Annotated in this window: 167 protein-coding genes, 4 tRNA genes, 2 pseudogenes and 1 other annotated feature; of the genes and pseudogenes, 70 read left to right on the top strand and 103 right to left on the bottom strand. The window is 58.0% G+C overall.

What is annotated here, in order from left to right; genetic code table 11:
* Positions 1-781 precede the first annotated feature (781 nt).
* From F3J36_RS22045 to ruvX, 7 genes are all read left to right on the top strand, one after another.
* Complete coding sequence (locus F3J36_RS22045) at positions 782-2176, top strand: sugar porter family MFS transporter (RefSeq protein WP_031279461.1); 1395 nt, start codon at positions 782-784, stop codon at positions 2174-2176.
* A 105-nt stretch (positions 2177-2281) separates the two neighbouring features.
* Entirely contained in the window at positions 2282-2794 is a 513-nt protein-coding gene (locus F3J36_RS22040; protein ID WP_088517903.1) for a SprT family zinc-dependent metalloprotease, read from the top strand.
* Positions 2795-2872: 78 nt separating this feature from the next.
* The gene (gene endA / locus F3J36_RS22035; RefSeq protein ID WP_058757110.1) at positions 2873-3580 is read left to right on the top strand and encodes a deoxyribonuclease I; all 708 of its coding nucleotides are present in this window, start codon (positions 2873-2875) and stop codon (positions 3578-3580) included.
* Positions 3581-3653: 73 nt separating this feature from the next.
* Positions 3654-4385, top strand: a complete 732-nt coding sequence (rsmE, locus tag F3J36_RS22030; protein ID WP_021506632.1) for a 16S rRNA (uracil(1498)-N(3))-methyltransferase — start codon at positions 3654-3656, stop codon at positions 4383-4385.
* Between the two features lie 96 nt (positions 4386-4481).
* Entirely contained in the window at positions 4482-5426 is a 945-nt protein-coding gene (gshB, locus tag F3J36_RS22025; RefSeq protein ID WP_021506631.1) for a glutathione synthase, read from the top strand.
* An 85-nt stretch (positions 5427-5511) separates the two neighbouring features.
* A complete protein-coding gene (locus tag F3J36_RS22020) occupies positions 5512-6075 on the top strand; it encodes a YqgE/AlgH family protein (protein WP_021506630.1) in 564 nt (187 codons plus the stop codon).
* Positions 6075-6491, top strand: a complete 417-nt coding sequence (gene ruvX, locus F3J36_RS22015) for a Holliday junction resolvase RuvX (protein ID WP_058757113.1) — start codon at positions 6075-6077, stop codon at positions 6489-6491. Before F3J36_RS22020 ends, ruvX begins: the two co-directional genes overlap by 1 nt.
* A 66-nt stretch (positions 6492-6557) precedes the next feature.
* On the opposite strand, the gene F3J36_RS22010 is transcribed toward ruvX, so the two are convergent.
* Positions 6558-7550 carry a type IV pilus twitching motility protein PilT gene (locus F3J36_RS22010; protein ID WP_166720604.1) on the bottom strand — a complete coding sequence of 331 codons (993 nt, stop codon included), beginning with the start codon at positions 7548-7550 and terminating at the stop codon, positions 6558-6560.
* Positions 7551-7566: 16 nt separating this feature from the next.
* On the opposite strand from F3J36_RS22010, the gene F3J36_RS22005 reads away from it, so the two are divergent.
* From F3J36_RS22005 to hemW, 4 genes are read left to right on the top strand one after another with little or no spacing between them, the layout of a single operon-like run.
* The gene (locus F3J36_RS22005; protein WP_166720603.1) at positions 7567-8274 is read left to right on the top strand and encodes a YggS family pyridoxal phosphate-dependent enzyme; all 708 of its coding nucleotides are present in this window, start codon (positions 7567-7569) and stop codon (positions 8272-8274) included.
* A gap of 12 nt (positions 8275-8286) precedes the next feature.
* Positions 8287-8841 carry a YggT family protein gene (locus F3J36_RS22000; RefSeq protein WP_021506626.1) on the top strand — a complete coding sequence of 185 codons (555 nt, stop codon included), beginning with the start codon at positions 8287-8289 and terminating at the stop codon, positions 8839-8841.
* Between the two features lie 20 nt (positions 8842-8861).
* Positions 8862-9455: an XTP/dITP diphosphatase gene (locus F3J36_RS21995; protein ID WP_059011651.1), complete on the top strand. Its 594-nt coding sequence runs from the start codon at positions 8862-8864 to the stop codon at positions 9453-9455.
* Positions 9448-10578: a radical SAM family heme chaperone HemW gene (gene hemW / locus F3J36_RS21990; RefSeq protein ID WP_166720602.1), complete on the top strand. Its 1131-nt coding sequence runs from the start codon at positions 9448-9450 to the stop codon at positions 10576-10578. Before F3J36_RS21995 ends, hemW begins: the two co-directional genes overlap by 8 nt.
* Positions 10579-10648: 70 nt before the next feature.
* On the opposite strand, the gene F3J36_RS21985 is transcribed toward hemW, so the two are convergent.
* From F3J36_RS21985 to trmB, 4 genes are all read right to left on the bottom strand, one after another.
* A complete protein-coding gene (locus tag F3J36_RS21985; protein ID WP_166720601.1) occupies positions 10649-12904 on the bottom strand; it encodes an Ig-like domain-containing protein in 2256 nt (751 codons plus the stop codon).
* Between the two features lie 210 nt (positions 12905-13114).
* Complete coding sequence (locus F3J36_RS21980; RefSeq protein ID WP_166720600.1) at positions 13115-13831, bottom strand: DUF2884 domain-containing protein; 717 nt, start codon at positions 13829-13831, stop codon at positions 13115-13117.
* Between the two features lie 172 nt (positions 13832-14003).
* Positions 14004-14330, bottom strand: a complete 327-nt coding sequence (locus F3J36_RS21975; protein ID WP_021313105.1) for a YggL family protein — start codon at positions 14328-14330, stop codon at positions 14004-14006.
* On the bottom strand, positions 14330-15049 hold the full coding sequence (trmB, locus tag F3J36_RS21970; protein ID WP_021506621.1) for a tRNA (guanosine(46)-N7)-methyltransferase TrmB: 720 nt from the start codon (positions 15047-15049) through the stop codon (positions 14330-14332). The genes F3J36_RS21975 and trmB overlap by 1 nt, the downstream gene beginning before the upstream one ends.
* 154 nt (positions 15050-15203) lie before the next feature.
* Between trmB and mutY the strand changes: the two genes are divergently transcribed.
* Genes mutY through mltC form a run of 3 tightly spaced genes read left to right on the top strand, consistent with a single transcriptional unit; the run spans position 15204 to position 17695 of the window.
* Positions 15204-16289, top strand: coding sequence for an A/G-specific adenine glycosylase (gene mutY / locus F3J36_RS21965; protein WP_166720599.1), 1086 nt, complete (start codon positions 15204-15206; stop codon positions 16287-16289).
* Positions 16289-16561: an oxidative damage protection protein gene (locus tag F3J36_RS21960; protein ID WP_010617014.1), complete on the top strand. Its 273-nt coding sequence runs from the start codon at positions 16289-16291 to the stop codon at positions 16559-16561. Before mutY ends, F3J36_RS21960 begins: the two co-directional genes overlap by 1 nt.
* A 54-nt stretch (positions 16562-16615) precedes the next feature.
* Positions 16616-17695, top strand: coding sequence for a membrane-bound lytic murein transglycosylase MltC (gene mltC, locus F3J36_RS21955; RefSeq protein WP_021506619.1), 1080 nt, complete (start codon positions 16616-16618; stop codon positions 17693-17695).
* A 68-nt stretch (positions 17696-17763) separates the two neighbouring features.
* Here mltC and F3J36_RS21950 read toward each other — a convergent pair whose 3' ends face one another.
* Positions 17764-19911 carry an ornithine decarboxylase gene (locus tag F3J36_RS21950; RefSeq protein ID WP_166720598.1) on the bottom strand — a complete coding sequence of 716 codons (2148 nt, stop codon included), beginning with the start codon at positions 19909-19911 and terminating at the stop codon, positions 17764-17766.
* 560 nt (positions 19912-20471) lie between these two features.
* On the opposite strand from F3J36_RS21950, the gene F3J36_RS21945 reads away from it, so the two are divergent.
* Positions 20472-21464 (top strand): MDR family oxidoreductase, encoded by a 993-nt coding sequence (locus F3J36_RS21945; protein WP_166720597.1) that lies wholly within the window; start codon positions 20472-20474, stop codon positions 21462-21464.
* Positions 21465-21481: 17 nt separating this feature from the next.
* Here F3J36_RS21945 and F3J36_RS21940 read toward each other — a convergent pair whose 3' ends face one another.
* Genes F3J36_RS21940 through F3J36_RS21920 form a run of 5 tightly spaced genes read right to left on the bottom strand, consistent with a single transcriptional unit; the run spans position 21482 to position 27517 of the window.
* Entirely contained in the window at positions 21482-22261 is a 780-nt protein-coding gene (locus tag F3J36_RS21940) for a heme ABC transporter ATP-binding protein (RefSeq protein ID WP_166720596.1), read from the bottom strand.
* Positions 22254-23255, bottom strand: a complete 1002-nt coding sequence (locus F3J36_RS21935) for an iron ABC transporter permease (protein WP_166720595.1) — start codon at positions 23253-23255, stop codon at positions 22254-22256. The genes F3J36_RS21940 and F3J36_RS21935 overlap by 8 nt, the downstream gene beginning before the upstream one ends.
* Positions 23248-24072: a hemin ABC transporter substrate-binding protein gene (locus F3J36_RS21930; protein ID WP_166720594.1), complete on the bottom strand. Its 825-nt coding sequence runs from the start codon at positions 24070-24072 to the stop codon at positions 23248-23250. The genes F3J36_RS21935 and F3J36_RS21930 overlap by 8 nt, the downstream gene beginning before the upstream one ends.
* A complete protein-coding gene (locus tag F3J36_RS21925) occupies positions 24069-25100 on the bottom strand; it encodes a hemin-degrading factor (RefSeq protein ID WP_166720593.1) in 1032 nt (343 codons plus the stop codon). The genes F3J36_RS21930 and F3J36_RS21925 overlap by 4 nt, the downstream gene beginning before the upstream one ends.
* Positions 25101-25150: 50 nt before the next feature.
* Positions 25151-27517: a TonB-dependent receptor domain-containing protein gene (locus tag F3J36_RS21920; protein ID WP_166720592.1), complete on the bottom strand. Its 2367-nt coding sequence runs from the start codon at positions 27515-27517 to the stop codon at positions 25151-25153.
* 342 nt (positions 27518-27859) lie between these two features.
* Here F3J36_RS21920 and F3J36_RS21915 point away from each other — a divergent pair, with 342 nt between their 5' ends.
* The gene (locus tag F3J36_RS21915) at positions 27860-28147 is read left to right on the top strand and encodes a SelT/SelW/SelH family protein (RefSeq protein ID WP_021506610.1); all 288 of its coding nucleotides are present in this window, start codon (positions 27860-27862) and stop codon (positions 28145-28147) included.
* 5 nt (positions 28148-28152) lie between these two features.
* Here F3J36_RS21915 and F3J36_RS21910 read toward each other — a convergent pair whose 3' ends face one another.
* The 4 genes from F3J36_RS21910 to dnaK form a co-directional block, all read right to left on the bottom strand.
* Positions 28153-28692 (bottom strand): PadR family transcriptional regulator, encoded by a 540-nt coding sequence (locus F3J36_RS21910; RefSeq protein ID WP_021314062.1) that lies wholly within the window; start codon positions 28690-28692, stop codon positions 28153-28155.
* A gap of 85 nt (positions 28693-28777) precedes the next feature.
* Entirely contained in the window at positions 28778-29551 is a 774-nt protein-coding gene (locus tag F3J36_RS21905; RefSeq protein WP_166720591.1) for a siderophore-interacting protein, read from the bottom strand.
* Between the two features lie 442 nt (positions 29552-29993).
* The gene (dnaJ, locus tag F3J36_RS21900) at positions 29994-31130 is read right to left on the bottom strand and encodes a molecular chaperone DnaJ (RefSeq protein WP_021508663.1); all 1137 of its coding nucleotides are present in this window, start codon (positions 31128-31130) and stop codon (positions 29994-29996) included.
* 103 nt (positions 31131-31233) lie between these two features.
* Entirely contained in the window at positions 31234-33144 is a 1911-nt protein-coding gene (gene dnaK / locus F3J36_RS21895; RefSeq protein WP_021508662.1) for a molecular chaperone DnaK, read from the bottom strand.
* Positions 33145-33441: 297 nt separating this feature from the next.
* On the opposite strand from dnaK, the gene satP reads away from it, so the two are divergent.
* Positions 33442-34002 (top strand): acetate uptake transporter, encoded by a 561-nt coding sequence (satP, locus tag F3J36_RS21890; protein ID WP_136547120.1) that lies wholly within the window; start codon positions 33442-33444, stop codon positions 34000-34002.
* 39 nt (positions 34003-34041) lie between these two features.
* Here satP and F3J36_RS21885 read toward each other — a convergent pair whose 3' ends face one another.
* The 3 genes from F3J36_RS21885 to tal form a co-directional block, all read right to left on the bottom strand.
* Positions 34042-35352 (bottom strand): MFS transporter, encoded by a 1311-nt coding sequence (locus tag F3J36_RS21885; RefSeq protein WP_058757129.1) that lies wholly within the window; start codon positions 35350-35352, stop codon positions 34042-34044.
* 113 nt (positions 35353-35465) lie between these two features.
* Positions 35466-36053, bottom strand: a complete 588-nt coding sequence (gene mog / locus F3J36_RS21880; protein WP_166720590.1) for a molybdopterin adenylyltransferase — start codon at positions 36051-36053, stop codon at positions 35466-35468.
* A gap of 124 nt (positions 36054-36177) precedes the next feature.
* A complete protein-coding gene (tal, locus tag F3J36_RS21875; protein WP_058757131.1) occupies positions 36178-37131 on the bottom strand; it encodes a transaldolase in 954 nt (317 codons plus the stop codon).
* Positions 37132-37343: 212 nt separating this feature from the next.
* Here tal and yaaA point away from each other — a divergent pair, with 212 nt between their 5' ends.
* The gene (gene yaaA, locus F3J36_RS21870; RefSeq protein WP_058757132.1) at positions 37344-38117 is read left to right on the top strand and encodes a peroxide stress protein YaaA; all 774 of its coding nucleotides are present in this window, start codon (positions 37344-37346) and stop codon (positions 38115-38117) included.
* A gap of 119 nt (positions 38118-38236) precedes the next feature.
* Here the strand turns inward: yaaA and thrC are convergent, their stop codons facing one another.
* The 5 genes from thrC to F3J36_RS21845 form a co-directional block, all read right to left on the bottom strand.
* Positions 38237-39520 (bottom strand): threonine synthase, encoded by a 1284-nt coding sequence (gene thrC / locus F3J36_RS21865; protein WP_021508656.1) that lies wholly within the window; start codon positions 39518-39520, stop codon positions 38237-38239.
* Between the two features lie 3 nt (positions 39521-39523).
* On the bottom strand, positions 39524-40453 hold the full coding sequence (thrB, locus tag F3J36_RS21860) for a homoserine kinase (RefSeq protein WP_141496455.1): 930 nt from the start codon (positions 40451-40453) through the stop codon (positions 39524-39526).
* A 2-nt stretch (positions 40454-40455) separates the two neighbouring features.
* Positions 40456-42918 (bottom strand): bifunctional aspartate kinase/homoserine dehydrogenase I, encoded by a 2463-nt coding sequence (gene thrA, locus F3J36_RS21855; protein WP_021508654.1) that lies wholly within the window; start codon positions 42916-42918, stop codon positions 40456-40458.
* A 26-nt stretch (positions 42919-42944) separates the two neighbouring features.
* Positions 42945-43068, bottom strand: a sequence feature (Thr leader region).
* On the bottom strand, positions 43004-43075 hold the full coding sequence (gene thrL / locus F3J36_RS24115) for a thr operon leader peptide (RefSeq protein WP_128601299.1): 72 nt from the start codon (positions 43073-43075) through the stop codon (positions 43004-43006). (Overlaps the previous feature by 65 nt.)
* Before the next feature lie 171 nt (positions 43076-43246).
* Positions 43247-43966, bottom strand: a complete 720-nt coding sequence (locus tag F3J36_RS21845; protein ID WP_031279901.1) for a tRNA/rRNA methyltransferase — start codon at positions 43964-43966, stop codon at positions 43247-43249.
* A gap of 609 nt (positions 43967-44575) precedes the next feature.
* Here F3J36_RS21845 and arcA point away from each other — a divergent pair.
* Positions 44576-45292, top strand: a complete 717-nt coding sequence (arcA, locus tag F3J36_RS21840) for a two-component system response regulator ArcA (protein ID WP_021508652.1) — start codon at positions 44576-44578, stop codon at positions 45290-45292.
* 50 nt (positions 45293-45342) lie between these two features.
* On the opposite strand, the gene creA is transcribed toward arcA, so the two are convergent.
* Positions 45343-45816 (bottom strand): protein CreA, encoded by a 474-nt coding sequence (creA, locus tag F3J36_RS21835; protein ID WP_022548913.1) that lies wholly within the window; start codon positions 45814-45816, stop codon positions 45343-45345.
* A gap of 193 nt (positions 45817-46009) precedes the next feature.
* Between creA and robA the strand changes: the two genes are divergently transcribed.
* Positions 46010-46885, top strand: coding sequence for an MDR efflux pump AcrAB transcriptional activator RobA (gene robA, locus F3J36_RS21830; RefSeq protein ID WP_021508651.1), 876 nt, complete (start codon positions 46010-46012; stop codon positions 46883-46885).
* Positions 46886-47051: 166 nt separating this feature from the next.
* Here the strand turns inward: robA and gpmB are convergent, their stop codons facing one another.
* Positions 47052-47699, bottom strand: a complete 648-nt coding sequence (gene gpmB / locus F3J36_RS21825; protein WP_021508687.1) for a 2,3-diphosphoglycerate-dependent phosphoglycerate mutase GpmB — start codon at positions 47697-47699, stop codon at positions 47052-47054.
* A gap of 51 nt (positions 47700-47750) precedes the next feature.
* Between gpmB and yjjX the strand changes: the two genes are divergently transcribed.
* Positions 47751-48269, top strand: a complete 519-nt coding sequence (gene yjjX / locus F3J36_RS21820; RefSeq protein ID WP_021508686.1) for an inosine/xanthosine triphosphatase — start codon at positions 47751-47753, stop codon at positions 48267-48269.
* Here yjjX and trpR read toward each other — a convergent pair whose 3' ends face one another.
* Together trpR and sltY are read right to left on the bottom strand one after the other, a co-directional pair.
* On the bottom strand, positions 48270-48578 hold the full coding sequence (trpR, locus tag F3J36_RS21815; RefSeq protein ID WP_021508685.1) for a trp operon repressor: 309 nt from the start codon (positions 48576-48578) through the stop codon (positions 48270-48272). It abuts the gene before it with no gap.
* A gap of 43 nt (positions 48579-48621) precedes the next feature.
* Positions 48622-50541 (bottom strand): murein transglycosylase, encoded by a 1920-nt coding sequence (sltY, locus tag F3J36_RS21810; protein WP_166720609.1) that lies wholly within the window; start codon positions 50539-50541, stop codon positions 48622-48624.
* Between the two features lie 256 nt (positions 50542-50797).
* Here sltY and atzF point away from each other — a divergent pair, with 256 nt between their 5' ends.
* The 10 genes from atzF to ettA all read left to right on the top strand — a co-directional run bounded on the left by atzF (position 50798) and on the right by ettA (position 65291).
* Positions 50798-52594 carry an allophanate hydrolase gene (gene atzF / locus F3J36_RS21805; RefSeq protein WP_152390466.1) on the top strand — a complete coding sequence of 599 codons (1797 nt, stop codon included), beginning with the start codon at positions 50798-50800 and terminating at the stop codon, positions 52592-52594.
* A 2-nt stretch (positions 52595-52596) separates the two neighbouring features.
* Positions 52597-56214, top strand: a complete 3618-nt coding sequence (gene uca, locus F3J36_RS21800; protein WP_166720589.1) for an urea carboxylase — start codon at positions 52597-52599, stop codon at positions 56212-56214.
* A gap of 9 nt (positions 56215-56223) precedes the next feature.
* A complete protein-coding gene (locus F3J36_RS21795; protein WP_021506818.1) occupies positions 56224-56925 on the top strand; it encodes a GntR family transcriptional regulator in 702 nt (233 codons plus the stop codon).
* A gap of 30 nt (positions 56926-56955) precedes the next feature.
* Positions 56956-58224: an urea ABC transporter substrate-binding protein gene (urtA, locus tag F3J36_RS21790; RefSeq protein WP_031279577.1), complete on the top strand. Its 1269-nt coding sequence runs from the start codon at positions 56956-56958 to the stop codon at positions 58222-58224.
* Between the two features lie 279 nt (positions 58225-58503).
* Positions 58504-60069, top strand: coding sequence for an urea ABC transporter permease subunit UrtB (urtB, locus tag F3J36_RS21785; protein WP_166720588.1), 1566 nt, complete (start codon positions 58504-58506; stop codon positions 60067-60069).
* Positions 60069-61145, top strand: a complete 1077-nt coding sequence (gene urtC, locus F3J36_RS21780) for an urea ABC transporter permease subunit UrtC (RefSeq protein WP_166720587.1) — start codon at positions 60069-60071, stop codon at positions 61143-61145. The genes urtB and urtC overlap by 1 nt, the downstream gene beginning before the upstream one ends.
* The gene (gene urtD / locus F3J36_RS21775) at positions 61138-61929 is read left to right on the top strand and encodes an urea ABC transporter ATP-binding protein UrtD (protein WP_058771510.1); all 792 of its coding nucleotides are present in this window, start codon (positions 61138-61140) and stop codon (positions 61927-61929) included. The genes urtC and urtD overlap by 8 nt, the downstream gene beginning before the upstream one ends.
* Position 61930: 1 nt before the next feature.
* On the top strand, positions 61931-62629 hold the full coding sequence (gene urtE, locus F3J36_RS21770; protein ID WP_058776207.1) for an urea ABC transporter ATP-binding subunit UrtE: 699 nt from the start codon (positions 61931-61933) through the stop codon (positions 62627-62629).
* 113 nt (positions 62630-62742) lie between these two features.
* Positions 62743-63507, top strand: a complete 765-nt coding sequence (gene deoR / locus F3J36_RS21765) for a DNA-binding transcriptional repressor DeoR (RefSeq protein WP_058757230.1) — start codon at positions 62743-62745, stop codon at positions 63505-63507.
* Positions 63508-63623: 116 nt separating this feature from the next.
* Complete coding sequence (gene ettA / locus F3J36_RS21760) at positions 63624-65291, top strand: energy-dependent translational throttle protein EttA (RefSeq protein WP_071813584.1); 1668 nt, start codon at positions 63624-63626, stop codon at positions 65289-65291.
* Between the two features lie 44 nt (positions 65292-65335).
* On the opposite strand, the gene F3J36_RS21755 is transcribed toward ettA, so the two are convergent.
* From F3J36_RS21755 to serB, 4 genes are all read right to left on the bottom strand, one after another.
* On the bottom strand, positions 65336-65716 hold the full coding sequence (locus F3J36_RS21755; protein ID WP_166720586.1) for a type II restriction endonuclease: 381 nt from the start codon (positions 65714-65716) through the stop codon (positions 65336-65338).
* A gap of 208 nt (positions 65717-65924) precedes the next feature.
* On the bottom strand, positions 65925-67154 hold the full coding sequence (nadR, locus tag F3J36_RS21750; protein ID WP_166720585.1) for a multifunctional transcriptional regulator/nicotinamide-nucleotide adenylyltransferase/ribosylnicotinamide kinase NadR: 1230 nt from the start codon (positions 67152-67154) through the stop codon (positions 65925-65927).
* A 247-nt stretch (positions 67155-67401) separates the two neighbouring features.
* A complete protein-coding gene (gene radA / locus F3J36_RS21745; RefSeq protein ID WP_021506810.1) occupies positions 67402-68784 on the bottom strand; it encodes a DNA repair protein RadA in 1383 nt (460 codons plus the stop codon).
* A gap of 13 nt (positions 68785-68797) precedes the next feature.
* Positions 68798-69775, bottom strand: coding sequence for a phosphoserine phosphatase (gene serB / locus F3J36_RS21740; RefSeq protein ID WP_021506809.1), 978 nt, complete (start codon positions 69773-69775; stop codon positions 68798-68800).
* Positions 69776-69882: 107 nt separating this feature from the next.
* Between serB and F3J36_RS21735 the strand changes: the two genes are divergently transcribed.
* Positions 69883-70548 carry a YtjB family periplasmic protein gene (locus tag F3J36_RS21735; protein WP_166720584.1) on the top strand — a complete coding sequence of 222 codons (666 nt, stop codon included), beginning with the start codon at positions 69883-69885 and terminating at the stop codon, positions 70546-70548.
* A gap of 859 nt (positions 70549-71407) precedes the next feature.
* Here the strand turns inward: F3J36_RS21735 and F3J36_RS21730 are convergent.
* The 39 genes from F3J36_RS21730 to F3J36_RS21540 all read right to left on the bottom strand — a co-directional run bounded on the left by F3J36_RS21730 (position 71408) and on the right by F3J36_RS21540 (position 117922).
* Positions 71408-71791, bottom strand: coding sequence for a hypothetical protein (locus tag F3J36_RS21730; RefSeq protein ID WP_166720583.1), 384 nt, complete (start codon positions 71789-71791; stop codon positions 71408-71410).
* An 11-nt stretch (positions 71792-71802) separates the two neighbouring features.
* Positions 71803-76140, bottom strand: coding sequence for an RHS repeat-associated core domain-containing protein (locus F3J36_RS21725; protein WP_166720582.1), 4338 nt, complete (start codon positions 76138-76140; stop codon positions 71803-71805).
* 2 nt (positions 76141-76142) lie between these two features.
* Complete coding sequence (locus tag F3J36_RS21720) at positions 76143-76583, bottom strand: DcrB-related protein (protein ID WP_166720581.1); 441 nt, start codon at positions 76581-76583, stop codon at positions 76143-76145.
* 281 nt (positions 76584-76864) lie between these two features.
* Entirely contained in the window at positions 76865-77431 is a 567-nt protein-coding gene (locus F3J36_RS21715; protein ID WP_166720580.1) for a hypothetical protein, read from the bottom strand.
* Between the two features lie 13 nt (positions 77432-77444).
* Positions 77445-80144: a type VI secretion system tip protein TssI/VgrG gene (tssI, locus tag F3J36_RS21710; protein WP_166720579.1), complete on the bottom strand. Its 2700-nt coding sequence runs from the start codon at positions 80142-80144 to the stop codon at positions 77445-77447.
* A 43-nt stretch (positions 80145-80187) separates the two neighbouring features.
* On the bottom strand, positions 80188-80580 hold the full coding sequence (locus tag F3J36_RS21705) for a DUF4150 domain-containing protein (protein ID WP_166720578.1): 393 nt from the start codon (positions 80578-80580) through the stop codon (positions 80188-80190).
* A gap of 9 nt (positions 80581-80589) precedes the next feature.
* The gene (locus F3J36_RS21700) at positions 80590-81195 is read right to left on the bottom strand and encodes a DUF3540 domain-containing protein (RefSeq protein WP_166720577.1); all 606 of its coding nucleotides are present in this window, start codon (positions 81193-81195) and stop codon (positions 80590-80592) included.
* Positions 81196-81206: 11 nt separating this feature from the next.
* Positions 81207-82277, bottom strand: a complete 1071-nt coding sequence (locus tag F3J36_RS21695) for a pentapeptide repeat-containing protein (protein ID WP_166720576.1) — start codon at positions 82275-82277, stop codon at positions 81207-81209.
* On the bottom strand, positions 82274-84814 hold the full coding sequence (locus tag F3J36_RS21690; RefSeq protein ID WP_166720575.1) for a DUF2169 domain-containing protein: 2541 nt from the start codon (positions 84812-84814) through the stop codon (positions 82274-82276). Before F3J36_RS21690 ends, F3J36_RS21695 begins: the two co-directional genes overlap by 4 nt.
* A 140-nt stretch (positions 84815-84954) precedes the next feature.
* Positions 84955-85290, bottom strand: coding sequence for a DUF3592 domain-containing protein (locus tag F3J36_RS21685; protein ID WP_166720574.1), 336 nt, complete (start codon positions 85288-85290; stop codon positions 84955-84957).
* 172 nt (positions 85291-85462) lie between these two features.
* Positions 85463-85840: a hypothetical protein gene (locus F3J36_RS21680; RefSeq protein ID WP_166720573.1), complete on the bottom strand. Its 378-nt coding sequence runs from the start codon at positions 85838-85840 to the stop codon at positions 85463-85465.
* A gap of 8 nt (positions 85841-85848) precedes the next feature.
* Complete coding sequence (locus F3J36_RS21675) at positions 85849-88050, bottom strand: type VI secretion system Vgr family protein (protein WP_166720572.1); 2202 nt, start codon at positions 88048-88050, stop codon at positions 85849-85851.
* A 16-nt stretch (positions 88051-88066) separates the two neighbouring features.
* The gene (locus tag F3J36_RS21670) at positions 88067-89524 is read right to left on the bottom strand and encodes a serine/threonine-protein kinase (protein ID WP_166720571.1); all 1458 of its coding nucleotides are present in this window, start codon (positions 89522-89524) and stop codon (positions 88067-88069) included.
* Between the two features lie 29 nt (positions 89525-89553).
* A complete protein-coding gene (gene tssH / locus F3J36_RS21665; protein ID WP_166720570.1) occupies positions 89554-92163 on the bottom strand; it encodes a type VI secretion system ATPase TssH in 2610 nt (869 codons plus the stop codon).
* Positions 92164-92217: 54 nt separating this feature from the next.
* Positions 92218-93264: a type VI secretion system baseplate subunit TssG gene (gene tssG / locus F3J36_RS21660; RefSeq protein ID WP_058771453.1), complete on the bottom strand. Its 1047-nt coding sequence runs from the start codon at positions 93262-93264 to the stop codon at positions 92218-92220.
* The gene (tssF, locus tag F3J36_RS21655) at positions 93261-95135 is read right to left on the bottom strand and encodes a type VI secretion system baseplate subunit TssF (RefSeq protein ID WP_166720569.1); all 1875 of its coding nucleotides are present in this window, start codon (positions 95133-95135) and stop codon (positions 93261-93263) included. The genes tssG and tssF overlap by 4 nt, the downstream gene beginning before the upstream one ends.
* Before the next feature lie 2 nt (positions 95136-95137).
* The gene (gene tssE / locus F3J36_RS21650) at positions 95138-95713 is read right to left on the bottom strand and encodes a type VI secretion system baseplate subunit TssE (RefSeq protein ID WP_021506795.1); all 576 of its coding nucleotides are present in this window, start codon (positions 95711-95713) and stop codon (positions 95138-95140) included.
* Positions 95703-96527 (bottom strand): type VI secretion system accessory protein TagJ, encoded by an 825-nt coding sequence (locus tag F3J36_RS21645; RefSeq protein ID WP_166720568.1) that lies wholly within the window; start codon positions 96525-96527, stop codon positions 95703-95705. The genes tssE and F3J36_RS21645 overlap by 11 nt, the downstream gene beginning before the upstream one ends.
* A 16-nt stretch (positions 96528-96543) precedes the next feature.
* Entirely contained in the window at positions 96544-97521 is a 978-nt protein-coding gene (locus tag F3J36_RS21640) for a hypothetical protein (RefSeq protein ID WP_058771450.1), read from the bottom strand.
* A 10-nt stretch (positions 97522-97531) separates the two neighbouring features.
* Positions 97532-98323, bottom strand: a complete 792-nt coding sequence (locus tag F3J36_RS21635; RefSeq protein WP_021506792.1) for a PP2C family serine/threonine-protein phosphatase — start codon at positions 98321-98323, stop codon at positions 97532-97534.
* Positions 98320-100140, bottom strand: coding sequence for a type VI secretion system-associated FHA domain protein TagH (gene tagH / locus F3J36_RS21630; RefSeq protein ID WP_166720567.1), 1821 nt, complete (start codon positions 100138-100140; stop codon positions 98320-98322). The genes F3J36_RS21635 and tagH overlap by 4 nt, the downstream gene beginning before the upstream one ends.
* A 250-nt stretch (positions 100141-100390) precedes the next feature.
* The gene (locus F3J36_RS21625) at positions 100391-101041 is read right to left on the bottom strand and encodes a hypothetical protein (protein ID WP_166720566.1); all 651 of its coding nucleotides are present in this window, start codon (positions 101039-101041) and stop codon (positions 100391-100393) included.
* 36 nt (positions 101042-101077) lie between these two features.
* Complete coding sequence (locus tag F3J36_RS21620) at positions 101078-101590, bottom strand: lysozyme inhibitor LprI family protein (protein ID WP_166720565.1); 513 nt, start codon at positions 101588-101590, stop codon at positions 101078-101080.
* A 1-nt stretch (position 101591) separates the two neighbouring features.
* Complete coding sequence (locus F3J36_RS21615; protein ID WP_166720564.1) at positions 101592-101966, bottom strand: hypothetical protein; 375 nt, start codon at positions 101964-101966, stop codon at positions 101592-101594.
* A gap of 58 nt (positions 101967-102024) precedes the next feature.
* The gene (locus F3J36_RS21610; protein ID WP_166720563.1) at positions 102025-102582 is read right to left on the bottom strand and encodes a hypothetical protein; all 558 of its coding nucleotides are present in this window, start codon (positions 102580-102582) and stop codon (positions 102025-102027) included.
* Positions 102583-102593: 11 nt separating this feature from the next.
* Entirely contained in the window at positions 102594-103451 is an 858-nt protein-coding gene (locus tag F3J36_RS21605) for an N-acetylmuramidase domain-containing protein (RefSeq protein WP_166720562.1), read from the bottom strand.
* A 63-nt stretch (positions 103452-103514) separates the two neighbouring features.
* On the bottom strand, positions 103515-103997 hold the full coding sequence (locus F3J36_RS21600) for a type VI secretion system tube protein Hcp (RefSeq protein WP_166720561.1): 483 nt from the start codon (positions 103995-103997) through the stop codon (positions 103515-103517).
* Positions 103998-104311: 314 nt separating this feature from the next.
* Complete coding sequence (tssC, locus tag F3J36_RS21595; RefSeq protein ID WP_021506787.1) at positions 104312-105808, bottom strand: type VI secretion system contractile sheath large subunit; 1497 nt, start codon at positions 105806-105808, stop codon at positions 104312-104314.
* Between the two features lie 2 nt (positions 105809-105810).
* Positions 105811-106338: a type VI secretion system contractile sheath small subunit gene (tssB, locus tag F3J36_RS21590; protein WP_166720560.1), complete on the bottom strand. Its 528-nt coding sequence runs from the start codon at positions 106336-106338 to the stop codon at positions 105811-105813.
* A gap of 79 nt (positions 106339-106417) precedes the next feature.
* Complete coding sequence (tssA, locus tag F3J36_RS21585) at positions 106418-107428, bottom strand: type VI secretion system protein TssA (RefSeq protein WP_058757231.1); 1011 nt, start codon at positions 107426-107428, stop codon at positions 106418-106420.
* 17 nt (positions 107429-107445) lie between these two features.
* A complete protein-coding gene (gene tagF, locus F3J36_RS21580) occupies positions 107446-108159 on the bottom strand; it encodes a type VI secretion system-associated protein TagF (RefSeq protein ID WP_166720559.1) in 714 nt (237 codons plus the stop codon).
* Positions 108160-108173: 14 nt separating this feature from the next.
* Positions 108174-111803, bottom strand: a complete 3630-nt coding sequence (tssM, locus tag F3J36_RS21575; protein WP_166720558.1) for a type VI secretion system membrane subunit TssM — start codon at positions 111801-111803, stop codon at positions 108174-108176.
* Positions 111804-111806: 3 nt separating this feature from the next.
* Positions 111807-113048 carry a DotU family type VI secretion system protein gene (locus F3J36_RS21570; RefSeq protein ID WP_021506782.1) on the bottom strand — a complete coding sequence of 414 codons (1242 nt, stop codon included), beginning with the start codon at positions 113046-113048 and terminating at the stop codon, positions 111807-111809.
* 19 nt (positions 113049-113067) lie between these two features.
* The gene (gene tssK, locus F3J36_RS21565) at positions 113068-114408 is read right to left on the bottom strand and encodes a type VI secretion system baseplate subunit TssK (protein WP_058771443.1); all 1341 of its coding nucleotides are present in this window, start codon (positions 114406-114408) and stop codon (positions 113068-113070) included.
* Between the two features lie 8 nt (positions 114409-114416).
* Positions 114417-114914 (bottom strand): type VI secretion system lipoprotein TssJ, encoded by a 498-nt coding sequence (gene tssJ, locus F3J36_RS21560; RefSeq protein ID WP_021506780.1) that lies wholly within the window; start codon positions 114912-114914, stop codon positions 114417-114419.
* 22 nt (positions 114915-114936) lie between these two features.
* On the bottom strand, positions 114937-115533 hold the full coding sequence (locus tag F3J36_RS21555; protein ID WP_031279568.1) for an SH3 domain-containing protein: 597 nt from the start codon (positions 115531-115533) through the stop codon (positions 114937-114939).
* Between the two features lie 865 nt (positions 115534-116398).
* Positions 116399-117079, bottom strand: coding sequence for a pyrimidine 5'-nucleotidase (gene yjjG, locus F3J36_RS21550; protein WP_166720557.1), 681 nt, complete (start codon positions 117077-117079; stop codon positions 116399-116401).
* 20 nt (positions 117080-117099) lie between these two features.
* On the bottom strand, positions 117100-117540 hold the full coding sequence (gene rimI / locus F3J36_RS21545; RefSeq protein ID WP_058776442.1) for a ribosomal protein S18-alanine N-acetyltransferase: 441 nt from the start codon (positions 117538-117540) through the stop codon (positions 117100-117102).
* The gene (locus F3J36_RS21540; RefSeq protein ID WP_166720556.1) at positions 117512-117922 is read right to left on the bottom strand and encodes a DNA polymerase III subunit psi; all 411 of its coding nucleotides are present in this window, start codon (positions 117920-117922) and stop codon (positions 117512-117514) included. Before F3J36_RS21540 ends, rimI begins: the two co-directional genes overlap by 29 nt.
* A gap of 106 nt (positions 117923-118028) precedes the next feature.
* On the opposite strand from F3J36_RS21540, the gene rsmC reads away from it, so the two are divergent.
* The 4 genes from rsmC to F3J36_RS21520 all read left to right on the top strand — a co-directional run bounded on the left by rsmC (position 118029) and on the right by F3J36_RS21520 (position 119524).
* Positions 118029-119060 (top strand): 16S rRNA (guanine(1207)-N(2))-methyltransferase RsmC, encoded by a 1032-nt coding sequence (gene rsmC / locus F3J36_RS21535; RefSeq protein ID WP_166720555.1) that lies wholly within the window; start codon positions 118029-118031, stop codon positions 119058-119060.
* A gap of 144 nt (positions 119061-119204) precedes the next feature.
* Positions 119205-119291 (top strand) — tRNA-Leu (locus F3J36_RS21530).
* 31 nt (positions 119292-119322) lie between these two features.
* Positions 119323-119409: transfer RNA gene (locus tag F3J36_RS21525), tRNA-Leu, on the top strand.
* Between the two features lie 28 nt (positions 119410-119437).
* Positions 119438-119524, top strand: a tRNA-Leu gene (locus F3J36_RS21520).
* Between the two features lie 89 nt (positions 119525-119613).
* Here the strand turns inward: F3J36_RS21520 and F3J36_RS21515 are convergent.
* Positions 119614-119898, bottom strand: a complete 285-nt coding sequence (locus tag F3J36_RS21515; RefSeq protein WP_058757170.1) for a DUF1435 domain-containing protein — start codon at positions 119896-119898, stop codon at positions 119614-119616.
* A 229-nt stretch (positions 119899-120127) separates the two neighbouring features.
* Here F3J36_RS21515 and F3J36_RS21510 point away from each other — a divergent pair, with 229 nt between their 5' ends.
* The 3 genes from F3J36_RS21510 (at position 120128) to F3J36_RS21500 (ending at position 122724) form a co-directional block, all read left to right on the top strand.
* Positions 120128-121222, top strand: coding sequence for a diguanylate cyclase (locus F3J36_RS21510; RefSeq protein ID WP_021506772.1), 1095 nt, complete (start codon positions 120128-120130; stop codon positions 121220-121222).
* Positions 121223-121369: 147 nt separating this feature from the next.
* Positions 121370-122164 carry a siderophore-iron reductase FhuF gene (fhuF, locus tag F3J36_RS21505; protein WP_166720554.1) on the top strand — a complete coding sequence of 265 codons (795 nt, stop codon included), beginning with the start codon at positions 121370-121372 and terminating at the stop codon, positions 122162-122164.
* Positions 122165-122259: 95 nt separating this feature from the next.
* Complete coding sequence (locus F3J36_RS21500) at positions 122260-122724, top strand: YbaK/EbsC family protein (RefSeq protein WP_058757173.1); 465 nt, start codon at positions 122260-122262, stop codon at positions 122722-122724.
* Here the strand turns inward: F3J36_RS21500 and F3J36_RS21495 are convergent.
* The 4 genes from F3J36_RS21495 to F3J36_RS21480 form a co-directional block, all read right to left on the bottom strand.
* A complete protein-coding gene (locus F3J36_RS21495; protein WP_021506769.1) occupies positions 122721-123941 on the bottom strand; it encodes an MFS transporter in 1221 nt (406 codons plus the stop codon). The two genes, F3J36_RS21500 and F3J36_RS21495, sit on opposite strands and share 4 nt — an antisense overlap.
* A gap of 229 nt (positions 123942-124170) precedes the next feature.
* Complete coding sequence (locus F3J36_RS21490; RefSeq protein ID WP_021506768.1) at positions 124171-125154, bottom strand: nucleoside hydrolase; 984 nt, start codon at positions 125152-125154, stop codon at positions 124171-124173.
* Between the two features lie 12 nt (positions 125155-125166).
* Positions 125167-126189 (bottom strand): LacI family DNA-binding transcriptional regulator, encoded by a 1023-nt coding sequence (locus tag F3J36_RS21485; protein WP_166720553.1) that lies wholly within the window; start codon positions 126187-126189, stop codon positions 125167-125169.
* 75 nt (positions 126190-126264) lie between these two features.
* A complete protein-coding gene (locus F3J36_RS21480) occupies positions 126265-127653 on the bottom strand; it encodes an MFS transporter (RefSeq protein ID WP_166720552.1) in 1389 nt (462 codons plus the stop codon).
* Positions 127654-128237: 584 nt separating this feature from the next.
* Between F3J36_RS21480 and F3J36_RS21475 the strand changes: the two genes are divergently transcribed.
* Positions 128238-128792 carry a histidine phosphatase family protein gene (locus tag F3J36_RS21475; protein WP_021506764.1) on the top strand — a complete coding sequence of 185 codons (555 nt, stop codon included), beginning with the start codon at positions 128238-128240 and terminating at the stop codon, positions 128790-128792.
* A 24-nt stretch (positions 128793-128816) separates the two neighbouring features.
* Here F3J36_RS21475 and F3J36_RS21470 read toward each other — a convergent pair.
* A pseudogene (locus F3J36_RS21470) lies at positions 128817-129761 on the bottom strand (YncE family protein); the annotation flags it as partial.
* Between the two features lie 415 nt (positions 129762-130176).
* Here F3J36_RS21470 and F3J36_RS21465 point away from each other — a divergent pair.
* Complete coding sequence (locus F3J36_RS21465; protein WP_166720551.1) at positions 130177-131196, top strand: glycosyltransferase family 32 protein; 1020 nt, start codon at positions 130177-130179, stop codon at positions 131194-131196.
* Here F3J36_RS21465 and F3J36_RS21460 read toward each other — a convergent pair.
* Entirely contained in the window at positions 131170-132093 is a 924-nt protein-coding gene (locus F3J36_RS21460; RefSeq protein ID WP_021506761.1) for a LysR family transcriptional regulator, read from the bottom strand. The two genes, F3J36_RS21465 and F3J36_RS21460, sit on opposite strands and share 27 nt — an antisense overlap.
* A 120-nt stretch (positions 132094-132213) precedes the next feature.
* On the opposite strand from F3J36_RS21460, the gene F3J36_RS21455 reads away from it, so the two are divergent.
* From F3J36_RS21455 to F3J36_RS21445, 3 genes are all read left to right on the top strand, one after another.
* The gene (locus tag F3J36_RS21455; protein ID WP_058757180.1) at positions 132214-132603 is read left to right on the top strand and encodes a tautomerase family protein; all 390 of its coding nucleotides are present in this window, start codon (positions 132214-132216) and stop codon (positions 132601-132603) included.
* A gap of 210 nt (positions 132604-132813) precedes the next feature.
* Entirely contained in the window at positions 132814-135114 is a 2301-nt protein-coding gene (opgB, locus tag F3J36_RS21450) for a phosphatidylglycerol--membrane-oligosaccharide glycerophosphotransferase (protein WP_166720608.1), read from the top strand.
* Between the two features lie 241 nt (positions 135115-135355).
* Complete coding sequence (locus tag F3J36_RS21445) at positions 135356-135844, top strand: hypothetical protein (protein ID WP_230201092.1); 489 nt, start codon at positions 135356-135358, stop codon at positions 135842-135844.
* A gap of 25 nt (positions 135845-135869) precedes the next feature.
* Here the strand turns inward: F3J36_RS21445 and F3J36_RS21440 are convergent, their stop codons facing one another.
* A complete protein-coding gene (locus F3J36_RS21440; RefSeq protein ID WP_166720550.1) occupies positions 135870-136580 on the bottom strand; it encodes a GNAT family N-acetyltransferase in 711 nt (236 codons plus the stop codon).
* 105 nt (positions 136581-136685) lie between these two features.
* Between F3J36_RS21440 and F3J36_RS21435 the strand changes: the two genes are divergently transcribed.
* Positions 136686-138137 (top strand): PLP-dependent aminotransferase family protein, encoded by a 1452-nt coding sequence (locus F3J36_RS21435; RefSeq protein WP_166720549.1) that lies wholly within the window; start codon positions 136686-136688, stop codon positions 138135-138137.
* On the opposite strand, the gene F3J36_RS21430 is transcribed toward F3J36_RS21435, so the two are convergent.
* From F3J36_RS21430 to F3J36_RS21415, 4 genes are all read right to left on the bottom strand, one after another.
* Complete coding sequence (locus tag F3J36_RS21430) at positions 138127-138621, bottom strand: RcnB family protein (protein WP_166720548.1); 495 nt, start codon at positions 138619-138621, stop codon at positions 138127-138129. The two genes, F3J36_RS21435 and F3J36_RS21430, sit on opposite strands and share 11 nt — an antisense overlap.
* Positions 138622-138660: 39 nt before the next feature.
* The gene (locus F3J36_RS21425; RefSeq protein ID WP_247653230.1) at positions 138661-139998 is read right to left on the bottom strand and encodes a serine hydrolase; all 1338 of its coding nucleotides are present in this window, start codon (positions 139996-139998) and stop codon (positions 138661-138663) included.
* A 111-nt stretch (positions 139999-140109) separates the two neighbouring features.
* Positions 140110-140892: a MetQ/NlpA family ABC transporter substrate-binding protein gene (locus F3J36_RS21420; RefSeq protein WP_159377921.1), complete on the bottom strand. Its 783-nt coding sequence runs from the start codon at positions 140890-140892 to the stop codon at positions 140110-140112.
* Between the two features lie 18 nt (positions 140893-140910).
* Positions 140911-141930, bottom strand: a complete 1020-nt coding sequence (locus F3J36_RS21415) for an isopenicillin N synthase family oxygenase (RefSeq protein WP_249042746.1) — start codon at positions 141928-141930, stop codon at positions 140911-140913.
* Between the two features lie 206 nt (positions 141931-142136).
* Here F3J36_RS21415 and F3J36_RS21410 point away from each other — a divergent pair, with 206 nt between their 5' ends.
* Positions 142137-142820 carry a YecA family protein gene (locus tag F3J36_RS21410; RefSeq protein WP_166720547.1) on the top strand — a complete coding sequence of 228 codons (684 nt, stop codon included), beginning with the start codon at positions 142137-142139 and terminating at the stop codon, positions 142818-142820.
* A gap of 49 nt (positions 142821-142869) precedes the next feature.
* On the opposite strand, the gene F3J36_RS21405 is transcribed toward F3J36_RS21410, so the two are convergent.
* Entirely contained in the window at positions 142870-143823 is a 954-nt protein-coding gene (locus F3J36_RS21405; protein ID WP_166720546.1) for an alpha/beta fold hydrolase, read from the bottom strand.
* A gap of 70 nt (positions 143824-143893) precedes the next feature.
* Positions 143894-145033 carry an MFS transporter gene (locus F3J36_RS21400; protein WP_247653231.1) on the bottom strand — a complete coding sequence of 380 codons (1140 nt, stop codon included), beginning with the start codon at positions 145031-145033 and terminating at the stop codon, positions 143894-143896.
* Between the two features lie 323 nt (positions 145034-145356).
* Here F3J36_RS21400 and F3J36_RS21395 point away from each other — a divergent pair, with 323 nt between their 5' ends.
* The gene (locus tag F3J36_RS21395) at positions 145357-145977 is read left to right on the top strand and encodes a TetR/AcrR family transcriptional regulator (protein ID WP_166720544.1); all 621 of its coding nucleotides are present in this window, start codon (positions 145357-145359) and stop codon (positions 145975-145977) included.
* A gap of 33 nt (positions 145978-146010) precedes the next feature.
* Here the strand turns inward: F3J36_RS21395 and F3J36_RS21390 are convergent, their stop codons facing one another.
* From F3J36_RS21390 to F3J36_RS21375, 4 genes are all read right to left on the bottom strand, one after another.
* Positions 146011-147057 (bottom strand): DUF1176 domain-containing protein, encoded by a 1047-nt coding sequence (locus F3J36_RS21390; protein ID WP_166720543.1) that lies wholly within the window; start codon positions 147055-147057, stop codon positions 146011-146013.
* A gap of 79 nt (positions 147058-147136) precedes the next feature.
* Positions 147137-148315 carry an arabinose transporter gene (locus tag F3J36_RS21385; protein WP_166720542.1) on the bottom strand — a complete coding sequence of 393 codons (1179 nt, stop codon included), beginning with the start codon at positions 148313-148315 and terminating at the stop codon, positions 147137-147139.
* 44 nt (positions 148316-148359) lie between these two features.
* The gene (locus F3J36_RS21380) at positions 148360-149229 is read right to left on the bottom strand and encodes an SDR family oxidoreductase (RefSeq protein ID WP_166720541.1); all 870 of its coding nucleotides are present in this window, start codon (positions 149227-149229) and stop codon (positions 148360-148362) included.
* Between the two features lie 160 nt (positions 149230-149389).
* Positions 149390-150280 carry a LysR family transcriptional regulator gene (locus tag F3J36_RS21375; RefSeq protein ID WP_166720540.1) on the bottom strand — a complete coding sequence of 297 codons (891 nt, stop codon included), beginning with the start codon at positions 150278-150280 and terminating at the stop codon, positions 149390-149392.
* 90 nt (positions 150281-150370) lie between these two features.
* Here F3J36_RS21375 and F3J36_RS21370 point away from each other — a divergent pair, with 90 nt between their 5' ends.
* A complete protein-coding gene (locus tag F3J36_RS21370; protein ID WP_166720539.1) occupies positions 150371-151150 on the top strand; it encodes an NAD(P)H-dependent oxidoreductase in 780 nt (259 codons plus the stop codon).
* 37 nt (positions 151151-151187) lie between these two features.
* On the opposite strand, the gene F3J36_RS21365 is transcribed toward F3J36_RS21370, so the two are convergent.
* From F3J36_RS21365 to F3J36_RS21350, 4 genes and pseudogenes are all read right to left on the bottom strand, one after another.
* Positions 151188-151517 carry a DUF1493 family protein gene (locus F3J36_RS21365; protein ID WP_058757234.1) on the bottom strand — a complete coding sequence of 110 codons (330 nt, stop codon included), beginning with the start codon at positions 151515-151517 and terminating at the stop codon, positions 151188-151190.
* A 121-nt stretch (positions 151518-151638) separates the two neighbouring features.
* A pseudogene (locus F3J36_RS21360) lies at positions 151639-151938 on the bottom strand (nucleotidyl transferase AbiEii/AbiGii toxin family protein); the annotation flags it as partial.
* Positions 151931-152326: a DUF6088 family protein gene (locus tag F3J36_RS21355; RefSeq protein ID WP_088516726.1), complete on the bottom strand. Its 396-nt coding sequence runs from the start codon at positions 152324-152326 to the stop codon at positions 151931-151933. The gene F3J36_RS21355 and the pseudogene F3J36_RS21360, both read right to left, overlap by 8 nt.
* Before the next feature lie 186 nt (positions 152327-152512).
* Positions 152513-153391 carry a GyrI-like domain-containing protein gene (locus F3J36_RS21350; RefSeq protein ID WP_166720538.1) on the bottom strand — a complete coding sequence of 293 codons (879 nt, stop codon included), beginning with the start codon at positions 153389-153391 and terminating at the stop codon, positions 152513-152515.
* Between the two features lie 663 nt (positions 153392-154054).
* On the opposite strand from F3J36_RS21350, the gene F3J36_RS21345 reads away from it, so the two are divergent.
* From F3J36_RS21345 to F3J36_RS21330, 4 genes are read left to right on the top strand one after another with little or no spacing between them, the layout of a single operon-like run.
* On the top strand, positions 154055-155347 hold the full coding sequence (locus F3J36_RS21345) for an N-6 DNA methylase (RefSeq protein WP_247653229.1): 1293 nt from the start codon (positions 154055-154057) through the stop codon (positions 155345-155347).
* Positions 155348-157627, top strand: a complete 2280-nt coding sequence (locus tag F3J36_RS21340; protein ID WP_166720537.1) for a sensor histidine kinase — start codon at positions 155348-155350, stop codon at positions 157625-157627. It begins immediately after the preceding gene.
* A gap of 1 nt (position 157628) precedes the next feature.
* Positions 157629-158258, top strand: a complete 630-nt coding sequence (locus F3J36_RS21335) for a hypothetical protein (protein WP_166720536.1) — start codon at positions 157629-157631, stop codon at positions 158256-158258.
* Entirely contained in the window at positions 158251-158916 is a 666-nt protein-coding gene (locus F3J36_RS21330; RefSeq protein WP_166720535.1) for an HNH endonuclease, read from the top strand. The genes F3J36_RS21335 and F3J36_RS21330 overlap by 8 nt, the downstream gene beginning before the upstream one ends.
* A gap of 98 nt (positions 158917-159014) precedes the next feature.
* On the opposite strand, the gene F3J36_RS21325 is transcribed toward F3J36_RS21330, so the two are convergent.
* Positions 159015-159099: transfer RNA gene (locus F3J36_RS21325), tRNA-Leu, on the bottom strand.
* 249 nt (positions 159100-159348) lie between these two features.
* Between F3J36_RS21325 and F3J36_RS21320 the strand changes: the two genes are divergently transcribed.
* Complete coding sequence (locus F3J36_RS21320) at positions 159349-159864, top strand: DUF2501 domain-containing protein (protein WP_021506733.1); 516 nt, start codon at positions 159349-159351, stop codon at positions 159862-159864.
* Positions 159865-159973: 109 nt separating this feature from the next.
* Here the strand turns inward: F3J36_RS21320 and F3J36_RS21315 are convergent, their stop codons facing one another.
* The gene (locus tag F3J36_RS21315) at positions 159974-161353 is read right to left on the bottom strand and encodes a PLP-dependent aminotransferase family protein (RefSeq protein WP_166720534.1); all 1380 of its coding nucleotides are present in this window, start codon (positions 161351-161353) and stop codon (positions 159974-159976) included.
* A gap of 120 nt (positions 161354-161473) precedes the next feature.
* Here F3J36_RS21315 and F3J36_RS21310 point away from each other — a divergent pair, with 120 nt between their 5' ends.
* The 5 genes from F3J36_RS21310 to F3J36_RS21290 all read left to right on the top strand — a co-directional run bounded on the left by F3J36_RS21310 (position 161474) and on the right by F3J36_RS21290 (position 164629).
* The gene (locus F3J36_RS21310; RefSeq protein WP_166720533.1) at positions 161474-161899 is read left to right on the top strand and encodes a GNAT family N-acetyltransferase; all 426 of its coding nucleotides are present in this window, start codon (positions 161474-161476) and stop codon (positions 161897-161899) included.
* An 11-nt stretch (positions 161900-161910) separates the two neighbouring features.
* Positions 161911-162516, top strand: a complete 606-nt coding sequence (locus F3J36_RS21305) for an FMN-dependent NADH-azoreductase (protein ID WP_166720532.1) — start codon at positions 161911-161913, stop codon at positions 162514-162516.
* Positions 162517-162528: 12 nt separating this feature from the next.
* Positions 162529-163008, top strand: coding sequence for a carboxymuconolactone decarboxylase family protein (locus F3J36_RS21300; protein WP_021506730.1), 480 nt, complete (start codon positions 162529-162531; stop codon positions 163006-163008).
* Positions 163009-163103: 95 nt separating this feature from the next.
* Positions 163104-163739: a hypothetical protein gene (locus F3J36_RS21295; protein WP_166720531.1), complete on the top strand. Its 636-nt coding sequence runs from the start codon at positions 163104-163106 to the stop codon at positions 163737-163739.
* Between the two features lie 212 nt (positions 163740-163951).
* Positions 163952-164629: a MarC family NAAT transporter gene (locus F3J36_RS21290; protein WP_021506728.1), complete on the top strand. Its 678-nt coding sequence runs from the start codon at positions 163952-163954 to the stop codon at positions 164627-164629.
* A gap of 112 nt (positions 164630-164741) precedes the next feature.
* Here F3J36_RS21290 and F3J36_RS21285 read toward each other — a convergent pair whose 3' ends face one another.
* The 3 genes from F3J36_RS21285 to F3J36_RS21275 are packed head-to-tail and all read right to left on the bottom strand — an operon-like array spanning position 164742 to position 168530.
* Positions 164742-165992 (bottom strand): cytochrome c, encoded by a 1251-nt coding sequence (locus tag F3J36_RS21285; RefSeq protein WP_021506727.1) that lies wholly within the window; start codon positions 165990-165992, stop codon positions 164742-164744.
* 4 nt (positions 165993-165996) lie between these two features.
* On the bottom strand, positions 165997-167766 hold the full coding sequence (locus F3J36_RS21280; RefSeq protein WP_021506726.1) for a GMC family oxidoreductase: 1770 nt from the start codon (positions 167764-167766) through the stop codon (positions 165997-165999).
* Between the two features lie 32 nt (positions 167767-167798).
* On the bottom strand, positions 167799-168530 hold the full coding sequence (locus F3J36_RS21275) for a gluconate 2-dehydrogenase subunit 3 family protein (RefSeq protein ID WP_166720530.1): 732 nt from the start codon (positions 168528-168530) through the stop codon (positions 167799-167801).
* A gap of 525 nt (positions 168531-169055) precedes the next feature.
* Between F3J36_RS21275 and F3J36_RS21270 the strand changes: the two genes are divergently transcribed.
* The 3 genes from F3J36_RS21270 (at position 169056) to F3J36_RS21260 (ending at position 173605) form a co-directional block, all read left to right on the top strand.
* Positions 169056-170630, top strand: coding sequence for an ABC transporter substrate-binding protein (locus F3J36_RS21270; protein ID WP_371742072.1), 1575 nt, complete (start codon positions 169056-169058; stop codon positions 170628-170630).
* 171 nt (positions 170631-170801) lie between these two features.
* Positions 170802-172304 carry a helicase HerA-like C-terminal domain-containing protein gene (locus F3J36_RS21265; protein ID WP_166720529.1) on the top strand — a complete coding sequence of 501 codons (1503 nt, stop codon included), beginning with the start codon at positions 170802-170804 and terminating at the stop codon, positions 172302-172304.
* A 23-nt stretch (positions 172305-172327) separates the two neighbouring features.
* Positions 172328-173605: a DUF445 domain-containing protein gene (locus tag F3J36_RS21260; protein ID WP_166720528.1), complete on the top strand. Its 1278-nt coding sequence runs from the start codon at positions 172328-172330 to the stop codon at positions 173603-173605.
* A 115-nt stretch (positions 173606-173720) separates the two neighbouring features.
* On the opposite strand, the gene lptG is transcribed toward F3J36_RS21260, so the two are convergent.
* Both lptG and lptF read right to left on the bottom strand, forming a co-directional pair.
* On the bottom strand, positions 173721-174797 hold the full coding sequence (lptG, locus tag F3J36_RS21255) for an LPS export ABC transporter permease LptG (protein ID WP_021506721.1): 1077 nt from the start codon (positions 174795-174797) through the stop codon (positions 173721-173723).
* Positions 174797-175897: an LPS export ABC transporter permease LptF gene (gene lptF, locus F3J36_RS21250; RefSeq protein ID WP_031279533.1), complete on the bottom strand. Its 1101-nt coding sequence runs from the start codon at positions 175895-175897 to the stop codon at positions 174797-174799. Before lptF ends, lptG begins: the two co-directional genes overlap by 1 nt.
* Before the next feature lie 267 nt (positions 175898-176164).
* Here lptF and pepA point away from each other — a divergent pair, with 267 nt between their 5' ends.
* From pepA to F3J36_RS21230, 4 genes are all read left to right on the top strand, one after another.
* Positions 176165-177676 carry a leucyl aminopeptidase gene (pepA, locus tag F3J36_RS21245; protein ID WP_021506719.1) on the top strand — a complete coding sequence of 504 codons (1512 nt, stop codon included), beginning with the start codon at positions 176165-176167 and terminating at the stop codon, positions 177674-177676.
* Positions 177677-177904: 228 nt separating this feature from the next.
* On the top strand, positions 177905-178363 hold the full coding sequence (locus F3J36_RS21240) for a DNA polymerase III subunit chi (protein ID WP_021506718.1): 459 nt from the start codon (positions 177905-177907) through the stop codon (positions 178361-178363).
* Positions 178364-178368: 5 nt separating this feature from the next.
* Positions 178369-181224 (top strand): valine--tRNA ligase, encoded by a 2856-nt coding sequence (locus F3J36_RS21235; RefSeq protein ID WP_058757216.1) that lies wholly within the window; start codon positions 178369-178371, stop codon positions 181222-181224.
* A gap of 66 nt (positions 181225-181290) precedes the next feature.
* A complete protein-coding gene (locus F3J36_RS21230; RefSeq protein WP_141496462.1) occupies positions 181291-181794 on the top strand; it encodes a GNAT family N-acetyltransferase in 504 nt (167 codons plus the stop codon).
* 12 nt (positions 181795-181806) lie between these two features.
* Here the strand turns inward: F3J36_RS21230 and F3J36_RS21225 are convergent, their stop codons facing one another.
* The 3 genes from F3J36_RS21225 to F3J36_RS21215 form a co-directional block, all read right to left on the bottom strand.
* Positions 181807-183225, bottom strand: a complete 1419-nt coding sequence (locus F3J36_RS21225) for a PLP-dependent aminotransferase family protein (protein WP_166720527.1) — start codon at positions 183223-183225, stop codon at positions 181807-181809.
* Positions 183226-183552: 327 nt separating this feature from the next.
* Positions 183553-185646: a bifunctional diguanylate cyclase/phosphodiesterase gene (locus F3J36_RS21220; RefSeq protein WP_166720526.1), complete on the bottom strand. Its 2094-nt coding sequence runs from the start codon at positions 185644-185646 to the stop codon at positions 183553-183555.
* Positions 185647-185808: 162 nt separating this feature from the next.
* On the bottom strand, positions 185809-187908 hold the full coding sequence (locus tag F3J36_RS21215) for a bifunctional diguanylate cyclase/phosphodiesterase (RefSeq protein WP_166720525.1): 2100 nt from the start codon (positions 187906-187908) through the stop codon (positions 185809-185811).
* A 547-nt stretch (positions 187909-188455) separates the two neighbouring features.
* Between F3J36_RS21215 and F3J36_RS21210 the strand changes: the two genes are divergently transcribed.
* The 5 genes from F3J36_RS21210 to F3J36_RS21190 are packed head-to-tail and all read left to right on the top strand — an operon-like array spanning position 188456 to position 193665.
* Complete coding sequence (locus F3J36_RS21210) at positions 188456-189025, top strand: spore coat protein U domain-containing protein (protein WP_021509578.1); 570 nt, start codon at positions 188456-188458, stop codon at positions 189023-189025.
* Between the two features lie 22 nt (positions 189026-189047).
* Positions 189048-189551 carry a spore coat U domain-containing protein gene (locus F3J36_RS21205; protein ID WP_088518017.1) on the top strand — a complete coding sequence of 168 codons (504 nt, stop codon included), beginning with the start codon at positions 189048-189050 and terminating at the stop codon, positions 189549-189551.
* Between the two features lie 24 nt (positions 189552-189575).
* The gene (locus F3J36_RS21200) at positions 189576-190274 is read left to right on the top strand and encodes a molecular chaperone (RefSeq protein WP_211073265.1); all 699 of its coding nucleotides are present in this window, start codon (positions 189576-189578) and stop codon (positions 190272-190274) included.
* Positions 190274-192706 carry a fimbria/pilus outer membrane usher protein gene (locus tag F3J36_RS21195; protein WP_166720524.1) on the top strand — a complete coding sequence of 811 codons (2433 nt, stop codon included), beginning with the start codon at positions 190274-190276 and terminating at the stop codon, positions 192704-192706. Before F3J36_RS21200 ends, F3J36_RS21195 begins: the two co-directional genes overlap by 1 nt.
* The gene (locus F3J36_RS21190) at positions 192703-193665 is read left to right on the top strand and encodes a spore coat U domain-containing protein (RefSeq protein WP_127834597.1); all 963 of its coding nucleotides are present in this window, start codon (positions 192703-192705) and stop codon (positions 193663-193665) included. Before F3J36_RS21195 ends, F3J36_RS21190 begins: the two co-directional genes overlap by 4 nt.
* A 789-nt stretch (positions 193666-194454) precedes the next feature.
* On the opposite strand, the gene F3J36_RS24275 is transcribed toward F3J36_RS21190, so the two are convergent.
* Positions 194455-194527, bottom strand: a 73-nt coding sequence (locus F3J36_RS24275; RefSeq protein WP_225614602.1) for a hypothetical protein, incomplete at its 5' end; no start/stop codon positions are given.

Genomic DNA, 194527 nt, shown 5'->3' with positions numbered 1-194527 from the left:
TCTTCGACAGGCTCATCCTTGCGTATTATGACCGGGCAGAAAAGCGTATTATCCGGATCGACTGACCACAAAAAGTGTTACCTGTGTGCCCGGTCTGATCTGTTACCCATGTGCCCGGTCGTACCTTTATGCGCACCTGGATTGCGTACAAAGTTTTAATTGGGAAATGCACTCCTGCACCTGGATAACAGGAAAATTTATGTCTTATAAACTGCAATTTACACGTGGCGTACCGTTATCCCCTGCAACACCATCAACCTGAAGAAATAAGCCACTCATTATTCGATTTCCCTTTCCGAAAGAAATTGTTCCTGGCACCGATAGTATCATAAATGAACAATAACCACTCATATAAAGTGGTTATTTACTATGTCTCCGAACCAATCCAACGCGCCTCTGCACCATCACACTTTTTGTCTATACCACCGCAGGCGCATTTTTCAGCGCTGTCTACACTGTTAGCACTGCGCTTACAACAAAGTGTTAACGATTACATTTTGAAATCCTTTTAATATCTTAAATTTAGAGATTTTTCAGCGTAGTAACGGTGATGAAAATGCGTTATTTTCAGCGTCGTCTGATAGCCGATATTTATAGTGATGTCAGAAACTTAAAGGGTGCTATACCTTACTGGTTATGTGACTGATTCGGGCAAAAAATGCTGGATTACAGGGTTTCAGCGTGTGTAACCGATTACATCGATGTGATCGCACTCACTTTTTCCCGCAGGCAGCTTACTTAACATTGATAAAAACAAAGATGGATAAACTTCGGAGGCAATATGCCTGGTAATACTCACAAAAGCAGAACCTCAAACAAGGCGATGACCCTGTTTGTCTGCTTTCTGGCCGCTCTGGCGGGCCTGCTGTTCGGTCTGGATATCGGCGTTATCGCCGGTGCCCTGCCCTTCATCGCGAAAGATTTCAACGTTACCGCACATCAGCAGGAGTGGATCGTCAGCTCAATGATGTTCGGTGCTGCGGTCGGTGCCGTGGGCAGCGGCTGGATGTCTTCGCGTCTCGGCCGTAAAAAGAGCCTGATGGCCGGTGCCATCCTGTTCGTTATCGGTTCACTGTGGTCGGCGATGGCGCCAAACCCGGAAATGCTGATTGCCGCACGCGTGGTGCTCGGCCTTGCCGTCGGTGTTGCCTCTTATACCGCCCCGCTGTATCTCTCGGAAATCGCACCAGAGAAGATCCGCGGCAGTATGATTTCCCTGTATCAGCTGATGATCACCATCGGTATTCTCGGCGCTTACCTGTCTGATACCGCGTTCAGTGCCTCGGGCGACTGGCGCTGGATGCTGGGCATCATCACTATTCCGGCGGTGCTGCTGCTGGTTGGCGTGGTGTTCCTGCCCAACAGCCCACGCTGGCTGGCGGCGAAAGGTGACTTCCGCGATGCACAGCGCGTGCTGGATCGCCTGCGTGACACCAGCGAGCAGGCGAAACGCGAGCTGGATGAGATCCGCGAAAGCCTGAAGATCAAACAGTCCGGCTGGCAGCTGTTCCAGAGCAACAGCAACTTCCGCCGCGCGGTGTTCCTCGGCGTGCTGTTGCAGGTGATGCAGCAGTTCACCGGCATGAACGTCATCATGTACTACGCACCGAAAATCTTCGAAATCGCCGGCTTCGCCAATACCACGCAGCAAATGTGGGGCACCGTGATCGTGGGTCTGGTGAACGTGCTGGCCACCTTTATCGCTATCGGTCTGGTGGATCGCTGGGGCCGTAAACCAACACTGGTGCTGGGCTTCCTGGTGATGGCAGCCGGCATGGGTATCCTCGGTACCATGCTGCACATTGGCATTAACTCTGCCGGTGAGCAGTACTTTGCCATCGCCATGCTGCTGATGTTCATTGTTGGCTTCGCGATGTCAGCCGGTCCGCTGATTTGGGTACTGTGTTCTGAAATCCAGCCGCTGAAAGGGCGTGATTTTGGTATCACCGTCTCTACCGCGACCAACTGGATTGCCAACATGATCGTTGGTGCCACCTTCCTGACCATGCTGAACTCGCTGGGCAACGCGCCGACTTTCTGGGTCTACGCCGCGCTGAACGTGTTCTTTATTCTGCTGACGGTCGCGCTGATTCCGGAGACCAAAAACGTCTCGCTGGAGCACATCGAGCGCAACCTGATGTCGGGCAAAAAACTGCGCGATATCGGCCAGCAGTAAGGCCGGATGCTTTAACCGGGGCTGCCGCAGGGCGGCCCTTTTTTTTATCTGCCCCCTTTACGCATGCAGTTGCGAACCCCGCTGCAACGCCTTATGCTGCCGCACATGAAAACGCCACGTCTGCCCATCGCCCTGCAACAAGCCGTCATGCGCTCGCTGCGCCATTTTTTGCAGCTGGCTCAGCAAAAACTCGAACGTCATTTCGAAGAGCCAACGCTGGTTTATCAGCAGCGCGGCACGGCCGCAGGCACCGCGTGGCTGGAGCAGTGGCAAATTCGCCTCAACCCGGTGCTGCTGCTGGAAAACCAGCAGGCTTTTATTGATGAAGTAGTGCCGCATGAGCTGGCGCATCTGCTGGTGTGGAAAACCTTCGGCCGCGTACCGCCGCACGGCAAAGAGTGGAAGTGGATGATGGAGGACGTGCTGGGCGTGCCCGCCCGCCGCACCCATCAGTTCGCAATCACTTCGGTGCGCAGCAATACCTTCCCCTATCGCTGTCGCTGCCAGCAACATCAGCTGACGGTACGCCGCCATAACCGCGTGGTGCGTGGTGAGAGCGAATATCGCTGCGTGCATTGCGGTACGCTGCTGCAACCCGGTGAATACGCAGCGGATTAGTCCGCGATTCTCATTCCCCGCGCCCGGCCATTCTGTTACCCTGCCGCCCTTTTTCGGTACCAGGTTATTTTTTGGAATATGTCTCGCAAAACGCTGTTATTACTCTCTCTGCTGGTCGCGCCGCTCAGCGCGTACAGCCTCAGTCTCACCCATTACAACCAGAACAATTTTCAGCAGGCGAAAGTGGTCGCGGCAAAGATCAACGCGGATGCGCCGGCGGATTTTTACTGCGGCTGCAAAATCAGCTGGCACGGTAAAAAAGGCGTGCCGGATCTCAGCAGCTGCGGCTATAGCGTGCGCAAGAACGCCAACCGCGCAGAACGCATCGAGTGGGAACACGTCATGCCGGCTTGGGAGTTTGGTCACCAGCGTCAGTGCTGGCAAAACGGCGGACGCAAAAACTGCAGCAAAGACGCAGATTACCGCCGCATCGAAAGCGATCTGCACAACCTGCAGCCAGCCATTGGTGAAGTGAACGGTGACCGCAACAACTTCCAGTACAGCCAGTGGAACGGTGGCGAGCAGCAGTACGGTCAGTGCAGCATGAAGATCGATTTTAAGCAGAAGCGCGCCGAGCCTCCCGAGCGCGCGCGCGGCGCCATCGCCCGCACCTACTTCTATATGCGCGACCAGTATCATCTGCGCCTGTCACGCCAGCAAACCCAGCTGTTCACCGCGTGGAACAAGCAGTATCCGGTCACGCCGTGGGAGTGCGAACGCGACCAGCGCATCGCCGCAGTGCAGGGAAATCACAATTCCTGGGTACAGCAGGCTTGCCAGCGCTGAAAGCGCTACCCTACACTAGCTTTTTTCGATTGGGCCGCATCGCGCGATGCGGCATAACGCCGGCAGGAACCGCATGCGCATACCCCGCATTTATCACCCCGAAGCTTTAACCGTTAACAGTGAAGTTCTGCTTGATGAGGATGCCGCCAACCACGTCGGCCGCGTGTTGCGCATGAGCGCCGGACAGCAGATCGAGCTGTTTGATGGCAGTAATCTGACTTTTAGCGCCGAAATCACCCAGGCCGACAAAAAGCGTGTAAAAGTAAAGGTCCTTGCCAGCCAGCCTGACGATCGCGAATCCCCGCTGCACTTACACCTCGGTCAGGTGATGTCGCGCGGTGAAAAAATGGAATTCACTATCCAGAAATCGATCGAACTGGGCGTGAATGTGATTACGCCCTTGTTTTCTGAACGCTGTGGCGTAAAGCTGGATGCCGAACGCCTGGCGAAAAAGATTCAGCAGTGGCAGAAAATTGCCATCGCCGCCTGCGAGCAGTGCGGTCGTAATCGCGTGCCGGAAATCCGCGCCGCGATGACGCTCGAAGCCTGGTGCGCCGAAGCGGATGACGGCCTGAAGCTCAACCTGCATCCGCGCGCCAGCCACAGCATCAATACGCTGCCGCAGCCGGTTGAACGCGTACGGCTGCTGATTGGCCCGGAAGGCGGCCTGTCGGCAGAGGAAATTGCCATGACGGCGCAGCACGGCTTTACCGATATCCTGCTCGGTCCGCGCGTTTTGCGCACCGAAACCACGGCGCTCACCGCCATCACGGCACTTCAGGTGAGGTTTGGTGACCTCGGTTAAGGGATACTTTCAGCCCGAAGACACACGCAGATAACTGACCAGCACAACGCTTTCGCACGGAACGGGGTGGCTGAATTCCCCTTTGAGGAGAGAATAATGATTAAGCTTGGCATCGTTATGGACCCGATTTCGTCCATCAACATTAAAAAAGACTCCAGCTTCGCCATGTTGCTGGAAGCACAGCGCCGCGGTTATGAAATTCACTACATGGAGATGGGCGATCTGTCGCTGCGCGGTGGCGTAACTTACGCGCGCACCCGGCTGCTGAGCGTCGAGCAGAACTATGATCAGTGGTACACGTTTGGCAGCGAGCAGACTATCCCGCTGGCCGATCTTAACGTGGTGCTGATGCGTAAAGACCCGCCGTTTGATACCGAGTTTATCTACGCAACCTATCTGCTGGAGCGCGCGGAAGAGCAAGGCACGCTGATCGTTAACAAACCGCAGAGCCTGCGTGACTGCAACGAAAAACTCTACACCGCCTGGTTTGCCGACCTGACGCCAGACACGCTGGTGACGCGCAACAAAGAGCAGCTGCGCGCGTTCTGGCAGGAGCATGGCGATGTGATCTTCAAGCCGCTTGACGGCATGGGCGGCGCGTCGATTTTCCGCATCAAAAAAGATGATGCCAACTTCGGCGTGATCACTGAAACGCTGACCAACCACGGCCAGTTCTTCTGCATGGCGCAAAATTATCTGCCGGCGATCAAAGACGGTGATAAACGCGTGCTGGTGGTCGATGGTGAACCAGTGCCATACTGCCTGGCACGCATTCCGCAGGGCGGCGAAACCCGTGGCAACCTCGCCGCCGGTGGCCGCGGCGAAGCCCGTCCGCTGAGCGACAGCGACTGGGAAATTGCCCGCCGCGTAGGTCCGACATTGAAAGCCAAAGGGCTGATTTTTGTCGGCCTCGATATTATCGGTGATAAACTGACAGAAGTTAACGTCACCAGCCCAACCTGCATCCGCGAAATCGAGGCGGCGTTCCCGGTCTCCATCACCGGCATGCTGATGGACGCGATTGAAAAACGTTTGGGCTGAGGATGCCGCAGGAGTGAGAGCTCCGTGAACCACCCAAAGCCGGTGCAGCCGTTCAGCACCGGCTATTTTTGGTAAACGAGTGAGAATGAATTTACAGCACCATTTCTTGATTGCGATGCCGTCGCTGCAGGACCCTTTCTTCAAACGCTCGGTGGTGTATATCTGCGAGCATAACGAAGAGGGTGCCATGGGTTTGATCGTTAACAAGCCGATGGACAACCTGACGGTCGAAGGCATCCTGAAAAAACTTAAGATCAGCCCATCAGAACGCGATCCTGCCATCAAACTGGACAAACCGGTGTTTGCCGGTGGTCCGCTGGCGGAAGATCGTGGCTTTATTCTGCACTCGGCCCAGCGCGTGTTCTCCTCCAGTATCCGCATTTCTGACAATACGGTGATCACCACTTCGCGCGATGTGCTGGAAGCGATCGGCACGCGTGAACAGCCAGAGAACGTGCTGGTAGCACTGGGTTATTGCGCGTGGGAGAAAGATCAGCTGGAAAATGAGCTGCTGGAGAATGCCTGGCTGACCACGCCGGCCAATACGCAGATCCTGTTCCAGACGCCGATTGCCGAACGCTGGCGTGAAGCCGCGCGCAGCATGGGTGTGGACATCCACAACATGACCAGCGATGCAGGGCACGCCTGATGGCCAGTGAAACGCTGCTCGGCTTTGACTTCGGCACCAAAAGCATCGGCGTTGCCATCGGGCAACAGCTGACCGGCACTGCGCGTCCGCTCACCGCGCTGAAAGCGCAGGACGGCACGCCGGACTGGGAGCTCATTGGTAAGCTGCTGAAAGAGTGGCAGCCGGATTACGTGGTGGTTGGCCTGCCACTCAACATGGACGGCAGCGAACAGCCGCTGACGGCGCGCGCGCGCAAGTTTGCTAACCGGCTGCACGGCCGCTTCGGCGTGCGTGTGGAGCTGCAGGATGAGCGCCTGAGCACTGTTGAAGCGCGTGCCGACCTGTTCGAACGCGGCGGCTATCGCGCGCTGCAGAAAGGTCATATCGATTCGCAGTCCGCAGTGATTATCCTGCAGGACTGGTTCGAGACGCATTAAATCAGCCCGGACGCGGCCGCGCGGTTTCGCGCCGCCGTGTCGGCGGTTCTCAGGGCACGTCCCTGCTCAAATCAATCCCGCCTCGCGCCGGGCCTGCTCGCTCTGGGCGAAAGTCTGCATCCCTGCCTGCGCGCCAGTCTGCAACACACCAGGCAGCTGATGCATTTTGCCTTCGCGGATCAGGTTAGCGACCGCCGGCGTCGCCACCAGCACTTCAAACAGGCCAATGCGGCCGCCGGCTTTGGCGGCGACTAAACGCTGCGCCAGCACCGCTTTCAGGCTGCCGGCCAGCTGCGTGCGCACGAGGTTTTTCTCCTCGGCCGGAAAAACATCCACCAGCCGGTCCACCGCCTGCGTCGCGCCGCGCGTATGCAGCGTGGCCAGCACCAGATGGCCGGTCTCGGCAGCGGTCAGCGCCAGCCGGATGGTTTCGCTGTCGCGCAGCTCACCCAGCAGGATCACATCCGGATCTTCACGCAGCGCCGCTTTTAATCCGAGCTGAAACGAAGCGCAGTGCGCGCCGATTTCGCGCTGCTGAATCAGCGAACGCTGGCTGTGATGGACGAACTCGATCGGATCTTCCAGCGTGATAATGTGGCGCGCCTGCTGACGATTAAGGCTATCCACCAGCGCCGCCAGCGTGGTGGATTTGCCGCTGCCGGTCGCGCCGGTGATGAGGATAAGCCCTTCCTCCAGCTGCAGCAGCGAGCGCACCACGTCCGGCAGCTGCAGGCGCGCTATATCCGGTGGCTGACTGGCAATCAGCCGCAGCGCCAGCGCCAGTCCGTGACGCTGGCGGAACAGATTGGCGCGCAGCCGGCTGCCATTGCCGAGCGTGATGGCGAAATCGACGTGACCGCTGCCGGCTAACTCGCTGCGCTGCGCGGCGCTAAGCCACTGCTCGCTAAAGGCCTGCAGCCAGCGCTCAGGCAAGGTGTGCTGTTGCGGTATTGGCTCCAGCACGCCCTGCCGGCGCCAGTGCGGTAAATGTCCGCTGCAAAGGTGCAGATCGGCCGCATTATGCTTTACACTAAGCGCCACAACGTCATCCAAATCCATTTAACTTCTCCTGACTATGACTTCCATTGAGCACAACTTACAGCAAGTGCGCGAGCGGATCGCTGCTGCCGCCGCGCGTTGCGGCCGCGCGCCAGAAGAAATTACGCTGCTTGCAGTGAGCAAAACCAAATCTGCGAGCGCTATCGCAGAAGCCATTGCCGCCGGACAGCGCGCCTTCGGTGAAAATTACGTGCAGGAAGGGGTTGAAAAAGTTGCCGAACTGGCCGCACATCCTGATCTGCAATGGCACTTTATCGGGCCATTACAATCCAATAAAAGCCGTCTGGTGGCGGAAAACTTTGCCTGGTGTCACACCGTTGACCGTCTGCGTATCGCGCAGCGGCTGAACGATCAGCGTCCGGCCGCGCTGCCACCGCTCAACGTGTTAATTCAGGTAAATATCAGTGACGAGCACAGCAAATCTGGCATCATGCTGGAGGCCGTCGCCGGGCTGGCACAACAGATTGCCGCCCTGCCGCGTTTGCGCCTGCGTGGACTGATGGCGATTCCGGCGCCCGAGCAGGATTACGCGCGCCAGCTGGCGGTGTGCCAGCAGATGGCCAGCGCGTTTCGCGCCTTGCAACAGGACTATCCAGGCGTCGATACGCTTTCTCTGGGAATGAGCGACGATATGGATGCGGCGATTGCCGCAGGCAGTACGATGGTGCGCATCGGCACCGCGGTATTTGGCGCGCGGGATTATGCACGCCCTTCACAACAATAATTGAGGAACCTCATGTTAACACTGACGTTTTTAGTCAAAACGCTGATTGATCTGTACGTGATGGTGCTGCTGCTGCGCATCTGGATGCAGTGGTCACGCTGTGACTTTTACAATCCGCTGGCGCAGTTTGTCGTGAAGATCACCCAGCCGATTGTTAAACCGCTGCGCCGCATTTTGCCGGCGCTGGGACCGATTGACACCGCGTCGCTGCTGCTGGCATTCGTGCTGACCACGCTGAAATATCCGATTCTGCTGCTGATTCAGGTCGGGGTGTTCTCCGTCGATCCGACCAACCTGCTGGTGGGCCTGCTGTCACTGGTCAAATCCGCCGGCTATCTGGTGTTCTGGGTGATCATTATTCGCTCGCTGATGAGCTGGATCAGCCAGGGACGCGGTGCGATGGACTATGTGCTAATCCAGCTGACCGAACCGCTGATGGCACCGATTCGCCGTATCCTGCCGGCGATGGGCGGCATCGATTTCTCGGCGATGATCGTGATTCTGGTGCTGTATGCGCTGAACTTCCTCGGTATGGACCTGTTCCCGGGTCTCTGGTACCTGCTGTAATTCGTTAATCTGGAACTGTTATGCAAAAAGTTGTGCTCGCCACCGGTAATCCGGGCAAAGTACGTGAACTGGCCGATCTGTTAGCGGCCTTCGGCCTGGATATCGTGGCGCAAACCGAGCTGGGCGTAGAGTCTGCCGAAGAGACCGGGCTGACCTTTATCGAAAACGCCATCCTGAAAGCGCGTCACGCGGCGCAGATCACCGGCCTGCCGGCGATTGCCGATGACTCCGGGCTGGCGGTCGATGCGCTGGGCGGCGCGCCGGGCATTTACTCGGCACGCTATGCCGGCGTTGATGCCAGCGACCAGCAGAATCTCGACAAACTGCTGCAGGCACTGGAGCAGGTGCCGGACGGCGAGCGCCAGGCTCAGTTCCACTGCGTTCTGGTGTACGTGCGTCACGCCGCCGACCCGACGCCGCTGGTGTTCCACGGCAGCTGGGCCGGGGAGATTACCCGCGCGGCCGCCGGTGAAGGCGGTTTCGGTTATGATCCGATCTTCTACGTGCCGGCGCTGGGTAAAACCGCCGCCGAGCTGAGCAAGGATGAAAAGCGTGCCGTGTCGCACCGGGGTAAAGCATTGACGCTGCTGCTGGAAGCGATGCGCAATGCCTGAGTTACCACCGTTAAGCCTTTATATCCACATCCCGTGGTGCGTGCAGAAATGTCCGTACTGCGACTTCAACTCGCACGCGCTCAAAGGCGAAGTGCCGCACAGCGAGTATGTGCAGCATCTGCTCAACGATCTTGACCAGGATCTGCCGCTGACCGCCGGGCGCGAAGTGCGCACCATCTTTATCGGCGGCGGCACGCCCAGCCTGCTGAGCAGCGAGGCGATGCAGCAGCTGATGGACGGCGTGCGCGCGCGCCTGCCGCTGGCGGCGGACGTCGAAATCACCATGGAGGCCAATCCGGGCACGGTGGAAGCCGATCGCTTCAGCGGCTATCAGCGGGCGGGCATTAACCGGATCTCGATTGGCGTGCAGAGTTTCAGTCCGCAAAAGCTGACGCGCCTGGGCCGCATCCACGGTCCGGACGAGGCGGTCCGCGCGGCACAGCTGGCGGCCGGTCTCGGCCTGCGCAGCTTTAACCTCGACCTGATGCACGGCCTGCCGGATCAGTCGCTGGAAGAGGCGCTGGACGATTTGCGCCAGGCGATTGCCCTCAACCCGCCACATCTGTCGTGGTATCAGCTGACCATCGAGCCCAACACGCTGTTTGGTTCACGCCCGCCGGTATTGCCGGATGACGATGCGCTGTGGGATATCTTTGAGCAGGGTCATCAGTTGCTGAGCGCCGCAGGCTATCAGCAGTATGAAACCTCGGCCTACGCCAAACCGGGCTATCGCTGCGAACATAACCTGAACTACTGGCGCTTCGGTGATTACCTCGGCATCGGCTGTGGCGCGCACGGCAAGCTGACGCAGCCGGACGGGCGCATCGTGCGTACGGTGAAAACCCGTCATCCGCGCGGTTTTATGAAGGGCAACTATCTGGATAAGCAGCATGACGTGCCGGACGAGGACAAGCCGTTCGAGTTCTTTATGAACCGGTTCCGCCTGCTGGAAGCCGCGCCGCGCGCCGATTTTCAGCGCTACACCGGGCTGGACGAGGCAGTGATTCGCCCGCAGATCGACGCAGCCATTGCCGCCGGTTATGTGCAGGAGCAGCCAGAGCACTGGCAGATCACCGAAAAAGGCAAACTGTTCCTCAATTCGCTGCTGGAGCTGTTCATGTAAATTCAGCGGAGAAGGCACGCGCCTTTTCCGCTGGCAGCCGTACTAAACCGCACGGCTGCATCTGTCACGCTCAGGCGACCATCACCTCATTATTGATTAACAGCGTTGCGCTGTGGTCGAGACTCTCAAACACCTGCCACACCCTGCCACCGCTCTGCTGCGTCCCCTGCTGCTGCCACTGCTGATAAAATTGCGTGCTATCGCTGAGCTGCACCACGTCGCCGGCATCACCATCAATCAGCCAGCTGCGCGTGCGCTCTGGCAGCAGCACATCCTGGTGCGCCTGCTGCAACAGCTGCTGCGCATCCAGCTGCAGCAGATTGTCTCCTGAGCCGGTGAGATCGATATGCTGCAGGCCGCTGATATGCTGCGTCAGCTGCTGATAATCAAGCTGCTGATGTTCTCCTTCCAGCACCAGCGCAGAGAAGCCCTGCAGCAGTTGTCCGCTGTGCGCCGCCAGCCACTGCTGCACATCATTCAGATGCAGCTGCGCGCCCTCCTGTTCCAGCGTTTCCGGCAGCGTATGGTGCTGTACCAGGCTCTCGTCTTTGCCCCAGCGCACAGTATCAATAATCCAGCCGACATCGCGCTTCACCAGCACGTTCCAGCACAGCACTTTTTTATAGGTATCCGGATCTTCACCCGAATGGACGTCAATATAGCCAATCTGCTGGCCCGCCGGAGCCTGCCAGCTAAAGGTGTTCAGGCCTTGCTCAGACCGGCTGGCGCCACCGGGCTGCAGGTATTCGCGCCCCAGCAGCTCGCCGCTGGGGGAGAAGATATCCACGTAGGTATCGCAATTGTGGAGATAGCCATAATTGAACTCCACGTAATTGGTGGCACCAAAATCAAACTGCACGACCGAATGATCCAGCATCTCAATCGCTTTGCTTTCATAGCCATCCGGCCGGTTCATGATGCCGGTATAGAAACAGTTGTTGCTGGTGCCATGTTTCAGTTCGGTGACTTTCAACCCGCCGTACTGATACACCCGGCCGGTTTGCCAGCTGGTATTGGCACGGCAGTTCCAGTTCTCTTCACCAGAACTGTGCTTTACGCCAGAGTCATAGTTAATCGCCCAGTTGGGCGCATAGTCACTGACGTTACCCGCCACATCGACCGCTTTTACCGTAAAGTTGTTGCTGCCCGTCTGCATGTCGCGGTCCGGGGTAATCTGCCAGCGACCATCGGCCCCCACCGTCGCGCTGCCGGCTGCCACGCCGTTCTGGTACAGCGTCACCTGACTGTAAGGCTCGGCCTGTCCGGAAAAATCGAGCCGCTTATCGTCGGTGGTCTGGCCCGGCAGCACCGGCTGGATGGTGCCGACGTCATCGATAGCCTGCAGGATGGCGGGCGTGTTGATACGAGTGTCGATGGTCAGCGTCCAGCTGTCGCTCCATTGACTGACGTTGCCGGCTTTATCGCTGCTGCGGCTGCGAAAACGCCAGTCGCCGTCCGGCAGCAGATCCTGCGGCGGTGTCCAGTGCCAGTGGCCGCTGCTGTCGACGGTGGCCGTACCGCCGACAACCCACTTTCCGCCCGGTGCGGCATACTGAATGCGCACCACGCTGCCGGGCTCGGCTTCGCCGTGCAGTTCCGGCCGGACATCATCGGTGGGTTTGCCGCGGCCAAACTGGCCCTGATACAGCCCGCGATTGTCGTCGTAATAGCTGAACGTCGGCGTTTCCGGGGTAAGCGTATCGAGATGAAAGGTCCACTTCGGCGACGGCTGACTGCGGTTGTCGGCGCGGTCCTCGGCCTGCGCCGTCAGGTTATAGGTTCCGTCCTGCGGCAGATCGAGCTGCGCCTGCCAGTTGCCCTGCGCATCGGCACGCACAGAGGCGAGAAGTTGGTTGCCATTATAGAGATAAACCAGCGCGTTACCTTCGGCCTGCCCGCGTACCACCGGCTGATCATCGTTGGTATAGCCGTTACGGCGGATGCTGTTACCGTCCTCCACGCCGCCGGCAACGTGGTCTTCAATCGCTTCGATGATCGGTCTGGCGGGCGGATGGGTATCGATATTGTAATCAACGCGCGTAGGTGCGCTGTGATTGCCAGCGGCATCCACGGCGGTGAAGGTTAGCTGGTATTCACCATCGGCCATCGGCTGCGGCGGCATCCACTCGAAGTGGCCATTGATCACCGGCACGCGTAGCGGATTGCCACCGTTAACCGTCACGATGACTTCAACGGCATCCGGCGTTTGCACCGTTCCCTGCCAGCGTTTTTGCGGGTCGTTGTACCAGCCGCGTTCGGCAACGATAACCACAGGGGGCGATAAAACCGGATGTGAACTGGAAGCAGAGGTGTCAGAAAATAACATAAAATTTCCTTAAAAATTAATAATTTCAACAGGCTGAATGCCCGTTGATATAGTTATTAATGCGGAAATTTTGCCGTTATCAGATTCGTCCCGAATCTAAGACAACCCGTTAAATCATGGCTTAAAAGCTGCGGGGATAAAAAAGGCGCCACTGTTCAGAAGAACAATGACGCCGTGATGTTCCGTGCATTCAGCGGCAACGCGGCTGGCTTAGCCCTTTACGTTCTGCATCAGCGTCTTGCGCTGGCTTTCCAGTGCGGTCACCCGGTTACACACTTCATGACCGAAGTTCTGGAAATCCTGCTCCTGATTGTTCCATTCAGTCTGAATCGACTGCTGTAGCCCGCCGAGGTTGCCCATCAGCGCCTGCAGCGGATTGCTGCCGCTGGCGGCCTGTTTGGTACCCATCTCGTTCAGGCTATCCTGCAACACCCCGCCCAGCGTGCTCTGCACCAGCTTCTCGCCGTCGGCGCGCACCTGCTCAATGGCCTGATGATGGAAGGTCAGGCCATCCGGGCGATGCTCGATGATGCGGTTCATCTGCTGCCTGAGCTGGCCGTTCAGCGTGGTCAGGCGATTGCGCACATTGCTGTCCGCCCCGAGTTTTTCGACGATCACTTTATCCAGCGCCACGCGGCCCCGCTCCAGACGGGTGGTTGCGCCGCTGTCGACCCACGGCAGATCGCGACGCAGCGCGTTCTGGTAGTCAATCGCCTGCTGGCGCGTGGCGTTATCGACGCTCACCGACTTGCCGTTGAACTGCACATCGCCCTGCGGCGTGATTTCAAGGTTGCCGTTGCTGCCCACCACCTGCACGCTCTGGGGTTTGATGATCACATCATCCTTTGGATTGACGCTGCACTGATAGTCAGCATGCGCCTGAGCTGCCGTCAGCAGCAGCGCGGCGAGAAGAGCCTTACGAACCATGAAATCTCCTGCAGATGTGAATAGTCTGATAAGCGGTGGCATTGTGCTGCGTCTGGCGATGCGCAATAAATTGCGCCGCTACGAAAGGTGCATTGGACAAGCGAATCAACCAACACGCACTGAATGTGTAGCGGCGCGATTCATCGCGCGAAGTTATCGCCAGTGGTGATACTTAGTCCCACCAAACGTCGAAGAGTTCAGTGACCTGAATATCGGCGAGATTTTTCTTTTCCAGCCAGTTACGCACTAGCTCGCGGTGCGCGTCGGTGCATTTGCCGGTCTGCTGCAGACACACCAGCCCTTCCCACACCAGATAGCCGCTGCCGTCATAGGCCAGACCATTCGGATCGATCACCTCATTGATGAACTGATCGAGCGTGGCATCCACCTCTTCCTCACTGGTGCCTTCGGCAAAACGCCAGGCAACAGAGAAGCCCAGCTCCTGAAACTCATCAACATGCAACTTTTTACGTAAACGGCGGCTACGTTTTACAGCCATTATTTCACCCTCTCAAACATCAGATCCCATACGCCATGGCCCAGTCGCTGCCCGCGCTGCTCAAATTTGGTTAACGGACGCGTTTCCGGACGCGGCACGTAATTCTGGCTCTCCGACTGATTGCTATAGCCATCGATGCTGCTCATCACTTCCAGCATGTGCGTGGCGTACTCTTCCCAGTCGGTCGCCATGTGGAACACGCCGCCAAGCTTCAGCTTGCGCAGCACCAGCTCGGCAAACGGTACCTGGACGATGCGGCGCTTGTTGTGGCGCGCCTTATGCCATGGATCCGGGAAAAACAGCTGCACCATGCGCAGCGAATTGTCCGGCACCATGTTTTCCAGCACTTCCACCGCGTCGTGACACATCACGCGCAGATTCTGCACGCCAGCCTCTTTGGCCGAGGCCAGACAGGCACCGACGCCCGGCGCATGCACTTCAATGCCGAGGAAGTTCTGATGCGGATTGTTCTGCGCCATGGTCACCAGCGAGGCACCCATGCCAAAACCAATCTCCAGCACCAGCGGCGCTTCGCGGCCAAACAGCGCAACCATGTCCAGCGGCTGCGGCTGATACTCGACGCCCATCTCCGGCCAGTAATTGTCGAGCGCGAGCTGCTGTCCTTTCGTTAAGCGCCCCTGGCGGCGCACAAAACTGCGGATACGGCGCAAAGGCCGCCCGTTCTCATCAAATTCCGGGGTGATGACGTCATTAATCATGTTGAAACCTGCTGGTTAGCCTGTTCAGGGAAACGGGCATTATGCAAAGTTAAGTAACAGAAGCAAGCCTTTGCAATCTTCCGGTTTACACCCTGATGTCTCTGTGCTGGAATTCCTGCCTGATTGTAGAGTAAACACGGAAAATTTCCTTCTTATGATGCAGGCGCCGCAGTTCGCGCAACAGGTGCTGGAGTGGTACCAACGCTTTGGCCGTAAAACTCTGCCGTGGCAGCTGGAGAAAACGCCCTATAAGGTGTGGCTCTCCGAAGTGATGCTGCAGCAGACGCAGGTTGCCACCGTTATTCCCTATTTCGAACGCTTTATGGCGCGCTTCCCCACGGTTGCCGACCTGGCCGCCGCGCCGCTTGATGAAGTGCTGCATCTGTGGACCGGCCTCGGCTATTACGCACGGGCGCGTAACCTGCACAAGGCGGCTAAACAGGTGGTTGAGCTGCACGGCGGCGTATTCCCTCCTCATTTCGATGACGTCGCGGCACTGCCGGGCGTCGGCCGCTCCACGGCGGGCGCGATCCTGTCGCTGTCGCTCGGCCTGCATTTCCCGATCCTCGACGGCAACGTAAAACGCGTGCTGGCGCGCTGCTATGCGGTGAGCGGCTGGCCGGGCAAAAAAGAGGTGGAGAAGCGCCTGTGGCAGATCAGTGAAGACGTCACGCCAGCGGAAGGCGTCAGCCAGTTCAATCAGGGGATGATGGATCTCGGCGCGTTAGTGTGTACTCGCTCCCGCCCAAAATGCGACATCTGCCCGCTGAATAGCGGCTGCGCGGCCTATGCACAGGGCAACTGGGCCGATTATCCCGGCAGGAAGCCGAAAGTCACGCTGCCAGAGCGCAGCGGCTGGTTCCTGATGCTGCAGCACGGCGACGAGGTGTTTCTGGAACAGCGTCCGCCGGTGGGTTTGTGGGGCGGCCTGTTCTGCTTCCCGCAGTTCACCAGTGAGCAAGCGCTGACTGACTGGCTGGCGGCGCGCGGCATCCACGCGAAACCGCAGCAGCTTACCGCGTTCCGCCACACCTTCAGCCATTTCCACTTAGATATTGTGCCTATGTGGCTGGCGTGGCCTTCCTCCGGGTCGCTGATGGATGAAGCCGGCGGTCTCTGGTATAACTTAGCGCAACCACCGTCAGTGGGGCTGGCCGCGCCGGTAGAGCGCCTGCTGCATGAGCTGCGCCATCCCCGGCAGCTTCAACTGCGAACCCGTTTGACCGAAGAGGAAGAGTAATGAGCCGCACCATTTTTTGTACTTATCTGCAACGCGACGCTGAAGGCCAGGACTTTCAGCTCTATCCTGGCGAACTGGGTAAGCGCATCTACAATGAGATTTCCAAAGAGGCCTGGCAGCAATGGATGTCCAAGCAGACCATGTTGATCAACGAGAAGAAGCTCAACATGATGAACCCGGAAGATCGCAAAGTGCTGGAGAAGGAGATGGTGAATTTCCTGTTCGAAGGCAAAGATGTGCACATTGAAGGTTACACCCCGCCAGAAAAATAAACGTTCAGGGTCTCCCTTTGAGGCCCTCTTTTTCGAGTCAGGCACGCATTCACAATGAATAAAAAACTGATAGCACTGCTGGTCATCGCACCCCTGTTAGTCTCCTGCTCCGGACAAAAAAAATCGCAGTACCATGAAGAGTGGGTTAAGGACACCAACGGTTTTGACATTCTGATGGGACAATTTGCCGCCAACATCGAGAATATCTGGGGAATCAATGAGGTTCTGATCGCCGGACCCAAGGACTACGTCAAATACAGCGATAACTATTACACCCGCAGTCACATCAACTTCGACAGCGGTAGCATCACCATTGAGACCATTTCCGGCACCGATCCGATGGCCAGCCTGCGTCAGGCCATCATCACCACGCTGTTGATTGGTGACGATCCGGGCAACGTCGATCTCTACTCCGACGCCAACGATATTCAGATCAGTAAAGAGCCGCTGCTTTACGGCCAGGTGCTGGATAACACCGGTCAGCCGATCCGCTGGCAGGGACGCGCCGGTAACTTTGCCGATTATCTGATCCAGAACAAACTGCAGAAACGCACCTCCGGGCTGCACGTTATCTGGTCGGTGACCATTCCGATGGTGCCTAACCACCTCGACAAACGTGCGCATAAATATCTGCCGCTGGTGCGCAAAGCCGCCGAACAGTATGGCGTTGATGCCTCGCTGATTCTGGCGATCATGCAGACCGAATCGAGCTTCAACCCCTATGCGGTAAGCAACGCCGATGCGCTGGGTCTGATGCAGGTGGTACAGCATACTGCCGGGGTCGATGTGTTCCGCATGAAGGGCAAATGGGGTAAACCGAGCCGCAGCTATCTGCTCGATCCGGCCAATAACATTGATGCCGGTACCGCATATCTGTCGCTGCTGCAGAAGAGCTATCTCGGCGGGATTCAGGATCCGCTGTCGCGCCGTTACGCAGTGATCACCGCTTATAACGGCGGGGCGGGCAGCGTGCTGCGCGTGTTCTCCAGCGATAAAGACCGCGCCTTCGCCACCATCAACGGCATGTCACCGAGCCAGGTGTATCAGACGCTGACCACCAATCATCCGTCGGCCGAGTCGCGCCGCTATCTGTACAAAGTGAGCCAGGCACAGCGCAGCTACCACCGTTATTGATTCGCGCTCATCGCCACCTTCTCCCGCCTGCGGGAGAAGGTAGCGTGCGATGGGGGAACAGCCCCCTCCTACAACATCATATTCGCCACTAACCGCTTGTGCCCGCTGTCATCCTCCTCGGTGTAAACCCCCTGCAACTCCGGTGAAAAGCCCGGCAGCAGATTGATACCCGCTTCCAGCGCGAGGAAATAGCGCTGCACTGCCCCGCCCCAGGTTTCGCCTGGCACCACGCACAGCACACCCGGCGGATACGGCAGCGCCCCCTCGGCGGCAATGCGCCCTTCGGCACTGGCGATCGGCACCAGCTCAACGTCACCGCGAATATACGCCTGATGCGCATCCTGCGGATTGACCTCGACTTTCGGGAAACACGCCTGGCGGAACATGTCGCGCTGCAGATCCTTGACGTCGTAGCTGACGTACAAATCGTGCATCTCCTGGCACAGGCGACGCAGCGTGTAGCCCTGATAGCGCTCAACGTGCCTGCGATACACGCTCGGCAGCACTTCGGCCAGCAGCGCATCTTCCCGCACGTGCTGTTCAAACTGCTCCAGCATCGCCACCAGATGCGCCATTTTTTCCGGCGTTTCCGCTGGAGTCAGCAGGAACAGGATTGAGTTGAGATCGCACTTCTCCGGCACGATACCGTTCTCGCGCAGATAGTTGGCGAGAATGGTGGCCGGAATGCCAAAGCGGGTGTATTCGCCGCTGGTGGCATCGATGCCTGGCGTGGTGAGCAGCAGTTTGCACGGGTCCACCAGATACTGTCCGGCATCGTAACCGGCAAAACCGTGCCACTTCGCGCCCGGTTCGAAGCTGAAATACGCCGAATCGGCGGCGATGGTGGCGGTTTCTGCCGCCTGCCATGGCTTGCCGTGTACCTGCTCCGGCAGGAAGGGCTGAATCAGGCTGCAGCGCTCAAGGATCGCTTTGCGTGCCTCAATGCCCAGCGTGACGCAGTCGTGCCACATGCTGCGCCCCGCTTCGCCCTGATGCATTCTGGCGTTGATATCCAGCGCAGCGAACAGCGGATAGAACGGGCTGGTTGAGGCGTGCAGCATAAACGCGTTGTTCAGCCGCTTGTGTGGGCAGAAGCGTTTCTGGCCGCGAATGTGGTTATCTTTCTTGTGAATCTGCGAAGTCTGCGAGAAGCCCGCCAGCTGCTTATGCACCGACTGGGTGACAAAAATCCCCGGATCGTTCTCATTGAGCTCCAGCGTCAGCGGCGAGCAGCCGGCCATCAGCGGAATAAATTGCTCATAACCCAGCCATGCCGAATCAAACAGGATGTAGTCACACAGATGCCCGATGCGATCCACCACCTGGCGCGCGTTGTATACCGTGCCATCGTAGGTACCAAGCTGGATGATCGCCAGCCGGAACGGACGCGGCTGATCCGCGCGCTGTGGCGCGACCTGGCGCACCTGCTCGCGCAGATACGTCTCGTCGAAACAGTGCGCATCGATGCCGCCAATAAAACCAAACGGATTACGCGCCGCTTCCAGATAAACCGGCGTGGCGCCTGCCTGGATCAGCGCACCGTGGTGGTTAGATTTATGGTTATTGCGGTCAAACAGCACCAGATCGCCGCGCGTCAGCAGCGCGTTGGTCACCACTTTGTTGGCGCTGGAGGTACCGTTCAGCACGAAGTAGGTTTTATCGGCGTTGAACACGCGCGCGGCATATTTCTGCGCATCCTTGGCCGAGCCTTCGTGGATCAGTAAATCGCCCAGCTTGACGTCCGCGTTACACATATCGGAGCGAAAGACGTTCTCGCCGTAGAACTCATAAAACTGACGTCCGGCCGGATGGCGGCGGAAAAACGCCCCGCCCTGATGGCCCGGACAGGCAAAGGTGCTGTTCTGCATATCGACATAGCGCGTCAGGGTGTCGAAAAACGGCGGCAGCAGTTCCGCCTCGTACGCCTGCGCCGCCTGCTCCAGCGCCTGCCACTCTTCCGCTGCGCCGTTGATCTCTCCGGTCACGCCCGGCAGCGTCAGCACCGCGTCATCAAAGGCGTTCGCGACAAACACCGGCAGATTGAAGCCGGTCTGGCGCAGCAGCGTCAGCACGCCGCTGCGTGTATCGGCCAGCGAGACCACTACCGCGGCTACGTCGGTGAAATCGGTATTATCCAGCGTCACCACGTCGCGCGCGGTGTTGAGACTCAGGCTTGGCGCTACCGCTACGCTGGCAGCAATTTTCAATGGGTTCATAACACAAATCCCCGTAATGAAGGATGAGTGGGTGCCAGTGGCACAGCAATGAGGAAATTTCCCCGGCGAATAACGTCCGGCGGCCGCAACCGATAGACATCAGTAAAGCCAGATCGCGTCTGTCTTTACTCATATCCAACAGCGAACGGGGCGTAGCCTCACCGCATGGTGAGCGGGAAATGCGAACAACAGATGACAGAGGCGCGCTTGTCATGAAGCGCACGGCGACAAGTGCAGATGTGCATTGTACCGGACATGGCGGCGTCCTCAGCGATGAAGATGGGGAAGAAATTCGGGCGACATGATGGCATCTTTTTTTACCGGGAACAACCAATCAGCGCGGAATTTTAATGCAGAACACCAATGTGCTACTTCATTGATTTACATGAATAATAGTTAAGGCGTCTATTTTTAACTGCCTGAATAGTCGAAGATTACGCAAAGTTATGCAGAATGTAACACCGGTACGATAGCGACCGCCTGCCGCGCCCATCCGCCTGGCACTCCCTGCGGCAGAAGCGTACTATGGAGCGCACTTCTCCCAACCAGCCGGAGGCTGCATGTTCAAGGCACTGGTCATTGAAAATGATGAACAGGGATACCGCACATCCCTGCAGGATCTGTCAGAGCAACAATTGCCCGATCACGATGTTACCCTCGAAGTAAGCTACTCCACCCTCAACTACAAAGACGCGCTGGCCATCTGTAATAAAGGGCCGATTGTGCGCCAGTTTCCTATGGTGCCAGGCATCGATTTTGTTGGCCGGGTGATCCACAGCCGTCATCCGGAGTGGCAGCAGGACGATGTTGCGCTGCTCACCGGCTGGGGCGTGGGTGAAAAACACTGGGGCGGGCTGGCGCAGAAAGCCAGCGTCTCCGGCGACTGGCTGGTCAAGGTCCCGGCGGCGCTCAGCCCGCTGCAAACCATGGCGATTGGCACCGCCGGCTTTACCGCGATGCTGTGCGTGCTGGCGCTGGAAAAACAGGGCATCACACCGCAGCACGGTCCGGTGCTGGTTACCGGTGCCAGCGGCGGCGTGGGCAGCTTCAGCGTGAGCCTGCTGGCACGTCTCGGCTATGAGGTGGTGGCATCCAGCGGCCGCGCCAGCGACAGCGCCTACCTGCTCGATACGCTCGGCGCCTCCGCGATTATCGACCGTAACGAACTGAGCGCGCCCGGCAAACCGCTGGCGAAAGAGCGCTGGGCCGCCGCGATCGATAGCGTCGGCAGCCACACGCTGGCCAATGTGTTAGCCGGGATCCAGCGCGACGGCGTGGTCGCCGCCTGCGGCATGGCGCAGGGCCTCGATCTGCCCACCAGCGTTGCGCCGTTTATTCTGCGCGGCGTTACGCTGGCCGGCGTAGACAGCGTGATGTGCGCCAAACCGCTGCGTCAGCAGGCGTGGCAGCGTCTGGCGGAGCTGGTTGACGGCGCGCTGCTGGAGCAAATGACCAAAGTGATTCCACTGAGCGAGGCGCGTGCAGGCGCAGAACAGCTGCTGGCGGGCCAGGTGCGTGGTCGGCTGATTGTCGATTGCCGCCAGGCGCCCTGACCCGGTGCAGGGTGCCGTTATGGCCGCAGCTGTATCTGCGGCCGATCCTGCGCTGGCGGCGTAACCACCTGCAGGTCGGCCTGATACCAGCGCGTCAGGATCGGTTCGGTCATCACCGCGTGCGGTGCGCCCTGCGCCACCAGCTGGCCGTGGTGTAACAACAACACCCGATCCGACCACAGTGAGGCCAGATTTAAATCGTGCAGCACCGCGCAGACGCTAAAACGGCCATTGCGCGTCAGCCGGTGCAGCAGGCGCAGAGTAGACTGCTGCCAGTAGAGATCGAGCGCGGAGGTGGGTTCATCCAGCAGCAGCCAGCCGCGCGGGCCGTCGTCATGCCACAGCTGCGCCAGCACCCGGGCCAGCTGCACGCGCTGCTGTTCCCCGCCCGACAGCGAGCGATAGTCGCGCTGCGCCAGCGGCGCGCTGCCGGTTAACTGCATCACCTCCTGCACCACCGTCTGGCAGTTACCGGTCGGCCAGGGTGCGCGCCCCATCGCCACCACGTCGGCAGCCGGCAGCGGAAAGGTGACGCTGTTTTGCTGGCGCATCACCGCGCGGCGCTGCGCCAGCGGTTCACGCGGCCAGGCCGCCAGTGGACGATCGCCCAGCCAGCATTCGCCGGCGTCCGCGTGCAGAAAGCCGGTCAGCAGCCGCAGCAGCGTCGACTTACCGGCACCGTTAGGACCGATCAGGGCAACCATTTCGCCCGGCGGCAGCGTCAGGGAGACATCATCGATTAAGGTACGCGTTCCCCGGCAAAACCGCAGTCCGCGCGCCTGCAACTGCTCACTCATTCAGCCCCCTTTGCTGGCGCAGAATCTGCCACAGGAACCACGGCCCGCCCAGCAGACTGGTTAGCAGCCCGACCGGCATTTCGGCCGGAATCACCACGGTGCGCGCCAGCGTATCCGCCAGCAACAGCAGAATCGCTCCCGCCAGCGCCGCGCCCGGCAGCAGCCAGCGGTGGTCACTGCCGAGACAAAAACGCATCACGTGCGGCACCACCAGCCCGACAAAACCGATAATGCCGCTGACCGCCACCGCCGTGCCCACCAGCAGCGCACTCAGCACCAGCAGCTGGCGCTGCGTGCGTTTAACATCGACGCCCATATAGTGCGCGTCCTCTTCGCCCAGCTGCAGCAGATTGAGGCGACGCGCGCGCGTCTGCACCAGCAGCAGCGCCGGAACAATCAGCAGCGCACACACCAGCAGGCTCGGCCACTGGGCACCCGTCAGGCTGCCCATGCCCCACAGCGACAGCTGACGCAGCTGCTGGTCGTTGCTCAGCCACGACAGCACGCCAACCGCCGCGCCGCATAGCGCATTAATCGCAATGCCCACCAGCAGCAGGCGCGCCAGCTGGCCCTGCGCCAGCCGGCTAAAGCTGAAGATCAGCAGCGTCACTACCAGGCTGCCGGCAAACGCTGCCAGCGAGGGCAGCCACAGCGCCAGCAGCGGCGGCAGGCTGAGCGGCAACACCACTGAGAGCGCCACCGCCAGCCCGGCACCGCTGCTGATACCCAGCAGTCCGGGATCGGCCAGCGGATTACGAAACAGCCCCTGCATCACCGCGCCGGACACCGCCAGCGCCATGCCAGTCAGCACCGCCAGCAATACGCGCGGCAGGCGAATTGTGAGCCAGATTTGCCAGGCCAGATCGCTAAGCGGCGCCTGCCACAGCGTGCGCAGCGACAGCGGCATCGCGCCGAGGTTGGCCGCCAGCAGCATGCACACCAGCATGCTGAAACTCATTAACATCAGCCAGCGCATCATCAGGCGGTTAATCATGCTGCACGGCTTCCGCCGCATGGCGCAGACGCAAAATCGCGCCCGGCGTATCGAGGCCGAAACTCAGCAGCGCCATCTCATCAATCACCAGCAGCGCGTGATGCTGGCCGGCCGGCGTCAGCTCCAGGCCCGGCAGCGCCCACACCGCCTGTTCGCCACCCAGCGTGCGCAGCCCCTCTTCGCCGACCACCACCAAATCCGGTGCTGCCGCCACAACGCCCTCCTGCGACAGCTGCTGATAGTGCGGCACCGCGCCCATGGCATTGACCAGGCCGGCAGCGCGAATTGCGCCGTCAGCGCCGGTCTGCGCACCAGCCGCCTGGGTGCGTAAACCGCCGTGCGCCATGATAAACAGCACTTTCACCGGCAGCGGCTGCTGCGGTAGCTGCGCACGCTGTTTGTTGACCTTGTCGATCAATGCGCGGGCCGCCTGTTCACGCTGCAGCGCGTTGCCAATCGTGGCGATTTTGTCCGTGATGGCATCAAGGCGGTTATCCCCACTGACCTCCACCACTGTTACCCCGGCGTCCGCCACCTGCTGCAACACCAGCGACGGTTTAGCCAGCGCGCTGGCCAGTACCAGCGTCGGTTTCAGTGCCAGAATGCCTTCCGCGTTGAGCTGGCGCATGTAGCCGACATCCGGCAGCCTGGTGGCCGCCGCCGGATGCTGGCTGGTGCTGTCGCGCGCCACCAGCTGCGCCTGCGCATCCAGCGCGTAGACGATCTGCGTTACATCGCCCCCGATAGTAATGATGCGCTGCGCCGCCCACGCCGGCAGCGTCAGCAGAGCAAGCAGTGTCAGGATCAGCGCTTTCATGCGGCGGCTCCTGTCGGCGTCAGCGCCATCACCTGCTCGCGCCAGCGTGCCTGTTCCGGCGTGCCCTCGCTGCGCTGGCCGTACAGCTGGGCAATCTGCGTGCCATCGGCAGCGAACAGCTCCAGACTGGTGACGAAGCCATCGCCGCCCGGCTTGCGCGTCACCCAGCTCTCGTGAATGCGATCCGCCATCAGATGCAGCGTGAACGTGGGGTTAAAAACGTTAATCCAGTTATCCAGCGGCACCACTTTCCCGATAGTGCCGGTAAAGATCTGCGTACAGCCGCGATTGCCGACGAAGATCATAATTTCATTGCCATCCTGCTGTACCTGGGCCAGCAGCGTTGCCAGCGCGGTGTTGCTCACCTGACGCGCTAAATCATCCGGCACCGCGCGAAATGCCTGCGGCCGCGAGAGATGGTGACGCTTCAGCAGGCCAAAGAACTGATGCACATCGGTCATGGCACGCCACTCCGCTTCGACAGTGCCGGCATCCACCCTGTCGCTGAACGGCGGGGCGCTGACCGGCTGCGGCTGCAGCTGAGGCGCGTGCGCCAGCCGGAAGCGCTCAATCAACGCTTGCCACGCCGGCATCTCCGTTTGCGCGGTGGTGTAAATTTTCAGCACCGCATCGGCGTGACGATCGAAAATCTGTATGCTCTGTCGTTCGCCGTGCGCGGTCTGCTCGCGCAGGAAGAAAGCACTGTGCCACTGCGCGGGAAACAGACGCTGGTCGAGCGCACGCGGATTAAGCACCAGCCCGCCATGTTCGCCGAGATGCAGATTGCTGTAGGTTCCCACCTGTTCGTGCACCGCCCAGGCATTGCGCGTAATACTTTTGGTCTCACCCACTGCCGCCAGCGCCGTCAGCAGCGCCGGAAAATCGGCGCGCAGCGGCTGCGCGTCGTGGCCCACGCGCGCTTCGCACAGCTGTGCTTCCCCTATGCCCATCAGCGCGGCTAAATCACGCGCGTACATTTTTGGCTGCTGGCCTTTCAGCGCCAGATAGTGTTGATAGCGTTGATGCATTGCGCTTGCTCCCGTGAAAATGCCCTGCGCCACCGCAGGGCGAAAAGTGATTAGAAGTCGACGTTCACGCCCAGTTGCCAGGTGCGTCCCGGCATCACGGCCAGATTGATGTCGTTGCGCTCCTGCGCGCTGGCGCTGGTCAGCGTGCGGCTGCTGAGGTAATCCCAGTATTTACGATCGGTAATGTTGTAGACACCGCCGCTCAGCCTGACGTTTTTCGTCAGCTGCCAGTACGCGGTGGCATCGATCAGGCCGTAGCCCGGCACGCGCATGTATTCGCTGCTGGCGTCGCTGATGGCCGCCCCGCTGTTGCTGTAGCTCTCACGGTTGGTGGCGCTGGCCTGTTTGCCTTTGACGAAGGTGGCGGTGAGCGCCGCGCCGTAACCGCGCGCTTTGTCGTCCCACGCGACGCCGACAATCGCTTTTAGCGGCGCGACACTGTCGAGATCGATGTATTTGTCACCCAGATAGCGGGATTTCGCTTTACCCTCGCTGTAGCCGAGCGCGAACGTGCTGCTCAGGCCATCCACGGTCGGGAACCAGCTGCCGTAGTTGACGCGGGTGCTGATCTCCGCCCCATAAATGTAGGCTTTGTCGCGGTTCTCAGCCTGATAGCTGGTGTAGATGTTGGCCGGAACATTGACGAACATCGCCGGGTTGGTGGCGCGGCGATAGCGGGTGTAGGCAATAAAGTTTTTGTAGGTGTTGTAGAACACCGAGGTATTGAGGGTGATGCCGTCGGTCGGCTGTCCTTTCAGACCCCACTCAAAATTGTTGCTGGTCTCGGTTTTCAGATCGGCATTACCAATCAGCGCATACTGCGCGCTGCCGGCGTAGCTTGAACCAAGGTTCCACGAGCCGTACAGCTGGCTGGTGGTCGGGAACTCCACGCCGCGCTTATATTGCAGCCAGGTGGTGAGCGCCGGATTGATATCGTACTGGAAGGTCAGTGACGGCAGCACTTCGGTGTCTGAATTGGTCTTGCCGTACAGTTTTTCCACCTGCTCTTCGGTCAGCACCGTGCTGCCATTGGTCAGATCGCCGAGGTTCTTCGGTTTGGTGCTTTGATGAATAACGCGCACGCCGGGAATCACCGCGAAATTGTGGCTATCGAGATCGAAATTGATTTTATCCTGCAGATAACCGGCCACGGTCCAGGAACGGCTGTCTGACTGCGGCTGGGTGATGGTGCCGAAGGTGCCCGGGTTCGGCTCCTGGCGGAACGGACGCTCGCTATTCTCCACACGCGCGTTGACGCCGCCGCTCAGCTCGTGGCGGCCGAGGGTTTTGCTGGCGCGCGTGTCAAACCCTAAAGTATCGACGTTGTAGTCAGAGTAGACGAAACCGTACTGACTGGCGCTGGTCGGTAACCAGGTGGTGTCGTGCGCCTCGGTTTGCTGCCAGTAAATTCGCGTGGTCAGCGTATCGATCATCTCGTTGTACGGCGTCCACTCATCGGCAAGATTAATGCCCCAGCGGCGCGAATCGCTCTGCTGTTGCGCAGTGCCCCAAATAGTGTTGCCGCTGCTGCTGTCCCAGGTATCGTAGTGGGTGTGATTGGTTTTGTGGTAGTAGTCGAAGGTGGCGCTCAGCTTGTGCTGATCGTTTGGCTGCCAGATGCCCGACGTCATAAAGGCATCCGAGTGCCAGTTGGCCGGGTAGGCGTCTTTTACGCCGCTGTTGTTGCGCGTCTGCTGGCCGTCGCGGCGGCTGTAGACAAACAGGCCGCGCAGTTCATCATCCCCTGCCGCCGCGGTGATGCCGTTGTGCCAGCTGCGGTCTGCCGAACTGTAGTCGCTCTGATAACCGAAATAGTGGGTTTTATCGCTGCTGAGATAGTCGTCCGGCGACTTGTTATGAAACGATACGTTACCGCCGATTGCGGTGTTAGGTTGTTCCACCGATGTCGCGCCCTTCTCAATTTCGACGCTGCCAAACATATACGGGTCGATGTAGTCGCGACCGATACCGAAGGTATTGTTACCGGCGCGACTGACGTACGGACGACCAGTGGCGTCCGGTACCGGAATGCCATCAATATCCAGACCGACACGGTTACTTTCCAGACCGCGAATGTTGTAGCCGGTGTAGCCTGCACGGTCAAAGCCGCTTTTACCGGCTGACGAACCGCCCGCCGCGCCAGTGGCGCTGACCAGCGGCTCATAACGCATGATCGAACCGAAGTCATTGGCGCCGCGTTTTTGCAGATCGCTGGCGGTGAGCGTGGTTTTGCTGCCGGCCTGCTGCTTAGGTGCGGTAACGGTCATTACCGGTTCATTGCTGCTGTTGTTCTCTGCGGAACGCGCCAGCGTACTGCTGTCGCTGGCGGCATAGCTGCAGGCTGCGTGAATGGCTGAAGCAAGGACAGCGACGTTAAACAGACGCTGCCGGAAATTTCCCTGAAGGTGTAAAGACATGCGCGAAATACCTGGTTAATTGTTAGTATTCGCTCACTTATTTGCTGCCAGAAAACCACGGCTTTATGCTAAAAACCGTGAAACAGCGCGTCACGCTGGCCAGATAATGTTATCGATCCCGGCACCTGTGGCACAGTGTCATGCGCGCTTCAGTGCACAGCTGCCGTGTATAACTGGCCGCGGCGCCGCAGGAATGCCTGCGGGATTTATAGAGAGTAAAATGATGGCGAAAACAATTTAATGCAATTGGTAATCATTATCAATATCATTTGCATCAAGATGTATCTTTGTGCGCACAATTTGTTAACCCATGATTAATCAAGCACTAACAGGAGGGATAGGATGGCAGATAAACCGGCAGTAACCATTCACTACTGTACCCAATGTAACTGGCTGCTGCGTTCGGCGTGGATGGCGCAGGAGCTGCTGCATACCTTTGCCGGCGATCTCAGCGCGGTCACGCTCCAGCCCGGCAGCGGCGGCGTGTTCGAGATCAGCATTGATGGTCAGGTAATTTGGGAACGCAAACAGGAAGGCGGCTTTCCCGATGCGGCAGCATTGAAGCAGCGGGTGCGCGATGTCTGCTGGCCGGATCGCGAACTGGGGCACGTGGACAAGAAGAAACCGTAACGCGCTTAGCTGTTGGCGATCTTCTCTGCCGCGTCCTGCAGCGCCGCCACGACAATCTCCACCGTGGCCGGTGAAATCTGCTCCTGCGATAACCGGTGATTGAGCGTATAGCGAAGCGTATGGATCGCCTGCTCCACCTGCGGAATGCTGCGGTTGTTGACCAGGATCGCCAGCGAAGTGAGCCGCCCGATAATCACCGCCACGTTTTCGCCATTTTCCGCCAGCAGCGCGCGGCCCGCATCGTTGAGCGCGTAGGCTTTGCGCGTGGCCTGAGCATCCACTACGCGGATGGCGTCCATCTCTTCCAGCAGCGTCAGGTTGGGATAAATAATGCCGGGGCTGGGGGAATATTCGCCTTTCGACAACTCTTCCACCGATTTGATCAGCTCATAACCGTGCGCCGCGCCGCTGGCCAGAAAGTGTAGCATCAGCAGGCGAATATCACTGGCATCCAGCATCCTTTCGCGCCGCTTTCTGCGTGCGCCGGCACAGCTGGCACGCTGTGCCGCATCGGCGTGCTCTGGAACATCCCGCTGCTGTTTCATCGCCTTCCCGGGGTCAGTTGAGGGAGGTTGATAGTAGTCTGGTGCCTGGTAAAATTCAACACAGGCGGCAGCGGGCGGGCGCCGGTTATTTCCGATGCCAGTAAGCGACGGCGCGCACCAGGTCGCTGTGCGCCGCACGTTGCTGCGTAAAGTAATCGCTCAGCTGTTTCACCGCAGCGCCTTCGCCGGTCAGCCAGATGAAGTAGTCATCAGCAGGCAGCACAATCGGGTCAAGCAGCGGCGTCAGCGCCTCAGCCTGCATGTTGCCGCTGCCGAGCCAGCTCACCGTGACGTCTGGCAGGTCGCCAAGATACGCGCGGCCGATTGACTCATCAACACAGGCCAGCAGATGAATCTGTTGTGCCTGCATTTCCTGATAGCGGCGCTTAAACGCCGGCAGACCGGTCTCATCGCACACATAAATCTGACAGGCATAATCCACTGGCACGACGCATGAGCCGCGCGGGCCGCCCATCGCAATGCGATCGCCCGGCTGAGCGGCACTCGCCCAGCTGCTGGCGACGCCGCCGTCGTGGATGTAAAAATCCAGCGTCAGCGAATCGCTGCCGTTAAAGGCCAGCGGCGTATAGTCGCGCGCCGCCGGACGCACGCCGTCAGGCCAGACGATGCCTTCGTCGGTCATGTGTGGCAGCGCCACCGTACCGCCCGGCGTATCCGGGAAAAACACTTTGATGTGGTCGTCAAAAGAGGGCGAGTGGAAACCCGCCAGATCGCTGCCGCTAAAGACGATGCGCCAGAAGGCATCGGCCACCCGCGTTTTGCTGGCGACGGTGATGTGACGGAAGCGTAATTCATTGCGCACGCGTTGTGGAGCGCGGTGGTGAGTCGGGTTTGGCAACGTTTCTCTCCCTGTAGCGACGGTCCCGCGCTACTGCGCTGCCGCACACTGCTGATGGTGCATGTTATCGAAAATCATTCTCATTAAACGCCTTGCAAGATACCTATGATATATTTTCGACGCAATGCCGAAAAATGCTATTGGCGAAAACGGAGCCGGTTTTTGCAAGGTGAGGAAGTGTTTTTTGCTGGGGATTTTCACGGCTTGAGTTCGCCATAAATGGCGACCTGTTGAGGTAGTCGCAAGCCGCACGATATTGGTAGCGGCGCGATTTATCGCGCAATAAATTGCGTCACTAGCGAAAATGCTGCCGTTTTGACAGGAGGTGATCTGTTAAAGCGTTGAATGACGACAAACAATGCCGTTGAATATCTGCATAGCAGAGCTGCGCATAAAAAAAGCGGAGAGTTGCCTCTCCGCTTGTTACTGTCTGCGCACCCGCTTAGCGGGTCAGATCGTCAAAGAACTTCTTTACGCCGTCGAAGAAGCTTTTCGAACGCGGGCTGTTTTTCTCGCCGGTGGGTCCGCCGAAGCTCTCTTCCAGCTCGCGCAGCAGCGCTTTTTGCTTGTCGTTGAGGCTGACCGGGGTTTCCACCACCACGCGACACAGCAGATCGCCGACCGCACCGCCGCGCACCGACTTCACGCCTTTGCCGCGCATGCGGAACAGTTTGCCGGTCTGGGTTTCTGCCGGCACTTTCAGCTTCACGCGACCGTCGAGCGTCGGCACTTCAATCTCGCCGCCCAGCGCTGCCATGGCAAAGTTGATCGGCACTTCGCAGTACAGGTTGTTATCTTCACGCTCGAAGATCGGGTGTTTCTTCACCGAAACCTGCACGTACAGATCGCCAGCCGGTGCGCCATGTTCGCCCGCTTCACCTTCTCCGCTGAGGCGGATACGGTCGCCGGTATCGACGCCCGCCGGGATTTTCACCGACAGCGTTTTCTGGCGCTCAACGCGGCCATGGCCGTGACAGGCGTTGCACGGATCTTTAATCACCGAGCCGCGACCGTGACAGGTCGGACAGGCTTGCTGCACGGTAAAGAAGCCCTGACGCATCTGTACCTGGCCCGCACCGTGACAGGTCGGACAGGTCTGCGGCTGGGTGCCCGCTTTGGCGCCGCTGCCGTGGCAGACATCACACTCTTCCAGCGTTGGAATGCGGATCTCTTTGGTCACGCCGCGTACCGCTTCTTCCAGCGTCAGTTCCATGTTGTAGCGTAAATCGGCGCCGCGTGAGGCGCGCTGACGGCGACCACCACCAAAGATATCGCCGAACACGTCGCCAAAGATATCGCTGAAGTCGGCACCGCCGCCACCAAAGCCGCCGCCGAAGCCGCCACCACCGCCCTGCTCAAACGCCGCATGACCGTACTGATCGTAAGCTGCACGCTTCTGCGCATCGGTGAGGATCTCGTAGGCTTCCTTGACCTCTTTGAATTTCGTCTCGGCCTCTTTATCGCCCGGATTACGGTCCGGGTGATACTTCATCGCCAGGCGCTTATAGGCCTTTTTGATTTCGCGCTCATCGGCGGATTTTGAGACGCCTAAGATCTCGTAAAAATCACTCTTAGCCATTTTTCTCTGCCCTTAACATGATCGCACGGGCGTGGAGAGATCTCCGACGCCCGTGCTGGTTTCAACGGCTGTCAGGCCAGCCGTCGCGCCCGGTCAGGGGCAATTATTTTTTATCTTTCACTTCTTCGAATTCAGCGTCGACAACGTCGTCATCTTTCTTCGCCGAAGCGTCGCCGGCATCCGCTGCGCCGGCCTGAGCCTGTTGCTGCGCCAGTTCCATCAGCTTGCTGGACACTTCCATCAGCGCCTGCATTTTGGCTTCGATTTCTGCTTTATCTTCGCCTTTCAACGCGGTGTTCAGCTCGTTCAGGGCAGACTCGATCGGTGCTTTGTCTTCCGCTGACAGTTTGTCACCGGCTTCATCCAGCTGCTTACGCGTGCTGTGCGCAATCTGGTCGCCCTGGTTACGCGTCTGCACCAGCTCTTCGAATTTACGGTCTGACTCGGCGTTAGCTTCCGCGTCACGAACCATTTTTTCGATCTCTTCCTCGTTCAGGCCAGAAGAAGCTTTGATGGTGATCTTCTGCTCTTTCCCGCTGTTTTTGTCCTTCGCAGACACGTGCAGAATACCGTCAGCATCGATGTCGAAGGTCACTTCGATCTGTGGCATACCGCGCGGCGCTGGCTGAATACCGTCGAGGTTGAACTGGCCCAGTGATTTGTTATCCGCCGAACGCTTACGCTCACCCTGCAGCACGTGAATGGTCACGGCAGACTGGTTGTCTTCAGCAGTCGAGAACACCTGGCTGTGCTTGGTAGGGATCGTGGTGTTCTTGCTGATCAGCGACGTCATCACGCCACCCATGGTTTCGATACCCAGCGACAGCGGGGTCACGTCCAGCAGCAGAACGTCTTTTACTTCACCGGCCAGCACGCCGCCCTGTACCGCAGCACCCACAGCGACCGCTTCGTCCGGGTTCACGTCTTTACGTGGCTCTTTACCGAAGAACTCCGCCACTTTCGCCTGCACCATTGGCATACGCGTCTGACCACCGACCAGGATCACGTCGTTGATGTCAGAAACCGACAGGCCAGCGTCGTTCAGCGCCACTTTCAGCGGCTCAATTGAACGGGTAACCAGATCTTCTACCAGTGATTCCAGCTTCGCGCGGGTCACTTTAATGTTCAGGTGCTTAGGACCGGTGGCATCCGCCGTGATGTACGGCAGGTTAACGTCGGTCTGCTGCGCAGAAGAGAGCTCAATTTTCGCTTTCTCTGCCGCTTCTTTCAGGCGCTGCATCGCCAGCGGATCGTTGTGCAGATCGATGCCCTGATCTTTCTTGAATTCGGCAACCAGGTAGTTGATCAGACGGCTGTCGAAGTCTTCACCACCCAGGTGGGTGTCACCGTTGGTCGCCAGTACTTCAAAGGTTTTCTCGCCGTCGACTTCGTCGATCTCAATGATAGAGATATCGAAGGTACCGCCACCCAGGTCATATACCGCGATGGTGCGGTTGCCCTGACCTTTATCCAGGCCATACGCCAGTGCCGCTGCGGTTGGTTCGTTGATGATACGTTTTACGTCCAGACCCGCGATACGGCCGGCGTCTTTGGTCGCCTGACGCTGTGCATCGTTGAAGTAGGCTGGTACGGTGATAACCGCTTCGGTTACCGGCTCACCGAGGAAATCTTCCGCGGTTTTCTTCATTTTTTTCAGCACTTCTGCAGAGATCTGCGGCGGTGCCATTTTCTGGCCTTTCACGTCCAGCCATGCGTCACCGTTGTCAGAACCGATGATTTTGTACGGCATGATTTTAATATCACGCTGCACTTCTTCGTCCTGGAAACGACGGCCGATCAGGCGTTTGATTGCAAACAGGGTGTTCTGCGGGTTGGTCACCGCCTGACGTTTAGCCGGTTGACCGACCAGAGTTTCGCCATCCCCGGTATATGCAATGATTGACGGTGTGGTGCGATCGCCTTCGGCGTTTTCAAGCACGCGTGCTTTGCCACCGTCCATAATCGCCACACATGAGTTGGTTGTACCCAGGTCAATACCAATAATCTTACCCATCTAAACGTCTCCCACTTAAATTCTTTGCCAAATTGGGTTGTGAAGCAGAGATGAGGTCACGCTGACCACTTTCAACTGCTGCGGCAGATTTTTTTGCTGCCTCACAATGCTTGATGACAACTAAATGGGGCCGCTTCGAAGCGCATCAAGGGTTAAAACTAAAAAAAATTTAGATTCTCTTACCGCGTGAGATCAAAGTGCGGCAAAAGCCACCTGATTATGATGCAGCGCCCCGCGCCCCACCGCTGTTGGCGCGGGCGTTAAACCAATAAACAATAACGCTGCTGCTGAGGAATTATGGGCAACACCACGCTGGCGAATCCCGCCCCACTGGGCCTGATGGGTTTTGGTATGACCACCATCCTGCTCAACTTACACAACACCGGTCTGTTTGAAATGGATGTGATTATCCTGGCGATGGGCCTCTTTTACGGCGGCATCGCGCAAATCCTTGCCGGGCTGCTGGAGTATAAAAAAGGCAACACCTTCGGCCTGACCGCCTTTACCTCCTATGGCAGCTTCTGGCTGACGCTGGTGGCGATTCTGCTGCTGCCGAAAATGGGACTGGCCGCGGCCGCCGATGGCCATTTCCTCGGCGCTTATCTGGCGCTGTGGGGTATTTTCACGCTGTTTCTGTTCTTTGGCACGCTGCGGGCCGCGAAGATGCTGCAGTTTGTGTTTGCCAGCCTGACGCTGCTGTTTGCGCTGCTGGCTATCGGTCATCTGCTGGATCACGCGGCGCTGCTGCGCATCGCCGGCTGGGTGGGCATCGTCTGTGGTGCCAGCGCCTTTTATCTGGCGATGGGCGAAGTGCTGAACGAGAAGTTTGAGCGCAGCGTGTTGCCGATTGGCGAGTAATCAATGGCGCGCGGAGCCGTGCCGCTCCGCGCGCTGTCATTACGATGAATGCAGCGAGACATCCAGCTGCGCATTAGCCTGGCGGCTGTCATGCCATAACCACAGCGCCACCAGCATGCCGATCAGCGCCAGCGCCAGCACGTACCAGGCCGGCGCCATCGGCGTCAGCGACATCATTAGCGTTACACTGATCGGCGTCAGGCCGCCAAAGATGGCGTACGACACGTTGTAAGAGAAGGAAATGCCGGTGAAGCGCACCGCCGCCGGAAACGCCCGCACCATAACAAACGGCACCACGCCGACCACGCCCACGCTCAGTCCCGCCAGACCGTACCAGATGAACAGCATCTGTGGCGTGCCGCCAAGCTGCTGGAAAAAGCTCCAGCTGCACAGCGCCAGCAGCAGCGAACCAATCAGTAAGGTACGCGCCGCACCGTAGCGATCGACAATCCAGCCCGCCAGCACGCAGCCGATCAGCAGCATCACGGTCGCGAAACTGTTGGCCTGCAGACTGAGCGCCGCCGGCACGCCATGCTGTTTCTGCATCAGCGTCGGCGCCATCAGAATCACCACCACAATACAGGCTGATAATAGCCAGGTAAGCAGCATCGACACCGCAATGCCGCGCTTATGGCTGGCGAGAATGGTCTGTAGCGGCAGCTTTTCCGCCAGCGCTTTGCGCTGCTGCATCTGACGAAATACCGGGGTTTCATGCAGCCAGCGACGCAGATACATCGCCAGCAGGCCAAACAGGCCGCCGAGGAAGAAAGGAATGCGCCAGCCGTGATCGCGTATCGCCGCCGGCGAGAGCGAAGTATTCAGCACCGTCGCCACCAGCGAACCGAGCAGAATGCCGGCGGTTAAGCCTGCAGTCAGCGTGCCGCAGGCAAAACCGATGCGCTTCTCTGGCACATGCTCCGCAACAAACACCCACGCGCCCGGCACCTCGCCGCCAATGGCCGCGCCCTGCAGCACGCGCATCAGCAGCATCAGTAACGGTGCGGCAATGCCAATGCTGGCGTAGGTGGGCAGCGCGCCCATCGCCAGCGTCGGCAGCGCCATCAGCAGAATACTCAGGCTGAACATCTTCTTACGCCCGACTTTGTCGCCAAAGTGTGCCATGATGATGCCGCCTAGCGGACGCGCCAGATAACCGGCGGCGAAGATGGCAAACGTCTGCACCTGACGCAGCCATTCCGGGATGTCTGGCGGAAAGAACAGCTCGCCAATCACCGCAGCGAAGAAAACGAAGATGATAAAATCGTAGAATTCCAGCGCCCCGCCCAGGGCAGCCAGCGCCAGGGTTTTGTAATCCTGGCGGTTGAGTCGACGCGTTGTCAGCGAATCCATAAGAGTGCGGTATCCAGAGGCTATGTCAGTATAGTTGTAAAGCTGCGGTTACTATACCGTCAATATTTTGCCACACCAGTCACTCTGCATTTTATGCCTGAAAACGGCAATTTTCAGACGTTTGTCTCACGTCGTGCGCTTTTCGGGCGAAAAGCTGCTACTACCCCCGGGTGGGTTTCGACGTAAGGCCCTTCCAGCAGCTGTAAACAATAGGGTACAGCCGCGAAAATCCCTGGCACTTTCACCGTGCCGTCATCCGCTTTCAACCCTTCCAGCGTCTCTTTAATCGATTTCGGCTGTCCCGGCAGATTAAGGATCAGCGACTGCTTGCGGATCACGCCCACCTGGCGTGACAGAATCGCGGTCGGCACAAACTGCAGGCTGATCTGCCGCATCTGCTCGCCAAAGCCGGGCATCTCGCGGTCGGCTACCGCTAAGGTCGCATCCGGCGTGACGTCGCGCCGGGCCGGACCGGTACCGCCGGTGGTCAGCACCAGGTGGCAAAAACGTTCGTCGACCAGCTCGCAAATCGCCTGCTCAATCATCGGCTGTTCATCCGGAACCAGGCGGGTTTCAATCTCAAACGGCGTTGCCAGCGCAGCGCCAAGCCAGCTTTCCAGCGCCGGAATGCCCTGATCCTGATAGATGCCGTTAGCGGCCCGATCGGACACGGAAATTAAGCCAATACGTAAAGTATCCATAGAGTTATCGCTGTGTTGACCGCGGGGCGGTGAGAAAAAGGGGAATGGCAGAAAGGATAATACAAAGCATCAGCGAGGGAAACGCGAAAACCGTGGCGACCGGCAGCCGCCACGGCATATCACCTTACAGCAGTTCGGCGATCATCTTCTCAAGTTTGCCCTGGTCGATGGCAAAGTTGCGGATACCTTCGGCCAGTTTGGTCACTGCCATTGGATCCTGGTTGTGCTGCCACAGGAATTCCGCTTCGGTCATTTTAGCCGGACGCGCTTTCACTTCGCCGCTGTAGCTCAGTTTACGCTCTACGCTGCCTTCGCTCTCGGCCAGCTCTTTCAGCAGGCCTGGAGAGATAGTCAGGCGGTCGCAACCGGCCAGCTCAATGATTTCGCCGACGTTACGGAAGCTGGCGCCCATCACCACGGTTTCATAGCCGTGCTGCTTGTAGTAGTTGTAGATCTCAGACACGGATACCACGCCTGGATCTTCATGCGCTGCGTACTCTTTCTTGTCGGTGTTCTGCTTGTACCAGTCGAGGATACGGCCAACAAATGGCGAAATCAGGAACACGCCCGCTTCGGCACAGGCACGCGCCTGGGCGAAGGAGAACAGCAGCGTCAGGTTACAGTTGATGCCTTCTTTCTCCAGCTGCTCCGCCGCGCGGATGCCCTGCCAGGTTGAGGCCAGTTTGATCAGAATACGATCGTTGCTGATGCCGGCATCGTTGTACAGCTTGATCAGGCTGCGCGCTTTCGCGATGCTCGCTTCGGTGTCGTAAGAGAGACGCGCGTCAACTTCAGTAGAGATACGTCCCGGGATCAGTTTGAGAATTTCCAGACCAATGTTGACGGCCAGCTTGTCAGAAACCAGCGCCAGCTGCTCTTCTTTGTTGCTGCTCTGCTGACGTGCCCAGCTAATGGCTTCGTCAATCAGTTTGCGGTATTCAGGGATTTGCGCAGCGTTGAGGATCAAAGAAGGGTTAGTAGTGGCATCCTGCGGTTGGTAGAGTTTCATTGCCGCGATATCACCGGTGTCGGCGACCACAGTAGTCAGCTGACGCAAGGAAGTAAGTTTGTCCGTCATGGTTCTCTTTTCTCTTAAGTTGACTGTCAGGGTGTAAAAGGCTGTTGCGATAATATCACGCAGGCTAAGCGGCGCAACATCGCCGCGTGCCCTTTACGATAGCGCTAACAAATGGGAGCGATTTGCCGATCCGTGCAGCTTTTTTGCTACACTCGTCGCGACATTTTTCCCATCCATCCCCTGAAAACAGCGGGTCAACGAGGACAGACACAATGCTGATGGTTATCTCGCCAGCCAAGACACTGGATTATGAAAGCCCGCTGGCAACGTCACGGTTTACCCAACCGGCGCTGTTAGAAAAATCACAGCAGCTGATTGACGTGGCGCGCGATCTTTCCCCGGCGCAAATCGCTTCGCTGATGGGCATCAGCGACAAACTGGCGCACCTCAACGCCGACCGTTTCAGCCAGTGGCAGCCGCCCTTCTCACCCGATAATGCGCGGCAGGCAATTCTGGCCTTCAAAGGTGATGTTTATACCGGTTTGCAGGCAGAGACCTTCAGCGAAGCCGACTTTGATTTTGCCCAAAAACACCTGCGCATGCTTTCGGGCCTGTACGGCCTGCTGCGCCCGCTGGATTTGATGCAGCCGTACCGCTTAGAGATGGGCATCAAACTGGCGAATCCGGCCGGCAAAGATCTCTACAGCTTCTGGGGCGACCTGCTGACGCAAAAGCTCAACGACGCGCTGGCGGAACAGGGCGATGACGTGCTGATCAACCTCGCCTCCGATGAGTATTTCAAAGCCATCAAGCCGAAGCAGCTGAATGCCGAGCTGGTTAAGCCGGTGTTCCTTGATGAGAAAAACGGTAAGTTCAAGGTGATCAGTTTCTACGCCAAGAAGGCGCGTGGCCTGATGAGCCGTTATGTGATTGAGAAGCGCCTGACGAAACCGACGCAGCTGAAGAAGTTTGATGTTGACGGTTATTTCTTTGATGCGGCGGAGAGTAAGGGTAACGAGCTGGTATTTAAGCGCCGCGAGCAATAACGCCAGCTTCACCTGAATCGTAGCGGCGCAAATCATTGCGCGTCTGTTAAAAACCCGCGCGTTAAATCGCGCCGCCAGAAAAATGCATAACGGGCCGATGTGACCGGCCCGTTGGGTATTTACTTCAGCAAAAACGCCCGCAGCGCGGCGAAATCAGCCTTCATGGCATGCGACAGCAGCGGCAAATCGGCGCGCGCGGCCAGCGCTTCCGGCAGCGGCAGCGGCTGGCCGAGAATCTCTTCCACGCTCTCCTTAAACTTCGCCGGATGCGCGGTGCCGAGGAACAGGCCAAACTCCCCTTCCTGCAGCTGATCGCGCAGCAGACGATAGGCAATCGCCGCGTGCGGTTCTGACAGGTAACCCAGCTCTGCCAGCTCGCGCATGGTGGCTTTGGTGGTCTCATCCGACACCGCGCCGTAGGCCAGATCGGTCAGGCGCCAGGTTTTGCGGCGGAACAGCTCTTCCACGCGCGGCCAGTTGTTAGGCTGGCTGACATCCATCGCGTTCGACAGCGTTGCCACGGTCGCATTCGGCTGCCACTGACCGTCGGCAAGGAAGCGCGGCACGGTGTCGTTGGCGTTGGTCGCGGCGATAAAGCGCTTGATCGGCAGACCGAGCGATTTCGCCAGCAGACCGGCCGTGAGATCGCCAAAGTTACCGCTTGGCACCGACACCACCAGCTGATTACGTTTCTCCTGCGGCAGCTGCGCCACTGCCTCGAAGTAATAGCAAATCTGTGCCAGCAGACGGCTGATATTGATGGAGTTAGCCGAGTTCAGGCCGATGGCTTTCTTCAGCTCTTCGTCATCAAACGCCTGCTTAACCAGCGCCTGGCAGGCATCGAAGTCGCCATCGATCGCGATGGTTTCAATGTTGCCGCCCAACGTACAGAACAGCTTCTCCTGCAGCGGACTGATTTTGCCCTGCGGATACAGGATGACCACGCGCACGTTTTCCATGCCGTAGAACGCGTGCGCCACCGCTGCGCCGGTATCGCCGGAGGTCGCGGTCAGAATGGTGATCTGCTCATCCGCGCCAGACACGTACGACAGCATCTGCGCCATAAAGCGCCCGCCGAAATCTTTAAACGCCAGCGTCGGACCGTGGAACAGTTCGAGGCAGGCCACATCGTCGCTCACCTGGCTCACCGGTGCCGGGAAAGCAAAGGCGTTCTTCACGCGCTCGGCCAGCTGGTGCGCGGCAATTTCATCGCCGATGTAAGCAGAGAGAATCTTGCTGCTGCGGCTGACGAAATCCATCTCCAGCATCGCATCAATGTCGGTCAGCTCGAATTCCGGCAGTTCCAGCGGGAAAAACAGCCCCTGCTGCGAGCCGAGGCCCTGTTTCACGGCCTGCGCGAAGCTAACCTGCTCGTTATGATCCTTAAGGTTGTAGAGTTTCATGCGTTATCCCAGTTTACGTGCGCCAGCCGTATCAAGACGGCAGATATGGACGAAGCCTTCCTCATTCTGCAGATAGTGCTGGCTCAGCCAGTCTGCCATCCGCTGTGCCGTTGCCATCTCGTTGCAAACGGCGAAAAGTGTCGGGCCAGAGCCCGAAATACCGCAGGCCAGCGCGCCAATGTCGCTGGCCGCCTGCCGCGCCTCCGCAAAGCCCGGCAGCAGTTTGGTGCGATACGGCTCGGCGATCACATCCTGCATCAGTTTAGCCGCCAGCAGCGGCTGACGGGTGTGGCAGGCGTGAATAAAGCCGGCCAGCAGACGACCATGTTTGATGGCATCCTGCTTGCGATACTGCGCCGGCAGGATGGCGCGTGCTTCCGCCGTGGAGACTTTGATGCCCGGATAAGCCATTACCCACAGCCAGTCATCAAAGCACGGCACCTCCTGGCTGATGATCCCGTTCTCTTCAATCATCAGCTGTACGCCGCCGAGGAAGCACGGCGCGACGTTGTCATAGTGCACGCTGCCGGAGATGCGCCCTTCCAGCTCGCCCATCAGCGCCAGCAGCTCGGTGTCGTTAAGCGGCTGGCCGCAGAACTCATTCATCGCCATCAGGCCGGCCACCACCGAGCAGGCGCTGGAACCGAGGCCTGAACCAATCGGCATGTTTTTCTCCAGCGTCATCGCCACCGGAACGTCTTTACCAATCGCCTGGCAGAAACGCTGCCAGCACTGGTAAACGATGTTTTCCTGCGGATCGGCGGGCAGTTTGCTGACAAAGCGCCCTTTATTCTGCAGGCTAAACTGGTCTGCCGCTTCGACCGACACGCAGTCGCCCAGCAGCGAGCCATCCACCGGCGAAACCGCCGCGCCCAGCACATCAAAGCCGACGCTGACGTTACCTATCGAGGCCGGTGCATAAATTTTTACCATCATTAAACTCCCAACTTCCACGTCAGCGTGCGCAGCAAATCGGCAAACACACCCGCCGCGGTGACATCATTCCCCGCGCCATATCCGCGCAGAACCAGCGGAATCGGCTGATAATAGCGGCTGTAAAACGCCAGTGCGTTTTCGCCGTTCTTCACTTTGTACAGCGGATCGTTGCCGTCCACCGCATCGATTTTAACTTTGCAGGCGCCGCCCTCTTCAATCGCGCCGACGAAGCGTAACACTTTACCCTCATCACGCGCTTTGGCAACGCGCGCGGCAAAGGCGTTGTCCAGCTCCGGCAGCCGCGCCATAAACTGATCGACGTCGGCGATGTCCGTCAGGCTGGCGGGCAGCAGCGGTTCGATGTCGATGTCGCTCAGCTCCAGCTGATGACCCGCCTCACGCGCCAGAATCAGCAGTTTACGCGCCACATCAGTACCGGACAGGTCGTCGCGCGGATCCGGCTCGGTAAAGCCCAGCTCGCGCGCCATGCGGGTGGCTTCGGACAGCGTCACGCCCTCATCCAGCTTGCCAAAGATAAACGACAGCGAGCCCGACAGGATGCCGGAGAACTTGATCAGCTCATCGCCGGCGTTCAGCAGGTTCTGCAGGTTTTCAATCACCGGCAGACCGGCACCGACGTTGGTGTCGTAAAGGAACTTACGGCGCGATTTCGCCGCCGCCGCACGCATCTGCTGGTAGTAATTCCACGACGAGGTATTGGCCTTTTTATTTGGCGTGACCACGTGGAAACCTTCGGCGAGGAAGTCTGCGTACTGATCGGCCACCGCCTGGCTGGAGGTACAGTCGACGATCACCGGGTTGAGCAGATGGTACTCTTTCACCAGACGAATCAGCCGGCCGAGGTTAAACGGCTCTTTGGCTTCCGCCAGCGCCGCCTTCCAGTTGCTGAGGTCGATGCCGTGCACATTAGTCAGCAGCGCATGCGAATTGGCGATGCCGCACACGCGCAGATCGATATGCTTGCCCTTCAGCCACGCCTGCTGACGGTGCAGCTGCTCAAGCAGCGCGCCGCCGACGCCGCCGACGCCCACCACAAACACTTCGATCACCTGATCGGTGGCGAACAGCATCTGATGCACCACGCGCACGCCGGTGGTGACGTCATCGTTGCTGACCACGACCGAGATGGAGCGCTCAGAGGAGCCCTGAGCAATCGCCACGATATTGATGTTGGCGCGTGCCAGCGCCGAGAAGAATTTAGCGGAGATGCCGCGCAGCGTGCGCATGCCGTCGCCCACCACCGAAATCACCGCCAGCTGCTCCAGCACGTCGAGCGGATCGAGCAGGCCATCTTTCAGTTCGAGGTAGAATTCCTCTTCCAGCACGCGACGCGCGCGCGCCTGCTCACTCTGCGGCACGCAGAAGCTGATGCTGTATTCGGAGGAGGATTGGGTAATCAGCACCACGGAAATGCCGGTGCGCGACATCGCGGCAAAGACGCGCGCCGCCATGCCCACCATCCCTTTCATGCCCGGACCGGAGACGTTAAACATCGCCATGTTATTCAGATTGGTGATGCCTTTTACCGGATTTTCATCCACTTCGCCTTCGCCGCCAATCAGAGTGCCTGGCGCCTGAGGATTGGCGGTATTTTTGATTAAGCACGGAATCTGGAACTGGGCAATCGGCGCGATGGTGCGCGGGTGCAGCACTTTGGCACCAAAGTAGGAGAGCTCCATCGCTTCCTGATAAGACATCGACTTCAGCAGACGCGCATCCGGTACCTGACGCGGATCGCAGGTGTAAACGCCATCGACATCGGTCCAGATTTCACAGCAGTCCGCGCGCAGACACGCCGCCAGCACGGCCGCCGAGTAGTCGGAGCCGTTGCGCCCCAGCACCACCAGCTCGCCCTTCTCGTTGCCGGCGGTGAAGCCCGCCATCAGGATCATGTGGTCGGTCGGGATCTGGCTGGCCGCGATACGCCGGGTGGATTCGGCGATATCCACGGTCGATTCAAGATAGTGGCCCACCGCCAGCAGTTTCTCAACCGGGTCGATCACCGTCACTTTGTGGCCGCGCGCCTGCAGCAGCGCTTCCATGATAGCAATCGACAGCTTCTCACCGCGACAGATAATGGCGGCGTTCACGGCATCCGGGCACTGACCCAGCAGGCTGATGCCGTGCAGCACCTGTTTCAGCTGGGCAAACTCCAGCTCAACGCGGGTTTTCAGGCCATCGTAATCGAAACCTGGCTGAGCGTCGGCCAGCCCCTGCAGCAGTTCGGCAAAAATGCGTTCGGCATCGCTGATATTCGGCAGCGCATCCTGGCCGCTGATGGTTTTCTCAATCATCGCTACCAGATGATTGGTGATTTTCGCTGGCGCAGAGAGCACGGTGGCAACCTGTCCCTGTTGCGCATTGCTTTCCAGAATATCTGCCACGCGGAGAAAACGTTCCGCATTGGCTACCGAGGTTCCGCCGAATTTCAGCACTCGCATGATTGAAGCTCTCCTGAATTTTTGCCGAAAAAAAAGCCCGCACTGTTGAGGTGCGGGCTTCTTTCTTTTGTTTTTCCTGTATGCGTCAGCCCGCACCGTTACCTGTGGTAATGGTGGTGGTAATAATAATGGTGGTGTTCAGGCTGTGGTTACGCATTGAGATTTTTTCTGTCTGTCTTTGTCTTGTCCGTCTGCCTTCCAGAAGTAAAGCAAAGCGCACGTTAAGTCAACGAATTTGTCTTTGCACCCGAATGGTGCTGCTGCGCAGTGCTGCGCCGCAGACGCCGAAACGGATTGCGATCGTTCAGGCAGCGTTACAGACGCCCGATCACTCACTGTCCGGAGCCGGTTTTCCCGAGCAATTATCTATAAGTTTTTTTTCTACGTCGTGCAGCAAACGGTGCAGCATGGCGCTGTCGCGCTGCTCAAGCAGACCGATGCGCTGATCGATCCAGTCCGCCAGCTTGGCATCATTGCTGACCTCCAGCGTCACCAGCAGTTGATGAAAACGCTGGCGCAGCGCCTGCAGCTGCTGCGCGTTAGCCGCCTCAACCGGCGCGGCTGCCACCTGATGCAGCGCCGACAGCTGATAGCAGTACACCATCACCGCCTGGCCGAGATTCAGTGAAGGATAGTCCTGCGCCATCGGAATGCCGGTCAGCAGATCGACCTGTTCCAGCTCCTCATTAGTCAGCCCGCTGTCTTCACGGCCAAACACCAGCGCGATGCGGTTCAGCCACTGACGCTTCTCCTGCAGGATGGTTTCGACCTGCGCCGGCGTGGCGTAATAGCGAAACTTCGCCCGGCTGCGGGCGGTAGTGGCCACGGAAAAATCGACATCCGCCAGCGCAGCGCTCAGCGTGTCATAGGTTTTCACGTGGTCAAGAATCTCACCGGCGCCGTGGGCCACACGCCGCGCGGCCGGATCCTGCCAGGCGTCACTGGCGACAATACGCAACTCGCTAAATCCCATGGTTTTCATGGCGCGGGCGGCCGCGCCGATATTCTCCGGGCGAGCGGGTGAGACAAGGATCAGGGGGAAATGCATGATTTTTCCATCGAACGGTTAATAACCCGACCTATGTTGGCATGCAGGCGACAAAATACCAACCGCACGGGCCTGAGAAAATAAGATGTTAAGGATGTTAAAACAGGGCAAAAATGCCGGGCAGGCGTAATTATGCGTAATAAGCAAAATTTATGCGCTAAACCCATATTAAAACATTATTTTTCATGCAATTGAAAAGTTATTACCTGCAGGTTTTACTTTTGCGCTGATGCAGCTGAAATGTAGCGAAAATGCTGCTTTTTGTGAGCTAAGCTGGCATTCCAGTAGAAGTTTTTCATAAAAGTGTTAACGTGCTACACTTGCATTTGATATAAGTCAACGAAGCGTTGTTTTTATGCTTATCGGTTGTTGTTGGTGCTGTTAGGTTGCTGTTAATACGGTTAGGATAAGCGCCAGTCCGATACCCACGGGGCACGCAAATATTCATCCTGACTGGCTGAGCTAACACTGAAGTTGACGTAGATGGATGGTGTATTCCGAAGATCATTTCGTACACCGGTTGCGAACGGCCCACTGTTCAGTGGAACAGTTATGGCAACCGCCGTACGCCCTGTTTTCGATTTGTTGGCAAATTTTAGGTAGCGAAACATGCAGACCCCGCACATTCTTATCGTTGAAGACGAACTGGTCACGCGTAACACCCTCAAAAGTATTTTTGAGGCCGAAGGTTACGTGGTCTATGAAGCCACCGACGGCGCCGAGATGCATCAGGTTTTGACCGATAACGACGTCAATCTGGTGATTATGGATATCAACCTGCCGGGCAAAAACGGTTTACTGCTGGCGCGTGAACTGCGCGAACAGGCTAACGTCGCCCTGATGTTCCTCACCGGCCGTGATAACGAAGTGGATAAAATCCTCGGTCTGGAGATCGGTGCCGACGACTACATCACCAAGCCGTTCAATCCGCGTGAGCTGACGATTCGTGCGCGCAACCTGCTGTCGCGTACCATGAATCTGGCGATGCCGAGCGAAGAGCGCCGTCAGGTCGAGAGCTATCGCTTCAACGGCTGGGAACTGGATATTAACAGCCGCTCGCTGATCAGCCCGAACGGCGATCAGTATAAGCTGCCGCGCAGTGAGTTCCGCGCCATGCTGCACTTCTGTGAAAACCCAGGCAAAATCCAGACGCGTGCTGACCTGCTGAAGAAGATGACCGGTCGCGAGCTGAAGCCGCATGACCGCACGGTGGATGTCACCATTCGCCGCATCCGCAAACACTTTGAGTCGACGCCGGATACGCCGGAAATCATCGCCACTATCCACGGCGAAGGCTACCGCTTCTGCGGCGAGCTGCAGGATTAAGCGTCCGTCGCGAAACAAAAAAACGCCCGTCAGGGCGTTTTTTTATCGGCTCAGTGCCACGGCATAATCGGCACCGCGCTCAGCGCATTTTTCGGTGAGCCATCGACCACTTTATCCGAATAGCTCAGGTACACCAGCGCATGACGTTTCTGGTCAAAGAAGCGCACCACCTGCAGCTTTTTAAACACCAGTGAAGTGCGTTTGCGGAACACCACTTCACCCTGCGCCTTGCCCTGCGCGATTTTATCGCTAAGCTCTATCGGTCCCACCTGCTGACAGGAGATGGCCGCGTCGGAAGTATCTTCCGCCAGACCCAGTCCGCCCTTAATACCGCCGGTTTTTGCCCGGCTGATATAACAGGTTACATTTTTAACGTCGGGGTCGTCGAAGGCTTCCACCACGATCTTATGATCGGGGCCAAACATCTTGAATACGGTGTCAACGGAGCCGATCTCCTCGGCCAGCACGCTCTGACTCAACATAAATGTTGCCAGCGTGACTATAAGATTGCGAGCTATTGTCATTGAGTTACCATTGCAAACGGAATAGATGTGAATGTAATGTACTGTTAATCGAACCGAGAACCAAACCTAACGGGTTACAACCCGCATTGATGTAGCACAGTTAACTGGCAAACCACCCCCGCGCCGTTGTGCAATTCGTGCTACTATTCGGTGACTTCATCGTTGCGCCACCAGAGAGTTATGAGGATGTTTTATGGACCAAGCCGGTATCATTCGCGATTTGCTTGTCTGGCTGGAAAGCCATCTGGATCAACCCCTTTCGCTCGATAACGTTGCGCTAAAAGCGGGCTATTCCAAGTGGCACCTGCAGCGAATGTTCAAGGAAGTTACTGGCCACGCCATCGGCGCGTATATCCGCGCCCGCCGGCTGTCCAAGGCCGCCGTCGCGCTGCGTCTCACCAGCCGGCCGATCCTCGACATTGCGCTGCAGTATCGCTTCGATTCGCAGCAAACCTTTACCCGCGCGTTTAAAAAGCAGTTCAATCAGACACCTGCGTGGTATCGCCGCTCGTCGGAGTGGAATTCGTACGGCATTCGCCCGCCGATTCGCCTCGATGATTACCCGATGCCGCAAGCGCAGTTCGTCACGCTGCCGGAAACGGTGCTGGTGGGGCAAACGCAAAGCTATACCTGCACGCTGGAGCAGATCTCCAGCTACCGCGACGAGATGCGCATCCACTTCTGGAAGCAGTTCCTGCTGGAGACCGATACCGTGCCACCGGTGCTGTATGGCCTGCATCAGGTACGCGCCAGCCATGAGAAGGATGATGAGCAGGAGATTCTGTACACCACGGCGGTGCCGGCCGACCAGCAGGCGCTGAGCATGCAGTCAAACCAGAGTGTGATTCTGGAAGCCGGGGATTATGTGCAGTTCAGCTATCAGGGACCGCGCACTGCGCTGCAGGAGTTTATTCTGCTGCTGTACGGCACCTGTATGCCGACCCTCGGCCTGGTGCGCCGTCAGGGCCAGGATATTGAGCGTTTCTATACGCACGGTGGCAAGAAGCGCAGCGAGCCGCCAATGGAGATTCGCTGCGAGTATCTGATTCCGATTCGTCCGCAGCAGTAACGGGCGTTGTCGATGGTCGCCATGAATGGCGACCCTACACAAAATTCACCGTTTGTCGCCGATGCGCATTGCCCATGCACCTCGTAGGGTGCGCATTGATGCGCACCGATACGCGATCATTGATACGCACCGATACGCGGTCATTCTGCGCCATGCGCTACCGCGCTTAACGCTGCAGCTCATCCAGCGCCGGGGCATCCAGATGCGACACATCACCGGCCGTCTCCACCACCCAGCCGGCGGCGAGCCAGGCGCTTTGCTGATGATCGACGCGCGAAATCGAGCAGTTACGCAGACGCAAACGGCGCTCCGCATGGGCCGGCAGCCCGAGAATGGTACTCACCAGCACGCCCAGCGCCATGCCGTGGCTCACCAGCAGCGGACGGCTACCCGCCGGCAGATCGAGACAGGCATTGAGCGCGGCATGCATGCGCGTCGCCATCTCTTCCATCGACTCACCGCCCGGAATCCGGCCGCCTTCGGTGCCATCCACCAGCGCTTTACGCCAGCTCTCCTCTTCCGCCGTCAGGCCGTCGAGCGGACGCTGCTCCAGACAGCCCATATTGAGCTCGCGCAGGCGGGCATCGAGCGTCACCGTACAACCGCAGGCATCAGCGATAATCTCCGCGGTGCGCCGGGTACGTCCTAAATCGCTGGCAATCACGTGAGTAATGCCCAGCGATTTCACGCGCTCGCCCACCTGATGCGCCTGCTGCTCACCTTTATCCGTCAGCGGACTGTCGGACTGCCCCTGAATGCGTCGGGCCGCATTCCAAACCGTTTCACCGTGACGAACAAGATAGACCTGTAACATGCTTAATTTCCGTTATACTGCGACAAATTTGTCTTGAGGGTTCAGGTAATTATGTACCATGTTGTCGCAGCCACCATCAATCCGGCAAAAATCCGCGCAATTGCTCAGGCGTTCAACGACGTTTTCGGCGAAGGATCCTGCCATATTGAAGGGGTCGAGGTCGAGAGCGGCGTCGCCGCGCAGCCCTTAAGCGATGCCGAAACGCGAACTGGCGCACGCCAGCGCGTGGCGAACGCGCGGCATGTGCGGCCACAGGCGGATTACTGGGTGGCGATTGAAGCCGGCATCGAAGGCGACTGCGCCTTTGCCTGGATGGTGGTGGAGAATGCGCAGCAGCGCGGTGAATCCCGCTCTGCCAGCTTTACGCTGCCGCCGGTGGTGATGGCCGGTCTGGCTGCCGGGCATGAGCTCGGTGACGAAATGGCGCGCTTAACCGGCGTGGAGAATATCAAACATAAGGGCGGTGCGATTGGCGCCTTCACCCACGGCCTGCTGAGCCGCTCCAGCGTCTATCATCAGGCCCTGATTCTGGCGCTCTGTCCGTTCACTCACCCGCTGTATCAGCAGTAATCAGCTGCGCCCGAGGCGCGCTTCCAGCCAGCGTTTCAGCTCGGGCGGCGCCTCTTTCAGGCTGTTGGATCCACGGGTGATGGTGGCAATCCCGACGCCCAATTCGTTTTTCAGCTCGCGCTGACTGATATCACCGTTGATCAACGCTTCGATAATGCGCAGGCGCGTGCCTAAGGCTTCGCGCTCATCCGGCGTCATCATCAGCTGCAGCAGTGGCAGCGCTACGTCATCGGAAAACGCGTTGTGCATCAGGTCGATGAAACGCAGCCAGTTGTCTTCAACCGGCTGCGGGGAAAGGGGTTGGCTCATGAAGGCTTCCGTACTCATTAACGAGTACGGAAGCATAACACAGTCAGTAACGGCGATTCCACTCGCCGTCGGCGAGAATCTTATCCGGCTTGCCCATGAAGTAGCGGTAATAGGCATCGTAGGCCAGCACGTTTTTTACGTAGCCACGGGTTTCCGAGAAGGGAATGGTTTCGATAAACGCCACCGCATCCAGTTTGCCGCCGCTGGTATTCAGCCAGCTGCGCACCCGCCCCGGGCCGGCATTATAGGCGGCAGAAGAGAAGATGCGGTTCTGACCAAACTGCTGATAGACATACTCCAGATACTGCGTACCAATCTGAATATTGGTCTGCGGATCGAGCAGCTGACTGCTGTTAACGTAACCCGGAATGTTATACATCTTCACGGTATGGCTGGCGGTGCCCGGCATCACCTGCATCAGGCCACTGGCGCCAACCGGTGAGCGCGCTTTCGGGTTCCACGCGCTCTCCTGGCGGGAAATCGCCATGGCGTAGCTTGGCGTGATACCTTTGTCGCTGGTGTATTGCTGATACAGATTGCGCCACGCCAGCGGGAAACGCTCTTTCAGGCTGTCCCACATTTTCGCGGTGATGGTGGCCTGCACGCTGAGATCCCACCAGTCCTGCTCGTTGGCGTAGCGCGCCAGCATCTGCTGCTGGGTGCGGGTTTTGCTGCTGATCAGGTTAGCCCACTCGCTGCGCGCCAGGTTATCCAGCCCCCAGTACATCAGCTCGCGCACGCGCGCCATCTCCGGCCCCTGCACCACGCTATTGTCCGCCGCCGGCGCCTGATCCACCTGCAGCGGATACCCGACGCCCAGCCGCTGTGCCGCCACCATCGGATAGAAACCGCGCTGCTGCATCAGCTTACGCAGAATCTCATCCGCTTCCTCTTTGCGCCCCTGCGCCATCAGTAAATCGGCCTGCCAGTACTGCCACTCATCTTTCTCTTTGGCTTCCACCGGCAGCCGGGCAATCCAGGTGTTCAGGCCGCGACGGTCGTTTTCACTCAGCGCCAGCCGCACGCGCCGCTCAATCAGCGCGGTGGATTCGCTGTTCATCACCACCGCATCGCGCCAGCGCGCCTGCTCCGAGGTGAGATCGGCGCCCATCATGCGCCACACCACCGTCTCTTTCAGATCCTGCTCTTCCGCCGGGCTCATCTTCTGCGCCTGAACCAGCTGCGGGATCATCATGCGCGCGTTGTCCATATCCTGACGCGCCACGCGGGCAAAGGCGTAGCTGGTGGCCATGCGGGTAAAGTCGGTCGGGCCGAGGGTGCTGGCAAAGGTGGTGACGGTCTGGGGATTTTGCTGCAGCGCAATCAGCGCGCTGGCGGTGGTTTGATAATCCGCCGGCAGCATTTTCGCCAGATAATTAACCAGGCTGTCGTTGCCGGCTTTCATCGCCAGGCGGATGCGTTCGAGGATAGTGATCGGCGACAGCTGCCCTGACGCCTGCCACACCGAGAACAGCTTGTCGCAGTCGTTCGGTAACGCGGTCCCGCGCAGCCAGATGGCTTTGGCCCCGTCAAACGCCGCCTGCTGCTGGCCGGTCGCCCATTTGGCGTAGTACCAGTTACAGCGCGCCTGCACCGGCTTTGGCTCATCCGGGCTGAAGCTGAGCACGCCCGGCCAGTCCTGGCGGTGCGCCAGCACGTTAACAAAGCGCGTCTGCAGCGAGCGCGCCGGCGGCAGCGTCGGATACTGCTGAATAAAGTTTTTCACCGCCAGGCCGGTCTCCTGATCGAGATCCTGCGCCAGCAGGCGGTACTGCAGGTACGGATAGAGCGGATAATCCTGCAGCGTTGGCATCAGCTGCTCAACCTGGTCCATCTGTTTGTTGTCCCAGGCCTGTTTGATCTGCGCATAGCGCTGTCGTTGCTGATCCAGCGAATCGGCCCACACGCTGCCGGCCGTGCTGACCAGACAGATCCCTATCATCCAGTTACGCCACTTCTCCACTCCGCTCTCCTCATTGCTGCGCTCCAGCTTATGCCGGACTCCCTTCATGCTAACCAGGCCAACCGGCTCTTGCCACGTTCTTCACAAAATTTACCCAGGCGCACCGTGATTGTTCAGCGCCTGCGCCGCAATTGTGCAAATAATCATCAGAAAAACTTATTACCCATCAAATAGCTACGCGTTTTCATTCAGTTACAACTCTGGCACGTGCTTTGCTCTGTTGAATACCATCTTGTATACCAGCTGGAATTCACTCATGGCATCGACCTTCGGTTTTACGCTTCAGGATTGGCAACGTTGCGCACAGCAGGATGCACAGCAGATCCCTGCACTGCTGGCCGCACATCTCGACGCACTCGATAACCAGGATAATGCCTGGCTGTACCTCGCTTCGCCGGCCCAGCTGCTGGCGCAGGTTGAACCGCTGCTGGCGGCGTATCAGCGCAATCCGGCCGCGCTGCCGCTGTTTGGCGTGCCGTTTGCCGTCAAAGACAACATCGACGTGGCAGGCTGGCCGACCACCGCCGCCTGCCCGGCGCTGACGTATCAGGCCGCGGCCGATGCCTTCGTGGTGGCCAGGCTGAAAGCGGCAGGCGCTATCGTCATCGGTAAAACCAACCTCGACCAGTACGCGACCGGTCTGGTTGGCACCCGCTCGCCGTATGGCGCGGTGAGCAACACCTTTAATCCGGCCTACGTCAGCGGCGGTTCCAGCTCCGGCTCCGCGTCAGTGCTGGCGCGCGGCCTGGTCGGCTTCTCGCTCGGCACCGATACCGCCGGCTCCGGCCGCGTGCCGGCAGGTTTTAACAATATCGTCGGGCTGAAGCCGACCAAAGGCTGGTTCTCGGCCAGCGGCGTGGTACCGGCCTGCCGTCTCAATGACACCATCTCGGTGTTCGCCCTGACGGTTGCCGATGCCTTTAGCGTCGCCAGCATCGCGGGCGGCTACGACGCCGATGACGCCTATGCGCGCCAGTCGCCACGCAGCGCACCGGCCAGTTTCCAGCCGCAGCCCTCGCTGGCGATCCCTGCCGCGCCGCAGTTTTACGGTGACCAGCAGGCGGAAGCGGCGTGGCTCGGCGCGCTGGAGCAGCTCACGGCGAGCGGTGCGACGCTGCACCCTATCGACTTCGCCCCTTTCCACCAGCTGGCAGAGCAGCTCTATTACGGCCCGTGGGTCGCCGAGCGCACCGTGGCGGTCGGCGAGATGCTCGACCGCCCGGAAGAGATGGATCCGGTGGTGTACGGCATCGTCAGCAGCGGCCGCCAGTACAGCGCCGTCGAGGCGTATCAGGCGGAATACCTGCGTGCCGAACTGACGCGCCAGATCCAGCAGACGCTGGCCCGGTTCGATGCACTGGTGGTGCCGACCTCGCCCACCATTCATACGCTGGAAGAGATGCAGCAGGAGCCGGTGCACTACAACTCGCAGTTCGGCACCTATACCAACTTCACGAACCTGGCTGACCTCAGCGCGCTGGCGCTGCCTGGCCCGTTCCGCGCCGATGGGCTGCCTGCGGGCATCACGCTGATCGCCCCGGCGTGGCACGACCGCGCGCTGGCGACGTTTGGCCTGCGCTGGCAGCAGCAGCTGGCGCTGCCGCTCGGGGCCACCGGCAAAGCGCTGCCGCCGCAGCCCGCCGCGCTGCCGCCGTCGCCTGACCACGTGCGCGTGGCGGTGGTCGGTGCCCATCTCACCGGCATGCCGCTGAATTTCCAGCTCACCACGCGTCAGGCGGTGTGGGTCGAAGAGACGCAAACCGCCAGCCACTATCGCCTGTTCGCCCTGCTCGACGGCCCGATCAAAAAGCCCGGCCTGCTGCGCGGCGACAGCGGTGCCGCCATCACCGTCGAACTGTGGGACATCCCGCTGGCGCGCTTTGGCGAATTCGTCGCGGAAATCCCGGCGCCGCTCGGCATTGGTTCGCTGACGCTGGCGGATGGACGCATCGTGAAAGGCTTTATCTGCGAACCGGCAGCGCTGACGCAGGCGCTGGAAATCACTGAATTCGGCGGCTGGCGCAACTGGCTGACGTCACAGGGGAATCACTAATCATGTTCAGCACCGTTCTGATTGCTAACCGTGGCGAAATCGCCTGCCGTGCCATCCGCACCCTGAAGCGCCTCGGCGTAACCAGCGTGGCGGTCTATTCGGATGCCGACCGCAATGCGCGTCACGTTACCGAAGCCGATGTGGCCATCGCTCTTGGCGGTGACAAAGCCAGCGACAGCTATCTGCGCATCGACAAAATTCTGGCCGCCGCGCAGCAAAGCGGCGCGCAGGCCATCTGGCCCGGCTACGGTTTTCTGTCGGAGAGCCTGCCGTTCGCTGCCGCCTGCGAAGAGGCCGGCATCGCGTTTGTCGGCCCGACCGCGCAGCAGATTGGCGAATTTGGTCTCAAGCATCGCGCCCGTGAGCTGGCCGCCAGCGCCGGCGTGCCGATGACGCCGGGCACACCGCTGCTCAGTTCGCTGCAGGACGCACTCAGCGCGGCGGAAGATATCGGCTATCCGGTGATGCTGAAAAGCACCGCCGGCGGCGGCGGCATCGGTCTGACCCGCTGCGCCGACGCCACGGCACTGGAAAACGCGTGGGAGAGCGTGCGCCGTCTGGGCGAGCAGTTTTTCAGCGATGCCGGCGTATTTCTTGAACGCTGCATCGATCGTGCGCGCCACGTGGAAGTACAGATTTTTGGCGACGGCAAGGGCAAGGTGATTGCGCTGGGCGAACGCGACTGTTCGCTGCAGCGCCGCAATCAGAAGGTGGTGGAAGAGACGCCGGCCCCTAATCTGCCGCAGGCCACGCGTGAAGCGCTGCTGGCTTCAGCGGTGCGGCTGGGCGAGCTGGTTAATTACCGCAGCGCCGGCACCGTGGAGTACATCTATGACGCCGCGCAGGACGCGTTTTATTTCCTCGAAGTGAACACCCGCCTGCAGGTGGAGCATCCGGTGACCGAGTGCGTCACCGGCCTTGACCTGGTGGAATGCATGCTGCAGGTGGCGGCGGACGATGCCATCGACTGGGATCGTCTGCAGCAGGCACCGCACGGCGCATCGATTGAGGTGCGGCTGTACGCCGAAGATCCGCTGAAAAACTTCCAGCCGAGCCCGGGCGTGTTAACCCACGTCAGCTTCCCGCCGGGGGTGCGCGTCGACGGCTGGATCGAGACCGGCAGCGAAGTGACGGCGTTTTACGATCCGATGGTGGCCAAACTGATCGTGCATGGCGAAACGCGCGACGCCGCGCTGGCGAAGCTGCAGCAGGCGCTCGACGCTACCCAACTGCACGGCATCGCCACCAATCTCGATTATCTGCGTCAGATCGTGGCGACCGACGCCTTCCGCAGCGGCAACGTCTGGACGCGCTTCCTTGACGGCTTTACGCCGGCGGCCAGCGTCATCGAAGTGCTGCAGCCCGGCACGTTCAGCAGCATTCAGGACTTTCCCGGCCGCCTGGGCTACTGGGACATCGGCGTGCCGCCGTCCGGCCCGATGGATGATTTCGCCTTCCGCCTGGCCAACCGTATTGTCGGCAACCACGCCAGCGCCGCCGGGCTGGAGTTCACCCTGCAGGGCCCGACGCTGCGCTTCCACAGCGATGCGCTGATCGCGCTGACCGGTGCCGACTGTCCGGCCGATCTCGACGGCAGCGCGGTCGACTACTGGCAGCCGGTGGCGGTGAAAGCCGGACAAACCCTGACGCTGGGCCGCGCGCAGAGCGGCTGCCGCACCTATTTAGCGGTGCGTAATGGTTTCGATGTGCCGGAGTATCTTGGCAGCCGCGCCACCTTCTCGCTGGGTCAGTTTGGCGGCCACGCCGGACGCACGTTGCGCGTCGCCGACATGCTGCCGATCTCCCAGCCAGCGCTCGCCGCCTGCACCACGCCAGCCCCGGTCAGCGCCCCCGAAGCGCTGGATCGCGCGCTGGTGCCGCACTACGGCAGCGAATGGCGCATTGGCGTGCTGTACGGCCCGCACGGCGCACCGGATTTCTTCACCCAGGCTGCCATCGATGAGTTCTTTGCCAGCGACTGGCAGGTGCATTACAACTCCAACCGGCTGGGCGTCCGTCTGGTCGGGCCTAAACCCAGCTGGACGCGCGCTAACGGCGGTGAAGCCGGGCTGCATCCGTCTAACGTACACGACTGCGAATACGCCATCGGCGCGGTGAACTTTACCGGTGACTTCCCGGTGATCCTGACGCACGACGGCCCAAGCCTTGGTGGCTTCGTCTGCCCGGTCACCATCGCCAAAGCCGAGCTGTGGAAAGTCGGCCAGGTCAAACCGGGCGATCGCATCCGCTTCCACCCGATCAGCGCCGACGAAGCGGTCGCGCTGGAGAAAGCCCAGGCGCACAGCGTAACCACGCTGCGCAGCCAGCACGCACCGGCCTTCGCGGTGCCTTCGCTGGCGGCGAGCGACATCGGTTCTGCCACCCTGTTAGCGGCGCTGCCGGCGACCGCCACCACGCCTGCTGCGGTCTACCGCCAGGCGGGCGACAAATATGTGCTGATTGAGTACGGCGATAACGTGCTGGATCTGGCGCTGCGCCTGCGCGTACACCTGCTGATGCAGGCGCTGCGCCAGCGTGCAGAGCCCGGTATCGAAGAGCTGTCGCCCGGCGTGCGCTCGCTGCAGGTGCGCTATGACAGCCTGGTGATCGGTCAGCAGCAGCTGATGACGCTGCTGCTGGAGCTGGAAGCCGGGCTGGGCGACGTCAGCGCGCTGAAAGTGCCGTCGCGCATCGTCTGGCTGCCGATGGCGTTTGAAGACAGCGCCACGCTCGGCGCGGTGGAGCGTTACCAGGAGACGGTTCGCGCCAGCGCGCCGTGGCTGCCGAACAACGTTGACTTCATTCAGCGCATCAATGGACTGGCGAGCCGCGAAGCGGTACGCGACACCCTGTTTGCCGCCAGCTATCTGATTCTCGGTCTCGGCGATGTCTATCTCGGCGCGCCGTGCGCGGTGCCGATCGATCCGCGCCATCGCCTGCTGAGTTCCAAATACAGCCCGGCGCGCACCTTTACCGCCGAAGGCACGGTGGGCATTGGCGGCATGTACATGTGCATCTACGGCATGGATTCACCGGGCGGCTATCAGCTGGTGGGGCGCACGCTGCCCATCTGGAACAAGTTCCTGCAAAACGATCAGTTTGCCACCGGCGAACCCTGGCTGCTGCGCTTCTTTGACCAGGTGCGTTTCTATCCGGTGAGCGAAGCGGAACTAACGCAGCTGCGTGACGATTTCCGCGCCGGCCGCGCCCGCATTCGCATCGAGCAGAGCGAGTTTGATTTCGCGGCCCATCAGCAGTTCCTCGCCGACAACGCGACGGAAATCAGTGCCTTCCGTGAACGTCAGGCCGCGGCGTTTGAGCAGGAAGTCACGCTATGGGCGCAGGAAGAGCAGGAAGCGCCGCTCACCAGTGAAGAGACGCTGGTGGTCGCCGATGCAGAGGACGATGCGCTGGCAGTGTGCGCTGACATGAACGGCAACATCTGGAAAGTGCTGGTTGCGCCGGGCGATACGGTGCAGGCCGGTCAGACGCTGATCATCGTGGAAGCGATGAAGATGGAGCTGGCGATTGTCGCGCCGCAGGCCGGCACGGTGAAACGCATTGCCTGCCAGGCGGGCCGTCCGGTAAGTCCGGGCGATACCCTGCTGTGGCTGGCTTAAGGAGCAGGTATGAACAGTAGCGCGCCCCGCAGCAAAGGCCGTCCCGAAGCGCTGGCCGAAAAGGTTTATCAGGCGCTGAAGCAGGACATCTTTGAATTCCGTCTGATGCCGGGTGACCGCTTCAGCGAAAACGAAATCGCCGAGCGGCTGGCGGTGAGCCGCACGCCGGTGCGTCAGGCGCTGTTCTGGCTGGAGCGCGAAGGCTACGTCGAGGTGTGGTTTCGCAGCGGCTGGCAGGTGCGGCCGTTCGATTTCGCCTACTTCGAGGAGCTGTACGACTTCCGCACCGTGCTGGAACGCGAAGCGGTGCGCCGCCTGTGCGCGCTGCCGCCGCTGGCCTGCGCGGAAACCCTGACCGCGCTGAAAACCTTCTGGATCGACGATGCCCGGCTGGAAGATGGCAAAGCGGTATCAGCGCACGACGAAGCGTTTCACATGGCGCTGGTGGCCGCGGCGGGCAATCAGGAGATGGCGCGCATCCACGCCGAGCTGACAGAAAAAATCCGCATCATTCGCCGTCTCGATTTCACGCGGGATGACCGGGTCGATGCCACGTACCGCGAGCACGCTCAGATCTTACGGGCGATTTTTCAGCAACACACCGAGGAGGCACAGCGCATTTTAACCGACCACATTGCCGTCAGTAAGGCCGAGGTCAGGAAGATTACGTTGCATATGTTACAGCAGGCTCGGCTTCAACCCATTGAATAACAACAGATAACACAGTTAGGGGTTTAAATGATGAAACGACGTTCGTTGCTTAAAGCTTTCGCGCTCTCCGCTACCGTTGCCAGCATGGGCTTCGCCTTTACCGCACAGGCGGCAGACACCATCAAAGTCGGCATTATGCATTCGCTGTCCGGCACCATGGCGATTTCCGAAACGCCGCTGAAAGATGTGGCGCTGATGACCATTGATGAGATCAACGCCAAAGGCGGTGTGCTGGGCAAGAAGCTGGAACCGGTGGTGGTCGATCCGGCCTCGAACTGGCCGCTGTTCGCCGAAAAAGCGCGCCAGCTGCTGACTCAGGACAAAGTGGCGGTGGTGTTTGGCTGCTGGACGTCGGTCTCGCGCAAATCGGTGCTGCCGGTGTTTGAAGAGCTGAACGGCCTGCTGTTCTATCCGGTGCAGTACGAAGGCGAAGAGATGTCGCCGAACGTGTTCTACACCGGCGCCGCGCCGAACCAGCAGGCGATCCCGGCGGTGCAGTATCTGATGAGCGAAGATGGCGGCAGCGCCAAACGCTTCTTCCTGCTCGGCACCGACTATGTCTATCCGCGCACCACCAACAAGATTCTGCGTGCCTTCCTGCATAGCAAAGGCGTACAGGATAAGGATATCGAAGAGGTGTACACGCCGTTTGGTTACAGCGATTACCAGACCATCGTGTCCAATATCAAAAAATTCTCCGCCGGTGGCAAAACCGCGGTGATCTCCACCATCAACGGTGATTCCAACGTCCCGTTCTACAAAGAGCTGGCGAACCAGGGCATTAAAGCAACCGACATTCCGGTGATCGCCTTCTCGGTGGGGGAAGAAGAGCTGCGCGGCATCGACACCAAACCGCTGGTCGGTCAGCTGGCAGCGTGGAACTACTTTGAGTCAGTGGATAACCCGACTAATGCGAAGTTCGTGGCCGACTACCGCGCTTACGCCAAAGCGCACAATCTGCCGAACGCCAGCACCGTAGTGACCAACGATCCGATGGAGGCCACCTACGTTGGCCTGCACATGTGGGCGCAGGCGGTAGAGAAAGCCGGCACCACCGATGTGGACAAAGTGCGCGCCGCGATGGCCGGACAGACGTTCAAAGCACCGGACGGCTTCACGCTGACCATGGACAAAACCAACCACCATCTGCACAAGCCGGTGATGATTGGTGAAGTGGAGGAGAACGGCCAGTTCAACGTGGTGTGGCAGACCGAACAGCCGGTGCGCGCCCAGCCGTGGAGCCCGTATATCGCCGGGAATGATAAGAAGCCGGACTACCCGGTGAAGTCGGCGCAGTAAGGGGAGGCTGATGGTCCTCGCCCTATGGCCCTATGGCCCTCACCCTAACCCTCTCCCGCTTGCGGGAGAGGGAACCGATCGAGCCAGCACGCCGCTACCGAACTCACCTGTAGCAGCGTCTCCCTCTCCATGTGGGAGAGGGCCGGGGTGAGGGCCATGCACCGCACTCATCCGTTTTTCTCCCTCTCCCTCCGGGAGAGGGCCGGGGTGAGGGCCAGACAACGCCCTACCCCCTAAGGGCCACACCGCACCCAACGTAACCATAACAGGATGATCACCATGACACTCCGCCGTATTCTCAGCTGCCTGCTGTTACTGCTGCCGTGGCTGGCGCAGGCCGGTGATGGCGCTGACTTCGCCGCTGCCAGCCGCACGCAGCAGGCGACATTGCTGCAGCAGTGGGCTGCGGCGCCGCAGGCCAGCCGCTTGCCGCTGCTGCAGGCGCTGCGCAATGAAAGCGTGGTTATCGATCAGAACAAACAGCCGTTCAGCAAACAGGCTGACCAGCTTCTGCCGCTCGACAGCGCCCGGCAGCCGGACGGCGCAACCAAAAAACTCTTCATGAACAACCGGCTGCGCGTGCTGATTGCCAGCGCCCTCGCCGCCCACCAGCTGGTGAGTGACGATGCGGCGATTCGCCTGCGCGCAGCGCAGCAGTTACAAAACGATGCCGCGCCTGACCAGCTGCCGCTGATTGAACAGCGCCTCGCCGCCGAACAGGACAGCAAGGTGCGCGCGGTGCTGGCGATGGCCGCCGCGAATCTGCAGCTCGCCAGCCCGGACGCCGCGCTGCGCCTGAAAGCGGTCACGCTGCTCGGAGAATCGGGCGATCCGGCGATGCAGGCCAGCCTGACGCGCTTAACCCAGGTCAGTAACGAACCCGATGCGCAGGTGCGCGCCGCTGCGGCCGCCAGCCTGCAGCACATACAGCAGCGCCTGATGTGGGGCGACTGGCTCGGGCAGGCGTTTACCGGCCTGTCGCTCGGCTCCATTCTGCTGCTGGCCGCGCTCGGCCTGGCGATCACCTACGGCCTGCTGGGCGTAATCAACATGGCGCACGGCGAGATGCTGATGCTCGGCGCCTACGCCACCTGGCTGGTGCAGAATCTGTTCCAGCAGTTTGCGCCGCAGTGGCTGGCGTGGTACCCGCTGCTGGCACTGCCGGTGGCCTTCGCCGTCACCGCCGTAATGGGCATGCTGCTGGAACGCACCATCATCCGCCACTTATACGGTCGCCCGCTGGAGACGCTGCTCGCCACCTGGGGCATCAGCCTGATGCTGATTCAGCTGGTGCGCATGCTGTTTGGCGCGCAGAACCTCGAAGTGGCCAACCCGGGCTGGCTGTCCGGCGGCTGGCAGCTGCTGCCCAATCTGGTGCTGCCGTATAACCGCATCGCGGTAATCCTGTTTGTCATCGCGGTGCTGGCGCTCACCTGGCTGCTGCTGAATAAAACCCGGCTGGGGCTGAATGTGCGGGCGGTCACGCAGAACCGCGCTATGGCCGACTGTTGCGGCGTGCCGACCGGGCGCATCGACATGCTGGCGTTTGGCCTCGGTTCCGGCATTGCCGGACTCGGCGGCGTCGCGCTGTCGCAGCTGGGCAACGTCGGACCGGAACTGGGTCAGGGCTACATCATCGACTCATTCCTCGTGGTAGTGCTCGGCGGCGTCGGTCAGTTGGCCGGCACCGTGGTGGCGGCTTTTGGTCTCGGCATCCTCAACAAAGTGCTGGAGCCGCAGATTGGCGCGGTGCTCGGCAAAATCCTGATCCTCGTGCTGATTGTGCTGTTTATCCAGAAACGTCCCCAGGGTCTGTTTGCCGTTAAAGGGAGGGTGATTGACTGATGAGCCAGCCACTGACCTTACGCGCGGTGCGCAAAGCGCCGCGCCTCAGCCTGATTCTCGGCGTCATCGTGACCGCGCTGCTGCTGGTGCTGCCGTTCTGCGCCCTGCTGCCCGCCAGCCATCCGCTGGCGATCTCCACCTATACGCTGACGCTGGTGGGCAAAATCCTCTGCTATGCGATTGTTGCGGTAGCGCTGGATCTGGTGTGGGGCTACGCCGGGCTGCTGTCGCTCGGCCACGGGCTGTTTTTTGCCCTCGGCGGCTATGCCATGGGCATGTACCTGATGCGCCAGGCTGCAGGCAGCGGTTTGCCGGCGTTTATGTCGTTTCTGTCGTGGAATGAGCTACCGTGGTTCTGGGCCGGCAGCCAGTACTTTCTCTGGGCGCTGTGCCTGATTGTGCTGGTGCCAGGCCTGCTGGCACTGCTGTTTGGCTTCTTCGCCTTTCGCTCCAGAATCAAAGGCGTCTACTTTTCCATCATGACGCAGGCGCTGACTTACGCTGGCATGCTGCTGTTTTTCCGCAACGAAACCGGCTTTGGCGGCAACAACGGCTTTACCGGTTTTACTACCCTGCTCGGTTTCAGCGTCACCGCCACCGGCACGCGTATCGCACTGTTTATCGCGACCGTGCTGTTGCTGCTGTTCAGCCTGGCGCTGGGCTTTGCCCTGGCGCGCAGTAAGTTTGGTCGCGTGCTGACGGCGGTGCGTGATGCAGAAAACCGCCTGATGTTTATTGGTTACGATCCGAAGGGCTTCAAGCTGTTCGTCTGGACGCTCTCCGCCGTGCTGTGCGGGCTGGCCGGTGCGCTGTATGTGCCGCAGGTCGGCATCATCAACCCGAGTGAAATGTCGCCGACCAACTCGATTGAAGCGGCGATTTGGGTGGCGCTCGGCGGACGCGGCACGCTGATTGGCCCGCTGCTGGGTGCGGCCATCGTCAACGGTGCCAAAAGCTGGTTCACCGTCGCCTTCCCGGAATACTGGCTATTTTTCCTGGGCCTGATGTTCATCCTGGTCACGCTGTTCCTGCCGCGTGGCGTAATTGGCCTGCTGCGCCGGAGGCGTCATGACTGAGCAACTGTTTACCCAACCGCACCCGGCGGATCGCCATCGTCAGCAAACCGATCCGGTGCTGCTGCTGGAGAACATCAACGTCTCGTTTGACGGCTTCCGCGCGCTGACCGATCTGTCATTGCAGATCGGCGTCGGCGAACTGCGCTGCGTGATCGGCCCGAACGGCGCGGGAAAAACCACGCTGATGGACGTGATCACCGGCAAAACCCGGCCGGACAGCGGCCAGGTGATCTACGACCAGGATACCGATCTGCGCCAGCTGTCGCCGGTCGAAATCGCCCGCGCCGGCATTGGCCGCAAGTTTCAGAAACCCACGGTGTTTGAAGCGCTGACGGTGTTTGAAAACCTCGAGATCGCGCTGAAAAACGATAAATCGGTGTGGGCCAGCCTGCGCGCCCGGCTTAGCGGCGAGCAGCGCGATCGCATCGACGAGGTGCTGAAACTGCTGCGACTCGGCGGCGAACGCCAGCGGCAGGCGGGTCTGCTGTCGCACGGGCAGAAGCAGTTCCTCGAAATCGGCATGCTGCTGGTGCAGGAGCCGCACCTGCTGCTGCTGGACGAACCGGCAGCTGGCATGACCGATGCCGAAACCGACTACACCGCCGAGCTGTTCCGCAGCCTGGCGGGCAAGCACTCACTGATGGTGGTGGAACATGACATGGGCTTTGTGGAAACCATTGCCGACCACGTGACGGTGCTGCATCAGGGCCAGGTGCTGGCTGAGGGATCGCTGCGCGAGGTACAGGCGGACGATCGGGTTATCGACGTATATCTGGGGCGCTAAGATGTTACAGGTAGCAGAACTGCATCAATATTACGGCGGCAGCCATATCCTGCGCGGTCTGTCGTTTGAGGCCCGCCCGGGCGAGATCACCTGCCTGCTGGGGCGCAACGGCGTGGGCAAAACCACGCTGCTGAAGTGTCTGATGGGGCTGATTCCGGTCAAATCCGGCGAGGTTCGCTGGCAGAACCAGCTGATTAACACGCGCAAGCCACACCAGCGCGTGCAGGCCGGCATTGCTTATGTGCCGCAGGGACGCGAAATTTTTCCGCGTCTGACGGTGGAAGAGAACCTGCTGATGGGGCTGGCGCGCTTCTCCGGCGCCCAGGCCAGCCGCGTCCCGGAGGAGATCTACCAGCTGTTTCCGGTGCTGCGCGAGATGAAAACGCGGCGCGGTGGCGATCTGTCAGGGGGCCAGCAGCAGCAGCTGGCGATCGGCCGGGCGCTGGCCTGCCAGCCGCAGCTGTTGATCCTCGATGAGCCGACCGAAGGGATCCAGCCGTCGGTGATCAAAGAGATCGGTGCGGTGATCCGCCAGCTGGCGCAGCGCGGTGACATGGCGATCCTGCTGGTCGAGCAGTTTTATGATTTCGCCGCCGAACTGGCCGACAGCTATCTGGTGATGTCGCGCGGCGAAATTGTGCAGCGTGGCGCTGGGGCGAATATGGAGAGCGAGGGCGTGCGCGGGCTGGTGGCGATTTAGCCGCGCGGCGGGCGGGCAGGCAGAAGACAGGTTGTTAATCTGCAAGAAAAAACTTATGTTTACCCTCCACCCGGCCATTCCGGCCGCAGCGAAGGTTGAGCGAACAGTTACTGATGGAAACCCGCCGCGACGAACGAATCAATAAGCTGGCGCAGGCGCTGAAACACAGCGACACCCTGCACTTAAAACAGGCCGCGCAACTGCTGGGCGTGTCAGAAATGACCATCCGCCGCGATTTAACCGGCGCGACGCAGGGCGTGGTGCTGCTGGGTGGCTATGTGATGCGCGACCCGCGGCAGAACGTGGCGCACTATTTTGTCAGCGACCAGCAAAACCTCAACGTCAGCAAGAAACGTCTGCTGGCACAGCGGGCTGCCGCGCTGGTACAGGCCAACGACACGGTGTTTTTCGACTGCGGCACCACATTGCCGCTGGTGATAGAAGCGATCGATAACGATCTGCCCTTCACCGCCATTTGCAGCGCGATCAACACCTTTCTGGCATTAAAAGAGAAGCCGCACTGTCGGGTGATTCTGTGCGGCGGCGAATTCCACGCCGATAACGCCGTGTTTACCCCGCTCGAGCAGGTCACGGTGCTGGATGCGCTCTGCCCCAATAAAGCCTTTATTTCTGCCGCCGGCATGGACGCCGCGCAGGGTGCCACCTGTTATAACCTCAATGAATTGCCCATCAAGCATCTGGCGCTGCAGCGGGCGCAGACCAAAATCGTGGTCGGCGACAGCAGCAAGTACGGCAAGGTACTGCCGGCGCGCATTGGCGACTTCTCGCTGTTTGATATGCTGGTCAGCGACAGCCCGCCTCCGCCCGCGCTGCTCGCCGTGCTGCAGGCGGCCAGGCTCACCCTGCACTGCGGCTAGCATTATTCCGTCGCTGCGGAAGATTGCGCGCAATGCGGCTGTGATTGCCGGGTGAAAACGGCTAAACTTCAGCATCTGACGTTCCACCCATTACAGACCAAGAGGCTCATCACAACGTGGCTCAATTCGTCTATAGCATGCATCGCGTCGGCAAAGTGGTTCCGCCGAAGCGTCACATTCTGAAGAATATCTCCCTTAGCTTTTTCCCTGGCGCCAAAATTGGCGTACTCGGCCTGAACGGCGCGGGTAAATCGACCCTGCTGCGCATCATGGCCGGCATTGATAAAGATATCGAAGGGGAAGCACGCCCGCAGCCGGGCATCAAAGTCGGCTATCTGCCGCAGGAACCTCAGCTGAACCCGGAACACACCGTGCGTGAGTCGGTGGAAGAAGCGGTCGCGGAAGTGGTTGGCGCGCTGAAGCGTCTCGACGAAGTGTACGCGCTGTACGCCGATCCGGATGCCGACTTCGACAAGCTGGCCGCTGAGCAGGGTCGTCTGGAAGAAGTGATCCAGGCACACGACGGGCACAACCTGGAAACCCAGCTGAACCGTGCTGCCGATGCCATGCGTCTGCCGGAGTGGGATGCCAAAATCGCCAACCTGTCCGGTGGTGAACGCCGCCGCGTCGCGCTGTGCCGTCTGCTGCTGGAAAAGCCAGACATGCTGCTGCTCGACGAACCGACCAACCACCTGGATGCCGAATCCGTCGCGTGGCTGGAGCGCTTCCTGCACGACTTCGAAGGCACTGTGGTAGCCATCACCCACGACCGTTACTTCCTCGATAACGTTGCCGGCTGGATTCTGGAGCTCGACCGTGGTGAAGGCATTCCATGGGAAGGCAACTACTCTTCATGGCTGGAGCAGAAAGATCAGCGTCTGGCGCAGGAGGCTTCTCAGGAAGCGGCACGTCGCAAATCAATCGAGAAAGAGCTGGAGTGGGTGCGTCAGGGCGCGAAAGGCCGTCAGTCTAAGGGCAAAGCCCGTCTGGCGCGCTTTGAAGAGCTCAACAACACCGATTATCAGAAACGTAACGAGACCAACGAACTGTTCATTCCACCTGGCGCGCGCCTCGGCGACAAAGTGCTGGAAGTGAAGAATTTGAGCAAAGCGTATGGCGATCGCGTGCTGATTGACGATCTGTCGTTCTCGCTGCCGAAAGGCGCCATCGTCGGCATCATCGGTCCTAACGGCGCCGGTAAATCGACGCTGTTCCGCATGATGTCAGGTCAGGAGCAGCCGGATTCCGGCAGCATCGAGCTGGGCGAAACCGTGAAGCTGGCGTCGGTCGATCAGTTCCGCGATGCGATGGATAATTCAAAAACCGTGTGGGAAGAAGTTTCTGGCGGTCAGGACATTATGCGCATCGGCAACACCGAAATGCCAAGCCGTGCTTATGTCGGTCGCTTTAACTTCAAGGGCACCGATCAGGGCAAACGCGTCGGCGAACTGTCCGGCGGTGAGCGTGGTCGTCTGCACCTGGCGAAACTGCTGCAGGTGGGCGGCAACCTGCTGCTGCTCGATGAGCCAACCAACGACCTGGATATCGAAACCCTGCGCGCACTGGAAAACGCCCTGCTGGAGTTCCCGGGCTGCGCGATGGTGATCTCGCACGACCGCTGGTTCCTCGACCGTATCGCCACCCACATCATCGACTATCAGGATGAAGGTAAGGTGGAGTTCTTCGAAGGTAACTTTACCGAGTACGAAGAGTACAAGAAACGCACCCTCGGCGCCGAAGCGCTGGAGCCGAAGCGTATCAAGTACAAGCGCATGGCGAAGTAATAAAAAAAGGGCGCATGATTGCGCCCTTATCTTTGCAATAGTCATTATTTAATTTTTACCCATTCCTGAATATTGCCTTGATGCTCAGAGTTGTTGATTTTATAGAGAATACAAGTCAGTACATTTTTTCTGTCAAAACCAATAACAATATTGTCACCTATCGTAGCTGAATCCATGACTGGATTAGCTTCATAATAGAATCGAAATTCGCTTCGAATTTCATGTGCTATCCTGGCATCGTACCAGGTAACAGAGACCTTGTATGGTGTATCCTCTCCTCCAATAAAAAAATTTGCCTTAAATTCTTTGGCATCACTTCCTAGCATAAGCTTAAGAGCCTTAACTCCATTAAACTCACGCTGGTCATATATTTCACTTTTATAGAGGGATTTGATACAGGCACATTCTAAACTTTGCGTTTTCATAAACTCATCCTTTGAGAAGAAGAAGTTTCATATTAATTCTTAGTTCTTTTTTTACGCAATAGCTTCTAGTATTCAAAAAAACAATCAACATCAAATTTTAATCAAAAAAAAAATTTCCTATGGCATTAAAGCTCTTATTCAACATCATTAGTTACATTGCAGCATCACATTGGATGCTGCACATAAGTTAATTATCCTAAATAAAATGTTAAGGATCACCCAGCATCTGCTTCACCAGCTCGACGCAGCGCAGGAAGCGTGTGTCGTAGTCATCCTCTTTGACGTGCACATATTCAATGTGATTTTCACGCAGCATGGTGACCAGCATCGACTGGAACTCACGGCGATCCATCGAACTGCCGAGGCTGCGCAGGCCGTCGGCCACCCACGGCACATTATTTTCCAGCAGAATCACCAGGTCAAAGCGGTACTCATCGATCAGCGCCTGCACGAATGGGTGCTCGCGCCCTTCATACTTAAGGCAGAACGCCTGGGTAGTGATGAAGTCAGTGTCGATAAACGCCACTTTGTTGGCGTATTTGACGGCGAAATCGATGTACTGCGCCTGGCCGAGCGCGATTTTGTCGTAGTCGGAGTATTGCAGCGCCATCTCGTCGCCGCCGAGGTGCGAGAAGACATAGTCGCGGCCATACTCCCACGCGCTGGTGGTGTTAAAGATGTTGGCCAGCTTGTTAACCAGCGTCGATTTGCCGCTCGATTCACCGCCGAGCACCGCCACGGTGCGCACGAAGAATGGCTTCACTTCAGTCGGGATGTACTCCCAGTAGCGGAACGGATCCTGACGAATCTGGCTGCCGCTGATGTTCATAAACGATCGATGCGGATCGATCACCACCGCCGGAATGCCCAGATGCTGCTGATACATCGGCGCATCCGGTTCTTCGCTGGTATAGACGCAGTCGGGCTCAATGCCCTGCTCCGCGAGGAAGGTTTTCACGCCGGCGCTCCACACGTCCCAGCCGTGCGGATAGGGCTCGATGCCCTCTTCGTTGAACGAATGGATGCGGATGTTTTTCTGATACTTGAAGGTCTGCAGCAGCCAGCGCAGACGATCGCTGATGGTGGGCTGCTGCGACATGGCGCTGTTCTCAAACAGCTGGCGATCGCGCGGATCGTCATGGCCCATGATGATGTGCAGCTCATCGACCTGGCTACAGGCGCGCTGGATCAGGTAGATGTGGCCGGTGTGCAGCGGATAGAACTTCCCGAACACCACGCCCACGGTTTTGTCGCGACGCGGGAATTCCAGCCCGAGAAAACGGTGCAGCGCTTCCAGCTTCTGCGCGCTCGGGCTTTTGATTTTGGCATTCAGCAACTGGCTCAGATAGCCTTTGGTCATCCCGCTGGCATCAGCCACCTGCTGCAATGTGTGTCCCTGCTGGCGAATCGCGGTTTTCAGATAGTCAAACGATGACATGTAGTGCCTCCTGCATGGAATTAGAGGGATGGTGCGCGCGGGCCCTCACCCCGGCCCTCTCCCGCCCGCGGGAGAGGGGGAAAATCCTGAACAGAGCGGTTAACAACAGATCGGTACCGTACTTCCCGCCCCTGCGAACGGTTCCCTCTCCCGCCCAGCGGGAGAGGGTTAGGGTGAGGGAAAAGATGAAGGCAAAGGTGGAGCACAGGCCACGCCACAAGCCAAACCCCCTCCCCAACAACCCGCCTTACAGCTCGTCCAGAATCGCCAGCGCGTCCGCCAGCTTCTTCGCGCTATATACCTTCATACCGTCAATCGCCTTCTTCGGTGCATTCCCTGCCGGCACAATGGCGCGCTTAAAGCCGTGCTTGGCTGCTTCGGAAATGCGCTCCTGGCCGCTCGGCACCGGACGAATCTCCCCGGCCAGCCCGACTTCGCCAAAAATCACCAGATCCTGCGGCAGCGGGCGATCGCGCAGGCTCGACACCATCGCCAGCAGCAGCGCCAGGTCTGCACTGGTCTCGGTGACTTTGACGCCGCCGACCACGTTCACAAACACATCCTGATCGGCCATCTGCAGGCCGCCGTGGCGGTGCAGCACCGCCAGCAGAATCGCCAGACGGTTCTGCTCCAGCCCAACCGCCACGCGGCGCGGATTGCCCATCATCGAATGGTCCACCAGCGCCTGAATCTCAACCAGCAGCGGGCGCGTGCCCTCCCAGACCACCATCACCGAACTGCCCGAGGTAATCTCATCGCCGCGTGACAAAAAGATAGCAGACGGGTTACTGACTTCGCGCATGCCCTGCTCGGTCATGGCAAAGACGCCCAGCTCATTCACCGCACCAAAGCGGTTTTTGTGGCTGCGCAGCGTGCGGAAACGCGAATCGGCATCGCCGTCCAGCAGCACCGAACAGTCAATGCAGTGCTCCAGCACCTTCGGCCCGGCCAGCGAGCCATCTTTGGTGACGTGGCCGACCATGATGATCGCCACGCCGCGCGTTTTGGCGAAGCGCGTCAGGTAAGCGGCGGTTTCCCGCACCTGCGCCACGCTGCCCGGCGATGACTGGATCTCCGCCATGTGCATCACCTGGATCGAGTCGATCACCATCAGCTTCGGCTGCTCCTGCTCGGCGATCAGGCAGATCTGCTCAATGCTGGTTTCCGACAGCATATTGAGGTTTTCCGTCGGCAATCCCAGACGATGGGCGCGCATCGCCACCTGTTGCAGCGACTCTTCGCCGGTGACGTACAGGGTTTTCATCCCTTCCGCCAGCTTACACATCACCTGCAACAGCAGCGTCGATTTACCGGCACCAGGGTTACCGCCAATCAGTATCGCGCTGCCCGGCACCACGCCGCCGCCCAGCACGCGGTCAAACTCTTTAAAACTGGTCGAGAAACGCGGCAGCGCTTCCAGACTGATCTCCGACAGCTTCTGCACCCGGCTGGTGCCGGCGCTACCGGCATAGCCGCTCAGGCGCTCGTTGCGCGCGGCCGCAGGCGAGGCGGCAATGCGCACCTCGGTAATGGTATTCCAGGCGTGACAGGCGCTGCATTGCCCCTGCCAGCGCGGATAGTCAGCGCCGCATTCGTTACAGACGAAGGCGCGTTTTGCCGCTTTGGCCAAATCAAATCCTCAGTTAACGCTCTTCGTGAATCAGACTGCCGGTGAGAATGCAGAACACTCCCATCAGGTCAGCGTGGCGGATAATCACTTCCGTCTGCTCATTCACTTTGGGTTTAGCATGATAGGCGATACCCAGCGCCGCGGTTTTAATCATCGGCAGATCGTTAGCACCATCGCCAATCGCCACGGTTTGTTCCGGTGCGATGTCAAAGCGCTGGGCCAGACTGTTCAGGGTATCGGCTTTAAATTGCGCGTCGACGATTTGCCCCAGCACTTCGCCGGTCAGCTTACCGTCACGCATTTCCAGTTCGTTGGCCACCGCAGCGGCCAGATGCAGCGTCTGCCGCAGGTGATCGGCATAGAAGGTGAAACCGCCCGAGGCAATCGCTACCTGCCAGCCCAGCGCCTGCAACTTGTGCACCAGCGTGGTCAGGCCCGGCATCAGCGGCAGCGTGTCGCGTACCTGCTTCAGGATGTTGGCGTCAGCGCCGGCCAGCTTCGCCACGCGTTCGCGCAGGCTGGCTTTAAAATCCAGCTCGCCGCGCATCGCGCGTTCCGTCACTTCCGCCACCTGCTCGCCGCAGCCCGCCAGTTTGGCGATCTCATCGATGCACTCGATCTGGATGGCGGTGGAATCCATGTCCATTACCAGCAGCCCTGGCGTTTTCAGATGGGGGATTTTGCCGAGCGGCGCCACATCAAAGCCAGCCTCATGCGCCAGCTTGCTGGCACGCGGTGTCAGCGAGCCCGCCAGCCGGATTACCTGATACTCATCGACATTCCACGCGCTGACGATCACCATCGCCGCGCCCAGCTGATGCTGATAATCGGTCAGTTTTTGTTTATCGAGCCCGCGCCCATACAGTAACCAGCCAGTCCGACCGGCACGGTAATCCAGCGGCATCACTTCATCACCGCTCAGGGAAAGGGGTAAACCCGGCCAAAGAGAGACATCGGCGGGCAGATCGCACCAGGTAAGACGATTTGGCATTACAGCTCCTGTAGGGACAACAAAACCACGCAAGAGGCTACCTTGTCTGCGCGGGTTCTGGCAACATAATTGCCAGCCTTTCTGCTGTTACGTCACACGGGTTTCTGATGGTCAAAACCGCACTGAAATTTCGCCTGCATCGCACGGTGATCGTTCTTATCTCGCTGGCGCTGTTAGTGGTGCTGATGCAGGGCGCGTCATGGTTTAGTCTTGGCCATCAGATGGCCCGTTCCGAACAGGTCGAGGAGCTGGCGCACACGCTGACGCGCCAGGTGGCGTTCAGCCTGAAACCGCTCATGGACAACAGCGACGATAACCGCACGCAGATTGAAGCCATCCTGAATCAGATGACGGATAACAGCCGTGTGCTGGACGCTTCGGTCTATGCCGACGACGGCAGCCTGGTGGCCCACAGCGGCGAGAGCATTAATGTGCGCGACCGCCTGGCGCTCGACGGTAAACGTGCCGGTAGTTATTTCAATCATCAGATTGTCCAGCCGCTGGAAGGGAAAGAGGGTCCGCAGGGTTTTCTGCGTATCACGCTGGATACCCATGTGCTGGTGACGGAATCGCGTCAGGTGGATAACACCACTAATATTCTGCGCCTGATGATGCTGCTGGCGCTGGCGATCGGCATTATCCTGACCCGTACCCTGCTGCGCGACCGCCGCACCCGCTGGCAGCAATCGCCGTTCCTGCTGACGGCCAGCAGAACGGTGAAAGAGGATAAAGAGGAAGAGACGGCGGCGGAGACGGAGAGGAAAGAGGGTTGAGTTCATTTGGGCAGTGCGGTCTGATGCAAGGGATTACGTTGCAGCACTGCTAACATTACTGTACGCAATTATCGATGAATACAAGTTACTGCCATATATCGAGCAGCTTCCTCCATACATCTCTCATATTTTCTCCTCGTATAGAGTAATCATTGAATTTTTCCGTGCAATCAATAAAAGTTTGATGAATAGACCTAATAGGAACATTATTTTCATGCATTGAACTTTCAATTATTTTATTTAACTTACACAAACAATGGGAATCCTTAACACTCCTCATAAAGTAATCATTGAGAAAGGCAAGAACTTCGCTGTAATATCCATAGTTCATGATTAGTACTCAGAGGAATATCAAAAGCATCGAACTTTACAATGCGCTCATCTACAGATAATTGCTCGAAATTATGGCTTACTAATTGCGGATATGCTCAGTAAAACTTTTAGATATTTATCTATCTTGACTTCAAAGATTGTTGAATGCTTGAGCTGAGCAACTCCACATTAAAATAGTAGAAAAGAATCAAGTTTTTCTTTCATTCTATCATGACTTCAGGGCCTACCCTCAGGATTAATTGTATAAATTCCTTTTGTTTATAACTTATCTCTTGTTGATTTTTTATCTCACGAACGCTCCTTTCGTTTCATTTGAGCCAATTTTTCGCAGCTCTTTTCTCCATAAGCATAACGCACGCTCACATCTGTTGTGTTATTACTGGTTTCTCCAACTAGATTCATGCCGGGTCAGGTAAATTTTATGTATTCCGGCTGAACTCAATTTTATACACACACTCAATCGACTAAGGTAAAAAACGGCAAAAATTGCTAAAAAACCTTCTGGCTTTCATTAAAAACAGTTCCTTTAATCTATTTTACTTCCGTTTATCCAAAGCCCTTTCTTATAAGAGGAACGACCTCTCTTGATAAAAGCACACCCTATAATTTCATTTTTTAAGACTATGCAATCACCGGAATAAACATCATTTCTCAATGGATAAACCGTAGCCTTAATATCGCCCAAGCAAGAATTTATTTTCATAACCAAATCATTTATCCCTAACACTTCCTCTCCATGCTCTTTATTTATACAGTTCCTTTTTTTATACTTAAGAAGTAATAAATTCAAATCCTCATCATAAGGATTACCTACTATTAAGCTATCCGACATAAGCATACCGTTTAAATACCCTGTCCATTCCTCTCGTTTTTTAGGAAAAATGGATTTTAGGTAACTCAGATGCTTCATACAGTTAATCCTCATAAAACGGTGACGGTCACGCCTTTTCGTGTACCCAATTGCAACATCTCAACTTCGCCCCAGTCGTTAATATGTGTCCATCCCCAAGACCATGAAGCTCCCTGAGGAGGCGCTCCGACAGGGACACTCAGCAGAACCCCTCCTGGGCCGTCTTTATTAGCATGACCTAAAGCCATTTCTTTATCAGGAGTCCATGATACAAATTGGCTTTCACCCGTCAATCCACCCTCTGCATGTTGTTCAGGTGACAAATCAGCATGAGGGTTTGCTGGTTTTACAATACCCTTTCTGGCATTTTCTAATTCAGGATGTTTTGCACTAACCCCTCGATATAATTTCTGACTTTCAGCATCTGAACATTTACTCAACCCAAGCGGATCTATCCATGTCATAGAGTTGGGTGCATAAACATACAGATTCAGCCCACCCGCCAGCCCTATCGGGTCCTGCTGCGTAAACCGCGCACTGTCCGGGTCGTAGTAACGAAACAGATTGTAGTGCAGTCCGGTTTCACGGTCCAGGTACTGGCCCTGCATACGCAGGTTCTGGTCGTAGCCGGGCAGTTGCTGATGAGTTTCGCGCAGCAGTTTGCCCCATGCGTTATTGATGCCTTCCCAGCTGATGCGGCCTTCGCTGTCTGTCAGGCGTTCCGGCATGCCGTTAGCGGCATTGTGGAACCAGAAAATCTCCGCGCCCTCATTGCCGTCAATACGCGCCAGCGGTTCATAGCTGTTTGCGTCGCTGTATACGTAGGTCAGTGGCACTTCGTCGTGTATTTCCTGCAGCAGACGAAAACCGTCCCAGACGAAGCGGGTGAGGGTCGCTGCTCCGGCCGGCTTGCCGTGCAGTAAACGCTGCACGCGCTTGCTGAAGCGGCGCCCGAGCGGATCGTAGCGGAAACTCACCTGCACCTGAGGCTTGTTGCGATCGCGCGGCTCGCTGACAACTTCGATCAGGCGATGCTCGTCATCATAGCGATAGCGCCAGCGCGTCTGACCATCATCCTTTTCACTGGTGCGACCGTGTACGTCGTAGCGCCAGCGGATGCCGTTAAGCTGCGTAACACGGTTGTGCGTAACCGCTGCTGCCGCGCTGCGGTCCAGCGGATTGCCCGCGCCATCCCATCGCCACGTATCATTACCGGGCTGAGCACCTTCCTGCACCAGCAGACGGCCCGCGCTGTCGTAGTGCCAGAGCGTCTGGCTGAAAGGATTGTCGTCGCGCTGTTCGCGGATCAGGTTGTTGCCATAGTCGAAATCACGCCGGCGCGACCAGCGGCGCGGTGCCGGGCGCTGTGCCTCGCCGTCGAACACATCGCGACGCACCAGCCGACCCAGCCGATCGTAATCGCTGCGCGTGGTCAGTCCGCCCTGGCTGCGGCTCAGCTCGCGGTGCAGTGTATCGCGCGTAAATTCGCTGACCGGCAGGTTATCCAGCGCGATGCTCAGCAGATGGCCACTGCCGTAATACAACTGTTTCAGCTGGCGGCCATCCGGCAGCGTCAGCGCAGTGCAGTTGCCCAGCGCGTCGTACTGCCACGCCAGACTGCCCTGATCGCCCTGCTCCGCAATCACGCGACCAGCTTTGTCATACGCGAAGGTAATCGCCTGCTCGGCTTCACGGCTCCACTGGTTTTCCCCCAGCGGCAGATACTGCGCCACGCTTGCCAGCTGGCCCGCCGCGGTATAGTCATAGCGCGTCTGGCCTTCCGGGGTGATGCGCGCCATGAGTTGCCCTGCCGGGCTGAAGGCGAAGCGGTGCGTAATCGCCTGCGGGTGACCGGCGGCGAAAGTGCGGGCAACTGCACGTCCGGTGGCATCGTAGTCATAGCGTGTTGCCACACCGTCCAGCCCGATCTGCGCCAGCAGCAGCGAATCTGCGCCCCATTCGAAGTGGTAGCTTTCACCGTTTTGATTTTGCAGCGAGATTAAACGTCCACGGCTGTCCCAGCGGCGCTGCACCTCTTCGCCCTGCGCGTTTCGCGAGAGAGTCAGTCTGCCGGCCTGGTCGTAAGCGAATTCGCTGCGTTTACCGTCTGCCGAGGCATACGCCACTGGCAGACCACGTTCGCTCCACTCCAGACGTTCTTCCCAGCCTTCAGCACGTTCCATCTGCCGGGGCCGCCCGGCGGCATCATAGTAGTATCGCGTTTCTTCGCCATCGGCTGCTGTAACACAACTCAGCCAGCCCAGCGGATGATAACGGTAACGCGTCGTCTGGCCGGAGCAGTCCGTCTCGCGAATGACCTGCCCGGCATCGTTATACTCACGGCGATAGCGATTGCCCGCCGCATCAATCTCTTCTGTGATCAGCCCAAACTCATCGCGCAGATAACGCGTGCTGTGCCCGAGCGCATCGACCACCCGTTCCAGTCCGTGATGGATATCGTAGTAATAACGGATGGCAGCGCCGCCAGGCTGGGTGATGACGCTGGGCAGGGCACGATGCGTTAACCACTCTGTGGTCTGCGCATTGCCATCGGCATCCTGCTCTTCAATGCGGTTGCCGAGCTCGTCGTAGGTAAAGTTCACCGCATGGCCGAGCGGGTCAATACGGCGCGTCAGCAGTTCATTGTCATCCCACTCGTAGCGCCATTGCTCGCCGCGCTCGTCGATGTAGCAGGTAATCAATCCCTGTGCATTCCAGTGATGCTCGCGCTGCTGTCCATCGTAGGTAGAAACGCGGGTAATGCCCGCCGCAAGATCGTACTGCATACGGCAGCCATCGCCGCTGCTGGTGCGGTTTTCTATCACCCGCCAGTGATCAAACAGCTGCCAGCGATACTCGCTCTCCAGCCCGCCCGACAGGCGGTGCCATACCATCAGGCCATCCACGTTATAACGGAAACGGCGCGTCTCAATGCCTGCCGCATCGGTGACGCTGGCCAGCTGGCCGTGATCATCAAAGCTCCAGCGCATCAGCGGCCAGTGCTGTTCACCGTCAAAGTGACTGGCAGCGGTAACGCGTTGCGGATGGCGTTCGTCGTTGTAGTGCAGCGTCACGTCAATCGCCAGCGGTTCATCATGGATGCGCACCAGCCGGTTCTGCTCATCCCAGCCCATCTCCAGCGCGTTGCCGTACTCGTCGCTCAGCGAGGCGAGGCGCAAGAGCTGCGGGTTTCTGGCGGTGGGTTTGTACAAGCGCCAAACCGCGCCATCATCGTCAGCGATTGCCACGTCACCGTGCGCATTGCGTCGCACCATCAGTCCTTCGCTGATGCTGTAAAGCACCTCTTTTTCACCGGGCAAGGCAAAACGCAGTTCGCGGCCGTTGTCATCAAACCAGGTGGCCTGATTGCCTTCCAGCGTCAGATAGCTGTCGAACACCGTCGACCAGCCGCGGCCAAACAGGCCGGCGCGCTGCGTCAGGCTGTTATAACTGCGCTGCCAGCGCAGGGGAAAACGTCCCGGCAGCGAGAAATCTCGCTCGGCATCATCATTCAGCACTTTCACGCCGGTAGCGGCATGTACCGGGTGCAGCGCGGAAAATATCGCGTTGATAGACATATCGGCCAGCATACCGCCGCCCGCCATTGCCAGCGCACACGGCATATTTTTCAGGATCTGGCCGGGGCGACCGCGGATCAGCGACAGGCCGATCATCGCCAGCGCCAGTCCCGGCTGTTTACCGCTTTTGATATCCCGCACCGTTAGCGTTTCACCGCCAATGATGACGTTGGCTGAAACATCATCGCTGATGGTCGCTCCACAGGTGGTGCGATCTTTAGCACGTGCCGCCGGCTGGCCGTTGATGAATACGCTTTTAGATCCTTCAGCGAGATACTGTGGTCCGCTGTGTTTCTCGCATGCAACTTTATCCTGTTCCAGCGGCGAGGTACCTGCGGCAGCGGAGGCAATCGTCGGCTGCCACATCGCCCCGGCGAACTGGTCGGCAACCGCCAGCAGTTTGCCGGCATAGTCGGCAAAAAATCCGGCCGACTGCGCTTCCGGTGGCGGCGTATCGCCTGCCGTCAGTTCACCTGCCGCGCGAGCCGCCGCTAAGCCATTGATGATCACATTATCCGAACCGCTGGCAATGACACCCGCAGGCGACGGCGGAAACAGCATGTCGCCAATGCCATCCGCAGCCGCGCTGATGTCGTCCGTGATACCTGCCACATTCGCCACCGCACCCGCGATGATACCGCTCAGCAGACAGCTACTGCCTACCGCCGCCAGTGCACCCACGCCAACCAGCGGAGCGGCTACGGTAGCCACACCGGCAACAATCGCGCCCATCGCGGCGTAGACCGCACCTTCAGCGACGATACTGGTGATATCGGCGAAAATACTGGAATGAATGATGTCATCGCCCTGGCGGGCCGCGTGCTTATCCATAATTATCCCTTCCGTGGGGCGTTCAGTGTCAGGCTCTGTTTGAAGGCATGCCAGCGTGCCCCGTCTTCTTCATCAAAAGGCCGCATGGCTGAAAAAGTAAATATCATCAACATATTGGTTTCAGGCACGTTTACTGCCAGCTGACGTTGCCACAGTGCCTGCCCGTTGCGATCAAAAGCCGTTTCCACTTCGATGGCGCGCAACGTGTTGTCGGCTCCCGCCAGCACACGTGCAAATTCGCTCTGCTCAACATGGCCCATCTGGCTGCGCAACGTATCCCACTGACGGTGAAACTCCAGCTCAAAATCGCTGCCTTCGGCGATTGGCCCACGGCTGACGATCAGCGCCAGCCCGGTGGCTTCATCGCGCAGAATATTCATGCTGGTGTCCTGCCAGCCAGCCGGAAACAGGGCGAACGCGCCCTCGTTGAATTGGTAGTGCATGTTGGATATCCGTTAGAGGAAATAAGTAGAAGTTGTGGGAAATATTGGCTGGTGAGTTTTGGAATACTCAGCTTAACGTTTATTTTTCGAAAAAATATACTTCACCATAAATGGAAAGCAAAGAGTAATCTAAAAAGATTAGAATAAGACTAAATGTTTGAGCAGATCTTTCGATTATTTTACTCACACCTCAATTTCCTTGTACCTAAAAAGACACCGCTCGGTTTGCACAAGCAGCGCCTTTATTCTCAACTCACTGATAAAGTGCAGGAAAATGAAATTCAGTTATCTATATTAAAGACCATCATGATATGACTAACTTTGCCGCGTTCAATTTGGAATAAAATACGTTTTCCATCACCGTCATAATAGAGCCAGTATTGATTATCACTATCATCCACCGCGCCATTTCCATATTTACTTTCCAACTGCACCTTGCTATCGCCAACTGAAATGCCTCTGGCCGTTTTGACACCCGGCTTATTAAGGGTTATCTGTGCAATTATGTAACTATCTATATCACGATTCTGCTTATCCCATAGTAAATTAGAAGAATAAACATCGTAACCATCGTAATGGTGTTGGTAATATTTGTAACTACTTTCGCCGGAAGGTATTTCCCCCGTAAAGCTCTCGCTGAGTTGAACCCCTGCATTTTTCTTTGCAGATTCATTCCATGTAGCCCCTAATGCAAAAGGATGATTGTTAATTTGCACGGTAAAATCTGAAGATGAGATAGGTGAAATTGCACTTGCATGATTAATAATTGTCTCAGCAGCATTTGCAGTTAACATTGATGCTGACGCAATAAAAATCAGTAAATACATTTTTTTAAAAAAAGAAATCATCCAACCATCCTTCTTATTTAAATTCCGGAACATCATATGAGAGATTTGCATTCGGAAAACTATCAAACATTCTCTTCATACTTTTAGTTTGCGCTGTCGCCCAGTTAACATCAGTTGCATATTGGTGTGTACCTGGAGATGCAGGATTCCAGCGCATTTTATACAATGTATTTTGACCTGATCCAACAAATTTATCTGATATCCACTTTGCGCCGCCATCAATAGCTTTTTCTGGAGTTGTCCAACCTTGTTTATACGCGTAATTTGCTCCTGTATTTACAGCGTTACCATCAAGCGCACCAATGCCATACATATTGTAAACTTTGGTACCATTAACCATTACACCTTTAGCAAGCTCACTTGTGCCATTACCGGTTTCCAGTGCAGAGTGTGCTGCCAGGTAAGCCTCGTTTATATTATATTTTTTTGCCGCGTCAAGGTAAGTTTGCTCCTGTCCGGCAAGAGTTCCTTTGCCTTTAAGGAAATTACTCATATCATCTTTACTAATTCCAGAAGATGATGATAAATCAACAAATTGATATTTGTCTGTTCCATCCATATGGTTGGCAGGATCGACATACTTTTTGATGTCAGCTTCAGTTGCTGGGACAAAACCTTTTTTGGTATTGCTCCACTTAACTGGGGTTGCTTTAAGTCCCTTTTGTTTCTTGACCATATCATCTACAGAATAATCATACTTACTCTTTTTATCGGTGAAACCCTCTGTTTTACCTACACTAGTATCTTTAGATTTTTCTGCAGCTTTCGGCGCAGCCGGAGCCGCCTGTCCTTTCTGTTTAGGGGGGAACAGATTCTCTACCGCTTTACTGATATTCTGTTTGTGATCAGCACCAGGCGCACCGGTGCCGGGCTTTGCACCGTCAGTATTCAGGTTCAGCTTGCCGCCGGAGGTTGTAATATGGCCATCGCCCTGCACGAAAATATTGAAGCCTTTACCGACGATATTAATGTGACCGTTAGCGTTGAGTTCAATGGCGCTTTCACCGCACTCCAGACGCAGTTTGGTGCCGGATCCCAGAACATAGGTATCAACTGCCGCGTCCAGCTTGCCTTGTCCGGTCAGGAGCTCCTCGCCGCCTTTGATACCGTGTACACGGTTGGTCTCAACGCGGTACAGCTCATTACCGCCAGCATAATGGCTGTGGTTGTTGGCGACCGAGTGGCTGGCATCGTTTTTAACGTGCGTATCCATGTTTTTCTGCGCCTGGATCCAAAGATGCTCATCGCCCGCCTTGTCCTCGAAGCGAAGCGCGTTTGCCGTGTCCGCCGTGCCGTCCTTCGAACGGCTTAAAAAGCCCATCTGCGTCGCCGCCGCCGGCAGCGCCCACGGCGGCATGCTCGCCTCGTTGTACACGCGACCGATGATCAGCGGCCGGTCCGGGTCGCCGTTGATGAAGTCCACCACCACCTCGTCGTTCACCCGCGGGATCTGCACCCCGCCGAACCCCTGGCCCGCCCACGCGCTCGATACCCGCACCCAGCACGAGCTCGTGTCGTCGCCCTTCGCCAGGCGGTCCCAGTGGAACTTCACCTTCACCCGGCCGTAGCGGTCCGTCCAGATTGACTCACCCGCCGGGCCCACCACCTTCGCCGTCTGCGGGCCGTGCGTCTTCGGCCACGCCGTCGCCGGCTCCGCGCGGTACGTCACCGACGACGGCAGCACCGTGAACGCGATGTTGTGCCGCGCACCGCTGCCGCCGCTCGCGTATTCGTTCTCCTCGAAGTCGTACCGCGCCGACGTCACCAGGTACTCGCCGTTGTCGCTGAAGTGCGGCGCGTTCACGATGCCGAACCGGTACCCCGGCGCGATGCCCGTCGCCGTCCCCGTTCCGCTCACGCTGTGGTGCGCAACCTGCCACACCTCCTGCCGGATGCGCGTGTAAAACTCGCCGTGGCTGTGGTCGACAAAATGGCCCGGCCAGTCGTACACGTCCACCGCCCCCGGCACCGGCGACACCGGGTTCTGTCGCGCCTGCAGCATCCACGCGTTCGGCTTGCGGAAGTCGTAGTCGTCCGTGCTGTACATCCCCGGCGTCACGCTCTCGCACAGCGACCACTGGCTGATGCCCTCCTCCGTCACGCTCCCCCCTGACACCGTCACGTGGTACGGTATCGTCTCATAGCCCGCGAACGCCTCGTGCTGGTCCGCCCCGTCGCACAGCACCATCACGTGACGCTCCGCCTCGTGGCGGAACCAGTAGTAAATCCCCTCCAGCTCCATCAGCCGGCTGATGAAGTCCAAGCTGCTCTCCTGGTACTGCACGCAGTACTCCCACACCCGGTAGCTGCTGCCCAGCCGCGTCTCCACGTTCACCCCGTTCTCCTGCAGCAGCGTCTGCACTATCTGCGGCACCGTCTGCCCCTGAAATATCCGCAGGTTGCGGTCCCGGCGCATCGGCCACAGGTCCGGCTCCACCCGCAGCTGGTACACCGCGTAGCGCGTCCCGCTCAGCTCCTCGCTGCGCACCGCCACCCGCGTGATTTTGCCGTTGAGGTAGCGCGGCGACAGCAGGCTCTGCGTCGGCAGCGTGAACGTGACCGGCTGCCCCAGCAGCGCGTGCCGGTCGATGCGCGCGTCCGTGGCCAGCAGTTCGGCGTTCAGCTCAAACGACTGCGACAGCGCCTCGGCGCCGGTGAGTTTCCAGAACAGCAGGCCGTCCATCGGCAGCTGTGCGGTGATGCGTGAGAACATGGTTTTCGTCCCTGTCAGAGGAAGGTTGGCAAAAGGTACTGGTTTAAGGTGCCAGCATCAGCACTTTGAACTGACTTGGCACGATTCGCATGCCAATCGCATTGGTGGAGTTTTGCAGGCTCATGCTGGTCAGGCGGGTTGCCGGCGTGCCTTTGAGTAATACGGTGAATGACCCGGTAAGGTGGCGCGATGGGCCCATTACCGTACCCGATGCCACACCCGTTGCTACTCCAGGATTATCGCCGTTCGTCATTGGCGTGACGGTTGCCATATTATGCGCAGGCATTCCCATAAACAGGATGTTCAGCGCATTAGGAATAGCGGTAGGCCCCAGGGCAATGTCCGGATAAGGGATCGGTACCGGCGCAGGCGTGGGTGTCAGGCAGACATCCGGAAAAGCTAAATCCACGCCAAATAGCTGACAGTTTGCGAACATTGTTGCTCCTTAACCCATATGAATCTGTTCAGAGTCGACTTTCGTAATGGCTTTTGAGGTGATCACCGTATTGCTGGCATGCAGGCGAGCGTAATCTTCAGCTTTCATATCAAGCTGACCGGCCCGGACCTGTTCAGTATTACGGGTGGTACGCAGCAGGTTATGGCTGACCTGCGTAATGGTTTGCCACACCGATTCCGCACGCTTGCCAACGATGCGCGAAAGGCTAACCCAGGCAGAGATCTTATCACCGCTGTAATTCATGTCGCTGATGTGGCAATCACCCTGTTCAGCGCTGATGCGCAGCGCAGAACTGCTCAGGCTCAGCTCCCCCGTACTGTGAATATGTAAATCACCAGGCACGCTCAGCTCAGCCTGTTGCGCATTCGCACGCTCCAGCACCGCCAGCAGCCAGATCTGGTTTTCGACGCTGGTCACCAGCACCGTGTCTCCCACCTGTGGCGCAATCACGCAGCTGGCTGCACGCCGGCAATGCCAGCCACGTCCTTCACACTCAACGGTGAGGCTGGTATCAGCGAAGCAGTGCGTCACCACACCCGCTGACTGCACCGGCGGTAAAATGGCCTGCGCCAGTTTATGATTTACGTTGTTCATAATTTTGCTCCTTAACTGCGGCTCTGGCGTTGAGCGCTCCAGGCCTCTGCGGCCAGTAGTTCTTCATCAAATTCAATGATGCCCTGACGGCCAGAGAACTGAGCGTTCTCCTGACGCGCCCGGTGCATACGCGTACGGGAAAAAGTGGCACCACGAAGATCGGCCATGCGCAAATCGGCGGCGGAGAAATCGCTGTAGGTCAGATCGCAGCGAATAAATAACGCCTGCCTGGCGTTAACCTGCTGCATGATGCTCTGGAAAAAGCGGCTGCCGCTGAAATCAGTGTGCATCAGCGTCGCACCGGCAAAAATAGCCTGATCAAAAAGGCTGTCTTTACACTGCGCGTTGCTGAGGTTGGCTTCCATAAACAACGCCTGGCTGGCATTCACCTGATTAAGCTGCGCGGCTTTTAGCGATGCGCCTTTGAAGTTGCACTGCACAAGGTGCGCACCATTGAACAGCGCGTCATCCAGCGCGCAGTCCGTGAACTGGCAGCCGGTGAAGCGCTGTCTTTCGTAATTTTTACCGCGCTGGTCACAGTTGAAAAATACCGTGCGCTCAAATTCGCCGGCGGTCAGCGAGGTCTGACGCAAATCAATACCGTAAAACGTGGTGAGCAGGCTTTTGCAGTTGTCGAAGCGGCCCGCCTCCAGCGGTGATTCAAAAAAGATGCAGCGGTCAAACAGAGCCTGGGTGAACTGGCTCTGTTCCAGCGCACACTGCATAAACTGGGTTGTAAACAGTGCGCAGCGAGAAAAGTCGCTGCCAGTCAGTTCACATTGATTCAATACGGTTTCGGTCAGCCGGGTGTCCGTCGCCTGTAATCCAGCCATTTCGCACTGATTGAATACCGTCTGCTCCAGTCTGGCATTATTCAGCCTGACCCGGGAAAGCTGACACTCAGTGAACACCGTTTCCTGCAGATTAGCGCCCTGCAAATCCGCGCTCGCCAGTGAAACGTCCTGAAATACGCCGCCGGCAAGATCGCATCCACGTAAATCCAGGTTCTCCAGGCTGAGTTCACTTATTACCTCGCCCTGCTTAATACGCTGCTGCAATTCTGCTGCGCTGAGCGTGGTCATACAATTTCTCCATCACGCTTAGGAAGCGTCTTGATACGTCTGGTCCACGCGCCGTCAAGCTCAGTGGTATTACTGGTAAAGGCCTGAGATAAATCAGCGCGAAACAGATTCGCACCGCGAAACCGTGCCCCACCCAGCTGGCTTTTTTGCAGTAGTGCCCCCATCAGACTGGCATCGGTAAAGTCAGCATCACGAAAATCAGTGCGCACAAACATACTGCCCGTCATGTTGGCGCGCCGGAAATCAGCAGCCTGACACGCGGCCTCGCTCAGATCGCTGTTCTCCAGTTTTGCCAGCGTAAAGTTCGCCCCGTTTAGCGGCGTCTGGCGCAGATTACTCTGGCGCAGCGTCGCCTCGCTAAAGTCTGCACCGTTCAGAGAACTGCCGGCAGCGACTGCGCTGGCTGTCCATGTTGAACCGCTAAAGTCTGCTCCATTTGCCTGGGTCTCTACCCACGAGCAGCTGTCCAGCACGGCCTGCCTGAATGAAGCCTGCTCCAGCGTGGATTTTAAGAATGTGGTCTTACTGAGCGTGGCCTGTAAAAAATCAGGACCGGGAAGGTTCAGCTCCATAAAAACGCAGCTCTGCAGTGTCGCGCGATGGAAGCGACACTGAGTAAACCAGGTTTCGCGGAATAGCAGGCCACTGAAAGTGGCGTCGCTGAACGTACAGTCATCGAACAGCGTTTCCTGCAGTTGCGTATCCTTGAACTGCGCGCCGGAAAAATCGCTGTGGCAACACTGCGCCAGCACCAGAGTAGCGTTTTCAAAATTACAGCCGCGCAGAGAGGTATGATGCAGTTCAGTGCGTGCCAGCATTGCACTGTGAAAACTGGCGCCGTCCAGCTGGCAGTGACTTAAATCGGCGCACTCCAGCAACGCTTTGCTGAAGTTCGCGCCGCGCAGGTCCATACCTGAGAAATCCGCACCGGTCAGATCCATACCGCTGAAGTTACCGCCCTGCGCCAGGGTGCGCTCCGCGCGCTGACGGATAATCTGTGCCAGATCGCCTTTCAGGCGCCTGGCCGGCGGCTGGCTGTTGACTGACATCAGGTACATCTGATGCAGCGCATCGCGGCTTTGGGCCAGCTTCTTCTCACTCAGCGTGTCTTTATTACGGTGCAACATTTCCTGCATGCGAAACAGCGTTTCCGGCCCCCGCGGCTGATGCTCATCACTCTGGCTCTGCGGGTACTTTTCTTCCATCTCACGTTTGCGCTGCTCAGCTTTCGCCTGCATCTCCTGTGCCTCCAGCTCCATTTTCTCAATGAATTCTGGCAGGTCTTCGAGTCGGGGCAGTTCAGGCTCTTCCGGTTCGCTCAGCAGGTCACCGACTTCGCCGCCGCTGGACGTCATGCGCGCGCGATGCTGTTCACGTAACAGGGCGGCACGATTCTGCATGTTTTCCCGCATCGGACTGGAAGTCTGTTCGACCTGGTTATCAACCCAGGCACCGATTGTCTCTTCCGGAATTAAATCTTTTTCACGGAAGGAGAACAGCGCACCTTTCTCTTTATCAACACGCTGTGTGAGTATTTTACGGTAATGACTGACCGACCGGGATGACCCCTGTTTCTCCAGCGCGGGCATCAGCTGCATAACATCAGCTGCGTCATCTTCGTTAATGCGCACGCTGCCCTGCCACAGCAGGATCATTTGCTCAAGATGCGGAAAAAACCATACCGTCGTCGCACGCAGGGCAATCTCTTTGAAAAGCGTTTCGTCACCGCGCTGGCGGTTGATGAAACAGCGCGCCTGCCAGGGCGGGATTTTGCCCTCCTGCAGCGGTTTTTGTGGATGCATATTCCAGATACGCCATGCAGCCTGTTCCGGTAGCGCGTCGCGATCCTGCCACCATTGATCGGGGCTGGCAGCATTGAATACTTTCCAGTCAATATCACGCGCAAAGCCCGGAAAATCATTCTGCAACCAGCTGGTATCGTACTTTTTTCCCATACGGCTAAAGCGACGCGGCCAGCTGATGTCGAGTGGTCCAAAACCCGCAGGTTCGGGTTTTTGTTTAGCGTGAGTGATGCGACCAGCCATGGCTTCAATATTGGGTAAGCGAATGAATTCATGCCCCTGATGCACCTCGGAATGAATCCCTAAGCCATAAGGATTTTCATCGTGCCCTTCCCCGCCAAACGCCCGGCTCCAGTCGAGCCGCATTGATTCAAACGGTTGCGGCTGCGTTATCTGGTTTCCAACCCAGTAGCGATCGCCAAACACCGCAAGCGATTTGCTCAGCGTGTCGACGTCAATGCGCGCTGCGCAGGCGGTTTTGTCGTGCTGGTGATGGGTATATGCATGGCCTGTGGCAAGAAACTCTGCACGCACTTTTGGAATGGCCAGATCCAGCACGCCACCGCTGGTTTGTAACTCACTGGCAGCCAGTTGCCACAGCTCCATTTCCGGACGGAGCTGCGGCTTTTCCCCCATGTCAGTCAGCGCAAGCACCGTGACGCCCAGATGATTTTTACCCTGCCAGCGAAACGGGCGATTAAGTATGCTCAGGCGCAGAGGCTTAATGATTTTCATGCCTGGGTTCCTTTTGAAACGACAGATAAAACAAATACCGGGCCTGATCCCGACCCGGTATTGATAATGGTGTAGGTATTTATACTTCTTTAGAAAGGACTGAGACTGCATTAAAAATATGTATTAATTTACTTCCAATGCTAATTAAAAATGGATTTGTGCATATGCAGTGCAAAATTTTCAGGCTGCTCTTTTTCGTAAGTCAGTTTTATGGTATTTCCGACCCGATACATCGCCAGTTCTTCTGCTCTGATCACGTCACGGCTTCGGCCCTCATAAACCTGACCATCCGTATTATGAAAGCGTACTGTGATAAAAATATTTATTAATGGACTGCCATTTCCACCGCGAGTATAGACATCAGTAATTTCACCTTGCGTTTCGATGCCATGCTTCTTCAGATAGCGCTTACGCTGATTATTTTTAACATCTTTAATGATAAGCTTGAAAATGATAAAAGAAAAAAGAAACAACACTGACGAAACAATGACATATGACAAATAGAGAATAATTAGCCCACTCCTAAATAAACTTCATAACACATGATAGACATAACAAAAAAGCGCAATACAGCCCAGGCAATGTCATGTTAAAATCATAAAGCGCAATATTACATCGATTATCAAGCCATAAAACCAATAAAAGCCACTAATATAAAATATCAATGATAGCAACTTTGGGTGGCTTATCTTCGTTATATTTTACAATTACCCTAAGCCCTTTTTTTAATTTATGTATATCATTAGGTCGTACTAATCCTTTACCAGAACATATATTCTCTTTTCCAGCAACAGTAAGTGGCACATTAAAATCATAGAAAAAGTCGTTGCCATATTTGGTGTCTGTTTGTGACCAACTTTTAGGTTCAATGGTTATTACATTGCCTTGCCATTCATCTCTGGTTTTCCAGTTTTTTATTTCAATCAATTCATTCTTGTTTGGTTTGAAGATTAAAAACATTACAAACAAACCAATAACAGTCATTATGATCCCGATAATAAATGGGGTTTCGGTTAAAAAATGCATTTTCACCTTCATATAAATAAATGTATCGCACTAATAACTATATTTTGCAATGTATCTTCAATTTTAGTTAGTGATCGTTTATTGTCAATGCCCTTTGTTGAATAACTAACCAATGAGCTTGAATTACTCAACGCTGTAACGCTGTTACTTACAGTAGTGAATGAAGAACTCACCCCAGTACCGCTCATGCTATTGCCCGTTAATGAAGCACTATTACCCGTAACGCTTTCATTAAAACCGGTCATTGAAAAAGAATGCACAGCAGTTTTAACCCAGCTCGATGGAGATTCAATGCTTACTTTTGAACTACTCTTAATACTAATTTCATTAGGGCTAAATATATTTACAGTCCCTGTCATTACATTTTGACTCCAGCCACCATTAATATCTACAGATAGATTGCCGTTTATTTTCTCTATCAGACTTCCGGTAACCTCTCTATTTTCATCACCATCAACATGAATATTCTTATTACCGACAATTGAAACTTTATCACCATCGTTTATTTTCAATTCTCTGCCATTTTTAATGGTAGTATTTTCACCGTTATTAAACGTTTTGGTCTCAACACCATCAACCGTCGTTGTGCGCTTCTGCTTGTAGTGGAAAGTTGCATCGCCAGTGATCTCATCGCTTTGATCTTTGCCGATCTTTGTCGTGCGGCAACCGTCTATTGATACGGTCTTGTCATTCTCCACCGAAATGTTCATGTCTTTTTCAGCATGCATATTAAGCAGCTCACCGCCCGGCTTGTCCTCAAAGAACAGGAAGCTGGCGTTGTCATTATGGCCATCTTTACTGCGCGTCATAAAGCCCATGCGCGTGGCGTCTTCGGGAAGGTTCCAGGGTGGCATACTCGCTTCGTTATATACGCGCCCGGTAATTATCGGGCGGTCAGGATCACCGTTGATGAAGTCTACAACAACTTCATCACCAACCCGCGGGATCTGCACCCCGCCGAAGCCCTGGCCCGCCCACGCGCTCGACACCCGCACCCAGCACGAGCTCGTGTCGTCGCCCTTCGCCAGGCGGTCCCAGTGGAACTTCACCTTCACCCGGCCGTAGCGGTCCGTCCAGATTGACTCACCCGCCGGGCCCACTACCTTCGCCGTCTGCGGGCCGTGCGTCTTCGGCCACGCCGTCGACGGCTCCGCCCGGTACGTCACCGACGACGGCAGCACCGTGAACGCGATGTTGTGCCGCGCACCGCCGCCGCCGCTCGCGTACCCGTTCTCCTCGAAGTCGTACCGCGCCGACGTCACCAGGTACTCCCCGTTGTCGCTGAAGTGCGGCGCGTTCACGATGCCGAACCGGTACCCCGGCGCGATGCCCGTCGCCGTCCCCGTTCCGCTCACGCTGTGGTGCGCAACCTGCCACACCTCCTGCCGGATGCGCGTGTAAAACTCCCCGTGGCTGTGGTCGACAAAATGGCCCGGCCAGTCGTACACGTCCACCGCCCCCGGCACCGGCGACACCGGGTTCTGCCGCGCCTGCAGCATCCACGCGTTCGGCTTGCGGAAGTCGTAGTCGTCCGTGCTGTACATTCCCGGCGTCACGCTCTCGCACAGCGACCACTGGCTGATGCCCTCCTCCGTCACGCTCCCGCCCGACGCCGTCACGTGGTACGGTATCGTCTCATAGCCCGCGAACGCCTCGTGCTGGTCCGCCCCGTCGCACAGCACCATCACGTGGCGCTCCGCCTCGTGGCGGAACCAGTAGTAAATCCCCTCCAGCTCCATCAGCCGGCTGATGAAGTCGAAGCTGCTCTCCTGGTACTGCACGCAGTACTCCCACACCCGGTAGCTGCTGCCCAGCCGCGTCTCCACGTTCACCCCGTTCTCCTGCAGCAGCGTCTGCACTATCTGCGGCACCGTCTGCCCCTGGAATATCCGCAGGTTGCGGTCCCGGCGCATCGGCCACAGGTCCGGCTCCACCCGCAGCTGGTACACCGCGTAGCGCGTCCCGCTCAGCTCCTCGCTGCGCACCGCCACCCGCGTGATTTTCCCGTTGAGGTAGCGCGGCGACAGCAGGCTCTGCGTCGGCAGCGTGAACGTGACCGGCTGCCCCAGCAGCGCGTGACGGTCGATGCGCGCATCGGTGGCCAGCAGCTCGGCGTTCAGCTCAAACGACTGCGACAGCGCCTCGGCGCCGGTGAGTTTCCAGAACAGCAGGCCGTCCATCGGCAGCTGTGCGGTGATGCGTGAGAACATAATAAATCCCTGATGATTAACTGTGTGGATCGAGCAACCAGACGCCTTCTTCGCTGATGGTCAGCGTTTGCTCGCGCGTGCCGCCCTGGCCGCTGATGGCAAAGGTATAATTGCCTGGCGCCAGCTGCAGCGCGGCAAAACCGTTGGCGGCAGGCACCAGCGCCTGCGGTTTGCCATTCACCTGGACGCGTTCGCCCTGCTGCAGCTTGATGTAAACCTGCGCGACCGGCTCCGGCGGCGGTGCAGGCTGCGGCTCCGCTTCGCGCGGTTTTTCCGGCGTTACCGCTGCCGTTGCGGCTGGCGCTGACGACGCTGAAGGTGAAACTGCCGGATCAGCAGCTGGCGCGCTGTTTTGCACCGTCTCTGCCGGCGCCGCAGGCTCATCGCCCCCGGACATCAGCAGCCCCACGCACAATCCCACCAGCACGCCCGCGGCCACCAGCCCCGGCAGCGCAAAGCGATGGCGCAGCAGCGATTTCACCGGCGAAAGCGTTTCAGCTTCGTTCGCCTCTTCCACCGGCACCAGCATGGTGCCCGGTCCGCTGATTTTGGCGCTCAGCAGCGGTTCCGGTTCGCGCTCTGGCAGCGCCATCAGCCCGGCAAAGGCATCAATATCCTGCGGCCGATCTTCCGGTTTGAGCGCCAGCGCGCTGTCTACCGCCGTCAGCAATGCCTGGGAGTAGCCCGGCAGGCGGCGCGCGGCCAGCGGCTGGTAGTTATCTTCGATGCTGCGCACCACGCTCACCGGCGGTGGCGCCCCGGTGATCAGCGTATGCAGCACCGCGCCCAGCGCGTAAATATCCGTCCACGCGCCCTGTTCGCTTTCGTCGTTATCGCTGTATTGCTCGATGGGCGCATAGCCCGGACGCAGCATGGTTTCGCTCTCATCAGAGAGGTTACCAATGGTTTTACGCGCGGAGCCAAAATCCAGCAGCACCGGCTCGCCGCTGCTCTGAATCTGGATGTTATCCAGCGAGATATCACGGTGCAGGTAACCGGCGTCGTGGATGGTTTTGATCGCACCCAGCAGCGGTGGCAGCAGGCGACGAATCCAGGCTTCATCCACCAGCTGCGGATTGCGCTCGCGCAGGTTCGATAAGGTGGTGCCGCTGTAAAACACCGTGCCCATATAAGCGGTGTCGTTCTGCACCCAGAAACGCAGCACGTGCAGCAGATTAGGATGGTTGAAGCGGGCCAGCAGGCGCGCCTCCTGAATAAAGCTGTTCAACCCGGCATGAAAGGTTTTGCTGAAGCGTTCGCTGCGCAGCACCAGATTCAGATCATCGCTGCGTACCGCCAGCGAAGCCGGCATAAACTCTTTGATGGCGATATCACGTTCCAGCTGATGATCCCAGGCACGATAAACAATGCCAAAGCCGCCACCACCGATCACTTCTTTAATTTCAAACTCATTGAAACGGTAACCCACCGGCAGAGCGTTGGGTACGTTGAGGGGATTATCGTGTTCCGACATTTTCGAAAACTCTCTGATCACTAACGGCTTTAGACATCGAACTGGCAAACAAACTCGCCCTGCTCACAGCGTACCTGCACGCGACGATAGCGTTCATCGCGGGCGTGGGCGCTGAGCAGCATCTGGCTCATCTGCGGCAACAGGGTATTGGTAAGGATGGCGTCGACCATGCGGCCACCGGACTCCACTTCCGTGCAGCGCTGCACGATCTGGCTGATGACCGAATCGTCAATCTGCGCGCTGATGCCGTGGTTGTCGGCGAGGCGCTGAACGATACGGCCCAGCTGCAGCCGGACGATTTCCGCCAGCATCGCGTCGCTCAGCGGGTAATACGGCACCACCAGCAGGCGCCCCAGCAGCGCCGGCGGGAAGACCTCCAGCAGCGGTTTACGCAATGCGGTGCTGAGCGCTTCCGGATCCGGCATCAGCTCCGGATCGGCGCACATCGCGCTGATCAGCTGCGTACCGACGTTGGAGGTCAGAATGATGATGGTGTTACGGAAGTCGATATGGCGCCCTTCGCCATCCTCCATCCAGCCTTTATCGAACACCTGGAAGAACAGTTCGTGCACATCCGGATGCGCCTTCTCAATCTCATCCAGCAGCACCACGCTGTAGGGACGACGCCGCACCGCTTCGGTCAGCACGCCGCCTTCGCCATAGCCCACGTAGCCCGGCGGTGCGCCTTTCAGGGTGGAAACGGTGTGGGCTTCCTGAAACTCGCTCATGTTGATGGTGATGATGTTCTGCTCGCCGCCGTACAGCGACTCGGCCAGCGCCAGCGCGGTTTCGGTTTTGCCGACGCCGGAGGGACCGCACAGCATAAAGACGCCGACCGGTTTGTTCGGATTGTCGAGGCGCGCGCGTGAGGTGCGCACGCGTTTGGCGATCAGATCGAGACCGTGCCGCTGGCCAATCACGCGCTGGTTGAGCGTATCCGCGAGATTGAGCACCGCGTCGATTTCGTTTTTCACCATGCGCCCCAGCGGAATCCCGGTCCAGTCTGCGACCACGGCGGCCACCACGCTGGCATCCACGGCGGCAAACAGCAGCGGCGCTTCGCCCTGCACCTGTTGCAGCTGCTGTTGCGTCGCGTCCAGCTCATCGCGCAGCGCGGCTTCGCCCTCCGTCACGCAGCGCGCCCGCAGGGCAATCAGCTGATCGACCAGTTCACGCTCCTGCTGCCAGCGCTGCTGCAGCGCATCGCGCTCGGTTTCCAGCGTTGCGCGCTGGGCGGCAACCGCCTGCGAACGCGCCGCATCGCCCAGCCCGACTTTGCTTTCGCGCTCAATGATCTCCGCTTCAATCTCCAGCGCGGCCAGACGATGCAGGCAATCTTCCAGTGCCGCAGGCTGTGCGCCCTGGCTCACCGCCACGCGTGCGCAGGCAGTATCCAGCAGCGCCACCGCTTTGTCCGGCAGCTGGCGCGCCGGAATGTAACGGTGCGACAGCTTCACCGCTGCACTGACTGCCTCATCCAGCAGCAATACCTGATGGTGCTTCTCCAGCGCGCTGACGGTGCTGCGCAGCATCAGAATCGCTTTGGCTTCATCCGGCTCCTGCACCTGCACGGTCTGGAAACGACGCGTCAGCGCCGGATCTTTCTCAATGTACTTTTTGTATTCGGCCCAGGTGGTGGCACCGATGGTGCGCAGCTGGCCGCGCGCCAGCGCCGGTTTCAGCAGGTTAGCGGCATCGCCGGTGCCCTGCTGGCCGCCGGCACCGACCAGCGTGTGGATCTCGTCGACGAACAGTACAATCGGCGTCGGGCTCGACTGCACTTCATTAATCAGCGCCTGCAGGCGCGCTTCAAATTCGCCTTTCATGCCGGCACCGGCCTGCAGCATGCCGATATCCAGCAGCCACAGCTGCACATCCTGCAGCGGAGCCGGTACGTCGCCAGCGGCGATACGCAGCGCCAGGCCTTCAACCACCGCGGTTTTGCCAACGCCCGCTTCGCCGGTCAGCAGTGGGTTGTTCTGCCGGCGACGCATCAGAATATCCACCATCTGGCGGATCTCTTCATCACGGCCGGTAACCGGATCGATGCGTCCTTCGCGTGCGCGTGCGGTGAGATCCTGCGCGTACTGCGCCAGCGTGCTGGTGCTGGCTGTCGGTGCGGCACTCTCGGTACCCGGCTGTGCCACCAGCGCCTGCTGTGCCTCTTTGCTGCTGGCGAGCAGCGTGTCGAACTGCTCCAGCAGCGCATCAGCATTGATACGGCCAAACTGGCCGGAGATGCCTTTCAGCACGCTGGCGAGGTTGAAGGTTTTGAGCATGCCAATCAGCAGATGGCCGCCGCGAATGCGCGTCGCACCGTACTTCAGCGAGGCGTAGACCCAGGCGCGCTCGACGGCGCTGTCGATGTGTTCGGCGAGATCGGAAACCGCGCTCGCACCGCGCGGCAGGCGGTCGAGCGCCGCGACGATATCCCGCGTCAGCGCGTTTTCATCCAGTGAAAAATGGCTGATCACCCGCTGTAAGTCGCCATCCTGCTGCTGCATCAGCTGGTGCAGCCAGTGCACCAGCTCAACATAAGGATTGCCGCGCAGTTTACAAAAGGCGGTGGCGCTTTCCAGCGAGGTAAATAACAGCGTATCCAGTTTGCCGAATAACACGGCACGGCTGATTTCTGACATATCGGGTCTCTTTAATGAAAGAAGCAGGCTGTGTAACAGGGAAAAGCGATTGGGCTAGCTTGCGGCTGCCTCAACCTCAAACATGAAATCTTCGCGATCCTGCGGCTGTGGCGCGTGTCCCAGCCAGCTGGTGTAGCCCAGCCGGGCATTGCCTCCCAGCGTGACGCTTTGCACCTCTTCCGCCGCCAGGATCAGGCTGAGGTCCCACTGCATCTCGATGCCGAGATAGTGACGCACCCAGTCGCGCACTTCGCGTGCGCCCGGCGCATCCGGCAGAAAGTGGGCATACTGCTGCGCGCTCAGCGGACCGAGCCGCAGGCGAAAACGGTGCTGCACATCGCGCACCGCCACGCCAAGGAACGCCGATTCGCCCAGCCGCGGCATCTGGCGTCCGGCTCCCAGCCGCGCCTGATCGCGCGCGTCCAGCGTCAGCCACTGTGGCACGTTCTGTGCCAGCTGCACCGGTACGCCAAAGTAGTGACGCAGAATGCGTACCAGCCCTTCGGCATCATGACCGTGGCGGCTAAGATGGCCGACCAGCATCAGCCGCGCATGCAGGCTGAGCGAACTGGCCTGCTGCTGCGCCGGTAAACCGATGCCGGCCAGACAGGCAAGGTAATCGACAAAGCGGCGGTTATCGGCGCGATCCAGCGAGACGGCCGGCTGCGCATCGGCCCAGGCGCGATAAAACAGCAGCGTGGCGCGATGGTGAAAGATGTCGGCAAATGCCGCCAGGCTGTGATCCTGATGGTGCACGATGCGCTCGTGCACATATTCCGTCAGGTGGGTCGGCAGCGGACCGTTGGGGCCAAACAGGCCAAAGCTGTAAATCGCCACGTCATGGCGCGCGTCCTCTGCGCGCGGCTGCACGCTGGCCAGCGTTGCCGGGGCAAACGCCAGCGACGGTTGCTGACCAATGCGCAGCGCTTCGAACTTCGGCAGCGGCGCGCGTCCCAGCGGATAGCGCTGGCCGCCCTGCGCATCCAGCCGGCGCAGCAGCTGAAACAGATCGTAGCGCCACGGTGCCGCCATCACTGCCTGCCAGAAATCGTCCGGCAGCCGCTGGGCGCGCTGCAGCGGAATGATTTGCGCCTCGCTCATAGCAGCGCCTTCCTGCCCATGCGCGGCGGCCAGTAGCCCACCTCGCCGCGCTGCTGGCTGTTGAGGGTGAATTCGGTAAAGCTATTCAGCGCGACCAGCCGGCTGCACACGCGTTCCAGCACGCTGCCGAGCAGCCATGGGCTGGCACCGGAAAACGCCTGTTCGTCGACCTCCAGCGTGATGCTGACGCCGCGCGCAAACACCACCGGGCCCGGTTCCGGCACCCGGCGATTGACCGCGCTGAGCTGGCAGTGGCGAATACCGTCAATCTGGCGCGCCACCGCCGCTTCGGCGAGATTAGCGTACAGGCTCAGCAACTGGCGCAGCGCGGCGGCGCCCTGGCCGTCGCTGCTGTCCATCAGGCTCAGGTAGTTCATCTGCAGGTGGCTGATCAGACGCCACGCGGAGAGCCCTTCGGCCAGCGCCGGACGCGGCGGCGTCGGACCTTTACACAACTTCAGCTGCCCGACCGGGATCGAATCCGGCATCACGAAATTGCCCTGCTCCTGCTGCAACAGCATCAGCGGCAGATCGCGGCTGGTGCAGAGCACGTCCGCCGACAGGTAGCGCATGTCGTCGCGCCACGGCGTGTGATGCTCATCCACCAGCGACAAAAACACTTCCGAGCCGATATAGCCGGTGCGCGTGCCGTAACGCTGCGCCTGCTCAGACAGCGTGCGCTGTTCGCGGCGCAGCGAGAAATAGGCACCGTAATCGCCGTCGTCGCCGCTGAAGGTGCTCCAGAACGGGCGGAATATCTGCTCTTCGCGCTTGCCCTCAACGGTGGCGAACAGCCGCTGCACCGAGTGCACTTCGTAGTCCAGCGGCCGGATGTTATCCACCACCAGATGATATTCGTGCTGGCTGTCGCTGACCTTCAGGCGCTCGGCCGTTTTGGGAAACAGGTTGATCACCGGCGTGCAGTGCAGTGCCAGATGGCTGCTGTCCACCACGCTTTCCAGCGCGCTGTCAGCCTTATCCAGCAGGATGATAATGTCGAATTCCTGCGCGTTATCGCAGCGGCGCAGAAACGGTGCCAGCTGGCTCAGGCTGATGAACTGGAAGCGCGCCGGAAAGGCAAAATACTCCTGCAGCAGCCGGTAGCCGTCGAAGTTACGCAGATCGTCCGGCAGCAGCGCCTGCTCTGGCGCAAAGCCTTCCTGCTGTAACGCGTCATCCGGCAGCACCTGGCGCAACGGTTTCTGTTCGACCGATTGCAGGACGATGCCGACGCGGTGCTGCATCAGCAGCTCCAGCAGTTTCTGCGCCTGAATGTCCGGGCCGCTGAGATACAGCATTAAATCGGCGACATTCAGCTGACTGAGCGACGAGATGCCTTCGCAGGCGATACGCACGCGCAGCGCGCTGGCGGCACCACGACCGCTGAGCTTCAGTTCGCCCAGCGGCAGATCGCCCGGCACGCCGCCGAGTGAAACGTCGCTGATGCGCAGCGGATGCAGCGTGACATCGTGCGCCGTGGTGTAGCTGCAGGTGACGCCACTTTTTTTCAGGTGCTGGCTCTCCATCATGGTGCCGCGCGGCACGTGGAAGCCATTGCTGATGTCGCCTTTGCGGCTGTCCGGCGTGAGCTGTGCAATCGCCATCGACGGCGTAGGTGACAGATAAGACGGCGCAATCATCTCCAGCAGCCGCTGCGAAAAGCGCGGGAACTCGGCGTCCATTTTGAGCTGCACGCGCGACGTGAGGAAAGCAAAGCCCTCCATCAGGCGCTCAACGTAAGGATCGGCGACTTCGATGCCGCGCATCCCCAGCCGCCCGGCGACTTTCGGATAGCGCGCAGCGAACTCCGCGCCCAGCTCACGCAGATAGGCCAGTTCGCGGTTGTAGTAGTCGAGCAGTTTGCTGTCCATGATTAACCTGCATCCAGTAGTTCAAAATGACCGCTTTCCAGATCAACCTGGGTGCGGAACAGAAACTCCAGCGGATAAGGCACGCACCACAGGCGGCCTTTTATTTCAATCGATAACACATTGTGCAGGCTGAGCGACTTCAGATCGCTGACGCAGCGTACCTGCAGCCCCTGCGGCAGAATGCGCGGCTCGAAATGCAGAATGGCATCGGTCATTTTGCGCTGCATGTCCTGCCACTCAATGTCGGAGATGTTCTGTCCGGCCAGCGGCGCCACGCCAAAATTCCACACCGAGCGCTGCACTTCACCAAAGGCGCTGAGATCCTGCTGGGCTTCGTTGTTGATGGTGTTGAACAGCCACTGCAGATCGCGCAGCACGTGGCGGCGCAGCGTGCTGTGGGAAATCAGCGTGGTGTTGCTGGCTTCGCTCTGCTTGTCCGGCGCGTTGTCAGTCAGACGATCGAGTAACGAGGATTGCAGCTTGTCGCGCGCGGTTAGCGCATCGCGATTTTTACGCGCGCGGAAACCGCCATGCAGCTGGGCATAGCCGTCGTTGTGCGAGCTGTTATCACGGCTCATCGCTGCCGCCTGGCTGGAACGTCAGCTGCTGCAGCGTCAGCAGCGGATACTCGCCGCTGTCGCTCAGCCACAGCTTCTGGCCATGGCCGGTAAACTGGCTGTCATCGTGGCCCAGCGGCTGCCATTCCGTGACGCTGGCGCGCAGATAACGCTCATCCGCCCCCGGCAGTAGCGGATAGCGCACCGGGATCTGGCAAATCTGCTCGCTGCCATCCACCAGCTGCACGCGCGTATGGCGCCAGACCAAATCGGTCGCGCTGGCGGGCGCCTGAAATTCCATCTCGCGGATCGCGGCGAACGGAATCCAGTAGTAGCGGCCGTTGGCGATGGCTTCGCACACCGGCCCGAAGCGGCTGTCGCCGTCCATCAGCCACGCGAAGTCTGCCGTCTGTTCCTGCTGCTGCAGCTGGCCCGGATTGGCTTCGGCCTGCGCCAGCGCGGCAGCTCGTTGCTCCGCACCCAGCGCGAAGTCACCGCGGATGTCGGCGGTCAGCGCAGCCAGCAGGGTTTCACACCACGCCCACGCGCTGCCCGGCAGTTGCGGCTGCGCCGCGCCGCACAGTACCGCTTCACGCTGCTGCTCACCGGCAATGGCCTGCTGCAGTAAGGTGACGGTCGGCTGCGCCTGGGGCGTCAGCGCCAGCCACGATTGCAGCTGGGTTTGCGCGCGCGTCCAGTTGCCCGCCAGGCACAGCAGCTGCACAAACGCCGCGCGCAGGTCGGCATTGGCCGGACTGGCCTGAATCTGGCGGGTGATATCGGCGAGGTTATCGGCCAGTGAGGCACTGGCCAGGCGCGATTGTAACGACTCCATGCAAGCTCCTTTTGCGTTAGTTGATGGTGCGGTAAACCGCGGCAGCGGGATCTTTCAGCTCCGGATGCAACTGCTCTACCAGCTGGACTTTCAGCGGAGCGCTGGCGCTCAGCCACGGCGACCACACTTTGCGTACTTCCTGCAGCCGTGCGCGCAGTGCGCTCTCATCGGCGGCATCACTGGCGGGCATCTGCACCACCACCTGATCCGGTGCCTGCCAGCCATTGAACTGGCTGCTGAACGGCAGCACCAGCCAGCTGTCTGGCGACTTCTCGTTGCTCAGCACCATGCGTTCGCTGTTGACGGTAGTGATGCTGAGCTCGGCGCTCTGCTGTTTGTTATTCAGGCCGGCAATCGGGAAGCCCTGCAGGAACGTCACCACTACGCTTTTCGCCGCACCGTTGCCCATCTGCGTCAGGCTGCTGCGGCCGCTCAGCCAGCCATCCTGACCGCAGCTCAGCCCCTGTTTTGACGGCACGAACAGCGCGCTGGTCTGCGCCGGATGCTGCCACCAGGTGCGGAAGTGACAGCCGTCGAGCAGGCTGAACTGCAGCCACGGCGTGGTATCGGCCTGCGGCGAGTTGAGCACCGGCGCGGCAGGGGCAACCGCAGCGGTCTCTGGCTGCTGCACGGGCGCGGGCGGCGGCGTTACCACCGTTTGCCACTGCTGCGCTTTGGCAGCGCTGCCGCTGGCGATCGGGTTGCCGTCATCATCGTTGAGCGCCCAGTTGAGCTGCTGCAGCGCTTTACACTGCGATGCCATCAGCCCGGCGACGCGCGGCAGAAAATCCTCCAGCGCCGCGACGTTTTTCGCGCCGTGGGTGACGATGCGCAGATCAACATTGCGCTTACACCAGCTCGCCAGTTGGTTATCTTTCACGTCATCAATCCAGACATCCAGTTTCTGTGCCGGGGACTGCACGATGCGATAGTTCTCAGCAAATGCGTGCGTGCTGAGCAGCAGCGCAGCCAGACCCAGTAATCCATGTTTCATTTTGGCGTTCTCAATCTCGAAGAGGGAAAAACTGCGCCGCTTCGGACAGCGAGTGCAGTAAGGTGGTGTCCTGCGGTGAGCCAATCCAGACGGCCAGCGCGCTGAAGTTATCCTGCTGACCGTTATCCGGCTGACCGTTGCGGATGATTTGCTGCATCAGCGTCAGCCACTCTTCCGGTGTATTGACCATGTGCAGCGACTGCTGCATTTGCTCCAGCGTCACGCCGTGCCAGAAGCCATCGGTGCACAGTAAAAAGGCGTCGCCGTCTTCTATTTCCACCACATCGCTGTAGCTGGCGTCACGCTGCTCATCGCCCATGCCGAGGGCAAAATAGAGCAGGTTACTGTTGATACCTTCGGTCTGGTGGCCGGCATCTTTCATCTGCTGCACCAGGCTATGGTCGGTAGTCACGTGATAGAGGTAGCCGCGGCGAAACAGATACAGCCGGCTGTCGCCCGCATGCGCCCAGTAGGCCAGCTCGTAGTCGCGGTCGACAAACAGGCTGACCAGCGTGGTGCCCATGCGGCTGTGCTCGCTGCTGGCTTTCTGCTGCTGGCGAATCGCGTGATTCGCGTGGTTGACGTAGTTGCGAATCGACTGCGCATCCAGGTGCGCGTTACCGTCGAACGCCTCCATCAGGCTGCTGCGCGCGATGCGGGCGGCCACGTCGCCGCCGGGAAATCCTGCTACGCCGTCGCACACTACGAAGCAGGCTGAGCGTTCGCCGATTACCTCACCGGTTTGATCCTGATTGCTGGCGCGGTCGCCCTGATTCGACGTGGAAGCAATGGTGATATTCATGCGTCATCCGTGTGGGTTTGTGAATCTTTGTACTGATTAACTTCCAGGTCGTAGGCATGCAGGAAAGCTTCGCCGAACAGGGTATGGAAATCGTCCTCAATCTCGCCCGCCGTCTCGCCGTAGCGCTCAACAAAATGCTCCCACAGCGCGGCTTTGCGGCTGCCCGGCAGGCCGAGGCGCGACAGCGATCCCGCCTGGCGGGCTTCCTCTTCCAGCTGATCCGGATTAAAGGATTGCAGCATCGAAGCGATAATGGCGCGGATCCCGGCGATCATACCGAGCTGATGCGCCTGCAGATCGATCAGTGCATCACGCACCGCCTGACGCGGCGGCATGAAGCCCGGCATGCGGCTGCCAAACATCTGCATCAGCACGGTTTTGCCGGACGGCAGCAGTTTGAACGGGTTGTTGGCGTCGTCGAGGATCACCGTCATATCCGCTTTAACGCCACGCTTAAGAATCGAGCGTGACGACAGCAGCGCAACGGTGCCCTGCGAGAACATGCTGAGCATCTGGCCAAACTGCAGCATCTGCTCACGGTCGAACTGCGGCGTGGGCTGCAGATCGCGCAATCCCATGCCTTCCAGCAGTGCATCCAGCAGTTCGCCTTTCAGCGCGTCGCCGCTGCTGTGGCTGGCAGTCGCCTGGCTGGCGGGTGCCGCGTTCTGATGGCTGGAAGCCACCGGATCGATACGCAGCCGCCCTTTCGGCGTCGGCGACGGTACACGTTGCACCGCCTGCGGTGTGGGCAGCGTAATGCCGCCGTAATCCATCTGTGGCGCGACCGTCTCTGGCTGCTCCGCCTGCGGTTCGATCAGCGGCGAGGTGGCCTGAGTTTCGGTGTCAGCAAACAGTGGCGAACTGCTGAGATCCGCCAGCTTGACCGGTGCCGTCTCCGGCGAGGGTTCACCGGGCGTTTCCGGCTGGGCGACGGGCTGCGGTTGAATCGTCTGTGCCGGCGCGATCTCCGGCTGCGCCAGCGGAACCGCATTGCCCATCATCAGGCCGAGCGGATCGTCGTGGTTGCGCACGTCGCTGCTGCTCTGGCTGCCAAACAGGCTGAGCGGATCGAGCTCGGTGGCACTCTCGACCTGCGGCTGCGCGGTGGCATTCTGCTGCGCCGACAGCGTGCTGGGGGTGCGATCGTCGAAGATACTTTCCTGCGCAAACAGCGCATCGCCTTCATCGAACAGGCTGGTGTTTTTCGGCTGCTGGCCAATATCCAGCGGCGCATCGTTCACCAGCTGAGCCAGCGGATCCTCCGGATTGCGATCGAGGCTGGCCGGCGCGGTGAGCGGATTGGCCTCCGGCAGCACCTCGGCCGCTGCTTTGCGCTTCGACAGATCGTCAGAGATCGAGAACTCTTTGGCGAGACTGTCCCAGATCTCGCTGGGGATCGCGGCGGTGCTGGCATCCTTTTCCGCCGGTGGCGCATCAGCCATTACCGGCGCCTGCACCACCGGCTGCGGTGCCTGCGTGGCGGCCTGCGGCTGCTGCGCGCCGTTGAGATCGTTGACCAGCAGCTGGTAATCATCGATGCCCAGCACGTCGCCATCCTGTAATTCCACCTGACGCCCGCGCTCCAGCGGGATGTCATTGAGCAGCACGCGCGTCACGTTGCCCCGGTTGGTGAGGCGGCATTCGCCAGCGGCGGTGATATGCACAATCGCCTGCAGGCGAGAAATGGTGCGATCGTCATCCGGCAGCACCAGATTGTTGTCCACTCCGCGGCCAATGGTGCCGCCGGGCGGCATAAAGTCACAGCGGGTTTGCGGCGGCTGGTGGCCGGGTTTAGTCGTTATTATCGTAAAGCGCATAACGGGTTCCTGCGGTTAGCGGTTCGGCATCTATATTGCGCGGCTCTCCGGGAAAGACGCGGAATATAGGAAGCGGGTAATACGATGCTGTGTGCGATATCAGGTGATTGAGGCTGTGCTTTAAAACGCGATGCGCTGTGTCATATTTGTCATTTAGAATTTTCGTTGGCTTAGAAATGATTGCAATTTTGTAGCGGCACCATTTATTGCGCGATGAATCGCGCCGCTACAATATGTGCGCGGTGCAGTGTCAGTACACCGGTTCAAGACGATTAGCTGGGATGTAGCCAGATAATGAGCCTGTTAAATCCGGCTGGCTTTCATCATAATTTGCAACATAAACCCACTCTTTATTGATGGTTTTAATTTTCACCGGTGGCGTTTGTGCAGAAACGGTAGCGGCAGATTGACTACCTGATTCTGGCTGAGTAAATAACTCACTTTCCTGAATACCTTGTTTTAATCGCAGAGTAATTAACCACGGATAACTATCACACCCCTTGTCAACCGAAGCTTTGTTAATCTGTTGCGCTGTAAAGTTGATAAATGTCGCCCGATAGACATTATTATCACATTCAGTTGTTACTTTAAGATTATCTAACTCCAGCATTCCATATTGATCGACATGCCCTTCTTTATACTCAAAAAATTCATCCGAAACTTTCATGAAGTTTTTTATGATAAATGCATGCGATATCTTAGATGTTTCGAGATTGATTGTTTCATGAGAGCCATTTTCATTATCCACAATGAAGCGTAACTGAAGGTTTGGGAAGTTAATATTGTTATGCCATTCAGGTAACCAGTAGGCCTGCAGCGTACCATATTTAACAATATTGCCAGCCAGGGCGCAGTGGCTTATGAATAAATTTAAGAGTAATAATTTGAAGATCCCTTTCATTGTCGTTACCGCCAGGTCAGATGTTAAACAGGCTTGTTAATAGGGAAATTGCTTAAGCAATACTGTTCGCTCTTTATTGATGCGCACTATACAGATATTGGTTGCTACCTCGTGAGCGTTGCTCCCTTCCTCTGCATCAAAAGCTTCCAGTTTACACTGTCCATCACGGTACTTTAGCCAGCTACGTTGGGTATTTGTTAATGTGCTGAGGTAATCATCCGCCAGTTTTTTATCCGCGCGGTATGATGATGCAATCCGTTTTTTTGCCGCGGCGTATTCCTGATTCAACGCGTCTTCAGTTAACTGCTTCTCATGAAGCGTGCATTGATAAACTGCGCTATCTGAGGGTTCGCTGGAGCAGAGGACTGTAGCGAAAGCTGACTGACTTACGTATAAATACAAACAGATCAGAATCGGAGTTGTTTTCAACGTAAGTCTATCCAATTTAATTAACGGCTTCAATTTTAACCTCGAGTAACCATCTTGACCATTGGAATTAAAACCCTTAATTATTAATAACGTCGCCGCCTCATTCGGTTTTATGCACATACTATTTCATTGTGCCTACATCCTGAGCAATGACCTTATTTTTGTAAGTCACAATATAATCCCAGAGATTAACCCCCTTAACACTGGGATAAAATGAATATTCATATTCCCCGTTTTTAAACTGATAGCCCTGAAAGTCGCACACATCAGGGCAGCGAGTGTTAATCGCTTCGCCTTTAAGGGTAATAGAAGAATTATTTTTTAGACTTGAAGATTTGAGTGAAATATCATTACAGGTCAGGTTACCCTCTTTGCAATCATATTCAATTTTGGCATTGAAAGCCTTACCCTGAAAATGAAAAGTTGATTTAGCTAGCGCGAAACAGGGAATATTTAAAAGAACACAACATATATATAGAGCACGTTTATTTTTCATGATTTGACATCAGGGGAATCCGGTTTGAATTTTCGCGGCTCGATAGAGCCGCATTCAATTATTGCTGATAAGCCTTACGTAATGCTGCAATGTTCTTTAGGTATGAATTCTGAAACCTCACGGTCGTTTTTTCATCATAAATAAGATTATCATCTGAAGGTTCAACACCTACGATAAAATAAGCATTGCTATAACGTCCAGGAGCCTCCGTGGTGTAAACTACTGCAACCTTCACATTAGCATCATCTTTTTTCGATATTAATCCCACTGAATCAACTTTATGACAACCTACCGTTTCCCAGTCGCCCTGACCGACGGTTGGAATGAATGCATCGATTTTTTTACCATCTTTGCTCCAGCCTATAAAGCATACAGGTTGCACTTCTCTTACCCACCCTTTCCCCTGGATAAGCGTTCCTAAAACTGTACCATCTCTGGTTAAGCGAAAGGTCTGACTTTCATCTAACTGAACTCGACTCAAACCGTGCTGTTCCGCTTCATTCAAAATATTCTCTTTATAAGAATTTTCTTTAGAAGACGATAACGCCGTCGAAGCAGCAGCAATGTGGCTAGTCATAAGCAATACTATAAATGACATGAAGAAGCGTTTTTTCATACATACCTCAATCAATGATGCAATGCGTAGTCATAATTCCTGGATAATTTAACATCATAATCGTTCTGTTTATAGTTTTTCCCATTATAATGCCTTGCGAAACTGGCCCAGTTTTTGGTGCGGATAGCATTAAGTAATACAGGAGTATGTGAAACGTGATTTACGAAAGCATATACCTGACCAGAAATGGTGTTCATTCCCTGGACAAAAGCTTCAACATTGGCATAACCCGAAGTCGCATAATTACTTCCCATAATCTGAAAAGCTCCCCAGGACGCTGACTGTAATGCCGCGGTGCGATCAAGCGCGATAGCTTTGTTGAGCTTGCCATATTGTTCACTAAACTTTCCATAGACTTCATAAGGCTCCCCTGAAATATCCGGATGACTTTTATCATACTTTTTATTGGTCAAACGACTAAAATAGTGCCTCTCATATAAAATAGTGGGACGCCCCGAAGCATCGAAAGGACTCTGCTTGGTTTCCGACATCACGACAGCCTTAATGGCTGCTGGCTCACAATTTAATGCTTTTGCCATACTGATATACATTTCATCAGTAACCTGAGAAGCAGTAGTATCTAAATTAATTTTAATATTTTTTGCAGGTGTAATATTTCCATGTAATCTCCGCATAGTTGGCCCATGAGGTGAAATAATGCCATCGGGATTATTAAGCTTGACGACTTTTTCCTGAAAATCTTTTATCTTCGCAATCGTCTTTTCCCCGATATAACCATCTACTTTAAGCTCATTACCTGGCGTTGTTATAACACTGTTAGCATTTAGTAGTGACTGAACGGTTTTAACATCACGATATTTGTTAGGTTGCCTGATACCAACACCCTGACTGATTCTTATCGTACTCATGTAAAATCCCTCTTAATTCAGCTTTGAATCACATGGAAATACGCCCCCGCAGGGGCGTACTTATCAAGCTTCTTTATTGCTCTTGATATCCCAACCAGCACTGCTTTCTGCGCCTTTACCACCAGAAGTGCTCTGCTCCCAATACTGCTGTTTAACTTTAGCAGCCTGGAATGCATAAGTTACGCCTACAGTATCACCATTATCAGAACCGGTGTACTGAACAGATGTCACCAGAACATCTTCAAGCGTAATACGTGTATATTCAACCTGCTGACCACCAGCTTTGCAAACAGACACTTCTACTTTGTTTAAGTGTTTTCCGCTTGCACACGCTTTTAAAATAGCAGTGGTAGATTTGTCGATTAATGCTGTAATGTGCAGATCGTTAAAATTCACTTTACCTGCACCACCGCCGCCGCCAACAGACATATTACCCGGCTGGTTAGCACCCCAGTTGAAAGAGGTAATATCGGTCCAGCCGGTGTGGTTGGAGTCTTTAGACTCGCCGGTCACACCATCAACTTTTAAAAACATATCAATAGCCATAATTATCTTCTCTTGCTTGATTTACGTTCTGCTTTGATAAAGCATCGTTATGGCAAACAGGAAAGCATGGGGCTGAATAAAACAGTCCATATTTTACCTCTGCCTCGTTTTCTGAATATCGCTACATGGTTTATTCAGAGAGTGTTTTTATTGTCCCACTGGATGGAGCAATAAAAAATAGTGAATCCTTTAGTTCCTCGATATTAATATCGAAACGTGGAGCCGGCTCGCAAATAAGCGTTCTGCATCTGCACGGTAACTGCGAAGCTTTGTGAGCATTCAGACCGCCATACATGACGGCCTGATGCAGTTAATCAATTCTCGTTCGATTTGAGTGAAGGCAGTTTAGATACCAGACGCAGTGACACCGTCAGGCCTTCCAGCTGGTAGTGCGGACGCAGGAAGAATTTCGCAGCGTAGTAGCCCGGGTTATCTTCCTGCTCTTCCACGCTCACCTCGGCGGCAGCCAGCGGCTTACGCGATTTGGTTTCCTGTGACGAGTTCGCCGGGTCACCGTCGACATAGCTCATCACCCAATCGTTCAGCCAGCGCTCCATTTCATCACGCTCGCGGAATGAACCGATCTTGTCGCGCACGATGCACTTGAGGTAGTGCGCGAAGCGGCAGCAGGCAAACAGATACGGCAGGCGTGCAGCCAGACGTGCGTTGGCGGTCGCATCGGCATCATGATATTCCGCAGGCTTTTGCAGCGACTGCGCACCAATAAAGGCAGCAAAGTCGGAGTTTTTGCGGTGCACCAGCGGCATAAAGCCGTTTTTCGCCAGCTCGGCTTCACGACGATCGCTGATGGCAATCTCCGTCGGGCACTTCATGTCTACGCCGCCGTCATCACTCGGGAAGGTGTGGCACGGCAGGTTTTCAACCGCACCGCCAGACTCGACGCCGCGGATCGCAGTGCACCAGCCGTACTCTTTGAACGAACGGTTGATGTTGGCTGCCATGGCGTAGGCGGCGTTGCTCCAGGTGTAGCCGTTGTGATTTGAGCCATCGGTCTGCTCTTCAAAATCAAAGCTATCCACCGGATTGGTGCGAATGCCATACGGCAGGCGCGCCAGGAAGCGCGGCATGACCAGGCCCAGATAGCGGGCATCTTCCGATTCACGCAGACTGCGCCAGGCGGCATATTCGGTGTTCTGGAAGATTTTGGTCAGATCGCGCGGGTTCGCCAGCTCCTGCCATGACTCCATCTGCATGACGGTCGGCGCGGTACCGGTGATGAACGGGCAGTGTGCCGCCGCGCTGATACGCGCCATTTCGCCCAGCAGCTCCACGTCCTGCGGGCTGTGATCGAAATAGTAATCGCCCACCAGGCAGCCAAACGGTTCGCCACCGAACTGACCGTACTCCTGCTCATAAATCTTCTTAAACAGCGGACTCTGATCCCAGCCAGCGCCTTTAAAACGCTTCAGGCTGCGTCCCAGCTCCTGCTTGGAGATGCTCATGAAACGGATTTTCAGCATCTCGTCGGTTTCGGTGTTGTTCACCAGGTAGCTCAGACCCCGCCACGCGCTCTCCAGCTGCTGAAACTCTTCATGATGAATAATCTGGTTGATCTGCTGTGACAGCTTGTCGTCAATCTCAGCGATCAGCGCCTGGATGGTGCGATAGGTATCATTCGAGATGGTGACGGTGTTTTCCAGCGCCTGCTGCGCCAGCGTCTTCACGGCACTTTCGACGGCGGCACGCGCCTGATCGCTGGTTGGACGAAATTCTTTGTTCAGCAGGGCGCTGAGTTCATTCTCGCTGTAGTGCGAGGCGCCCTGTTGCTGCTGATGCGAAGACTGGGTCATGATTACTCCTCCTTACCTTCAGCGCTTTCATCCTGCTTCGGCAGATGGGTCAGCGCTTTTAACAGCGTTGGATCCTGCAGAATCTTACCGATCAGCTCTTCCGCACCGTTTTTGCCGTCCATGTAGGTCAGCAGATTCGAAAGCTGGGTACGCGCTTCCAGCAGGTTGCTCAGCGGTTCGACTTTGCGGGCAATCGCATCCGGTGAGAAATCGTCCATGCTCTCAAAGGTCAGTTCGACGTTAAGTTTGCCTTCGCCGTTGAGCGTGTTATCCACCTGAAACGCCGCGCGCGGCTTCAGCGCTTTCATGCGCTCATCGAAGTTATCGATATCAATTCCCAGGAATTTACGCTCATCAAGGCTCGCCTGCGGCTCGAGTGGTTTACCGACCAGGTCCGCCATGACGCCCATCACAAACGGCAGCTGAATTTTGCGTTCCGCGCCATAAATTTCCACGTCATATTCAATCTGAACGCGAGGCGCGCGATTGCGGGCAATGAACTTCTGCCCACTGGATTTCGTTGGTGCCATGGTTTTCTCCATTAAGGGTGCGCGGGTAAAGTTTCGCAGGAGGCGCGCAGGTCTCGCTGCGTTGAGTTGTTACGCTCGCTTAGTCGCGGCGTCCAAAGATATTTTCCAGCTGATGCACGCCGTCTGGCGCCAGATCGCGGATGATGTCCATAAAATCGAGCTCAATTAGCCGCTGTACGCGGTCGATCATTAGCGGTGCCGGATGGCTGGGTTCGTGCTGAGCAAAGTAGTGCTTCACCTTCTCCAGCATCAGTTGCGCATCGGCGCGCGAACTGATTTGCACGCTGCGCCAGTCAGCCGTGCGAACCGCTGCGGCGGGCGCGGCGACGCTCGGTTCCGGCGGCGGCTCTGTTACCACGGCCGGCTGCAGCGTGCTGAGGTCAGTGGCCTGACAGCGTTCGGCGATCATGGCGATCTGCCTGCGCAGCTGCGACAGCTCCGGCACCGCCGCTTCACCCAGCTGTTCGGTCAGGGTTTCGGTAATGGTTTGCAAACGCTCACTTATCTGTAGAACCGCTTCAATACCGGGCTGCTCGCCGCGCGCCAGCTCATCGGTCAGGCGCGGCAGACCGCCAGGATAGTCCGCGACTTCGGTCTTGCTGCCGTCGCACAGCGCTGCGGCATCGCGCAGCGTGATGCCATCCGAGGCGTAGCGCAGCAGCCAGCTCTGGCGTACTGCGCTGCTCAGCGCCGATTTATCGCCCAGCAGCGCCACCGCGTTGATGCGGTAAAACGGATCCTGTTCGCCGTACTCTTCCAGTCGCGGCCACAGCGGCTCCCAGTACAGCAGCAGTGCCTGCTCAATCAGCTTCAGTCCCTGCGCATAGCCCGGCAGCCCTTTCAACTCGGTCCAGGCGTGAGTAAGCGCCAACATCACTCGCAGGTCTTTGCTGCGGCTGAGCAAGTCAATCGCCAGCTTTTCGACTTTATTCCAGTCGGCTGATTCAGCCGGGATAATGGTCTCGCCAAATTGCTGTTCGGCTTTACCGGTACTGGCCTGCTCCATCGCCTGGTAATCCGCGTGATACTCCAGGTTGTCGCCGCAGGGGTTATCACTGCTGACCGGCGCCAGCAGCGCGTCAATATTCATCGTCATAGCGGTTGGCCTCAGGATTCAAACATCGGAGGATAAAGTCCGTTTCGTCCGGGTTTTGCCCCGCCGGCCGGGTCGAACAGCAGTGAGAACAGCTGTGCGGTGAAGTTGCCGCTGTGCACCTGGGTGTAAAGCGGGAAACCGTCGCTCTGGTTTGTCCACCAGAAGCTGGTGTAAAACTGCGGATCGAAGCTGTCACCCGGCAGTTTCCAGTTGAGCGTTGACGGCTCGCCGTCGCCAATCACCTGTAAAATGTCCGATTGTTCGCCGTCAGTTTGCGGCTGCTGGGGCTGCGGAATACTCAGCAGCGCCTGGTCGAGCTGCTCTGGCGTACCGCCGTTTTGCACCACGCGCAGCAGCATATTGCCGACCTGCTGATACCACTCACCCGAGCGGGCCAGCAGCGCCGGTGACCACTCGGCAGGGGTAAAATGGCGCAGCGCGCACAGCGGATAGTTGCGGCCGACGCTGTCGCGGGCGGCAATCAGGCAGCCCATCTGGATCAGCTGACTGCCGAGCATCGGCGGCACGACAAAATTCCACACCGGCGCTTTGAGAAAGGCGCGCGGCGGGGCGTTTTTACTCTCTTCACTGGTTTGCCAGTGATGCAGTCCGACCTGAAACCAGTTCGACCACTGCCGGTACAGCACATCGGGGAAGCGTCGCTTCACAAAGTCACCCGAGCTGGGCAATTTGCCGTACCAGCCGGGTGCTGCGTAATGAGTCATTATCAGGTCCTGTTTCAGGGGCAGCTAAAGCCGGGAAGCTGGAACGGGTTACGAATACTGCCAGGGGTGAACGACAACGTGACCTGATGGCCATCGACGTTAAAACTGGCCTCGCGGGTCAGGCCACCGACCGCGGTTAAACGAGCGCGATCGAAGAAGCGGTTCAGCGCCCACGGACCGCTGGTCACCAGCGTTGAGGTGGTGCCGTTGGTCAGGCCAAGCTGCATGCGCACCTGACTGGTGCCGCCTGGTCCGGGCCAGCTCACCATCTGCACCGCCTGCGGGCCGTGGCTGTAACGCAGAATCTGGCCATCGACGTCGAGCGTCAGGTTGAGAATGTCGTTATCCATTTTCACCGTACGCAGCGTGACGCGGAACGACGGCGTGGTCGCCCCGTTAGCAAAGAAGGCATCACGAATCGACTGCGCCTGCTGGAACGGACGCAGCAGCGCCTCACCGCCCGGCAGCGTTTTGCCGTCGATACCAGGCGTGAAACGCCACGCCGCGTTGGTGGTATCCACTTTGCTGGCCAGATTATCGCGGAAGAAGCTGTCCATCAGCCCGCTGCCCGGCGCGAACATGCGCGCCAGATCGTCCGGCGTCACTTCGCTGCGCGCATTGCGCACCAGCGGATAACGGCCGGCAATCGCCTGGCGGCAGAAGCTGCCCACTTCCATGGTGATGCGCTTGCGCACGTTATCCATATCGCGGCGCTGTGCATCGCTGCTGGCGCCCACGGCCATGCTGGAAACCATATTCTGCAGCGAACCCGGTAAGCGACCGGCGCTGGCCTGCAGGCGACTGATGGCATCGCCGGACGGCGGCGGCATGCCGCTATTGGCGGCGTCCTGCACCGCCGTCAGATAGCGGTAGAGATCGTCGATCTGATGCAGAAAATCATCCACCGCCAGCACTTTACTGCCCTGCTGCAGCGGCTGTGCCAGCTCCAGCACAGGCGCGAAGTGCACCGCCACCGCCTGCTCCGGTGCCTGCTGGGCTGAGCCCTGGCCCGGCGCCGCGCTGGCTTTGGAGGAACTGAACAGCGCTTCTAAAGTGCGCGTGGCGCTGTTGCCCGTCGCCGGCTGTGCCTGGGCACTTTGCTCATCCGGCTGTGCGCGGTTCAGCGTCAGCAGCTTACTGAGGTTAACCACCAGCTGGCGCAGCGGCGAGTGGTTGCCCGACAGCAGACGTGCGGTGTTGATGCGCTGTGACAAATCCGCGCTGCTGTTGAGCTGGATATCGCTGAGGAACTGCTCCCACTGGCGGATGTAATCCTGCACGTAGAGCTGGCGCACCGCGAGGTCGGTCTGCTGACTGTTCTCCGGTGACGCAACGCCGCCCAGCACCCAGACATCATCCTGGAATAGCGCCTGCGTGACCGGTGCGATTTGTTTATCGACGTGCTGCCAATAACCGTCTGGCGTGAACAGGCCGGCCACGCCGTCATTGACTGATTTGCCGCTTTTGCGTGAAAACACCAGCTCACTCTGCGGCCCGCCCAGCGCCGCGAGGGTGACCGGTTGCAGGCTGCCGTCACGCTGCAGCAGGCGCTTTAGACGTCCGTAGACGCGCTGCGACAGCGGCATTTGGTTAATCAGCGCCTGCTCGCGCTTTACCAGCGCATCATCCTTCGCGTATGGCGAGGACTGAATCTGTGTCTCCAGCAGCTGCTGCAGATGCCACGCCAGCTGTTTCACTTCCTGCTGCGTCACATTTTGTGGCAGTTCGCGGCTAATATTCAGCATCAGCCAGGCATGCAGGAATTTGCCGTCATAATGTTTTGGCTGATACAGCATCTGGTAAGCTTTCAGCGCTTCGTAGCTGTAATCCGCATCGCTGCCGTTGTCGTTGCGCAGCCAGCGGGTGATGTTTTGCGCCACCTGCGGCAGCAGCAGCTGTTTCAGCGCTTTGTCATACAGGGTGCGCGTGGCGTCGCTGACTTCGGTACCGCGATACAGCCCCATGCGGCGCGTCAGCGGGGGATCTTCCAGCGAGAAGTCGGCGCTTTTCGGCAGCTGCAGCAGCGTGTTGAGATACGGCACCAGCGCAAACAGATCGCCATTGCCCTGGCGTTCCAGCTGTTGTCCCAGCTGTTCCACCTGCGGCGTTTTACCCGCCATCTCCTTTAAATAGGCTTTATTTTTGCTGTAGCTGGTGAGCCACAGCGCTCCGGCAATCAGTACCAGCACCAGCAGCGCCAGATAGCCGGACCACAATCCGGCGCGATTGCGCAGCTCCCACCAGCGGTTACTGCCCGCCAGGCCCGACTCCTGGAAGATGACATTTTCCAGCACGCCTTTCAGGAAGAAGCTCTGGCCTTTGTTCGGCGGGATCGGTGACTCTTTGTCGACCTGGTCCCAGCTGCCGGACTCGCTGCTGCGCTGTCCCGGCAGATGCAGGGCGCGGCTCAGCTCGCCCATCACGCGGTCAAACGGCAGTCCTTCCTGCGTCCCGCTGGCGAAATAGATACCGCGCGGCGCAAACTGGGTTTCGAAATCCGAACGGGCAAACAGCGTATCCAGCGCCTCCGCCAGCAGCGGCCGCAGCGCGGCGAACTCCTGCGGAAACAGATAGCTCTCCGCCCGTGCCTGCGCATCGCTTTCCGCTAACAGCGTATCGGCCAGGCCGGCATCCAGACGCTGCTGCAGCAGTGAATACTCCTGCTGAAACTGACTGTTGAGCTCAAACTCTGCGGTCGACGCCTGCGCCCACGGGAAGGTAAAGCCCCAGATTTGCTCGCGCTGGGTTTTATCCAGCGCAGCGAAGTAGCTGCGGAAGCCTTTGAGCAGGTCGGTTTTGGTGACCAGCACATAAACCGGGAAGCGAATGCCAAGGCGATCGTGCAGCTCCATCAGCCGCTGACGCAGTGCGATCGCCTGATTGCGCTGCGCTTCCGGCGATTGCGTCAGTAAATCGGAGACGCTGAGCGTGACAATCACGCCATTGACGGGCTGACGGCCGCGATATTTGCGCAGCAGGTCGAGAAAGTGATGCCACTCGCTGGCGTCGCGCTCCTGCTGACTCTCCTGGGTGGTATAGCGGCCAGCGGTATCCAGCAGCACCGCTTCGTTGGTGAACCACCAGTCGCAGTTGCGCGTGCCGCCGATGCCGCGCAGCGCCGCTTTGCCGAACTTGTCCGCCAGCGGGAACTGCAGCCCGGAGTTGACCAGCGCGGTGGTTTTACCGGCACCCGGAGCGCCAATGATCATGTACCACGGCAGCTGGTAGAGGTATTGATGGCTGAAGCGCTGCGCCCAGAAAGGCGCGCCCTTGCTGCTGGCGCGCTGGAAGTGCGCTTTTTTCAGCATGTCGGTGGCTTCGGAGAAACGGCTCGCCAGCACCTGTTCTTCATTGGTCAGGCGTTTGCGGTCCTGCTCCGGCGCATCGCTTTTGCTGGTTTCGAGGCTCGACATCAGTTTGCGGTTGAGCCAGAAGTTATACAGGCGCGGAATCGCCTGGCTCAGCCCCCAGACCAGATAGAGCAGCGCAATACTGATGATGCGGTTCTGCTCTGGCTCCAGCGGCCGCGAGTCGACAATGGAAAACACCGGGCCAATCACCCAGATGATAAAGGAGAGCGCGGTAATGCCGACAAAACCCCAGGCGAGGCGGCTGGTCAGCACCGCAAAAAGCATATTCAGCATGGATTAGTTCCCTCTCGCCAGGCCGTTGAGTTCCGCTTGCGTCGCATCCGGCGCGACCAGCAGAGTAATTTCTACGCGACGGTTGCGGGCGCGATTCTCCGCGCTGGTGTTCGGCACCAGCGGATGGCTTTCGCCACGCCCTTCGGCTTTAACCCGCGACGGTTGTGCCAGCTGCTGCTGCAGCAGGGTTTGCACCGACTGCGCGCGCGCCAGCGAGAGTTCATAGTTGGAGGCGAAGCGGGCGCTGCGAATCGGCACGTTGTCGCTGTAGCCAATCACCAGAATCTTCCCGCTGACGTTATTCATCGCGGCGGCAATGCGCTGAATCACCGCATCGTAGCGGCCACGCACTTCGGTGGATGCCGAGGCGAACAGGCCATCGCCCTTCAGGGTGACCACGCTCTGGTCGGCTTCATCGCGCACCGCCACCAGGCCGGCATCAATTTCCGGCTTGAGGAACGCTTTCAGGTTCAGCGTGGCGGGCGGCGGCGGTGCCGGATTGCTGATTTTGACTTCCGGCAGCGCGGTCTGATAGATGCTAGCCAGCACCGGCGAAGTGTAGTCGCCGAGACGCCAGTTCAGGACGATGTAGAACAGGCAGGCAGCAAAGCCGGCCACCGCCGCACAGGCCCACAGTGGAATCATCGGCCGCCACAGCTTGCGCAGCACCGGCTGATCGGTGGGATGCGGTGACAGCGCCGCCGGGTAACTGCCGCGCACGCTTTTGATCATCTGCAGCAGACGCTGTTTGATGGTTTCCAGCTGCGAACGCCCGTTATCCAGCACGCGGTAGCGCCCTTCAAAGCCGAGCAGCAGACAGAAATAGATCAGCTCCAGCAGCAGGATGTGCTGACGCGGATTTTGCGACAGCTTGGCCAGCAGCTGAAAGAACTTCTCACCGCCCCAGGTTTCATTGTGAAACGTCACCAGCAGGCCGTTGCTGGTCCACACGCCGCGGCTGCCCCACGGCGTCAGCGCCGCCGCTTCATCCAGCGCGGTGCACAGGCAGTAGCGCGCGCCGACGATCACTTCATAACTCAGCCCCGACTGCTGGCAGCTGAGCTCAAAGCGACGGATCTGATCGATCAGCTGCTGGCGCAGTCGCGCCGGATCGTCGTGCGAGACGGAGTGGCGAATCTGCGGGATCGCGTTAATCAGCGGATTCGCCGCGGCGACCAGCACATTCTGATGGCTGACATCCTGCTGTGTGACGTCACTGTTCGGTTTCTGTTGTTCCTGCATCATGCGGCGTGCTCAGTTTTGATTATTCTGACTGACTACGAATGGCCCAGAACTCCATGTTCAGGCCCGGAAACTCACCGGCCAGATGCAGCGCAAAGGCACCTGAGCGCTCCATCTCCTGCCACAGCTCGCTGTTCTTATCGAGCTCGAAATAGCTGTAGCCGGCATGCCACGGGATTTGCGGCGGCGCGCCCGGCATGGCTTTCAGCGCCAGTCCCGGCAGCTGCAGCTGCACCAGATCGCGGATTTTGGTGACGGGCGCGACTTTCATCTGCGCCGGGAAGTGGGTTTTCAGCGCCTCGGCTGGCACGCTGGCTTTGACCGCCAGCACAAAGCCGAACTCGCGCACCATGCTGCTTTCCGGCACCGTGGCCACGTTGAGGCCGTGTGAGCGCTGCGTCAGCGGCAGCTGGATGGCGCTCTCTTCCATCACCTGCGACAGTCCCTGGCGCAGCAGCAGCGTTAAGCGGGTAAAGCAGCTGTACAGATCGTCATGGTCATACAGCGGCAGCGCGTCCGGGGTGCGCGCCGGCATCCAGCTGCTCAATTCAGCAGCCAGCTGCAGCCAGTGACTGTAGAGCGTTTCCGGGTGCAGCAGCGGCAGATGCTGTAAGTGCGCGTGCAGGCCAAGCTGACGGTTGAGTAAGGTCAGCAGCATAAAATCGACCATGTCGGCACTGTTAAAACGGCCGGTACCCGGCGTGCGCTGGCTCAGCTGCTGGCTGCGCTGCTGAATCAGGCCGTGCAGGTCATTGAGCATGCTTTGCAGCGGCCGGCTGGCGTTGAGCGTCAGCATCGGCGGAATGTAATCGGTGTCGAGGCGCACGTGGTTATCGCTGCGTTTTTCAATCACCTGCGCCACGCCCATCGCCGTCCACTCCGCGGTGAGATCCTGTTCCAGCATCAGGCGCAGGCGCAGTTTGCCGAACTGAACGGTGGCAGCGCCGACCGCCTGAGCGTTGTCATCTTCGACTTCGGCTTCCCACGCCAGATAGCGCGCCAGTGAATCCTGCGTCTCCTGAAACGCCACCGCTTCGCGCCCGTTGCGCCGGGCCGGGATCGCCAGTACCACTTTGCTGCGATCGACATTCGCCGGCAGATCCAGCGGGGCCGGACCGTGCTGTGGCTGGCTGAAAGAGAAAAAGGTGCCGTCAGGCAGACATCCGCTGGCGGCACTCAGCGCCAGTTTTCCCTGGCGCAGCAGCGCTTCATCAAATTCGAGATCAAAAAAACCCCAGGTGTAGGCGCGCTGCGACTGCCCCCACTCGCGCAGGGTGCTGTGTAGAAAATTTTCCGACTGCTGGAAATGGTGAGGGCGCAGGAACATCCCCTCGGTCCAGACAACCTTTTCGGCTCGGTTCATAGGCATCCTTACTGCTTAACCACGCGCAGGCCGTTGATATCCGCCACAACGCGGGCATTCAACTCACCATCGTTATTTTTCCAGAACTGCCAGAATGCGCTGTCGTCGCCATCCGGGAAGGGCAGCGCGAGGCGCCAGACTTTACCGTCCAGCGCCTGATACTCGGCCATGATGCCGATGAAGCGCGCTTCCGGCAGGCTTTTCGCGCTGAGGGTTTTACTCAGCTGACCTGACATCAGGAAGAACTGCTGATTGTTGAGCAGCGTGCTGCCCAACGCGGTGGCGGGCTGGTTCTGCAGGGAGTAGAAATCAGCGGACATGAATTCCGCATCGGAGGTCAGCAACATCACCCGGACTTTGAGCGGCGCACCCGCGTTGATCTGCGGATGCGCCTGAAAGTCGAGATTGTAGCGTGCAACCGGCGCCGGACTGTTGCTGCTGCAGGCGGCCAGCAGGCAAGCCAGCAGCAGTAATCCGGCGCGGCGGAGAGAAATCATCGTCATCATTCAGCCCTCCCTGCTTACCGTGTTAGTTGATGATCCAGGTGCCGCTGTTGCTGTTCTGGCACGCTTTGCTGTCGCCATCCACCGCGACGCAGGTCTTTTTCTTGCTGCTGGCGCGGGCGCGACGCTTCGGCTGATCCGCTTTGATGGTCTGCTCATACAGCGCGCTTTTCACCACCGCGCGGAACGGGACATAACCGATCAGCTGCACCGCAGGCTGAGCCGCCGGCTGCTGCGCTTTTTTGTCATCGGCCGGTGCAGTCTCAGGCTGCGCTTCGTCTGCGGCCTGCGCCGACTCGCCAAGTGCCAGCCAGTTGTTTTCAACCTGGCCAATCACGGTGTAGGTTTCACCGCTTTTCAGCGTATCCACCACTTTGCCGCCGAAGCTGGGGCGGGTCATGATCGAAGCCGGATAGAGCGCGCGATAAGCCTCGTTCACCGGGCTGAACTGTGCCGGCGGCTGGACGGCATAACGGTGCGACAGCGTGACGCCGTCAACGGTGCTGCTGACAATCGTGTCGTCTGTCATCTTTGGCGGTGCTTTACAGCCAGCCACTGCGAAAACAAACATCAGGCCCAACGCCATACGGAGATTCACCATTTTCTTCATGTTTAGTTCCATTAACGCCTAAAAAGTGGCCAGAGGCCGGTTAAGAGCAAAATGAACCGTGCGCACGGCGGGAGCCGGCGTCGATTCAGTACCAGTTAAAAAGTTGACCCTTTAATGAGTGTGGCTAACGCATCGCGCCAGCGAGGCAAAAATTGATCAGTCTGAATTAAGTATTAAAAATGCAACATTAGTGACAGGGATGATGTCGGAAGAATTCTGATCGTTTCACAAACGATCAGCAACATGATCAATTTTTGCTAAGCGAAGGAGTCGGCCACAGCCAAACCTCGGTTTCTCTTATGCCATCCCTGGTATAAAAACTATCACGTTCAATGAATCTGGTTAATCGGTAACGATTAAGGGGATAACAGCAACAACTTACGGCATTCGCTGGCAGCATTGCTATTTATTGAGATATATCAACAACATATAAAAGACTGGAAACATCATAGCTACCGCACGAGCCAGGTAAAACCTGCCCGTGAGCATGCAATCACAATCCATTTGTTAATGTCTGACGGAAGTTTACAGAAGCCTGACAAAATTTCAACGCGCCGCTAGCAGAGGAAATTAGTTCAGTAAAGGTTAACAAATATTTTTAATGCAAATTTGCGTCACTTTTGCCCGTAAACCTAAGACTATTCTTAGCAATCCATTAAAACTGTGAAAGATTGTAAATGAAAGATGAAAATTTGCTCGCGCGATCATTAAAAATTGTCATAAAAAAAATGGCGCTGAGCGGCACGCATTTTGTCTGCGCGCGATAAAACCCAGGCAGGCGGTAAAAAAGGGGTGATAAAGACAAACTGGCAGTTAAAAAAACCAGCCAGGCGGACCAGGCTGGTTTAATTCGCTAAAATAGCGGGTTTCGGGATTGTTAAGCAGTCAGAATAGATTGCAGCTCAGGCAAGGTTTTCACCTGCCAGGCGGGCGTGATGTGCGCCGGCAGCGGACGCGTGCCGTGATCGATCCAGCAGGTTTTCACGCCGGCATTCATACCACCGAGAATATCTGATTCCGGCGTGTCGCCGACCATTAATACCCGGCGGCGATCGGGATTGCCCAGCAGCTGCAGCGTATGGTCAAAAATCGCCGCGTCCGGCTTGGGTACGCCCACCTGTTCGGAGATCACCAGCGCGTCAAAGTAGTCACGGAAGCCGGTGCGTTCAAGACGCGCCTGCTGCAGCGCCGTAAAACCGTTGGTGATGATGGCGATTTTTACTTTGCCCTTGAGCGTATCCAGCAGGCGGGCTGCGCCATCCAGCGGCAGGCAGATCTCGGCCATCGCATTAAGAAAGTCGCTGTTAAGCACTTCCGGCGCCACGCGCAGTTTTTCGCCCCACAGCGTGAAGCGGCGCGTCTGGAGCTGTAACGCTGTAATGGTGCCGTTCTGGTAATCGACCCACAGCGGTTTGTTGACGGCCTGATAATCAGCGTAATCCTGATCGCTGAAGTGCACGTCGTAGCTGGCAAACATGCGCTGCAGGCCGGCGAAGGCGTCAAAGTGGAAAAGTGTGTCATCCGCATCGAACAGGATGCAGTCCCAGTCGTTTAACATAGTGCCCCTTTTGAATAACGTCAGAGCGTGAGCGCCATGATGATGGCATCCTCGCGCCCGCTGGCGGTGGGATAGTAGTTTGGCCGCACGCTGACCTGATGAAAATCCAGCTGCTGATACAGCGCAATGGCGGGCTGATTGGAGGCGCGCACCTCCAGCCACAGCGTCATTACCGCACGCTGCTCCAGTTCGGCAATCAGCTGCTGTAGCAGCTGACGCGCATAGCCGCGGCGCTGGAACGCGGGATCGACCGCGATGTTGAACAGCGACGCTTCATCCAGCACCACCTGGGTGATGGCGAAGCCGGCCAGCTGGCCGTCCGCGTGCAGGCAAAGATTGACGTAACGTTCGCCCTGATTGCTGGCAAAGGTCTGCTCGCTCCACGGAAACGCATGCGCGCGGCGCTCGATCTCCAGCAGCCGCGGCTGTAAATCAGGGGTGATGAAAGAGATGGCTGTCATGGTTACACATCTGTTGCCACAGCGCGCGTTTGGCCGCGCCGCTGCTGATTAATTCATTGAAAACGGCGCTGGTGAACGTGATGCCGTTAAAAGGATGATCGCTGGTCACGCCCAGCAGCCAGCCAGCACAGTCGACCTGCTCCGGCAGCATCGGCAGCTGTTCTGGCGTCAGCGTCATTACCTGCCCCGGCTGAATGCTCAGCGTCCGTAGTACGTCGCGCACCAGCGGCTCCTGCAGTTCCGGCGCCTGCTCAGCGACCAGTACCAGCCGCGTGTCCGGCGTCAGCGTAACGGCAATTTCACCTTGCAGCACGCGCGGACGTCGCAGCTGATACTGCGTAATCCCCATTTGCTGTAGAAGCCAGTCGCGCCTTGTGCTCATGCTATTACCTGTAATCCTGCCAGAATGCGACGCTATGCTAGCAAACCCATCGAACATGCGCCAACAAAGCACTATAATCGCCGCTCTGATTTAACAGGAGCGTTCCATGTCTGCTTTTACCCCGGCCAGCGAAGTGATTCTGCGCCACAGTGATGAATTTACCGCCCGCCACGTACTGTTCGCCGGCGACCTGCAGGATGACCTGCCCGCCCAGCTGGAGACCGCGTCGAGCCGCGTGCACACTCAGCAGTACCATCACTGGCAGAACCTCAGCCGCCGCCTCGGTGAACGGGCAGTGTACGGGCTGGTGGCCGGTGCGGCCGACGTAGCCGGTTGCGACACGCTGATCTATTTCTGGCCGAAGAACAAACCGGAAGCGCAGTTCCAGCTGCAAAACCTGCTGTCGCTGCTGCCGCTGGGCTGCGATATTTTTGTCGTCGGTGAAAACCGCAGCGGCGTGCGCAGCGCTGAAGGCATGCTGGAGAGCTGGGCCACGCTGGAGAAGATCGACAGCGCGCGCCGCTGCGGGCTGTATCACGGTCAGCTGACGCAGCAGGCCAGCTTTGACGCCAGCGCGTTCGGCAATCGCTATCAGCTGGACGATCTCACCATTCATACCCTGCCGGGCGTGTTCAGCCGCGACGGGCTGGATATCGGCAGCGATCTGCTGCTTTCCACCCTGACGCCGCACACCAAAGGCAAAGTGCTGGATATCGGCTGTGGCAGTGGCGTATTAGCCGCCGCGCTGGCGCAGCATTCGCCGAAAGTCCGGCTGTGGCTGTGCGATGTGCACGCCGCCGCCATCGAGGCGAGTAAAGCCACGCTGGCCGCTAATGGTCTGGAAGGCGAAGTGTTTGCCAGTAACGTGTTCTCAGACGTCAGCGGCCGTTTTGATCTGATCATCTCTAACCCGCCGTTCCATGACGGTCTGCAAACCAGCCTTGATGCCGCCCACACGCTGATTCGCGGTGCGGTGAAGCATCTCAACAGCGGCGGCGAGCTGCGCATCGTGGCCAACGCCTTCCTGCCTTATCCGCAGGTGCTGGATGAAACCTTCGGTAACCATGAAGTGCTGGCGCAGACCGGCCGCTTCAAAGTGTATCGCGCCGTATATGGCCGCGGCGCGAAAGCGCGCTAAGCGTAGTAAAATCCGCGATGCGACGGGGAAAACGTTGCTTTTTGCAGCAGTCGTTTCACCGTCGCAAAATATGTGTTGACGCAATGAGTAAAATCTCTAAAATGCGCCTCCGTGGTTAGCAATACTGTAATGTATTGCAGGTAGGCGAAGGTGGCGGAATTGGTAGACGCGCTAGCTTCAGGTGTTAGTGTCCTTACGGACGTGAGGGTTCAAGTCCCTCTCTTCGCACCAATAATCACAGAGTTTATATCGCGTGCACTGCGCGAAGGTGGCGGAATTGGTAGACGCGCTAGCTTCAGGTGTTAGTGTTCTTACGGACGTGAGGGTTCAAGTCCCTCTCTTCGCACCATGCGGTGATATAAACAGACAACTACGATGCGAAGGTGGCGGAATTGGTAGACGCGCTAGCTTCAGGTGTTAGTGTTCTTACGGACGTGAGGGTTCAAGTCCCTCTCTTCGCACCAACGTTGTCACACTTCTTCTGTAGTACATCCCTATTGATTGTTACCGCTGCTATCACGCCTTTGCGTGATATTGTCGTTTCTGCTCGCCGTTAAATGACGTGAAAATTCACTGAGATAGCCGCCAGACCGCCAGCCAGCGCCAGGCAGGAAGGCAGCAGCAGATAATGCCGCAGACGATGGTGGAACAGCATCACCACAGTAAGCAGTAGCGCGACAATCATCACTAAGCGCCACTGGCTGAAACTCGGCTCCCACAGTGCAAACACCGGCATGGCCGCACAGGGCAGCAATACGCCCCAGCCGCTATCCAGACGTTTTCCCATCACCCAGCTTACGCCCCACAAGCCGCAGGCGGCCATCATCGCCATGATCATCGCGCAACCCTTCAAATGATAAATATTCCTATTATCATATGACAATACTTCTCATCTTGCAGCGAATTTTTTGCCCTGCCCGCGCCGGATGACAGAATTACTGGAAAATGATAGATTGCCGCCGATAACTATTTTGATAACACAGCAAAAACGTGCTCACTATCCGCGTTGTGGGATTATTTCCTGCGGGTAGCGCTTTGATATTTCAGGGCTGTCACGAGTAATAATAATGAAATTACAATCTTATGATGAGTTGAAACACAGCAAGTATCGGCTGTCGCTGATGCTATTTTTGTTTTTGAATGTCGCCGTTTCGCTTTTTTGTCTGCTGCCGTTTTTCGGCACGGATAATCCCATCAATTCGCTGCCGGTAACACTGGTGGCGGGCTTTAGCACCACGCTGCTGGCGCTATGTTTAATCGCGCCGAATCTAAAATTCCCGTTATTAAATCCTGTCGCATTGCTATTAGGCGCGCTGTGGGCCTGGCATATCAATCATCGTTACCATCTGGTGTTTTATTTTGACGGTAGCTTTTTAATAATCAGTCTGCTGAGCGTATTTTTTATCAGCGCGATTGCCCTGAGTGATTATTTGCTTGCGTTCTGTTTACATATTACGCCACCGGTATTAACCGTACTGTTACTGGACGATGGTCAGCATTTAATGACCATTCTGTTCACCATTACGCTGCCGCTGATCGGCTTCTCGCTGCACCATTTGATGCGCCGCCGCTTCGACACCTTCACCCTGCGACTGGTGCGCCAGCTGTATGAGGAGAAGCAAAGTTTTAGCGATTTGAGCATGCTCGATCCGCTCACTGGCCTGTATAACCGGCGCGGGCTGAAGAACCGGCTGGATACCATCATGGAAAATCATGCCGGCAGCCACTTTGTGCTGCTGCTGGATATCGATCACTTCAAGGCCTACAACGATAACTACGGTCATGCCATGGGCGATCAGGCGCTGGCGCGGGTGTCGGTTGCGATTCGTGATGCGGTGCGCTCGCGCGATGTGGTGACGCGCTACGGCGGCGAAGAGTTTCTGGTGCTGATGACCAATGTTAACGCCTCGATTGCCATGAAGCTGGCCGAACGCATCCGTCAGTACGTGGTTGATCTGGAAATTCCCCACCGCTTCAATGATAAAGTCTCGACCCATGTGACCATCAGCGCTGGTATCGCGCCGATTTTCGCAGAAGACTTCGACCAGGCGGTAGCCAACGCCGACCGCGCGCTGTATGTGGCGAAGAATCAGGGACGTAACACCATTCTGGCATGGGAGGATTTACCGAAGCTGGCGCCGGTAAGCAGCGATCTGGTGTAAACGGTGCGGCGACAACGCCGCGCCCTTTCCGCAGGATTTCACGCAAAATGCGCAGTGGCCAGGCAGTGAGCGCTGCTGGCATCTTGCCCAGTGAATCGGGAACGATTATCATTTGTTTTTCGCTTCCCGTTTTCACTCAGGAGCCGCATGGCCATCATCACGCGTCAGGATCATCGCTTTAGCGCGCATCCGCTGATCTTTATGCAGAGCGATCGCAGCTTAGCCAGCGCGCTGGAAGATCTGATGTGCGACCAGCGCAGCTACATGCGGGAAAACGTGAAGCTGGGCCAGCCGGCCCCCGCAGGAACCCTGACGCTGGCCGAATGGTCCACGACGTTTCATTATCGCCGCCTGACGCAGCGCTACAGCGACTATCTCTATCGCCACCATCCTGATGTTCCGCAGGAAGCCAAACCGCTGCAGTCGCTGTGGGCCCAGTGGTATTTTGGCCTGCTGCTGCCGCCATTAATGCTGGCGCTGCTGCAGGAGCCGCGCGCGCTCGACTGCTCGCCGCAGCGTATCCACGTTGAGTTCCACGAAAACGGCCACCCCTGCGCCTTCTGGATTGATGTGCAGGAGGATGAGGATGCGCGCTATCTCACTCCGCAGCAGCGTATCGAACGCCTGATTCAACATAGCCTGATCCCCGCCGTTAACGGCATGGCGCAGCACGGTGACATCAACGCGCGGCTGATCTGGAATAACTTAGGCTTCTCGTTTTACTGGTTCCTTGGCGAACTGCAGCAGCAGCTGCCTGCGGCCACCCGGCATCAACTGGAACAGGCGCTGTTTTTCAGCAAATCCCTGTCCGACGGCAGTGATAATCCGCTGTATCGCACCATGATCCCGCGTAACGGCGCGATGGAGCGGCGCAGCTGCTGCCAGCGCTATCGCATTCCGGACGTCGAACGCTGCGGTAACTGCACGTTAAATGCCGTGTAAGCGCGGCGTATTCTGTTACAGATTCTCCGTTTCTCCCGTTTACAGCTTTCCCGCCTTATGGCAGCTTTTACGCTCTGTTTTTACCGGAGAAAAAAATGAGCCTGGAGTCGGTACGGCACTTCTTTGCCGAACACGCACCGGATATCGACATCATCGAGATGCCGGAAAGCACTGCCACCGTAGAACTGGCCGCACGCGTACATGGCGTGACGCCGGGGCAAATCGCCAAAACCCTGTCGCTGAAAGTGAAAGAGAGCGTGGTGCTGATTGTCACACGCGGCGACGCCCGGCTGGATAACCGCAAGCTGAAGGCAGCGCTCGGGGCAAAAGCGCGCATGCTGAGCGTGGATGAAGTGGTGAACTGGACCGGCCATCCGGTCGGCGGCGTGTGCCCGTTCGGGCTGGAAAATCCCCTGACCGTCTATTGCGATGTGTCGCTGCGCAGTTTCGATGAAGTGTTACCTGCGGCCGGTTCGATTCACAGCGCGGTGCGCATTTCGCCGCAGCGCATGGCTGAGCTCACGGCGGCGAAATGGATTGACGTCTGCGAGGCGCGTTAACGCGTCTCTTTCGCCACCGCCCCGGATATTTCGATGCCGCGCGTCTCGCGGCCAAACGCCACGAACACGCAAATCAGCACCGCCACCGTGCCGGCGACAATCGCCATGCCCAGTCCGTAGTTACCGCCGTGGGCTTCGGCGATGCGGGACTGCAGCGTGGCGTTGACCGAAGCAATTAAATTCCCCAGCTGGTAAACGAAGCCCGGCAGTACCGCACGCGCATTGGCCGGCACCAGCTCGGTCAGGTAGGTCGGCACCACGCCCCATGCGCCCTGCACCATAAACTGCATCAGGAACGCGCCGATACCAATCGCCCAGGAACCGCTGGAGAACGCCCACAGCGGCAGCACCGGCAGCGCCAGAAACGACGCCAGCATGATGGCTTTTTTACGCCCGATACGCTCGGACAGCGAGCCGAACGTGATGCCGCCGAGCATCGCCGCGATGTTATAGCCGATGGCGATAATGCTCACCGTGTGGGCGTCAAACTGGTGCTGCACTTTCAGGAATGTCGGGTAGAGATCCTGCGTGCCGTGGCTGAAGAAGTTAAAACAGGCCATCAGCAGCACCATGTAAATACAGATTTTCCAGTGCTGGCGGATGATGGGCAGCAGCGCGTGATTCTCTTTACGCTCGCGCGCCGCCAGCCATACCGGCGATTCCGGCACTTTAAAATAGATAAACGGCAGCAGCAGAATCGGCAGCGCGCCAATCAGGAACATGCCGCGCCAGCCCACCTGTTCGAAGAACAGGCCAAACACTATCGACGCCAGCAGATAGCCGCACGGATAACCGGCCTGGAAGATGCCGGACATCAGGCCGCGCGAACGGTCGGGAATGGTTTCCATCGCCAGCGAAGAGGCCACGCCCCAGATGCCGCCCATCGCCACACCGTAAATCACGCGGAAGGTCAGGAAGGCAGCAAAGTTGGGCGACCATGCCGACAGCAACTCAAACAGCGAAAACAGCACGATGTTGAGCATCAGGATCGGCCGGCGGCCATATTTTTCCGCCAGCCGGCCAAAGATCAATGCGCCCACCGGCCGTACGGCCAGCGTCAGCATAATGGCAATGGAAACATCGGAGACGCTGGTGTTGAAGTAGCGCGCAAGATCGCTGAGCACAAACACCAGAATAAAGAAGTCGAACGCATCCAGCGTCCAGCTGGCGAAACTGGCGAAAGCCACGTTGCGCTGGGTCGCAGTCCAGTTAAACATAAGGGTATCCTGTCTGATTGCTTCCGGCTCGCGGCCAGATTTTTATTGGAACGTTATCCAGCGAATGGTTGCACTGGTTATTATTGTGTTAACCATTTGTATATAGCATGTCAGAAAGGCGCCGCGCGGCGGGGAATTGTCAGCGAGTGATTCGCGATGTAAGGAAGCGTGTCGGCAGGGAAGCGGCGCGCGGTACTCCGGCCGGGAGACCGCGCGCCGCGGCAAAATCTCAGCGTTTCAATCCGTTGAACGTCTGCTCAATCACTTCCAGCAGCAGCGGATTGTTTACGTTCTGCATCACATGCACCAGTGCGCCCGCGTCCGCCGGCACGCCGACATCCAGCCGCAGCGGCGTGCGATAGCGCCAGGTCTTGCCGCGCGTGGCACCGGGACGCAGCTCAATATCGACGTGATAATCCACGCCGTCCGCCACGCGCTGGTTGAGCAGCCAGGCAATGACCAGCGCATCGTGGATCCAGCAACCCGGCAGATGGCGGGTGCGGATGGAGTAATCAATCCACGGTCGCAGCGTTTCGCGCACAAACTGCGGCAGTGGATGATCGCAGGCGGTCAGGCGCGTGAGATCCTGATGGGTCAGCAGCGTCTGCGTGGTGGCATCCATCGGCACCAGCGTGATGGTGGCGCCGCTGTGCAGCACCTGATGCGCCGCTTCCGGATCGAGGCCAAAATTGGTGTCTTTGATGTAGTCATCCAGCGCGAATACGCCGCCCATGATGACGATCTCCGCTACGGAATCCGCCATCTGCGGATAGCGCTGCAGCGCCTGCGCCACGTTGGTCAGCGGGCCTATTGCCACCAGCGTAAACTCGCCGGGATTGTCGCAAATCAGCTGGCCCATCACGCCCGCCGCATCGTTGCCGTCAGCTGCCACCGTCTGCGGCTGACGCACGCCGCGCCACAGTTCGCCCAGCGCCGGGTCCGCGACGTTATCCAGCCGCGCGCGCCACGGCGCCGGATCTTCGCGCAGCGCCTGTAGCGCGCCCTGCACCACCGGAATGTTCAGTCCGAGCCGCTGCAGCAGATCTTTAGCCACCCGCGCTCCCACCGCGCTCGGCGTGTTGCCGCTCACGGTGGTGATTAGCTCAACGGCTAGCGCGCGTGACGCCAGCGCTAAGGCCAGCGCCAGCCCGTCATCGGTGTTAGCGCCAGCAATACCATTCCCCGGATCACAATCAATAATTAGTCTTTTCATGGTGTTATATATTTATTTTTGTTGAGGGTGCGGGCAGCCACAGGACTCACCGATCTCCAGATGGTGAGGAAATTCGGCCAGCTGCGCCTCGCCATGACCGTTTTTCAGCATGGCGATGGCGCTGCGTGCCATTTCGCGCAGCGGCTGGCGCACGGTGGTGAGCGTGGGCACATGAAAGGCCGACTGCTCGGTACCGTTGAAACACACCAGGGCGACATCGTGCGGCACGCGCAGACCGTGTTCGGACAGCGCGCGGATACAGCCAATCGCCTGCCCTTCGTTACTGGTAAACAGCGCGCGCGGCACCCGGCCGCTGGCAATCATGCGCTGCCCGGCGTCGTAACCGCCCTGGCGCGAATAGCCGGCCGGAATAATCAGCGCTTCATCTACCGTCAGCCCGTGCTGCGCCATGGCGTCGCGCCAGCCCTGAATACGATCCTGCGCGTTAAGCATCTCACGCGGACCGCTGATCATGCCGACCTGCTGATAGCCGTGGCTGAGCAGATGCGCCGTAACCTGGCGCGCCGCTTCACGTTCGTTCACGCACAGCATGCTGACGCCGGGACGCGGTTCGATGCGGTCCAGCATCACCAGCGGCGTTCCGCTCGCCTGGATGACATCAATATAGGGATGGCGATCGACGCTGGTGTAAAACAGGCCATCAACCTGACGATTCAGCAGGCCCTGAATCAGCTCCAGCTCGCGCTGTCGGTCGTCGCCGGCATCGCCCAGCAGCATTACGTGGCCGTGGTTCAGCGACTCCTGCAGCAGCACGTGCGCCATTGAGGCGACAAACGGGTTTGCGATATTCGGCACGATCAGGCCAAAGGTTTTGGTACTGCCGGAGGCCAGCGCGCGCGCCACCGCATTCGGGCGATAGCCGGTTTGCTGGATGGCGGCCAGCACGCGCTGACGCGTGGCTTCGGCCACCGGACGCGGTCCGTTGTTGATCACATAGCTGACCACCGCCACCGAGGTTCCGGCGGCTTTGGCGACGTCACTGCGTGTCACATTTCCGGTTGGGGATTTCGCCAATATTGCCTCTGCGTTAATGCCGCTGGCCGGGAGTACCGGCCAGCGTAATCAAAGAATGTTGCACGATCCTGCGCGTCAGATAGCATCCTCCGGCAGATTCAGATCGCGTCCGCGCGTTTCCGGTGCCACGAAGGTGGTGATGAAACCGATGGTCGCCATGGCCGAGAAGTACACGGCAATCGGCCACCAGTGGCCGGTAAACGACAGCAGCGCCGCCGCCACCAGCGGTGCGGTGCCTCCAGAAAGGATAGACCCCAGCTCTTTGGCAACCGCCATTTTGGTGTAACGGTGTTTGACGCCAAACATCTCCACGCCCCACGCCGCCTGCACGCCAAAGATGCCCAGCGACGCCAGCGCCATCCCCACTACAATCACCGGAATCACAATGGCCGGCTCGCGGCTGTCCATCAGGCTAAAGGCGGGCCAGGCGTAGACCATCAGTAACAGGCAGAAGCCGCGATAGGTGATGCGTCGGCCAAAGCGGTCTGACAGCCAGCCGGCAAACGGGATGATCAGGAAACCGAGCAGCGAGGCGATGAACACCGCGGTGGTCGGCACCGACTTGTCCAGCATCAGCACTTTGGCGACGTAGCCGACGATAAAGCCCTGTGCCAGATAGGACGGGCCGTTCTCACCGATGCGCAGGCCCACCATGGTCCAGAAGGCGCGGCTGCGCTGCCAGAAGCTGCGGTTGTCGGGTTGCGTCGCGCTTTGCGCCAGCGTTTCATGGCGCTGCGCCTGCAGTTCCGCCTGCTGACGCTCAAACACCGGCGTTTCACGCAGATGACGGCGAATCCACAGCGCGACCGCAGCAATCAGCACGCTGCTGAGGAACGGAATACGCCAGCCCCAGTCGAGCAGCGTGGCTTTATCCATCTGAATCACCGCCAGCCACACCAGCGACGCAATCAGCGTGCCGCTGTTGGAACCAAGCGCAATCACCGACGACACCAGGCCACGGCGCTCAACCGGCGCGTATTCACCCAGCATCACCGTGCCGCCCGAGAGCTCAGCGCCGGCGCCCAGCCCCTGCGTGAAACGCAGCAGCACCAGGCAGGCCGGCGCCCACAGGCCAATCGTTGCATAGGATGGAATCAGGCCGATCAGCGTGGTCGAAGCGCCCATCAGAATGATGGTGCTGATCATCACTACCTTGCGGCCCTTGCGATCGCCAATCCAGCCAAACAGCAGCGCCCCGATCGGGCGCGCAATAAAGCCGACCGACCAGGTGGCAAAGCTGGAGAGCAGCGCCATCGCCGGGGTGGCTTCGGGGAAGAACACATCGCCAAAAATGATGCCGGCAGCGAGGCCATACAGGGCGAAATCCGCGTATTCCATCGCGGTGCCCAGCCAGCAGGAGAAGGTGGCGCGCCAGAAATCTTTGCGCCCGGTGGTGGTTTCCAGCCGCGCATCGGCGGCGGAAGCGGGTGAACCTTGTTGCGTAACGGAGTGATGTACCGTCATAACCATTTCCCTGAAAGAGGTGAAAACAGTAAACGCCCATCCGTGGGTCGGTTCCCTTGCAACAAGCGGAACTCCCCGGTGGCGACGTTCAGTAGGCAAACCTGGATGAAAGGTCAGTAAAGAATTCCCTGGTGTTGGAATTCATCTATTTGCCTGATTTCGCCGATGTTTTTTTCATCGATCGCATTAGCACGGCAAATGTAACTGGGTCATCTCAAGGCCAACTTCGTCTCTGGCACCGTGAGTTGTCACTGTGAAGACAGTCTATCTACGCGCGTAGATAAATCAAGTGATCAACAGGAAAATAATTAACTTATCTTCACAATGGTGCAGGAGAAAAAGATAAAAACGGCGTTAATTCATGACATTACATTACAGCCAGCGTCATTAAAAAATCCACGCACGCTGCGTGATTAACGACTATTGCTTATCATTGGCAAAACGGCGACCAAACTTTCACCGCGCCGTTTTCGCACATTTCAGTTAAGTTTTGATGACACCCGGGCATTATTCTTAAAACCGCCCGGGCCGCGCGAAATCCTGCGCGCCTGCAGTAGACTGGATGACCTTCACTCAGGAGCATTATGACCATTATCCTCATGCGACACGGCAAGCCAGACCATCCGGTAAGCGGGCGCTTTACGGCGCGGGCGCTGGCGGACTGGTGTGAAGGCTACGACCAGGCGGTGATTTGTGATGCGCCGCCGCCGCGCAGTATGGCGATTGCGCGCATGGCCAGCGTGATTGCCTGCAGTCCGTTGCCGCGCGCGCGTTCGTCGCTGGCGCGGCTCGGTCTGCAGGCGCAGGACGTGGATGAGGTGTTCAGTGAAGTGGCGATGCCGCTGCTGCCGTTCGCGCGCCTGCATCTGCCGCTGACGCTGTGGCTGGCGCTGCTGCGCCTGCTGTGGCTGTGCGGTTACGCCGGGCGCGTGGAATCAGTGCAGCATGCCCGGCAGCGCGCGCAGCGGGCGGCAGACAAACTGATTGCCCTGTCGCAACAGGGCACGGTGCTGCTGGTGGGCCACGGTATTATGAACAAACTGATTGCGCGCCAACTGCGCAAGCGCGGCTGGCAGGCAGAAAAACACGCCAGCAGCCGCCACTGGAGCAGCGCGATTTATCACCGGCCGTTTATTTGATGGCGGCTTTCGCACGCCGGACGACAGCTGAAAGTAGCTCAGGACTTCGCAGCCGGAGCCAGCCTGCGGCGTGGCGATGACCTTCATCTGCGTCAGATCGATCAGGCTAAGCGAACCGTCACCCTGATTAGCGATCAGCAGGCTGCGGTTATCGGCGCTAAAACAGCCATCCATCGGCTGATTACCGACCGCAACGTCACCCAACGGATTAAGCAAGTCGTCAAACAGCGTCACCACTCCTTCCCCATCGCCAATCGCCACCAGCCGCTCACCGCTGGCGCTGAAGCGCACCACCTGGCACGGCTGCTGATGGCCGGGCAGCGTGATGCGCTGGCGGATACGGTGACTCTGACGATCCACCACGTACAGCAGCGGCGCGTCTGCCGCGCTGGCCACCAGGTAAGGGTGCTTTGGCGAGGCGGCAATGCCGGCAATCGGTCCCGGCAGCAGGATGTTATCAATGATGCGCCCTTCCGCCTCGCACAGATCTACCACCGTGATGCTGGCATCCTCTTCGTTTTCAGTAAACAGCTTGCGGCCGCTGGGCGACAGCGTCAGCCGGTGCGCGTTGTGCGACGGCAGCCGGATGGTTTTCTCCAGCGTGTCGCTGTGCGGATCGATCACCGCCACCGCGGCACTGTGTTCACAGCACAGATACACTTTGCCATCGCGCCCCAGCTGGCCGCTGTGCGGCGCCTTGAGCGGTGACAGATCGATAAAACCGCGAATCTGCCGCCGGCGCAAATCGATAATCGCCACCTTGTGCCCCGGATGCGGATTGTCGCCGTGGACGCCATCACCGTAGATCGGCACATACGCCTTCTCCAGCGCGGGCAGCATCAGTAGCTCATGCGGTCGCGGCGGTAAGGCATTCAGCTCCTGCTCAACGGCGAAGCTGTCGGGATTGAGAAACAGCACGCGGTTGCCCTTCTTATCAACCGCCAGTAACCCATGCTTGTGTGGCTGCATAGTGCCTCCTTTTTTTCGTTGCCTGCTCTAAGCGTAGCTAACCTGCCTCCGCGTTGGGCAAGCGGCGGCCAGGCCAGGGGAAAATACAGCGCGGTTAACGGACCGCCGATCGCTCATTTTTATTCCGCGCCGCGGCCTGCGCCTGCAGGAGGTTATTTTATTAGGAATAGTCTTAATCAAGTAAAAATAAAAAATGCCGTACCTCATCATTTTATTGATACCTCTTTTTAGCCATCCCGGATCCCGGCGTTTCCGGTAAATCTGAAAGCGAAAAAAAATCGTAGCCTTGCCGCTGCGGATCGATTATTAAGCAAGGGTAGTCTTTTTACACACAGCCGTCAGGACACATAAGCGCGCTCAAGCCGCCAGCATCAGGGAATCTTTGCTCCCCATAATCACAATAATCAGGTGCATCATGACAAAAAAACGTCTCCAGCCAGCCCTTACGCTCTGGCAACACTGGCAGAGAATCGCCTTCACCGGCCAGACATTACTGCAGAAAAAACAGCATACTGCGCTCTGCGCGCCGGAATATGATCCCAGCGAAGAGGACAATATCGTGTTGCTTTCGGGTGAGAAAGCGCTGCCGGAAATACCCAAAAAAATCTGGATGTACTGGGACAATCAATATTTACCGAAATCGATGGCGTTAAATATCCAGCAACTGCGTCAGGATAATCCCGACCATCAGGTGTATGTATTAAACCGTTTAACGCTTAAAGAAGTCCTGCCGGATTTTATTTTTACCTCGACACAATTAAGTGAGCAGCAAAAAAGTGAAGTCATTCGCCTCGAATTATTATTACGCTACGGCGGCATTGCGATTGACTGCAGCACACTGTTATTTGAAGACCTGAGCTGGGTGCACCGTGCGCATCAGGAACGTCGCATGGATGTGATTGGCTATTACCGCGAAATTGCCACCGTCAACTATCTGGCACCGGTGATTGAAAATTGGTTTCTCGCCGCTGCGCCCAATAATCCTTTTATTCGCGAGTGGCAAAAACAGTACGCGCCGATCAAGCATCTGGGGGCGCACAACTATTTTAATGAGCTGGCAAAGCGCGATGATTTTGCCCTGCTGACGCAGAAAATCGCCGAGCCGGCACAGCAGCTGGGTTCTCTGGCGCAGCAGGCGGCGATGCGCGAACATCGCCGCGTGAACCTGTATCTGCGTAAATGTGAGGCCAACGCCTATTACTATCAGCGGCTGAACAACTGGCAAAGTGACGCCTTTGCGCACACGGTGCTATTCCATCAGCGCCCGCATACGCCGCCGCCGGTGATCAAACTGAGCGGCCTTGAGCAGCTGCATCTCGACTTCAATCTGCGTCTCGGTAACTATAACCGTCGCAGCCTGCTGGGGGCGATGATGCAGCCCAGCGCACCGCTCAGCGCGCCGCTGGCCTCACCCATCAACAAAGCGCGTGCGTAGCCAGTGGATAAAGGTGGTGACGGCACGCGGCACCTGCGCTGCGTAAGGCCGCACTACCCACAGGCGGTCGGCAAAGGCATCGACCGCCTGCCACTCCGGCAGTACCTGCTGCAGCGTGCCGCTGGCCAGCGCCGCGCTGGCGCTGAAGTCCGGCAGCATGGCAATGCCCAGCCCCTGCAGCGCAGCGTCACGAATCGACTCGCTGTTATTAGTGGCGAAATTACCCTGAATCTTCACCTGCACCGTTTCGCTGTCATCGCTGTGCAGACGAAAGCGCCACTGCGGCGATTCCAGCCCGCGCGGATAATAGAGGCAGTTATGCTGCTGCAGCGCCTGCGGCGTATCTGGCGTGCCGTGACGGGTCAGATAGTCCGGCGCGGCCACCAGCAGCGTGCGTGTTTCACACAGCGGCAGCGCGACGTGCGTTTCCGGCAGCTGCTGGCTGTGGCGAATGGCGAGATCGAATCCTTCGCTGCCCAGCGACACCAGCCGATCGCTGACGTTGAGCTGCAACCGCACCTGCGGATAGTCGCGCAGAAAGTCGCCGATAATCGGCACCAGCTGCTGCCGGGCAAACGCCACCGGCGCGCTGATGCGCACCAGACCGCGCACCGGCCCGGCTTCGTCACGCACGCTGAAGAAGCTCTGCGCAATGCGTGCAAACGGCTCACGCAGGTCGTCCACCAGCTTTTCACCGGCCGACGTCAGCCGCACGCTGCGCGTGGTGCGCTGCACCAGCGCCACGCCCGCCATCTGCTCCAGCTCTTTGATTTTCTGGCTCATCGCCGCTTTACTGACATCCAGGCGTTCAGCCGCGCGGGTAAAACTGCCCTGTTCCGCCAGTACCGTCAGCCAGTGCAAATGCACCCAGAGTGCATCGGTTTTAATTTCTTTCATCAGGATTGTTCAAAATAATAAATAATCATTTTAATCAGCGCGCTTTTTCTTTCCGGCAGCAAGCGGCAGCATAGCGTTTCATCCTACTCTTTCCGCGTGGGCAAAAACGAGGATTTATTGATGCCGTTACTGACTTTTGATGTTATTCAGGGCCGTTCTGAAGCAGAGATTCGCACCTTACTCGACGCCGCGCATCGCGCAGTACTCACGGCATTTAAGGTTCCGGCGCGCGATCGTTACCAGATTGTTCATGAAAACAAGCGTTATCAGATGGTCTTTCAGGATACCGGGCTGGGCTTTACGCGCAGCGACAATCTGGTGATGGTGCGCGTGTACACCAGCCCAAGAAGTGAAGAACAGAAAACGCACTTCATGGCAGAGTTAGCGCGCGAGCTGCGGGAGAATTGTGGCGTGCAGGGCAACGATCTGATGATCAGTTTTATCACCAACAGCAAAGGTGACTGGAGCTTTGCCGACGGCGAAGCGCAATATCTCACCGGTAAGCTGTAACACCCGCGCCCGCCCTGGCTGGCAGCAGCGCGCCGGTTGCTGCCAGACTAAATCAGACTCCGCCTAAACCCGCCTTAAACGATTCGCAATGCATCGCACAAATCTGGTTGGATGTGTTGCAGCCCTGTGACAGCCAATATAGATTGACGCAAAACCCCCGCAGAGGGCCGCAGACGCAGGTAACGCGTTCTTTTTACTTAATGTGAGGATCTGCCGTTGGAGTTGCTTTCAATAGTGCTCTTTTTGGCTGCGATCGCAGTCTATTCGTATAAAGCCGGGCGAAATAAATTCTGGTTTATCCTGATCTTGCTGCTGCTCACCCTGTTCATCGTGCTCAACGCCACGCTGTATGCCAGCAACTATTTTACCGGCGATGGCATCAACGATGCGGTGCTCTATACCCTGACCAACAGCCTGACCGGCGCGGGCGTGAGCAAATATGTGGTACCGGCGCTTGGCTTGATCATCGGCCTGTTTTTACTGTTCTGTTTTCTCTCCTGGGTGCTGCGCCGGCATAAACGTCCGCATCATCTCGGCTGGAGCCTGCTGGCGATCGCCTGTGCTGCCGGCTCGGTGCAAACCACGCCGGCGTTTCGCCAGGTGAAAGAGCTGATCGCCTCCCACGCGCGCCAGGCCGACTCGGATTTCGAAACCTATTACAAAACGCCGAACAAGCAGATTAACGCGCCGAAGCTCAACCTGGTGTATATCTACGGCGAAAGCCTTGAGCGCACCTACTTCGATCAACAGGCTTTTCCTGGCCTGGCACCGGAGCTGAGCCGCGAAAAAGATCACAGCATTGACTTCAGCAACACCGAGCAACTGCCCGGCACCGATTACACCATCGCCGGCATGGTAGCGTCGCAGTGCGGTATTCCGCTATTTGCGCCGTTCGACGGCAACGCCTCGGCTTCGCTTTCCAGCTTCTATCCGCAAAATATCTGCCTCGGCGATATCCTCAAACACTCCGGCTATGAGAACTGGTTTATTCAGGGCGCAGACCTGCGCTTTGCCGGTAAAGACACTTTTTTGCTGTCACACGGTTTTGACGCCGCCAACATGTACGGCTCGCAGGAGCTGAAGAGCCGCGTCGCCGACCCTAACTACCGTAACAACTGGGGCTTTTACGACGACACGGTGATGGATGAGGTGTTTGAAAAATATGAGGAGCTGTCGCGTCAGCAGAAACGCTTTGCGCTGTTTACGCTCACCGTGGACACCCATCATCCGGACGGCTTTATTTCGCGCAGCTGCCAGCGCAAAAGTTACAGCTATGACGGTAAACCCAATCAGTCGTTTAGCGCCGTGGCCTGTTCCCAGGAGCACGTGGCGCGCCTGATTGCCCGTATCAAAGCCTCGCCGTGGTTTAAAAACACCGTGATTGTGGTGAGTTCCGATCATCTGGCGATGAATAACACGGCGCATCAGTATCTGATCAAGCAGCCGCGCCGCGATCTGTTTATGGTGATCCGTGGCGATCAGCCGCAGGCCGAGGTGCTGGACGGCAAGCGCAGCACGCTGGATAACGGCGCCACGGTGCTGGATATTCTCGGTGGTGATAACGCGATTGGCCTTGGCCGCAGCGGGCTGTCTTCGGCCTCGCTCTCCAGCCAGTTCGATGACATGGCGAAGAAAGTCACGGCGTGGAAAGCCGATATCATTCAGCTGTGGAATTTCCCCAGCCAGATGAAGACGTTCACCATCGACCAGCCCAAAAATACCTTTAGCTTCTCGGGCGCGACGTTCAGGCTGCCGATCCTGTTCCGCGTATCCGATCATCAGGTAGAGCCGCTGCCGGAAGGCGAATACGCCGCGCCGCTGCGCTTCCAGCTGGCCGATTTTGCCGCCAGCGATAAGTTTGTCTGGGTCGATCGCTGCTTCAAAATGGGCCGGCTGTGGCAGCCGGCGCTGGCGCTGTCGACAGATCTCTGTCTGGCGATGGGCCAGACCGGCGGACAACCCACGGTGACGCGCATCGACCAGCCGGTGTGGCAGGGCAAAGCGCAGTTCCCGCAGGTGAAAGTCAGTGCGGCGACCTATCAGCTCAACGAGCAGCAAATGCGCATCGAGGATAATGCCATTCGCTACCAGGCGGACAGCTTCCTGCTGACCGTGCCGGGCGCGCCGGCCAGCGTGAAGCGCTTTAGCGGTATTTCACGGCCTGAAAGCTGGGGGCGCTGGTCGAACGCCAACCTCGCGCCGGAGGTGAACATTGAATATGTCGATCCGCTGCCGGCGCGTTTTGACGTAGTGATCACCGCACGCGCCTATGGGGCTAACGCCCATCGACCGATTCCGGTGCGCGTCGGCGAGCAAGTGCAGCAGCTCAATCTGGGTGACGCGTTCTCCACGCAAACGCTGCATTTCACCAACCCCGGCGCCAGCCGCAACCTGATCATCACGCCGCCAGAACCACAGCTGTCTAATCTCGGCAACATTACCGGTCAGGATCCACGCAAACTCGGTATCGGCATGGCGGAGATAAAAATAATTCCGCAGCCCGAAAATTGATAAAAATGCGTGCCAGACCAGGGCCTGCCAGCGTGCAGGCCCTTTTTATTGCCGCTTAGCGTTACTCATTGTACGAATTGATATTTTTCGAGACGTCGCGCAAAATCCACATCATCACATGGTGCAACTATCACCACCTGGATAACCTTGCAGGCAACAGGAAAGGCGACCAGGAGCAACAGGGATGATACCGACGATGATGAACACCCATAAGGCATTCAAAGCGCTGCAGCAGGCGGGCGTGGCCGATCACCAGGCCGAAGTGATGGTCGACATTTTTGCCGAAATGCAGCAGGAAAACAGCCTGACTAAAACGCACCTTTCGCAGGCCATGGAAGGCGTGATGCGGGCAAATCACGCCACCGCGCAACGTGTCGATAAACTGGCACAGAGCCTCAGGCATTTTGAAAATGAGGTCCGCCATACGTTTAAAGCCATTGAGCTACGGTTTGATAACGTCGATGAGCAATTCCGGAAAATTGATCAACGCTTTGAAAAAGTGGATGAGCAATTCAGGCTAATCGATCAACGCTTTGAAAAAGTAGATGCACAATTCAGAGAAATCGATAAACGCTTTGAAAAAGTGGATGAGCGCCTGCTGGATCTCGACCATCGCATGCAGCTCGGTTTCAATGAGCTCAAACGCGATAATCTGTGGCATCGGCGGCTGATGATGGCGATGGCCAGTGCCTTTGTGTTGTCAGCCGCCAAATATATTTTTGCCGGTTAGCCGGGCAGCCAGCCCGGCGCGCGCGTCAGGCCTGACGTAATGTCTCAAGCCTGGCGCGTTGCTGGCCGCGGGCGTCGAAGTTATCTGCCGCCAGCCAGCGCTCAAAGCCCAGCTTCACCTGCTGCCATTCGCTGTCGATGATAGAGAACCAGGCGGTATCCCGGCTGCGATTTTTATACACCACCACCTGACGAAACGTGCCTTCATAACGGAAGCCCAGCCGCAGGGCGGCGTTGTACGACGGCTGGTTACAGCTATCGCATTTCCACTCGTAGCGACGATAGCCGAGTTGTTCGAAGGCGTAACGCATCAGCAGATAGTGGGCTTCGGTGGCCATGCGGGTTTGCTTCAGCAGCGGTGAGAACACCACAAAGCCGACCTCCATCACGCCGTGCTGCGGTTCAATGCGCATCAGCGCCAGCGAGCCGACCGCCTGCCCGCTTTGCCGGTCAATAACCGCGAAGTGCAGGTAATCCGGACTCTGCTGGCACTGCTGCGCAAACGCCAGATAAGACGCTTCATCGTCAAAGCGCCCGACCGGCAGCCAGGTCCAGTCGCGGCCATCTTCCGCCAGCGCATAAGCCGCATACAGCTCGCGACCGTGACGTGCGGCATCCAGCGGCTCCAGCCGGCAATACTGGCCGGTGAAAATCTGCCCCTGCGGCAGCGGGCGCGGCTGCCACGCCTCCAGCGCCGGGCCGATGGGTTGTCCATAACGATTGGTCTGCGATGACATACGGCGATTCCTTCTGTGTGAGAGTGACAGCGTGCAGCGTGCCACTTTGCTGGTTCAGGAAAAAGCGCCACAATGTGACTAATCGATAGATCCACGGAGGCGCCGATGCGCGCATTAAACCGGCATTCGCTGCTGCTGGCACCGCTAGAGGCCGACGGCAGCCTGACGCTGCAACAGCAGCTTTATCAGCGGCTGCGCCAGGCGATACTGAATGGTCAGCTGGCGGCGGGCACGCGCCTGCCGGCGACCCGCCAGCTGGCGGCTGAACTGCAGGTATCACGCAATACGGTGATCGCCGTCTGGTCACAGCTACAGGCGGAAGGATTTATCCTCAGCGACCGCCAGGGAAGCCGCGTCAGCCGGCTGGCGCACACGCCGCTGCCAGCGCAGGCGTCCGACGACAGCGCCGACTGGCCGGTTTCCGCGCGCGCTGCCGGGTTGCACTCGCTGCATCGCCTCTCCAGCCAGGAGCTGGCGCTGCGCCCGAGCACGCCGGCGCTGGCGCATTTCCCGCTGGCGCAGTGGCGTCGCGCGCTCAATCAAACCGCGCAGCAGGCACAGCTGCTGGGCTACGGCGATCCGCTGGGTGAGCTGGCGCTGCGTGAGGCGCTGGCGCAGCATCTGGCGCTGGCGCGCGGCGTGCGCTGTGCGCCGCAGCAGATTGTGATTACCGAAGGCGCGCAGCAGGCGCTGACGCTGTGCGTCGCGCTGCTCACCAATCGTGGTGACACCGGCTGGGTGGAAGAGCCGGGCTATCGCGGCGCTAAAGCGGCGATGCGCCTCGGCGATCTGCAGATCGAACCGATTGCCGTAGATGCGCAGGGACTGGCACCGACAGCGCAGGACTGGCAGCAGCGCCCGCCGCGGCTGATTTACACCACGCCAACGCATCAGTATCCCACCGGCGCGATCATGAGCGCCGCGCGCCGGCTGGCGCTGCTGGCGGCGGCACAGCGGCATCAGGCGTGGATTATCGAAGATGATTACGACAGCGATTTTCGCTACAGCGGCGAGCCCATCGCCGCGATGCAGGGCATGGCGCAGCCGACGCCGGTGATTTACATCGGCTCCTTCAGCAAAACCCTGTTTCCGGCGCTGCGCATCGGCTACATGGTGCTGCCCGCCCCGCTGCTGCCACGGCTGCGGCCGGCCTTGCATGAGCTGTTACGCGGCGGTAACCGGCCGGAACAGCAGGCGCTGGCGCTGTTTTTACGCAGCGGGGATTTCAATCGCCACCTGAGCAAAATGCGCCGCCTGTATCGTCAGCGGCAGGCCACGCTGCGGGCTGCGCTACAGGAGACATTTGGTGACGAGGTGCCGCTGCTGGGAGGTGAATGCGGTATGCATCTGGTTTTGCCGCTGGCGGATACGGTGGATGATGTGGCGCTGACGGCGCAGCTGTTTCGCCATGGATATGCGCCTGGCGCGCTGTCCGGCTTTTATCTGGGCGGGCAAAAACAACAGGGACTGGTGCTGGGATACGGTAATACCAGCACCAGTCAGATAATGGCAGGCGTGGCGCAGTTAGCGCGCCTGCTGCCGGGCATTAACCCTTGAAGAAAATGTCGCCGGATTTGCCCATCACGATCTTGCCGCTGTCGTCAGTGATCAGGATGTAGTTGGCGTTGATGTAAGCCCAGTGCGTGCCTTCCTGCGGTGCTGGCAGGTGGCGCGGCTGCCACTCAACGATGGTGTACTGCTTTTTACGGTACTCATCCGGCACGACGTCACCGACTTTATACTCTTTGTAATCGATGATGATGGTGTGCAGATCGTAATTATTGGCCGCGGATGGCGCTTCACCCGGACCGTTTTGTGACGGGCGAATCGGTGCGACATCGCCACTGGATTCTGCCGGTTCACTGTTGGCGGGCGCATCGCTGGTGGCCGCTGGCGCTGAGGCGTCCGGTGCGGTTTGCTGCACCTGTGGCGGCATCGGTACGCTATCGGTTTGCTCACCTTCTGCCAGTGCTGCTGGCGTCAGGCTTAAAGCGCCCAGAAAAATTCCTGCTGAAAGAAGGGTGACGTGTGTCCTGCGCATTGGTGATTTCCACTCTGGTTAATTATTTAACTGTCCCATTTACTGACAAGCGCCACGTGCGGAAGGTTCCCGCGCCGCGCTTAGCGCGTCAAATTTCGCTCCACAGCATACCTCAGGCGGCGCGCTTTGCTGAGCAGCAAAATTGCAAGCAACCGTGTTCAGCACCCGGCGATCTTTACGCGCTAAATCACGCAGCAGCGCAATGCCGAGATAGTTGCTCCAGTTGAAGGCATTTTGCAGCACTACGATGGCATTGCCGTGGGCGCGATCGTAGCCAATAAAGCTGGCATAACCGCCAATATACCCCACCTGATAAGTGATCTGCTGCTGACCATAGGTATCGGTTACCCAGGCGATATTCTGCGCCTGATTGCCATGCTGCTCATAAGGATAATTGACCTGCGCCAGCGCCTGACCGAGCGCGCCGCGTGCATCGCTGTGCAGATGCGCATCGAGGTAGCGAATCAGATCGCGCGCGTTGCTGTACAGGCTGGCGGCCGCCACCATATTGCCGCGAAAGGCCCAGTCCGGCGTCAGCTGACCGCGCGCGATCAGTTTCGGCTGATCGCCGGCGTGGCCCAGCGCGCGCCACGGATAGCCGCGCAGGGTTTGCGGATGGAAGCTGCTGCTGGTCATGCCAAGCGGACCAAACAGCTGATGCTGCGCCAGCGTTTCAATGTCCTGATGCAGGCGATGCTGCAGAATATAGCCCAGCAGCGCATAGCCGAGATTGGAGTACTGCGCCGCCGGGTGCGCGGGGGCGCTGAAATCGGCCAGATAACTCAGCACGGCATCACTATCCAGATTGCCGTAAAAATTTTCGCCGCTGCGCAGGTAAGCCATAAATTTCAGGAACATCGGCAGATCCATATCCTGACGCGGCAGCCCCGAGGTGTGCGTGACCAGCTGCAGCAGCGTGATGCGTTTTGCATCCTCACTCAGCGGCACGCCGCGCGGCAGCAGCGTGGCCAGCGTGTCGTTCCAGTGCAGCTCGCCGCGATCCACCAGCCCGATAATGACCTCTGCGGTAACGCCTTTACTCAGCGAGCCCAGTGCAAACAGCGTATCCGGCGTGATGGGATAACGCTGGCGCGCATCGGTGACGCCATAGCTGTAAAACTGCGGCGCGCCGCGCTGGTGAATAATGGCGATGCTAATGCCCGCTACCTGCTTTTGCTGCATGTAGTGGCGCACAATGTCATCGACGTTTTCATGGAAGGAGGCGTGGGAAAGATAGACGCGATCGCCCACTGGAGCGGACGTTTGCGACAGCGTTCCGCAGCCGCTGAGCAGCAGACACAGGGCTGACAGCCGCAGGTGCAACCAGGCGCGAGAAAGCGTCAGCCGCTGAAGTCTGACGAAGCGGGAAGTAGCCATCAATTGATAAGTTATTTTTTATGTTATGCAGCAGGTGCCACTGGTGTTGGTGGCGAAATATACCACAGAACAGCGGGTGCGCCACCTGTCAGCCGCAGGTGGCGCCGGGCATTATTGATTAACCGGGATAACCGATCCTTTGTAGTGCTGGTTGATAAATTCAGCAGTTTGCTTTGATTCGAGATCTTTCGCTAACGCGAGAATGCGCGGGTCGCTGGCCAGCTTTGGCGTAGTGACCAGCACGTTGGCATACGGATTATCCTTTGCCTGTTCCAGCGCCAGCGCGTCTTTTGACGGCACCAGCCCGGCCTGCAGGGCATAGTTACCGTTAATAATCGCCAGCTGCGCATCATCCAGCGCGCGCGGCAGCTGCGGCGCTTCAACTTCAATGATCTTCAGCTGGTGCGGGTTGTCACTGATGTCCGCCGTGGTCACCAGCGTACTGGCGCTGCGGCTTTTCAGCGTAATCAGGCCGTTGGCCTGCAGCAGATAGAGCGCGCGGCTCAGGTTAGTGACGTTGTTGGGCACCGCCACCTGCGCGCCATCCGGCAGATCTTTCAGGGATTTCACTTTGTGCGAATAAATCCCGAGTGGCTCAATATGCACGGTCGCCACCACGGCAAATTTTTCGCCCAGCGCTTTTTCCTGATCGCGCAGATAAGGCACATGCTGGAAATAGTTGGCATCGACATCGCCACGCGCCAGCAGCTCGTTGGCATTTAAATTGCCGTTAAGCTCGATGACCTTCAGGTCGAGCTGTTTGTCGGTTTGTTTGATGTAGTTGAGAATCTCACTGTGCGGCACCGGATCGGCGGCCACGCGCAGTGCCGCGGCGGACGCCACGCTGCTGAACAGGGCCATCAGGGCCAGTGACGCTATCATCGTTTTCTGCATGGGCTTTCCTTACGTTTCTTATGATTTCACTGTGCTTAATGCATCAGCGTAATAGCGCTGCGCCACATCGCGATGGGAACGCAGACGCCCTTTGAGGTAGTTCCAGCCCACTTCGCGCAGCAGCGGATTGTCAGGATCGCTGGTCGGGCCGTGGGCTTCTGCCGCCAGCTGCGGCGGCAGCTGATACAGCGGTACTTCGGCATCCAGCTGCGCACCGAGGAAAAAAGCGATCGACACGCGTTCACGATTAGCCGGCGGCGACACCACGCGGTGCACGGTGGCGCGCAGATACCCATTGCTGGCAATCTCCAGCAGTTCACCGATGTTGACCACAAACGCGCCCGGCTTGGGCAGCGCATCCACCCAGTGACCGGGTGACACTTCCACCTGCAAACCGGGCTGATCGTCCTGCAGCAAAAAGGTGAGGAAGCCGGAGTCTTTGTGCGCGCCGACGCCCTGCTGGCTGGCTTCTGCTGCCTGACCGGGATAACGAATCAGCTTGATGTGCTCATTGGGCTGGGTGCCATACAGCGCGTCGAACGCATCCGGCGGCAGCGCCAGCGCTTTGGCAAAGGCCCGCAGCAGGCGCAGCGCGATGGCGGTCATCGCCTGCTGCCAGGCGTGCATCACCGGACGCAATTGCGGTAACGCCTCCGGCCATAAGTTAGGCCCCTGCAGCCGTTTCCACGCCGGATCGCCCGGCTGCAGCGTCAGCGCCACGCGTTCGGCACCGATATCAAACTGTTCACGCTGATCGCGCTGGTCGCGGGTGTATTCCACGCCGGCGTGGTTGTAGCCGCGAAAATGCGGCGAGTGGATCATTGCCACGCGCTGCTTCTCCGCCTGCGGCAGGGCAAAAAACGCCCGCGTGATACTCTGCACGTTGTGCAGCAGTTGCGGGTTGATGCCGTGATTAACCAGATAGAAGAAACCGACGTCACGTGCGGTCTCCCGCAGCTGCGCCAGGTAAGCTGCCTGCTCTGCGTCCGGTAATTCCAGCAGGGCCAGATCCAGTACTGGCAGGGTATCCGCCATGATGTTGTCTCCTCACTATCGGTAAATCCTGCGTTTACGCTGACATTCGCCGCCGTTTCCCGCCAATACTGTTGCGCGATAAGTTATGGCGATTCCTTTTTAGGCGCACTTCGGCTATCGATATGCAAAAAGCGGTAAATCAGGCGCGCTGCCGCTATAATCGCGCCCAGCAATTTTTGCCCACCAATGCACACCGCAGGAGACGCCGGATGAATCAGGGTCCGTTAACCGAAAAAGAGCTGAACTGGCTTGATGACATGCTGGAAAAATATGGCAACGAACACTCCGTGGTGGACACCGCCGAACTGGACGGCATGCTGACCGCCCTGCTCTCCGGCCCGAACGACATCGAACCGAGCGAATGGCTGGTGGCGATCTGGGGCGGTGAGAAAAAGATTCCTCAGTGGGCGAACGCGCGCGAAATGGACCGCTTCATGGCGCTGACCTTCCAGCACTTTAACGACATCGCCGAGCGGCTGGCGGAGTACCCGGAGCAGTTCGATCCGCTGTTCGGCGAGCAGGAGATGGAAGGCCAGCTGTTTACCGTGGTGGAAGACTGGTGCTACGGCTACATGCGTGGCATGGCGCTCGATGCGGACTGGGCGCAGCTGCCGGCGGCACAGCAACCGGCGCTGCAGGCGATTGCGCTGCACGGCAGCGAAGCGCAGCTGGCGCAGCGTGAAGCCTTCACCCCGGACGCGTTTGAGGCCAGCATCGAGGCGATTCGTCCGGCGGCGCTGGAACTGCACGAGTACTGGCAGGAACAGCGCATGGCGCAGCCCGATCCGGCTCCGCAGCTGCCGCATTTTGCCGGTGAAAAAACCGGCCGCAACGATCCCTGCCCGTGCGGCAGCGGCAAAAAGTTTAAGCAGTGCTGCCTGAATAAAGCCTGAGACATTCACGTCAACGCAGGCCAGCGCTAAAACTGGCCTGCGCACCGCGTTATTTCCCGGACGCGAGAAATTCTATCACCGCCGCATTCAGCGGCGCGGGGCACTCTTCAGGTAACCAGTGACCGCAGCCAGGTAACACTTTGCCGGTGACCTGCGAGGCGTAGCGGCTGACCACCTGCTGCTCATAGGCACCCAGTCCGCCGTGACCGCCACCGCCAATCGCCAGCATCGGCACAGCAATTTTCTCGCGGGAGAGCACTTTATTGTCCGCCACTCCCTGATTCAGCACCCGGTAATATTCAAAGGCGGCATTCAGGCTGTGCGGTTTTGCATAGGATTTGCTGTAAAGATCCAGCAGCGCCGGGGTGAACACCGCTTTGTTGGCGGCATGTTCTTTGATGAAATGCTCGAAGAACAGGCGCTCTTTACCGGCGATCAGCTGTTCAGCGAGCTGTCCCTGCGCCGCAAAGAAGCTGAAGTGCCACACCAGGGATTCGCCTTCAGGCGTAAAGGCCGGGAACTGATAGATGCTTTCATCCGGGATCGGCGCTTCCATAAAGATGGCGCGGCGGATGCTGTCCTGATGTTTCACCAGCAGCGGATAGGTATTCCAGATGCCAATGTCGTGCGCCACCAGGTCGAACTTTTTGCCGCCGGCGAACTGTTGTGCCAGCTGATAAAGCAGCGGCGCGACATCGGTGGCGCGATACGAATGCGGCACGTCAGACTGCCCCAGCCCCGGCAGATCCACCGCCACGACGGTATGGTTTTTTGCCAGTTCCGGCATCAGCTGGTGCCATTCGTACCACGTCTGTCCGAAACCGTGCACCAGATACACCAGCGGTCCGCTGCCGCCCTTCACATAATGCAGGCGCACGCCATCCACAGTTTGATAGCTGCTGGTGAAACCGGCGGGCAGCGGGAATTCATCCGCGGCGGTGCCGGCGGCGGAAAACAGCGCGGCTGAGGCAAGTAGCAGGGTTAACAGTAATTTTTTGAACACGTGATTGATCTCCATTTTGTCATAATGCCATTTAAAACAGTGGTTTAAATTTTTAAGTCAGCCCGGCAGGTCAGTGACCTTGTACGCGCTGGTGCCGCGCGCCGGCCTGAAAACCGTGCTGACGCGCCTGCAGTGCGATGAGGAAGCCAACCGCCAGCAGCAACAGCAGCGCCAGCGGGAAAGACGCCACGCCCCAATGGGTAAGCAACACGCCACCGGCCAGACCGCCGCCGGCAATCGCGCTGTTCCACACCACCACATTCATCGACAGCGCCACATCCGCGCCCTCGCCCGCCGCATCCGCCAGTGCCGTTTGCAGCAGCGTGGCCGCACCGCCAAACGTCAGCCCCCACAGCGCCACGCCGGCATAAACCAGCAGCGGCAAGCGCGCCAGCCAGATGAACAGCAGCGAGACCAGCGCAAACAGCGCCAGACTGCCGAGCACGGCGACGCGCAGGTGGTGATCGACGAGGCGACCGGCCAGGCCGATAGCCGCCAGCGCCGCGATGCCAAACACCAGCAGCACGCTGTCCACCTGTCCGGCGAGGCCCGCCTGGGTAACGAACGGCGCGATGTAGGTGTAGAGAATGTTGTGCGCCGTCATCCACGCCAGCACCACGCCCAGCACCGGGCGCACGCCTGGCGTCATGAACACTGTGCGCAGCGGCAGACGCTGATCGCTGCTTTGTCCCGGATAGTCAGGCACCCGCAGCAGCACCCAGCCGATCAGCAGCAGCGTCAGCGCTGACATGATGCCGAACGCCGTGCGCCAGCCCACCGCCGTGCCCAGCCAGGTGCCGACGGGAACGCCCAGCGCCAGCGCAATCGGCGTGCCGACCATCGCCACGGCGAGCGCTTTGCCCTGCTGATGGACCGGCACCATGCGCCGCGCATAGCCGGCCAGCAGGCTCCAGGCGAGTCCCGCCGCTGCGCCGGCGAAAAAGCGCGCCACCAGCGTCAGTGCGAAGTGGGTCGAAAACGTGGTGATGGAGTTGAAAATCAGGAAACCGACGATAGCCAGCAACAGCACGTTACGGCGGCGCCAGCCCTGGGTGGCAATGGTCAGCGGAATCGCCGCCAGCAGCGAGCCGAGCGCATAAACGGTTACGGTCTGCCCGGCCAGCGCGGTGGAAATACCGAGGCCCGCCGCCATCTGCGGCAGCAGTCCGGCCGGTAAGGTTTCGGTGATGATGCAGATAAAACCGGTCATGGCCAGCGCCAGCAGCGCGCCCAGCGGTAGCGGCCGGGTTTTATCCGCGGCGGTATTCAAAATTGTCACAATCAGCGTTCCCGATGTCATCAGCGTGCAGGTAAGGCGCGCGCCGGTCGTTGAAATTATATGTACCGATCAGTATATAAATTGGCGAAGTGCGATAACCTGTTACGGCTTAAGAACACACTATCGCGGATGCGCTATCAGTCACCCGCCAGCACAAATATATACTGATCGATACATTAATTGACGTGCGAGACGATTGTCAACGACTTATGTATCGATTAGTATTTAAGCATTGAGATTAACGGAGCACTGAGATGGCCACTATGGGACGGCCGCGTACGTTCGATCGTGATGCGGCCATTGAACAGGCGATGAAGATTTTCTGGCAGCACGGCTATGAGTCGACATCGTTAACGCAGCTGAAGGCGGGAATTGCCGGCGGTATTTCCGCACCGAGCTTTTACGCGGCCTTTGGCTCGAAGCAGGCGCTGTTTCAGGAGTGTGTGCAGCGCTATCTGTCGACTTACGCGCAGGTGGTGGAGCCGCTGTGGGATAACAGCCTGCCGCCCCGTACCGCAATGGAAACCGCGCTGCGGCGCTCGGCCAGCATGCAGTGTGAGTCCGGTCATCCGCTGGGATGTATGGTCGGCCTGGGCGTGATGAGTGCGCCTTCCGCCGAACACGCGGATGTCACCCAGCCGCTGGCGCGCTCACGCGCCCGCACGCTGGCAGGCATGACGGCCTGCGTGCAGCGCGGCATCGACAGCGGCGAACTGCGCGCCGACACTGATGCCGCCGTCCTCGCCATCGCCCTCGACGCTTTTCTGCTGGGCGTGTCGGTGCTGGTGCGCGATGGCGTCAACGGCGCGCAGATCGATACCGCCATCGCCCACGTCATGGCCGTGTGGGACGCGGCAAAATCCGTGACGGATTAAGCGCCCCAGCCGCCTGGCGACGCACGCTGAACATTACCCCGCCGGTTTGGCTTCGGTGACCAGCGTTGGCAGCTGCCATGCGCCGCCGGCGCGGATGGCACGACACATGCCGGTGGTGGCCTCGCTGCTCTGCACGAACTGGCGGCCATCCCACACCCATGCAGCGGTGCTCCAGCAGTCACCAATGCCGCGCCCTTTCTGCGCTTCGCTGATCACGCCGTCGTGATAATCAGATCCGGAATCGGTGATCAGCTGCGGCGTGCCCTGCAGCGCGTTATCCAGCAGCCAGAAACCATAGCCTTCGTTGTAAGCCCCGCGCCAGCACAGCGCGGCGATCAGCACGTGCTGCGCATCCACCGGCGTCAGCGTAGGCGGTTCTGCGCCCTCTTCCGGCTGATCGTCGGACGGCGCGAGATTGTCACAGCTGTCATCATCGGTCAGCGAGGCAATCAGCTTTGGCTTGACCTGCGCCAGTTCATCTGGCGTCAGCGGGCGCGGCGCGGCTTTCAGCACGTGGACCTGCTGGATCACCGGCATTGCCACTGCCGCCGGTACGCTGGCTTCCGGCTGATTACCCTTGCGCACCAGCGCGCCCGGCGTGTTCAGCCGTCCCTGCGCCTCATCCATTTTTAACAGCGTGGCAAAGGCCCCGTTGCCGGAGAGCTCAAACGGCTCGGCCGCACCGCGAAACTCCACTCTGGCGCTGCCTTTGATGGCGGCGATCAGCGCCTGGGTCTGCGCGTCGCTCAACGTCCACTCATCGTTCTCCGCTTTGCTGACCTCGCCCAGTGCACGATCGTCAATCCACAACGCCAGCGCATTCACCTGCTGCGCATCATCGTCGCCGGTATCGGCCAGCACCACGCGCCCGTGCGTCAGGCTGTCTGGCCCGCCGGCGCGCGTCAGCAGCACCGATCCGCCCGCGCCCTCTTCGGCGCTGTAGCCGGCGGCGCGGCAGGTCAGCGTATTATCACAAGCCAGCTCCCAGTCTTTATGGCTAAACGAGACGCCTTCGTCGGCCCACAACGGCGTGCTCAGGCTGGCGAACAGCGTCAGCGCCAGCAGCAATCGGCTTTTCATGCCATCTCTCCCTAATGGTAAAGGTGGCTAGTGTGATGATTTTTGCGGCGCGGGAGAAGTGAATTTTTTGCGGCGGGTCTTATTCCATCGCTGCCTGTGGTTGTGGCTGACGCGCCATCAGGCTCAGCGCCACCAGCATCGCCAGCGCCACGGCAATCGCGCCAGCGAGATACACCGAAGCCACGCCGCGGTGGGCGGCCAGCGCGCCCGCCAGCGGACTGGTGACTGCCAGTGCGATATCAAGAAACGCCACGTAAGCCCCCATCGCCAGGCTGCGGGTGTGCGGCGGCGCACGGCGTACCGCTTCCACGCCGAACGCCGGAAAGGCCAGCGAATAGCCAAAACCGGTCAGCGCCGCGCCGAGATAAACCAGCGTCGCGTCATCAGCGCGCCAAATCAGCAGCTGACCGCAGGCTTCAATCAGCACGCACACCAGCGCGACACGCGCGCCGCCCAGCTTATCCGGCAGATGGGCAAAGAACAGGCGCGCCGCGATAAACGCCACGCCAAACGCGGTGAACGCCAGCGACGCGTTGCCCCAGGCCCTGGCCGCAAACAGCAGCGCGATAAACGCGGTGATCATGCCAAAGCCGACGCTGGCAAGCGCCAGACCCAGCCCGGGCCGCCACACCGCGCCCATGACTTTGTAGAACGGTGTCCGTTTGGTCGAGGTCGGCGCGACGGCGCGCACCTGGGTGATAAACATCAGCGGCAGCAGCGGTACCACGATGATCGCCATGGCGATGCCGGTGAAGTGCCAGCCGTGATAAATCGCCACGCCCAGCGGCGCACCCAGCGCCCAGGCGCCGTAAATCGCGATACCGATCCACGCCATCACTTTACCGGCATTGGCCGGTCCCACCAGCCCAAGCCCCCAGCCGAGCGCGCCGTTGGCCAGCAGGCTCTCGCCCAGCGCCAGCACCACACGCCCCAGCAGCAGGATGGCCACCGAGCTGGCAGGCCGATCAACGAACAGCAGCGAAATCAGGTAGATCACACCGGAACTTGCCACCACCAACAGCCCGGCCAGCACCGCGCGTTTCGCGCCGCGCATATCGGCGAAGTTGCCCGCCCACGAACGCGTCAGCAGCGACGCGACAAACTGCGCGCCGATGACCGTGCCGATCGCCAGCGTATCCATGCCGAGGTTCTGCTGCAGATGCAGCGGCAGCACCGGCAGCTGCATCCCCATGGTGAGAAAAGCGATAAACACCGCCAGCGTCACCGGCAGCAAGGTGATAAATACATTATTTTTCATCGATATAATCCAGAAAAACTGCCGCGCGCAGCGGCAGCGTGATATCAGAGATGGGTGTAATAGGCAGGCGTATCGAGCTCGCTCAGCAGGTCCGGGCGGGTTGCAGACCAGTCCAGCAGCGTGCGCGTACGCTGGCTGGAGACCGCCATGTTGCCCGCCGCAATGTTGGCGAACCAGCCAAAGTGTGCCCGTTCGCGCTCGCCGCTGGGCAATCCGAGCTGGCGTCCGATCGTCTCCGCGATTGCGCGGAACGGCACCGCCTCATCGGCCACCGCGTGATAAACGCGTTCGGTGACGCCCTGCTCCAGCGCCAGCCGATAGACGCGCGCCGCATCGCGACGGTGCACGCCGGACCAGCAGTTCTCACCGCTGCCGCACCAGGCGGAAATCCCGCTCTCACGCGCCAGCCGCACCAGAATCGGCACAAAACCGTGGTCGCCGAGGCCATGCACTGACGGCGCCAGCCGCACTGTCGCCACATGCACGCCGCGCTGCGACAGCGCCTGCGCCGCCGCTTCCGACTGACGCGGTGACACCGGCTGCGGCTGATCCAGTTCCGTCGCCCCGCGCGCCATACCGGACAGGCCGGACGTCACCAGCAGCATGCGATCCGATCCGGCAATCGCCTCGCCGAGCAGCTCGATCACCTGACGGTCCTGCTCGCAGTTCTGCACGAAGCGCGAGAAATCATGGTTAAACGCAGTATGAATGATGGCGTCCGCAGAACGCGCGGCATCACGCAGCACGTCAGCATCCTCCAGCGAACCGCGAATAACCTGTGCGCCAGTGACGGCCAGCGCCACGGCTTTTTCCGCCGAACGCGCCAGCCCTGTTACCTGATGGCCTGCCGCGATCAACTCTTCCACCACCGCTGAACCTACCCAGCCGGTGGCCCCGGTGACAAATATCTGCATGGTCTTCTCTCCTGCACGTTAAAACGCGAGTGTTTCGTCGTGTTGATATGATGCGTGCTGTGGAGCGGTGGCGCTAATCGCATCAGCAAAGCAGGATCAAGCCTTGACGGACAAGGCCTGAGGGCATGAAGACCGCGACTTATTCGGCGAGAGTTCAGGTTTACAGCGCCGCCACAATCTGCTGGCGCAGCCATTGCTGGGCGGGATCGCGATGCAGGCGCTCGTGCCACAGCATCAGGATGTCAAACCCTTCAATCTGCAGCGGCGGTGCAAGCACGCGGAGCTGCGGCGCGTTTCGCACCAGGCGCTCCGGCAGTACAGCGACCAAATCGCTGTTAGCCAGCGTGTCGAGCATAAACAGAAAATGCGGCACCGAGAGCGCGACGCGGCGCGTGCGGTCGAGCCTGGCCAGCGCGCGATCGGTGGCGGCGCTGAAGCCGCCGCCATCCGGCGAAACCATCACAAACTCCAGCTGGCAAAAACGGTCCAGCGTCAGGGGCTGCTGCAGTTGCGGATGATCGCGCCGGCCGGCCAGCACGTAGCGCTCGCTGAACAAGCGACGCTGATGCAGCGTCGGCGGCGCGTTGTCACCGGTGTGAAACACCATATCCAGCTCGCCCTTCTCCAGCTGCTGCGCTACCTGCGGCGGATTGAGTGCAAACACCGCCATGCGGCTGCGCGGTGCTGCTTCACGAATGAGTTTCAACGCCGGCAGGATCAGCGCCGATGACATGTAATCGGTGGCGGCAATACGCCAGGTGAGCTCCGCGCGCGCCGGATCGAACGCTGCCGGCGGTGCCACCGCGCGCTCCAGCGCTTCCAGCGCCAGACGCAGCGGCTCGCGCAGGGCCTCGGCGCGGGCGGTGGGCAGCATGCCGCGCGGACCAGGCAACAGCAACGGATCGTCAAACAGCACCCGCAGGCGCGCCAGCTGGGCGCTCACCGACGGCTGCGACAGATTGAGGCGCTGCGCTGCGCGCGTCACGTTCTGCTCCACCAGCAGCACGTCTAAGGTGTGCAGCAGATTCAAATCCAGCGCGTGCATATTCATACTATCTATACCTGAGATATCAGTAATTGATTTCTAATATAGCCAGAGCTGGCTTAACCTGCAGCGGTTTTCATCTCACAGGATACCGCCATGAATGTTTTGATTGTGTATGCCCATCCGGAACCGCGCTCGCTGAATGGATCGCTGAAAGACTTTGCCGTGAATCATCTGCAGCAGGCGGGCCATCAGGTGCAGGTTTCAGATCTGTATGCCATGCAGTGGAAAGCACAGCTGGATGCCGCCGACACGCTGGCGCCCCCGGTGGGCGCGCATTTTGATGCCACGCTGGATTCGCGCTTCGCCTACGACAACCAGTTGCAGGCAGCGGACATTGCCGCCGAGCAGGAGAAGCTGCGCTGGGCCGACACGGTGATTTTTCAGTTTCCGCTGTGGTGGTTTTCGATGCCGGCAATCATGAAAGGCTGGTTTGACCGCGTGTATGCCAACGGTTTTGCCTATGGCGTCGGCGAGCACAACGATCATCACTGGGGCGATCGCTACGGCGAAGGCACGCTCGCCGGCAAGCGCGCCATGCTGGTGGTGACCACCGGCGGCTGGGAGTCGCACTACGCGCCGCGCGGCATCAACGGCCCGATTGAGGATCTGCTGTTCCCGATCCAGCACGGCATGCTGTTCTATCCCGGCTTCAGCGTGTTGCCACCGCTGGTGTTGTATCGCGTGCAGAAGTCGGCGCAGGAACGCTTCGCCGACTGGTGCGCCGTGCTGGCGCAACGACTGGATTGCTTAGCGCAGGATCAACCGATTGCCTTCCGCCGCCAGAACGGCGGTGAATATGCGATTCCGGCGCTGACGCTGCGCGAGGATCTTGCGGAAGGCGAGCGCGGATTTGGCGTGCACGTGGCGCGCTGAGCCGCAGGCCGCCAAACCGCAGCGGCGCGCTGCCGTATTATTCAAACAGCCAGCGCCCCGCCTGCGCCGACGCAATCAGCATGCCGAGCGTGAAATCCGGCACCACCGGCACTTCACGCTTGTTGAACGGGTTGAGGATTTGCGCCAGCGACGGTTCGTCCGGGTAGTAGGTTTCAATAGCGAAATTTGCGCGATCGACCGCGAACTCACTGAAAAACTCCTCCATCAGCGCGGCGGCTTCGTCGCGCTCGAAGTTGAGATCGCTGTCGATATCAATCTGCGGCGTGAGCGTTTTCTGCTTGAACAGATATACGCCGTCATAGCGCCGCACCAGTTCATAGATACGCTGTTCGAGTTGCTCTGTCATCGTCGCCTCTTCGCCTGTGCTGATTGGATCGCAGGGCATTTTGCCATGCCTTGCCCTCTTCGCCTAAGCATTAACGTGCGGCGCTGAGAACCTCGATAGCCGTCTGCTGAAAACGGGCAGTTTCCGTTATTTTGGCGATGATTTGTTTACGAATGGCTTTGCGCTGCGTGCGTGAGTTTTTATCAAAGAAATCAGCGACGGGAACAAGCTTGATATCCACATCCTCAGACATGCGGTTAAGCGCAATACCCGCCTTAGATAAAGCGGTTCCACCACAAAATACCAGTTGATGGCTCCCGAAGTTCAAAGGCTGTAACAGCCGCAGTAATTCAACAATATAGAAATCCTTTTCCACGATAGCGACAGACTCGATGCCTAATGCATCGGCTACATCAGGAAATAACGCTATGAAGTCATCCATTTAATTTACTGCTTCCTACTGACAAGGTGCGTTTAAAACGTGGCGACGTTTTGATCTGCATGGATGCAGGAATCTGCGTGGTTTTCCCACTGTTATAGGCATCCGACGCGCCAACCAGACGATAATCAACCTTCAGACGTTCGAGCGTCTCGATGACAACGGCAGCAGAACCACCGGGTGCAGCAGGCATTACCTTGCCCGTAATCGCGTTCTTTCTTGCTTTGGTGTACACGCCATAGCCAACCTTAAGCAGCTGGCCGTCGTTCACCAGTTCCCGCAGTACACGGCCAATCTGGTCGTAACCGGCAAGATCGTTGAAGTCATCACGCGTGAAAACATAACGCTTAGAGCGTTTCAGCCGTGACTGCATGCGCGCTTTAATAGTCATGTTGCGTCCTCTCTGTTCATTTTTGCATCATAGCAAACATACGACATTATGGAAAGCAAACATACGACATCAAGTCTCCTACAAGCCTTGCTATCAGCGGGTTTCAGTGCAATTAAGGTTTCAGGTTAGCAGACAGTGTTACTGTATGAAGTCATTCCCGATGACCTTCGCCATCGGGATTCCTCATCATTTAAGCGGCAGATAGATATCCGTCAGCAATTCATGTTCCGCCACCTCATGCACGAAGTTGTGATAGTGGAAGAACAGCGGGAAATCGCGCAGCTCTTCACCGCTGGCCGGCAACCATTCGCTGTAGAGCGAACGCGCCAGCTCGGTCAGTGCGCTGTGCGAGCCGTGATGACGCAGTACCGCGCAGCGTCCGCCGGGAATGGTGCTGTTGACGACGCCAAAGGCGTTGTCTTCATTAATCGGCGCAGTCACCGAACCGCAAAGGTGATACTGAAAATCCGCGGCTGGCGTGCTGGCCGGATCGTGCGGCGCGACACCAAACGTCTGGCTGCTGCGCACCGGCGATGCTCCGCTGCTTTTGCGCCAGGCAATAAACTGCGCCGCCGTTTCGTTGATGCGCTGCGGATCGCCGTGATGCGTGAGCATCGCCACCGGCGTGGTGGGAAACATTTTAATCTCAACTGACATACTCTCTCTCCGTTTGACGGGTGGCTGAGGCATGCGCTGATGCCAGGTAATCCACACCGGCTGCTGACGAAACTCACTCGGCGTCACGTCAAATACCTGTTTAAAGGCGCGACTGAATGATTCGGCATGCTGGAAACCGGCATCGAGCGCAATCTCAATGATTTTCTCGTGCGGATTGAATGCCAGCCGGTACGACGCCCGTTTGAGCCGCATCAGCTGGATGTAACGCCCCGGCGGCATGCCGCACCAGGCGCTGAACTGGCGGTGAAAATGGTACGGCGAAAAGTGCGCCACTTCACTCAGTTGCTCCAGCAGCAGCGCTTCATCAAGATGGCGTTCGATGTAGTCGAACACCTTGTCGAAGCGCTTGCGGTAGGTCTCGCGGTGATCGTTTTTGTTTACTGGCATAGCATCCTCTCTGGGGAATGAGTATGCCCGTGTGGCGGGGAGTGGGCCTGATGGATCTTGCGGAGTTAAAAAATAAATTAGATAACGTAAACATAGATAAATTACTTTAAAACATTAACATCACGAAATCAAATAATCACAGGAATTGTATGGAAGAATAAAAAATTTAATTCAACATCCATTCTCGCATGCACCATGGATGATTAAAAAAATAAGCATATTATTTCACCCATCAACACCGAGAAATAAATACTACGTTTCACATCAATTAAAAAATCCATCGCCACCCCACAATTAAAAATCATTAGATCAATACTGCATAGTACCCCCCCGAAACGGCATTCATAAAAAATAGAGCCACTAAACCTCTAAATTCACATAATTAAAAAATCCAGCTTACCAGCCTAGTTAATATCAAAATATGATTATCATATTAAAAATGTAATTTTAAAAAAATCCATTATAATACAATAAAAAAACACTAATGGCATAAATCAAAACTAATTTTATAAATGGAAAATATTGAGTATCATTTAATTCTCATCAGCCATATACCTGAGATTATTTTGCCCCTTCAGGAATAGCTCAAGCTAGCGCGAAGTTGTTTTGATGTCATAATGACTTATAAAAATAAAATATGAAAAATGATATCATAGTGTTATAATGAAGAAAAAACTCAGCCAGGTAGCAATGAAGAAATTACAATTACATATTGATATCCTTAAAGAGTCTTTCGATTCTTTAGATAAAAAATCAATTATAGACGCAATCGATCTTGACCGCTTCGATCTAATCTTACGCGATCATATAACAATCAAAGATATGCGCGACGCTGGTAGTTTCTTTACTGGCTCAGCGCTCGCATTAGAATCCATAAATAGTTTCAACATTCCCATAAGTAAGGAATCAAAAGTTCTTGACCCTGCTTGTGGAGCAGGTAACTTACTAATTCAAATAAGTAAAACTTTACCTATTTATGATAATTTACTTGACACAATAAAATCATGGGGAAAAGTACTTTACGGATTCGATTTACATCAACAATTCGTTGATGCAGCTAAAATTCGGATAATACTTGCGGCCCTATCAAGAGGATGCGTTAAAGATTGCACTCTTGAGACTGCAATGTCTAATTTAAACAACCTGCATTGCCAAGATGCATTGACTATAAACAAAGAATCATTAAATAACATTACTCATATAGTCATGAATCCTCCGTTCACAATAATCAGCCCTCCGTCAGATAATTTCTGGAAGGATGGCAAGGTTAACTTTGCAGGTGTATTTTTAAAAAAATTCATTGAGCTATCTCCCGCAGGGTGTTGCTTTAGCTTTATACTTCCTGATGTTATTCGTTCAGGAAGTCGCTATAATCATTTAAGAGAATTTATTTCTAATAACGTATTGGGGAAAATAAAAATATGGGGCCGATTTAATGTAAAAACTGATGTTGATGTTTTCATCCTTTCTGGAAATAAAAAAGAGAACATTAAGGAAAGCATTAAATGGAACAATGCCTTACATGCTGAAAAGACACTGTCAGAAAAATTCGATGTTAGAATAGGCCCTTTAGTAGCTTATAGAGACCCAAAAGAAGGTGAGTTACTTCCTTATTTGCATCCTAAAAATTGCTTTGCCTGGGAAATAAAAAATAAAGCTGACGAATATCGTAATTTCTTGGGAAAAGGCATTGAGTCACCCTTTATAGTTGTTAAAAGGACATCGAGCCCGAAGGATAAATTTCGCGCATCAGCAACACTTATAACCATCCCGGGAAAAGTTGCTGTTGAAAATCATTTAATTATAATAAAACCTAAAAATAACAGTCTTGAAGATTGTAAAAAATTGTTGAAAATTCTTCATTCTAGTGATACTAACTCTTTCTTGAATGATATGATTCGAGTTAGACATTTAACTGTTGGAGTAGTTAAAGGAATACCTATCAAGGACATATAAATGAGCCGAAAACTTGTTGCCAGAAAGCCATTCGATTTTTCAGCAAGAGTAACCTTACAGTTGGGTCGAGAAAGTATTTCAAGCTCAACTGTAGCCGTATCTGAATTAATAAAAAACTCTTACGATGCCGATGCCGAAAACATTTATCTCAAGTTTAATATAAAGAAAAAAGGTTGCATTTCGACTCTAATAATTCAGGATGATGGATTGGGCATGGACGTTGATACTCTTGCAGAACATTGGCTGAGAATTGGCACTAATAACAAGTCTATAACTGAATTATCAGCAAGTAAGAATAGGGTATTGACCGGGGCTAAAGGGCTCGGAAGATTAGGTATAGATCGGCTTTGTAAAAAAATGTTTTTATTCACAAAAAAACAGGGGAGCTCAAAAGTCACTCAGCTTAATGTAGATTGGCGTAATTACGAAAAACCAGGAATTTCGCTCAGTCAAATTCAACATGATATCTATGAATTAGATCTCCCCGTAAATAATAAGTATGGACCAGTATTCAGTGAGATAGAGGATAAGGGCACATATTTAATTTTAGTTGGTTTGCGTGACGAGTGGAATAAAGAGTTTATTAGCGCTCTTAATAATGAACTGAGATTACTTATATCACCTTACAGATCAAAAAACGACTTTAAAATAAACCTGGCTATTAAAAATGATGAAAACTATGAATCGTTTGAGATTGATTCACAAGAAATACTTTCTAGCTCGAGTTGGAAAATTCAAGCTAGCATTGATAAGTTTTATCGAGTAAAAACTTCCTTTCAAAACAACGATTCAGGTGAATTAGTTGAACACCCCCCCATAGCATGGGCGAACTGGATAAGCAACCAAGGTAATGAACCTTTATTTGGGCCATTAAAGTTTGAATTTTACTATATACCTCGTAAGAAAGAATTATTAAACAAAGTGAATTTATCATCTAAAGACTGGTCACGGTTCATGGAACTAAACCGAGGCATAAGAATTTACCGAGATGATTTCAGAGTCAGACCTTATGGTGAACCCAGTGGAAAAGGAGACTGGCTCGATATAGGTTATCGTAAAGCTCAGAGTCCGGGAGGCATCAGCCAGGGAGGATGGCGAATTGGCCCAGGCCAAATAATTGGTGCGATAAGCATTTCTCGTCAAGAAAATAGCATTCTTAATGATCAAGCTAATCGAGAAGGTATTGTTGAAAATGACGCATTTTTTCAAATGCGGACCTTCGCTTTAAAGTTGATTGAAATGTTTGAGGAGCTTGCTCACAAGGCTGCATCAGGTGATGAAAACACTGATTTGTCGATTGAGCTAGAAAAAATTTTAAACGATTCCAATGAGGAGTTCAGCGAAGCTGTAGAGAACATAAAAAAAATAGCGTTCACTAAGAAAAAAAACACCAAAAAGAAAAAAGCAATTCCCAGCGCAGCTTTGTTATATCAGCGAGTAAAGGAATTAGAACGAGCTAAGATAAATCATGAAAAAGCGATAGAAATCTATTATCAATCTTTAGAGAAAGAAAGAGAAAAACTCATAGAAGAAAAGAATACTTTGTCTAATCTAGCCTCAATAGGAATACTAACTGTTTGTTTCGGTCATGAGATTAGGACGCAATCAGCATTAGCATTAGAAAATACAGATGAGCTGAGTCTGATTATAAAGGAGTCTGAAAGAAATGAAACCCCAATTAACTATTCCGAATTAACTCAAATCAGCAATTTAGTTAAAGATAGTGTTAACTACGTAAATAACTTTTCAAAACTTGCAATTAATAATATCAAACCTGACAAGCGGAAAAGAAAAAAGATTAATGTCCCTTCGGTTTTTGAATATATATTTAACCTAATGGATAAAACTCTTACCAGAATGGGTATTGTTTATAAATACAGTTATCTCAGGATCAAAAAAGAAGAGTTTAATGTCAGATCTTTTGAGATAGACTGGGAGAGTATAGCTATTAATTTAATGACAAACTCTCTGTGGGCGTTAGGTTCTAAATATAGAGATGAGAGATTTATAAGAATAGTCTTTGAAAGAGTAGGTGGGACTAAATTAAGGATTAGTTTTGAGGACTCAGGTTGTGGTCTTGAGGAAGGCCAAGAAGAGTCAATATTTCTACCAATGAAAAGTTCAAAAAGAGATAGAACTGGAAACGTAATTGGAACTGGTATGGGATTAGCAATTATACACACGCAAGTTGTTGAACATATGAGTGGGAATGTTTTCGCAAAAAGTCATTCCGAAATAGGTGGCGCCGGTATCTATATTGAAGTAAATCAGGATGCGTAAAATGAACGGAAAAATCATATTTATTGACGATCAAGAAGATGTAAGAAGCACCTATGGTAGAAAGTTAACTCGTATTTTCAGCAATCACGCCGAAATTCTAACTTTGCCTCCTGAAAAAAATCTCGAGCTGATGTTAAAAAAACTAGACAGCATCGAAGATAAAATAATGTATGTCATTGATGAAGAATTAACTCTGACCGGTGGTGCTGATTATAACGGAGCATTTTTGATTGAACATATTCGATTAACGGATAGAAGAATACCTATTTACATACTAACAAGTAATTCAGCAGCTATTGACAGTCATTTAGGAAATGTTGAATTTATTATAGACAAACAGGATTGGAGCGCAAATCAAGATAATTTAGCGGAACGATTTTTTAGGCACATAGATACTTATAACGAAATTAAAAGCAGCCAAGAAAAAAGATTCGATGAATTATTAACAAAATCAATAAATACTGTATTAAGTGATGAAGAAATGAATGAATTTAATGCATTAAATTTAAACAGAGCTAAGAAATTAATCAATGAATCACTGATCAGTAGCAATGACCTGGAAAACTTAGAAATAGTAGCAAAAAAAATTGATGAATTGAGAAATAAAATCATGGGGACAGATAATGAGTAAGACTATTTTCTTTCCTATTTTAACAAGGAGAGAAGCTCAATACTATCACAATAGAGATGGTAAGTTTTATGCCAACTATTCGGACAACTATGAGAAAATTGCGCATGATTGTCTACATAGATGCGTTTATTGCGATGCGACAGAAAAGGAATGCGGAGGTGACCCATTTTCATTGGATCACTTTCGCCCTAAATCGATTTTTTCAAAATCTTTCACCGATGAACAAATAAATCATCCTTATAATTTATATTTATCATGCCAAAAATGTAATGTACTGAAAAACAAAGACTGGAAAGGGTGTATAGAAACTATTGATGGATTTACATTTAATGGAAAAATAGGATATATAGATAGATTTCGCGACGATATAAATGCTTACTTTAGAGTTGAGGAGTCTGGTGAACTAGCATCTAATGATGCTAATGGACCAGGCGAATACATGATAAGAAAAATGCTACTAAATAGAACCAATAGAGTTTACTTACGCAAGAAAAGAATGGTTTCGGCATTACTAAATGAATTAAACAGAGAAATTACCACAGCGATGGAAAAAGTTTATTCTGAATGCGAACAGAAAAGCATTTCTTCAGAAACCGCTTTAAAAAAGATAAGTCGATTACTTATTATTAAAAGCGAATTTGATAAGTTAATTGTATAAATAAAAAGGCCTTTATTAATAATAAAGGTCGTTTAAATCCTAATAAACTACACAACACGAAGAATTCAGTTTTATGTAAAAGAATTTTAACTCAATTATGGTGCCGAAGGCCGGACTCGAACCGGCACGTATTTCTACGGTTGATTTTGAATCAACTGCGTCTACCGATTTCGCCACTTCGGCACTGAAGAGGATGCGGAAAACGTGGGCGATTATACCGTTACGCGCTTGCGGCGCAACCGGAATCGACGGGGATGTGCGCTAAGCGTCGAAAAAAGCAGCGCTGCCAAAAACGCTGCGCAAAACCCCGGCAATCGCCTCCGGAACTCTCCCAAACTCGCGCGCGGCGGCCACTTCTCCGGAACTTTCTGCCGCCACATGCCTCTTAACCACAACTGACGCAGTCAGACGTATAAGCACAACGAGGTTGAGATGAAAAAAGCAACACAACGGTTAGTTTGGGGATGGGGTATCGCGGCGGCACTGGTAGCGGGAAGCGCATCGGCGGCGAGCTGGCAGGATCAGCTGAGCAGCGCCGCATCGCAGCTGTCGCAGCAGAACAGCGGCAACACCGCCACCAGCAACACGCAGAACGGCGGACTGTCGCTCTCTTCGCTCAGCGGCCTGCTAAACGGCGGCGATAAAGCGGTGAGCGCCAATAGCATGACCAACGCCGCCGGCGTGATGGAATATTGCGTGCAGCACAACGTGGTGGATAACAACGTGAAGTCGGTGAAAGATCAGGTGCTGAGCAAGCTGGGCCTGAGCAGCACCACCGCGCAGCAGCAGAAAACCGATTACCAGCAGGGGCTGCAGGGCCTGCTGAACACCGGCAACGGTCAGCAGCTGAATCTGCAGAGCCTGAGCAACTCGCCGATGGGTGAGAAGCTGAAAACCAAAGCCTGCGATGTGGTGCTGAAGCAGGGCAAAAAATACATCGGCATGTGATTCCTTCGCGCGGGTTCAGAGGCCGCCTTCCTGCCGTCTGAATCGCCGCTCACCTTATGCCAGCCGGCGCGGGCTGTCCCCCGCGCCCTCTTCTCTCGCCACGTAGCCGCTAAGCCCTCAACAACGTCAGCGTCGCATCCGCCACGCGCGCCAGCAGCGTCCTCGCCTGTTCAAACGACTGAATATTGGTGTAGCCAATCACCAGGCCATAGCGCTTTTGCGTCTGCGCGTACCAGCCCGACAGCGGCCGCACGTACAACGCCTGCTGCGCCCACAGCGTCGCCAGCGCTACGTCCTGCGTGCCGCGCCGCAGAAATGCCACGATGTGCATACCGCCGTCGGTCAGCTCAAAGGTAAACAGCCCCGGAAAGCTGGCTTCGATGGCCTCCAGCATCATGCGGCGGCGCTGCTGATACAGGATGCGCATCTTCTTGATGTGGCGATAAAAATGCCCTTCGCTGAGGAACTGCGCTAGGATTTTCTGCGGCAGCAGCGGCAGGCCGGTTTCCAGAATCTCGCCCAGCTCGCCGAACTGCGCCAGCGTGTGCTGCGGCATCACCAGATAGCCGATGCGCATCGCCGGCATCATGGTTTTACTGAAGGTGCCGGTGTAGATCACCCGGTCGTGCACATCCAGGCTCTTTAGCGCCGGAATCACCTTACGCGTGTAGTGAAATTCGCCGTCGTAATCATCCTCAATGATCCAGCTGTCATGCTGCTGCGCCCACGCCAGCAGCTGATGTTTGCGCGGCAGCGACAGGCTGACCGCCAGCGGGCTCTGGTGCGTTGGCGTCACCACCGCAAAGCGCGCGTCGGCGTGATAGCGCAGCAGATAATCCACGTCGACGCCCTGCCCATCCACCGGCACATAGTGCAGGTTGGGTGCGATGCGCTTCAGCAGCTGCTGGCCGAAGAAGTAGCCGGGATCTTCGAACAGCACTTTGTCGCCCGGCTGCGCCAGCACCGCCAGAATCAGCCGCAGATTGGCGCGGTAGCCGCTGGTGATAAAGATCTGCTCCGGCTGGCAGTTGAGGCCGCGCGAAATGTTCAGGTAGCTGGCGATGGCCGCCCGCAGCGGCGCATATCCCATCACCGGCGGTATCATCATCTCGTCCGGTCGCAGGCTGCGCGCCGCTTTCGCCGACAGCAGCCGCCACTTTTTGTGCGGAAACTCGTCCAGTGCCGGGATGCCGAGCCGCAGCTCGCCTTTGCCCTCGGTCACCGGCAGCAGCGCGGGCGTCGTCGCCGGTGCGCGCGGTGGCGTAGCTGCGCTCGCCAGCTTCAGCTGCGGATTAACACGCGTGCCCTTCGCGCCCTGGCTGACAAAATAGCCTTCGCCGATGAGGATCTCATAGGCGGCCTCCACCGTTTTACGCGCCACCTGCAGTTCGCCCGCCAGCACGCGGATCGCCGGTACGCGATCGCCCGGCCAGAGCTGTCCGGCAATAATCTGCTGCCGGAAGCGCTGGTAAATCTCTTTGTAACCCACGCGTCACTCCTTTCTCAGCCACGGCGCTATGTCCTACCTGTTTTCACGCGTAATGGCCCTGTTCGCTCAGACATAGCAGTTTAAGATGCAGGCATTCCCCCCGCAATACGGATGACAGCCATGAAGATTGTGCATTACGCCACCGCAGAACAACTCGCGCGCTGCTACCCGCTGATGCGTGCGCTGCGCGGGCGGCTGGCGGATGAGGCGCCGTTTATCGCCCAGGCGCAGCGTCAGCAGGCGCAGGGTTATCGCCTCGCCGGTATCGAACATCAGGGACAGCCGGCGGTGCTGGCCGGTTATCGCCTGCTGGAGAATTTTATCCACGGCAGCTTCTGCTACGTCGATGACCTGGTGAGCGATCCCGCGCTGCGCGGTCAGGGCTTCGGCGCCGCGCTGCTCGACGGCTTAGCGGTGCTGGCGCGTGAGTACGGCTGCCACCGTATGGTGCTGGATACCGCAATCAGTAACACCCGGGCGCAGGCGTTTTATCAGCGCTGTGGCTATCAGGCGCTCGGCCTGCATTTTTATCGCTCTATCGTATGAGGAATCACTGCATGAATGTGCTGCACATTAAAGTCAGCCCGGATCTGGCGGGATCGGCGTCGCGCATCGCCTCAGCGCGTCTGATCGAAAAGCTGCGCAGCCGCCATCACGATCTGCACGAGACGGTGCTGGATCTGGCGCAACAGCCGCTGCCGCATCTGGATGCCTTTACCATCAGGGCTTTTTTTACCCCACCGGAGGCGCGTGATGAAGCGCAGCGTAACGCCATTCGCACCTCGGAACAGCGGGTGGATCAGCTGTTTGCCTGCGACACCCTGGTTATCTCATCGCCGATGTGGAACCTCGGGCTACCGTCAGTGCTGAAAGCCTGGTTCGACCATATTACCCGCGCCGGCCGCACCTTCGCCTTTACGCCCGAAGGCACCAAAGTCGGGCTGGTGAGCGACAAGAAAGTTTACTGCGTGATGGCCAGCGGCAGCGTGTTTGCCCACGGGCCCTTTATGCAGGATGACCAGTTCACGCCGTACGTGCGCGCGGCGCTGGCGTACATCGGCATCAGCGATGTGCAGTTTATCCGCGTCGACGGCACGCACGACCCGCTCAGCCGTGCCCGCGCGTTACCCGAAGCACTCGAAACCATTGAACGTCTGTTCTGACGGAGGAAAATCATGACTCAACGCGTTAACCATTTCAAAACCACCCCGGCGCTGGCCAAAGCGATGTCAGATCTGTCGAATAGCGTCGCCAGCGCGTCGCTGGAGAAGTCGCTCAGGCATCTTGTGGATATCCGCGCCTCGCAGCTCAACCACTGCGCGTTCTGCCTCGATATGCACATCAAGCAGGCAGCGATTGACGGCGAGCACGAGCTGCGGCTGCACCATGTGGCGATCTGGCGCGAGTCGCCGCTGTTCAGCGCGCGGGAGAAAACCGCCTTTGCCCTGACCGAAGCGCTGACGCGCATTGGTGAGCACGGCGTTGACGAGGCGCTGTACGGCGAGCTGCGCGCGCACTTCTCCGAGGTGGAGATCAGCGAGCTGACCTTTAAGATCGCGGTGATCAATACCTGGAACCGGCTGATGATCCTGTCGCAGATGGCACCCGGCGCGCTCGACAGCGCTTACGGGCTGGATCGTGCTGATTTGCGGTAATTTTTATCGTCAGTGGCTGCGGCTGCTGGCGATAGCATGTTTTTCTGCGCGCCCTGACGCTATAGTGAAGTTTTGCACCACACAGGACACCGCGCATGAAAGGCATCAACATTGCGATTTACTTCGATCCCGACCTGATTCGCATCTGCGTTCACCAGCCGGATGACAGCTACCTCAGCCAGACGTTTCATTACGCCGACAGCGTGATTGAGGAGATTTATCAGTGGCTGGAGCAGTTCACGCCGGGTCGCACCCACATTTGCCTGATTGAGCATGACACCGCCGATATCCTCGCCGATGAGCTGGTGGACAACGGTTATCACGTGCATCAGGTGAGCCAGCATGCGCTGCTCAGCTGGTTCGCCAGTGAACCGCCCACCACGCCGGACGGCTCGCCGGTGCGCGCGCTGCTGCGCTATCTGGAGAACGAGAAGCCGGCAGAGTATCAGTCACGCACGCCGCAGATTGAAGCGCTGATGGAGTTGCTGGATGAGCTGGACGATCTGGAAGGCGTAGAGAGCGAGGAAGATGAGGATAACCTGCCGGATAACGTGCTGCGCCTGATGAAGCAGAAGAAAATCAGCGCCAGCGACGCCGCCCAGCGCCTGCTGCCAGACGTGAATGAACGCATTCGCGAGCATCTGATTCATTATCCCGAGCTGATGACGCCGGATCTGCTGGAAGATTTTTTCCCCGAGCTGCTGGAAGCGATGGAAACGCCGAAGCATTGATGCTGTCCAGGTGCGCATGAATGCGCACTCTACGAAAAAAACGGTGCACAGGGTACTGTAGGGTCGCCATTCATGGCGACCGTTGCGCTGGCAGCTGCGCGCATAAATGCGCACCCTACGAAAAAAACGGTGCACAGGATACTGTAGGGTCGCCATTCATGGCGACCGTTGCGCTGGCAGCTGCGCGCCTGATATTAACCAGGGAATAAATCATGCTGGAACTGTTCAAAGCCATTGGGCTCGGCCTGGTGGTGATTTTGCCGCTTGCTAACCCGTTAACCACCGTGGCGCTGTTTCTCGGCCTCGCGGGTGACATGAACTTTCAGGAACGCAATCGCCAGGCGCTGCAGGCGTCGATCTACGTGTTCCTGATTATGATGGTCGCCTGGTATGCCGGTAACGCGGTGCTGCACACCTTTGGCATCTCGATTCCCGGCCTGCGCATGGCCGGCGGGCTGATTGTCGCCTTTATCGGCTTTCGCATGCTGTTTCCCGCCAAACCGGTCGGGCATTCGGTGGAGGCCAAACACAAGCTGGATGAACTCGACGCCAGCGACGATCCGCGCGAAACGGTGAATATCGCCTTTGTGCCGCTGGCAATGCCGAGCACTGCCGGACCGGGCACCATCGCGATGATCATCAGTTCGGCCTCAACGGTGAAAGCCGGCGTCGATTTCCCCGCGTGGGTGGTAGCCATCGCGCCGGTGCTGACGTTCCTGGCGGTGGCGGTGATTTTATGGATTTCGCTGCGCAGCTCCGGCGCCATCATGAAGCTGGTCGGCAAAGGCGGCATCGAAGCGATTTCGCGCCTGATGGGGTTTTTACTGGTGTGTATGGGCGTGCAGTTTGTCATCAACGGCGTGCTGGAAGTGGCGCACACCTTTCATTAAACAATAAAAAATCGCACCGTACGGTAGCGGTGCGATTCATCGCGCAATGCCCGCCATCTCGCGACGCCGGGCATTGCCATCAGGACAGCGCGCCAGGTCGCGCCGCTACGTTTTAGTGCAGCGTTTTCCGCACATCCGCCACCTGTTCTTTCGTCACTGCCGGCGCGTGGTTGCTCCAGCCCTGACGAATAAAGGTGGCCAGCTGCGCCACTTCATCATCGGTCAGACGATACGCAAACGGCGGCATCGCCAGCGTCGACGGCGCTTTCTCCGTTGAGGGCTGCTGCGCACCGGCCAGAATGGTGTGAATCAAGCCGCTGGGGTCCTGCGCATTGACGATAGTGGCCTGATCCAGCTCCGGGAAGATCCCCGGTGCGCCTTTGCCGGTGACAAAGTGACAGGCACCGCAGTTGTCGAGATACAGACGCTCGCCTTCTGACAGATTCTTCGCCGCCGTCAGCTTCGCCTCGGTCTTCTGCTGCGCCTGCACGTCATACGCCTGCAGCGGCGGATTGCCGCCGAGGAACTTGAGGTAAGCGGCAATCGCTTGCAGATCGGCATCCGTCATGTGCGAGCTGGAGTGCTCCACCACCGACGTCATCTCGCCGCCCACCGCGGCTTTATCGTTACGTCCGGTTTGCAGATAATCGACAATCTCCTGCTCGCTCCAGCGTGGCACACCGCGCAGCGACGGCACCTCCCAGTTATTCAGACTGCCGCCGGCGAGGAAGCGATCGTCGCTGCTGTCCAGCGCCTTCTCGTTCATGCCGATGCCGCGCGGCGTGTGGCAGCTGCCGCAGTGGCCGAGGCTTTCCACGATGTAAGCACCGCGATTAACCTCCGCTGACGCGCCGCCAATCGGCTGGAACGGCTTGTCAGAGGTAAACGCCCAGTTCCAGAAACGCATGCCCCAGCGCTGGCTGAACGGGAAGCTCAGCTTTGTTTCCGGCGGCTGTTCGCTGTCCGGCTTCACGCCCTGCATGAAGTAGACGTACAGCGCGTGCAGGTCTTCATCGCTGATTTTGGCGTAATCCGGGTACGGCATCGCCGGGTAGAGGCGCGAGCCGTCCGGCAGCACGCCTTTGCGCACCGCGTCCGAGAACTGCTGCTCGCTGTAGTTGCCGATGCCGTGCTGTTTATCCGGCGTGATGTTGGTGGAGTAGATGGTGCCGAGGTTCGACTCAATTGCCAGCCCGCCGGCATAATCCGCTTTGCCCGCCACGGTATGGCACGCCATACAGTCGCCAAGGCGCGCCAGATACTCGCCCTTTTTAATCAATGATGCGTCATCTGCTGCCTGCGCCTGCACCGCACAGCTGCCCAGCAGCACCGCGTGAGCGATTAACAATGATTTTAATTTCATGTGCTTATGCCTGTACCAGTGGGCCGGGATTCTGCAAATAGTGCTCTTTGATAGCCTGCGCCGCCATCAGGGTAATCGCGCCGATGGTGTCGGTCGGGTTCGCCTGGAAGTTCTGCGGGAAGGCGTTACCGCCCGGCACAAACACGTTGTGCACATCCCAGCTTTGCAGGTACTTGTTCAGCGCCGAGGTTTTCGGGTTGTCGCCCATCACCGCGCCGCCCACGTTGTGGGTAGAGACGTATTTGGTCAGGTCAAAGTCAGCGCCCATCGGCAGGAAGCTCATGCTCATGCTGTCCGGATTCAGCTCTTTGGCGATGTCGCCAACGATACCTTTCAGGTGCTGCTGCAGCTTGAGCTCGTTCTGTTTCCAGTTAAAGGTCATGCGCAGCAGCGGCTGACCGCGATGGTCGGTATAGTGCGGATCCAGATCCAGATAGATATCGCGGTACGACTGGCAGGTGGTGGTAATACTGATCTTCATCGAATGGTTGTACCACTGCTCCAGCCCCTCTTTGTACCCCATGCCCCAGCTCGGTGTGCCTTTCGGCAGCGCGGTGCCAATCGGCGTACCGGTTGCCTGCGAACTGTGGATTTTGGCGCCGCCGAGGAAGCCGAGTCCCGGACCGTCGAAGTTGCCAGGCGAGATGTCGTTAAACATCTGACCGGTCGCGCCAGCGGTGGCGAAAGCATTGAAGTTCTTGTCTTTGAAGAACAGCGTGGCGCCGCCGTTGGAGAGAAACGCATAGTTACGCCCGACGACGCCCTCTTCGGTGATCGGGTTGTAAGGCTTACCGATGCCGGACAGCAGCATCAGGCGCACGTTGTACAGCTGGAAGCTGGAGAGCACCACAATCTTCGCCGGCTGGAACACTTCGTTGCCGTCAGCGTCAAAATAGAGCACGCCCTTCGCAGTTTTGCCGTCGTCGTGCAGCACCACTTTGTACACTTCCGCGTGCACTTCATAGGAGAAGTTCGGCATGCGCTTCAGCGCGTCCATCACCGCCGTCTGCGGTGAGGCTTTTGAGTAGTTCAGGCATGGATATTTCGAGCAGTAGCCGCAGTAGTTGCAGGGAGCGATCTGGTTGCCGTACGGGTTTTTCCACGCGCGTGAGACGCAGGCTGAGGGGTTCGGGAACGGGTGATAGCCCAGCTTCTTCGCTGCCTCTTTGAACATCACGTTGTTCAGCGTATCGTCCAGCGCCGGCAACGGATACGGCTCAGAACGCGGGCCTTCAAACGGATCGCCGCCTTCCAGAATTTGCCCGCGCAGGTTGCCGGTGGTGCCCGACTGGCCGCAAATCAGCTCAAACTTGTAGAAATACGGCTCGATCTCATCCCAGGTGAACGGGAAGTCCATCACGCGCATGTCATCCTGCAGGATGCCGGGCTTATAGGCCTGATCGACGTAGGTTTTCAGTTTGATATCGGTGGGCGTGGGGCGAATCAGTACCGCCGTCCAGTGCATGCCCGCGCCGCCGACGCCGGTACCTGGAGCAAATGCGCCCCATTTACGGGTTGGCAGCGCCGTCTGGTCCATGTTGTAACGCACGGTGACCGCCACTTCTTTTGGCGTGGCGAACACTTTGTTGCGCACGTTATAGGCGTACTCATCGGCCGGTTTCGGGTAAGCGAAATCCGGGTAGTCGCGCTCGCCGCCGCGCTCAAGGGCGCGCACGTCCAGTCCGGCCATTGCCAGCTCGATGCTCATCAGCGAGCCGGCCCAGCCGAGGCCGCACACCACGACGTCGACTTCTTTCTTTGTAATCTGTGCCATGTTTTTCTGTCTCACATACCAAATACGGGGATTCAGGCGCGTTCGCCCATCAGGCTGACCGGTCCGAGCGTATACGGCACGTTGTGCTGCTTCACCCACTCGGTGAAGCTGGCGCGTGCCCCCGGGAAGCCGATGGCGATCCAGGCTTTCATGCCTTTGTTGCCGCCGTACATCGGGTCAGCGAGGTAGCCGTGTTTGGTATCGGAAAGCAGCTGGCTGAAGAACTGCGAGGCTTTCAGGTTCGGTTCGCCCAGCGCGGCGAAGTCGATACCGTCGTTTTTATTCACTTTGGTCAGCACCGCGTCTTTCTCTGCCAGCGTCAGCTGAGAGAACGCTTTGTGGTAGGTGCTCTGCGTCCACTGCTCCACCAGTTTGATGCCGGTGCGATACATCTGCTGCGGCGTGAACGGGATCTGATAGCCCATGGTGGCGGGCGCGTGCACGTCAAACGGCCCCTGCAGGTAGATCTCTGCGCCGAACTCCGGGCTATGCAGCTGCTGGTCAATGAAGATCGGCACATTGGTTTCCAGCGCACCCGGCGCTTTGCCGTTGCCACCGGCGGGGATCAGGCGATCGGTCGCGGCCAGAATAAATTGCCACTCCTCAGCGCTAAAAAAGATCGGTTTATAGTCGGCAAGGTCCGGTGCTGCCATTTCCGCAGCCTGGGCTGCAGTCAGTCCTTTTAAAACCAGGTCGCTTAATGGCAAAGCCAGCAACGACCCAAGTAAAAACTTACGTCTGGTGGTCGGTTTTTCTAAAAGCATGGCGCGACGACTCTCACTTGCTAAGAAAGGAAATTATTTTTGTTAATAGATTTATAAATCGGCAAACAAGCTGGCAATCTTATGGATACAGATATTTCAGGATGTAAGCATTAAATTATAAATGTGTTTTGATGAGAAACCATCAACCTGTTGAAAAGTCGCCAGGCGCTGTGGACGCGCTTTCGCAGCGGGAATTGCGCTTTTAACCGTACAAATGCCAGGAAATTAGCGCCAGAGACTGGGCAAATGACTGAAACAAATCGGCGTGAGAAATAGTCGCTCAGCTTAATTAATCAGAAAAAATCATACTTCCATACCAGAGCTTATGCTTATCAATAACCGCTTATTGGCTGAATGCGCAACGTCTGAGCGATTTATTTCCTGAATATGACAGCGCGCGCACAAAATAACCGATTAGTTAATTGCCGGTATTAATTGTTATTTCCGGCACAGCTCAGAACAAACCGGCATTTAGCCAGCAGCGCGACAGCGATAAAGTCGTCGCATCAATTACTCAGGATAATCATGATGCGAGCACTCTTATTGTTCTTCACCTTATTCAGCAGCGCCTTTGCCCTGCAGGCCGCCACGCCAAAAGACACACTGGTGGTGGCCGTGCCGCTCGACGGCATTATCAGCTTCGACCCGGCAGAAAGTTTTGAGACCGTCAGTAACAGCGTGCAGCGCAACATTTATCAGACGCTGGTAGAGGCCGATCGCGATGCGCCACAAAAACTCGCGCCGCTGCTCGCCACCTCATGGCAGCCCGGCAGCACGCCTCACAGCCTGGTGTTCAATCTGAAACCGGATGCGCATTTCGTCAGCGGTAACCCGGTGACCGCGCAGGACGTGGTGTTTTCGCTGACGCGCGCGGTGCAGCTCAACAAAGCCCCGTCGTTTATTCTCGCTGAGTTTGGCTGGACGGCGGACAACATCGCCAGCCAGCTGCGGGTTGTGAACGATCATCAGCTGGAGATTCAGTGGCCGGCGCAGATTGGTCAGGATCTGGCGCTGCGCCTGCTGACCGCGCCGGTGGCCTCGGTGGTGGACAGCAAAACCGTGCAGCAGCACATCATCGCCAACGACAGCGGCAACGGCTGGCTGCACACTCATTCCGCGGGCAGCGGCGCATTCAGCATCCAGCAATATGTGCCGCAACAGGCGCTGGTGCTGAGCGCAAATCCGCACGCCAGCCCGCAGCCGCAGCTGCAACGCATCCTGCTGAAAGGCGTGGCCGATGCCGGTGCGCGCCGCCTGCTGATTCAACAGGGCGATGTCGATGTGGCGTACCAGCTGGGCCCGGACCAGATCGATGCGCTGAAAAACGACCAGCAGCTGCGCATTGAAGCCTTCCCGTCGAGCCTGGTCTATTACCTGGCGTTTAATACGCAAAACAAAGCGCAGCCGGCGCTGGGTAACCCGGCGCTGTGGCAGGCGGCGCGCTGGCTGGTGGATTACAACGCCATTTCACGCGATCTGCTGAAAGGCCAGTACCGTATTCACCAGAGCTTCCTGCCGCAGGGCTTTGATGGTGCGCTGGAGAATCAGCCGTTCCATTATGATGTGGCCAAAGCTAAAGCGATCCTGGCGCAGGGCGGTATCAGGCCCGGCAGCAAATTCTCGCTGACGGTGATCAATCAGCCGCCGTACATCGACGTGGCGCAGGCGCTGCAGGCCAGCTTTGCCAAAGCCGACGTGCAGATTGAGCTGCAGCCGGTGGCGGAATCGGAACTGTGGGGCAAAATGCGCGGACGTGATTTCCAGTCGATCTTTATTTACTGGGGCGCCGACTATGTGGATCCGAATACCAACGCCAGCGCCTTTGCCTATAACGTGCCGGGCGGCTCGAAAACGCTGGCGTGGCGCGTCGGCTGGGAGATTCCCGAACTGAGCGCGCAGACGCGCACCGCAGCCGGTGAGAGCGACGCCAGCCAGCGCCGCGCGCTGTATACCGCGCTGCAACAGCGCGTACAGCAGGATTCGCCGTTCGTGGTGATGCTGCAGGGCGCGCAGCAGGTGGCGGTGCGCAATAATGTCAGCCACGTGCAGCAGGGCATCGGCGTGAGCCTGCTGTTTTTCGATGCGGTAGAGAAGAGGTAGGTCGGTACGCGCTGCCCCTCATTCCAGCCTTCTCCCGCCCGCGGGAGAAGGAGCCGATCGCGCGGGCAGCAACCGGAACTCCCCTTATTTTTCACCCAAATATCCCTCTCTCTCCCGCGCACCGCTTGCTATTCTTTGAGTCATTACGCAATGCCGGAGAGCGCAACCATTATGACTACCCCACTGCTGATCGCCCAGACGCCTGACCTTCAACTGCATCTGCTGCCCGCCATGGCTAACCGTCACGGACTGATAACCGGCGCGACCGGCACCGGTAAAACCGTGACGCTGCAAAAGCTGGCAGAATCCTTCTCCGCCATCGGCGTGCCGGTGTTTATGGCCGATGTCAAAGGCGATCTTTCCGGCATTGCGGCCGCAGGCGACGGCTCGGAAAAGCTGCTGGCGCGGCTGGCGAAGATTGGCGTCACCGACTGGCAGGCGCAGAAAAATCCGGTGATGCTGTGGGATATCTTCGGCCAGCAGGGCCATCCGGTGCGCGCAACGGTGTCCGATCTCGGCCCGCTGCTGCTGGCGCGGCTGCTCAGCCTTAACGAGGTGCAGTCCGGCGTGCTGCAAATTATCTTCCGTATCGCCGACGATCAGGGCCTGCTGCTGCTGGACTTCAAAGATTTGCGCGCCATGACGCAATACATCGGTGATAACGCCAAAGCGTTTCAGACGCAGTACGGCAATATCAGCAGCGCCTCGGTGGGCGCCATTCAGCGCGGCCTGCTGGCGCTGGAGCAGCAAGGGGCTGAACACTTCTTTGGCGAACCGATGCTGGATATCCGTGACTGGATGCGCTGCGACGCTGACGGCAAAGGCTTCATCAATATCCTGGCGGCGGAAAAGCTTTATCAGCAGCCGAAACTCTACGCCACCAGCCTGCTGTGGCTGCTGGCGGAACTGTATGAACAGCTGCCGGAAGCCGGCGATCTGGACAAACCAAAGATGGTGTTCTTCTTTGACGAAGCGCATCTGCTGTTTAACGACGCGCCGCCGGTGCTGCTGGAGAAAGTGGAACAGGTAATTCGCCTGATTCGCTCGAAAGGCGTTGGCGTGTACTTTGTCACGCAGAATCCGGCGGACATTCCGGATAATGTGCTGGGTCAGCTGGGTAACCGCGTGCAGCATGCGCTGCGTGCCTTCACGCCGAAAGACCAGAAAGCGGTGAAAAGCGCCGCCGAAACGATGCGCGCCAACCCGGCGTTTAATACCGTGGAGGCGATTCAGGCGCTGGGCACCGGCGAGGCGCTGATCTCCTTCCTCGATGAGAAAGGCAGCCCGTCGATGGTGCAGCGCGCCATGGTGATCGCGCCGGGCTCGCGCATGGGGCCGGCCACTCCTGATGAACGCAACAGCCTGATCAACCATTCGCCGCTGTATGGCAAATACGACAGTGCCCTCGATCGCGAATCGGCGTTCGAAATGTTGCAACAGGGCGTGCAGGCCGCGCCGCAGCAGGCCGATGCGCCGCCCAGTAAAGGCAATGGCGTGGCGGTGGATGACGGCATTCTGGGTGGGCTGAAAGAGATTCTGTTCGGCAGCACCGGGCCGCGCGGCGGCAAGCGCGACGGCGTGGTACAGAGCGTGGCGAAAAGCGCGGCGCGCCAGGTGACCAATCAGATCATCCGCGGCGTGCTGGGCAGTCTGCTCGGTGGACGCCGCCGTTAATCGCCCTCTGCTATGATCGTGGTATGGATAAATATCAACAATTAAAACGGAGCAAGCGTCTGGCCCTGTCGCTGCTGCTGATTGCCGCCGCGACCTTTGTCGTGACGCTGTTTCTGCCGCCCACGTTCTGGGTACTGGGGCTGAAGGCGATTGCCGAAGCGGCGATGGTCGGCGCGCTGGCCGACTGGTTTGCGGTGGTGGCGCTGTTTCGTCGCGTGCCGGTGCCGTTTATCTCGCGCCATACGGCAATCATTCCACGCAACAAAGATCGCATCGGCGAGAATCTTGGCCGCTTCGTGCAGGAGAAGTTTCTCGATACCGATTCGCTGCTGGCACTGATTCGCCGCCACGATCCGTCACAGCTGCTGGCGCAGTGGCTCAACACGCCGGGCAACGCCGATCGCATTGGCCGCCACCTGCTGCAGGTGATGCGCGGTTTCCTCGATCTCACTGACGATCAGCGTATTCAGCGCTTTTTGCGCCGCGCGGTGCATCGTGCACTGGATAAGGTCGATCTGACCCAGTCCAGCGCGCTGCTGCTGGACAGCCTGACCAAAAACAATCGCCATCAGGAGCTGCTGGACGCTGCGGTGCAACAGCTGCTGCGTCTGCTGCACAAACCCGGCACGCGCGAGTTTATCGCGCTGCAGATTGTGCGCTGGCTGAAACGCGAACATCCGATCAAAGCCAAAGTGCTGCCAACCGAATGGCTGGGCGAACACAGCGCCGAGCTGGTCGCCAATGCGGTGGATTCGATTCTGGATGAAGTGGCACGCGACCAGGGCCACGAATTTCGCCTCGGTTTTAACCGCGCGGTACAGCGCCTGATAGAGCGACTGAAAAACGATCCGGAGATGGCTGAACGGGCTGAGACCATCAAACACTGGCTGAAAGAGGATGAGTCGTTTAACCGTTATATCGGCGAGCTGTGGCAGGACCTGCGCCGCTGGCTGAAGAGCGACCTCAACAGTGACGATTCGCGCGTGCAGGAGCGGGTGCGGCTGGCGGCGCTGTGGCTGGGCGAAACGCTGGCCGCCGATGAAGCACTGCGTACCTCAATGAATCAGCATCTGGAAGACGCTGCGCGCAGCGTCGCGCCGGAGTTTGCGGCGTTTCTCACCCGCCATATCAGCGATACGGTGAAGAGCTGGGATGCGCGCGAGATGTCGCAACAGATTGAGCTGAACATTGGCCGTGATTTGCAGTTTATCCGCATCAACGGCACGCTGGTGGGCGGTACCATTGGCCTGGTGCTGTTTTTGCTGTCGCAGCTGCCGGGCTGGCTGCAGACGTTGCGCTAACGGTGCGGGCATCGACCTGGTCGCCATGAATAAAAAAGGTCGCCATGAATGGCGACCCTACGGTAACGGTGCGGGAATGACAGGGGCGTCCTGAATCGCGCCCCTGCAACCCTCACTACCGCCGTTTCAGCAACAGGTACAAACTAATGGCGAAGAATGCGCCGCTTGGCAGAATCGCGCCCAGCACCGGCGGTAAACCGTACACCAGACTCAGTGGCCCAAAGATCTGATCCAGCACGTAGAACAGGAAGCCAAAGCTGATGCCGGTGACCACGCGCACGCCCATCGATACGCTTCTCAGCGGACCAAAGATAAACGACAGCGCCATCAGCATCATCACCGCCACCGACAGCGGCTGGAAGATTTTGCCCCACATATTCAGCAGGTAGCGCCCGGATTCCTGGCCGCTCTGTTTGAGATATTTGCTGTAGTTATACAGACCGCTGATCGACAGCGCGTCCGGGTCCAGCGCCACCACGCCCAGCTTGTCTGGCGTCAGATTGGTTTTCCATTCGCCGCTCAGGCTCTGTGAACCGGTAATCTGCTTCGGATCTTTCAGGTCCGACTCATCCACCTGCGACAGCTCCCACAGTTTGCGATCTTTATTCCAGACTGCGGTGGCGGCATAGCGCACGCTCAGCAGACGCCGCTGGTCGGTAAAGCGATAGATACTGACGCCGTCGATCTCGTTGTCGCCTTTAATGCGCTCAATGTAGATAAAGTCGTTGCCGTCTTTCGCCCACAGGCCGTTTTGCGTCGAAACCAGCGAGCCGCCGTACAGCTGCTGCGCCCGGTAGTTACGCGCCATCTGCTCGCCCTGCGGGGCGACAAACTCGCCCACCGCCATGGTCAGCAGCACCAGCGGAATCGCGGTTTTCATTACCGCCAGCGCCACCTGCAGACGGGTAAAGCCGGAGGCCTGCATCACCACCAGTTCGCTGCGCTGCGCCAGCGTGCCCAGCCCCAGCAGCGCGCCCAGCAGCGCCGCCATCGGAAAGAAGATCTCGATATCTTTCGGTACGCTGAGCAGCGTGTAGTAACCGGCATCCAGCGCGGTATACGCGCCCTGCCCGGTTTTACGCAGCTGATCAACGAACTTAATGATGCCCGACAGCGACACCAGCATGAACAGCGTCATCATGATGGTGTTGAAGATGGTTTTGCCGATATAGCGGTCAAGGACCTTAAACATCACACGGATCCTCCACGGCTAAAGCGCGCGCGGAAACGGCGCATCGGCACGGTATCCCATACGTTGAGCGCCACCGCCAGCGCCAGATACGCCAGGTTGACTACCCACATCCAGATCGCCGGATCAAACCGGCCTTTCGCCGCGTTGGAGCGCAGTGAGCTCTGCAGCAGGAAGAAGATCAGGTAGAGCAGCATAGCCGGCAGCATCGACAGCACGCGGCCCTGGCGCGGGTTAACCACGCTGAGCGGCACCACCATCAGCGCCATCACCAGCACAGCGAACACCAGCGTCAGACGCCAGTGCAGCTCCGCCTGGAACTGCGGCGTTTTGGTTTTTATCAGCGTGCTGATGTCGGCCTGATCGGCATCGTTAGGATCGAGCACCGCCTCTTTGTACCCCACCAGCGCCTGATAATTGACGAAGTCGGTAATACGAAAGTCACGCAGCAGCGCCGTGCCTTCAAAGCGTGTGCCTTTGTCCAGCGTCACGGTCTGCGAGCCATCTTTGTGCTGCTCCATGTGACCGCTGTCGGCCAGCACTACCGATGGCCGTGCATTGCCCTTCGGCCGTAGTTGCGCCAGGAACACGCTGCCGAACTTGTTGCCCTTCACGTCTTCGACGAACAGCACGGTATTGCCGTCGCTGGAGGTCTGGAACTGCCCCGCCGCCAGCGCCGCCGCTCCCGGGTTGGCTTTGGCATTTTGTGTCACTTCATCCTGATAGCGCGAGGACCACGGGCCAAGCCAGATCACGTTAACCGCCGCCACCAGTGAGGTGAACAGCATCAGGATCATCGCCGCTTTTATCAGGACGCCTTTACCCAGCCCGCAGGCGTGCATCACCGTAATTTCACTTTCGGTGTACAGCCGCCCAAGGGTCATTAAAATCGCCAGAAACAAGCTTAGGGGCAGGATAAGTTGTGCCATTTCAGGCACGCCAAGTCCTAACAATGTCAGAACCAGATTTGTTGGGATTTCGCCATCCACCGCCGCACCCAAAATCCTGACTAACTTCTGGCAAAAGAAGATAAGTAGCAGGATGAACAGGATAGCCAGCTGGCTTTTGAGCGTTTCCCGAACCAGATATCTAATGATGATCACGCTTAGTACGCCTGTGAAAACTTGTCTTTTTGCAGGAAAATCGCTAGTTTCAACGCTTATCAGCCATTTTTCTTCATCAATGGCCGTCATGGTAGCTAAAATAGTATGACGAACGCGTTAGGGTGGTGAAAAAACAACACATTGTCACCCCACTCATTATGGCCGCCGGCGTTAAATTGTCATGGCGTCGCAACAAATTAATGGGTTACGAACGCGCTACATTCTAACGACAGCTAAGGCCGTTGTCTTTAAGATTCAGGAGAGTGCATGGAGTTCAGTGTAAAAAGCGGTAGCCCGGAAAAACAGCGCAGCGCCTGCATTGTGGTTGGCGTTTTCGAACCGCGTCGTCTGTCACCGATTGCCGAGCAGCTGGATAAGATCAGCGATGGCTACATCAGCGCGCTGCTGCGCCGCGGTGAGCTGGAGGGCAAAGTGGGCCAGACGCTGCTGCTGCACCATGTGCCAAATATCCTGTCCGAACGTATCCTGCTGATCGGCTGTGGTAAAGAGCGTGAGCTGGATGAGCGCCAGTACAAACAGGTGATTCAGAAAACCATCAATACCCTGAACGATACCGGTTCAATGGAAGCGGTGTGCTTCCTGACCGAACTGCACGTTAAAGGGCGCAATACCTACTGGAAAGTGCGCCAGGCGGTAGAAACCTCTAAAGAGGCGCTGTACAACTTCGACCAGCTGAAAAGCAACAAAGTTGAGCCGCGCCGTCCGCTGCGCAAGCTGGTGTTCAACGTGCCGACCCGCCGTGAGCTGACCAGCGGTGAGCGCGCTATTCAGCACGGTCTGGCCGTTGCCGCCGGCGTCAAAGCGGCGAAAGACCTGAGCAATATGCCGCCGAATATTTGTAACGCCGCGTATCTGGCGTCGCAGGCACGTCAGCTGGCCGATGCGTACAGCAAAAACGTCACCACCCGCGTGATTGGCGAACAGCAGATGAAAGAGCTGGGCATGAACGCCTATCTGGCGGTCGGTGCCGGTTCGCACAATGAGTCGCTGATGTCGGTGATTGAGTACAAAGGCAGCAGCGACGCCGATGCGCGCCCTATCGTGCTGGTAGGTAAAGGGCTGACCTTTGACTCCGGCGGCATCTCCATCAAGCCTGCCGAGGCGATGGATGAGATGAAATACGACATGTGCGGCGCGGCGTCGGTGTACGGCGTGATGCGCATGGTGGCGGAACTGAATCTGCCGCTGAACGTGGTCGGCGTGCTGGTGGGCTGTGAAAACATGCCGGACGGGCGTGCGATGCGTCCGGGCGACGTGCTGACCACCATGTCCGGCCAGACGGTTGAAGTGCTGAATACCGATGCTGAGGGCCGCCTGGTGCTGTGCGATGCGCTGACCTACGTTGAGCGCTTCGATCCGGAAGTGGTGATTGACGTCGCTACCCTGACCGGCGCCTGCGTGATCGCGCTGGGCCATCACGTCAGCGGGTTGATGTCGAACCACAATCCGCTGGCGCACGAGCTGATCAGCGCATCAGAGCAGTCGGGCGACCGCGCGTGGCGTCTGCCGATGGCCGATGAGTATCAGGAGCAGCTGGAATCCAACTTTGCCGATATGGCCAACATCGGTGGCCGGCCAGGCGGCGCAATTACCGCCGCCTGCTTCCTGGCACGCTTTGCGCGCAAGTTTAACTGGGCGCACCTGGATATCGCCGGCACCGCCTGGCGCTCCGGCAAAGCCAAAGGCGCGACCGGACGTCCGGTGCCGCTGCTGTCGCAGTTCCTGCTGAACCGCGCTGGCCTGAACGGCGACGATTAAGAACCGGGGCGAATGCTGAGACGGTGCGCATGAATGCGTTTGACAGCGTGCGGCCATTGGAACGGTGCGCATGAATGCGCACCCTACGGTGTAGGGTCGCCGTTCACGGCGACCTGATTATCAGCCGCACGGTTTGTAAGGTCGCCGTTGATGGCGACCTTATTATTGGACGCCGCAATCTTACTGTCGCACAATGCGCCCCACTGTCATTGATGGAAATAACCTGCCATGAAAAACGCCACCTTCTTCGTCATGGAGTCTGAAAGCGCCAGCGACGGCTTAAGCGCCATCGAAGCGCTGGTGTGCGATTTGGCCGCCAGCCGCTGGCGAGACGGTAAGCGCATCCTGATTGCCTGCGAAGATGAACAGCAGGCCAATCGGCTGGATGAAGCGCTGTGGCAGCGCCCGGCCAACGCCTTTGTGCCGCACAACCTGGCCGGCGAAGGCCCGCGCTACGGCGCGCCGGTTGAGCTGGCCTGGCCGCAGCGACGCGGCAGTGCGCCGCGCGATCTGCTGATCAGCCTGCTGCCGCAGTTCGCAGATTTTGCTACCGGTTTCCATGAAGTGATAGACTTCGTACCTTATGAAGAATCCCTGAAACAACTGGCGCGCGACCGCTATAAAGCGTATCGCAGCGTTGGTTTCCAATTGAATACGGCGACGCCACCCCCGCCGCAAACGACATAGCAGATATGGAAAAGACATATAACCCGCAAGATATCGAGCAGCCGCTCTACGAGCACTGGGAACAGCAGGGCTACTTCAAACCGAATGGCGATACCAGCCAGGAAAGCTTTTGCATCATGATCCCGCCGCCGAACGTCACCGGTAGCTTGCATATGGGTCACGCCTTCCAGCAAACCATCATGGATACCATGATCCGCTACCAGCGCATGCAGGGTAAAAACACCCTGTGGCAGGCAGGTACGGACCACGCCGGTATCGCCACGCAGATGGTGGTTGAGCGCAAGATCGCCGCTGAAGAGGGCAAAACGCGTCAGGATTACGGTCGTGACGCCTTTATCGAAAAAATCTGGCAGTGGAAGGCTGAATCCGGCGGCACCATCACCCGCCAGATGCGTCGCCTTGGCAACTCGGTAGACTGGGAGCGCGAGCGCTTCACCATGGATGAAGGCCTGTCCAACGCGGTGAAAGAGGTCTTCGTCCGTTTGTACAAAGAAAACCTGATTTACCGTGGCAAGCGCCTGGTGAACTGGGATCCGAAACTGCGCACGGCGATCTCTGACCTCGAAGTGGAAAACCGCGAGAGCAAAGGCTCAATGTGGCACATTCGCTATCCGCTGGCGGACGGCGTGAAAACTGCCGAAGGCAAAGATTACCTGGTGGTGGCCACTACCCGTCCGGAAACCCTGCTGGGCGATACCGGCGTGGCGGTCAACCCGGAAGATCCACGTTACAAAGATCTGATCGGCAAAGAGGTAATCCTGCCGCTGGTGAACCGTCGTATTCCGATCGTCGGCGACGAACACGCCGATATGGAGAAAGGCACCGGCTGCGTGAAGATCACCCCGGCGCACGACTTCAACGACTACGAAGTGGGCCGTCGTCACAAGCTGCCGATGATCAACATCCTGACCTTTGATGGCGACATCCGCGAGCGTGCGGAAGTGTTCGACACCAACGGTGAAGTCAGCGATGCCTGTTCCGATGAAATACCGCCGCAGTTCCAGAAGATGGAGCGTTTCGCCGCGCGTAAAGCGATTGTCGCCGCCGTTGACGAGCTCGGCCTGCTCGACGAAATCAAACCACACGATCTCACGGTGCCGTACGGCGACCGCGGCGGCGTGGTGATCGAGCCGATGCTGACCGATCAGTGGTACGTGCGCACGGCCCCGCTGGCGAAAGTCGCGGTGGAAGCGGTAGAAAACGGCGACATTCAGTTTGTGCCGAAGCAGTATGAAAACATGTACTTCTCGTGGATGCGCGACATCCAGGACTGGTGCATTTCGCGTCAGCTGTGGTGGGGCCACCGCATTCCGGCCTGGTACGACAACAACGGTAACGTCTATGTTGGCCGCAGCGAAGAAGAAGTGCGCCAGGAAAACAATCTGGCCGCCGACGTGACGCTGCGCCAGGATGACGACGTGCTTGATACCTGGTTCTCTTCCGGCCTGTGGACATTCTCTACGCTGGGCTGGCCGGAGAATACCGAAGCGCTGCGCACCTTCCATCCTACCAGCGTGCTGGTGAGCGGCTTCGACATTATCTTCTTCTGGATTGCGCGCATGATCATGCTGACCATGCACTTCATCAAAGATGAAAACGGCAAGCCGCAGGTTCCGTTTAAAACCGTCTACATGACTGGTTTGATCCGCGATGAAGAAGGCCAGAAGATGTCCAAGTCGAAAGGCAACGTCATCGATCCGCTGGATATGGTGGACGGCATTTCGCTGGAAGATCTGCTGGAGAAACGCACCGGCAACATGATGCAGCCGCAGCTGGCTGAGAAGATTCGCAAACGCACCGAGAAGCAGTTCCCGGACGGTATCGTGCCTTCCGGCACCGATGCGCTGCGCTTCACCCTCGCCGCGCTGGCGTCCACCGGTCGTGACATCAACTGGGATATGAAGCGCCTGGAAGGCTACCGCAACTTCTGTAACAAGCTGTGGAACGCCAGCCGCTTCGTGCTGATGAACACCGAAGATCAGGATTGCGGCCAGAACGGCGGCGAGCTGAAGCTGTCGCTGGCGGATCGCTGGATCCTGACGGAATTCAACAGCACCGTGAAAGCGTACCGCGAAGCGCTGGATAGCTATCGCTTTGATATCGCTGCCAACATTCTGTACGACTTCACCTGGAACCAGTTCTGTGACTGGTACCTGGAGCTGACCAAGCCGGTGATGAACAGCGGCAGCGAAGCGGAGCTGCGCGGCACGCGCAACACGCTGGTGACGGTGCTGGAAGCGTTGCTGCGCCTGGCGCATCCGATCATCCCGTTCATTACCGAGACCATCTGGCAGCGCGTGAAAGTGCTGAAGAACATCGACCACGACACCATTATGCTGCAGCCGTTCCCGCAGTATGACGCGGCGAAGGAAGACGCGGAAGCGAAGGCCGATATCGAGTGGATGAAGCAGGCGATTGTGGCGGTGCGTAATATCCGTGCCGAAATGAACATCGCGCCAAGCAAGCCGCTCGACGTGCTGCTGCGCGACTGCTCGCCGGCGGCGCAGCGTCGTGTTGAAGAGAACCGCAACTTCCTGTCGCGCCTGGCGCGTCTGGAAAGCCTGACCATTCTGCCAGCCGGCGAGAAAGGTCCGGTCTCGGTGACCAAGATTGTTGATGGCGCAGAGCTGCTGATCCCGATGGCGGATCTGGTCAACAAGGAAGCCGAGCTGGAGCGTCTGGCGAAAGAGCTGGTGAAGCTGGATGTCGAGATCGAGAAGATTCAGACCAAACTGGCTAACGAAGGTTTTGTATCGCGCGCACCGGAAGCGGTGGTGGCGAAAGAGCGCGAACGCGTAGCCGAGCTGGAGCAATCAAAAGCAAAACTGATTGAACAGCAGGGCGTGATTGCGGCATTGTAAGCGCTTCAGTCCTGACGCTTAATCGAAGCCGGGCACTGCCCGGCTTTTTTCTATCGGAAGATTATGATGACCACCGCCACGCCACTTAACCTGCAGGTGCGCCCGATTGTCGCCGCCGATAATCCGCGGATTGCGCAGGTGATCCGCGATGTCTCCGCCGAGTTCGGCCTGACGGCGGATAAAGGTTATACCGTGTCCGACCCGCAGCTCGATCGGTTGTTTGAGCTGTACAGTGCGGCGGACAGCGCTTACTGGATCGTGGAGCATGAAGGTCAGGTGGTCGGCGGCGGCGGCGTGGCACCGCTCGCCTGCAGCGCACCGGATATCTGTGAGTTGCAGAAGATGTATTTCCTGCCGTCGGTGCGCGGGCTGGGTTTAGCGCGCGAACTGGCGCTGCGCGCAATGGATTTTGCCCGCCAGCGCGGGTTCCGGCGCTGCTACCTGGAGACCACCGGCAGCCTGACGCGCGCCATTAAGCTCTATCAGTCGCTGGGCTTTGAACAGATTGAGGGCGCGATGGGCTGTACCGGCCACGTGGATTGCGAAGTGAGAATGCTGCGGGTATTGTGAGGTAAAAACCACTCACTTCTCTGCCGCAACGCCCTCAATCAACGCCCCCAGCGTCTCTACCGCCGCCTCAGCGCGTGCATCCCACGGCCAGGCGGTGTTGAAGCGGAAGCAGTGGCTGAAACTCTCGCTGCTGGAAAACAGCTGGCCCGGCGCAATACTGATGCCCTGCTGCAGCGCCAGATGATACAGCTGCGTAGCGTTAATCTGCTCCGGCAAGGTAATCCACAAAAAGTAGCCACCGGGCGTATCGCTGATGTGCGCCTCGGCGGGCAGCACGCGGCGCAGCGCCTGCTGTGCCAGCTGTTTGCGCTTCGCCAGCGTCTGACGTAGCTTTTTCAGATGCGTATCGTAGCTGCGGGTGCTAAGAAAATCCGCCAGCGCCAGCTGCATCGGCGCGCTGGTCGAGAGCGTACTCATCATCTGAATGCGCTGCACGCGCTGCGCGTAGCGCCCCGCCGCGACCCAGCCCACGCGAAATCCCGCCACCAGATTTTTCGAAAAGCTGCCGCAGTGCAGCACGTAACCCTCGCGGTCGAACGCTCTGGCCGGCAACGGCTTATCGTGGCCGTGATACAGGTCGCTATAAACATCATCCTCTATCATCGCCACCTGATAACGCGTCAGCAGCGCCACCAGCTGCTGTTTGCGCTCGGCGCTAAGCGTAAAGCCGAGCGGATTCTGCCGGTTGGTCATTAGCCAGCAGGCTTTCACCGGCCAGCGCTGCAGCGCCTGCTCCAGCTCATCCAGATCGATGCCCTGCTCCACATCGCTGGCGATAGCAATCGCGTTCAGCTTAAGTCGTTCGATCGCCTGCAACGCGCCATAGAAGGAGGGGTTCTCAATCACCACCCAGTCGCCCGGTTCGGTCACCGCCTGCAGGCTGAGGTTCAGCGCTTCCATCGCACCGTTGGTAATGACGATGTCATCCGGCGACAGCGTAATGCCCTGCTGCGCATAACGCTGGGCGAGGATTTTTCGCAGCGCTTCATTACCGGGCGGCAGATTATTCAGGGCATCGGTGGGTTTAAGATTATGCGAGACCTTCACCAGCGAGCGCATCAGCTGGCGCTGGGGAAACAGTTCCGGATCGGGGAAGGCAGAACCAAACGGCATGATGGCCGGATCGCGCGTCGCCTGCAGCACATCAAACACGAAGCTGTTGGTATCGGCCTGGTCGGTTTTGGCAATTGCCTGGGTTGGCAAACGCGGACGGCTCTCCGCCGCGCGCGGTGCCACGTAGTAACCCGACTGCGGCTTCGACACTATCCAGCCCTGGCTCTCCAGCACCTCGTAAGCGTGCATCACCGTCATCAGGCTGAGCCCGCTCTGCTCCGCCTGCTGGCGCAGCGACGGCAGCTTTTCACCCGGCGGCCAGATGCGTGCTTCGATTTGCGTACGTAGCTGATCTACCAGCTGCTGGTATTTGGCCATGGCGCCTCCGCTGCGGAAATGTCGCGCGCCAGTTTACATGGATTGGTTCGGAGAGGATATCGCGTCCTCAGAGACATTCAGAACTGATGTTGCACCGTACGACTGGAAGCTGAGCGAAGGTGTCGGGGATGCTGCGGCTTTTTGTTGTTGGGTTGGGTGCGGTCTGGCCCTCACCCCGGCCCTCTCCCGCACGCGGGAGAGGGAGAAAAGACACACAGCGTGCACGCGGGTGAGGGTGAAAAGACATACAGCGCGCACGCGGGAGAGGGAGAAAAGACACTCAGCGCGCACGCGGAGAGAGGAGCTCCAGGCGGCAGAAACCAGCCTCTACTCCGACGCCGTCAGCGCCGCGAGTTTGTCCTTCACAAAATCCGGTAGCTCGCTGATGCGCTCTGGCGGTAGCGGTTTGCCCAGCAGGAAGCCCTGCAGGGTGTCGCAGCCGAGCCCGGTGAGGAACGCCTGCTGATCCTGGGTTTCCACGCCTTCGGCCACCACTTTGAGATCCAGCGACTGCGCCAGCGCGACGATGGCGGAGACGATGGTGGCGTCTTCCGATTTCGCCTGCAGCTCGTTAACAAAGGCGCGGTCGATTTTCAGCTCGCTGGCCGGTAAACGTTTGAGATACAGCAGGCTGGAGTAGCCGGTGCCGAAGTCATCAATCGAGGCTTTTACCCCCATGCTGGTCAGCTCGGTGAGGATGCGCACGCTCTCTTCCGGATCGCGCATCGCCGTGGTTTCGGTGACTTCCAGCGTCAGCAGCTCGGCCGGAATCTGGTGCTGTTCCAGCGCCTGCGTCACGGTGTCGACCAGGTTGCACTGCTCAAACTGCAAGGCAGAGAGGTTCACCGCCACCGACCAGTGCGGATGGCCCTGCTGGTGCCAGATGTGCAGCTGGCGGCAGGCCTCGTTGATCACCCAGTTGCCGATATTAATGATCATGCCGGTCTTCTCGGCGATAGGTAAAAACTTGTCCGGCGTCAGCAGGCCGCGCGTCGGGTGCTGCCAGCGCAGCAGCGCTTCGAAGCCAATGATCGGCCCGCTCGGCGCGCAGTACTTAGGCTGATAGAACAGACGCAGCTCGTTGCTATCCAGCGCCTGCCACAGGTCGTTATTAAGCTGCAGCTGCGACTGCGCCAGCGTATTCATGGACGGCTGGAAGAAGTTATAGCCGTTACGGCCGTTGTTCTTGGTGTGATACATCGCGGCGTCGGCGTTAAACATCAGCTCGCGCTCGTCCTTGCCATCACCAGGATAAACGGCGATGCCGATACTCAGCGACACCATCAGCTCGTAGCGTGACACGCTAAACGGGCGATCCACGGCTTTTACCAGCGCATCCGCCACCGCTGCGGCATCGTTGGGATCGCCGATCTCAATCAGCAGCACGAACTCGTCACCGCCCAGCCGCGCCAGCGTGTAGTGCCCTTTCATCTGGTCGGTCATACGTTCGGTTACCGCAATTAGCAGGTTATCGCCGACGTGGTGACCAAAAGCATCGTTGACCGCTTTGAAACCGTCGAGATCCATAAACATCAGCGCAAAATGCGAGCGCTCGCGGTTGGCCTTGTTGATCGCCTGCTCGAGGCGATCCTCCAGCAGGATGCGGTTCGGCAGTCGCGTCAGGTTATCGTGCAGCGCCAGCTGGGCCAGCTCGCGGTTGGCCTCCGCCAGCGAGCGCGCGAGAATCGAGGTGCGCGCCTGCATACGCGCGTCGAGCATCGAAACCAGCAGCGTAATGCCGAGGATCGCCAGCGTCACCACCGTGACCAGCATCGCCAGCCAGTCGCTGTTCACGCCGTGATGGGTGGCGTGACTGTGCATCGGGAAGTTCGCCGCCGCCATGCCGGTATAGTGCATGCCGGCAATTGCGCAGCCCATCACCATGGCTGCACCGACGCGCAGTAGCGTGACACGGCCATGCCCTTCGCGCAGGTTGAACGCCAGCCACAGCGCGGCACCGGAAGCCACCAGCGCAATCAGCACCGAAACCGCAATCCAGCCCCAGTTCCAGCTGATGCCCGGCTCAAACATCAGCGCCGCCATGCCGGTGTAGTGCATCGCCACCACGCCGGAACCCAGTACCAGCGCGCCGCCCAGCAGCCGTCGCCACGGCAAGTCGCCGGACGAGCACACCAGCCACAGGGCAAAGATGGAGGCGAGAATCGCCACCACCATTGAGGCGGCGGTAAGCAGCGGATCGTAGCTCATCACCATATCCAGGCTCATCGACAGCATGCCGATAAAGTGCATGGCCCAGATGCCCACGCCCATGGCGAAGCCGCCGCCCAGCAGCCAGACCAGCGCCACCCGGCCGCTGGAGGAAGCGACGCGTCCCGCCATATCCAGCGCGGTAAAGGAGGCAAGCATCGCTACCAGTATCGAAACGAGAACGGTAAACGCATCGTACGAAGTCACTAACATAGTGATTTCCCATATAAAAAAGCTGTGTTAAGTCAGCTGTGGTGTTGTTGAAATGAAAAAGAAAATGTTGGTTTTATAATTGAAATTATCGGCAGACCGGCTGCCGATATGAGTCACTGAACGATGAAAGCTTCCGATGTGAAGGAGAACAAAAATTGCTGGTCAGGCGCCGGTGAGCGGCAGCACGTTATCAGGAAAGTGCGGTGCAATCGGCGGTGATGCGGTGAATTCGCCGATGCGCTCCGCCGGCGTCGGTTTGCCCAGCAGATACCCCTGCAGCGTGTCAAAGCCGAGACCGGTCAGCAGGCGCTGCTGCTCTTCGGTCTCCACACCCTCCGCCACCATGCGCAGGTTAAGGCTTTGCGCCAGCGTCAGCATGGCGGTCACCACGGTTGCATCCTCGCTGTCGGCACGCAGGCTGTTAATAAAGGCACGATCAATTTTCAGCTCGCTGGCCTCAAGATGCTTGAGGTGCAGCAGATTGGCGTAGCCAATGCCGAAGTTGTCGATGGCCACTTTGACGCCAAGCCGCTGCAGTTCGGCGATGCGCTGCTGGCTGAACTGCGGATCGCGCATGGCGATGTTTTCCGTGATTTCCAGCATCAGCGCGCCTTCAGGCAGCTGGTAGCGCTGCAGCGTCTGGCGCAGCGTATCGATCAGATCACGCTGATGAAACTGCAGTGCGGACAGGTTAACCGAGACGCTCCAGTCGCGGTTGCCCTCGTCCTGCCACTGCCGCAGCTGACGGCAGGCTTCGTTGATCACCCAGTTGCCGAGCGCCACGATCTGGCCGGTTTTCTCGGCGCGCGCCAGAAACATATCCGGCATCAGCAAGCCGCGGCGCGGATGCTGCCAGCGCAGTAACGCCTCAAAACCCATCAGAATGGTCCCGCCCGCGCGAAACTTCGGCTGGTAGAACAGGCGCATCTCCTGGCACTCCAGCGCGTTCCATAAATCGTTGGCCAGCGCCAGCTGATGCTGTGCCACCGCGCTCATCACTGGCTCAAACAGGCTCCAGCCGTTACGCCCGCTGTGCTTGGTGTGATACATGGCCGAGTCAGCGTTAAACATCATCTCCTGCGGGCTGCGGCCATGCTGCGGGAAGATCACGATGCCGATGCTGAGCGAGACGCGCAGCGAGTAACGATCCAGCTCAAACGGTGCATCAATGCTGTGCACCAGCCGCTGCGCCAGCGCTTCAGCCTGGGTTGCCGCGTACTGCGGACACAGCATGACAAACTCATCGCCGCCGAGGCGCGCCAGCAAAATGTCCGCTTCCAGCTGGGTGCGCAGCCGTTCCGCCACGGCGACCAGCAAACGATCGCCGACGTGATGCCCCCAGGTATCGTTCACCGCTTTGAAGCCGTCGAGATCCATAAACATCAGGGCAAAGGGCTGGTCATACAGCGTCGCCTTTTTGATTTGCATGCTGAGCTGCTGGTCGAGCATCACGCGATTGGGCAGTGCGGTGAGAGTATCGTGCAGCGCCAGCTGGCGCAGCTCGCTGTTGGCGCGCCGCAGCCGGGCGGCAAGACGCGCCGCGCGCAGCTGGGCATCCAGCATCGAGATCAGCAGCGTCAGACCGAGAATGGTGAGCGTGATGATGGTTACCCACACCGCCAGCCCCTCCTGTCCCATGCCGTGGTGCTGCATGCTGCCGGGCGCGCTGAACTGCGCGGCCGCCATGCCGGTGTAGTGCATGCCGGCAATCGCCACCCCCATCGCCAGCGCCGCGCAGGCGCGCATCAGTAGCAGGCTCTCGCCGTGGCGCAGGTGAAACGCCAGCCACAGCGCGGCACCGGATGCGCCGTAGGCAATCAGTACCGACAGTGCCACCAGGCGCAAATCCCAGTGAATGGCGGGTTCAATCAGCAGCGCCAGCATGCCGAGATAGTGCATGGCAACCACGCCGCTGCCGAGGATCACCGTGCCGCGCAGCAGCCGGCGGCGCGTCAGATGGCTGCCCTGCAGGCCCTGCGCAAAGGCGAAGATGCTGGTGAGAATTGCCAGCAGCAGCGAGAAGGCGGTGAGCGGAAAGTCATAGCGCATGGTCATCGGCATCATCATCGCCAGCATGCCAATGAAGTGCATCGCCCAGATGCCAATGCCCATCGCCGTACCGCCGGCCACCAGCCACAGCTTCGCCAGCAGGCCGCGCGACACGGCGACGCGCCCGGCGGTATCCAGCGCAGTAAACGCCGCGATAAACGCCACAATCAGCGAAACGGCAACCAGAACGCTATCCCAGGTAACCAGCAACATGTGCGCTCCTCAACTCAACCCGCGGCAGCGCAGGTGCGGTATCGTCAATTAACAACAGAAAAAGTGAAAACATCAATGAGAGGTAGCTAATGACCACCCGCGCTGTGGCGACACAAAAACAGATCCATAAATAACTGGAGATATTGCACGGCTATTTTTTATTCTCATCGTGTGTCGCGGCCGGGAAAAGTAATGATATCTGATTAATGCATGAACATAGCATTGAACCTGAAGTCGCGGTAGAGGGGGAAAACACTTGCCGTTTGGTTTTTTTAACGGGCCGCCAGCCCTTGTTATGACTGCATTACCGGTGAAAAGGAGAAATTGATTAGCGAAAATTCTCCGGTGTGTTGTACAAGCGGCAAAAGGGTGTTCTATAGTAAATAAAACTGATATAAATCACTAACTCAGCCTTTAAGAATTTTCTTAGGTGGCAGGGCATTAAGTTCGTTTGCCGATCGCGGCGTCTTGTTATTTACGGGTTCGTTTCATTAATGAATCACCAGGCGAAAAAGCACTGACCTTGGATAATCAGTAAGGAATGATTATGAAACTCAAGCTTTTTCTTTTGGCTACCAGCCTGAGCGCCGCGCTCGCCCCTGCAACGGTTTTTGCTGCCACCACAACGGGAACCATCAATGCCACATTAACGCTCACCACCGGCTGTCTGGTGAACGGTCAGTCCGCCACCAGCGGGGTTAACTTCGGTACCCTGAACTTTGGTAGCAGCGCTGCAACCTTTGATACCTTAAACGCCACCCTGGTGGGGGCATCCGGGAACGGCATTTTTGTCCGCTGCACCACCGGTCAAACCTTCAATGTGCAGGTCACCAGCAGTAATCCGGCACCGGCCACCATTTACGGTACGGTGAGCGGCCAGCCGCGTTACCTGATCCTTGGCTCCAACAATACGCAGGGCATTGCTTACACGCTGTACAGCGACGCCGCGTTTACCACCGCCATCGCCAACAACACCAACATTGCCGCCAGCGGCACCACCGATCCGACGCTTGGCACCAACTATGCCATTTACGGTCGGGTGGTCGGCGGCGGCTTTAACCCACTGATTCCGGCCGGTACCTACACAGATACCATTAACGTGGCGGTGAATTACTGACGCCAGCGGTGGGGTAAGAAGGATGGTCTGGCTGCTGCGTGCTGGCAGCCTGGCCCTGCTGATAGGGAGCGTCCCGGCCTGGGGTTTGCCGACGGCCACCTTCCAGGTCTCTGCGTCAGTGGTGGCAGGCTGCGTGATCTCCGGTACCAATACCGGCGTGTTTGGCACGCTGAATTTTGGCACCCAGTCGGGCGTGGCGAGCAGCAGCGTCAGCGCCAGCTACGTGCAAAGCACCACCCTCACCCTCGCCTGCACGCCGGGTACCGCCCTCAGCATGAGTATCAATGGCGGCAGCAATTACACCAGCAGCCGCAATCTCAAACACACCAGTAACACCGATACCGTGGCGTACAGCCTGTATACCAACGCAGCGCACACCACGGCGATTCCGGTTAACTCGCCGGTGGCGCTGAGTTACAGCAACGCCAATAACATCGTGCTGCCGATTTATGGCCTGTTAACCCTGCCCGGCCCGACGCGCGCCGGGACCTATACCGATACGTTAACCGTCACCCTGAGCTGGTGACGGCAGCATAAAAAAGGATGAAAGATGATGAGCCTGCGCGCCCTGTTTCTGTGGTTTCTTCTGGCCCTGTCGCCCGCCAGCTTCGCTGCCAACTCGCTGATGATCTGGCCGATCGATCCCGCCATCAACCCACAGGAAAAAGCCAGCGAACTGTGGCTGGAGAATCGCGGTAACGCCACCACCATCATGCAGGTGCGCATCTTCAACTGGCAGCAGATTGACGGCCAGGAGCAGTATCAAACGCAGCAGCAGGTGGTCGCCAGCCCGCCGATGGTGCGGCTGGAGCCGGGGCAGAAGCAGCTGGTGCGTCTGATTCGCCAGAGCGCGCCGCCCGCCGGCGTGGAGCAAGCCTATCGCGTGGTGCTGGATGAGATCCCGACGCCGCGCTCGCCGGGTGAGAATCAGGCCGGGCTGACGTTTCAGATGCGCTACTCGGTGCCGCTGTTTGTCTATGGCGATGGCCTGACGCGCGACAGCGCCAAAGCCGATCTCAGCTGGCGTCAGGTCAGCCGCGACGGCAAACGCTGGCTGGAGCTGACCAATCGCGGCAACGGCCACGCGCGCCTGAGCAACGTCACCGTCGGCGGTCGCGCGCTCGGCAACGGCCTGTTTGGCTATGTGCTGGCTAACAGCAGCCACCGCTGGCCGCTGAACAGCCCGGTGAGCGGTGAACTCGCGGCCGAGGTGAATAAAAATCACTGGCGCAGCGCTGCCGCGCGCTGATGAAACTGACGCCGCCTCCCTGCGCGCTGGCGGTGACCAGCGTGCTGTGCTTTTCCCCGCTGAGCAGCGCAGAGACTTTCTCTGAGCTGCCACCGCCGCCTGCCGTCAGCCACAGCGCCAGCGGCCAGCAATACATGCTGGAACTGGTGGTGAACCAGCGCGAACGGGGCGAGATTGTGCCGGTAGAGCGGCGCGACGGTGAGTTCTGGCTGCGCAGCGGCGATCTGCAGCGCGCCGGCATTCCGGCGGCGAAGCTGGCTGGCGAACAGGTCGCTCCCGGTCAGTTGGGGGAGGTCAAAGTGGAATACGATGAACGCCGCCAGCGCCTGCTGCTGACGGTACCGCCCGCCTGGCTGCCGGAGCAGATGCTTGGTCAGCCGCAAAACGGCCCGCGCTACCCCGGCCAGGCCAGCAACGGCGCGCTGCTCAACTACGACCTCTACGCCACGCGCACCGACAACGCCGGTTCGCGCCTCTCCAGCTGGAATGAGCTGCGCCTGTTCGGCCCGGCCGGCCAGTTCTCCAGTAACGGTGTCTATATCCAGCAGCTTGCGGGCGACACCCGCGGCCAGCAGCAGGGTTATATTCGCTACGACACCTGGTACAGCAACGAGAATGAGAACGCCGCGCTGAGCTGGCGCGCCGGGGATTTGATTACGGATGCGCTGGGCTGGAGCAACAGCGTGCGCCTTGGCGGCGTGCAGATCGCGCGTGACTTCAGCGTGCGGCCAGATCTGGTCACTTACCCGCTGCCGGCCTTTAGCGGCCAGGCGGCGGTGCCGTCGTCAGTCGATCTGTTTATCAATGGCTATCGCAGCGCGCAGGCCAACGTGCAGCCGGGGCCGTGGTCGCTGACCAATGTACCGTTCGTGAACGGGGCGGGCGATGCGGTGATCACCACCACCGACGCGGTCGGCCGTCAGGTGACGACGACGCTGCCGTTCTACGTCTCCAGCAGCCTGCTGAAAACCGGCCTGTCTGATTACGCCTTCTCCGCCGGGGCGATTCGCGAGAACTACGGCATCAAAAACTTTGATTACGGCGCGGCGGCGGCCAGCGGATCCTATCGCTACGGCCTGCGCGACTGGCTGACGCTCGAATCGCACGCCGAAGGCAGCAGCGACGTGGCGATGGGCGGTGCCGGCGCGCTGGTGAAGCTGGGCAGCCTGGGCGTCATCAACGCCGCGCTGGCGCAGAGCCAGCTGGACGGCAGGCCCGGCACCCAGTACAGCTGGGGTTACCAGTACAACAACAGCTGGTTCAGCCTCGGCACCCAGCACACGCTGCGCAGCGCGGATTTCGGCAATCTGGCGCTGGTCGGCAGCCGCGGCGATAGCGCCAATACCAGCTATTCGCTCGCCAGACGCAGTGCGCAGTACACCGCCAGCCTGTCACTCAGCCAGTACGGCAGCCTCGGTCTGGCGTATCTGGATATCGCTGGCGGCAGCGGCGATCGCACCCGCCTGTGGAATTTATCGTGGAGTAAAAATCTGTGGGGCAACAGCAGCCTGTACATTTCCGCCAGCCGCGACCAGCAACAGGGCGACTGGAGCGGCGCGATTTCGCTGGTGATTCCGTTTGGCGAACAGAGCAGCGCATCGATCAGCGTCGAGCGCGATCAACAGGGACAAAGCAATCAGCGCCTGTACGTGTCGCGCGCCATGCCGAGCGACGGCGGTTTTGCTTACGATGCGTCATGGGCGCATCAGGGCGGCGACAGCGGCGATTATCGTCAGGGCAGCCTGCGCTATCGCAACAACAAGATCGATACTTCCGCCGGCTTTTACGGCGACGATGACAACACCACGCAGTGGGCCGATTTCACCGGCTCGCTGGTGCTGATGGACAACCATGTGTTCGCCGCCAACAACATCAACGATGCCTTTGTGGTGGTGAAAACCCGCTATCCGGACGTGACGGTGCGCTACGAAAACCAGACGATGGGCCGCACCGATGACGCTGGCTACTTGCTGGTGCCGTCCATCAGCAGCTACTACGGCGCGAAGTACGATATCGATACCCTCGATCTACCGGCTGACATGACCGCGCCGAGAGTGGAGCAGCGCTTCGCGGTGAAGCGCAAAAGTGGCTATCTGCTGAATTTCCCGGTGGAGCGCCTGCGCGCCGCCAGCGTGATCCTGCACGACAGCGACAGCCAGCCGCTGCCGGTCTCCAGCCAGGTGTTGCGCCGCGATCGCGCCACCGAATATGTCGGCTGGGACGGCCTCGTGTGGATGGAAGATCTCAGCGCCAGCAATCCGATGCGCGTGGTGACGCCGGACGGACGCCAGTGCGAGACCACGCTGGCTATCGCTGAGGGTCAGCCTAAAGCGCTGCAGACTTACGGTCCACTCACCTGCCCGCTGCCGCCTGCCGCGCCCGGTGCGGCCGTGGATGCCGCCAACAACTCACAGTCAGGGATCTCGCCATGAGGAAATTTCTGTTCTTGCTGCTGTGGCTGCTGCCGGCCAGCAGCTACGCGCTCTGTTCGCTTTCGGCCCCCAGCGCCAGCTTTGGCACGCAAACCACGTTTTACGTACAGTCGACGGCAGTCAATACCTCCAGTAATACCAACGTTAACTGCGGCACCGGCACGCTCAACCTGCTGGGCAGCGATTACGTCGCCTATGCGTTTACCACCGCCAACTACCTGAGCGGCACGCGCGCCACCATGAAGGCGTCTGCCAGCGGCACTGATAACGTGCCGATTCAGCTGTGCATCGACAGCGCCTGTGCCACCGAGTTGCGCCAGGGCGGCAGCTATCGCTGGAACTCTTCCGCGCTGCTGGCGCTCGGCAACAGCCTCAATTTTGTCATTCCACTCTATTTCCGCACCGTGCCCGGCCAGGTGATTGCCGCCGGCAGTTACACCACCACCATCACGCTGACGGTGAGTTATAACGTGTGTGCCGGGTTGAACGTGGCCGGCGTGTGCGTCGGCACGGTGCAGAGCAGCAGCGGGACGGCGATGCCGATCACCGTGAATATGGTGATCACCAACGACTGCACCACGATTACGGCGCCGAACGTCAGCTTCGGCAGTGCGCCGCTAGTCGGTAGTTTTTCTACCGTGCAGCAGACGATTAACGTGGTGTGTTCAAAGGGCAGCACGTATACGGTGGGACTGAGTAATGGCAGCTATTACAGCGGCACCACGCGCCAGATGGCGAGCGGCACTAACCGGCTGGCGTACGATATCTATAAAGGCACCACCACCACCAATCGATGGGGCCCGAGCGGCAGCGACCGCTGGAGCAGCGCGACCTCGACATCGCTCAACGCGGATACCGTGACGCGCAACTTTACCTATACGGCGCAGATTCTGACTACGCAGAATACGCCCGCAGCGGGCAATTACAGCGATAGCGTGGTGGTGGATGTGGCGTTTTAGCGGGGTGGGGTAAGGAGTGGGCTGATCGGGCGGGCGTTGATGTGAAGCGCTGGTCTGCGAAACCGCACTGAGCGGTCCCCTCTCCCGCATGCGGGAGAGGGTCAGGGTGAGGGCCTGCGCGCAGAGCAGGAGCAGGCTTGCCCCCCTCATCCCCCGCCTTCTTCCGCCAGCGGGAGAAGGGGCCGATTGAGCGGGGGGTTGTGTGAAGCGCAGGTCTGTGAAACCGCACTGAGCGGTCCCCTCTCCCGCGTGCGGGAGAGGGTCAGAGTGAGGGCCAGCGCGCAGAGCAGGAGCTCGCTGGCACCCTCATCCCCCGCCTTCTTCCGCCAGCGGGAGAAGGGGCCGATTGAGCGGGGGGTTGTGTGAAGCGCAGGTCTGTGAAACCGCACTGAGCGGTCCCCTCTCCCGCGTGCGGGAGAGGGTCAGAGTGAGGGCCAGCGCGCAGAGCAGGAGCTCGCTGGCACCCTCATCCCCCGCCTTCTCCCGCCAGCGGGAGAAGGGGCCGATCGCGCGGGGGTTGAGGTGAAGTGCAGGTCTGCGAAACCGCACTGAGCGGTTCCCTCTCCCGCGTGCGGGAGAGGGTCAGGGTGAGGGCCAGCGCGCAGAGCGGGAGCAGGCTTGCCCCCTCATCCCCCGCCTTCTCCCGCCAGCGGGAGAAGGGGCCGATCGGGCGAGTGTTGAGGTGAAGCGCAGGTCTGCGAAACCGCACTGAGCGGTTCCCTCTCCCGCGTGCGGGTGTACAGTCCGGGGACATGGCAGACAGGTGTTCGGGGACATAGTGAACACTTTTTAACATCCTTTACCCATGGTGATCGACTTTTTCTTCAGGTCGATCACCCCCACTTTTGTGCTGTACCACCAC

The organism is Pantoea sp. Cy-640 (assembly GCF_011752635.1).
In the GTDB taxonomy this organism is placed as follows: Bacteria; Pseudomonadota; Gammaproteobacteria; order Enterobacterales; family Enterobacteriaceae; genus Pantoea; species Pantoea dispersa.
This window is presented reverse-complemented; position numbering and strand designations above follow the sequence as displayed.

What these genes read in the sequence shown, in the direction of transcription:
- F3J36_RS22045 (WP_031279461.1), top strand. Translation starts at nt 782, where the DNA reads ATGCCTGGTAATACTCACAAAAGCAGAACCTCAAACAAGGCGATGACC.
- F3J36_RS22040 (WP_088517903.1), top strand. Translation starts at nt 2,282, where the DNA reads ATGAAAACGCCACGTCTGCCCATCGCCCTGCAACAAGCCGTCATGCGC.
- endA (WP_058757110.1), top strand. Translation starts at nt 2,873, where the DNA reads ATGTCTCGCAAAACGCTGTTATTACTCTCTCTGCTGGTCGCGCCGCTC.
- rsmE (WP_021506632.1), top strand. Translation starts at nt 3,654, where the DNA reads ATGCGCATACCCCGCATTTATCACCCCGAAGCTTTAACCGTTAACAGT.
- gshB (WP_021506631.1), top strand. Translation starts at nt 4,482, where the DNA reads ATGATTAAGCTTGGCATCGTTATGGACCCGATTTCGTCCATCAACATT.
- F3J36_RS22020 (WP_021506630.1), top strand. Translation starts at nt 5,512, where the DNA reads ATGAATTTACAGCACCATTTCTTGATTGCGATGCCGTCGCTGCAGGAC.
- ruvX (WP_058757113.1), top strand. Translation starts at nt 6,075, where the DNA reads ATGGCCAGTGAAACGCTGCTCGGCTTTGACTTCGGCACCAAAAGCATC.
- F3J36_RS22010 (WP_166720604.1), bottom strand. Translation starts at nt 7,550, where the DNA reads ATGGATTTGGATGACGTTGTGGCGCTTAGTGTAAAGCATAATGCGGCC.
- F3J36_RS22005 (WP_166720603.1), top strand. Translation starts at nt 7,567, where the DNA reads ATGACTTCCATTGAGCACAACTTACAGCAAGTGCGCGAGCGGATCGCT.
- F3J36_RS22000 (WP_021506626.1), top strand. Translation starts at nt 8,287, where the DNA reads ATGTTAACACTGACGTTTTTAGTCAAAACGCTGATTGATCTGTACGTG.
- F3J36_RS21995 (WP_059011651.1), top strand. Translation starts at nt 8,862, where the DNA reads ATGCAAAAAGTTGTGCTCGCCACCGGTAATCCGGGCAAAGTACGTGAA.
- hemW (WP_166720602.1), top strand. Translation starts at nt 9,448, where the DNA reads ATGCCTGAGTTACCACCGTTAAGCCTTTATATCCACATCCCGTGGTGC.
- F3J36_RS21985 (WP_166720601.1), bottom strand. Translation starts at nt 12,904, where the DNA reads ATGTTATTTTCTGACACCTCTGCTTCCAGTTCACATCCGGTTTTATCG.
- F3J36_RS21980 (WP_166720600.1), bottom strand. Translation starts at nt 13,831, where the DNA reads ATGGTTCGTAAGGCTCTTCTCGCCGCGCTGCTGCTGACGGCAGCTCAG.
- F3J36_RS21975 (WP_021313105.1), bottom strand. Translation starts at nt 14,330, where the DNA reads ATGGCTGTAAAACGTAGCCGCCGTTTACGTAAAAAGTTGCATGTTGAT.
- trmB (WP_021506621.1), bottom strand. Translation starts at nt 15,049, where the DNA reads ATGATTAATGACGTCATCACCCCGGAATTTGATGAGAACGGGCGGCCT.
- mutY (WP_166720599.1), top strand. Translation starts at nt 15,204, where the DNA reads ATGATGCAGGCGCCGCAGTTCGCGCAACAGGTGCTGGAGTGGTACCAA.
- F3J36_RS21960 (WP_010617014.1), top strand. Translation starts at nt 16,289, where the DNA reads ATGAGCCGCACCATTTTTTGTACTTATCTGCAACGCGACGCTGAAGGC.
- mltC (WP_021506619.1), top strand. Translation starts at nt 16,616, where the DNA reads ATGAATAAAAAACTGATAGCACTGCTGGTCATCGCACCCCTGTTAGTC.
- F3J36_RS21950 (WP_166720598.1), bottom strand. Translation starts at nt 19,911, where the DNA reads ATGAACCCATTGAAAATTGCTGCCAGCGTAGCGGTAGCGCCAAGCCTG.
- F3J36_RS21945 (WP_166720597.1), top strand. Translation starts at nt 20,472, where the DNA reads ATGTTCAAGGCACTGGTCATTGAAAATGATGAACAGGGATACCGCACA.
- F3J36_RS21940 (WP_166720596.1), bottom strand. Translation starts at nt 22,261, where the DNA reads ATGAGTGAGCAGTTGCAGGCGCGCGGACTGCGGTTTTGCCGGGGAACG.
- F3J36_RS21935 (WP_166720595.1), bottom strand. Translation starts at nt 23,255, where the DNA reads ATGATTAACCGCCTGATGATGCGCTGGCTGATGTTAATGAGTTTCAGC.
- F3J36_RS21930 (WP_166720594.1), bottom strand. Translation starts at nt 24,072, where the DNA reads ATGAAAGCGCTGATCCTGACACTGCTTGCTCTGCTGACGCTGCCGGCG.
- F3J36_RS21925 (WP_166720593.1), bottom strand. Translation starts at nt 25,100, where the DNA reads ATGCATCAACGCTATCAACACTATCTGGCGCTGAAAGGCCAGCAGCCA.
- F3J36_RS21920 (WP_166720592.1), bottom strand. Translation starts at nt 27,517, where the DNA reads ATGTCTTTACACCTTCAGGGAAATTTCCGGCAGCGTCTGTTTAACGTC.
- F3J36_RS21915 (WP_021506610.1), top strand. Translation starts at nt 27,860, where the DNA reads ATGGCAGATAAACCGGCAGTAACCATTCACTACTGTACCCAATGTAAC.
- F3J36_RS21910 (WP_021314062.1), bottom strand. Translation starts at nt 28,692, where the DNA reads ATGAAACAGCAGCGGGATGTTCCAGAGCACGCCGATGCGGCACAGCGT.
- dnaJ (WP_021508663.1), bottom strand. Translation starts at nt 31,130, where the DNA reads ATGGCTAAGAGTGATTTTTACGAGATCTTAGGCGTCTCAAAATCCGCC.
- dnaK (WP_021508662.1), bottom strand. Translation starts at nt 33,144, where the DNA reads ATGGGTAAGATTATTGGTATTGACCTGGGTACAACCAACTCATGTGTG.
- satP (WP_136547120.1), top strand. Translation starts at nt 33,442, where the DNA reads ATGGGCAACACCACGCTGGCGAATCCCGCCCCACTGGGCCTGATGGGT.
- F3J36_RS21885 (WP_058757129.1), bottom strand. Translation starts at nt 35,352, where the DNA reads ATGGATTCGCTGACAACGCGTCGACTCAACCGCCAGGATTACAAAACC.
- mog (WP_166720590.1), bottom strand. Translation starts at nt 36,053, where the DNA reads ATGGATACTTTACGTATTGGCTTAATTTCCGTGTCCGATCGGGCCGCT.
- tal (WP_058757131.1), bottom strand. Translation starts at nt 37,131, where the DNA reads ATGACGGACAAACTTACTTCCTTGCGTCAGCTGACTACTGTGGTCGCC.
- yaaA (WP_058757132.1), top strand. Translation starts at nt 37,344, where the DNA reads ATGCTGATGGTTATCTCGCCAGCCAAGACACTGGATTATGAAAGCCCG.
- thrC (WP_021508656.1), bottom strand. Translation starts at nt 39,520, where the DNA reads ATGAAACTCTACAACCTTAAGGATCATAACGAGCAGGTTAGCTTCGCG.
- thrB (WP_141496455.1), bottom strand. Translation starts at nt 40,453, where the DNA reads ATGGTAAAAATTTATGCACCGGCCTCGATAGGTAACGTCAGCGTCGGC.
- thrA (WP_021508654.1), bottom strand. Translation starts at nt 42,918, where the DNA reads ATGCGAGTGCTGAAATTCGGCGGAACCTCGGTAGCCAATGCGGAACGT.
- F3J36_RS21845 (WP_031279901.1), bottom strand. Translation starts at nt 43,966, where the DNA reads ATGCATTTCCCCCTGATCCTTGTCTCACCCGCTCGCCCGGAGAATATC.
- arcA (WP_021508652.1), top strand. Translation starts at nt 44,576, where the DNA reads ATGCAGACCCCGCACATTCTTATCGTTGAAGACGAACTGGTCACGCGT.
- creA (WP_022548913.1), bottom strand. Translation starts at nt 45,816, where the DNA reads ATGACAATAGCTCGCAATCTTATAGTCACGCTGGCAACATTTATGTTG.
- robA (WP_021508651.1), top strand. Translation starts at nt 46,010, where the DNA reads ATGGACCAAGCCGGTATCATTCGCGATTTGCTTGTCTGGCTGGAAAGC.
- gpmB (WP_021508687.1), bottom strand. Translation starts at nt 47,699, where the DNA reads ATGTTACAGGTCTATCTTGTTCGTCACGGTGAAACGGTTTGGAATGCG.
- yjjX (WP_021508686.1), top strand. Translation starts at nt 47,751, where the DNA reads ATGTACCATGTTGTCGCAGCCACCATCAATCCGGCAAAAATCCGCGCA.
- trpR (WP_021508685.1), bottom strand. Translation starts at nt 48,578, where the DNA reads ATGAGCCAACCCCTTTCCCCGCAGCCGGTTGAAGACAACTGGCTGCGT.
- atzF (WP_152390466.1), top strand. Translation starts at nt 50,798, where the DNA reads ATGGCATCGACCTTCGGTTTTACGCTTCAGGATTGGCAACGTTGCGCA.
- uca (WP_166720589.1), top strand. Translation starts at nt 52,597, where the DNA reads ATGTTCAGCACCGTTCTGATTGCTAACCGTGGCGAAATCGCCTGCCGT.
- F3J36_RS21795 (WP_021506818.1), top strand. Translation starts at nt 56,224, where the DNA reads ATGAACAGTAGCGCGCCCCGCAGCAAAGGCCGTCCCGAAGCGCTGGCC.
- urtA (WP_031279577.1), top strand. Translation starts at nt 56,956, where the DNA reads ATGAAACGACGTTCGTTGCTTAAAGCTTTCGCGCTCTCCGCTACCGTT.
- urtB (WP_166720588.1), top strand. Translation starts at nt 58,504, where the DNA reads ATGACACTCCGCCGTATTCTCAGCTGCCTGCTGTTACTGCTGCCGTGG.
- urtC (WP_166720587.1), top strand. Translation starts at nt 60,069, where the DNA reads ATGAGCCAGCCACTGACCTTACGCGCGGTGCGCAAAGCGCCGCGCCTC.
- urtD (WP_058771510.1), top strand. Translation starts at nt 61,138, where the DNA reads ATGACTGAGCAACTGTTTACCCAACCGCACCCGGCGGATCGCCATCGT.
- urtE (WP_058776207.1), top strand. Translation starts at nt 61,931, where the DNA reads ATGTTACAGGTAGCAGAACTGCATCAATATTACGGCGGCAGCCATATC.
- deoR (WP_058757230.1), top strand. Translation starts at nt 62,743, where the DNA reads ATGGAAACCCGCCGCGACGAACGAATCAATAAGCTGGCGCAGGCGCTG.
- F3J36_RS21755 (WP_166720586.1), bottom strand. Translation starts at nt 65,716, where the DNA reads ATGAAAACGCAAAGTTTAGAATGTGCCTGTATCAAATCCCTCTATAAA.
- nadR (WP_166720585.1), bottom strand. Translation starts at nt 67,154, where the DNA reads ATGTCATCGTTTGACTATCTGAAAACCGCGATTCGCCAGCAGGGACAC.
- serB (WP_021506809.1), bottom strand. Translation starts at nt 69,775, where the DNA reads ATGCCAAATCGTCTTACCTGGTGCGATCTGCCCGCCGATGTCTCTCTT.
- F3J36_RS21735 (WP_166720584.1), top strand. Translation starts at nt 69,883, where the DNA reads ATGGTCAAAACCGCACTGAAATTTCGCCTGCATCGCACGGTGATCGTT.
- F3J36_RS21730 (WP_166720583.1), bottom strand. Translation starts at nt 71,791, where the DNA reads ATGAAGCATCTGAGTTACCTAAAATCCATTTTTCCTAAAAAACGAGAG.
- F3J36_RS21725 (WP_166720582.1), bottom strand. Translation starts at nt 76,140, where the DNA reads ATGGATAAGCACGCGGCCCGCCAGGGCGATGACATCATTCATTCCAGT.
- F3J36_RS21720 (WP_166720581.1), bottom strand. Translation starts at nt 76,583, where the DNA reads ATGCACTACCAATTCAACGAGGGCGCGTTCGCCCTGTTTCCGGCTGGC.
- F3J36_RS21715 (WP_166720580.1), bottom strand. Translation starts at nt 77,431, where the DNA reads ATGATTTCTTTTTTTAAAAAAATGTATTTACTGATTTTTATTGCGTCA.
- tssI (WP_166720579.1), bottom strand. Translation starts at nt 80,144, where the DNA reads ATGTTCTCACGCATCACCGCACAGCTGCCGATGGACGGCCTGCTGTTC.
- F3J36_RS21705 (WP_166720578.1), bottom strand. Translation starts at nt 80,580, where the DNA reads ATGTTCGCAAACTGTCAGCTATTTGGCGTGGATTTAGCTTTTCCGGAT.
- F3J36_RS21700 (WP_166720577.1), bottom strand. Translation starts at nt 81,195, where the DNA reads ATGAACAACGTAAATCATAAACTGGCGCAGGCCATTTTACCGCCGGTG.
- F3J36_RS21695 (WP_166720576.1), bottom strand. Translation starts at nt 82,277, where the DNA reads ATGACCACGCTCAGCGCAGCAGAATTGCAGCAGCGTATTAAGCAGGGC.
- F3J36_RS21690 (WP_166720575.1), bottom strand. Translation starts at nt 84,814, where the DNA reads ATGAAAATCATTAAGCCTCTGCGCCTGAGCATACTTAATCGCCCGTTT.
- F3J36_RS21680 (WP_166720573.1), bottom strand. Translation starts at nt 85,840, where the DNA reads ATGCATTTTTTAACCGAAACCCCATTTATTATCGGGATCATAATGACT.
- F3J36_RS21675 (WP_166720572.1), bottom strand. Translation starts at nt 88,050, where the DNA reads ATGTTCTCACGCATCACCGCACAGCTGCCGATGGACGGCCTGCTGTTC.
- F3J36_RS21670 (WP_166720571.1), bottom strand. Translation starts at nt 89,524, where the DNA reads ATGTCGGAACACGATAATCCCCTCAACGTACCCAACGCTCTGCCGGTG.
- tssH (WP_166720570.1), bottom strand. Translation starts at nt 92,163, where the DNA reads ATGTCAGAAATCAGCCGTGCCGTGTTATTCGGCAAACTGGATACGCTG.
- tssG (WP_058771453.1), bottom strand. Translation starts at nt 93,264, where the DNA reads ATGAGCGAGGCGCAAATCATTCCGCTGCAGCGCGCCCAGCGGCTGCCG.
- tssF (WP_166720569.1), bottom strand. Translation starts at nt 95,135, where the DNA reads ATGGACAGCAAACTGCTCGACTACTACAACCGCGAACTGGCCTATCTG.
- tssE (WP_021506795.1), bottom strand. Translation starts at nt 95,713, where the DNA reads ATGAGCCGTGATAACAGCTCGCACAACGACGGCTATGCCCAGCTGCAT.
- F3J36_RS21645 (WP_166720568.1), bottom strand. Translation starts at nt 96,527, where the DNA reads ATGGAGTCGTTACAATCGCGCCTGGCCAGTGCCTCACTGGCCGATAAC.
- F3J36_RS21640 (WP_058771450.1), bottom strand. Translation starts at nt 97,521, where the DNA reads ATGAAACATGGATTACTGGGTCTGGCTGCGCTGCTGCTCAGCACGCAC.
- F3J36_RS21635 (WP_021506792.1), bottom strand. Translation starts at nt 98,323, where the DNA reads ATGAATATCACCATTGCTTCCACGTCGAATCAGGGCGACCGCGCCAGC.
- tagH (WP_166720567.1), bottom strand. Translation starts at nt 100,140, where the DNA reads ATGCGCTTTACGATAATAACGACTAAACCCGGCCACCAGCCGCCGCAA.
- F3J36_RS21625 (WP_166720566.1), bottom strand. Translation starts at nt 101,041, where the DNA reads ATGAAAGGGATCTTCAAATTATTACTCTTAAATTTATTCATAAGCCAC.
- F3J36_RS21620 (WP_166720565.1), bottom strand. Translation starts at nt 101,590, where the DNA reads ATGTGCATAAAACCGAATGAGGCGGCGACGTTATTAATAATTAAGGGT.
- F3J36_RS21615 (WP_166720564.1), bottom strand. Translation starts at nt 101,966, where the DNA reads ATGAAAAATAAACGTGCTCTATATATATGTTGTGTTCTTTTAAATATT.
- F3J36_RS21610 (WP_166720563.1), bottom strand. Translation starts at nt 102,582, where the DNA reads ATGAAAAAACGCTTCTTCATGTCATTTATAGTATTGCTTATGACTAGC.
- F3J36_RS21605 (WP_166720562.1), bottom strand. Translation starts at nt 103,451, where the DNA reads ATGAGTACGATAAGAATCAGTCAGGGTGTTGGTATCAGGCAACCTAAC.
- F3J36_RS21600 (WP_166720561.1), bottom strand. Translation starts at nt 103,997, where the DNA reads ATGGCTATTGATATGTTTTTAAAAGTTGATGGTGTGACCGGCGAGTCT.
- tssC (WP_021506787.1), bottom strand. Translation starts at nt 105,808, where the DNA reads ATGACCCAGTCTTCGCATCAGCAGCAACAGGGCGCCTCGCACTACAGC.
- tssB (WP_166720560.1), bottom strand. Translation starts at nt 106,338, where the DNA reads ATGGCACCAACGAAATCCAGTGGGCAGAAGTTCATTGCCCGCAATCGC.
- tssA (WP_058757231.1), bottom strand. Translation starts at nt 107,428, where the DNA reads ATGAATATTGACGCGCTGCTGGCGCCGGTCAGCAGTGATAACCCCTGC.
- tagF (WP_166720559.1), bottom strand. Translation starts at nt 108,159, where the DNA reads ATGACTCATTACGCAGCACCCGGCTGGTACGGCAAATTGCCCAGCTCG.
- tssM (WP_166720558.1), bottom strand. Translation starts at nt 111,803, where the DNA reads ATGCTGAATATGCTTTTTGCGGTGCTGACCAGCCGCCTCGCCTGGGGT.
- F3J36_RS21570 (WP_021506782.1), bottom strand. Translation starts at nt 113,048, where the DNA reads ATGATGCAGGAACAACAGAAACCGAACAGTGACGTCACACAGCAGGAT.
- tssK (WP_058771443.1), bottom strand. Translation starts at nt 114,408, where the DNA reads ATGAACCGAGCCGAAAAGGTTGTCTGGACCGAGGGGATGTTCCTGCGC.
- tssJ (WP_021506780.1), bottom strand. Translation starts at nt 114,914, where the DNA reads ATGATGACGATGATTTCTCTCCGCCGCGCCGGATTACTGCTGCTGGCT.
- F3J36_RS21555 (WP_031279568.1), bottom strand. Translation starts at nt 115,533, where the DNA reads ATGGAACTAAACATGAAGAAAATGGTGAATCTCCGTATGGCGTTGGGC.
- yjjG (WP_166720557.1), bottom strand. Translation starts at nt 117,079, where the DNA reads ATGTTAAACGACTGGGACTGCATCCTGTTCGATGCGGATGACACACTT.
- rimI (WP_058776442.1), bottom strand. Translation starts at nt 117,540, where the DNA reads ATGACAGCCATCTCTTTCATCACCCCTGATTTACAGCCGCGGCTGCTG.
- F3J36_RS21540 (WP_166720556.1), bottom strand. Translation starts at nt 117,922, where the DNA reads ATGAGCACAAGGCGCGACTGGCTTCTACAGCAAATGGGGATTACGCAG.
- rsmC (WP_166720555.1), top strand. Translation starts at nt 118,029, where the DNA reads ATGTCTGCTTTTACCCCGGCCAGCGAAGTGATTCTGCGCCACAGTGAT.
- F3J36_RS21515 (WP_058757170.1), bottom strand. Translation starts at nt 119,898, where the DNA reads ATGATCATGGCGATGATGGCCGCCTGCGGCTTGTGGGGCGTAAGCTGG.
- F3J36_RS21510 (WP_021506772.1), top strand. Translation starts at nt 120,128, where the DNA reads ATGAAATTACAATCTTATGATGAGTTGAAACACAGCAAGTATCGGCTG.
- fhuF (WP_166720554.1), top strand. Translation starts at nt 121,370, where the DNA reads ATGGCCATCATCACGCGTCAGGATCATCGCTTTAGCGCGCATCCGCTG.
- F3J36_RS21500 (WP_058757173.1), top strand. Translation starts at nt 122,260, where the DNA reads ATGAGCCTGGAGTCGGTACGGCACTTCTTTGCCGAACACGCACCGGAT.
- F3J36_RS21495 (WP_021506769.1), bottom strand. Translation starts at nt 123,941, where the DNA reads ATGTTTAACTGGACTGCGACCCAGCGCAACGTGGCTTTCGCCAGTTTC.
- F3J36_RS21490 (WP_021506768.1), bottom strand. Translation starts at nt 125,154, where the DNA reads ATGAAAAGACTAATTATTGATTGTGATCCGGGGAATGGTATTGCTGGC.
- F3J36_RS21480 (WP_166720552.1), bottom strand. Translation starts at nt 127,653, where the DNA reads ATGACGGTACATCACTCCGTTACGCAACAAGGTTCACCCGCTTCCGCC.
- F3J36_RS21475 (WP_021506764.1), top strand. Translation starts at nt 128,238, where the DNA reads ATGACCATTATCCTCATGCGACACGGCAAGCCAGACCATCCGGTAAGC.
- F3J36_RS21465 (WP_166720551.1), top strand. Translation starts at nt 130,177, where the DNA reads ATGACAAAAAAACGTCTCCAGCCAGCCCTTACGCTCTGGCAACACTGG.
- F3J36_RS21460 (WP_021506761.1), bottom strand. Translation starts at nt 132,093, where the DNA reads ATGAAAGAAATTAAAACCGATGCACTCTGGGTGCATTTGCACTGGCTG.
- F3J36_RS21455 (WP_058757180.1), top strand. Translation starts at nt 132,214, where the DNA reads ATGCCGTTACTGACTTTTGATGTTATTCAGGGCCGTTCTGAAGCAGAG.
- F3J36_RS21440 (WP_166720550.1), bottom strand. Translation starts at nt 136,580, where the DNA reads ATGTCATCGCAGACCAATCGTTATGGACAACCCATCGGCCCGGCGCTG.
- F3J36_RS21435 (WP_166720549.1), top strand. Translation starts at nt 136,686, where the DNA reads ATGCGCGCATTAAACCGGCATTCGCTGCTGCTGGCACCGCTAGAGGCC.
- F3J36_RS21430 (WP_166720548.1), bottom strand. Translation starts at nt 138,621, where the DNA reads ATGCGCAGGACACACGTCACCCTTCTTTCAGCAGGAATTTTTCTGGGC.
- F3J36_RS21425 (WP_247653230.1), bottom strand. Translation starts at nt 139,998, where the DNA reads ATGGCTACTTCCCGCTTCGTCAGACTTCAGCGGCTGACGCTTTCTCGC.
- F3J36_RS21420 (WP_159377921.1), bottom strand. Translation starts at nt 140,892, where the DNA reads ATGCAGAAAACGATGATAGCGTCACTGGCCCTGATGGCCCTGTTCAGC.
- F3J36_RS21410 (WP_166720547.1), top strand. Translation starts at nt 142,137, where the DNA reads ATGAATCAGGGTCCGTTAACCGAAAAAGAGCTGAACTGGCTTGATGAC.
- F3J36_RS21400 (WP_247653231.1), bottom strand. Translation starts at nt 145,033, where the DNA reads ATGACCGGTTTTATCTGCATCATCACCGAAACCTTACCGGCCGGACTG.
- F3J36_RS21395 (WP_166720544.1), top strand. Translation starts at nt 145,357, where the DNA reads ATGGCCACTATGGGACGGCCGCGTACGTTCGATCGTGATGCGGCCATT.
- F3J36_RS21390 (WP_166720543.1), bottom strand. Translation starts at nt 147,057, where the DNA reads ATGAAAAGCCGATTGCTGCTGGCGCTGACGCTGTTCGCCAGCCTGAGC.
- F3J36_RS21385 (WP_166720542.1), bottom strand. Translation starts at nt 148,315, where the DNA reads ATGAAAAATAATGTATTTATCACCTTGCTGCCGGTGACGCTGGCGGTG.
- F3J36_RS21380 (WP_166720541.1), bottom strand. Translation starts at nt 149,229, where the DNA reads ATGCAGATATTTGTCACCGGGGCCACCGGCTGGGTAGGTTCAGCGGTG.
- F3J36_RS21375 (WP_166720540.1), bottom strand. Translation starts at nt 150,280, where the DNA reads ATGAATATGCACGCGCTGGATTTGAATCTGCTGCACACCTTAGACGTG.
- F3J36_RS21370 (WP_166720539.1), top strand. Translation starts at nt 150,371, where the DNA reads ATGAATGTTTTGATTGTGTATGCCCATCCGGAACCGCGCTCGCTGAAT.
- F3J36_RS21365 (WP_058757234.1), bottom strand. Translation starts at nt 151,517, where the DNA reads ATGACAGAGCAACTCGAACAGCGTATCTATGAACTGGTGCGGCGCTAT.
- F3J36_RS21355 (WP_088516726.1), bottom strand. Translation starts at nt 152,326, where the DNA reads ATGACTATTAAAGCGCGCATGCAGTCACGGCTGAAACGCTCTAAGCGT.
- F3J36_RS21350 (WP_166720538.1), bottom strand. Translation starts at nt 153,391, where the DNA reads ATGCCAGTAAACAAAAACGATCACCGCGAGACCTACCGCAAGCGCTTC.
- F3J36_RS21345 (WP_247653229.1), top strand. Translation starts at nt 154,055, where the DNA reads ATGAAGAAAAAACTCAGCCAGGTAGCAATGAAGAAATTACAATTACAT.
- F3J36_RS21340 (WP_166720537.1), top strand. Translation starts at nt 155,348, where the DNA reads ATGAGCCGAAAACTTGTTGCCAGAAAGCCATTCGATTTTTCAGCAAGA.
- F3J36_RS21335 (WP_166720536.1), top strand. Translation starts at nt 157,629, where the DNA reads ATGAACGGAAAAATCATATTTATTGACGATCAAGAAGATGTAAGAAGC.
- F3J36_RS21330 (WP_166720535.1), top strand. Translation starts at nt 158,251, where the DNA reads ATGAGTAAGACTATTTTCTTTCCTATTTTAACAAGGAGAGAAGCTCAA.
- F3J36_RS21320 (WP_021506733.1), top strand. Translation starts at nt 159,349, where the DNA reads ATGAAAAAAGCAACACAACGGTTAGTTTGGGGATGGGGTATCGCGGCG.
- F3J36_RS21310 (WP_166720533.1), top strand. Translation starts at nt 161,474, where the DNA reads ATGAAGATTGTGCATTACGCCACCGCAGAACAACTCGCGCGCTGCTAC.
- F3J36_RS21305 (WP_166720532.1), top strand. Translation starts at nt 161,911, where the DNA reads ATGAATGTGCTGCACATTAAAGTCAGCCCGGATCTGGCGGGATCGGCG.
- F3J36_RS21300 (WP_021506730.1), top strand. Translation starts at nt 162,529, where the DNA reads ATGACTCAACGCGTTAACCATTTCAAAACCACCCCGGCGCTGGCCAAA.
- F3J36_RS21295 (WP_166720531.1), top strand. Translation starts at nt 163,104, where the DNA reads ATGAAAGGCATCAACATTGCGATTTACTTCGATCCCGACCTGATTCGC.
- F3J36_RS21290 (WP_021506728.1), top strand. Translation starts at nt 163,952, where the DNA reads ATGCTGGAACTGTTCAAAGCCATTGGGCTCGGCCTGGTGGTGATTTTG.
- F3J36_RS21285 (WP_021506727.1), bottom strand. Translation starts at nt 165,992, where the DNA reads ATGAAATTAAAATCATTGTTAATCGCTCACGCGGTGCTGCTGGGCAGC.
- F3J36_RS21280 (WP_021506726.1), bottom strand. Translation starts at nt 167,766, where the DNA reads ATGGCACAGATTACAAAGAAAGAAGTCGACGTCGTGGTGTGCGGCCTC.
- F3J36_RS21275 (WP_166720530.1), bottom strand. Translation starts at nt 168,530, where the DNA reads ATGCTTTTAGAAAAACCGACCACCAGACGTAAGTTTTTACTTGGGTCG.
- F3J36_RS21270 (WP_371742072.1), top strand. Translation starts at nt 169,056, where the DNA reads ATGATGCGAGCACTCTTATTGTTCTTCACCTTATTCAGCAGCGCCTTT.
- F3J36_RS21265 (WP_166720529.1), top strand. Translation starts at nt 170,802, where the DNA reads ATGACTACCCCACTGCTGATCGCCCAGACGCCTGACCTTCAACTGCAT.
- F3J36_RS21260 (WP_166720528.1), top strand. Translation starts at nt 172,328, where the DNA reads ATGGATAAATATCAACAATTAAAACGGAGCAAGCGTCTGGCCCTGTCG.
- lptG (WP_021506721.1), bottom strand. Translation starts at nt 174,797, where the DNA reads ATGTTTAAGGTCCTTGACCGCTATATCGGCAAAACCATCTTCAACACC.
- pepA (WP_021506719.1), top strand. Translation starts at nt 176,165, where the DNA reads ATGGAGTTCAGTGTAAAAAGCGGTAGCCCGGAAAAACAGCGCAGCGCC.
- F3J36_RS21240 (WP_021506718.1), top strand. Translation starts at nt 177,905, where the DNA reads ATGAAAAACGCCACCTTCTTCGTCATGGAGTCTGAAAGCGCCAGCGAC.
- F3J36_RS21235 (WP_058757216.1), top strand. Translation starts at nt 178,369, where the DNA reads ATGGAAAAGACATATAACCCGCAAGATATCGAGCAGCCGCTCTACGAG.
- F3J36_RS21230 (WP_141496462.1), top strand. Translation starts at nt 181,291, where the DNA reads ATGACCACCGCCACGCCACTTAACCTGCAGGTGCGCCCGATTGTCGCC.
- F3J36_RS21225 (WP_166720527.1), bottom strand. Translation starts at nt 183,225, where the DNA reads ATGGCCAAATACCAGCAGCTGGTAGATCAGCTACGTACGCAAATCGAA.
- F3J36_RS21220 (WP_166720526.1), bottom strand. Translation starts at nt 185,646, where the DNA reads ATGTTAGTGACTTCGTACGATGCGTTTACCGTTCTCGTTTCGATACTG.
- F3J36_RS21215 (WP_166720525.1), bottom strand. Translation starts at nt 187,908, where the DNA reads ATGTTGCTGGTTACCTGGGATAGCGTTCTGGTTGCCGTTTCGCTGATT.
- F3J36_RS21210 (WP_021509578.1), top strand. Translation starts at nt 188,456, where the DNA reads ATGAAACTCAAGCTTTTTCTTTTGGCTACCAGCCTGAGCGCCGCGCTC.
- F3J36_RS21205 (WP_088518017.1), top strand. Translation starts at nt 189,048, where the DNA reads ATGGTCTGGCTGCTGCGTGCTGGCAGCCTGGCCCTGCTGATAGGGAGC.
- F3J36_RS21200 (WP_211073265.1), top strand. Translation starts at nt 189,576, where the DNA reads ATGATGAGCCTGCGCGCCCTGTTTCTGTGGTTTCTTCTGGCCCTGTCG.
- F3J36_RS21195 (WP_166720524.1), top strand. Translation starts at nt 190,274, where the DNA reads ATGAAACTGACGCCGCCTCCCTGCGCGCTGGCGGTGACCAGCGTGCTG.
- F3J36_RS21190 (WP_127834597.1), top strand. Translation starts at nt 192,703, where the DNA reads ATGAGGAAATTTCTGTTCTTGCTGCTGTGGCTGCTGCCGGCCAGCAGC.